At 47.0% G+C, this 202,146-nt stretch carries 168 protein-coding genes, 4 tRNA genes, 1 pseudogene and 2 riboswitches; of the genes and pseudogenes, 82 read left to right on the forward strand and 91 right to left on the reverse strand.

Annotated elements, in window-relative coordinates:
• Positions 1–307: 307 nt before the first annotated feature.
• The 5 genes from A1359_RS08305 to A1359_RS08325 all read left to right on the forward strand — a co-directional run bounded on the left by A1359_RS08305 (position 308) and on the right by A1359_RS08325 (position 15,960).
• Positions 308–1,534 (forward strand): glycosyltransferase, encoded by a 1,227-nt coding sequence (locus A1359_RS08305; RefSeq protein WP_066980867.1) that lies wholly within the window; start codon positions 308–310, stop codon positions 1,532–1,534.
• A 637-nt stretch (positions 1,535–2,171) separates the two neighbouring features.
• Entirely contained in the window at positions 2,172–2,798 is a 627-nt protein-coding gene (locus A1359_RS08310) for an alpha/beta hydrolase family protein (protein ID WP_066980870.1), read from the forward strand.
• A 2-nt stretch (positions 2,799–2,800) separates the two neighbouring features.
• Entirely contained in the window at positions 2,801–12,064 is a 9,264-nt protein-coding gene (locus A1359_RS23140) for a calcium-binding protein (protein ID WP_066980873.1), read from the forward strand.
• A 164-nt stretch (positions 12,065–12,228) separates the two neighbouring features.
• Positions 12,229–14,403, forward strand: a complete 2,175-nt coding sequence (locus A1359_RS08320) for a type I secretion system permease/ATPase (RefSeq protein ID WP_066980875.1) — start codon at positions 12,229–12,231, stop codon at positions 14,401–14,403.
• Positions 14,404–14,526: 123 nt separating this feature from the next.
• The gene (locus A1359_RS08325) at positions 14,527–15,960 is read left to right on the forward strand and encodes an HlyD family type I secretion periplasmic adaptor subunit (protein ID WP_066980878.1); all 1,434 of its coding nucleotides are present in this window, start codon (positions 14,527–14,529) and stop codon (positions 15,958–15,960) included.
• 489 nt (positions 15,961–16,449) lie between these two features.
• Here A1359_RS08325 and A1359_RS08330 read toward each other — a convergent pair whose 3' ends face one another.
• Together A1359_RS08330 and A1359_RS08335 are read right to left on the reverse strand one after the other, a co-directional pair.
• Positions 16,450–16,797, reverse strand: coding sequence for an HVO_A0114 family putative DNA-binding protein (locus A1359_RS08330; RefSeq protein WP_066980881.1), 348 nt, complete (start codon positions 16,795–16,797; stop codon positions 16,450–16,452).
• Entirely contained in the window at positions 16,794–17,159 is a 366-nt protein-coding gene (locus tag A1359_RS08335) for a toxin-antitoxin system TumE family protein (protein ID WP_066980884.1), read from the reverse strand. The genes A1359_RS08330 and A1359_RS08335 overlap by 4 nt, the downstream gene beginning before the upstream one ends.
• A 748-nt stretch (positions 17,160–17,907) precedes the next feature.
• On the opposite strand from A1359_RS08335, the gene A1359_RS08340 reads away from it, so the two are divergent.
• A complete protein-coding gene (locus tag A1359_RS08340) occupies positions 17,908–18,099 on the forward strand; it encodes a hypothetical protein (RefSeq protein WP_066980887.1) in 192 nt (63 codons plus the stop codon).
• Between the two features lie 184 nt (positions 18,100–18,283).
• On the opposite strand, the gene A1359_RS08345 is transcribed toward A1359_RS08340, so the two are convergent.
• The gene (locus A1359_RS08345) at positions 18,284–18,802 is read right to left on the reverse strand and encodes an MOSC domain-containing protein (RefSeq protein WP_066980890.1); all 519 of its coding nucleotides are present in this window, start codon (positions 18,800–18,802) and stop codon (positions 18,284–18,286) included.
• A 102-nt stretch (positions 18,803–18,904) separates the two neighbouring features.
• On the opposite strand from A1359_RS08345, the gene A1359_RS08350 reads away from it, so the two are divergent.
• Complete coding sequence (locus tag A1359_RS08350; protein ID WP_066981315.1) at positions 18,905–19,762, forward strand: SHOCT domain-containing protein; 858 nt, start codon at positions 18,905–18,907, stop codon at positions 19,760–19,762.
• Positions 19,763–19,861: 99 nt separating this feature from the next.
• Here the strand turns inward: A1359_RS08350 and A1359_RS08355 are convergent, their stop codons facing one another.
• The 3 genes from A1359_RS08355 to A1359_RS08365 all read right to left on the reverse strand — a co-directional run bounded on the left by A1359_RS08355 (position 19,862) and on the right by A1359_RS08365 (position 24,330).
• Entirely contained in the window at positions 19,862–20,092 is a 231-nt protein-coding gene (locus A1359_RS08355; protein ID WP_198159298.1) for a type II toxin-antitoxin system TacA family antitoxin, read from the reverse strand.
• Positions 20,093–20,260: 168 nt separating this feature from the next.
• On the reverse strand, positions 20,261–23,089 hold the full coding sequence (locus tag A1359_RS08360) for a UvrD-helicase domain-containing protein (protein ID WP_066980892.1): 2,829 nt from the start codon (positions 23,087–23,089) through the stop codon (positions 20,261–20,263).
• Between the two features lie 56 nt (positions 23,090–23,145).
• Positions 23,146–24,330: an ATP-binding protein gene (locus tag A1359_RS08365; protein WP_066980895.1), complete on the reverse strand. Its 1,185-nt coding sequence runs from the start codon at positions 24,328–24,330 to the stop codon at positions 23,146–23,148.
• A gap of 474 nt (positions 24,331–24,804) precedes the next feature.
• Here A1359_RS08365 and A1359_RS08370 point away from each other — a divergent pair, with 474 nt between their 5' ends.
• Positions 24,805–25,338, forward strand: a complete 534-nt coding sequence (locus tag A1359_RS08370; RefSeq protein WP_066980898.1) for a hypothetical protein — start codon at positions 24,805–24,807, stop codon at positions 25,336–25,338.
• 230 nt (positions 25,339–25,568) lie between these two features.
• Here A1359_RS08370 and A1359_RS08375 read toward each other — a convergent pair whose 3' ends face one another.
• Positions 25,569–26,495, reverse strand: coding sequence for a tyrosine-type recombinase/integrase (locus A1359_RS08375; RefSeq protein WP_066980900.1), 927 nt, complete (start codon positions 26,493–26,495; stop codon positions 25,569–25,571).
• 812 nt (positions 26,496–27,307) lie between these two features.
• Here A1359_RS08375 and A1359_RS08385 point away from each other — a divergent pair.
• The gene (locus A1359_RS08385; RefSeq protein ID WP_198159299.1) at positions 27,308–29,047 is read left to right on the forward strand and encodes a type IV secretory system conjugative DNA transfer family protein; all 1,740 of its coding nucleotides are present in this window, start codon (positions 27,308–27,310) and stop codon (positions 29,045–29,047) included.
• A 99-nt stretch (positions 29,048–29,146) separates the two neighbouring features.
• On the opposite strand, the gene mobQ is transcribed toward A1359_RS08385, so the two are convergent.
• Positions 29,147–30,559: a MobQ family relaxase gene (gene mobQ, locus A1359_RS08390; protein ID WP_066980908.1), complete on the reverse strand. Its 1,413-nt coding sequence runs from the start codon at positions 30,557–30,559 to the stop codon at positions 29,147–29,149.
• A 1,161-nt stretch (positions 30,560–31,720) separates the two neighbouring features.
• On the opposite strand from mobQ, the gene A1359_RS08395 reads away from it, so the two are divergent.
• Positions 31,721–32,740, forward strand: coding sequence for a YagK/YfjJ domain-containing protein (locus A1359_RS08395; RefSeq protein WP_066980911.1), 1,020 nt, complete (start codon positions 31,721–31,723; stop codon positions 32,738–32,740).
• Positions 32,741–34,227: 1,487 nt separating this feature from the next.
• Here the strand turns inward: A1359_RS08395 and A1359_RS08400 are convergent.
• Positions 34,228–34,881: a hypothetical protein gene (locus tag A1359_RS08400; RefSeq protein WP_066980914.1), complete on the reverse strand. Its 654-nt coding sequence runs from the start codon at positions 34,879–34,881 to the stop codon at positions 34,228–34,230.
• 492 nt (positions 34,882–35,373) lie between these two features.
• Here A1359_RS08400 and A1359_RS08405 point away from each other — a divergent pair, with 492 nt between their 5' ends.
• From A1359_RS08405 to A1359_RS08420, 4 genes are all read left to right on the forward strand, one after another.
• Positions 35,374–36,000, forward strand: a complete 627-nt coding sequence (locus A1359_RS08405; RefSeq protein WP_066980916.1) for a hypothetical protein — start codon at positions 35,374–35,376, stop codon at positions 35,998–36,000.
• Between the two features lie 79 nt (positions 36,001–36,079).
• Positions 36,080–37,096: a hypothetical protein gene (locus A1359_RS08410; RefSeq protein ID WP_198159300.1), complete on the forward strand. Its 1,017-nt coding sequence runs from the start codon at positions 36,080–36,082 to the stop codon at positions 37,094–37,096.
• A gap of 103 nt (positions 37,097–37,199) precedes the next feature.
• Positions 37,200–37,628 (forward strand): hypothetical protein, encoded by a 429-nt coding sequence (locus tag A1359_RS08415; protein WP_066980921.1) that lies wholly within the window; start codon positions 37,200–37,202, stop codon positions 37,626–37,628.
• 87 nt (positions 37,629–37,715) lie between these two features.
• Complete coding sequence (locus A1359_RS08420) at positions 37,716–38,339, forward strand: DUF6988 family protein (RefSeq protein ID WP_066980924.1); 624 nt, start codon at positions 37,716–37,718, stop codon at positions 38,337–38,339.
• A gap of 290 nt (positions 38,340–38,629) precedes the next feature.
• Here the strand turns inward: A1359_RS08420 and A1359_RS08425 are convergent, their stop codons facing one another.
• Positions 38,630–39,022, reverse strand: coding sequence for a hypothetical protein (locus A1359_RS08425; RefSeq protein WP_066980927.1), 393 nt, complete (start codon positions 39,020–39,022; stop codon positions 38,630–38,632).
• An 801-nt stretch (positions 39,023–39,823) separates the two neighbouring features.
• Between A1359_RS08425 and A1359_RS08430 the strand changes: the two genes are divergently transcribed.
• The 7 genes from A1359_RS08430 to A1359_RS08455 all read left to right on the forward strand — a co-directional run bounded on the left by A1359_RS08430 (position 39,824) and on the right by A1359_RS08455 (position 48,551).
• Positions 39,824–42,196, forward strand: a complete 2,373-nt coding sequence (locus tag A1359_RS08430) for a type I restriction-modification system subunit M (protein WP_066980930.1) — start codon at positions 39,824–39,826, stop codon at positions 42,194–42,196.
• A gap of 67 nt (positions 42,197–42,263) precedes the next feature.
• A complete protein-coding gene (locus tag A1359_RS08435) occupies positions 42,264–42,491 on the forward strand; it encodes a hypothetical protein (RefSeq protein ID WP_066980933.1) in 228 nt (75 codons plus the stop codon).
• The gene (locus A1359_RS08440; RefSeq protein WP_066980936.1) at positions 42,479–42,904 is read left to right on the forward strand and encodes a type II toxin-antitoxin system VapC family toxin; all 426 of its coding nucleotides are present in this window, start codon (positions 42,479–42,481) and stop codon (positions 42,902–42,904) included. The genes A1359_RS08435 and A1359_RS08440 overlap by 13 nt, the downstream gene beginning before the upstream one ends.
• A complete protein-coding gene (locus A1359_RS08445; RefSeq protein WP_066980939.1) occupies positions 42,901–44,289 on the forward strand; it encodes a restriction endonuclease subunit S in 1,389 nt (462 codons plus the stop codon). The genes A1359_RS08440 and A1359_RS08445 overlap by 4 nt, the downstream gene beginning before the upstream one ends.
• Complete coding sequence (locus A1359_RS08450; RefSeq protein WP_066980941.1) at positions 44,286–47,546, forward strand: type I restriction endonuclease subunit R; 3,261 nt, start codon at positions 44,286–44,288, stop codon at positions 47,544–47,546. Before A1359_RS08445 ends, A1359_RS08450 begins: the two co-directional genes overlap by 4 nt.
• 265 nt (positions 47,547–47,811) lie before the next feature.
• Entirely contained in the window at positions 47,812–47,988 is a 177-nt protein-coding gene (locus tag A1359_RS22735) for a hypothetical protein (protein WP_198159301.1), read from the forward strand.
• A 233-nt stretch (positions 47,989–48,221) separates the two neighbouring features.
• Complete coding sequence (locus A1359_RS08455) at positions 48,222–48,551, forward strand: DMT family transporter (protein WP_066980943.1); 330 nt, start codon at positions 48,222–48,224, stop codon at positions 48,549–48,551.
• A gap of 617 nt (positions 48,552–49,168) precedes the next feature.
• On the opposite strand, the gene A1359_RS08460 is transcribed toward A1359_RS08455, so the two are convergent.
• The 6 genes from A1359_RS08460 to A1359_RS08485 form a co-directional block, all read right to left on the reverse strand.
• On the reverse strand, positions 49,169–50,095 hold the full coding sequence (locus A1359_RS08460; RefSeq protein ID WP_066980946.1) for a recombination directionality factor: 927 nt from the start codon (positions 50,093–50,095) through the stop codon (positions 49,169–49,171).
• 118 nt (positions 50,096–50,213) lie between these two features.
• A complete protein-coding gene (locus A1359_RS08465) occupies positions 50,214–51,230 on the reverse strand; it encodes a YqaJ viral recombinase family nuclease (RefSeq protein ID WP_066980949.1) in 1,017 nt (338 codons plus the stop codon).
• Between the two features lie 150 nt (positions 51,231–51,380).
• Complete coding sequence (gene radC, locus A1359_RS08470; protein WP_232322161.1) at positions 51,381–51,887, reverse strand: RadC family protein; 507 nt, start codon at positions 51,885–51,887, stop codon at positions 51,381–51,383.
• A 201-nt stretch (positions 51,888–52,088) separates the two neighbouring features.
• On the reverse strand, positions 52,089–53,057 hold the full coding sequence (locus tag A1359_RS08475) for a DUF932 domain-containing protein (RefSeq protein WP_066980952.1): 969 nt from the start codon (positions 53,055–53,057) through the stop codon (positions 52,089–52,091).
• Between the two features lie 114 nt (positions 53,058–53,171).
• Positions 53,172–53,528 carry a hypothetical protein gene (locus A1359_RS08480; protein WP_066980956.1) on the reverse strand — a complete coding sequence of 119 codons (357 nt, stop codon included), beginning with the start codon at positions 53,526–53,528 and terminating at the stop codon, positions 53,172–53,174.
• Between the two features lie 209 nt (positions 53,529–53,737).
• Positions 53,738–55,786 carry a hypothetical protein gene (locus tag A1359_RS08485; protein ID WP_157200508.1) on the reverse strand — a complete coding sequence of 683 codons (2,049 nt, stop codon included), beginning with the start codon at positions 55,784–55,786 and terminating at the stop codon, positions 53,738–53,740.
• A 382-nt stretch (positions 55,787–56,168) separates the two neighbouring features.
• On the opposite strand from A1359_RS08485, the gene A1359_RS08490 reads away from it, so the two are divergent.
• Complete coding sequence (locus A1359_RS08490; RefSeq protein WP_066980961.1) at positions 56,169–57,224, forward strand: tyrosine-type recombinase/integrase; 1,056 nt, start codon at positions 56,169–56,171, stop codon at positions 57,222–57,224.
• Positions 57,225–57,317: 93 nt separating this feature from the next.
• On the opposite strand, the gene A1359_RS08495 is transcribed toward A1359_RS08490, so the two are convergent.
• From A1359_RS08495 to A1359_RS08510, 4 genes are all read right to left on the reverse strand, one after another.
• A tRNA-Lys gene (locus tag A1359_RS08495) sits at positions 57,318–57,393 on the reverse strand.
• Positions 57,394–57,520: 127 nt separating this feature from the next.
• On the reverse strand, positions 57,521–57,787 hold the full coding sequence (locus A1359_RS08500; protein ID WP_066980964.1) for an oxidative damage protection protein: 267 nt from the start codon (positions 57,785–57,787) through the stop codon (positions 57,521–57,523).
• Position 57,788: 1 nt separating this feature from the next.
• Positions 57,789–58,838, reverse strand: coding sequence for an A/G-specific adenine glycosylase (gene mutY / locus A1359_RS08505; RefSeq protein ID WP_066980966.1), 1,050 nt, complete (start codon positions 58,836–58,838; stop codon positions 57,789–57,791).
• Between the two features lie 171 nt (positions 58,839–59,009).
• Complete coding sequence (locus A1359_RS08510; RefSeq protein ID WP_066980969.1) at positions 59,010–59,873, reverse strand: YicC/YloC family endoribonuclease; 864 nt, start codon at positions 59,871–59,873, stop codon at positions 59,010–59,012.
• A 43-nt stretch (positions 59,874–59,916) separates the two neighbouring features.
• On the opposite strand from A1359_RS08510, the gene A1359_RS08515 reads away from it, so the two are divergent.
• From A1359_RS08515 to A1359_RS08535, 5 genes are all read left to right on the forward strand, one after another.
• Positions 59,917–60,816: a serine/threonine protein kinase gene (locus A1359_RS08515; protein ID WP_066980972.1), complete on the forward strand. Its 900-nt coding sequence runs from the start codon at positions 59,917–59,919 to the stop codon at positions 60,814–60,816.
• A 95-nt stretch (positions 60,817–60,911) separates the two neighbouring features.
• Positions 60,912–61,655 carry a ribonuclease PH gene (gene rph / locus A1359_RS08520; protein WP_066981322.1) on the forward strand — a complete coding sequence of 248 codons (744 nt, stop codon included), beginning with the start codon at positions 60,912–60,914 and terminating at the stop codon, positions 61,653–61,655.
• A 17-nt stretch (positions 61,656–61,672) separates the two neighbouring features.
• The gene (gene rdgB / locus A1359_RS08525; RefSeq protein ID WP_066980975.1) at positions 61,673–62,260 is read left to right on the forward strand and encodes an RdgB/HAM1 family non-canonical purine NTP pyrophosphatase; all 588 of its coding nucleotides are present in this window, start codon (positions 61,673–61,675) and stop codon (positions 62,258–62,260) included.
• Complete coding sequence (locus A1359_RS08530; protein ID WP_066980978.1) at positions 62,257–63,321, forward strand: phosphotransferase enzyme family protein; 1,065 nt, start codon at positions 62,257–62,259, stop codon at positions 63,319–63,321. The genes rdgB and A1359_RS08530 overlap by 4 nt, the downstream gene beginning before the upstream one ends.
• A gap of 278 nt (positions 63,322–63,599) precedes the next feature.
• Positions 63,600–64,130: a globin family protein gene (locus tag A1359_RS08535; RefSeq protein WP_083960559.1), complete on the forward strand. Its 531-nt coding sequence runs from the start codon at positions 63,600–63,602 to the stop codon at positions 64,128–64,130.
• A gap of 91 nt (positions 64,131–64,221) precedes the next feature.
• On the opposite strand, the gene A1359_RS08540 is transcribed toward A1359_RS08535, so the two are convergent.
• Positions 64,222–64,824 carry a peroxiredoxin gene (locus A1359_RS08540; RefSeq protein WP_066980981.1) on the reverse strand — a complete coding sequence of 201 codons (603 nt, stop codon included), beginning with the start codon at positions 64,822–64,824 and terminating at the stop codon, positions 64,222–64,224.
• A 244-nt stretch (positions 64,825–65,068) separates the two neighbouring features.
• On the opposite strand from A1359_RS08540, the gene A1359_RS08545 reads away from it, so the two are divergent.
• Positions 65,069–65,581, forward strand: a complete 513-nt coding sequence (locus A1359_RS08545; RefSeq protein WP_066980984.1) for a hypothetical protein — start codon at positions 65,069–65,071, stop codon at positions 65,579–65,581.
• A gap of 66 nt (positions 65,582–65,647) precedes the next feature.
• Here A1359_RS08545 and nadC read toward each other — a convergent pair whose 3' ends face one another.
• From nadC to A1359_RS08560, 3 genes are all read right to left on the reverse strand, one after another.
• Positions 65,648–66,487 (reverse strand): carboxylating nicotinate-nucleotide diphosphorylase, encoded by an 840-nt coding sequence (gene nadC, locus A1359_RS08550; protein ID WP_066980987.1) that lies wholly within the window; start codon positions 66,485–66,487, stop codon positions 65,648–65,650.
• Positions 66,488–66,559: 72 nt separating this feature from the next.
• Complete coding sequence (locus A1359_RS08555; protein ID WP_066980990.1) at positions 66,560–68,038, reverse strand: polysaccharide biosynthesis C-terminal domain-containing protein; 1,479 nt, start codon at positions 68,036–68,038, stop codon at positions 66,560–66,562.
• A 197-nt stretch (positions 68,039–68,235) separates the two neighbouring features.
• Complete coding sequence (locus tag A1359_RS08560) at positions 68,236–69,189, reverse strand: helix-turn-helix transcriptional regulator (RefSeq protein ID WP_066980992.1); 954 nt, start codon at positions 69,187–69,189, stop codon at positions 68,236–68,238.
• Positions 69,190–69,893: 704 nt separating this feature from the next.
• On the opposite strand from A1359_RS08560, the gene A1359_RS08565 reads away from it, so the two are divergent.
• The 4 genes from A1359_RS08565 to A1359_RS08580 all read left to right on the forward strand — a co-directional run bounded on the left by A1359_RS08565 (position 69,894) and on the right by A1359_RS08580 (position 74,637).
• On the forward strand, positions 69,894–71,354 hold the full coding sequence (locus A1359_RS08565; RefSeq protein WP_066980995.1) for a P-loop ATPase, Sll1717 family: 1,461 nt from the start codon (positions 69,894–69,896) through the stop codon (positions 71,352–71,354).
• A 379-nt stretch (positions 71,355–71,733) separates the two neighbouring features.
• Positions 71,734–72,807: a DUF262 domain-containing protein gene (locus A1359_RS08570; protein ID WP_066980997.1), complete on the forward strand. Its 1,074-nt coding sequence runs from the start codon at positions 71,734–71,736 to the stop codon at positions 72,805–72,807.
• The gene (locus A1359_RS08575) at positions 72,807–73,577 is read left to right on the forward strand and encodes an MAE_28990/MAE_18760 family HEPN-like nuclease (RefSeq protein WP_066981001.1); all 771 of its coding nucleotides are present in this window, start codon (positions 72,807–72,809) and stop codon (positions 73,575–73,577) included. Before A1359_RS08570 ends, A1359_RS08575 begins: the two co-directional genes overlap by 1 nt.
• The gene (locus A1359_RS08580; protein ID WP_232322162.1) at positions 73,549–74,637 is read left to right on the forward strand and encodes a DNA cytosine methyltransferase; all 1,089 of its coding nucleotides are present in this window, start codon (positions 73,549–73,551) and stop codon (positions 74,635–74,637) included. The genes A1359_RS08575 and A1359_RS08580 overlap by 29 nt, the downstream gene beginning before the upstream one ends.
• Positions 74,638–74,790: 153 nt before the next feature.
• On the opposite strand, the gene A1359_RS08585 is transcribed toward A1359_RS08580, so the two are convergent.
• The 4 genes from A1359_RS08585 to clpB all read right to left on the reverse strand — a co-directional run bounded on the left by A1359_RS08585 (position 74,791) and on the right by clpB (position 80,627).
• Positions 74,791–75,708, reverse strand: a complete 918-nt coding sequence (locus tag A1359_RS08585) for a DUF7669 domain-containing protein (RefSeq protein WP_066981004.1) — start codon at positions 75,706–75,708, stop codon at positions 74,791–74,793.
• A gap of 306 nt (positions 75,709–76,014) precedes the next feature.
• The gene (locus tag A1359_RS08590) at positions 76,015–76,692 is read right to left on the reverse strand and encodes a VPLPA-CTERM sorting domain-containing protein (protein ID WP_157200509.1); all 678 of its coding nucleotides are present in this window, start codon (positions 76,690–76,692) and stop codon (positions 76,015–76,017) included.
• A gap of 560 nt (positions 76,693–77,252) precedes the next feature.
• On the reverse strand, positions 77,253–77,942 hold the full coding sequence (trmB, locus tag A1359_RS08600; protein ID WP_066981013.1) for a tRNA (guanosine(46)-N7)-methyltransferase TrmB: 690 nt from the start codon (positions 77,940–77,942) through the stop codon (positions 77,253–77,255).
• Between the two features lie 111 nt (positions 77,943–78,053).
• Positions 78,054–80,627 carry an ATP-dependent chaperone ClpB gene (gene clpB, locus A1359_RS08605; RefSeq protein ID WP_066981016.1) on the reverse strand — a complete coding sequence of 858 codons (2,574 nt, stop codon included), beginning with the start codon at positions 80,625–80,627 and terminating at the stop codon, positions 78,054–78,056.
• A gap of 292 nt (positions 80,628–80,919) precedes the next feature.
• Here clpB and A1359_RS08610 point away from each other — a divergent pair, with 292 nt between their 5' ends.
• The 4 genes from A1359_RS08610 to A1359_RS08625 all read left to right on the forward strand — a co-directional run bounded on the left by A1359_RS08610 (position 80,920) and on the right by A1359_RS08625 (position 83,430).
• On the forward strand, positions 80,920–81,609 hold the full coding sequence (locus A1359_RS08610; protein ID WP_198159302.1) for a DUF2272 domain-containing protein: 690 nt from the start codon (positions 80,920–80,922) through the stop codon (positions 81,607–81,609).
• 204 nt (positions 81,610–81,813) lie between these two features.
• Positions 81,814–82,017 (forward strand): cold-shock protein, encoded by a 204-nt coding sequence (locus tag A1359_RS08615; protein WP_066981022.1) that lies wholly within the window; start codon positions 81,814–81,816, stop codon positions 82,015–82,017.
• A gap of 120 nt (positions 82,018–82,137) precedes the next feature.
• Positions 82,138–83,070, forward strand: a complete 933-nt coding sequence (locus A1359_RS08620) for a hypothetical protein (protein WP_066981026.1) — start codon at positions 82,138–82,140, stop codon at positions 83,068–83,070.
• A gap of 105 nt (positions 83,071–83,175) precedes the next feature.
• Entirely contained in the window at positions 83,176–83,430 is a 255-nt protein-coding gene (locus tag A1359_RS08625) for a hypothetical protein (protein ID WP_066981029.1), read from the forward strand.
• Here the strand turns inward: A1359_RS08625 and A1359_RS08630 are convergent.
• From A1359_RS08630 to thiC, 19 genes are all read right to left on the reverse strand, one after another.
• Positions 83,427–84,281 carry a radical SAM protein gene (locus A1359_RS08630; protein WP_066981033.1) on the reverse strand — a complete coding sequence of 285 codons (855 nt, stop codon included), beginning with the start codon at positions 84,279–84,281 and terminating at the stop codon, positions 83,427–83,429. The genes A1359_RS08625 and A1359_RS08630 overlap by 4 nt on opposite strands.
• A 37-nt stretch (positions 84,282–84,318) precedes the next feature.
• Positions 84,319–85,131, reverse strand: a complete 813-nt coding sequence (locus tag A1359_RS08635; RefSeq protein ID WP_066981036.1) for a formylmethanofuran dehydrogenase subunit C — start codon at positions 85,129–85,131, stop codon at positions 84,319–84,321.
• Positions 85,128–86,024, reverse strand: a complete 897-nt coding sequence (fhcD, locus tag A1359_RS08640; RefSeq protein ID WP_066981039.1) for a formylmethanofuran--tetrahydromethanopterin N-formyltransferase — start codon at positions 86,022–86,024, stop codon at positions 85,128–85,130. Before fhcD ends, A1359_RS08635 begins: the two co-directional genes overlap by 4 nt.
• Positions 86,025–86,069: 45 nt before the next feature.
• Positions 86,070–86,324: a DUF2442 domain-containing protein gene (locus tag A1359_RS08645; RefSeq protein WP_066981043.1), complete on the reverse strand. Its 255-nt coding sequence runs from the start codon at positions 86,322–86,324 to the stop codon at positions 86,070–86,072.
• Between the two features lie 4 nt (positions 86,325–86,328).
• Positions 86,329–86,589 (reverse strand): DUF4160 domain-containing protein, encoded by a 261-nt coding sequence (locus A1359_RS08650; RefSeq protein ID WP_066981046.1) that lies wholly within the window; start codon positions 86,587–86,589, stop codon positions 86,329–86,331.
• 126 nt (positions 86,590–86,715) lie between these two features.
• Positions 86,716–88,380, reverse strand: coding sequence for a formylmethanofuran dehydrogenase subunit A (locus tag A1359_RS08655; RefSeq protein WP_066981049.1), 1,665 nt, complete (start codon positions 88,378–88,380; stop codon positions 86,716–86,718).
• A 9-nt stretch (positions 88,381–88,389) separates the two neighbouring features.
• On the reverse strand, positions 88,390–89,649 hold the full coding sequence (locus A1359_RS08660; protein WP_066981331.1) for a formylmethanofuran dehydrogenase subunit B: 1,260 nt from the start codon (positions 89,647–89,649) through the stop codon (positions 88,390–88,392).
• A 10-nt stretch (positions 89,650–89,659) separates the two neighbouring features.
• Entirely contained in the window at positions 89,660–90,037 is a 378-nt protein-coding gene (locus tag A1359_RS08665; protein WP_066981052.1) for a 4a-hydroxytetrahydrobiopterin dehydratase, read from the reverse strand.
• A 124-nt stretch (positions 90,038–90,161) separates the two neighbouring features.
• Positions 90,162–90,548, reverse strand: a complete 387-nt coding sequence (locus tag A1359_RS08670; protein ID WP_066981054.1) for a ClpXP protease specificity-enhancing factor — start codon at positions 90,546–90,548, stop codon at positions 90,162–90,164.
• On the reverse strand, positions 90,545–91,150 hold the full coding sequence (locus tag A1359_RS08675) for a glutathione S-transferase N-terminal domain-containing protein (protein WP_269747897.1): 606 nt from the start codon (positions 91,148–91,150) through the stop codon (positions 90,545–90,547). Before A1359_RS08675 ends, A1359_RS08670 begins: the two co-directional genes overlap by 4 nt.
• Before the next feature lie 174 nt (positions 91,151–91,324).
• The gene (locus A1359_RS08680) at positions 91,325–92,044 is read right to left on the reverse strand and encodes a cytochrome c1 (RefSeq protein ID WP_066981060.1); all 720 of its coding nucleotides are present in this window, start codon (positions 92,042–92,044) and stop codon (positions 91,325–91,327) included.
• A gap of 3 nt (positions 92,045–92,047) precedes the next feature.
• Positions 92,048–93,445 (reverse strand): cytochrome b, encoded by a 1,398-nt coding sequence (locus A1359_RS08685; RefSeq protein WP_066981062.1) that lies wholly within the window; start codon positions 93,443–93,445, stop codon positions 92,048–92,050.
• Positions 93,442–94,041 (reverse strand): ubiquinol-cytochrome c reductase iron-sulfur subunit, encoded by a 600-nt coding sequence (gene petA / locus A1359_RS08690; RefSeq protein WP_066981065.1) that lies wholly within the window; start codon positions 94,039–94,041, stop codon positions 93,442–93,444. The genes A1359_RS08685 and petA overlap by 4 nt, the downstream gene beginning before the upstream one ends.
• Positions 94,042–94,174: 133 nt before the next feature.
• On the reverse strand, positions 94,175–95,254 hold the full coding sequence (gene hisC / locus A1359_RS08695; RefSeq protein ID WP_066981068.1) for a histidinol-phosphate transaminase: 1,080 nt from the start codon (positions 95,252–95,254) through the stop codon (positions 94,175–94,177).
• A gap of 363 nt (positions 95,255–95,617) precedes the next feature.
• Positions 95,618–95,694: transfer RNA gene (locus A1359_RS08700), tRNA-Arg, on the reverse strand.
• Positions 95,695–95,731: 37 nt separating this feature from the next.
• Complete coding sequence (locus tag A1359_RS08705; RefSeq protein WP_066981071.1) at positions 95,732–96,286, reverse strand: RnfABCDGE type electron transport complex subunit B; 555 nt, start codon at positions 96,284–96,286, stop codon at positions 95,732–95,734.
• A gap of 11 nt (positions 96,287–96,297) precedes the next feature.
• On the reverse strand, positions 96,298–98,313 hold the full coding sequence (metG, locus tag A1359_RS08710) for a methionine--tRNA ligase (protein WP_066981334.1): 2,016 nt from the start codon (positions 98,311–98,313) through the stop codon (positions 96,298–96,300).
• A 157-nt stretch (positions 98,314–98,470) separates the two neighbouring features.
• Complete coding sequence (locus tag A1359_RS22740) at positions 98,471–99,013, reverse strand: VPLPA-CTERM sorting domain-containing protein (RefSeq protein ID WP_066981073.1); 543 nt, start codon at positions 99,011–99,013, stop codon at positions 98,471–98,473.
• 446 nt (positions 99,014–99,459) lie between these two features.
• Positions 99,460–101,328, reverse strand: coding sequence for a phosphomethylpyrimidine synthase ThiC (thiC, locus tag A1359_RS08720; RefSeq protein ID WP_066981075.1), 1,869 nt, complete (start codon positions 101,326–101,328; stop codon positions 99,460–99,462).
• Between the two features lie 48 nt (positions 101,329–101,376).
• A riboswitch (TPP riboswitch) is annotated at positions 101,377–101,487 on the reverse strand.
• Between the two features lie 213 nt (positions 101,488–101,700).
• Here thiC and A1359_RS08725 point away from each other — a divergent pair.
• Complete coding sequence (locus A1359_RS08725; protein ID WP_066981078.1) at positions 101,701–102,108, forward strand: hypothetical protein; 408 nt, start codon at positions 101,701–101,703, stop codon at positions 102,106–102,108.
• On the opposite strand, the gene ispB is transcribed toward A1359_RS08725, so the two are convergent.
• The 4 genes from ispB to A1359_RS08750 all read right to left on the reverse strand — a co-directional run bounded on the left by ispB (position 102,105) and on the right by A1359_RS08750 (position 104,926).
• Positions 102,105–103,109 carry an octaprenyl diphosphate synthase gene (gene ispB, locus A1359_RS08730; RefSeq protein ID WP_066981081.1) on the reverse strand — a complete coding sequence of 335 codons (1,005 nt, stop codon included), beginning with the start codon at positions 103,107–103,109 and terminating at the stop codon, positions 102,105–102,107. The two genes, A1359_RS08725 and ispB, sit on opposite strands and share 4 nt — an antisense overlap.
• Positions 103,110–103,287: 178 nt before the next feature.
• On the reverse strand, positions 103,288–103,767 hold the full coding sequence (locus A1359_RS08740) for a protein disulfide oxidoreductase (RefSeq protein WP_066981086.1): 480 nt from the start codon (positions 103,765–103,767) through the stop codon (positions 103,288–103,290).
• A complete protein-coding gene (locus tag A1359_RS08745) occupies positions 103,767–104,495 on the reverse strand; it encodes a M48 family metallopeptidase (RefSeq protein WP_066981089.1) in 729 nt (242 codons plus the stop codon). The genes A1359_RS08740 and A1359_RS08745 overlap by 1 nt, the downstream gene beginning before the upstream one ends.
• Positions 104,496–104,515: 20 nt before the next feature.
• A complete protein-coding gene (locus A1359_RS08750; protein ID WP_066981092.1) occupies positions 104,516–104,926 on the reverse strand; it encodes a group II truncated hemoglobin in 411 nt (136 codons plus the stop codon).
• Between the two features lie 114 nt (positions 104,927–105,040).
• Here A1359_RS08750 and A1359_RS08755 point away from each other — a divergent pair, with 114 nt between their 5' ends.
• Positions 105,041–105,706, forward strand: a complete 666-nt coding sequence (locus tag A1359_RS08755) for a Bax inhibitor-1/YccA family protein (protein WP_066981095.1) — start codon at positions 105,041–105,043, stop codon at positions 105,704–105,706.
• Positions 105,707–105,772: 66 nt separating this feature from the next.
• On the opposite strand, the gene A1359_RS08760 is transcribed toward A1359_RS08755, so the two are convergent.
• The 7 genes from A1359_RS08760 to pap form a co-directional block, all read right to left on the reverse strand.
• On the reverse strand, positions 105,773–106,123 hold the full coding sequence (locus tag A1359_RS08760) for a septal ring lytic transglycosylase RlpA family protein (RefSeq protein WP_232322164.1): 351 nt from the start codon (positions 106,121–106,123) through the stop codon (positions 105,773–105,775).
• Positions 106,124–106,367: 244 nt separating this feature from the next.
• Positions 106,368–106,730, reverse strand: a complete 363-nt coding sequence (locus A1359_RS08765) for a SirB2 family protein (RefSeq protein ID WP_066981101.1) — start codon at positions 106,728–106,730, stop codon at positions 106,368–106,370.
• Between the two features lie 15 nt (positions 106,731–106,745).
• On the reverse strand, positions 106,746–108,029 hold the full coding sequence (locus A1359_RS08770; RefSeq protein WP_066981104.1) for a TRAP transporter large permease: 1,284 nt from the start codon (positions 108,027–108,029) through the stop codon (positions 106,746–106,748).
• A 4-nt stretch (positions 108,030–108,033) separates the two neighbouring features.
• Positions 108,034–108,513, reverse strand: coding sequence for a TRAP transporter small permease (locus A1359_RS08775; protein ID WP_066981107.1), 480 nt, complete (start codon positions 108,511–108,513; stop codon positions 108,034–108,036).
• A 4-nt stretch (positions 108,514–108,517) separates the two neighbouring features.
• Positions 108,518–109,525: a TRAP transporter substrate-binding protein gene (locus A1359_RS08780; RefSeq protein WP_066981111.1), complete on the reverse strand. Its 1,008-nt coding sequence runs from the start codon at positions 109,523–109,525 to the stop codon at positions 108,518–108,520.
• A gap of 16 nt (positions 109,526–109,541) precedes the next feature.
• Positions 109,542–110,423, reverse strand: a complete 882-nt coding sequence (locus A1359_RS08785; RefSeq protein ID WP_066981114.1) for a TRAP transporter TatT component family protein — start codon at positions 110,421–110,423, stop codon at positions 109,542–109,544.
• Positions 110,410–111,906, reverse strand: coding sequence for a polyphosphate:AMP phosphotransferase (gene pap / locus A1359_RS08790; protein WP_066981117.1), 1,497 nt, complete (start codon positions 111,904–111,906; stop codon positions 110,410–110,412). The genes A1359_RS08785 and pap overlap by 14 nt, the downstream gene beginning before the upstream one ends.
• Before the next feature lie 207 nt (positions 111,907–112,113).
• On the opposite strand from pap, the gene A1359_RS08795 reads away from it, so the two are divergent.
• The 3 genes from A1359_RS08795 to A1359_RS08805 all read left to right on the forward strand — a co-directional run bounded on the left by A1359_RS08795 (position 112,114) and on the right by A1359_RS08805 (position 115,409).
• Positions 112,114–112,314 carry a hypothetical protein gene (locus A1359_RS08795; RefSeq protein ID WP_066981121.1) on the forward strand — a complete coding sequence of 67 codons (201 nt, stop codon included), beginning with the start codon at positions 112,114–112,116 and terminating at the stop codon, positions 112,312–112,314.
• A 272-nt stretch (positions 112,315–112,586) separates the two neighbouring features.
• On the forward strand, positions 112,587–114,869 hold the full coding sequence (locus A1359_RS08800) for a Tex family protein (RefSeq protein ID WP_066981124.1): 2,283 nt from the start codon (positions 112,587–112,589) through the stop codon (positions 114,867–114,869).
• A gap of 162 nt (positions 114,870–115,031) precedes the next feature.
• Positions 115,032–115,409 (forward strand): exosortase system-associated protein, TIGR04073 family, encoded by a 378-nt coding sequence (locus A1359_RS08805; RefSeq protein WP_066981127.1) that lies wholly within the window; start codon positions 115,032–115,034, stop codon positions 115,407–115,409.
• Between the two features lie 52 nt (positions 115,410–115,461).
• Here A1359_RS08805 and A1359_RS08810 read toward each other — a convergent pair whose 3' ends face one another.
• From A1359_RS08810 to A1359_RS08845, 8 genes are all read right to left on the reverse strand, one after another.
• Positions 115,462–118,905 (reverse strand): AAA family ATPase, encoded by a 3,444-nt coding sequence (locus A1359_RS08810; protein WP_066981130.1) that lies wholly within the window; start codon positions 118,903–118,905, stop codon positions 115,462–115,464.
• A gap of 301 nt (positions 118,906–119,206) precedes the next feature.
• Entirely contained in the window at positions 119,207–121,930 is a 2,724-nt protein-coding gene (locus A1359_RS08815) for a FimV family protein (RefSeq protein ID WP_198159303.1), read from the reverse strand.
• A 71-nt stretch (positions 121,931–122,001) separates the two neighbouring features.
• The gene (locus tag A1359_RS08820; RefSeq protein WP_066981136.1) at positions 122,002–123,024 is read right to left on the reverse strand and encodes an aspartate-semialdehyde dehydrogenase; all 1,023 of its coding nucleotides are present in this window, start codon (positions 123,022–123,024) and stop codon (positions 122,002–122,004) included.
• A 197-nt stretch (positions 123,025–123,221) separates the two neighbouring features.
• Entirely contained in the window at positions 123,222–123,860 is a 639-nt protein-coding gene (gene adk / locus A1359_RS08825) for an adenylate kinase (protein ID WP_066981139.1), read from the reverse strand.
• Positions 123,861–124,388: 528 nt separating this feature from the next.
• On the reverse strand, positions 124,389–125,873 hold the full coding sequence (locus tag A1359_RS08830; RefSeq protein ID WP_066981143.1) for a P-loop ATPase, Sll1717 family: 1,485 nt from the start codon (positions 125,871–125,873) through the stop codon (positions 124,389–124,391).
• Positions 125,874–126,332: 459 nt separating this feature from the next.
• Positions 126,333–127,124 (reverse strand): 16S rRNA (adenine(1518)-N(6)/adenine(1519)-N(6))-dimethyltransferase RsmA, encoded by a 792-nt coding sequence (rsmA, locus tag A1359_RS08835; RefSeq protein ID WP_066981147.1) that lies wholly within the window; start codon positions 127,122–127,124, stop codon positions 126,333–126,335.
• Positions 127,125–127,128: 4 nt separating this feature from the next.
• The gene (gene pdxA / locus A1359_RS08840; RefSeq protein ID WP_066981149.1) at positions 127,129–128,112 is read right to left on the reverse strand and encodes a 4-hydroxythreonine-4-phosphate dehydrogenase PdxA; all 984 of its coding nucleotides are present in this window, start codon (positions 128,110–128,112) and stop codon (positions 127,129–127,131) included.
• 54 nt (positions 128,113–128,166) lie between these two features.
• Positions 128,167–128,730, reverse strand: coding sequence for a MarR family winged helix-turn-helix transcriptional regulator (locus A1359_RS08845; RefSeq protein ID WP_066981151.1), 564 nt, complete (start codon positions 128,728–128,730; stop codon positions 128,167–128,169).
• Positions 128,731–128,921: 191 nt separating this feature from the next.
• Here A1359_RS08845 and A1359_RS08850 point away from each other — a divergent pair, with 191 nt between their 5' ends.
• The 12 genes from A1359_RS08850 to nirJ all read left to right on the forward strand — a co-directional run bounded on the left by A1359_RS08850 (position 128,922) and on the right by nirJ (position 136,373).
• Complete coding sequence (locus tag A1359_RS08850; RefSeq protein ID WP_066981154.1) at positions 128,922–130,502, forward strand: nitrite reductase; 1,581 nt, start codon at positions 128,922–128,924, stop codon at positions 130,500–130,502.
• Positions 130,499–130,804: a c-type cytochrome gene (locus tag A1359_RS08855; RefSeq protein ID WP_066981157.1), complete on the forward strand. Its 306-nt coding sequence runs from the start codon at positions 130,499–130,501 to the stop codon at positions 130,802–130,804. Before A1359_RS08850 ends, A1359_RS08855 begins: the two co-directional genes overlap by 4 nt.
• Positions 130,805–130,807: 3 nt before the next feature.
• Positions 130,808–131,110, forward strand: a complete 303-nt coding sequence (locus A1359_RS08860; RefSeq protein WP_066981160.1) for a c-type cytochrome — start codon at positions 130,808–130,810, stop codon at positions 131,108–131,110.
• Positions 131,111–131,142: 32 nt separating this feature from the next.
• Positions 131,143–131,583 carry a DUF3465 domain-containing protein gene (locus A1359_RS08865; RefSeq protein WP_066981163.1) on the forward strand — a complete coding sequence of 147 codons (441 nt, stop codon included), beginning with the start codon at positions 131,143–131,145 and terminating at the stop codon, positions 131,581–131,583.
• A 38-nt stretch (positions 131,584–131,621) separates the two neighbouring features.
• Positions 131,622–132,788 (forward strand): cytochrome D1 domain-containing protein, encoded by a 1,167-nt coding sequence (locus A1359_RS08870; RefSeq protein ID WP_066981166.1) that lies wholly within the window; start codon positions 131,622–131,624, stop codon positions 132,786–132,788.
• 3 nt (positions 132,789–132,791) lie between these two features.
• Complete coding sequence (locus A1359_RS22745; RefSeq protein WP_066981169.1) at positions 132,792–133,247, forward strand: Lrp/AsnC family transcriptional regulator; 456 nt, start codon at positions 132,792–132,794, stop codon at positions 133,245–133,247.
• Positions 133,240–133,749 (forward strand): siroheme decarboxylase subunit beta, encoded by a 510-nt coding sequence (ahbB, locus tag A1359_RS22750; RefSeq protein WP_066981171.1) that lies wholly within the window; start codon positions 133,240–133,242, stop codon positions 133,747–133,749. The genes A1359_RS22745 and ahbB (A1359_RS22750) overlap by 8 nt, the downstream gene beginning before the upstream one ends.
• Positions 133,742–134,185 carry an Lrp/AsnC family transcriptional regulator gene (locus tag A1359_RS08885; protein ID WP_066981173.1) on the forward strand — a complete coding sequence of 148 codons (444 nt, stop codon included), beginning with the start codon at positions 133,742–133,744 and terminating at the stop codon, positions 134,183–134,185. The genes ahbB (A1359_RS22750) and A1359_RS08885 overlap by 8 nt, the downstream gene beginning before the upstream one ends.
• Before the next feature lie 74 nt (positions 134,186–134,259).
• Positions 134,260–134,469, forward strand: coding sequence for a ribbon-helix-helix protein, CopG family (locus tag A1359_RS08890; RefSeq protein ID WP_066981176.1), 210 nt, complete (start codon positions 134,260–134,262; stop codon positions 134,467–134,469).
• Positions 134,466–134,732: a hypothetical protein gene (locus tag A1359_RS08895; protein ID WP_066981179.1), complete on the forward strand. Its 267-nt coding sequence runs from the start codon at positions 134,466–134,468 to the stop codon at positions 134,730–134,732. Before A1359_RS08890 ends, A1359_RS08895 begins: the two co-directional genes overlap by 4 nt.
• A gap of 18 nt (positions 134,733–134,750) precedes the next feature.
• The gene (gene ahbB / locus A1359_RS08900; protein WP_066981182.1) at positions 134,751–135,230 is read left to right on the forward strand and encodes a siroheme decarboxylase subunit beta; all 480 of its coding nucleotides are present in this window, start codon (positions 134,751–134,753) and stop codon (positions 135,228–135,230) included.
• Positions 135,231–135,233: 3 nt separating this feature from the next.
• A complete protein-coding gene (nirJ, locus tag A1359_RS08905; RefSeq protein ID WP_066981185.1) occupies positions 135,234–136,373 on the forward strand; it encodes a heme d1 biosynthesis radical SAM protein NirJ in 1,140 nt (379 codons plus the stop codon).
• Here nirJ and A1359_RS22420 read toward each other — a convergent pair.
• Positions 136,343–136,693 (reverse strand): hypothetical protein, encoded by a 351-nt coding sequence (locus tag A1359_RS22420; RefSeq protein ID WP_157200510.1) that lies wholly within the window; start codon positions 136,691–136,693, stop codon positions 136,343–136,345. The genes nirJ and A1359_RS22420 overlap by 31 nt on opposite strands.
• 89 nt (positions 136,694–136,782) lie before the next feature.
• Between A1359_RS22420 and A1359_RS08910 the strand changes: the two genes are divergently transcribed.
• The 5 genes from A1359_RS08910 (at position 136,783) to lnt (ending at position 140,384) form a co-directional block, all read left to right on the forward strand.
• Complete coding sequence (locus A1359_RS08910; RefSeq protein WP_198159304.1) at positions 136,783–137,010, forward strand: BrnT family toxin; 228 nt, start codon at positions 136,783–136,785, stop codon at positions 137,008–137,010.
• Complete coding sequence (locus A1359_RS22755) at positions 136,991–137,155, forward strand: hypothetical protein (RefSeq protein ID WP_198159305.1); 165 nt, start codon at positions 136,991–136,993, stop codon at positions 137,153–137,155. Before A1359_RS08910 ends, A1359_RS22755 begins: the two co-directional genes overlap by 20 nt.
• Positions 137,156–137,190: 35 nt before the next feature.
• Positions 137,191–137,793 carry a GNAT family N-acetyltransferase gene (locus tag A1359_RS08915; protein WP_066981188.1) on the forward strand — a complete coding sequence of 201 codons (603 nt, stop codon included), beginning with the start codon at positions 137,191–137,193 and terminating at the stop codon, positions 137,791–137,793.
• Positions 137,786–138,646: a carbon-nitrogen hydrolase family protein gene (locus A1359_RS08920; RefSeq protein ID WP_066981191.1), complete on the forward strand. Its 861-nt coding sequence runs from the start codon at positions 137,786–137,788 to the stop codon at positions 138,644–138,646. Before A1359_RS08915 ends, A1359_RS08920 begins: the two co-directional genes overlap by 8 nt.
• 238 nt (positions 138,647–138,884) lie before the next feature.
• The gene (gene lnt / locus A1359_RS08925; protein WP_083960561.1) at positions 138,885–140,384 is read left to right on the forward strand and encodes an apolipoprotein N-acyltransferase; all 1,500 of its coding nucleotides are present in this window, start codon (positions 138,885–138,887) and stop codon (positions 140,382–140,384) included.
• Positions 140,385–141,262: 878 nt separating this feature from the next.
• On the opposite strand, the gene A1359_RS08930 is transcribed toward lnt, so the two are convergent.
• The 5 genes from A1359_RS08930 to A1359_RS08955 all read right to left on the reverse strand — a co-directional run bounded on the left by A1359_RS08930 (position 141,263) and on the right by A1359_RS08955 (position 149,000).
• The gene (locus A1359_RS08930) at positions 141,263–141,733 is read right to left on the reverse strand and encodes a MarR family winged helix-turn-helix transcriptional regulator (protein WP_066981197.1); all 471 of its coding nucleotides are present in this window, start codon (positions 141,731–141,733) and stop codon (positions 141,263–141,265) included.
• Between the two features lie 549 nt (positions 141,734–142,282).
• Positions 142,283–142,669, reverse strand: a complete 387-nt coding sequence (locus A1359_RS08935) for a hypothetical protein (protein ID WP_066981200.1) — start codon at positions 142,667–142,669, stop codon at positions 142,283–142,285.
• A 443-nt stretch (positions 142,670–143,112) separates the two neighbouring features.
• Positions 143,113–144,588 (reverse strand): efflux transporter outer membrane subunit, encoded by a 1,476-nt coding sequence (locus A1359_RS08945; RefSeq protein WP_083960562.1) that lies wholly within the window; start codon positions 144,586–144,588, stop codon positions 143,113–143,115.
• A gap of 5 nt (positions 144,589–144,593) precedes the next feature.
• Positions 144,594–147,782, reverse strand: coding sequence for an efflux RND transporter permease subunit (locus A1359_RS08950; protein ID WP_066981206.1), 3,189 nt, complete (start codon positions 147,780–147,782; stop codon positions 144,594–144,596).
• Between the two features lie 3 nt (positions 147,783–147,785).
• Positions 147,786–149,000: an efflux RND transporter periplasmic adaptor subunit gene (locus A1359_RS08955; RefSeq protein WP_066981209.1), complete on the reverse strand. Its 1,215-nt coding sequence runs from the start codon at positions 148,998–149,000 to the stop codon at positions 147,786–147,788.
• A 106-nt stretch (positions 149,001–149,106) separates the two neighbouring features.
• On the opposite strand from A1359_RS08955, the gene A1359_RS08960 reads away from it, so the two are divergent.
• The 11 genes and pseudogenes from A1359_RS08960 (at position 149,107) to A1359_RS09010 (ending at position 163,366) form a co-directional block, all read left to right on the forward strand.
• Positions 149,107–149,721 carry a TetR/AcrR family transcriptional regulator gene (locus A1359_RS08960; RefSeq protein ID WP_066981211.1) on the forward strand — a complete coding sequence of 205 codons (615 nt, stop codon included), beginning with the start codon at positions 149,107–149,109 and terminating at the stop codon, positions 149,719–149,721.
• 170 nt (positions 149,722–149,891) lie between these two features.
• Positions 149,892–151,883, forward strand: a complete 1,992-nt coding sequence (locus A1359_RS08965) for a type I restriction-modification system subunit M (RefSeq protein ID WP_066981214.1) — start codon at positions 149,892–149,894, stop codon at positions 151,881–151,883.
• A 46-nt stretch (positions 151,884–151,929) separates the two neighbouring features.
• The gene (locus A1359_RS08970; protein ID WP_066981217.1) at positions 151,930–153,207 is read left to right on the forward strand and encodes a restriction endonuclease subunit S; all 1,278 of its coding nucleotides are present in this window, start codon (positions 151,930–151,932) and stop codon (positions 153,205–153,207) included.
• Between the two features lie 58 nt (positions 153,208–153,265).
• Positions 153,266–154,723 carry an ATP-binding protein gene (locus A1359_RS08975; protein WP_066981220.1) on the forward strand — a complete coding sequence of 486 codons (1,458 nt, stop codon included), beginning with the start codon at positions 153,266–153,268 and terminating at the stop codon, positions 154,721–154,723.
• Between the two features lie 289 nt (positions 154,724–155,012).
• Entirely contained in the window at positions 155,013–155,915 is a 903-nt protein-coding gene (locus A1359_RS22760) for a type I restriction endonuclease (RefSeq protein ID WP_198159306.1), read from the forward strand.
• A 12-nt stretch (positions 155,916–155,927) separates the two neighbouring features.
• Positions 155,928–158,225 (forward strand): annotated as a pseudogene (locus A1359_RS08980) (type I restriction endonuclease subunit R); the annotation flags it as partial.
• Positions 158,226–158,954: 729 nt separating this feature from the next.
• Positions 158,955–160,265, forward strand: a complete 1,311-nt coding sequence (locus tag A1359_RS08990) for a tyrosine-type recombinase/integrase (protein ID WP_066981226.1) — start codon at positions 158,955–158,957, stop codon at positions 160,263–160,265.
• A gap of 518 nt (positions 160,266–160,783) precedes the next feature.
• The gene (locus tag A1359_RS08995; protein ID WP_066981229.1) at positions 160,784–160,981 is read left to right on the forward strand and encodes a helix-turn-helix transcriptional regulator; all 198 of its coding nucleotides are present in this window, start codon (positions 160,784–160,786) and stop codon (positions 160,979–160,981) included.
• 103 nt (positions 160,982–161,084) lie between these two features.
• On the forward strand, positions 161,085–161,501 hold the full coding sequence (locus A1359_RS09000) for a CHC2 zinc finger domain-containing protein (protein ID WP_066981231.1): 417 nt from the start codon (positions 161,085–161,087) through the stop codon (positions 161,499–161,501).
• Entirely contained in the window at positions 161,498–163,036 is a 1,539-nt protein-coding gene (locus A1359_RS09005; protein ID WP_066981238.1) for a YfjI family protein, read from the forward strand. Before A1359_RS09000 ends, A1359_RS09005 begins: the two co-directional genes overlap by 4 nt.
• Positions 163,037–163,114: 78 nt before the next feature.
• Positions 163,115–163,366: a hypothetical protein gene (locus tag A1359_RS09010; protein WP_066981240.1), complete on the forward strand. Its 252-nt coding sequence runs from the start codon at positions 163,115–163,117 to the stop codon at positions 163,364–163,366.
• Between the two features lie 256 nt (positions 163,367–163,622).
• Here A1359_RS09010 and A1359_RS09015 read toward each other — a convergent pair.
• From A1359_RS09015 to A1359_RS09065, 11 genes are all read right to left on the reverse strand, one after another.
• Positions 163,623–163,699, reverse strand: a tRNA-Pro gene (locus A1359_RS09015).
• Positions 163,700–163,770: 71 nt separating this feature from the next.
• Positions 163,771–164,124: a MerR family transcriptional regulator gene (locus tag A1359_RS09020; RefSeq protein WP_066981243.1), complete on the reverse strand. Its 354-nt coding sequence runs from the start codon at positions 164,122–164,124 to the stop codon at positions 163,771–163,773.
• Positions 164,108–164,404, reverse strand: coding sequence for an integration host factor subunit alpha (gene ihfA / locus A1359_RS09025; RefSeq protein ID WP_066981339.1), 297 nt, complete (start codon positions 164,402–164,404; stop codon positions 164,108–164,110). Before ihfA ends, A1359_RS09020 begins: the two co-directional genes overlap by 17 nt.
• A 2-nt stretch (positions 164,405–164,406) precedes the next feature.
• A complete protein-coding gene (gene pheT / locus A1359_RS09030; protein WP_066981245.1) occupies positions 164,407–166,782 on the reverse strand; it encodes a phenylalanine--tRNA ligase subunit beta in 2,376 nt (791 codons plus the stop codon).
• Positions 166,783–166,796: 14 nt separating this feature from the next.
• Positions 166,797–167,816 (reverse strand): phenylalanine--tRNA ligase subunit alpha, encoded by a 1,020-nt coding sequence (gene pheS, locus A1359_RS09035; RefSeq protein ID WP_066981248.1) that lies wholly within the window; start codon positions 167,814–167,816, stop codon positions 166,797–166,799.
• A 140-nt stretch (positions 167,817–167,956) separates the two neighbouring features.
• Complete coding sequence (rplT, locus tag A1359_RS09040; RefSeq protein WP_066981251.1) at positions 167,957–168,319, reverse strand: 50S ribosomal protein L20; 363 nt, start codon at positions 168,317–168,319, stop codon at positions 167,957–167,959.
• Positions 168,320–168,349: 30 nt separating this feature from the next.
• Positions 168,350–168,547, reverse strand: a complete 198-nt coding sequence (gene rpmI / locus A1359_RS09045; RefSeq protein ID WP_066981253.1) for a 50S ribosomal protein L35 — start codon at positions 168,545–168,547, stop codon at positions 168,350–168,352.
• A gap of 145 nt (positions 168,548–168,692) precedes the next feature.
• Positions 168,693–169,217 (reverse strand): translation initiation factor IF-3, encoded by a 525-nt coding sequence (gene infC, locus A1359_RS09050; protein ID WP_083960565.1) that lies wholly within the window; start codon positions 169,215–169,217, stop codon positions 168,693–168,695.
• A gap of 22 nt (positions 169,218–169,239) precedes the next feature.
• Positions 169,240–171,147 (reverse strand): threonine--tRNA ligase, encoded by a 1,908-nt coding sequence (thrS, locus tag A1359_RS09055; RefSeq protein ID WP_066981259.1) that lies wholly within the window; start codon positions 171,145–171,147, stop codon positions 169,240–169,242.
• 49 nt (positions 171,148–171,196) lie between these two features.
• Positions 171,197–171,273 (reverse strand) — tRNA-Val (locus A1359_RS09060).
• A gap of 80 nt (positions 171,274–171,353) precedes the next feature.
• Positions 171,354–175,271 (reverse strand): DUF3683 domain-containing protein, encoded by a 3,918-nt coding sequence (locus tag A1359_RS09065; protein WP_066981261.1) that lies wholly within the window; start codon positions 175,269–175,271, stop codon positions 171,354–171,356.
• 457 nt (positions 175,272–175,728) lie between these two features.
• Between A1359_RS09065 and A1359_RS09070 the strand changes: the two genes are divergently transcribed.
• The 4 genes from A1359_RS09070 to A1359_RS09085 all read left to right on the forward strand — a co-directional run bounded on the left by A1359_RS09070 (position 175,729) and on the right by A1359_RS09085 (position 181,170).
• Complete coding sequence (locus A1359_RS09070) at positions 175,729–176,217, forward strand: sigma-70 family RNA polymerase sigma factor (RefSeq protein ID WP_232322165.1); 489 nt, start codon at positions 175,729–175,731, stop codon at positions 176,215–176,217.
• A gap of 90 nt (positions 176,218–176,307) precedes the next feature.
• On the forward strand, positions 176,308–177,378 hold the full coding sequence (locus tag A1359_RS09075) for a FecR family protein (protein ID WP_066981267.1): 1,071 nt from the start codon (positions 176,308–176,310) through the stop codon (positions 177,376–177,378).
• 202 nt (positions 177,379–177,580) lie between these two features.
• A complete protein-coding gene (locus A1359_RS09080) occupies positions 177,581–180,037 on the forward strand; it encodes a TonB-dependent siderophore receptor (protein WP_157200511.1) in 2,457 nt (818 codons plus the stop codon).
• Between the two features lie 144 nt (positions 180,038–180,181).
• Positions 180,182–180,261: riboswitch (cyclic di-GMP riboswitch) on the forward strand.
• Between the two features lie 81 nt (positions 180,262–180,342).
• Positions 180,343–181,170 carry a hypothetical protein gene (locus tag A1359_RS09085; RefSeq protein WP_066981269.1) on the forward strand — a complete coding sequence of 276 codons (828 nt, stop codon included), beginning with the start codon at positions 180,343–180,345 and terminating at the stop codon, positions 181,168–181,170.
• Positions 181,171–181,844: 674 nt separating this feature from the next.
• On the opposite strand, the gene uvrB is transcribed toward A1359_RS09085, so the two are convergent.
• Positions 181,845–183,851 carry an excinuclease ABC subunit UvrB gene (gene uvrB, locus A1359_RS09090; protein WP_066981345.1) on the reverse strand — a complete coding sequence of 669 codons (2,007 nt, stop codon included), beginning with the start codon at positions 183,849–183,851 and terminating at the stop codon, positions 181,845–181,847.
• A gap of 185 nt (positions 183,852–184,036) precedes the next feature.
• Between uvrB and A1359_RS09095 the strand changes: the two genes are divergently transcribed.
• Entirely contained in the window at positions 184,037–184,546 is a 510-nt protein-coding gene (locus A1359_RS09095; protein ID WP_066981272.1) for a putative metalloprotease CJM1_0395 family protein, read from the forward strand.
• Positions 184,547–184,552: 6 nt separating this feature from the next.
• Here the strand turns inward: A1359_RS09095 and A1359_RS09100 are convergent, their stop codons facing one another.
• A complete protein-coding gene (locus A1359_RS09100; RefSeq protein WP_232322166.1) occupies positions 184,553–184,819 on the reverse strand; it encodes a PilZ domain-containing protein in 267 nt (88 codons plus the stop codon).
• 313 nt (positions 184,820–185,132) lie between these two features.
• On the opposite strand from A1359_RS09100, the gene mrcB reads away from it, so the two are divergent.
• The 7 genes from mrcB to A1359_RS09135 all read left to right on the forward strand — a co-directional run bounded on the left by mrcB (position 185,133) and on the right by A1359_RS09135 (position 193,172).
• Positions 185,133–187,466 (forward strand): penicillin-binding protein 1B, encoded by a 2,334-nt coding sequence (gene mrcB / locus A1359_RS09105; protein WP_066981278.1) that lies wholly within the window; start codon positions 185,133–185,135, stop codon positions 187,464–187,466.
• Positions 187,467–187,468: 2 nt separating this feature from the next.
• Positions 187,469–188,092: an outer membrane lipoprotein chaperone LolA gene (gene lolA / locus A1359_RS09110; RefSeq protein ID WP_066981280.1), complete on the forward strand. Its 624-nt coding sequence runs from the start codon at positions 187,469–187,471 to the stop codon at positions 188,090–188,092.
• Positions 188,093–188,390: 298 nt separating this feature from the next.
• The gene (locus A1359_RS09115) at positions 188,391–190,418 is read left to right on the forward strand and encodes a diguanylate cyclase domain-containing protein (protein WP_232322167.1); all 2,028 of its coding nucleotides are present in this window, start codon (positions 188,391–188,393) and stop codon (positions 190,416–190,418) included.
• Between the two features lie 299 nt (positions 190,419–190,717).
• Entirely contained in the window at positions 190,718–191,470 is a 753-nt protein-coding gene (locus tag A1359_RS09120) for a MotA/TolQ/ExbB proton channel family protein (RefSeq protein ID WP_066981283.1), read from the forward strand.
• Positions 191,471–191,472: 2 nt separating this feature from the next.
• Positions 191,473–192,351: a flagellar motor protein MotB gene (locus tag A1359_RS09125; RefSeq protein ID WP_066981286.1), complete on the forward strand. Its 879-nt coding sequence runs from the start codon at positions 191,473–191,475 to the stop codon at positions 192,349–192,351.
• A 17-nt stretch (positions 192,352–192,368) separates the two neighbouring features.
• Positions 192,369–192,956, forward strand: coding sequence for a PilZ domain-containing protein (locus A1359_RS09130; protein ID WP_066981289.1), 588 nt, complete (start codon positions 192,369–192,371; stop codon positions 192,954–192,956).
• Positions 192,957–192,977: 21 nt separating this feature from the next.
• Positions 192,978–193,172 (forward strand): hypothetical protein, encoded by a 195-nt coding sequence (locus tag A1359_RS09135; protein WP_083960568.1) that lies wholly within the window; start codon positions 192,978–192,980, stop codon positions 193,170–193,172.
• Between the two features lie 126 nt (positions 193,173–193,298).
• On the opposite strand, the gene A1359_RS09140 is transcribed toward A1359_RS09135, so the two are convergent.
• The 4 genes from A1359_RS09140 to A1359_RS09155 form a co-directional block, all read right to left on the reverse strand.
• The gene (locus A1359_RS09140; RefSeq protein ID WP_066981294.1) at positions 193,299–194,144 is read right to left on the reverse strand and encodes a PA4780 family RIO1-like protein kinase; all 846 of its coding nucleotides are present in this window, start codon (positions 194,142–194,144) and stop codon (positions 193,299–193,301) included.
• Between the two features lie 242 nt (positions 194,145–194,386).
• A complete protein-coding gene (locus A1359_RS09145; RefSeq protein ID WP_066981298.1) occupies positions 194,387–194,599 on the reverse strand; it encodes a hypothetical protein in 213 nt (70 codons plus the stop codon).
• Positions 194,600–194,705: 106 nt separating this feature from the next.
• Positions 194,706–195,545, reverse strand: a complete 840-nt coding sequence (locus A1359_RS09150) for a sulfurtransferase (RefSeq protein WP_066981301.1) — start codon at positions 195,543–195,545, stop codon at positions 194,706–194,708.
• Complete coding sequence (locus tag A1359_RS09155) at positions 195,546–196,526, reverse strand: NAD(P)H-quinone oxidoreductase (protein ID WP_066981304.1); 981 nt, start codon at positions 196,524–196,526, stop codon at positions 195,546–195,548. It abuts the gene before it with no gap.
• Between the two features lie 118 nt (positions 196,527–196,644).
• Between A1359_RS09155 and argC the strand changes: the two genes are divergently transcribed.
• On the forward strand, positions 196,645–197,673 hold the full coding sequence (gene argC, locus A1359_RS09160; protein WP_066981307.1) for an N-acetyl-gamma-glutamyl-phosphate reductase: 1,029 nt from the start codon (positions 196,645–196,647) through the stop codon (positions 197,671–197,673).
• A gap of 160 nt (positions 197,674–197,833) precedes the next feature.
• Here argC and A1359_RS09165 read toward each other — a convergent pair whose 3' ends face one another.
• Complete coding sequence (locus A1359_RS09165) at positions 197,834–199,081, reverse strand: DUF1501 domain-containing protein (protein ID WP_198159308.1); 1,248 nt, start codon at positions 199,079–199,081, stop codon at positions 197,834–197,836.
• 13 nt (positions 199,082–199,094) lie between these two features.
• Positions 199,095–202,146 (reverse strand): DUF1800 domain-containing protein (locus tag A1359_RS09170; RefSeq protein ID WP_066981312.1); only part of this gene is annotated, 3,052 nt, incomplete at its 5' end.

The raw sequence follows: 202,146 nt of genomic DNA on the forward strand, positions 1-202,146 counted from the left end.
GCGAAGCGGTTTAGTCCAATTATCTTCTATGCATAGCGGCCATCAAGAGACATTGAAGAATTGAAATACACTCTCCGTTGAATGTCAGCTCTTAGCAGAAAAACTGACATGACAAAGCTTCTAATATTGTTAGCTTTTTTTGCTTTAATAGCCCCATAATTATCCAACAGGAAAAGCATAAAGCTTATGCAGGGTTATAACCTCATCAGCCGAAGCAGTGTCAATTTATGCGATGTCTTGTTTTTAAATGCTTGACCCTTTCGTTAGCTTATAAATCAAAGTTTAGGACGACTAAAGTGCTATTGACATGAGTCGAATCTTATTTGCATGGGAGCTAGGTGCCAATTACGGCCATTTGACCCGCCAATTACCTATTGCCGAAAGACTGCGCAAGCAAGGACATGCGGTTTTTTTCGCCGTGCGCGATACCTCGATTGCTGCTCGGCTATTAGAACCTCGGGGATTTGCTTATACCCAGGCCCCTTTCGATACCGCAAACCGGCGTCCGTCACAACTGCCAGCCAATTATGCCGAAATCCTGTTGGCCTCGGGATATACCGACCCGACAACCTTATGTGGCATGGTCCGTAGCTGGTTAAGTCTGATGCGTTTGCTGCGTGCCGACTGCGTCGTCATCGATCATGCCCCGACCGCGCTGTTCGCCGCTTATTTGGCCGGATTACCGACGGCAATGATAGGCAGCGGCTTCGAAATACCACCGGATCGCTCACCGCTGCCGTCGATCCGACCATGGGACAACATCGGGCTCGACCGTTTGCAGCAAGCCGAAGACCGTGTATTGGATCGCCTGAATGCCTTAACCGCATCATTCGGCAGACCCAAACTGCATCGTATAGGCGAATTATTCCGCTACGCCGACACCTTGCTGACCAACTTTGCCGAACTGGACCACTACGGCCCGCGCGACGGTGAAAACTACGCCGGCCCTCTATGTTCCGGCCTCACAGAACAACAGGAAAACTGGCGAGAGCCGGACAGACCGCATATATTCGCTTATCTAAGGCCCAGTGTGCCAGGTTTTGATCCCTTATTGCAGGCCTTATCCAAACTTACGGCGGAAGTCATCGTTGCCGCGCCGGCCATCCGTCACAGCCAAGTCGAAGCACTGGCCTCCAATCGTTTTCGTCTCCATGCCCACCCCCTTGCATTGAACGACAACCTATTGCAATCAGCCGATTTGGCTGTGTCCTATGCCGGAGCAGGCACGGTAAACGCTTGCCTGCTGGCCGGGGTGCCGATGCTATTGGTGCCGCAAAACGTCGAACAATATTTGATGAGCCGTTGCGTAGAAATAATCGGCGCCGGAATAACCGCCAAGCAAGCCCGAAGCGAAACGCAATTTAGCGAGCTGCTGGAACAAACTCTACAAACCCCCGCGTACCGGCAACAAGCTAAAGAATTTGCCCACCGCCATGTCGGCTTTAATCCCGAGCAAACGTTGAATCAGGCGGTGCGGATGATAGAAGCGCAATTGCCGGAAAGCAAAGCAAGCGAGCAAACCAAAGCACCGTAATGAGCAGTCATATTGTTACTGGCATAGTTAACCCACGACCAGAATCATCCGCGTCACGACGGAATAAAATTCCAGAAAAAACAGCAAGAACTTCACAAAATTGTGGACAGCGGAAAAATTGCAAGGCAGAATCACATCTCTGGTCACCTCACTTATAAAGCTAGAGATCATTTATTGGGTTTCTTAATTCAAATTCGCACCTAATCGACAGGGATGACCGGATGCAGCAAGCAAGCACCCGGCTGGCAAACAAAACTGAATAAGGACATTGCATGAAAAGTAGAACAGTCAAAATCGAGAACGCAGGCATACCGACGATGGTGAAGCCGGGCAAACGTGGTTTGCGCTCAACACCCCCATACGATGCCACGATTAAAAACGGATGGCCGGCGAAATTGAAATTCGGTCGAAATTGTTTCACCGATAGACCATTAATGACGAGTTGCAAGTTTAATTTTACTCTGACCCCAGTTATTTATGCGCCTCCTTGCGTAAGCAGTATTCTATTGGCGAATCTTATGGGCTTGGAATAGACGGAGATTTATATGAATTTAACTAGTTTGAACATACGGCGCAATGCCCGTTGGTTATTGCGTCTTGTCCTTCGCGACATTAGCCAGAATATAGATATTTAGCAATGGAATTAATCGCGATCATATTTTTTCTCGGCATCTATTTATTAATTTCCGTAGGTGTCGTGAAGGCCGCTATGGCTTGGGCGAGACGGCATCAACGAAGAGTATGGTTATGGGGTGGGCTTGCCGGTTTTATCATGTACAACCTGGTGTTTTGGGATTGGATTCCGACGATGGTTGCTTATAAATATTATTGCGATACTCAGGCGGGATTTACTGTGTTTAAGACGCCAGAACAATGGAAACACGAAAATCCAAATTTATCCAATGAAAGCTTAAGGCCTTTGATAGAAAAACAAAAAATAAGCATGCCTTTTAAATCCTTGCCAAGTGATCCGACCAGAAAAGTGCAAATGTTAAATCCTAGAATCTATCATGGTTTAGAATCCGAGGCGCCTGTACTATCCATACTTCCACTGCATAAAGATATTTATTATTTTTCTGATATTTTGAACGATCAGCGACTGGCACAGCTTGTTAGTTTTAGCATTTATTATCATCCGAATGACTTTGGAAACATTAAGTTTTGGATGAAAGGAAATTTCTGTGGCCATCAATCTATGGCTGATGAAATGCAGGAAACAGGTTATACAAAATATTTTAACGAAATTCTTGTAATGGAGTACTAATAATGACAGCTACAACAAAATTATTCGAATTAGGTCAACTAGCGGAAGCAAGCTACGCTGATTTCACAGTCGCGTCAGTTAATGGCACCATAAATCCAGATACTATGAGTAAGGCACTTGATAACAGTTCACTATTTTCTTTAAGCCAAGCCAATGAATTCGCAGCACACTGGCAAGTCGCCTCTCATCAACCCGACACTTCTAACGGCTTCTCCGCCACGCTCTTTCAACGGATTGACGACGATCCTATCAGTGGCTATATATCCGGCCAATATGTTTACGCCATTCGCGGCACCATGGGGTCAGACGACTTATTCGTTGCCGATGGTGGCGATATTGTGATGGACGGCTTGGCCATCGACCAAATTATCGATCTCTATAATGATTGGCAACGCATCAATACCGGTAAAGACAAAACTTATCAAGCGGCTAAGTTGGTGACATTAACTGACGAAACCGCGTTGCGATTGACCATGATAGGTTCTCCCGTATTATTAGTTGCTTACGATATTCTGATGGCTTCAAAAGGTTACATCATAGACTCGCCGAGTGGCCGCGTACGACAAGTCGAGTTCGACCACTCCGATCTTGTCTTCGGTGCCGACGATCCACGTGCGAAAGGGGATGTGGATATTAATAGCGCGTTGGTTGATGTGACCGGCCATAGCTTGGGCGGCCATTTAGCGGCGGCGTTTACCCGCTTGTTTGGTGGCAACGCGGAAGCGCTAACCATCAATGGCGCTGGTTACGCAACGGGCTTTTTTCCGGGCTTGAGCCTGAATGCCGGAGGCAATATTGCCAACTTATTTGAGAAGCTAAGTGGTTCGGCTCAGTTCGATCCCAACGCCATCAATAATCTCTATGCCGAAGCGAATCCCGAATTCATTACCATGGATAGCGAATTGGGCCTGGTTCAACAAGGTCATACCGACGGCGTATTTGTGGAGCAAAGTCAGCCTTGGCAACAAACATTCGGCCATGGTTCCGGCCAAATGACTGACAGCTTGGCTGTTTACGATTTATTCATTCGTTTGGATAGCGGTTTGCTAGTTGCGACACCGGGGCCAGTGTTGGAGAAGTTAAAACCGCTGTTCGAAGCTGCCAGCAACCAAGCGTCTTCTAGTTTGGAGAATTTGGTCAACGCCTTGGTGGACTTGTACGATACCGGCATAAAAATCGCCGACCTTGCCACTGATAACCGGGAAGCACTGTACCAAGCCATGAACGTCATCAAAGACAGCGATAGTTATCAATCCGCTAACGGTTTAACCGATGTGGTGTTGATTAACGATGTGGGCGCGTCTCAATGCGTGGAAAAAGCCAAGCAAACGGATGCGGAAGGCATTGCCTTTCGCTACGCGTTGTTGCATTTAAACCCGTTTGTCCTCGTCGATGCCGATTACAGCCGACACAACGGCAATGGCGAACTCGATCTTTACGACGCGAAAACCGGTCACGGCCAAATCACCGAACAATGGCTCAACGACCGAGCGCAAATGTTAAGTCACTTGTTGCAACGTAATCTCGACGATGCCTCTTTCGCTAGCGCTATCTTCGCCGACCAAATCTTCGAAGACTATACATTACCAGGTGTTATTGACGGTACTCATTTGATTCTCACCGGCCCTGAAACGCTGGGAGAAAACAGCCACCATATTATCTTCGGCGATGATCAAGCCAACCAACTTCAAGGCGGCAATCTAGGCGACCATCTTTATGGCGCCTCCGGCGACGACCTACTGACCGGTGGCAAGGGTAACGACTATATGGAAGGTGGCTCCGGTAGCGACCTTTACGCCTTTATCGCCGGCGACGGCATGGATACCATCCTCGATACTGACGGCCTGGGAAAAATCACCCTAAATGGCGTTCAAATCAAAGGCCAAACCGATGTCGCAGCCAATCAATGGATACAAGCAGGCCAAACCTGGCAAGACCGCCAGCACCATATCGGCTACAACCTGGTGACTCAAGCCGACGGCACGCAGGACTTGCTGATTGCGACCGCCGATAACACCTTGATCGTGAAAAACTGGCATGCCGATGTACTGGGCATCACGCTCGAAAGCGTCACTCCACCTGAGCCTGAAATTATTCTTACCGTAACCGGCGACTTCAAACCCCTGGACCAAGACCCCAACACCGACGGTATCCAGCTCGGTTACGACGCGCTGGGCAATGTCATCACCGACCCCGAGCAGCCCGATCCCGACCATGAGGATTCGCTTTACGACAGCACCGACAACGACAAGCTACAGGGCTTTGGCGGCGACGACATCCTGGATGCCATTCGCGGTGGCGACGATTTATTAGAGGGTGGTGCCGGCAGCGACGTCTTGAATGGTGGCAGCGGCAACGATTTTTTGTACGCCGATGTGGAAATCAGCGTGGCGGACGCATTGGCGCAAGCCGATACCCAAGCCGCCACCGACCAGCGCGGCGACTGGCTGTACGGCGGAGACGATGACGACACCTTGCTGGGCGACGGCGGCAACGATATGCTGTTGGGCGGTAGTGGTGCGGATCTGCTGATAGGCGGCGGTGGCGACGACAACTTGTTCGGTGATAAGACCGGCAACGCCAATTTGGACTGGGATGTTTTCCGCTCAACCATCAACAGCAATAATGACTCAACCTATACCCTGACTTATTTCCGGAGCACTGCCTACGACAATCCCGTCGGCGGCGATGACATACTCTACGGTGGCGAGGGTAATGACTGGTTAATCGGCAACCGTGGTAACGACATACTCGATGGCGGCGTCGGTAACGATGTCCTGTTCGGTGGTGAAGACAAGGACTTCCTGTTGGGAGGTGACGGTAACGACGAACTATATGGCAATGCCGGTGTGTCTAGTCCGTTGGAAGACGGTGACGATTATCTGGATGGCGGCACGGGAAATGACAAACTTGTGGGCGGCGGCGGCAACGACAATCTGTTCGGCGGACTCGGTGACGATGTCTTATATGGCGATCACAACGGCACCCTTGAAGCAGACGAAGGTGAAGATTATCTGGTCGGCGGCGACGGCAGCGATACCCTGATTGGCGGCGGCAAAAACGACATTTTGCTCGGTGGTGCCGGTATTGATTATCTGTTTGGCGAAGCGGGCGACGACATCATGCAAGGCGGTGCGGATGCTGACGAACTTAGCGGCGGTGCCGGCATGGATTATCTGGACGGCGGTGATGGTAACGACATTATCGATGGCGGCGAAGGCAACGATACACTGTTGGGCGGTGCCGGGGCGGACATTTTACAGGGCGGTGCAGACGACGATGTTTATCTGGATGTAACCGCTGAGGACACCATCAATGACATCTTGGGCCATAGCATCATCCACCTGAGTCAAGCCTCCGGCTTGGCGGCTGACAATGCGTTGTCCAAGGTCGATCAAAACGGTGTCGACTTAGCTATAACTCTGGATAACGGTGAAACCATTACCTTGTCAAATGCGCTATATATGGACGCCACCCTGGTATTTGCCGGCGGCAGCGAAATGGATTTGGAAACTCTGGTGGGCAATCAACTGACGGGGGCCGTGTCGTTGCAGCTTGGTAATAATGGCGGCAAGCTATACGGCGGCGCAGGCGCCGACAGCCTATACGGCGGTAGCGGTAACGATACGCTCAATGGCGCCTTGGGTGCGGATAAACTCTACGGCTATGCCGGTAACGATGTTCTAAATGGAGGTGACGGCGACGATATCCTGGATGGTGGCGATGGCGACGATACCTTGATCGGCGGTGCCGGACGGGATTTGCTGCTGGGCGGTAGCGGCGACGATAGTTATCAACTGACCTCGGTCGCAGGTGGTGATAAGATCGCCGACACGCAAGGGCAAAACCTGATCAAATTCGGTAGCGATATCGACCCCAACCAACTGACCGCTAGCGTTTCGACCCTTGCCGGCCAAACCGCACTGACCTTAACCCTGGCAGGTGTCGAACTGGCCACCATCACCCAAGGCTACAGCAGTTTCGGCTTCGAATTTGCCGACGGTACGCGGTTGACTACAGACGACTTTTTGCTCAGCTATCGAACCGGAAGTGGGACCGGCAATATAGTCGGCACCAACAATGACGATACCCTGTTTGGCGGCCAAACCGCTGATAAGCTGTATGGCTATGCCGGTAACGATACCTTGTGGGGTGGTCGAGGCGATGATGAATTAGAGGGCGGCCTGGGTTCGGACGATTACCGCTACAGGCTGGGCGACGGTCACGACACGATAGTGGAAACCGATGATGCTAATCTGAGCGGACAAGACCGGGTCAGCTTCGGCGTGGGCATTACTTCGAGCGATGTACTATTCAATCGCCGCCCCAACGGCGACCTGTCGGTCACGGTAGCCGGCTTGGCCGACGCGATCACTATTACCGGTTGGTATAACGATGCAGCCACACGGGTAGACAGTTTTGCGTTTGCCGACGGTGAGACCATCACGGCTGATACCTTGTTGGGATTGGCTATTGCGCCGCAAACCGGTAGTGCCGGTAACGACACGCTGACCGGCAGCGGATACCGCGATATTATCATGGCGGGTGCCGGCGACGATTTATTGACCGGTAACGGCGGCGATGACGACCTGTATGGCGAGGTAGGCACGGATACCTACCGCTTTACCCTAGGGAGCGGTGCCGACCGAATATTTGAAATGGCTGATGAAAGTTCGATTATCCAAGTAAGCGGCTTCGACCTCTCCCGACTGACCGGCAACCGGATCGGCGACGATCTGTTGCTGGGGGTAACCGGTGCAGCCGACAGCCTGACCCTGAAAAATTTCTACAGCATGCCGCACGACTGGCAAGTATCCGTCAATGGCGGGGGCTCTCGGGATTTAGTGGGCGTTTTGGCCGATAACGAGGCTTATCGGGCCAGTCGGAGCGAGTTGGAGCGTTTGCAAGACGCTTTTCAATCGCAGGTCACCGATGAGGTCTACCGGGGCTATCAGGCTGCCGGCATGCTGCAACAAGCCGACGGCAGTTGGATGAGTGATCTGCAGATTAATCTCAGTAAGAAAACCAGCGATTATACCCGTGCGGACGTCTATACCGGCTATGTGCCTACCAACACCAGCTATTACAGTTTGAGTGGTGGTTATGGATTGAAGCAGGGAGGCGTGAGCGTTTCGTCTTATACCAGCGACGACGCCAATATCAACTATACGTATAGTGGGTCCGGCTATTTACCAAAAAATGTGCAGGTAACTTGGCATGAGCTGCAAGCCGTATCCACGCAGTTATATACCTCAACCGCAGTGAATTATTCACAAAAACTTTATACCATTGAAGAGTTACTGGCACTGATAGCGGCTTCGGGGGGCAGTAGTATCGCTATTGAAAACCCGTACGTGATTACCGAAACGCCAACCTATAACCTGACGACGACCACCACTACTACATTTACAGCTACTCCGGTCTCGATTATTGAAGCCGACGGCACAGGGTATGACATCGCCGGCAGCAATGCACAGAGTATGTACAATCTGCCCAACTTACCGGACACCTTAGCAATCAATGCGTATGACTATCGGGTTGAGATCAGCATTGTCAATGGCGGCAACAGCGATAACGACATAAGGTTTAATGGCAACATCGGCATCGTGCATGGCGGCGGCGGTAACGACACAATTAGGGCCTATTCGACTGGAATTTATATTGATTACCAAGGCGATGTGGCGGGTCAAACTTGGTTGGACGGCGGTCAGGGCGACGATTTGATCATAGGCGGTTTTTCTCATAACGATGACATAGTCGGTGGTCGGGGTAACGACATGCTGCGGGGTGAAGGTGGCACTGACCGTTATTATTTTCTGGCGGGCGATAGCGGTACCGACTTGGTCTATGATGTGGGTTATGGCGGATCGCTTTACGATGACACTATTGCGTTCGGCGAGGGTATTGCATTATCCGATCTGAGTTTTTCCTGGGGTGATGAAATTTTGCCAAGTTATAACTACGGAAATTACGACGAATCATGGGTAAGAAGGTTTCAGACCCTGGATATCCGCTGGCAACCGGATGCGGTGGCTAGAGTGGTGATGTCCACTCCATTTATAAATAGTTATGGCCAAATTGTTGAGAGTAACGGTTGGGATCAAACCGGTGTTGAAGTTTTAGAATTCGCTGACGGCAGCCGAATGTCCATTGAGCAATTATTGGCATTGCCCGGCATGCCAGTTCGACCCACGGTGAACCGATTCAGCAACATCCAATTGGGAACCACTGATGCGGATGTATTGACGGGCCAGGCGAATCCCGATGATCTATACGGCGGATTAGGCGACGATACTCTGACCGGTGATGATGGTGACGACTGGCTGTTCGGTGGTGCCGGCAATGACTTACTGGCGGGCGGTTCCGGCAATGATCGATATTATTTCGAAACCGAGGATAGCGGTACGGATTTACTGTACGACATTGGTTATGGAGGTGGCGATGTCTCCGGCGACAGCGTGGTATTCGGAGACGACATAAATCTGTCTGATTTTAACTTTTCCTGGGGTAGCGAGAATTTTTCGCCCTTCAACGATGGCAATGTCACTTTGTTTCAAACCCTGAATATCGGTTGGCAAACCAATTCGGTTATTAAAATCGTCATGCCGCGACCGGATGCCTACAGCTGGTTCAACACCGGCGTGGAGTTTTTCGAATTCGCCTATGGTAGTCAAATGACGATGGATCAAATACTGGCTTTGGCCGGTCCATCGCCTCAAAATGCCCCGATACTGAATAGTCCCTTGGTCGATCAACAAGTATTTGCAGACGTAGCCTTTTCGTACACATTGCCAGAGGATGCCTTTATTGATCTCGATGCCGGCGATGTTCTCACCTATGAGTCTTCTTCCACTTGGAGGGACTGGTTAAGCTTCGATCCGGAAACACGCACGTTTACCGGTCTGCCCGGCGCTGATATGTTGGGTTCATACAATATTTTCGTCACCGCGACTGATCGCTTTGGCGCATCGGTCGGCGATAGCTTTTGTTTGACGGTTAATCCTGCCCTGGTCGGTACTGCCGGCGATGATGTCTTGCAAGGCACGGAGGGCGATGATGGCATGGTCGGCGGTGCGGGTAACGACCTATTAGAAGGTGGTGCCGGCCAGGACACGTATATCATAAACTTGAATGATGGCCGCGATAGCATCGTTGATGCCGTGGGAGACAACAACGCCATCAGATTCGGCCCTGGGATAACGCCAAATGATATTACTCTGCGATTGGGTTCGCTGATGTTGGATTTGGGCAACGGCAACGAAGTGCATATTGAAGGTTTCAATCCGGACGATGTCTTCAACAGTTCCTCTATTGATACCTTTACGTTTAGCGACGGCAGAGTTCTAAGCCTTGAGCAACTATTGGCCCGTGGTTTTGACTTGGATGGTACGGCTGCGAATGACGTCATCACCGGCACCAATACCAGCGACCGCATCAATGGATTGGATGGCAACGATACCTTGATAGGCGGTGCCGGCGACGATACGTATGTATTGAGTGACGGCGGCGAAGGTATGCTTAAGATTGACTATGTGGCCGGCACCAATAGTTCGGTATCGCGTTACCTGGGCACCTTTCAGGCGGGCGAAACCGTTACTTTCAGCGCGCGTTACCAGAGCGAGCCCGGCGTCACAGCTCGGCTATTCTTAGGCGATGCCGGTGGCGCAGATAAATACGATAACTATAAATATACCTCAGTAATAGACGGTACCGGGGAATGGGAAACCCTCAGCGTAAGCGTCACCCTCACACATGATGACCAGCTTTGGGCGTATATGTACGGCGACCGGGACGGTCCGAATCGTCAGGCGGGCAATTTCGTGTTATACGATGACGTTGAAATCGTCAGTCAACAGCGAGGCGTTATTCTGCAGGATAGCTTTGCGACAGGTATTAATAGCAATTGGAGAACCTCCGGTAGCAGTCAATGGATTGAGCAAAGCACGGATCAGGTGGTCGATACTAGTGGTACTGATACTGTGCAATCCAACTACAGTTACACGTTGGGCGCAGATATCGAAAATCTTCTGCTCAAAGGAATCGCAAACATCGACGGTACCGGCAATGCACTTGACAACGTGCTTACCGGTAATAGTGGCAACAACATTTTGATGGGTGGTGAAGGTAACGACACCTTGCTGGGTGGTGCCGGAAATGACCGCCTCAACGGCGGCAATGGCGACGATATTTTAGATGGCGGCGACGGCAATGATACTTACGTGTTGAACGATGGCGGTGAAGGGGCGCTTAAGATTGACTATATGGCTGGCACCAACAGTTCGGTAGCGAGTAACCTGGGTACCTTTCAGCAGGGTGATACCGTTACCTTCAGCGCGCGCTACCAGAGCGAGCCCGGCGTAACAGCCAGACTTTTCATCGGAGATGCCGGTGGCGCAGATAAATACGACAACTACAAATACACCACAGTAACGGACGGTACGGGGGAGTGGGAAACGCTCAGCGTTAGCGTCACCCTCAAACATGATGACCAGCTTTGGGCATATATGTATGGCGACCGTGACGGTCCGAATCATCAAGCGGGCAATTATGTGTTGTACGATGATGTCCAAATCGTCAGTCAACAACGCGGCATCATCCTGCAAGACAGTTTTTCGGCAGGCATTGATAGCACTTGGAAAACCTCCGGCAGCAGCCATTGGATTGAGCAAAGTACGATAACAGATCAGGTGATAGACACCGGCGGTATCGACACTGTGCAATCCATCTACAGTTATATACTGGGTGATGGCATCGAAAATCTGGAGCTCAAAGGAACGTCTGATATTAATGGTACCGGCAATACGCTGGAAAACTCGCTTGCTGGTAATAAGGGCAACAACATTCTGATGGGCGGTGAGGGCAACGACACTCTCAATGGCGGAGGCGGTAACGATATTTACTTATTCGGTAAGGGTGACGGCGCCGATATACTGAGCGACTTCGATACAACGGACGGTAATACGGACATATTAGCCTTCGGTGCCGGCATTATCGAAGAGCAAATCTGGTTCCGCCATGTCGGTTCGACTCTGGAGCTCAGCTTGATCGGCACCGACGACAAGGTGACGATCAACAACTGGTATTCCTGCTCGACCTATCATGTCGAGCAGTTCACGACTTCGGATGGTCTGACTCTCCTCGACAGCCAGGTGGAAAACCTGGTCATCGCCATGGCCGCCTTTGCGCCGCCTTCAGCCGGTCAAATCAGTTTGCCGCAGGATTACCAAACCACTCTGGCGCCAGTGCTGGCGGCCAATTGGCAGTAGTCATTAACATTCAGGATTCAAGGCACAAAACACCACCGGGTTTATCACCATCTAGCGGCGTTTTGTACTTTGGACCTGAAGCCTATACCAAATATGTTTTTTCTGATTAGTGCGGGAAGCCGTGCCGCAGCCGCTTATGCTGCGGCAATACCATCGAGGAACCGATGACTTTTGAAAATCCGACAGAATCCCCTTTCGAGCAACCACCAGCCCAGCCACAGAATCAACAAGCCCCCAACTCCGACACCGGCTTGATCGGCCTGGTGATGATGGCCCGCTTGCATGGCATCGCCGCCGACCCGGACCAGTTGGCGCATGAATACTGCCACAGCGGTCAGTCTTTTGGTCATACTGAAATCCTGTTGGCCGGCAAAAAACTGGGGCTAAATGTTAAAGCGGTTACGGTACCGATGGGCCGTTTGTCGACCACGCCTTTGCCGGCCCTGGCCCGCGCGGTGGGCGGCAGTTACTTTATTCTGGCTAAAGTGGAAGCAGGACAAGTGTTGATTCAATCGCCCACCAGCGGCCGACCGGAACGATTAAGTCTGGCTGAGCTCGGTGAGCGTTGGCAGGGTGAGTTGATCTTGTTCACCTCGCGTGCCTCGTTGGCGGCAGAGCTGAGCAAGTTCGACTTTACCTGGTTCATCCCGGCGATGGTCAAATACCGCAAGCTGTTGCTGGAAGTGTTGCTGGTCAGTTTTGTGTTGCAATTGTTTGCGCTGGTAACGCCGCTGTTCTTTCAGGTGGTGATGGATAAGGTGTTGGTGCATCGGGGTTTTACCACCTTGGATGTGATCGCAGTCGGCCTGTTGGTGGTGACCTTGTTCGACGTGGTGCTGACCGGCTTGCGCAGTTACGTATTCGCTCACACCACCAGTCGCATCGACGTGGAACTGGGTGCGCGGCTGTTCCGGCATTTGTTGAATCTGCCGATACCCTATTTCGAAGCCCGCCGGGTGGGCGATTCGGTCGCCAGAGTGCGCGAACTGGAGAATATCCTGGCTTTTTTAACCGGCAATGCAGTGACCGTGGTATTGGATTTGTTATTCTCGGTGGTGTTCCTAGCGGTGATGAGTTACTACAGTTGGGATTTGACCTTGATCGTCTTGGTGTCCCTACCGTGTTATGTGATTTTATCCTTGCTGTATACGCCGCTGCTTCGCGGCCGCCTGCACGAGAAATTCAATCGCGGTGCCGAGAACCAAGCCTTTTTGGTAGAGGCCATTGCCGGCATCGGCACGGTCAAGGCCATGGCCGTGGAACCGCAATTGACCCGGCATTGGGATCAACAACTGGCCGCCTATATTGCCGCCGGATTCCGTACCGCCACCATCGGCATCTTCGCCAACGGCGGCGTCACCCTGATCGGCAAACTGGTCACGGTGGCGACCATGTGGTTGGGTGCACATTTGGTGATCGCCGGCGAAATGACGGTCGGTCAGTTGATTGCCTTCAATATGCTGGCCGGCCATGTGGCCCAGCCAGTGATGCGTCTGTCGCAACTGTGGACCGATTTTCAGCAAACCGGCATTTCGATGCAGCGGCTGGGCGATATACTCAACACCCGCAATGAAACCATCGGCAACAAAAGCAGTTTGCCGCCGATTCAGGGTCGCATCAGCTTCGACCAAGTGGTATTTCGTTACCAACCGGATGGATCTGAAGTCTTGCGTGGGATTAATCTGGATATCCGGTCCGGTGAAGTGATCGGTATCGTTGGTCGCTCCGGTTCCGGTAAAAGCACTTTGGCCAAACTGGTGCAACGCTTGTATGTGCCGGAACGCGGCCGGGTATTGATCGACGGCCTGGATTTGGCCTTGGCCGACGTGTCGTCCTTACGTCGGCAGATCGGTGTGGTGTTGCAGGAAAACGTGTTGTTCAACCGCAGCATCTGCGACAACATTGCGTTGACCGATCCCGGCACGCCGCTGCCGCAGGTGATTGCCGCTGCTCAATTGGCCGGTGCTCATGAGTTTATCCTGGAATTGCCGGAAGCCTACGATACGATGGTGGGCGAGCACGGATCCACCCTGTCCGGCGGCCAACGCCAGCGTATCGCCATCGCCCGGGCTCTGTTAGCCAATCCGCGCATTCTGATCTTCGACGAAGCCACCAGTGCCCTGGATTACGAATCGGAACGCATCATCCAACAAAACATGAAGGCCATCTGCCAAAGTCGCACGGTGATCATCATCGCCCATCGGCTGAGTGCGGTACGCGACGTCAACCGCATCATTGTGTTGGGCAAAGGCCAGATTGTCGAGCAAGGCAGTCATGCCGAATTGCTGCAGAAACAGGACGGCCATTATGCTTATTTGCACCGTTTGCAGGTAGGCTGAAAGACGAAAGACGAAAGACGAAAGACGAAAGACGAAAAAGCTTAGCCGGATTCCCGGTTATTTTAATCTTTGGTTTTGTATCTTTCTTTTCAACACTCTATGCCAACGTAAACACGGATTCCGATGTTAAAACTGCAAGCCAGCCTTGATTTACTCCATCGCTATACGACTGTGTTCCGCCAGATTTGGGCTAGACGGGCCGAACTGGACAGCCTGCCGCGTCAACGCTACGAAACCCAGTTTTTAACGGCCGCACTGGCGTTACAGGAAACCCCTGTGTCGCCGGCACCGCGTATTGCCATGTGGTTGCTAATAGTCTTTGCCGGATTGGCGGTGCTATGGGCGGCTTTGGGACATATCGACATTGTTGCCAACGCCCAGGGTAAGATCATACCCAATGACCGGGTCAAGATTATCCAACCGATGGAAACCGCTACCGTGCGGGCGATATATGTTAGCGACGGCCAAGCCGTCAAAGCCGGCGATGTGCTGATCGAACTCGATGCCACAGCCGCCGACGCGGATACCGATAGCATTGCCGGCGATCTACGAATCACTGAACTACTGGCTGCGCGCGACACCGCCTTTCTGGCCAGCCTTAACCAATTGCAACAAGGCAAATCTCAATCGCCTCAATTGCAAGTGCCGACCGATGTGAGCGCTGCACAAGCCGACAACGAGCAGCGGCATTTGGATGGCGAGTGGCAGGAGTTGCTGAGTAAACTGGCACGGCTGAAAGCCGACAAAACCAGCCGCCAAGCCGAACTGCGGGCGATTGAAGCCACTGTGGAAAAACTGCAACATACGGCACCGATCGCCCGCCAGTTGGCAGAAGATTATCAAAAGTTGCAGGGTAAAAAATTCGTCTCCAGTCACGATTATCTGCAACGCGAACAAGCCCGTATCGAACAGGAAGGCGAATTGGCGACTCAACGGCAAAAGTTGCAAGCGCTCAAAGCCTCCATCCAGGAAGCGGACAAACAAAAAACAGAACTGTTGGCCTCCACTAAGCGCGCCGCGTTGGACCGCTTGCACGACAGCGAACAAAAAATCGCCGGCTACCAACAGGCGATTATCAAGGCCCGCCAGCGCAGCCAGCTCTTGAAACTTACCGCCCCGGTAGACGGCAACATTCAGCAATTGGCCGTGCATACTGTCGGTGGCGTGGTCACCCCGGCCCAACCGTTGATGATCATAGTGCCAGCCGACCAGGCCATGGAAATCGAAGCCTTCGTCGAAAACAAAGACATCGGCTTCGTCAACCCCGGTCAAGAAGCCGAAATCAAGATCGAAACCTTTCCTTACACCAAATACGGCACCTTGCATGGCGAAGTGCAACAGGTCTCCACTGACGCCATCAACGATGAAAAACGTGGGCTGATCTACGCCTCCAAAGTCAAACTGCCGCGCACCACCATGCAGGTGGAAAACAAGACTGTCAATCTATCACCCGGAATGGCCGTGACCGTGGAAATCAAAACCGGCAAACGGCGGGTGATAGAATACTTCCTCAGCCCCTTGATCGAGCATGTCGGGGAGAGTTTAAGGGAGCGGTGAAGATTGAACGTCTGCTATATGGGAGAGAGCAGACCGCTTAACCAAAAGTTGTCGGGTGACCGGCCCACTGTCATTTCGAATGACTGATTTGTCAACTGGATCCGACATTCGCAGGACGAGGAAATCGTGGGTTTCCTCATTGAGTCCAAGATTGGAAATTACTCGGAGATTTCTATCTCGACAGATCTCATATATTCTAGAAATTCCTTTCCTCGATACTTCAGGGCCTGCTGGATGCTTAGCAGCGTGGCATAGTTGCGAGTCCCTTTTGGAGAGCTTGAGTTAAGTACATTCCGACTAGCACGAACAGCATGCTCGGCATTGTTGTTATTCCACAGTACGCCGTCCGTAAGACAGGAAGGTGAAAACTTTGTCACTGTTTTTTTCGATGCGCTTTTGGAATGCCCATCCGACCTCAGTGGCACAACTCAGCTCCGCAATATGCTCGATGAATCTATCAGCTGCTCGTCGATACATGTCGGCATTAATTCAAGCAAAAATCTGAAACTCAGTAGCCACTGCAATTGGCCGGACTTGATTTTTTTCACGTCGCATTTCCACTAAGCCATAATTCGACATGGTTTTCAGGGTTCGAGACAGGTTACTCGGTTTTCTACCGGTAATAACGGCCAGAGATGAAATTGATTCCGGATGAGTTTCCTGAATGGTTTTCAGTAGCGCTCGGTTGTCGTCGCTCAATACTTCTGCTAGGGAGCGCATTGAAGTGAACCATATTTTGGGCTCTGACGGTTCCGGCTTGTATTCACCTTTGGCAATAGCCAGTACCCGTTCCCGCATTTTTTCCTGTGGCAGGATGCCAATCATAACTGTACTCATAGCTTTCTAATCTCCTCCAATACCCGGTCAACCTCTGCGAAGAAGTCCATTAAAAGTTGATAGGCATTTTGAAATTCATAAGGCACACCTTGGTCGCAAATATTACGGTGCTTGTGGTCGTAGGCTAAACGCTGTCCGGCAAATTTAAATTTTTTCGGCAGCTTGACGGCATGGGCATTGTCATAACCCAGGATCCGTTTGCCATATGGTTCATGTAAAGTCAGAGAGTAACGTATACCATGCGGAATCTCTTTGGTTGGTGTCACACGCCTTGCCTCAATTTTGATCCAATAGCCATTCCCCTGATCAAGAATCTGTTGATCAAGTTCCAAAAGCGTATCTATTCCCGACTCTTGATGCATAGCCAATCATATCATCCGATGATAAATTGTGTCGAAGCATATGCTAGATCTGCATTCTTATCAAACATTCAAAGTCGATGTTTTCAAGTAAAAACGAGGCCCTGCACGACGCTCAGCAAAGATATGCTACAAATTATCGTTTCTGATTTTTGCTCCTTTTTTAGCCGCGCATGGATCGTCCGCTATGCGTTTAATTTCTGTCATAAAATTTAAAGCGCCAAGGTCCGCTTGCTGGCCGGGTAGAGCCAGAGAGGACGCAAGGTTGCTTGCCGAAAAGCTGCCATTCGCTGAACTTAAGGATGGAAAATTTCGCCGGCATACTCAGCGACCGGTTTTGGCCGATAGGTTGAGGTCTCCAACGGCAGCTTTGTAGTCCTCCGGCTCCAGAATCTGGCTTCGGCCGACTGGCGGCTTTGGAGAAGCACGAGTGGCAAAAATGGGTCGTAACCGTACGTTAATATTTCCTAAATTAAACGACAACCGAACGTCTGCTTCCTTTTAGCAGTTGATCTTTATCTAGCCCGCTGCAATTGATTGAGGGCAATATGCCACAAGGACGATTAGTCTGAACAGTCATATGGAAGCTTGAGTGCAAGCCCCCGTTTTCTCGCGTATAAATCCTCTACAAAGCTTATTGTTTTTTCAGCTAAAACAATAAATTACAGTTATTGCGTATTGTTAATTTCTAGTGTGGCGATATAGTGAAGGTGTATTTTCGTATTGACCGATCAACGGTCCGGGAGGCCGAATGAAAATTGCCAAATTTAGACGTATCGGTTTTGTTGTGGGTGCATTTGCCATAGCTGGTTTTGCGGGTGTATTACCTATAGATATTGTGATACCCCTGTTGTTGTTTGGCAGTTTGGTGCGAGGGAGTTTTTTCTTAATTGAAAAAGCCATTGCCGGCACGGCGCAAGCCAAAGAGATCGATCGGAACTGATGCCTTCAAATAGGGGGTATTTACCTCATAGCTGTCAAAAGTGCCATTTTGGTTAAACTAAATCAAAAGCTTCCTTTTGGCAGTTGATCTTTATCTAGTCCGCTGTAGTTGATTCGGGGGATATCACGCAAGGGTGGTTAGTCTGCCGCGCGCTTCGTTGCTGGTTTTTATTCTGGCACCCCCCTTACCCCTCGCCGGCTGCACCAAAATCCGTCATGTTATGAAGCGTGACGAGATCGCCTACGCGAAGCACGCCAGGAATTAACACCCGGGCATAAAGTCGGCTAGTACCGGGATTTTGCTTTTGGCTAATACGGCCATAGCGGCGCAGTTTAAAGTAGCGGGCAATAGTACGACATGGAGGCGCATAGTCGGTGACTAAAAGCAGAACACCGTCGCCTAAACCCATCTGGCACCCAGGGCTGATCCTATTCCAGGGCAATCCGCTCAGCGTAATATTTTCTCCAGCATCTCCAGGTTGAATGGGATGCCCTTCTTTTTGCAAGGCCTGGATGATTTCAAGTGACCACAGACATAGGGCTCGATCCGGGCCGCCGTGATACTTTAAATTACGCTGGCGATCGCCTTGTAATCCACTTGGCTCGACAATACCTTCGGTTATCGATGACTTTGGAACACCGCCAGCGGAAATATTGAGTTGGACAATACTGCCTTTTGTTGCGTGAGAATGGGATGAAAACATACTAGATCCTTGCGCGATAACCGATTCATGAGCGATTATCAGTATGAAAACAATGTTGATGATAGACTCATTATGCTGATCTCAAATATAGGGGCTTTTCTAATGCAGCAGCTTACACCAGAAGGCGAAAAGATCATCAATGATCTTGCACAGCGCTATAGTTTTACGCCTGATGCCGTATTCAGCATGTTGCAGTCGGTCATCAATGGCAACGGGTCAATGGCACAGTTTAATCATCCTGAATTTGGTGGTTCGGGCCAATGGATGAAAGGCGGTATGATTATGTTGAGCGACATGTTCAATCATAATTTAAAACACAGTATCGGCGGGTTATGCCAAGAACTCGCCAATCTGGTTGCCAATCAGCCCGGTCTCATTCAACGCGGGAGTTTTCAGTCACAGCATCAAGGCACTCAGCAGCAAAACAACGACAATGTTTGCCATCAGGCCCAAAATAGCTCAGGGCCAACGGGAGCATTCAGTTTATTTGTGCCACCACCTGCCGGTAGTTCTGGAAACTGGTGGCCAGAAGGCCTGCCATACCCAAGCAGCACAGGCTCGCAAAATCACGTACGTTATGCGTACTTTGCCTCCCTTCGGCGGCTAGCTATCGAGCTAAATGGTCATGTAACCCTTTACGATACGCTGGATCATCAAATCGGTGGTTTTTCCCAGCAGCAATCGGTTGGGGGTTCCATCACGTTTAACAGCCAATATGGATTGGTCGATGTCAATAGCCTACCCATCATTTCTATCGACAACCAGGCCGTTGAGCCAGCAACTGACGATCCACCTGCATCCTCATCGTTAAATCCACCCTCCCCAGTTACGTCCTCTGCAGAAACTAGAGAAGCGGATATTTTTAGCACCATCGAGAAACTAGCTAGCTTGAAAGATAAAGGCATACTGACGGATGATGAGTTCAGTGCCAAAAAAACTGAACTTTTAGCCCGGTTATAAGGCAGGTCTGCAGCCCGTGAATCCTGATTGAACTCTATATGAGATGAAAACTCACTGCGATCATATTCTGCCTTCAGCGATAAAATCTTGAATCGACCTTCATGTGTTTTGAATAAGATCAGCATGAGCTTTTGCGGCACGTTGCATGGCTGAATTCAGCTCAGGTGGGTCAATTAACAAATCGACAACGCATTGCTGGTCTTCTAACGATAGACGGATGAAATTTGTCTCTTCTATCGTACGTTGAGCCATTTCTTGTGCTGCAGTAACGACGAAGTCACTTACACTTCGGCCTTGGAGTTCGGCTGCTCGCTTGATGATAGCCAGCATCGGGTGAAACTCTAGCTTCTAAACGGCTATTCCGGGTGACATGCTCTCTAGTCATTGGATATTTCGCTAATTCTATATGCAATTTATTGTACGGTTGTTTAACGTACATCAACCACAGGTATTTTTATCAGGCTAAAACTCACCTGGATAAAATCGGCGTAATTCGCCTTATTCAGTCGCCCGTTTTTCTGCAATTAATCGTTTCAGATCCACTTTACAGGCAGCCATGCTTTTTTCGCGGTAGGCGTTGAAATCGGCCCGCCACCAGTCCTGCCTAGCTTCATATTGCGGCACCAGTTTGTCTATGCTGAGCAGATCGTAAATATTGACCCATTCGCCTTCCACCTTAATCGCTAGCTTGGGATTGAAAATATAAGCACCGCGCATCACGCGATAAAACAGCTTACGGTTGTGCTTATCATCCTTGCCGGTTTCGTTTTTAGCGAGGATGCTCGAAAGGTAGGCTCTTTGTTTTCGGCGTTCCGGCAGGATGCTGGCTGGCAAATGCTGAATCGCGTCGATGAAATCCTGAGTGGTGAAGCCCTCGATCCGGTAATGCAGCTTATGCGGCATTACTCGGTAGAACAAGGCGATCATCAGATTCAACATGAAAAACTCCATGTGGTGTTTGTCCAGTTTGACCAAGCGGCCATCCACTTGAATGCTCATGCTGGTCGGCTCCAGTTGCGGATAAATATCGGCCAGCTTCTTTTTGGCATAAGCTTCGCTACGATCGCTTTGCGCCAATGCAATTTGAAATGCCGTCAAGCCGTTGCTGTCGACTTTTTCGGTATCCGCGCCCAGGTCGAACAAGGCCTTGATGACTTCGGTACTGCCCATCCAAGCGGCCACCATCAACGGCGTTTGATTGAAGACGTTACGAAAATCGGTGCCATATTGATCGGTTTGTTTCAACACCGCATCTGGCTTTTTGAAGCTGTAAATGCTGTAGTGCTTTTGTTGCAGTAGTTGCAGGCCTTTGTCGGGTTGTTTGGCGGCCTTGAAATCGGCTTTCAGCAGACTGTTGATGATATCGAGGTCTTCGTAAACCAAAGCGTACTCAAACAACATGATCCTGGCATTCTTGTCGTTGCCGTCCAGCGCTTTCTGTTTTAACGCCGGCAAGAATGCGGCATCGATGACCTGCCAAGGTGGCGTTTTTTGCTTCAGAATTTCGCTACGTATCCGTTCGGCCTGCTCCTGTTTGCCCTGCAACTCCAGTTTATGCGCTTCAAGTCGCCAGGCATCAAGGCTAGAGTTCTGACTGGCCAGTTGCAGGCTGGCTTGGGCTTCGCCTAATCCCAGCAGGTCCAGCAACGGTTGTTTCGGTTGGCTCTCAAGCCAATATAAATTCTTGATTGCCCGCGTCAGCGCCACATAAAGCGCATTGATATAAAACTTGTAGATCTCCAGCGATTTGTCGGTCTTGTCCTTGCCGCGGGCGTATTTGAGATCGTGCTGCAAGTCGGCAGCCGCCACACCTTTGCTGATTTCCCGGTAGCGGGCCTCTTCCTGACTCAGGAAATTGTAGAGAATGATGTTTTCGTATTCCAGGCCCTTGGCCTCCTGGATGGTAAAGATCAGCGGCGTACCGAAATGCTGCTGGGCTGCCGGTTTTTGTTCGGCGCTCATCACGATCACCGCAAATTGGGTCGAGGCCTTGGTCTTGTTGTCCAGTTCCCGGCGAATCTCTGTCGTGTCCTGCAAGAACAGCACTTCGCCCTGATTGTGGCCATTGCTTTCAACCAGATAGTGGCTTTCCTTGTCTATGGAACCGAAACGCAGATTTTTGATCTTCAAAATCCGATTGGCGATTTCGGTAACCTGTGGCGAATTGCGGTAATTGGTGTTGAGGATGCGGATCAACTCATCACCGGTTTGTAAGTCATCCTGCCGGTAAAACAGACTTTTAACCTTGGCCCAGGAAAAGAAATTGGGGTGAACGATCTGATTGGAGTCGCCGCACAACAGAAAGTCGCGGCTGTGGTGCAGGGATTTGAGAATCAAGTACAGTTGAATGTTGGTCAGATCCTGTACTTCGTCGACCACGACGAAATCGTAACGGGGTTGAATCTGCTGCAAATACTGGTGACTGAGAATGTTGGGATCGTAAAGCTGGTTATCCTGTAAAAATTCCCGATATTTCTCGAATACATCGTAAACGGCATCGCGCTCCTCGGCCAGGAAGATCGATTCTTTTACGCCAAGGGCAAGATAATCATCGCGGTCAAGCCAGCTTTTGTCGGTGGCGGGACCGGTAATGACGCCGCGGAATTCCTCGAACAGTTTGTGTGCATCTTTCAACACAGGGCCTTGGCGATGGCGATTGAACCAGTGTTGAAACAGCGGAAAACTGACCGGCTTGCCCGCCGGTACCTGGATGCTTTCCAGAAACTCCTGAAACGACAAGAAATCGATCTGTTGCTCGGGGTTATCGTACTGATGGGCGTAATACAGATCGCGAGCGTTGTTGACCAGATAGGCTGACTGGGTAACATATAACACGTCGCCAACGGCATGCTTCATTTTTTCCAGCGTCAGCGCAGTCTTGCCGCTGCCAGCCGAGCCGATCACGATCAGCGGTGGTTGCAGGTCGTAAATCGCTTGTTGGCGGTCGTCGAAGGAGATAATTTTATCCAGCAGGTTGAAGCGGTGCTGTTGGGGATTGAGATAGACCAACGCCGCCGCATCGTTCATTTGCGCTGAAGGGATGACGGGGATTTTAGCCTCATCGATAGTGCTGACCTGACGCAAGAAGCGCGATTCGTGATACGCGTGGTTTTTGATGAATTCCAGAATCAAGGCATAGCTTTGTTCTTGATAGCGATAGTGTGCAAATAACAAGCGGTCACGCTGATTAAGTCGAGCCCGGTACAGATTGTCGCCAACTTTTTTAACCTCCGCCGATTTGAAATCGTCGTTTTCCAGAAAGGTTTGCAGTTTGGCAAAGCCGGGAATGGTTTTAGGATCAAGCTCGTTATAGATCAGGACTTTCATTTTTAATCAATTAAGGCAGGTAATGTTACAGCGATGCTGTACGGCGGGCATCCGCTTCAGACATCGAAATCAGGTATGGCGCGGCGCATGAATTCGTCGAACAACGGCACGGTAAACGCCATGTCGCCATGCGACGGGCTAAAAACCATGCCTTTCTTGATCAGACTGGCGCGTACCGGCCCCAAGATATTGATCTTAACTTTCAGTTTATCAGCTACATCGCCGGTGCGGTAGGGGCCTTTTCCCAGTTCTGCCATGGCGCGCAAGTAGTTTTTCTCGCGCGGTGTCAGTCGGTCAAAGCGCACACGAAAGAAGTTTTCATCCAGACGATTCGAGACCAAGGCACTGCTTTCTCTGACATCCTGCAAGCTAATGGGGGATTCTAAAGCATGGTTCCAGGCCTGATAGCCCCATTCCTGTAGAAAATACGGATACCCTTGTGTCATGTGGTAAATTTCCTGCAAAGCATCTTGTTCGATTGACTCGCCCGCCGCGCGAATCGGCTCCTGTATGGCTGTAAAGGCATCATGTTCCGGCAACGGACCAACATCCGGAAAACTGAATAGCCGTTCCGCATACGATTTGGATTCGCCGGCCAGGCCTGGCAGAATCGGCAAGCCAGCACCAATCAACACCAAAGGCAGTTGCCGCTGTTGCATTTTATGCATTGCCATAATCAAAGCGCTCAATTCGGTGGTGCTGAAATACTGAATTTCGTCGATCAGCACGGCCACCGCCGACTGGCGCTCTTCCGCCGCTTCGGCGACGGCCATGAACAAACTGGGAAGATCGACCTCCAGGTCGCCGCTGTCGGCCGATCCCGATTCGGGGTCAATATCCAGGCCGATATCAAAGTCGCCCACTTTGATATTAATGGCGCTGATAAAACTTTTTAGAACGGCAATGCCGCGTCTGGCTTTATTGCCGGCGCCTGCTAGCCTGTCGAGATCGAACAACAGGCGGCGCAAATGCGGCGCGAGTAAAACGGCCAAGGGTTTGCCTTCATGCGCTTCGACCAAGAGCGTTCGATAACCCGAGTCGATAGCCATGCGCTCAATATCGTTTAATAAAACGGTTTTGCCGACCCCGCGCAAACCAGTCAGTAACAGGCTTTTTTCCGGGCGCTTGGCGCGTACGCGCCCCAGCAATACCCGAGCATGTTCAAGAATGGCATCTCGTCCTGCCATTTCCGGTGGCGGCGACCCAGCGCCCGGCGAAAAAGGGTTTTTGATTTTATCCATGAGAATTCAGAATGTATAAACTTATTCATAACTATACTATAAAAACAGTATAAATATGAATAAATCAATACATATCAAATCGAATTCCTATGACTGAGGCGAAAAAACATGAAGACCATACGGTGAATGTTCAAAAAATCACGCGTGACTTTTGCGTGATTCGGTTATAGCGCGTTATGCATTGTACTGCGATATAGTCCAGCGAGCATCTTGAATTAATAAATTAAATCAATTAGTTACAATGCATATTGAGCACTTTTAATGCGATGGTCGTGCGTTCGAATCGCACACGACCCACCATCATAACTCCTTGATCGGCAAGGACAAATCAACCAGATGCCCGTCGGGTTGAAGCAACATAAACGCAGCAAGGCGCAAATTTAGGCGCATGCTGCATTATTTTGCTTACCGAGGTGGCGCAATAAGGAAAGGAGGGTGTGTGATTCATCGTGGAGAGAGTTCAAGCGAGGAATAATGAAGTGGGATGCCAGTTATTATCGCCCCTTCCATTATCGTCATAATTGGGTTGACGATTTCATATTTGATTCCAAACGTCATGAAATAACGATAGATGAAAAACAGCGCCAGAATTGCGCTGTACTTGCTATTCACTATGATGAGCCCATTATTGATCTAGAGGACAAGCTTTTCTCATTTGCTCGTCATCTGAGCAGCTTGGCTAGGGAAAACATTGAGGCGCGTAGTCGGCTGTCTAATGTAGCGGGTTTTGAAAATGGTGCTAATGCTTACCAAGGGTGGGACAATTACAAAAGATGCGCTATTACTAATACTGGCAGTATTCTTAAAAGCATATGTTCGCTGATGATTTTAAAGCTCAGTCGTTCGAAAGGATATCAAGAACGTTATAAAAAGCGTCTATGTGCTGATGTTTGTAAAATATTGGTGGATAGCGGGTTCAAATATAGCGAAGAGACGGTCAATTCTGTTCGTAAGTGCGCAAAAAAGAATGCGAATGAAGTTGCAGACAAGGTATTAGGCAGTCGATAAAGCTTACCGAGTCTATTACTTAGAAAAAACGGGAGTGTCAGCATTTTTCGGTAAAACTGAATGGACATTCCTATTCGATTTCAGTGCGAAATGTTGCTGCAACTATTGCTTTCGTTTGTCCCGATCCTCAGCTTCTACTCATTCCGACCCACAAGGAGTCGGAATTCGCTTCTTAACTTGGTGGGGGTGTTTCGACGTCTTGCGGATTTGCTGTTATTTGTTGTCAGCACCTATAGTCCGAAGTTATGGGTCAATTCATCCACTATTTGGCGACTCTGTTCGCGACCCTGATGGATGTAGCGCATGGTTGTTTGAATGCTCTTATGGCCCGCCAGTTTGGCGATTTGATTGATCTCTTTGCCAGCGTCTGACAATGCTGAACAAAAGCCGTGACGTAAGCAGTGGAAGGTAAACTTTTCCAGTCGAACTGTACCGTCTGGATTTAACAGGTCTTTATCGGAAATACCCGCAACCTTTAACGCTTTACTCCAGGCTTTACGAACGTCCAATGGCTGTTCTGGCTTTTCAGGTGAGGGAAATATCAAGCCGCTTCCCACTTCCTGAAAGCGTTTTAACTCAGTCATGACGATGGCTGGAAAATGTAATTCGCGACTAGAACCGTTTTTTGTGTCACCCAATAGGCCGGTGCTGTCTTTGAAATTGATATCGCACCACCGTAGATTCATGAGTTCGCCTTTTCGTGCGCCAGTGACCATTGCCATGAGGACAAGCAAATACAACTTATCCCAATAAGAATCTTTGCAGGCTTTAATTAAGCGACTGCGCTCACTCTCTGTTAATACACGATCCCGGTGTTTTGTGTCGTTGTCAATGACGATGTTGCGAATAATATTTTCGTCGATATAGCCACGGCTAAGTGCAAATTTATAGATGCTGGATAACACGGCTTTTTTGCGATTAATCGTTGAGGTACGTTCACCTGCGTCGATCATGCTGTCAATGTGTTCCCGAATATCAAAGATATCAATATCCGTCATGATTCGATCGCCGAAAATATTGCACCAATAATCTACGCGCTGCATTTGGCCTTGATAGTCCTTTTTGCCCCAGCGAGACAAATACTCAGTACAAACGTCATGAAAGGTTTTATATCGAATGCGTTTACCCGCCTGGATAAACAGCTCAACCCCGCCCATGCATTCGATTTCTTGGGGGGGGCAGTTGCAATAATTCTTTTTTGGATAGGGCGTTTATTGCGTCTAATTTGACCGCATGCCGCACTGCAAACAAATCAATACCTAAGAGCTTGAATAGTTCAGTGCCGCCCATAGACTGAATTTCATCGTCGGAAAGGGAGGCTAATTGAGTCTGATTAAGTAAGGGGATAGATCTGATCTGATGTTCCATGTGCTCAGACCAAGAATGAGCTAATGACTCGGAAGGGAAGGTTTTGTTCTTAACAACGCCTTTTAGACGAATGTCTGCACGGAACCTGCCATTTGAAAGTGGTCGGACGTATGCCATTACGCAACCCCAACACGCAAATAAAATCGCGCAGAACAACTAATGAGCGCTTCGCGCCCAATAACATGGATTTCGGATTGATTTAGAGTTATGAATAGAACAGGGTATAACTGCTTCATTGCGCCACCTCGGTAAGCAAAATAATGCAGCATGCGCCTAAATTTGCGCCTTGCTGCGTTTATGTTGCTTCAACCCGACGGGCATCTGGCTGATTTGTCCTTGCCGATCAAGGAGTTATGATGGTGGGTCGTGTGCGATTCGAACGCACGACCATCGCATTAAAAGTGCCTTTGTCATTATTTATTTCCATATATATCAACAACTTAATATCTGGCTTTTCGTTCGCAAACCTAATAAAGCCTAACAGAGCCGATATTAAAATCGTCAAAAAGTCGCCAGCACTGGTTTAGCGGAATCGAACTTTGATTTTGTGGTTCTGCTTCCAATGGTGCGATTGACTGACGATTTCATACTGAGGAAATTTATGAGCTATCCATTTAATTCAACTAACCAAATCCAAAATGTCGACAACCCGCCAAGGGATCGGGATAGATGGTACGATCTTGCTCGTGACAAAAAACTGGAGCATGAAAGAAATAATAACAAATCCAAGACCTGTGGCTCTGCGGGTTTTATTAGTGAGCACGAAGCTCAAAATTCAAACCTGTTTCAGCCAGGTACTGGTGCAAATATTTGTCCATACCTTGGGTCATTTCGATCAAAATTTGATAATTCTGATAAAGCTATATACGCGCAAAGTCCATCGATTATTCGCAATCAAGGCGGTATATCTTTTCAAGGAAGCGGCCATAACTTAACAGTAGCGCCAACCCGAATGGGTAAAGGGAGTGGGCAAATTGTGCCAAATTTATTGACCAAGCCTGGATCGTTCTTGGTATTGGATATAAAGGGTGAAAATTACAAACTGACAGCCGGGTATCGGCAGAGGAATATGGGTCAAAAGCTTGTTAGTTTCGCGCCCTTTGAAAGTTCGACTAGTGTTTGGAATCCTTTTGCAATCAAATTCACTGAGCCCTATGAAATCGAGGAATATGCAGTGGCTCTCGCTAATCTTTTAATTATCCCTGATATCGGCCAAGATAGAGGTTTTTGGGATGACGCAGCTAAAGAATTTCTGGTTGCGTTGATCGTGTATGTGCTCACAGTCGAACTAGCGCACAAAGAGAGTCTTCATTCAGATGATCAGCCTGTTGTTAATGAACGCAGCATGCGAGAATTGTCTCGCCTTTCAACACTTAATGCAGAGGGATTCAATCAGTTACTTAAAGATATGATGATCGCGGATTCGTATATAGTACGTCGCTACGCGTCGAGCATGGAGCAGAAGTTTATGAATGAAGGACGGACTGGGGCAAGCGTTTTGGCAACAATAAACAGGAATCTAGCAGTTTGGCATCATGAACGTTTGTACAGGGCGACCTATCAACCTTCCGCAGATCCTGAGGATAAGGAGCCGGCCCCAAACGACTTTGAGTTTTCAGAGCTTCTTGATGGCAATACTTGCATATATTTGATGACTCCGCCCGAGTCACTCTCTGAATATCGTCCGGTTCTTCGCGTCATGATTGGCTTGGCTATTCGAGAATTAATCCGTGCGACTCAAAAGCAGTTAAATAATGGCGAGGATAACAATAATCCACCGGTACTTTTTTTGCTCGATGAGTTTCCCCAACTTCATTACATGTCCCCCATTGAAGACGGGTTATCATACCTTGCGGGCTATGGCATTAATTTGTGGTTTTTTGTGCAAGATATCAATCAGTTAAAGATCCATTACCCACGCTCATGGATGTCTTTTTTTAGTAACTGCGCCGCAAAATGTTTTTTTGGGGTCAATGATTTAGAAACCGCAACCTTGGTTTCTGAGTGGATTGGAAATGAAACGGTTCAGCAAATAAGTAAAACTGAGTCGGATTCGATCGACAAAACCTCCTATAATCCAATACCTGTAAAAAATATATCGGTTACACAGTCTCCCGTCACGCGCGCTGTTATGACACCGGATGAAGTGATGAGAATGCCTCGCTATGAAATGATAATTTTTATCAATGGATTAAGGCCTATCTACGCTGAATTGCCAAAGTATTTTGAATCTGAGATCCTTGTTCAAAGAACTCGAATATCTCCTATCAATGAAAGTCAGGCTGTATTGCTGTGGTATTTCTTTTTATATTGGCACTTATTTCAGTATAGCCTCGATTAAGATCCATCTATTGATCGAAGTACATATACCCCGCTCATATGCGGGGTATGCCCTCATATAATTCCGAAATCCATCTATGCGAGACAATATGATTGAGAATTATCGATCCCTATGCCGGTCACGCTCAAAATCTTTCTTTAACTCAAAACTCAATGCGAGATTTTTATTCAGTTGTTCCTGCAGTCGTTGTGTTTCTTTTTCTAACTCTGCTGCCGTCCACTGAAGTTCTTTGGCTTTACACTGCAGTTCAAACCATTTCTTATTTTCTACTGCCCTTAGTCGTTCGATTTTATCCAATGCTGTTGGGTTGAAAACAAAATAGCGGCCATCTCTTACGGCGCGAGAATGCCATTCGTTGCTATATTGTTTATAAGTATGCTCTTCAATCTGGCTCTGTCTAAACAGTGTTCTTATCTCTTTTGAAGCCTTTTCTGCAAACTCTTCTTCCAGTAAAGTGGCCAAGATTTTATTTGAATAGGCCCTGAAAGATGTGCTTTCAAGTTGTTCTTGCAAAATAAAGCGCTCTTTGGCTGAAGTTTCGCCGAGAAGCCCGATAACATAATTGATTTTGGATAGCCGACTGTTAAAGATTTCGGTAAAGTCATCAAGTTCAGCTTTACGTTCACTCAGTGACAAGTGCGAATTGCGCGCTAAACCAAGTAAAAAATTGAGTCCTGCTTGATTTTGTAGCATTCGGTCTAAACTTTCGCCTGCCCTCAGAATTTCAGCATACTCCGCATCATTACTCAGCAGTTCCGCTGGTAATTGATCCCTGTCTGCGACAGTCGCTTCTTCGCTTCTATTGAATGAGACAGATTCATTCGGGTTGGCGGCTTCAAGGGTGTCATCGCCCAAGTCGGCATTTAAATGAGGTTCCGGCACTGATTTTGAATCTGATAGCGCTTTTTCTGCCTCTCGTTCTTTTTCTGCTCGACTGCGGTGATCGATACGACAGTCAAAGCCTTCGCGCTCTAATATATGATTGGCTTGTTCAGCCCATTCCCGTCGCCAGCGACGTAGGTGGTAAATCTTATTCCACTCCCGCACCTTTAGACCAAATCCATTGTGATCAATACTTCTGAGTGTCAAAAGAATGTGAACATGATAGTTGCAGCCACCTTTTTTTTCGCTTGGGCCGTGAATGGCAAAGTCCGCAATCATGCCCTGACTGACAAAGCATTTATCCACAAAGTTATTAACGAGTTCCAGTCGATGAAGATCTGATAATTCTTTGGGTAGGCAGATCAAGAGGTCTCTCGCCAGACGAGCATCCTTTCGGGTTTCCAAGAGGTCCGTTGTATTCCAAAGTTGATAACGATCGAATACCCATTCAGGTGCCGAGTGTGGAGCCTTAATATCCCTATGCAGAATGCCCGAACGATTTCGATAGTCATAATAGAGTCCGGTTTTGTTATCACGTAAGCACACACCCGCGCGGTATGCGGCGGCGGCCACAATGCCAAGTGTCATGGCTCGATTGAGATGATTCATTTGAAAATGAAAATTTGCCATCTAACATGCTCAAGAATTAACAGAGAAACGAGGTAAAACCTTATCCACATAACTGAGTATGAAGTCTAGCACATAATTGCGGGTTTACCAATACAACGTAGAGTGGGTCCATTTAAAATAAATAGGTTGTTTTCCCTGCTTTAAAAATAACGTCTATAACGATTCCTTTTTGGATAAAAAAATTATGGATTTTTAGCCAGGCTATTGCTCTCGCTCCCTAGTCGGACGACCTTATGGATTAGAGGAGGAGGGGTGAGGTCATGCCATGCCATGCTGCAATGACATGAAGTCGGAAGCGTCTTGAAGGTGTTCTCATAGACCTTGATGGAACTCGGTAAAAATGAACTCAATACACGATTGGGAAGCCGCTTTGAATCCGTTCTGCATTTGGTCTTAGGATTTGCCTTGAATACCAAACCACGCATTAATCCAGTGTTTACGAAATCCAGGATGCACGCTCCAGGCTTTCCATTTGGTTGTTTTCAGCTCGGTATTTATAAGACTTCCAGGATTCGCTGACTTAAGGGTTCGTCGATTAGCAAAAGTCTGATTACTTTGCTAATCGACATACGGAAGTAAATAGATGCAACTTCATGGTGGCGACTTGTGTATAAGGGAAGGGTCAAGATTGTCTGATTTGAAACGTTGGTTTTGGTCTATTCAATAAAACTACTGATAGTATGGACTTGCACTAACTATGTATTCGATTACCTTTTTGATTTTCCTTGAAATCAAGTCACTCAAGATATTTTTGAGCAATGACTGCTAGGATGTTTAAGGGGGCTGTAATTAAGGATTTGATGTTATTAATAATATTTAATTATTATTACCTAAGACCTATAAGTCTATAAGGCAATAAAGCCCATTAAGGCTATAAGCCGTAACACAAGCATCTCTATCCCTACGCATTCTCCTAACCATCCCTGTCTGTCTCGTTAGCATTCAGTTATCTGTCTACATAAAAGACAGATAACTTGATCATTCTCATTAACCAACAGTTGATTCCATTCACCTGTAACGGGTCTCCATATCATTAGCAATCTTTGCTATCTGTAAATAAACCTACAGATGGATTGCTCAAAACAATCCATCGATCGTAGTTGATCGTCCTGCTAGTGCAAGTTCATAAACAAATTCATCCATTAACCATGAGATTTTTTTATGAAAAAGTTATCTGAAAAACTGTTTGAGATTGAACAACTAGTACATGCCATCATCGAGCAAGGTAATGATCCGTTATACACCGTCATTGATCAAGGAAAGGGTGTGGTACGAGTAACACCCACACCCTTAACAAAACGATTATCCAGTACTGTTAAGAACTACCTGTATCCACTTCTGAATCAGTTTCCGATTCATGAATTCAATCCATACATCAACGCGTTCTTTCGAAGCGTTATAAACACTAATGTTATGGAAAGCATCGAACAACAGGCATCACTTAATAAACGACATAATCGGTATCAAACGGATGGTGATTACCCAGTCATGCAGGAGTTAATGACTCGCATGCATGCCTGTGTTGATCAAATCAGAGCTGAAACAAAAAGTGCTGCATTTAGAACAATCATTTATAACGCTAATCGCCTGTCAAAGAAGAATCAGGACGGCATGATGCATTATATTGATTCCTTGTTTGATCATTATTCGAAACTAATCGTGGTGAGGATCGACTTGGGTTATCAGAAAGGTAATCACATCATCAATCAAGCGGACATCCCTAAAAAGTACTGGCAAGCGAGGTCTCATTTTAAGCACTTCTTAAACAATACCAGGAGGAATAGCCTGTTTGAACATCTGGTGGGTAATATCTGGTCGTTTGAATACGGTCCTGAGAAGGGATTTCACTACCACCTGATCCTGTTCTTCGATGGCTCTAAAGTCAGGCAAGATGTTATACTAGCTCGAATGGTTGGTGATTATTGGGTGAAGTGTATCGTGGGTAGTCAAGGTCGTATTTGGAATTGTAATGCCAACAAAGACACGTATCCTGACTGTGGCATCGGGTTGATCCACTTCAGCGATACAGAGAAACGCGAGCATTTAAATCAAGCAGCAGCCTACCTGATCAAGATTGATCATTACGTCCGCATGCTGACGCCCGGTGACGGTCGAACCTTTGGTCGTGGTGAAATACTACCACCTAAAACCGGTAATATCGGTAGACCTAGATCCAAGTAACGAACTGAGTTGATCATCGGTGCCGTTGACATTTGCTTATAGGAGCGTGTCAACGGTACTTCTTCTTAATCATAGAAAATTAAAACAGCATTGAAAACAGTGATTGTTTGTGATGATTGCAGAGATAGGGTTACTGTTGGGCAATTGATGTGAAGCGATATAAAAATAGTTAATAAAAAACAGTTACTTAATGATCGGATATCGACCAACATAACGCCCTCTAAGCGCCGCTATCGATCAAGGCAATGGTTTGGTATTAGTAACCTTGAGTCGTTAACACACGCGCTCTACAGCGCTCTGAGAGGCTATTTGCATCCATTGCTGAAACAGTTTCCGTTACATGAATTCAATACCAGGATCAACGTGCTATTTCTCAGTGTTTTACTTACTGATGTTATGGAAAGCATTGATCAACAGGCAGCACTTAAAAACAACTTGATCTTTATCAAGTTGATAGTGATCACGAATCGATGACTCGCATGCATGCCAGTGTTAATCAAATGCTTGAAGTAATACACAGCGATGCCGTTTAGAGCGCTAAAGTATCATGATTGATTCAACGGCTTTTCACTGCTTAAACAAGCTGTCGGTTGACTGAGTACCTTGCTGTTTCTGATGGTAATCATGAACCCCATCAAAGCGTGGGTTGTTTAACAACTCGCGTCTTTAAACGCGAGTTTCATAAAAAGATAAATCGTCGTGGACTGGTGACTTCTATGGATTCGTTGATTGATCAACATGATCAACATGATCAACTTCTCGTCATCCGCATAAACTTTGCTAATAGTATGGGAAACACGATCACCCTCAACCAACGATGCTAAAATCTTAACCAACCTGGATTTAAAGCATTTGTTCCGATAGCTCGTAGTCGATGTCTGAAAGCTTGAACACGATACAGAAAAAGGCTTCCGTTACTATGTCATGTGGTTCTATAACGGCGCTAAAGTGAGTAAAGATAAGAAATTGGTGAGTATTGGGTTACAGTGATTACCCAGATTAGAGGGCTTTATTACAATTGCAATGCCAATAAACCAATACCGGTATGTGTGTATCGGCGTGAACAAATATAACGACATCCAGTTGAGAAACAGTCTATACAAGACCCCCGCTTACCTGATCAAAACCGATCACTACGTTCGCATGCTGACACCCGATAACATTAGAGCAGCCTTTGTGCGTGGTAAAATACTACATCCCTGAACCGGTAATATTGGAAGACCAAGAGTAGCATAAGCCGTCAACCTAGATTTGATTGCCGTTGGGATCTGTATATCTTATGGATATTAAAGCTACTGGTTGCTGACGCAGTTCTGAAGTAGCGTTGACAGGCTGGGATGAACTGTTAAGTCAGTTAAATTCAAAACAATCCGTTGGATTTGAGAGATTATGATCGCTACTCTCCGCTGAATCAGGTGAGCCAATCAATAATTAATGGGGGTTTTCTTATTGGTTATTGCAATAGACGCCACATTGATGGACTCGAATTACTCCCTGTCTTCCCATAACTCATTGGCTTTTTCGACTAACTGTTCACGAAGCTCTGATTCATAGTCTGAAATCAACTTGTCTTTTTCAACTTTAGAAAAACACTCTTCCGAATCGATACAAATTGTAAAGTACTCTACATGCCCTGGTATTATTTCAAAAATACAATTGCAAATATCATCGACAGAAGTTACTTCTTTCGTTAGATTGTATGTTAGTTCATTAACTCGATACAGACCATTCTCTAGAGGTTCAATATTCAAACTAAAACTTTCATAATCAAGATGCTTATCAACAAGACCAGCCATATTAATTGAGTATGAGCCTGGTTGCTCGCCTAAATCGATTACCTTACGTGTTAGTTCATTGACAGAATAACACATCCAATACGTTTTATAGGCATTCATACCCAGGCCTTCCCTATATTGATCGCCCAAAACAGCCCTGTGCCTTTCAATTTTGACAGTTTTTATATTGGGATAGGATTCGTTAGGGTAAATGGAGCTTCTGTCAAGTAATTTTGATTTATTTACATAAACAGGCCAGTCATTTTCATTAAAGTACTCGATTAAAATATCTAATATGTACTGTTTATTTTCTAGCAACATTAACTTTTCACAAGGTGGCTTTAAAATGGAGTAATACTTAAACATTGCCAATCGCAAGTTTTTCTAGAAAATTATATATGTCAGGCTACCCATAAGCAACTCACATACCGACAATCACAATATCCATATACCGCTTTATCAGCATCTAGGCATCGGCATGATCAAGTATAGCGACATCGATCTCAGGAATAATCTGTATCAAGCCACTGAATAGCTAGTGAAATCGGATCACTATGCGCGTATGCCAAGGCTGCATCTGTCATGATACGATGTGCCTGTAGCCACAGGAATATTCTGAGCAGCAAGTTAAAATAAAAGCACTCGGGAGTGCCTTAGGATTTAGTGAATGCCTGGTTTCTGGGTGCTGCGAACCGACACAATCGACCCGTTGCGGCCCATCGTTTATTCTGATTCAATGGCAGCAATCAGACCGTCAGCAGTCATAACCACCTATCTTAGATGATATGCAGATCAATAAATTAGCAAGACAAAGTTTATTCTCAGGTAGATATGCGGTTAACAGCTTAATAACTTGTTATGCCTCAAGACACGCATCCTGATCTTCCGTACAACAGAGAACGCGAGTTGCAGTCCCGGCTCAACCGTTTCTTTGTTAAAGAGTTCGACCTGCCAGAAGAGGACTACGCAGGTTCTCTTAGTTTGTCGTCGTTACTGAACCTGAAATCGGTTCTTTCTGACATAAACAACACCATCACGCTAAAGCTCGCTCTTGGGCTAGCCGACTGGGTTTCTGAACAGTTCAAGCTAGACGATGCGGCTACAAAGGAGTTGCGGAGAATTGTTCTGGACGCCAAACCAAACTCCAACGGATTCGATGTTTGGCTTGGCTACCCGATTGCTTTTGTCGCTGAAGTGAAATGCAATATTCCAGTAAATGGAGGAAACAAATATGGTGCTCGGCAACGACACGGAATAGTTGCCGACATCAACGCACTGCTCAATGGGAAACGGAAAGCGTCGATGATGACGAAAGGGATTCCAAAGATTTTGGCGTTCCTTGATCTTCCAGAAATTCGGGCGGCCAATGAACATCTGTTGAAGACCGATTTATCCCTGTTAACGAAGCTTGTCTTTTTGCCGCCGGGTCAAGCTCCAACCAACCTAGAATATGTCCATGGTGTGTATATCAGCATTGAGGCATAACCCTGCGTTCGAGGCGACCTGCGCGAAAAGCCGCGCAGGCGCCTCAACTCCACGTTAAGTTTCTTCTACATGGATGAGTATGATTCAAGTAAAAATCCCTCAAAATTTATCTCTTATCAACGCATTAAACTTCTGTAATCGACTATGGGATTTAGAACATTCAGATGAGTATGCTTTTGATTTCGTTAACCTTTGTCGAGTTGAACCTTTTACAATGGCTTATGTTGCCAATGAATTAAAAAGATTCAGAGAGACTAAGCCTAAAAGTAAATTTACAGCTTTAAATCATAAAAACAAATCATATGCTGCACATATGGGGTTCTTTAGAGCCTTTGGGCTTAAATTCGGGAATGAACCAGGTGAAGCCGCTGGTAGTAGTACATATTTGCCTCTTACAATTTTGAATGTTGCTGAGCTAAAAAAAGAAGCTACGGATTCATATGACCATGTTGGTAATGTAATTGAAGCTAAATCAGAGCGAATAGCTAAAATATTAACTCGTCTGGAAGATGGCGATTTGGTTGATACTCTTACATTTTCTATAAGAGAGATACTCCGAAATGTTGTTGAGCATTCTGATTCTGAAGTAATTGAATATTGTGCTCAATATTGGCCGACAAAAAACTTAGTTGAGTTCGCTGTTCTTGATACCGGTAATGGAATCAAGCATGGCTTATCTACTAACCCATATTTAAAAATTAAAGACGAACGAGATGCTTTGCATCTCGCAATGTTGCCGGGAGTGTCTGGTAAAATGTTTAAGGGTGTAAAAAAACGAAGAGATGATGAATGGCAAAATTCTGGGTTTGGTCTTTATATGACCAGCAGAATTTGCAGAAATGGAGGCGATTTCTTTATTGCAAGTAATGATAAAAGCATTTTATTAGATCGCACATCAAAGCAAGATCTAGAGTGTAAATATAAAGGAACGGCGCTAAGGCTTCGCATTGATACAAGTAGAATATCTACGTATAGTGAAATGCTTGCTCAATATCGAACTGAAGGTTATGAGGCTGCTAAGAAGTTTTCAGGTAAGGATGCCATTGAACCTTCTATAGCATCCACTATGTTAGCTAGGGATTTCCAAGAAACTTAACAAGTCGTTTAAAAGGACAAAAAACAGTTGGCTTTTGCTCCTTCGTCGCTAATTTTAGCCAACAATTTTTTGCCTCTTAACGAGGCGTTAGGCGTAATAAGGAATGTCGGAACCTACTGGAATCAACTACATCGCTTGGTGGGGTGCAGCCCTCTCAACCATGTTGGCTCTTGTCAAACTATGGGAATTGTGGAACGCCAGATTTCGCATTGAAGTGGGTTACAACTTCACCTCAGAACCGGATATCGGCAACGAAGTTTTCGTACGAAACCTGAGTTCGAAGCCGATCATCCTCAGTTACTGGGAGCTGCTTTATGGCTCAGGCTTTTGGCCTTTTCGAAAACTTGAAGAATTCGAGTCGCCTGGCCCCGATGCCAGCGATATCCGAATTGAGGCGCATTCAAGCGAAATTTTCACGTTTGCGGAGGCAAGTCACTTCGCTTGGGGCTATAAAGCGCTCCAAGGGCGGAAGATCTATATGCGGCTGCATGTAGCGGGCAGGCGCCCGGTACTGAAAAAGCTTTATGGTTGAGTATTCGCCTAACAAATCGGTCAAGCCGTTCGTCGCTGCGCTCCACACCAGTCGCCGCTTACCTCAGCATTAAGTGTTACTCAGAAAATGAAGCCATTCGAAATTTTTGATGAATCCGATAATCTTGCTGAGAAGTTGCAAGAAATAATTGACTTACCACTCTTAGACAATTCGTCAAGAATTAGAACAAGTGATGTTGCCTGCTCCCTTTCACTGGAGCATTGGCACTCGGCAAGAACACTGCTTCGAGCAGGACTTTTGCCATCAGCACTAGTAGTTCACCGCGCACAGTTTGAGGCGCTTACCCGCTCTATTTGGCTAACTTACGCTGCTTCTAATGAGCAAATTTCGAAATTAACCGCCGACTTATCGCTTGAATCAGAACAGACGGCAAAGAATATGCCGCAAATTGCCCAGATGATACAGGCCCTCGAAAAAAGCGGTCCTCAACAGGCCTATGATGCTCTTGCCCGTTTCAAAGATAACAACTGGAAAGCACTCAATTCATACGCACACGCAGGTATTCATCCAATCCGAAGACATCATGACGGCTATCCACTCAAACTACTTCAAGATGTATTGCGTAACACAAATGGGCTAGCAGTTATGGCCTGCATGCAAGCCGTAGTGCTTTCAGGTCAGCAACCGCTACAGCGAATCATACTAGAACTCGCCGGGAAATTTTCGGCATGTATGCCTCCACCGCTTTAACACCTAGCGCGGTATCAAGGAAATGCCTAGCTTTGAGATGAATGGCGGCTAACTGTGGTGCAGCGGCCATACTTCTTAAATCCGGAATGTCGCAAAGTGGTCGATAGTGTGAATTCGCCGATTTCAGCGAGTCAAGCTCAATAGCTGACATCCAGTTTTCCATGACTTCGAAAAGACCAAAGGCTTGTGTCTATCCTCAGCTGAATTGACAAATATTATCCAAATGTCAAAGGATGGACAAATCGAGGGCAAAAATAACGTACTGGTCTAAACCAGTACGTTAAATGTGTTTAAAACTTCATAGTGTCTAATTCAGGATAGGTAGGATTGGCTTTCTCAATCTCCAGTTGATACCGGTTAAAGCGTTCACCAGGTTGCATGCCGAAAAACCTAATCAGGATTGAGTCACCCACTTCGGCTTGTTTCCGTCTTAAGCCTTCCTGTAACCAATCATTTAAAAAAATCGACACTAATTCATTGGAATCAGCGAGTCTCACGGTCATTGTGTGTTGCTCATTGAACCTAGGATGTTTAAAGCTACTGGTACCCTGGATAGTACCTAAAATATCGCCATCTCGTTCAAAACTCCAGAATCTAACATCTTGCGTTGAGCTTTCTGATGCTTCATCTGACGCAATCGCTCTTAATCTTGCGAATTTATCATTTTCATTATTTTCTGACATTTTATACTCCAAGAATTAATTAATAAATGAAACGCATAAACTAGCTCATGTTCTAAAGGTAACTTATGCGTGGAGATATATACTCTCCATATAATATACAAAGTTAGTGGGAATATATTTTAGCTACTGGCAGCATGGCTTAATAAAAACATCAAAATACTATAGTCTTTGCAAAATTCTGATTGATTAAAATACTCAATATTCAGTAATTTGCTTTATGATCACAAGGGTGGCGTTATCCAGTGTTCTATCGTTTCCTATCTTCACGATGGACGATAATAAGCCCAGGGATTTCACAAAAGCTTTGGCCGCAGGATAAACCGAAGAATGTATGTACTGATCTGAAACTGCACGCAATAACGAAAATCTAGCCCACCAGCATGCAACGGATGAGCGATTGATTGAAGGGGTGATATTACGGAAAGGCTTAGGTGATTTGCTGGAAATAGAGATTATTGATTGGATTTCTCAGTCGATCTTTTTCAATCAAGACCAAGACGCTCAAGTCATGAAACACTTGATCGCTAGATTGAGCGCTAAGCAAATGCTGAATGTTTAAGACGTGTGTTAAAGCAGATGAATCCAAAGTCCCATAGGGATTTGAGCAATGATAAACTGTTAACGGTTACTGCTCAGCGGGTATCAATTTTACTAAGCAAGCCATTGGTTAATTTTTCTGAGACCCAACATGCCCACGCGCGCGCTTTATTGGCGTTGAGCCTTCTCTTCAGATGGTATTATGCAGCGATTAATTGATCACCCGCCATACGCTCTGCAAACGCAAGCGATAGAAAGGACACTATGACACAAACCCCCAACAACTTAGCGGCCTACATTTGGTCATTAGCAGACTTGTTACGCGGTGACTTTAAACAAAGTCAGTACGGTCGCATCATTCTGCCATTTACTTTGTTACGTCGCCTTGAATGCGTACTGGAAGACAGCAAAGCAGCGGTGTTAGCGCAGGTTGATAAAGTACAAGCAATGAACGTGTCAGAAGAGGCGCAAGAAAAGCTGCTGCTCAGAGCAACCAATGGCTTATCGTTTTACAACACCTCCAAAATGGACTTGTCCAAACTAGGTGAAGCAGGCATTGCCGCTAATCTTGAAGCGTACATTCAAGGCTTTTCAAAAGATGCGCGTGAGATTTTTGAACACTTTAAATTTACTGATTTTATTAGTCAGCTCAACGACGCTAATCTGCTCTATAGGATTGTGCAAAAAGTCAGAACAACCGATTTAAGCCCCAAGGCCATTTCAAATCATGACATGGGTTTGGTATTTGAAGAGCTGATTCGTCGCTTTGCTGAAAGCTCGAATGAAACCGCCGGAGAACACTTTACCCCGCGCGACATTATTAGCCTGACAACCTCACTGGTGTTCATGGAAGATGATGAAGTGCTGACAAAACCCGGTATTATTCGCACGCTCTATGATGCAACCGGCGGCACAGGTGGCTTTCTTTCCGCAGGTATGGAATATGTACACGAGCTAAACCCACAAGCGGTGATACTTGCTTACGGTCAAGAACTCAATCCGGAAAGTTATGCCATCTGCAAAGCAGATATGCTGATCAAAGGCCAAGACGTCAAAAACATTAAGCTCGGCAATACCTTGTCCAATGACCAACTCTATGCGGACAAATTTGATTACATGCTGTGTAATCCACCCTTTGGTGTGGACTGGAAAAAGATTGAAACGGATATTAAAGACGAGTACACGCTAAAAGGTTTTGCTGGTCGTTTTGGACCCGGTTTACCGCGTGTGTCTGATGGTTCGTTACTGTTCTTATTGCACCTGATCAGCAAGTTACGCGATGCTGCGGACGGCGGGTCTCGGATTGGCATTATTCTCAACGGCTCACCGCTGTTTACAGGTGGTGCCGGTTCTGGCGAATCGGAAATCCGTCGCTATATCCTGGAAGCAGATTTATTAGAAGCCATTGTCGCCTTGCCAACTGATATGTTTTACAACACCGGTATTTCTACCTATATCTGGATACTGTCCAATAAAAAAGCCGCAGAACGCAAAGGCAAAGTGCAGTTGATCAACGGCGTCAACTTATACGGCAAAATGCGCAAGTCATTAGGCAGTAAACGTAACATCATGGATGATGACGACATTGCTACCATCACGCGGTGCTTTGGTGCGTTTGAAGCAGTGGATGCGCGTGAACTGGACAAACCCTCCGAGCAAAAAAGCAATCGCGGAAGACAATCGGCCAATCCAAAATCCGAAGTCGCCAAAACCTTTTCTAGCAAAATCTTTCATACCTATCAATTTGGGTATAGGCGCATCACCATAGAACGTCCCTTACGTGAGTCCTATCAATTTAGTGATGAACGCATAGACACTTTGCGATTTGTCAGTGGTGCGTTAAACGCTGCCATGCAATGGATTTACGCAGAATATGCCATTGAAGACAGTTGGTCAGATTCACCGGATTGTGATCATTACGCTGACTTAACCGCGCACCATGAAGCGATACGCAAACACTGCAAAATTCACTTTAGCGAACTGAAAGAAAAACAACTCAAAGACCTATTGGATCGTACTCTTTGGTTAGAGCAAAAAAAGCTGCTACTCAAAGCGCGACAATTGCAGACAGTCATTGGTTTAGAACAGCATGACGATATGAATCTGTTTGAAGACGCCCTGAATGCTGCCAGTAAAAAAGCGGCTGTTGATCTGGACGCAAAAGATAAAAAGCAAATTAAAGCAGCTGTCAGCTGGAAAAATCCTGCTGCGGAAAAAGTCATCAAAAAAATCCATAGCCGCTCCTCGGCATCCCTGCCGCCGCGGCATACCGTTCATCCTGAACATAAACCCAATCCACTCTATGGCCTATTTGCTGTTGATGGACAGATCGTAGAATACCAGGCAGATAGCGATCTGCGTGACAATGAGAATGTACCACTTGATCCCAGTCAGACAGTCAATGCCATTAACGAAGCGTACTTTCTAAAAGAAGTACAACCGCATGTGCCTGATGCCTGGATAGATGCCAGTAAGAAGGACGATAAGGATCAGCAGATTGGTATCGTCGGTTATGAGATTCCGTTTAATCGGCATTTTTATCAATATCAACCGCCAAGAGATTTGATTGAAATTGACGCTGATTTAGATGCCGTGAGTGCTGAGATTATGCAGTTGCTGCAAGAGGTACATTCGTGAAAACCCAACAGCAAAAGCCTAAATCATATAAAAATGCGTCAACTCTACAGACACGAGGACACTGACCATGCAAGCCATAGAATTTGAAGCGACCACTTTTCAACATACCATTCGGGTTCCTGATGATATTCCGGATGGCGTGACGCTGCGGGTTTTGTTACTGGTTGATGATTCCAAAACAAAAAACGATAACAGTCATTGGAAACACCTACTTGGCTCAATGCCCGATGTGGGGAGCGATGAAGATTTTGCGCGTTCTTTGGACTATGGGCGGACAGTATCATGGGATTCTTAATCGATACCAATGTGCTATCGGAATTACGCAAAGGCTTAAAAGCTAACGTGGGCGTACAAAACTGGTTTACCAATGCTGATAGCAATCAACTGTATATTTCGGTTTTAACCTTAGGGGAAATTCGTCAGGGTATCGAACAGCTTAAACGCCGCGATATACAGGCATCAACCGCTTTAGAAGAATGGCTTAAGCAAATTGAGCAAGCCTCGGCGCGTCTTATTTTGCCGATTACGCAAACGATTGCTGACCGTTGGGGAAATATCAATGTGCCGGACAAAATGCCGGTTATTGATGGGTTTTTAGCGGCGACTGCTTTGGTTCATGATTTAACCCTGGTGACTCGGAATATTCGTGATGTTGAACGTAGTGGCGTTAAATTGTTAAATCCATTTAGTGAAGAATCGCGCTCATGAAATATCAGGCTTACCCAGAGTATAAGGATTCTGGGGTTGAATGGCTGAATCAAGCTCCCGCTCACTGGACGAGCGTCCCAATTAAATATATGGCACTAGATGAAAACTCACTATTTTTAGATGGTGATTGGATTGAAAGCAAAGATATATCGGGAGATGATATACGTTATATAACAACAGGAAATGTTGGCATAGGCGATTATAAAGAACAAGGCGGCGGATACATCACAGAAGAAAAATTTAAAGAACTTAATTGCACAGAAGTTTTTGAAAACGATATTTTAGTATCTAGGCTAAATCTGCCGATCGGCCGTGCCTGTATTGTTCCTAACCTTAATTCAAGGATTGTAACTTCTGTAGATAATGTAATCTTTAGGCCAGACAGCAAGTTTTTCAGAAAGTATGTAGTACATTTATTTTCTTGCAAAGAATATTTTAAGCATACAGAAGATTTGGCTCGTGGAGCTACAATGCAAAGGATTAGTCGTGGATTATTAGGAAATATACGCGTTATAACTCCACCTTATGATGAACAATTAAAAATTTCCAGCTTTCTGGATTATGAAACCGCCAAAATAGACACCCTGATTGAAAAACAACAACAACTCATCCAACTGTTAAAAGAAAAACGTCAGGCAGTGATTAGTCATGCTGTGACTAAAGGTTTAAATCCTGATGTGCCTATGCGGGATTCTGGGGTTGAGTGGTTGGGTGAAGTGCCTGAGCATTGGGAAATTATACGATTGAAATATTTGCTAGTTGACCAAGTAAAGAATGGCTTATTTAAGAAAAAAGATGAATTTGGTTCTGGTAGTCTTTTAGTAAATGTTAGCGATTTATATGTGGAATATAATTTTATTAAATTGGAAAGCCTAGATAGAGTTATTACTTCGGCTGAAGAAAGAAAGCTATATAAGGTAGAAAGTGGGGACATATTTTTTGTCCGGTCATCGTTAAAACTAGAGGGTATAGGGCGATCAGCATGTTTTTTAGAAGACCATGAAAATGTTGTTTTTGAATGCCATATTGTTAATGCAAAGCCTAATAAACAAATGATGTCACCAAAATTTTTGATTAGATACCTTAATTCTTTATCTGTTTCACAAGAATTTGTAAGTAGATCAAGAACCACAACAATGACAACAATTGATCAAAGCAATCTAGCAACAATAAACGTGGTAGTTCCTTCAGTTGCAGAGCAGGTTGAAATTGACGATTTCCTTGATCGACAGTTAAGAGTTTTTGAAAACTCGGAGCAATTAGCCCAGGACTCAATTAGTTTGCTTCAAGAACGTCGCACCGCCCTAATCTCCGCAGCAGTCACAGGCAAAATAGATGTCAGAAACTGGCAACCACCGAAAACCAATACCTCAGAAGCTGCATGAGTAACGTATACGGACATAACAAGGCAAATGAATTGCCGTTTCAAAACGACATTATTCAGCATCTGCTAGCTAATGGTTGGTTGTTAGGCAAATCTGAAAACTACCATCGTGAATGTGCGTTGTATCCTGAAGACTTGCTGGGTTTTGTACAGGAAACTCAAGATGTCCAATGGCAAAAATTCTGTTCGCTTTACCCCAATCATCCAGAACAAAAGTTTTTAGAGCGGGTTGCGAGTCAGCTAAATAAATCCGATCCCAATGCCGCCAATAAAGAAATGCGCACCTTTGGTACCTTAGGTGTATTGCGTCATGAACTGCGCGATCGTGGTACGCGCTTCAGTTTGTGTCAGTTTAAACCTGAGCATGATTTAAACCCAGAGACCTTGGCGCGTTATGAAAAAAATCGTTGTCGTGTTGTCCCAGAGCTGGTGTATAGCCCTTGGGCCACTGCACAGCAGTGTTCTGATACAGGGTCAAAAGCTAAAGCCTGGCGGATTGACTTGGTATTGTTTGTTAATGGTCTGCCTGTTGTGACTTTAGAGTTAAAGTCCGAATTCAAACAGGCGGTACACAATGCCATCAAGCAATACAAAACTACCCGTCATGCGGTTGATCCCATCACCAAAAAGCCTGAGCCGTTATTAACCTTTAAGCGCGGTGCGTTGGTTCATTTTGCGGTGAGTCAATATGAAGTCTACATGGCTACTCGCTTGGAAGGTGCCAACACGATTTTTCTGCCGTTTAACAAGGGTACAAAGGATGGCGGAGCGGGTAACGATATTCCAGACGATGTCAATCAATACGCGACGGATTACTTGTGGAACGAGGTGTTAGTGCCTGCCAATTTGTTAAACATTTTGGCGCGTTTTGTTCATCTGCAGATTGAGGAAAAAGAGGACTGGGAAGGCCGTAAGTACAAGAAAGAGGCGTTGATATTTCCGCGTTATCACCAGTGGGATGTGGTCAACAAACTGCTTACGGCTGCTCGCAGTGAAGGTACTGGGCACAAATACCTGATTCAACATAGCGCGGGTTCCGGTAAATCCAATTCTATTGCTTGGACTGCGCATCAACTGTCGTCGCTGTATGATGCCAACGGCCATAAGCAATTTGATTCTGTGATCATTGTGACCGATAGAACGGTGCTGGATGATCAGTTGCAAGACACCATCTATCAGTTTGAACATGTGGATGGTGTGGTCGGACGCATCAACAATAAAGAAGGTGACGGATCAAAGTCTGAAAAACTAGCGGCTGCGCTGGAAAAATCGCAACCGATTATCATCGTGACGATTCAAACCTTTCCGTATGTACTGCGAGCAATAGAAAACAGCGTCAGCTTAAAAGAGCGTTGCTATGCCATCATCGCGGATGAAGCGCATTCGTCGCAAAGCGGTTCTACTGCGCGGCAGCTGAAAGAAGTGTTGATGATTGAAGCGACGGAAGATAACGAGGAAGACATCACGACAGAAGATATTTTGGATGCGGCCCTTGCTTCGCGTCGTGCATCCAAGAATGTGAGTTATTTTGCCTTTACCGCGACACCCAAAACCAAAACCTTAGAGTTGTTTGGTCGCTGTCCTGATCCAAACGAAGCACCTTCAACAAAAAATCTGCCTGCAGCTTATCATGTCTACAGTATGCGTCAGGCGATTGAAGAAGGCTTTATTCTGGATGTATTAAAAAACTATACCAATTACAAAGTCGCTTATAACTTGGCACTCAAAATCCAAGGCACTGATCAGGAAGTTGAGAGCAAAAAAGCCAAGGTCAAACTCAATCAATGGGTGCGTCTGCACGACTACAACATTTCGCAAAAAGTGCAGATTATTGTGGAGCACTTTAAAGACAATGTGATGGGGCTATTAGGTGGACAAGCCAAAGCGATGGTGGTCACCAGTTCTCGTAAAGAAGCCGTGCGTTATAAGCTGAGCTTTGACAAGTACATTAAGGCTAAAGGCTACCAAAACATTCATGCGCTAGTCGCCTTCTCCGGTGAGGTGGAATTTAATAGCAAAGATCCCAACACGGATGGATTGATTGGTGAAAAGTTTAGCGAAAGCACCATGAACCCAAATCTCAAAGGTCGCGATATGCGTAAAGCCTTTGATACCGATGATTATCAAGTCATGCTGGTTGCGAATAAATTCCAAACGGGATTTGATCAACCCAAACTGTGCGCCATGTACGTGGATAAAAAACTGGGTGGTGTGGAATGTGTGCAGACCTTGTCACGACTCAATCGCAACTATCCCGGCAAAGCGGAAACCGGCACTTTCATATTAGATTTTTTTAACGAGCCAGACGATATTCTAAAAGCGTTTCAGCCTTATTTTCAAACAGCTGAACTGGCTGATGTCTCTGATCCGGATTTAATCTTTGATCTATACGACAAGCTGCGAGCAGCCAATATTTTTACCTGGCAGGAAGTGGAGCAGTTTTGTGAAGCGTTTTTTGTCAAAAGCAAAAGCAATGCAGCACTGGCCAATATTTGCAAACCGGCGGTTGATCGCTGGCAGAAACGTTACAAATCGGCGGTTGATGCGTACAAGCAAGCAAAAGAAATGTTTGATCGCACCAAGAAAACAGCTGATCCCGTGTTGATTGCCAATGCTGAAAATTGCTTCAAACAATGCAAGCAAGAAAAAGATGCCCTGGAAATCTTTAAAAAGGATTTAGGCTCCTTCGTGCGCTTTTATGAGTTTATGTCGCAAATTGTGGATTATGACGACAAGGCCTTAGAAAAGCTCAGTCTGTATGCGCGGAATCTGCGTCCGCTGCTGCGCGAAACCTTTATGGAAGAAGATAGCATCGATTTAGATAATGTCACGCTCAGTCATTACCGGCTGGCGATTATCAAAAAGCAGGATTTGAAGCTAAAAGAAGATGCGGCGGACTATAAGCTGGTGCCTGGGGATGATTTGGGTACAGCGAAACCAAGAGACAGAAAAGAAGAACTCCTGTCGCAGATTATTAGCCGCTTGAACGAGCTGTTTATTACTGATAACCTGTCAAAAAATGATCTCGTCAATTACGCGTACACCATCCGAGACAAAGTCAGTGAAAACAGTTTAGTCATGAGTCAAATTGCCAATAACAGTGCTGAGCAAGCAATGCTAGGCAATTTTGGCAAAGCAGTAGATGACGCAATCATGGATAGTAGCGAAGCGCATCAAAATCAGATGATGCAGCTATTGTCTGATCCAGCTAAAGCGACTGCATTTGCTAAGGTGGTGTTTGAGTTGTTGAAGTCTTAGCTTTGAGAACATACGGTGGCATTGACTGGTCATGTCAACGCTGCTTCCGGAAGAGGATATAACGGATCATTGTCGCCAGTCACTGCATTTAAACGCCCGTAGGGCTTGCATATGTCGCACCAAGCTAACGCGTAGGTTTGGGGTGCTGAACAAGGCAAGATGACGCGCCTGTCGCCGCTACGGCGCTTACCAGGTAGTCCCTGTTCGCAATCAGCAACACCACATTTTTAAATAGAAGCGTTGAAGCGCGTGACTGCGTGACATGATGAACGTGATTGATGATGTTGATCACGTTCAAATTAGAATATTTTATTGCTTTGGTTTATTGTTGCGTATGGCAGGTATCGGAGGTGGTGAATTATCGCTATCGACCCTAAGCGGCCTGATCGGACGGTTTTTTGACTGGCAGCTCAGCTTCTCATTGCAGACCGACACAAGATAGACTGATCGAAGCCGAATAGAATTCCAGAGTTTATTGCTTAGATGCAAGTTGTTTGGAATGATATAGTTTCCTGTATGTTTTTTAGTGTCGTATTTTTCAACACCAACAGGGGTGTTGAATTATAACTTATCTATAAATCGATTATTTAAGCATAAACAACTGGAGTTATACGACAAATGCACTGGATTATTGGACATCTGATGTCGTATACATCACGTTAGACATATGAAATTATGAACTGGCTATATTTAGCTATCGCAATTATGTCGGAAGTCTTTGCCACTTCCGCTCTCAAGGCAGCCGAAGGGTTTACTCGGTTTTGGCCCTCGTTGCTAGTCGTTATTGGCTATGCCTCGGCATTTTATTTTCTTTCACTTACCCTACGCACCATTCCACTCGGTATTGCCTATGCCATTTGGTCTGGTGTCGGTGTTGTGCTCGTTTCAATAGTTGGTTGGTTCATCTATCATCAATCACTGAGCACCGGGGCGCTGGTTGGCATCGCGCTAATAGTTTCGGGCGTGGTAGTTCTAAATCTTTCTTCAACGACAGTGGGGCATTGAGCGTAATGTCTTACATGGCGCTCAACCGGAGCGCGGTTATAATGCGGTTTTGTTTATTCAGCTTGCTGGGCCGCGCCCGGTTAGCTCTACGTTAAGCGACTGCTTTCGGATTTCCTGCTGTCATACGCTAAAATCTTTGAATGTCGCAAATTGGCCGATAGGAGCCGACTAAGAATTGGTTTCAACAAGCAATATGGCAGTGAAAACCACAGGTTTACCAAACAAAAAAAATCACCCTGTTTGATCAGGATGACGGCGCAAAGCCCATGTGTTTAATCACATGGGCTTTGTTTGCTTCGTGTGTTCCTGGCGCTGCCACTCGAAAATAAGGGGATACCCGCCGTAATCATGCATGATGGCAACCGTGCCACAGCGTACTTCTTCAGATCAATTAGCTTAGCCAGTCACTCATCATTTCCCTAACAACAAACTAACTAAAGAAAAAAAATTACCCTGTTTTGGCACCCATCACGGGCCAAAACAGGGTGTTTTTACAGAAATATTTTTCTTTAGTTAGTTACGAATAGGTAGACCACTTAAGGCCTTGGCCTGGTACGTATTTTAAGCGGCCCACTAGCGTTCCGGCATCCCGCTCGATTAAATCTTCTGGGACAACGCTAGGTGGCCTCTACCAAATTCCGCGCTTTAGCCGCCAGTTTCGCGGTCAAGGAATCGGACTCCGGTGCTGTTGCTGTTTCTGTCGTTTGCGAGTGTGGATTGGCTTTAATCGTTCTATCGGCTTCTTCACTTGGGAAAAACTCCTCCACCACCGCAGAGCCATCCTCCTCATTGTCCTCAAACGCGCCATTACTAAAACCCAGTCGTGCCGCTTGATCCAGCGCAGTTTGATCAAACCCGCTGGCCTGCCGTTCCTCATCAAGGCGTTTGGCTTCAGCCAAGGCCTCGTCCATGCTTTGATGACCGCGTAAGGTGATATCGACATAGAAGATCGCCGAACCATGACTTTGCCGGGTAGACTTACCGCGCAGTTTCAGTTCCAACGGCAGGCAGGACAAGCGATTGCCTGACAGCGCTTTAAAGTATTCCAGACGCGCCGCCAGGGTACGGATGCTGTTGAAGCCCGTGGTGCGGAAGATGAAACTGCCTAACGGATCATCATCGCCAATCAGTACGTTTAAACGCCCGTAGGGCTTGCAGGCGCCGCCCTGGGCTAACGGGCAGGCTTCGGGTGCTGGGCAGGGTAAACTGACCAATCCGTCGCTGCTACGGCGCTTACAGCGCTCGCCATCGCCGACGCACAGCGGTCGACCGGTTTTGCGGTCGAACAAACTGTATTCGGCCCGAAAGTTCAAATCTGGTTCGTTAAACAGCAAGCGGATCGGAATACTGCGAATCTTACCCCCTTGCGCTTTGCGCAGGGCGTCATCGAAAGGATGCAGTATCCAGCCATCCCGATTTTGTAACTGGCTGGTCAGGGTAAACTGGTCTTCTTTCATCGGTAAGCGTTTACCGTCTTTTTCGACGACCTTACCGATGGCAATCCGCCCTAATATCGGCGGGGTAATGGCTAAGCCTTTTAACATGGTGCTATCTCCTATTCGACTGATGAAACGGAATGACGATCAAGCGTGTTCATCACGCTTGATCGATGGTTGAAGTTGAATAAAACGTGAACGACTGATCAAGCAGAAACCAGCGTCACTACTGAATCAGAAAACGCCGACTACCGGTTTTGGTGGTGGCATACTGCTGCAGTAGGTCCGGCTGATCCTGCAACAAGCGCTTGCTATCCAGTAGCAGACTGTCCTTGGCCTTCTTCCACGTCACGCTACCGGTCTCGAATAGCGCCTTGCTGGCGTCACCCATGGCCTGCTGCAGAGATTGTTTGAACAAGGCTTCCTGCTGTTCCAGTTCCGCCAAGCTTTGACGGACGTTGACCAGGTCGGAAAAGGTGGCCGACAGCGGTACATCCTGACTGAAATCCAGCGTTTCGCCGCTATCCTGTGGATACAAACACCGCAACGCCAAATCAGCGGATTCCGAACCGTCCGCAGGCGGTGGCGTGTCCGTTTCCACATAGCGCCAGAAAGCGAGTTCCAGTTGGATCAAACGCCCGATTAACCCTTCGTCGCGTTCAATGCGATAAATCTCCAGTTCCTGGCCACCCAATAAAACTGCTACATCCGCTGACTGCTTACCCGTGACCGCCAATTGATGCTGTACCTGCAGTTGTACATACTCTGGTACCCCGTCTCGCCAAAGCTTCGCCCCATTGATGCCAGCGGTCTTGCATTCCAGAATCTGCACCTCGTCGCAACCGATGACTTCCCGGTCGATATTGGCCAACATCCAGAACAGACCGGGATGCGGATGTTGCAGCACGGCATTAATACGCCGGACTTTATTACCGGTACGCCGCGTGTAATGCGCCGCCACAATCGGCTCTAACAGGTTGCCCCAGTAGGTGGGACTCTCTTCATCGTGCGGATCGATCTTCGGCAGATTGTCATCCCGCCCGGTTTTCTCTAGCCACAGTTCCAGCTGGGATTTATACGGATTTAAACCCACAGCTGCTGCGGCATCCGAACTACCAATGCCGCGTTTTCTGACTTCTAGCCAGTCTTCGCGGGGTAAATCTTTCGTGCCGACCAAGCGCAAGGCTGGACGGGGTTTGCTTGCAGCAGAGGATGCTGCGGGGTCTAACGCAGGTTGAGTCATCATAATCTCCAAAAATCGTGAACAATTGAAAGGCGTGAATTCAAGCCATAAGCGTTTAAGCCAAGCGAGGAATCCAGGGATCGAAAGGGAAAAAAGAGAGTAATTGGCCGGTGTTTCGGTGCGGTCAGAAGCAGAAGAGAATCTGCCTGCTCACACAGCGCCCAATTCCGCCAACGAAGTGACCTCATCACCGCCGACCACAAAGTGGTCCAGCACCCGGATATCGACCAAGGTCAAGGCCTCTTTCAACTTCTGGGTAATCGCCCGGTCACATTGACTGGGCTCTGCCGTACCGGACGGATGGTTATGCGCAAAGATCAGGGCAGCCGCATTCAACTGCAAGGCTCGCTTCACCACTTCACGCGGATACACTGAAGCCGAAGCCAAGGTGCCGCTAAACAATTGCTCAAACGCCAGGATGCGATGCTGATTGTCCAGAAACAGCCCCCAAAAAGTTTCGTGTTCAAACCCCGCCAGTTGTGCCGGTAAATAGCTGGCCACCGCTAACGGGTCAGTCATCGCGCGGCCACGGGCAAACTTACGCCGGATCAAGCGATTGGCCATGGCGACAATCTCCTCGGCATTCACGGGCCTATGAGTTTGATAGTGTCCGGCGGTTTCGGTGGCCATAAAGCCTAAAGGTGAAACAGGTTGCATAAAAAGTCTCCTGACTGACTCAGGTCAGTCATGCAGTACAAAAGGAAAATGAAAAGTGAACCGCGACAAAGCGTATTGACGCCGAACAAGCGACAGCCATAGGCACAGACACAAAAACGCCCGGTCAGCCACAAGCTGACCAGGCGTTATGTGGTGTGGCTAAATGTGTGCGGGTTTTAAGGTTATAAAAAGAGAAACGCTTTACGCCGCGAGTTGCAGTGCGGCATCCAAAGCCCGCTGTTTGATTGTCGCCCCTTGGCCGAACCACGCCGAATCCATGCGACTTTCGCTGCTGCGTGCCCGTTTTTCGTGGTCGACGTATTCGGTCACCGCATTCAACAAACCCCAGGCCGTGCCTTTGGCTGCTTCCAGTTCGGCACCGTGGCCTTGACCGTCATACAAGCCTTGTACTTTCTTCAAGGCTCGCTCATTGCTGAGTGCTGCGGGTTCAGTCTGCCCGGCAGGTACATCGCACAATACCCGTAAAAAGTAATTCATCGCTTCATGCGATTTCACTTTACGTTCTGACAAGGTACGCATCCGGTACATAAAGGCATCCCATTGCGATACCGCCACACCCAATTGCTGCTTGACGGCTTGGGCATCGAATCGGGTACTATGCGGCACCTTGATCGCTTGAGTGGCGCCATTCACTGCGACGGTCAAGGTGTTATTGCACACCACCCGGATCGTGGTCGGTGTGGCCGTTGTCGCTAAGGTGCCGTCGCAAGACGTGGCCAATAATAAATAGCCGTGTACCACATCGTTGCCCTTCAAAGCAGTCGACTGCCCTGTTTTAGCTAAAGCCCAGAACTTCTTACCGCCTTTTAATACCCCAGCGGTTTCCAGCTCATAGCCCGCCATCTCGGTCAGATCGCGATAAAACTCCAACACCTCGCGCGGTTGCACGACTTGATAACGTTGCGAAACCACGGATAAGGCTTGCTTGTTATCCGAACGGTACAAGACCTTTTGTTCCGGAAACGAATGGATGCTACCCAAATGACCGACTTGATCAGCCATGAAGCGCACCTCGGATTCTTGAATTTTCCAGTCCATACCGGCTTGTTGTGCCCAGACTTCCAAAGGTTGCTTGGGCGCTAAGACATGACCTAAACCATGCCAGGGGATTTCCCCGACATAAGCCATTTGTTCGACTAAATGTGCCATTGTTAAACTCCTTAAGATCAAAACAGCAAAAAGCCCGTGCGCGATTCACGCGACACGGGCTTGAAAGGAAAACCTGTAAACTGACTATCAATAACCCATTGAAACGCTAAGCCATCAGATAGCGGGATCACTACTACCCCTGCTAAAGCTAATCCCACAGGACTGGCAGTTGTAGTTATCCAGTACTCGTTGATCGACGACTTCACCCAACTTGGCACCGGTAATGCCACCCGTAGCCGCACCGATCAAGCCGCCGAAAATAGCCCCAGCAAGACCGCCTAAGGCGCTGCCAGCCGGACCCGCTACCAAGCCAACGGTGACACCAAACTCGGCGCCTGAGGCGGCGCCTGTCATAGCTCCAGCGATGCCGCTGGCAGCACCACCGACCGTACCGACCACAGCACCGATTTTTTTACCTTGATCTAACGTAATGACCTGATCGGATTTACAAAGCGGACATTGAATACTCATAAAGAAACCTCCAGAAGAAAAACCACACGCAGCCGACCACCTCATCCAGTGGATGCTAGATATGGGAGCTGCAGTGGCCGAACGATAAGAAAGCTGATTGCTTAAATAATCAGCGTTTTGATTTGAAACGTTTGAGCGCTAATGAAGCGCGGGTAACAGAAAAGTACCCGAAAGTAGTTCTCATAGAGAATATATGTGACTGAGGTTTTTTAAGAACGGGATGAAGCCGGAGGATTGATTGCTTCGGATAACAAACCGAACAGTTTAGAGTCATCTCTAAGTTTAATGATGTTTGGTGAGTTAAAGTTTCCTATGGTACAGAACTCTGCAATTTCGCGGAAAGTGATGCCGCTGAAAATATCCTTCGCTGTGTATTGGTGTAACGTAATGATATTTTTGTTAATCGGGTATCTAGCACCTCTAACACTCATGAGCTGAAGAATGATATGCCTTATCCTTGACTCTGGGGATTCTGATGAGTTGTCTTGATTTTCATATAATGCGTAAATATCAGCAACCAGAGACTCTAGTTTTTTGAATGGGTTATATATGTAAGGCTCGACCCCTTCAAATCTACAATAACTAGCAACATTGAATCGCCTGATTTCAGTAGAAATCATTGCTAAATAAATTCTTTTTGATAGGTACTTTGGGTATTTTGTTTCTTTTTCATATTTGTTTGTTTTTTTCTGACTGCTCTGGTTTTGGTTGTTTTCTATTTTTTTTGCATCCTCGCAATCGATAAGACAAACATCACGCTCCCGATCAGCATTGATGATCATGTTTATTTCGCTATTTAGGTGTGGATAACTGATTCTATCGTTAGTCAATAATTTGAGTATTATTAAAAGCTTGGCAGCGTTAACTTGAGTTTCACCCGCTGTAATTTTTGAGCACTTTTGAAGTGTTAATTTTAGTAGGTTTATTGCCTCAGTTAAGTCATTTCCCCCAAGCTTACTCAGGCCAAGGTAGTAAAAATACTCATGCTCATACGCTGAATAAAATTTATGATGCCTAATGTTAAAAAATATTTCATTAATTTCGTCTTCATTTAACCTGTCTTCGGGCGTTGAGAAAATATCATCAAGTTCTGACAATAGACTGATAATGTCTTCATGATCATGGTCAGTTGCCTCCATTTCGATAGGTAATCTACAGCGAAACATGCCTATGTCACATTTTTCTGTTTCAATCTTCTCTAAGAGATTGAAATTTATATGGGTAGTGGTTCTCAAAAAAGCGTCGAATACGGAATAAATGTAAGTTCTGTGTTCATCTCTACATTTTTTAATGTCTTTATACTCTGAATAGGTTGAGTTAGGTGTGTTTGACTCAATCCCGAATGGGTTTGCTTGTTTGGATTTAGTCAATAAAAATTCGTACTGATAAAGTTCAAGATGGCTAGCCAGAAAATCATCAAACATTAAGATGGGATCAAAGTCCACTGTGGCGAGCATATCGAACGTCGATAGGCATTTTTTGAAGTATTCGACCAATTCTAGTGCAGTAGACTCATCCCCAAAGTAAGAAATTAGTTTTTCATATACGTTTCCTGAGATTATGGTTGCGTGAAAGAGATAATTGATTTCATCTAGGTTAATTTCACACTGTTTGATGCTTCGAAGTTCATTTAGGATTGTTTGTTTTGTTTTGTAGCTCGGAATAACGGTTTTATCGAATCCATGAAAATATTGAAATAAAGCCGAAAGTTTGTTCGTTTCTAATAGGCTGTTTTTTTTAACCATTTTTTCAATTTCTTTTAGAGCTTTTCTAAGTCTCTCAGTAGGACGTAAAATTTTATTGGACTCAGGATAGGGTAACATGAAATTGGTATTTTTCAGGCAGCTAGGGATATTAAACTCTCTACTGAAAATACTGATGAGACAGGCGATATGAGGTATGTAATAGTAAACGAGAAGCGCCCACATTCCCCGTTTATTACTCGCTATTGTATAGTAGTTGTGGCAGATTAAAAACCTAACTTGGCTTTCGGATATTTTGATCCAATATTCTATAAACTCCTCTTTTTCCTTGTCATTTTCTGCAAACAACTTAAGTACTTCTTTGAAATAAAAATTAGTGAAATATCCCCCCTGTTCAATAAAATCTCTAAGTTCTTTGATTCTTATTTTAGTAGTTTTTTCCATTTCCTCCGAATATGGCAATCCTAAATAGCAAGCTACTTCCAAGAAGCAATCTAGATAACTGGGTATTCGGATCATTGCTGCTGATGAGTTCGATTTTTGTTGCTTACTCATTTTAAATGATGTCAACCAATAAAAAACTTTAATTTTAAGTTTTTTGACCGTTTCCAACCCGTACGGAAGAGAGTCTGTATATCAAAAAAATCATTGAGTATAAAGTCAGTTCCGATCGAAGCGCATAGAGACAGATCAGTGCGACGGCAAATTAATAATTTATTCGGAGAAATGACATGATTCTACCCCGTTTTATAAGGCAACGTGATGCACCTGCTTATCTGGGTCTGAGCACACCAGTTTTCAATACATTAGTTCGACCATTCGTGCCTGAGTTTAAAGCAGGTAGATCGGTCTTGTTTGATAGGCTTGACTTGGATGAATGGGCTGATATATTCAAAGCCGCGAACGGGCAGCCGGAAAAGCCACAGGAGAAATCAACATGGCAAAATCAACCCCCGGCCTTAGAAAGAAAGGTAACATCTGGCACATCGACAAAACCGTCGCAGGCGTCAAGCTTCGCGAAAGCAGTGGCGAAACGGAGCTCGAAGCCGCAGAACGATACTTAGCAAAGCGGATACAAGAGATCCGGAGTGAAGTGGTTTATGGTGAACGTCGAGAAAGAACATTTGATGAGGCTGCTGGTCGCTTCATTGAGGAAAATGGGCATAAACGATCTTTGGATCGCGATATAGATACGCTGAAGGCAGTGATGCCGTATATCGGTCAAATCGCGTTGCAGAAAATTCATTCGGCTTCTCTGGATCAGTATATTCGAGATAGAAAGGCCGCTAAAATTTCTGCGGGAACACTGAACCGGGACATGGCCATCATTCGTAGAGTTTTAAAGCTCTGTGTGGTTATGTGGCGTGATGAACAAGGCAGGCCTTGGTTGGATAGTGCGCCGCTTCTGCCAACCGTGCAAGGGGAAAAGCGAAAGGCTCACCCCCTAACGGTTGTTGAGCAGGAAAGACTGATCGTTGGAATGCCAGGCTATTTGGCGGACATGGCTCTATTTGCACTACATACCGGCCTGAGAGATCAGGAAATATGTGGTTTGAAATGGGAGCACGAAGCCAAGATTTCAGGTACTCAAGAGTCAGTGTTTATTGTCACGGAAGAGCGTGCAAAGAATGGCCATGAACGCATCGTGCCGCTGAATGCTGTTGCACGATCGATTGTGGATCGTTATCGGGATCAATCAGCGTTTGTATTTCATCTGAAAGGTAACCGATTAGAGAGGATGAACAACAGGGCTTGGCGAAAAGCGCGCAAAGCAGCCAATCTGGCTGATGTTCGTGTGCATGATTTAAGGCACACGTTCGGTATGCGTTTACGCGCAGGGGGTGTGAGCTTTGAAGATCGCCAGGACTTGTTGGGGCACCATGCGGGGCATATCACCACGCAATACAGCAAAGCGGAAATCGCTCGACTGATTGAGTGTGTTGAATTGCTTTGTGGCGATAGGCACGGAACAGAGCTTACACTGATCCGGTAAGTCAAATCGTCAAAAAATCGGAAATGAAAAATGACAGGCATAAAAAAACCAGCTGCCCGCTAAAGCTAACTGGTTGATTTATAAAGCGTTTGATGGTGGGTCGTGTGCGATTCGAACGCACGACCATCGCATTAAAAGTGCGGTGCTCTACCGGCTGAGCTAACGACCCCTCAGTTGAATTAGCATTATATATGATTTTTTCAAAAAGGCAACAATATATTATGGTGCCGTTAGAAAATAAGGACTTATTTTGGTTTTAAAGTTATAAATTATCGGTGTTTGAGGGTTCAATTAGCCTATTTTGGCTTATAACCTTCGGGCATTTCGAAGCCACCTGCAAATAGGAATTTTTCGCGCTCAGTTTCTAAGATTTTTTTTGCAGCGGGATCAAAGCTGGCTAGGCGTTGTTCGTTGATAATCATGGTTTGCATGGCCAACCAGTCTTTCCACGCTTGTTTGGATACATGATCAAAAATTCGTTGTCCATTTACACCTGGAAACGGTGGTGTTTCCAGGCCTTCAGCTTCCACTCCTAGTTTTACGCATTTAACCATTCTAGTCATATTAATCCTCTGTGTGATGTTGTTGCAGCAGATGTTTGATGGGTGCCGGCAACCCTAATAATTTTATTTCGCTAGTTTTATACCAGACTGCACGATCCGCTTCCATCACATAGTTTATAGGGTTTTGCGTGGTGGCTATTAGTGGTGTGTAATCCAGATGAAAATGTGAAAAGCTGTGACGCTGGGAAGGAAATGTATTTATCTGGTTCAGCAAGTAGCCATGTTGCAGGCACCAATCTTTTAGCTGCTGCTGGTCGGTAAATTCTGGCAGACTCCATAATCCGCCCCAGATACCTGATGGAGGGCGTCTTTCTAGCAGAATTCGTTGTTGATCATCCTGCAGCAGTAGTAAATATAGTTGTTTAACCGGCAAGGCTTTGCGCTCTTTTGGCGTCGGTAATTGGTTTATCAAGCCAAGTTCTCTGGCTTGACAGTTGCTGGCTATGGGACAGCTTTCGCACTTTGGTTTGCTGCGGGTACACAAGGTGGCACCCAAATCCATTATGGCTTGGGTATAGTCGCCGTTGCGCTTTTGCGGTGTGTATTGTGTGCTGATTGTCCAAAGCTGGGAGGCTGTTTTGCTCTCACCCGGCCAGCCGTGAATAGCATGGAAGCGTGCGAATACCCGCTTTACATTGCCGTCCAGTATTGGTTGGCTTTGGCCGCATGCAATGCTGAGAATGGCGCCTGCTGTAGAGCGGCCTATGCCTGGCAGGTCGGTGAGTTCGGTTAGCGTTTGTGGGAATTCGCCGCCATGATCAGTAATGATATGTGCCGTCTTATACAGGTTTCGGGCGCGGGCGTAATAACCCAGGCCAGCCCAATGCTGTAAAACCTCATCAAGATCTGCTGCAGCCAGTGCTTGTACGGTAGGAAAACGAGTGATGAAACGATTGAAGTAAGCGATAACGCTGGTCACTTGTGTTTGTTGTAACATCACTTCAGACAGCCAGACTCTATAAGGAGTGATATCCTGCTGCCAGGGTAAATCTTTGCGGCCGTGTTCGTCGAACCAGGTTAAAAGTTGTTGTTGGAGTTGTTCTGGGGACAAGGGAATCAGGCGATTGATGAAATGTTTTTAAGGGAAGGGCGTACTTGGAACTTTTCTCTATCAACGGCACATCCTCTGCCAATGAGGATGTAGGGGAGAAAAACCTCGGATTACGCGGTCTATTATGACTGTCCGTTTATTTGAATGTATTGTCTGACGCAGCCTGAAACATCACTCAATATTCTGGATCTGCTCACGCATTTGTTCGATGAGTACTTTCAGGTCTATCGATATTTGGGTCATTTCACGGTCCGCTGATTTTGAACCAAGGGTATTGGCTTCGCGGTTCATTTCCTGCATTAAAAAATCCAGGCGGCGACCAATAGGTTCAGGTTGATTAAGGGCGCGCAATACTTCTGCAATGTGAGTCTGCAAGCGATCAAGTTCCTCTGTCACATCGAGTTTCTGCGCGATCAAAACCAGCTCTTGTTCCAGGCGATCAAAATTAGGTTCGGCAACTAATTCGTTGACTCGGGAAATCAGTTTGGTTCGCAGATTGTTTAATACTTCCGGCATACGACTATTCGCCAATTGCACCAGTTGTGCGATTTTTTCACAGCGATCCATTAGGAGTGATGCCAATTGTGCGCCTTCGCGTGCACGGGTATCCAGCATCTTATTCAGGGTGTCGTTTAATAAGTGAGTGATTTTTTTTTGTAATTGCTCTTTATCGGTTTCCGCTTCTTGTTGTACGCCGGGAAACATCAGTACATCCAAGGCAGAAAATCCTTGCGGGTTGTTCATGCGTTTTTCTATTTCTGCGGTTGCTGTCAGCAGTTTTTCTAGCGTTTCAGTATGGATAGTCAGGCTTTGACTGCCGGGCTGTTTCTTGTAACTCAAAGTGCACTCAATTTTGCCTCGTTTGAGTTTGCCGGCAATTAAGTGTCGCACATCCGATTCAACAAAGCGTAGGCGTTCGGGTAGTTTGACGCTGACATCACTGTAACGATGATTGACCGACCGCAGTTCGCAGAGAATAGTCAGGTTGTCGAGGTTAATTTCGCCATCGGCAAACGCAGTCATGCTTCTTATCATTTTTCACCTATAATCGGACGACAGCCCGCGAATCGCAAATAAAATGGCCGAATATTACGACCCGGAAACTTACCCGCAGCAATGGAACTACTTGCAGTCGGGTACTATTATAGATCACTACATGATCGAACGGGAGCTTGCGCACGGCGGTTTTAGTTCGGTCTATCTGGCCAGGCAATTGGAAGATCAGGTTCAGGTCGCGATTAAAGAATACCTGCCGAGAAAGTTAGCACATCGCACCTGGAATAATATTGTCGTTTCCAATGGTGAGGAAAGCCGCGCCATGTTCATGCGAGGACGAGCCTTGTTTTTTGAGGAAGCCAAAGTTCTAGCGACTTTAAAGCACCCCAATATTGTCGAGGTGATCAGTTTTTTTCAGGCGAATGAGACAGTGTACATGGTGATGACTTATGATTACGGCATCACTTTGGATAGGATGCTGCACAAAAAAATATTGCCTATCACTGAGTCTTTTTTGCTGAGCGTATTTAGTTTGTTGTTAAACGGGATCGCGGTAATCCATCAACATCAATGGGTGCATTTGGATATAAAGCCCGCTAATATTTTGATTCGTGCAGATAATGACCCTTTGCTGTTAGATTTTGGCGCCATCCGCAAATTTCCCGATCGATCTAGTCGTCAAGGTACCAAAGTACTGACCAACGGTTTTTCTCCGATCGAACAATACGATACCCATGGCCAACTTGGGCCCTGGTCCGATATTTACGCCGTGGGAGCCAGCATGCGTGCCTGTCTGGACTTAAAAGTGCCGCCTAACTCAACCGATCGTGTCAAGCAAAACAACCTGCCGCTAGCGGTGAAAGCTTACAAGCGTAAATTCCCCGAATATCTGCTAAAAGCTATCGACTGGGCGATGGAAATCTTTCCGGAAGATCGACCTCAGAGCGTAGCCGAGCTGGCACAAGCGCTAAAAAATCCTTAACAAGCCACTGCTTAATAGCATTACATCAGTCTGAGTTAGTTCAAAATTCGCTGGGTAAAGCCAGTATAATGCGTCAATTTTTCTACGAGATCATCATGAGACCAAGCGGACGCAATCCGAATCAGCTGCGCGATATTCGTTTTACCTGTCATTACACCAAACATGCTGAAGGTTCTGTGTTGGTGGAGTTCGGCGACACCCGTGTACTTTGCACTGCCAGTGTCGAGAACAAAGTGCCACGTTTTTTGAAAGGCAAGGGTGAGGGCTGGGTTACGGCTGAATACGGTATGCTGCCGCGTTCTACTCATAGTCGGATGGACAGAGAAGCTGGGCGTGGTAAGCAAGGTGGGCGCACCCTGGAGATTCAGCGTTTGATTGGACGCTCGCTGCGTGCTGCGCTGGATATGAAAGCGTTGGGTGAGCATACCATTACACTTGATTGCGATGTGATTCAGGCGGATGGTGGCACTCGTACGGCATCAATTACAGGTGGTTTTGTGGCATTGTCGATTGCGATCGAGCATTTGCTAAAAACCAAACGTATCAAAAAAAATCCGCTACATGGCCAAATTGCATCCGTTTCTGTAGGTATTTTTGGTGGCGTTCCTGTGCTAGATCTGGATTACGCAGAAGATAGTCAAGCTGAAACCGATATGAATGTGGTAATGAATGAAGCTGGACATTTTGTCGAAGTGCAAGGTACTGCCGAAGGGCATGCTTTTAGAAAAGACGAGCTAAACGCTATGCTGGAATTGGCAGAATATGGCATTAAGCAGTTATTGGAAAAGCAGCAACAAGCCCTGCAAGAGGCAAATAGTTTTGATCAAAGCAAAAGCTGAATTTGTAGGTTAATTTTATGACAAACATTGTTTTAGCCAGTGGCAATATCGGCAAAATCCGAGAGATTCAAGCCATATTACAAAACGATAAGATCCTGCCGCAATCGCAATTCAACGTGGTAGAGCCGGAAGAAACCGGCTCTACCTTTGTCGAGAATGCCATTATCAAAGCCAGAAATGCGGCAAAATATTGCAATTTACCGGCAATTGCTGACGACTCTGGATTGGTGGTCGATGCTTTGGGAGGCGCACCGGGGGTGTTTTCTGCCCGCTATGCTGGTACTGGCGCCTCCGATCAGGCCAATTTGGATAAATTGCTGATTGATATGCAAGGCATACCTATGGAGCAGCGTAGTGCGCGCTTTATTTGCCTGATGGTTTACCTGCGCCACGCCAATGATCCGACGCCTATCATCGCTCAAGGTGTCTGGGAAGGTCGTATCCTGATGCAAGCAATGGGGAGCAACGGTTTTGGGTACGACCCGGTATTCTGGCTATCTGATTATCAATGCTCTTCCGCACAATTGGCGCCCGAGGTTAAAAACAGCTTAAGTCATCGTGGTCAAGCCTTGCGCATACTCAGTCAACAACTCGCTGGTCGTTGAACGCTACATTAGCTCATGTTGCCGGACAATTCGTCGCCGGCCAAGCCCTGCAGGCCATTACGCCGCTTGGTAATGGGCTGATTAACGATACCTTTCTGGTTAAAGCTGCTGCGGACAGTTTTGTGTTGCAGCGCATCAATCCCCATGTATTTCCAGATCCACAACAAGTGATGCACAACCTGGATCAGTTGGGACAGCACATCCAGCAAAAGTCAGCTGGTGTTGTGCAATTAAAGATACCAGCGATTATCCCTACCTTGGGAGGTCAGCCGTTTTTTCGGGATGAAAATCGGCAGGCTTGGCGTGCATTACAATTGATTAGCCCGGCTGAAAGTCGTGAGCGCATCCAAAATGTCGATGAAGCGGCGCAAATTGGGTTTGCTTTGGCCCATTTTCATCGCCTCTGCAGCGATTTGTCGCCTAATTTATTGTACGACACGCTGCCGGGTTTTCACATCACGCCCGATTATTATCATCAATATCAGCTATTACTGGAAAAGCCGTTACTGGTGAGCATCGACAGCGCATTTCGCCAATGCCAGGCTTATATTGAGGCTCATTTTGCAAAGATCGATGTGCTTGAACAGGCCAGGCAAAATGGCCAATTGCGTGAGCGGGTGATACATGGCGACCCTAAACTCAATAATTTTTTATTTAGGCCAGACACTGATCGGGTAATCAGCTTGATTGATCTGGATACCGTCAAGCCGGGCTTGGTGCATTACGACATAGGCGATTGTTTGCGCTCGTGTTGCCATGATAAAAAAAACAACCATTTTGATCTGGAACGCTGCCAACTTATTTTGAAAAGCTATCTGCAAGAGGCGGGGAGTTTTTTCAATGCCAATGATTACGACTATCTGTATCATGCAATCTGGCTGATCCCTTTTGAATTGGGTTTGCGATTTTTTAACGATTATCTGGCCGGAAATGTTTATTTCAAAGTTTGTGAACCGCAGCAAAACCTTAAGCGTACTTTGGCACAATTCGCTTTATGCGGCAGCATCCATCAACAACAACAGGCATTGCTTGCCAGCATTAAGCGTTTACAGCAGCTATAACTATGTTTGCGCCTGAAACCCAGTAAAACACTGTTAGATTTGACAAAACGACATCTGCAGGAACATTATCAAACATCCTAGTAAGCTGATTTCAACGTAGAGTTTACGAAAAACACGAAGAGCAGTCGCTGTTTACAGATTAATCTCTGTGGTTTTTGCTGCCGAATTTAGAATGACCAAAAGCACTCAATAAGGCGATTTTCTGCAAAATAAGATTGAAAGTCTAGATTAAATGTAATCGCTCCCGAACAATAATTAGAAATTATGGAGATAGCATCATGATGGCCATACATTCCACATCTTCACTGTCCGTTTCAATTCCAAGTATAGACTCGGTGTTACTGAATAAAATCATCGATGGCTGCTTCGAAAAGGCGCGGGATGATTATCGAGTCAACCGATTTTTTAACAACAATTCTTTATCAGAGCAAACCAAGCCACTGAAAGACTTTGTAAAGCTGGTGCTTAACGGTGCTAAAGGTGAAGCGCTGACAGAGGCGTTGGAGGCATACTTTACCGCTGCATTTGCCAGAAGCAACGCTAAGCCTAGCCTGGTTACCGGTAACGATTTTGTGTTCTTGCTAGATGTGGTGGGTGGTCGCGATCTGCAGGTCATAACGCCGCTTTGCCCATGTCACCACTTTTTACTGAAACTGGAGCCGAACGACGATAACTATGATGTGATGATGGAGCATTTGCAGGCAACACTGAATGAATTAAGCCTTGATAAGCCGTTGGCAGATCAAATTTTAGCCTTTGCAGAAAGTGGCCGAGAAAGTGCGCTGGGCAGGCAAGAGCCTGTAAGCTAGCGAGTCAATCATTATGTGGTTTGGACAATAGTCTCAATAAAAAAGGCGCACTGTAAACACAGTGCGCCTTTTTAGTCAGATCAGCAAAAGATTACAATTTATCGGCATTTTTGCTCAGATACTCTGCAACGCCTGCTGGGCTGGCATTCATACCGGAGTCTCCTTTATTCCAGCCGGCAGGGCAGACTTCGCCATGCTCTTCGTGGAATTGCAGGGCGTCTATCATGCGCAGCATTTCGTCGATGTTGCGACCCAGAGGCAGGTCGTTAACCACTTGGTGGCGAACCATACCGTTTTTGTCGATCAAAAAGCTGCCACGGAAGGCAACACCAATTGAAGACTCGACATCATAGTCCTGGCAAATGCTATGTGTGATGTCGGCAGCCAAAGTGTAGCGGACTGCGCCGATACCGCCTTGATTAACAGGGGTGTTACGCCAGGCGTTGTGGGTGAAATGTGAGTCAATCGAGACACCAATCACTTCTACGCCACGGCTTTTGAATTCGTCGATACGGTGATCGAAGGCAATCAATTCGCTTGGGCAGACGAAGGTGAAATCCAGTGGATAAAAGAAAATCACAGCATATTTGCCGCGAGTTGCTCCGGAAAAACTGAATGAATCCACAATCTGACCATCGCCCAAAACTGCTGGTACTGTAAAATCGGGTGCTTGCTTGCCTACTAAAACGCTCATTGCTTTTACTCCAAAGTTATTTATAAAACAGAAGGTTATGAGTGTATCTGCGCCTATTTAATAAGGGCTGATTATTATTCTACACTAAATTTGTCGTGAATCCTCTAGCATTCCTGGTAAATTTTACTTGCGCAACTGATAAATTCACGTTAATTTGTAGTCCAACGCTTACATGACTAACGGACGGTGTTGGACTTGACCAGGATTATCTTGTGGGCTTTTGTTAAATATAGGTTGATGACAGATGGCAAAAGTTAAACATGTTACAGAACCCGATTCATTTGGTTTTCAGGTTCGCATTGTTAGGCGAGGCAAAGAGAGCAGTCGCTATTTTTCACATAAATTATGGGGCAGCAAAGTTAAGTCTTTGAAAGCCGCTATTACTTGGCGCGATCAAATGTTGGTGGCGTTAAAAGGCAGCAGAACGCGTTTTTTAAAGCCGCCTAAAAACAAAACCACCACCGGTGTAACTGGTGTGTCCAGGACTATCAAGTTTGATCATCGTAAAGATAAAAGTTATCTGTGTTATACGGTGTTTTGGGTTAAGGATGGTAAGTCGCGTAATAAAACCTTCCAGGTTGGCAATGTGCAGACAGTTACCGCAGACGATGAATTGCATGCGTTTCGTACAGCAAGGCTTTTTCGTAGTTGTTATGAGGAGGCTATTGACCACGACGCTAACTTTGACGATAGCAAATTTGCTAACTGGAAAAAATTACGACTTTACGAGAACGAAAATCTTAACGTCGTTACCTGATTTTAGCTCGGTTAAGAGTTAATCGCTGAACAAGGGGCAAGGCGCTCTACCTTGCCCCCTGTTAAATCAATCGGCGGCATTTTTCAGGTCTATGCGCATGGATAAGTCAATTGCCTGTATGTTTTTAGTCAAGGCGCCTATCGAGATGTAATCGATGCCGGTTTCGGCAATTGCGCGTAGGGTTTCCAGGCTAATATTACCTGAAGCTTCCAGCTCGACTTCGCCTTGGTTCATATTTACCGCCTGCTTAAGATCGGTCATAGAGAAATTGTCCAGCATGATGCGATCTGGTCTAGCGGCTAAGGCTTGTTCAAATTCGCTTAAAGACTCAACTTCGATTTCTACTAAAAGATCAGTCAATTCTCTCGCTCTACTGATGGCTAAACCGATGGAGCCGGCGGCCATGATGTGATTTTCCTTAATCAAAACCGCATCGAACAAGCCTATACGATGATTGACACAGCCTCCGCATTTGACAGCATATTTTTGTGCCAATCTTAATCCTGGCAGCGTTTTGCGGGTATCCAGAATTTTACAATCCGTGCCGATCAGGGCATTAGCGTATTGGCGGGCGGTTGTGGCTGTAGCCGATAGTGTTTGTAACAGGTTTAATGCAGTTCGTTCCCCGCTTAGTATGGCTCTGGCGGACCCGTAAAGTTGGCAGAGCAAAGTGTCGGCTGGGACATCGTCGCCTTCTTGGCAAAACCACTCTATGATGATGTCTTGGTTCAATTGTTGAAAAACCGCATCAAACCAGGCACGGCCACATAGCACCATAGGTTCACGTGTTAGTACGCGAGCTGATGCTTGAGTGGTTTCTGGAATGATAGATGCCGTAATGTCGCCGCTGCCCATGTCTTCGGCAAGATAAGCGGCAATGTCTTCAGGGTTGGGTTGGGAGGTCATTAGTATGAAAGAAAAACATTAAACACAAAAATATTATAAACCAAGCCGGATGCGGCCATTGGCCACAAACCTTTATCTACTAGTCCGTCGTAAAAGTGGACGCAAATCGAACACAGCCACTGCCAGCATATATAGCAATAACCCCAAGGTTCCGCTGAGCCAAACATTCCATTGATAGTTTTGTAATAGATACTGATTTCCAAAATACAGCGCTAATCCCAGGCCGATGTAGGCGAATATTTTACCCAATGGGTAGCTGACAGGGTAATAACGCTGCCCCAGTAACCAGGATAAAACGACCATAAATCCATAACAGGCCAAAGTTGCCCAGGCCGAACCGACATAGCCCCATAACGGTATCCAGTATATGTTCAAGACTACCGTAATAGCAGCACCCGCTAGAGATACCCAGGCGCCGAGCCCTGTGCGATCGCTTAGTTTGTACCAAACGGATAAATTGACATAGATGCCCAAGCAAAGGTTGGCGAGTAATAAAATCGGAACCACGCTTAACCCGGCACGAAACTCTTCGCCGATGAAATACTTAAACAAATCAATGTACAACATTACCAGCAAGAAAATGAACACGCCAGCGATCACAAAATACTGCATGACCAGTGCATAGGCGCGTTTGGCATCGGCGCGACCGGCATAGGAAAAGAAAAACGGCTCACCGGCATAACGAAATGCCTGTACGAATAAGCTCATCAATATGGATAATTTGTAGCAGGCACCGTAAATGCCCAGCATTTTCATGTTAGTGGGCAAATCGTAAGGCAGCATGACTTTTAAAATAGCTCTATCCAGCATTTCGTTGGTCATGCCGGCAAAACCAATAATCACCATTGGCAGCGAATACCGCCACATCGGTCCCAGGATAGTCAGATTAAGCTCTAGCGACACGGCTCGAAACTGTGGCAGCAATAATAGTAACTTGCAGACGCTAGCGGCAAGATTAGATAAAAAGATGTAACCGACGCCCAAGTTAGGATCATAAATATCCGCGATAATCGAATCGGGATATAACGCCATTAGTTTTGGGCAAAGCAGCAGGAAAAACAGATTTAAAGCAATGGTGATAAAAATCTCTGTCAAGCGGATACCGGCAAAACGCCAAGCTTGATTTTCTGCACGTAAGCGAGCGAAAGGCAGGGCAGTCATTGCGTCAAGGGCCAGAATACAGGCAAACCACAACAGGTATTCAGGGTGATCGGGGTAATGCAATGCTGCGGCTAAAGGCTGTTGCCAATAAAAAATTGCTGCTACAAACAGCAGATTAATTAGCATTAAAAAGCTTAGCCCACTGCTGTAAACAGCCTCGGTGGCATACTCAGGCTTTTGCCGAAAGCGGAAATAGCCTGTTTCCAAGCCAAATATTAAAAGTACCGCAAAAAAGCCGGCATAAGCATAAAATTCAGATACCACGCCATATTCGCCGGCACTAAAAGTGTAAGTGTAAAGTGGTACTAGCAAATAATTCAAAAAGCGGCCGACAATGCTACTCAGACCATAAATTGCAGTTTGGGATATAAGTTGACGTAACGAATTCAAGCGTGTGGCTTCCTGAGAAAGGGCGACGGGACAAATCGGGTCCCACGTACAAAAGCCTGCTATTTTAGTCTGAATTGACCGATTTCTTTCGCTTCCACGAAAAGTTATCCGTTAAAGATGATAATTCTAGAAGAATCATTTCACCACCGGGTTCACTAAGAACCCGTGAGAAGTCTTGCCACTGACTAATGTCCGTCTTAGCTTTCCCGGGAAATATGCTTGGGCGAAACGCCGTAATACTTTATGAAGGCCGCGCTGAAATTGCTTGCGTGTTGGTAGCCGACGGCCTCGGCCACAATATTGACCGGGCAACGACTGGATGCCAGTAGCTGGTAGGCCTTTTCCATTCTGATGTCTAGTAACATGCCGTATGGGGTAGTGTTAAAACAGCGGTGGAATAGTTTTTTTAACTTGAACTGATTGGTGCCAACTCGCTTGCTAAGCATTTCTACGCTGGGTGGGTTTTTAAATTCTGCAGATAGAATCGCCCGCGCCCATTCGGTAATCCGTTTATCGGTTTGTGTGAGTTGCCCGGATGGCTGTCTGTCTTCTCCCAGTAAGTGCTCTAACTCGCAGGCTAATATTGTCATTACTTGGCCGCGTCTAAACAATGCTTGAGCTTTCACCGCCACAGTATGGTTTAACAAGCTATGTGCGGCAATCACACTTACTGTTGAACTTGGCTGATAACTAATGACCTGCAGGTTAGTGTGTTTAAAAAACGCTGAGAAAGCACCTTCTCCGAAATGTCGCTCCAACCAGGTTTGGGTCATCGAAAATCGCAATTGGCTCACGGCCTGATTGCTTTGATACTGCCTAATGCCATCGCTGGCATTGATGGTGGTGATTGTGCTGTGACCGAACTTGAAGTTGATCTGGTTGCCCTGGCTAGCATTGAAGATGGAATGCCCCGTCAAGCTCAGCGTTAAAACCATACGCGGCGCTGGTTCGGTCATTCGGCTAATTACCGCTAGATTCCGGTTAGGACTGAAATGGGTTTCTATTAAACTTAAATCGGGCTCAATTTTGAAAAGTTTTGAATGGCAGCGGCCTACCGTATTAGGCAAGGTTTGGATTTGACTATTGTCTTCTGGCAAAACATGCCACGGTAATTCATCGTTGTTGATACGCCATACGGCTGAATTCTGCATTTCGCGACCCCCGTTTACGAAATAAACGTTGTGTCATGCAAAAAACGCTCCGAAAATAAAATGTCGTAGAGTTTTGAGGTGACGTAGCGGATTACTGGCGATGCATAAATAAAACTAGGTTATTTGACATTGATTTTTGAATTGCAGACTGTGATATGCCGCAGTGAGTTTGTGCCATGCGTTTTCAACCCCAAATCCGCCACTTGTTCCGATACGATTACGCCAGTAGTGAATGGCTGGTTTTGGAAGTGGCGAATTGTCGCAATCGACCCTAACCCGCCATACATCTATCTCCAAAGCGGCCGCATGCCCAAGTATCGATTTTAGGATTTCGCTTCTACGAAGCAGCCTTTCGTGGTCTCACACAATCGGCCACAAGCCGCCAGACGAAACAAAAGTGCCAATGGCAAATGTCCTCACCAAAGCAGGCGTAGGGTGTAGTGAGTTTACGAACCGCACCAATCGCGAACGATGCGGTGCACGTTGTTTACCACATCCTACGGCCCTTACTGCATGCGAATTCCGATTTAAAAACTTCCACCGATTCCGTTACAAACCCGGCCAGATTTTGAACACCTGGGTATCGGCCATTTGCAGACATAAATATTGCCTATGATTTACAATAATAAGAAATGTATAAGTGAGTCTCTTCACTTCTGATCACTTTATATCAATATACCAACTTAATTTAAGCAAGATAATTTATGGTTTTTATAGATTTAAAAGATAAAAAACTCTTTGGCAACGAAGCTGGGGAGGATGAAGACATTGATGTACTAAATTCATATTATATAGATCATGAGGATTTTAATGATTTTTTTAATAAAAATGAGCGATTAAGCATTGTTAGCGCACGAAAGGGAATGGGAAAATCTGCACTCTTATCTAGATTGGAATATAAGCTAAAAAAAGAAGCAGATTATATGTCGCCTATTATAGTTCGAGCAAAAGGAAATGATTTGCTTGGACTAGGAGATTTTGCTGACAAGGATCAGGCTTATTTAGAAAATTATTGGAAGCAAATAATTTGTAAAAAGATAATCCTTGAAATTGGCTCTAAGATTGGATTTGCGTTCACTAGCGATGAAATTTCTATTATTGAAATAGCAGAGCTTGAAGGGATGAAAAGCAAAAATATTATTGGTGGATTAATTTCAAGGATTAAAGGAAAAATTCCTTTGATTGAGGCTGAGCCCAAAAGCTCAATCCCAAACAATCTGGAGTCGCTTTTGAACAACTACTTAAGCAATAACTCAGACTCAAAAGTTTGGTTACTAATTGATGATATTGATGCAAAATTTCAAAACAATGAAAAATATCAAGCTAGAGTTGGGTCATTTTTTAGTGCAATTAGAGCTTTAGCATTTGATTTTGGCAATTTAAATATTAGAGCGACAGTCAGAAGCGATGTTTGGTCTTGTCTAAGGCACATGGAGGATCTTGATAAGCTGGAACAATATATTATTCACATTTTTTGGTCAAAACGGCACATGAGAGACATTTTGGCAAAAAAAATTCTTGCCTATGTTAACAGGACATATCCTGACTCGTATCAAGCCAAATTCACAATAAAAAGCGACTACAACAAATTACTTGACTTGGTATTTTCATCCCCAATTAACTGGAGGGGAAATCCTGATGTTAAGCTTTTTGAGGCAATCAGCGCGTTCTCAAATAGACGGCCAAGATGGATGTCCCAGTTATGCAGAATGGCGGCATCAAAAGCAAAGCAGAAACCCACTACCCAAAAGATTGCTTTGGAGCATATAACTTACATTCTTGAAGAATTTGGTAAAAACCGAAGAGATGATCTTATCAAAGAGCATAACCATCAGTTTGATGAGTTAGAGTTGTTAATTGATGCTTTTAGGGCGGCAGATAAAGAATTTAAGTATTCAGATATAGAGAATATTCTTGAAGAAAGCTTTATTAGAGGCCGCTCAAAAGAAGAAATTCCTCCTGTAGATGGCTCTAAATACTGCAAGCCAGAAGATTTAGGAAACTTTATGTATAAGCTCGGATTAATATCTCGTGTCCATGATGACGGAAAAACATTTACACATTTTTCTGATGATCCTGACTTATATCGCTCTAACGAGAATAGGATTGATAATATCATTTGGTCAATCCACCCTTCATACAGGACATTTTTAAACATTAAGTAGAATAAAATCAAACGCAACTTGGAGAGACTTAAATGTAATCTTGATGTTCTATGATTAGAATATATTCTCCCTTATTTCTCTACAGTCAATGCGGGTTTTGGTAGGCGTCTGCTTAGGGTCGGGTGTTGACCGTCCGCTCATCAGATTCATCGCCGGAAAGCTGACATTGAATTCCGATTCCCGAAAGCTGCCGTTCGTCACTGTACCCAACCGACCCTTTACAGCCACTTGGTTTAAAATTCCAGTGTCTGCTTTGGTCTATATTCGAGCCAGAGATTATTGCAAAGGGTTAAACTGTAGGGAAGGAACACACTTATGTGTGTCCTCCCTAGATGGCTAACCGAATCGATACAATATTTTTTAAAATCGAATTGAACCAATGAAGAATAAAACGACGAGACACATACCCAGCCTTGCAGAAGCCGAAGTGGCGGAAAATCAAATCTCCGAACAGTCGAAAAGAATCGAGTTTTATTTGACGGAGTATTCGGTGGAGATGCTGGCCAATAAGACGCGGAACGAGGAATTCATCGTTCCAGCTTACCAGCGTGAATTTACATGGGAACCGGAACGGAAATCCCGATTCATCGAATCCCTACTGATGGGACTGCCGATTCCATTTTTGTTCTTTTGGGAACAACCTGACGGAAAGCTGGAGATCGTGGACGGGTCGCAACGCCTTAGAACGATCGAAGAATTCGTTCTGGGTGATTTTCAACTGACCGAGTTGGAAAGTCTCACCGCAGTTTCCGGATTCAAGTTTGCCGATTTGCCGGACTCTAGGCAGCGAAAAGTCAAAAACCGGTCGATACGCGGCATTATTCTGAATGAACACGCCGACGAACAAGCACGATTCGATTTGTTCGAGCGTATCAATACCGGTAGTAAAACGGCCAATAAAGCGGAAATTCGCCGAGGGGCGCTCAACGGGCCGTTTATGGACTTTATCATCGTATTGGCGAAATATCCCGATTTCGTCGAGATGGCACCGATGCCAAAAGAAAAAATCGATCTGCGCGAACGTGAGGAGTTGGTGACGCGATTTTTCGCTTACAGCGATGGACTGGAGAATTACCGGGACAGACCCTCCGAGTTTTTATTCAATTACGTTAAGCACATGAACGAGCGATTTACCGCCGAACCAGGGCTTGCGGAAGATTACCGTGAACGCTTCGATCGAACGATGTCTTTCGTTAAGCGAACCTTTCCGTTGGGTTTTCGCAGAACCAAAGCGAAAACCGCGAAAGCTACTCCACGATCGCGGTTCGAAGCTATCGCCCTCGGCTCTTGGTTGGCGATACAGGAAAGACCGGAACTAACCGACATTGATGTCGAAGACTGGCATTTGGGCAAGGAGTTCGGAAGTATAACCGGTGCTGACGGAGCGAATGCCAGAGCGCGATTACTGGGCCGAATGCAATTCGTTAAGGACAAGCTACTCGGGGCAGAATAATGGTTGCCGAACTTTCCAGAGCGTTCGAAGAGCGCCAGGCAGAAGTATCGACGTATATAGAGTTTTTGCAATCGCTGGAACAGGCTTCGAGAAGCGGGATCCCGAAACTGGAAAATGTTGACCATTCGATCAGCACCGATCAGCAAAAAATACTTTATTCCAGCGTGTATTTGCAGCTTTATAACTTGGTCGAATCTACTATCACGCGATGCCTCGAAGCTGTCACTAATGCCGCAACCAATTCCGGCACTCTGTATGCCAAAGACTTGTCCGAGTCCTTGCGTTCCGAATGGGTCAAAGGTATGGCCAGAACCAATAAGGAGCTGAGTTCCGATAACCGGTTCCTAGCGGCTATGGAACTCTGCGAGCATCTTATAAGCAACAGACCTATCACGGTACTGTCAATTACCAAAGGCGGCGGAGGTAACTGGGATGATACGAATATCGAAAATACCACGCTGCGTGTCGGGTTTAATCTAAACATTAGCGACGACGTTAAACAAGGTATCAGAAGGCATTACAGAGACGGAATGGGCGCATTAAGTGCAGTGAAGACATACCGAAACAAATTGGCTCATGGCAAAATTTCGTTTGTCGAATGCGCAAACGAAGTAACTGTGTCTGACTTGCAAAAATTGAAGGATAATACGACCGCATACCTTCGAGAAGTTATTGATAATTTCATTGCTTATATCGAAGGTTTCGAATACTTGGCACCCGATAGACGTCCTGGAAATACCATTGGAGAACAAGAACTCAATCCAACCTAAAATCAAAGCGGTCGATTTATTTTGCGGGGTCGGCGGGCTTACTTACGGCTTGACTAAAGGTGGAGTCGAGGTAGTCACCGGCGTCGATATTGATCCGGCGTGCCGTTTTCCATTCGAGGCCAACAATTACGCCGAATTCGTCGAACAAGATGTCGCTACCTTAAAATCCGAAACCGTGGAACATTGGTTCGGAAAGGCCGAATTTCGTTTATTGACAGGCTGTGCGCCTTGTCAGCCATTTTCGACCTACAGCCGGAGCGGTCGAAACAAACAATACCAAGAGCAATGGCCCTTGGTGCTGAACTTCGGGCGATTGGTTAGGGATATTCAGCCGGAGTTGATTGCAATGGAAAACGTGCCTCAGTTGGTCGATCATCCCGTGTTCCAAGATTTTTTGGATAGTCTGCATGGTTATGCAAAGTGGTGGTCCATAGTCGATTGTTCGTCTTTCGGTGTGCCGCAAACCAGGAAACGATTGGTTTTGTTGGCTTCCAAGATCGGTTCGGATAATTTGGAGTTGTTACCGAACGAAGGCGACAGCGCTACGGTACGAACAACAATCAAGGATTTACCGCCTATTTCCGCTGGTGAATGTCATCCAGCCGATTCGCTGCATGCCGCTTCATCGCTGAGTATGTTGAATTTACAGAGAATCAAAGCTTCCAAACCGGGCGGCACGTGGCGAGATTGGCCATCCTATTTGTTGGCGGCATGCCATAAAAAATCGACCGGAGCGACCTATCCAAGCGTTTACGGGAGGATGGAATGGGATAAGGCCGCGCCGACTATTACCACGCAGTGTTTCGGATACGGAAACGGACGTTTCGGACATCCCGAACAAGATAGAGCGATTTCGTTGCGCGAGGCCGCTATGCTGCAAACCTTTCCGAGAGATTACGCTTTCGCGCCAGAAGGCGGACAAATCAAATTCAACAAGATCGGTAAGCTGATCGGTAATGCAGTGCCGGTTAGGCTGGGCGAGGTGATCGCTGTTCAGTTAGTTTCGCATGTTCAATCTTTACGGCCTAATCGAGAGTTGATCTTTAACCCAATCAGTTAACGCAAGCTTGCGATAACTGGAAAAGTCACATATGCGGTAAACAACATGCACAGCAGGGTTCGGTTCGTAGCCTCACCCTACGACTGTTATTGGCCGTTATGCAAAGCTTTGCATAACGGCCACAAGGAGACATAGCAGACTGCTATTAATACACTAAATGACTTTTTTATCTTTCTCCGGATTATACAATCTGTACTTACCTTTTTCTAACCACCAATATAGGTCTTCACCGCCAGGATAATGATGTCTTGATGTATGATTTACGGAATCAGAGGTAATTTGACAACCCACAGTAGTTTTATTGAAACTAGGATATTTTTTTATAATCAGTTGGTTGATATCCTTTGGTGTAAAAACTTTATTTTTATCCCCACCAAGAAATTCATCAACATTTTCTCTAACTATTTGTTTTGCTGATTTTTCACCTCCCCATCTTTGGGTAACTACCTTTTTTGGGTTAACTATGTCCTCAAGCCCAACGATGGCCTCAGAGTTAACTAATACATCGCCTGCTTCTGTCTGAAAAACATTAAATTGTAAGCACGTCACATCAACCCCATGCACCTGCCTTAAAAATCGACATACTTTTGAAACAGTTGGAGTTATCTCTTCAGCTGCAATAAATAGTCTTAACCTTTGATTCAGCGAAGGAAAATCATCGGTTTCAAATGTTTCAATGAATAATTTTTCAAGTGATTTTTCATTTTCAGCACCATTGTAATGAGTGAAAATATCATTAATTTTTTCATCAGAAAGATCATTTGCCCATGCAGCATATTCCAATAGTTGAGCAACAACATCCCTTGGCGTTCGACCTTTTTTTAATTCGATAACTACTATGTTTCCATCTTTATCCAAGCCCAAGAGGTCAGGGAATATAGTGCTAGCTTCTTCTTGATAAGCGGAAGTTTGTCGACCTATAATTAGAAGCGGCTCTTGAGCAATCGCCCAAGGACTATTTTCAAGCCAGCATTCAAGATGAGCTTCCATTTCCAAAGTAGTTTTTGCTGCGGGAACGAGTATCGCACTCTCAATATTATCAATTTCGTTTTTTAACTTGAAAATTGGCATTAAATATCTCTATAAATAAATTTCGTATTAAACTAACTGACACTGGAAATATTGATAATATATAATATTTGAAGATACACAACAAAATAAATGGCTCACTGACTGCTTTGGGTCGCTATGTGTAGATTAACATAGCGACCCTTAGTTGACATTCGGAGCTTGGCGCTCAATGTCTGCAGGGATCCAATGAGTTGCCATTCAACGCAAAGCTAAGCGGGCTTTTTGCGCAGCTCCGCTTGAGCGTTGAGTTAGACGAATTTAAGTTTACGCTGACCCCAGTTATTAGACTTTTGCTACTTTAGGGCCTTACGTCGGCAGGAACCGGCGCAAGAGAGCTAGCCCTGCGAGCGCCGATCCATAAAGTACCGCAGCTGCAGGAATGGGAACCGGTGAGGCCTCCAGATGATAGGCGTAATAGGAACCGCCGAAACTGTCGAGCGGAATGGTGCCGTCCAAGGTCAACAACCCGTTGACTAAGCCCCCGGAGATTTGAGACAACGCTCCGTTGTTAAAGCCAGTGCAATAGGTATCTGGCCCTCTGGGAGAGAAGCAAGCCCCCGAATCCCCGTACAAGTTGGAATAGTCATTCCCAATGCTCTGCATCTGCGAGCCGAACAAGGCAAAGCCAGCCCAGTCGGAGACTCCCGCCACGACTGGGTTTGCCAGCCTTAGCCAGTACTGATCGGTTATGGCCGTCGAACCCGCCGAGTCCCCCAAGGTGTATTGCCACCAATAGTGGGAAAACTCCACTTCGAAGCCACCGGAGATATTCCGCGTCTCCTCTTGCGGATTCCCCTGGCCCGACGGGTCTCCGATGATAATAAGTGAACTTGGATGATAGGTCGCGGTGCTTCCCGCCCCAAAAACGTAGGTCACGACCGTAGTATCGACCCCCGAATCGACCACCAGGGCCGAGGCCGGGTTTACCGTGAGCAAGCTAGCGACCGCCAATACCGTCAAGTTGATGCAATGATTAAATTTCACATAGACCTCGCTAGATGTTGATAAAGGATTTTCTCTTTCCCAAGCCCTAAAAATTTGCTTGGATTACTGAAGCCTAACAAGTTCATAAGCTGTTAACAGTATATCTACCACGAAACCTGGGTTGCAACTATAAATTCATGAACACTAAGGGGTTTTCCTTTCCGTATATCATCCCAACAGGTGAAATTAGGTGTTGTCATTTTGACGGTTACGCATCCCAGAATCAGGCGTTCGAGTCGCATCTTAGCTTAGGCAATATTCCTAATCAGCAACGCCGATATTTAAAAGGGACTGCCTTATTATTAATTGGATTTTTGCGTTAGCGGCCGTAATAAGCCAGTTAGAAGTCAGTGATCGGCGTATGCCCGGCGGCAGTAATTGGCAGGGTCGAGCCAAACACGACTCAAGGTTGCTTGCCGAAAAGCTGCCATTCGCTGAGCTTAGAGACGGAAAATTTCGCCAGCGTCCTCAGTGGCCGGTTTTGGCCGAACCCAGGCGTTCAAAATCTGGCTGGGTTTGTATCGGAATTCGCGTGCAGTAGGGAATCACCATAGGGTGCTTTATAGCTTGGTAAATATTAAATCCCACACGCCGTGGCCTAAGTTCAAGCCGCGGTTCTCGAACTTGGTCATTGGCCGATAGTCGGGGCGTGGACAATAGTCACCTGCAGGACTGCTGTTTTTTAAGGAAACATCGGTGGATAAAGTTGCCAGCATATTTTTGGCATAATCCTTCCAGTCGGTGGCTGCATGAAAATAACCGCCGGTGACTAATTTTTTTTGAAGTAACTCAAGAAAGCTGGGGCGCACGATACGTCGTTTGTGATGGCGACGTTTGTGCCAGGGGTCTGGGAAAAACAAATGTACACCGGCGACGCTGTTGTCGACGATTTTTTGTTCTAAAATTTCTATCGCATCGTGGTGGTAAATACGTACATTGCTGATGCCGCGTTGCTCAAGCAGCAACATCAAATGACCAACACCGGGGCGGTGTACTTCTATCCCTAAATAATTGAAATCCGGGTTGGCTGCGGCCATGTGGGCCAGGCTGTCACCATTACCAAAGCCTATTTCGACTATCAGTGGCGCCTGTCGACCAAAGCTTTGCTCCGCGTCAAAATCTTGTTCCGGGGATAAACAATACTTATCCCAGTAGCTTTCCATCGCAAGTTTTTGGCCGGCGGTAGCGCGGCCTTGGCGGCGAATGTAGCTGCGAATTTTGGCAGGATCGATTTTTTGGGATTCGGTCATGAGAAAAAGATGGTCGGCCGGATAAAATTAAGGGCCGATGATTTTCAGTCATCGGCCCAGAGGGTTTAGATTAAGCTAGTTTAACATTCATCCGCGTAGGCTTTAATCGGATTATTTGCTAAACGTTAGTCCATCCGTAGCATTATCAACTTTGATAATGTCTCCTGGCAGGAAGTGTCCGGAGAGAATTTCATTGGCCAATGGATTTTCCAGTTGTCGCTGTATGGCCCGTTTCAAGGGTCGCGCACCATACACCGGGTCGAAACCGGCTTCGCCGAGTAAATCCAGCGCTGTTTCGCTGAGTTCCAGTTCCATGTCTTTTTCCTGTAAACGACGACGCAATTGGTCGATCTGGATGCTACAGATAGCCCGAATCTGACCTTGGCCCAATGGATGGAATACTACAGCTTCGTCGACCCGGTTAATGAATTCCGGCCGGAAATGCTGGCCGACGATTTCCATCACCGCATCTTTCATGGTGGTGTAATTTTCCTCCCCTGATAGTTCCTGAATCACGCTAGAGCCTAAGTTAGAGGTCATGACTATGACGGTGTTTCTAAAGTCCACCGTGCGACCTTGGCCGTCAGTTAATCGACCATCGTCCAATACCTGCAACAGTACATTGAACACATCGGCATGGGCTTTTTCAATTTCGTCCAGCAATATCACCGAATAAGGTTTGCGGCGCACGGCTTCGGTCAAATAACCACCTTCCTCATAACCGACATAGCCTGGAGGAGCTCCGATCAAGCGCGCCACGGAATGTTTTTCCATAAATTCGGACATGTCGATACGCACCATGGCTTCTTCAGTGTCGAACATGAATTCTGCCAGGGCTTTGCAAAGTTCTGTCTTACCCACCCCGGTTGGACCTAAAAACAGGAATGAACCGTTGGGACGGTTAGGGTCGGATAAGCCTGCACGTGAACGGCGGATGGCGTTACTGACGGCTTTCAAAGCTTCGGTTTGGCCAATCACGCGTTTGCTGAGGTTTTCCTCCATTTGTAGCAGTTTTTCCCGTTCGCCTTGCATCATCTTGGAAACAGGAATGCCGGTCCATTTGGAGACCACTTCAGCAATTTCTTCCTCGGTGACTTTGCTGCGTAGCAGAGTGGTTTCCTGCATTTCAGCCTGCGAGGCTAGATCCAACTCTTTTTCCAATTTGGGAATGTCGCCGTATTGCAGCTCCGACATGCGGGTGTAATCCTGATTGCGGCGTGCGGCCTCCAGTTCTAATCGGGCGTGTTCCAGGCTTTCCTTGATACTGGCGGTGCCTTGCAGCGCGGCCTTTTCGGCTTTCCAGATTTCATCCAGGTCGGAGTATTCTTTATCTGCTTCGTCAATTTGCTCTTGAACTTGCTCCAAACGTTTCCTAGATGCATCGTCTTTTTCTTTTCTCAACGACTCCTTTTCCATTCGTAATTGAATTAATCTTCGTAGTAAACGATCCATTTCTTCAGGCTTGGAGTCGATTTCCATGCGTATGCGGCTGGCAGCTTCATCGATCAAGTCAATGGCTTTATCCGGTAATTGGCGGTCGGCAATATATCGGTGCGACAGCACGGCGGCAGCGACTATGGCCGGGTCGGTGATGTCGACACGATGATGGATTTCGTAACGCTCTTTCAAACCGCGCAAAATCGCGATGGTGTCTTCCACGTTGGGTTCATCCACCAGCACTTTTTGAAAACGGCGTTCCAGGGCCGCGTCTTTTTCGATGTATTTGCGATATTCATCCAGTGTGGTGGCACCAACGCAATGCAGTTCGCCACGAGCCAAAGCCGGTTTTAGCATGTTGCCGGCATCCATTGCGCCTTCAGCTTTGCCGGCACCAACCATGGTGTGTAGTTCGTCGATAAACAAAATCACCTGACCTTCCATTTTGGCTAGGTCGTTCAACACTGCTTTCAGGCGTTCTTCAAATTCGCCACGAAACTTGGCGCCGGCGATCAAAGCCGCCATGTCCAGCGACAACAATTGTTTGCCTTTGATGCCTTCAGGCACTTCGCCGTTAATGATGCGTTGCGCCAAACCTTCGACGATAGCGGTCTTACCGACACCGGGTTCGCCGATCAATACCGGATTATTTTTGGTGCGGCGTTGCAATACCTGGATGGTGCGGCGAATTTCGTCGTCGCGGCCAATTACGGGATCAAGCTTGCCTTGTTCAGCGCGTTCGGTCAGATTGATGGTGTATTTTTTTAAAGCCTGACGTTGGTCTTCGGCGTTAGCATCATTGACATTCTGACCACCGCGCATATTATCAATGGCTTTTTCAACTGCCGATGCTGTAACGCCGGCGCGTTTTAAAATATTTTGTAATGTACCGCTGGTTTCTAGTGCTGCCAGTAAAAACAGTTCGCTGGAAATGAAAGCATCTTTGCGTTTTTGCGCCAGTTTGTCTGTCAGATTTAGAATGCGCGATAATTCATTGGAGAGCTGCACGTCACCGCCGGAACCCGATACACTGGCCAAGCTGTCAATGTCTTTATTCAAATCCTTGTGCAAGGCGTTGACCTGAACCCCGACCTGTTGCAATAAAGGTTTGACGCTACCACCTTCCTGGTCCAGTAAAGCCAACATGACGTGCAGTGGTTCGATAAATTGATGGTCTTTACCCAAGGCAAGACTTTGAGCTTCGCCAAGCGCTTGCTGGAATTTGCTGGTGAGTTTGTCCATACGCATAGTGATATACCTCGTAATAATTTAGTGTTGCTGCTGAGATGCGGCGTTATCGGTTGTTTTTCAAGAGGGATGTTGAGCCGATAGCGAAAACATTTTTTATAAGATCAATTTTTCCAGTAAGGCTGCAGGCGACTGATTGAGGTGCTGCCTGCTCAGGTTCGACTTATTCTTATGCGTGTAGTAACCTGCCGCAAAATCAAGGATTAATTGCAAACATAGTGTTAGTGTTAAAGATCAATTAAAGATGCCATCTATCCTGTTTGGCTTAATTTTGCTACTGAGTGGCTGTGCTGTGGATAAGCAAGAGCAGATTTCGACTATGTTATCTGTGGATAATGCCACGCCATTGTTTGTTGTGCCAAGCGTTAGGGAGCGAATGTTACACCTTGCTCGCCAGGAATGGGATTTGTTCGGACGACCCGAAGTCAATTATGAAAGCGATCCGCCAGCATTAACTTATCCAAGTCAAGCAGTTCATGGGCATGAAACCCTGGCGCCATTTTTTAGTCGAGTATTCATGTATTGGTATGCTGCAACAGACTTACCAATAATCGGCTATACAGGAGAAATAAGACCCTGGTCTGCGGCTTTTATTGTTTGGTTGGCGCGAAGTGCGGGGGTGGCTGAAACTGATTTGCCTTCTACTGTTTTGCATTGGGATTATATGCAGCATGTAATGGCTGCGGGTTCTGCAGGCCGATTTGTAAGTCATGCTATTAATGCTTATGCCCCTAAGCCGGGGGATATTATTTGCGCAGCAAGAGGTGAAGCTTTTAGCCAGTCAATCCATGGCTATAAAGATTTAAAACATGGTGCTTACCACTGTGATTTAGTGGTTGCACAGCGACCTGGCGTTATTGATGTGATAGGTGGCAATGTCTTAGATGCAGTCAGTCTGGCGCATATAAAATTAGATGGCACGGGAATTGTTTTACCTACAAAAGCCAGGCCATGGTCATTAGTGATAGAGCAGCGAAATTAAAATATTTCGGTGTCATATGCAGATATTGCTTCGTTCAGGCTGATGTGTCATTGGACAAGGTTTGGCTGTAGCCTTAGTAAATAAATCACAGTACAATTGCCGGCTCAGTTAAAGATGTTGAATTGCGCCTTGGTCATTATGGAAAAAGGTTGTCAATATTGTTTTTCTGCGTAACTATCAGTTTTAATTAGTAGGAGTTTTAAAATGGCAACAGGCACAGTCAAGTGGTTCAATAACACCAAGGGCTTCGGTTTTATCGAGCCTTCAGAGGGTAAGGAAGATGTTTTTGTTCATCACTCGGTTATTAAGGGCGATGGATTCAAAACCTTGTCACCCGGGCAAGACGTTGAATTTGAAATAGAATCCGGCCCAAAAGGCTTAACTGCTGCCAATGTTCAACCTAAATAATTTTTAAAGATCCCACAATAAAAGGCTCTTGTTATCAAGGGCCTTTTTTTTGCGCTTTAGAGAATACCAATTCAACTTGCACGGTATAATCAGATTCCCGAAACTAAACGGATAACGGCAATGGCACGCGATTTTTCTTCTTTAAAAAATCTGGATATTCCAGTTAAAGTTTTATTCACAGGTTATCTGACAACAGTTGCGGTAGGTTATCTGTTTGCCTTGATCCAGATTCTGTTCACGCACGGTATGGCTGACGGCAAGTTTGGCTTGTCGATAGATGACATCGTGTACAGCTATTACGGTAATCGATCCGGGGCATTATTGGAAACCAAGTTGAATGGTTCCATGAAAGACAATGCCTCTGAGCAGGAGCGTTTTACTATTATCCAGTGGGTACGTGATGGTGCGGATAAGGATGAATATACCGATTCCGGTGTGGAAGCAATTGTCGCAGAACGTTGTGTGATGTGTCATAACAAGGAAGCATCCATTCCAGATTTGAGTGATTTCAAGGTAGTAAAAGAATTAACTAAAGAAGATGAAGGGGCCACCTTTAGCTCTTTGACAAGGGTTTCGCATATTCATTTATTTGGCATCAGCTTTATCTTTATGTTTGTCGGTTTGATTTTTAGCTTTGCTGAAACCAGTACCATCAAATATAAATCGATCGCTATTGGCATGCCTTATGTTTTCTTATTAGTGGATATCTTGTCTTGGTGGTTGACCAAGTTACACCCGATGTTTGCTATTTTGATTATTCTGGCGGGTGCTGGTATGGCGGTGTCGTTTTTGTTTATGTGGGTAGTCTCTTTGTTGGAGATGTGGTTATTCACAAGAGTGTTTCTGGATGTTAACGGTCAGCCACGACCAAGGTGGAGTGCAATAGTAGAAGCCAAATTGCAGCAGATTGGTTGTGATCAGGCGCTGACATTGACAGGTCGCTTGGGCTGTTCAGCCAAATCCTCAGCTAAAAAGCTTTGGCAATATTGGCTTGAGCGGGGCATGCCTATGGTCAAAGAGTGGTTGCAAAAACAAACTGGCGACAAAAAGTAGTTGGCAATGTGATACGGCTGGCAAATTAATCAACTCAATTCATGATTTAATGATGTCGGCCGTTAACTTAACCGGCAAGATTCAAGTAGTCTTCGGAGGTCTGATATGAACATGAATCCATTATCCAGCGCCACCAACTTAATTAGTTCGGCTCAGCAAAAAGCCGATACTGCCGCACAGACCATAGCCAGGCTGCCGGTGCAAAATCAAGAAGTTGGCGGTTTAGAACCCATTAAATCAACTGATTTATTTAAACCGGTTTTGAGTTTAAAAGAAGCCGAGCTTGAAACCTCGGCAGCGACAAAAGTGATTAAAGCTCAGGACGAAATGATAGGTAGTTTGCTCGATATTAACGCTTAAGCATTTACGCTGACATCATAGCCCAAGGCTTTGATGTCAGTCGCCAAAGCATGCATTTCTTCACTATTGACCTGTTCCAATTCCGCAGCTTCAGGCTGAAATGATGGTCTGGCCAGGCTGTACAGCATAATTTTCTGTAAAACGATTTGTTGTAGCTGTAAGTCTTTTAATAGCTGCAAATAAGCCTGTTTTTCGCTATCCGTCCAGGTTTTGTCATCAAAATGCAGCATGCAGGTTTGCAGCTTGGTCGGGCATAACTGGGTGGCAATTTTCAGGTTTTCCAGCAATTTTTGCTGACTCTGTACCGAGTTGTTGATTACTTTTCGGCCTTGTTCAGTTGCACTGTCCAGTTTAAACCAGATTACGCCGTGGTAAGTAGCCAGCTGTTTTAATCCGGCTTGAACATTTGCTTGGTGAATTAAGCTGCCGTTAGTAATCAAGACAAAATGGCTGCTGGGGAAAACCCCGGTTTCGCAGGCGATCTGGCCGATTAATGTTACCGCCTGCTCGAAATTATCAAGACTCGTAGGTTCGCCGTTGCCGGAAATGGCGATGTCTTTGATGATGCGCTGTTCGGGAGCAACATTGAATTGCTCGAAGAAGTCAGCGTGTTGAACTTGATGCAGAAAGAATCTTAACTCATCTTCCAATAAGGCAAGATCCATTGTTGGCGCTGCGCCGCGTTTTAAGTCAGGCACCTGGCAATAGATGCAGCGCCAGTTGCAGGCATTGTTAGGATTAAAATTAACTCCAATCGACAAGCCGCCGGCGCGACGCGACATGACCGGATAGATGTATTTCAAGCCGGCGATGTCGCGATCGTGATTGGTGGTGGTGAGTTTTTGAATCATCCGTTGAATTGAAATAACCAGGGTTCAATTCGGAAAGTTAAATCCTGACCAATACTTCGCCTCGTCCTGTTTCAGCCATATCTCCGCCATATCGTTGTACCCGATTAAACACCACTTCGTTATCAGCAAAGCGGGAGTTCAAGGTTTTGAATGAGGCAAACAATATCGGTAAAAATGCCAGGGTATGCGAACCGCAGTCGTTAAAGCTGGCGGACAATTGATGTTGATTCCAAAGCAGCAGGGTACCGCGACGCATCGCGTAGCCCAAATAACGACCGGTATTGCCCATCACGGCAATGGTGCCTGCTAGCATGCGCGAACCACAATAATCACCGGCGTTACCTTCAATCAGGATTTGGCCGCGGCGCATGTGGTCGCCGGCGCGTTGGCCGACGTTACCCTTAACTAATACGGTGCCGCCTTTCATGCCTTGTTTATTGCCGGGCAGGGCGCCACCGAGAAAGTCGCCGGCATTGCCTTCGATCTGCAGCAGGCCGTTTTTCATTTCGCAAGCCGCGTATAACCCCGTATCGCCGCTGACATTGATAGTACCCGATTTCATCTGCATACCCAGGTAAGCACCGGCATCGCCTAGTACGCTAATGCTACCGCCATCCAGCTCCTTGCCGATAAAATCCAGTTTGTCGCTAGCGTTGGCAATGATGATTTCCTGGGTATCCATGCCGGTGATATAAAACAGCTCATCGACGCGGGGACGGTTTTTACCATTTTGCAGTTCGATGGCGGAAATCGCATCGATATCCATACCTTGCAACTTTTGGCACACCAGTGGCGACATGTCGACGCGCTGCGCTGTGGGTTGTTTCAGGGTAAAGGTTAACGCGCTCATGCCATGATCTCCTGCAAATGAAAGTGAAACGGCCCCAGTTTGCCGCCGTAATTACCGGCGCTGATGCGTTTGATGCCATTCGCTGCGCCTAAATCGCACACGGCTTGAATGCCGACCCGCATGGCTTTGTCTATGTCTTCCTTAGATAAGCCGTCAATGACGATTTCCATCACCGACTCAATTTCCGGCGATAAATCGGTTTTTGTCACGCCTTTCAAGGTCGGGCAGAAGGCGTCATTGGTCGATGCGCCCAGGGCTGGATATTTAGAGCCGACCTTGGAGCCGGAACGTACCACACCGCCGGGGAAGGGCATAATCACATTGGGGATTTTTTTCATTTCCTCGATCGCCGCCTCGCAGGCCGCCAGGGCTTGCGGTTGCGATTCTGCCAATACCAGAAAGTTGCCGCCGCCGATGGCTTCCACCATGCCGGTAGTGGCCTCGGTCAAAAACTCGCCATCCATAACCGGCACCCGCCAGTAGCGTTTGCCAGCTATTTTTTTGGCGATTTGAAAGCCGTCACCGAAATAGCGTAGATTTTTTCCCAAGGGGATCGGTTTGCCGCCTTCTATGCCGGCGAATAACGCAGAGGTCGGTGATGTCAGTACGCATTGCCCCGCGCGGGTTTCCAATTGCTTGGCTAAGCCCTTGCCGCCCATGGCGTAAATCATAATAGATACGCCGGGACGTCCGTCCGGGGTTTCGTCAGGACTTAATATTCGTTCGATACCCGCCTCGCAACCGCAGGCAATCACCGAAGTGGCAAAGCCCGTCATGGCTTGGGCGGAAATCATCGCCCACTTTTCGTTCTGGGCTGTGATGATAGCTCGCGTCGCCTTCATCGGGAAGGCTTCGGCAAAGGTTTTATCGATAGTTACGCCGTTAATAATCATGGTTGGTACTCATGGTTTAATACTTTATTCATTGGGGTGACTCACCTATGCTGCTTTGGATTGAGTGAATTTTAGTCGTAAGCCGTCGGCACAAAAATCAATATCTTGTTCCGGCCAAATAATCGAACGGCCTTTACTGCCAATTTGTACTTGATTAAATACAGCGGGATCTTTTAACTGGGTCATGACTCCTTTTTCCAGTAGGTGCCCGAAGTTGGCAATGACAGTGACATTATCGTCGTAGGTTATGCTGATGCTGTAATTGGCTGAATCTGGTTCTATGGTTTTGATATAAAACATGGTTTTACTCCAGCGGCTCGATCGCGACAGGCGGTTGCAAGTTTTTACAAAGCTCCCAATCCAGTAATAATTCTTCCTGATGTAAAGCAGTCCATTCTAAAACCATTGATTTCACACGTTTTGGCGCATCGCCCTTGATAATCTTGATAGGGTTAATCGCAATGACTAACTCAAACTCGCCATATTCAGCATGAAAATGTGGCGGCGCGTGGTCATCAAAAAACATCTTGATTAGGATGCCGTAAAACATGGAAATTGTGGGCATGGCGTTATCCTAATTCGGGGTTTTAGAACTCGTAGCTCCGATTAGCCATAGCGTAATCGGAGGGATGGTTAACACGGTTGCGTACGATTACGCTTCGCTAATCGTACCTACATTTTGCCCAAATTTCTAAGCCACACCCCGCAATGGATGAGTCGTCAAACTGCCGCGTCCGTCTTCAGTAATCTCATCATCGCTGATTTTAAAGTTGCCGAGTTTCATGGTCAGATACTTGTCAAAATATGGCTTCAAGTCTTTTTCAATCGACAGGTCGTAGTCAGGTTTGACGATGTGGGTCGTACCCCAGGTGACTTTCACTACTTGACCGTCTTGCACCACCAGTTCGCCGTCTTTGAATACATAGTCGGGTTTGGTAAACATCGCTTGTCTATCCGTGTTTTCGGTGTAGACGGTGATGTCGGCCCAATTGCCTGCGCTCAGGGCGCCGCGATCTTTCAAACCGATGATGCGGGCCGCGCCGGCACGGGTCATGATGGCGATTTCGTTCAGGCTGTATTCGCGCTCGATGGATGCCAAGGTGGTCATCTTCTGTGCTTCCGGATGGATGGTCGCCAGCATGTCGTTGCGGAAGCTACGGTCCATCAGCAGGCGTATCAAATGCGGATAGCTGGTAAACGGTGCGCCGTTGGGGTGATCAGTTGTCAGGAAAATGCGCCAGGGGTCGTTGACCAGCAGGAAAATTTCCAGACCGATAGCCCATTGCAGGGCGTTGACGAAGTTTTGATCGCGATATTTAAAGGGCACCAAGCCGCAGCCGGCATCGCACTCGATATCCATGCACACCCATTTATTGGGGCTGGCATACTTGTGGTTAGCATGCTGGCGCATACTGTCGCCGGAGGCTGTGACGGTTTGACCAAACATGATTTGGCCGACGTCCGTAGTGATGTTTGGATTGTTATTGATCGCTTCGGCAATCTGCGCCGCGCCGGATGAGAATTTGAAATCGCCTTCGGTGCCGTAGCTGTGAAACTGGATGTGAGTCAAATGCATAGGCAAACCATCGACGCCTTGTATGGTGTTCAAGGTTGTTTCGATGTTGCCGGGTACGCCCAGGTTGCAGCCATGTACATGTAGCGGATGGGTGATGCCCAATTCCTTAACCGCAGTGGCCAGGGTTTTCAGGATTTGCCGAGGTGTCACATCGTAATGCGTATTTTGCTCGTCCAGATCCAGTTTGCGCTGATTAAATTTGAAAGCGTTGATGCCGCCCGCATTCACGACTTTGATACCGATGCCTTTGGCGGCATTTAGGGTCCAGGCCACATAATCATTGATGGCTTTTTGATCTTTGTTGGCTGTCATCATGCGCAGCAAAAAGTCGTCGCTGCCCAGCATCACATAGCCGCCTTTATCGACGATAGGCGTGTCGCCCATTTCCATATGCGCCTGACGGGCATTGATCGGCAGCACTGCGGGTTCGAAGCAGGCGGTGTAGCCCATTTCCGCATAGCGATAACCGGCGACGTAGGTGCTGGGCATGGCGTGACCGTTGCCGGAACGCGTGATTGGCGTGCGAGCCACCGGGTCCATGCGATGGTCTTCCGGCAGCAGGGTGCGGGCGATGTTGCCTTTGCCGCCGCCGATATGCGTGTGCATGTCGATGGCGCCGGACATGACTACTTTGCCGCGTAAGTCGTATTCTTTATCAACCGGTTTGCCGTCGGTAGGGGCGTCGACTATGCGACCATTTTGAATAAAAATATCCCGTTGCAGGCCGTCTATGCCGCTAGCCGGATCGTAAACGGTGCCACCTGTGAGTTTTATCAGCATGTCTAAATCCTAAAGTGCTTGTTCGATGGCATGCAGCACTTCTGAAGTGCTGGGCAGGCCGGAGTCTCTAAGTTTTTTCAGGCGTATCGCCACCACATTATCCAGGCGGTAGGCGTGGCCGGGGTGATCGATGCCAGGGGTGCCGATGGGAATGAATACGTCGGGTTCATTATCAAACGTCATGCCGGAGCGGCCGATAGCGATAGTCGGCAAATCGGTTTTTGGCGGCTTGCTATTGATATTGAAGGCCTGCACCCAAATCAAGGCATCGGCCTCGCCGTTGTTTAGCATGGCTTGGCTGTCGTACAGAAAAGGATCATATTCAGGATAGCCACGGGCGAAGTTGACCCGAGCCGGGTAGCCGGTGGTCCAGCCGCACACCTGGTTGGCGGTTTGGTCGCCTTCCTTGCCACCGAGCGGAAAGCCGGAGCAACGTTTGCCCTGATCATTGATGTCTTTGACAATATTGCAAATGACCTGCACCGTCAGTTCGGCATGGTCGAAAGCCAAGGCTGCTGCGCCCCAGCAAATCACGCCGTAGCTAGCTGCCGATAGTTTGTCGGCGATAGTTTGCAAGTCGGTCACTTGAATGCCGGCTACCGATTGCACGTGTATGGGGTGTTTCCTTATCAACGCAGCAAGCACGGCTAATACATCTGGTAAGTCAGCATCGGCGCAAGGAAAAATAGTAGCTTGATGACCGTTAGGTGATGTCGAGGCATTGCCGGAAGGTGCTTTGCCCAGATAAATCACTTCGCGACTGCCGGTGTCGCTGACAAACATGGCCTCTTGATTCCACAGATAACGCTCGAAAAAGCGTGGTGCGAAACCTTCCAGGTCGGTGCCAACAATCAGCAAGACATCGCAGCGATTTTTGATTTCCGCCAGCGTGGTGTTCATCCAGCCGGAATCCTGCATGGCTAAAATGTTGCGGCGGGCAGTATTGAAGTTGATGTTATCGACTACGGCGCCGGTTTTATCGGCAAGCGCGAGCAAAGCCCGCATGCCATTAACGTCGGTGGCACAGCCGCTGATAACCGGTTGCTGAGTGTTGCGCAATAATGTAGCCGCTTGGTTAACGGCTACATCCAGACTGACGATTTGACCGGCTACTCTAGGGCTGGTGTCGGTAATAGATTCTTCAAAAGCCGGCGTGTTTATGTCGCACCCGTTGGCGTTCACTTTAATTTTCACGCCATCGATCTGAATGCTCAGGTCGTCGGTGCCGATACCGCAGAACGGGCTGGGTACCTCGGTGATTTCAGTCATGTTGCTGTCCTCAGTCATGTTTGATGTATTTGAAACGGGGATCGTCCGGCGTGCCTTCAAACACGCCATTAGAGGTGGCTGCTGCATCCCACAGCACCACGTCTTCGATTTTTTTGGCCAGGGCAAAGTCTTTTTCGGTGATGCCTTTTGCCGAATGAGTCACTAGCTTGACGATTACAAAGGCATATGAAACGGTTAAATCAGGGTGATGCCAGGCTTTTTCGGCTAAGTGGCCGACGGTATTGACGACCATTAAAGTGGCTTTCCAGCCGCTGGTTTTAATTTTGCGGCGAATCCAGCCGTTTTCATAATACCAGTGCGGTAAGTCTGCCTGCAGACGGGCATTAATTTCGGCTTCTGTCATGGCTGGTTGAATTTCGTGAGTCATAGCCTTTACCCCGCAAATAAATGATGTGCCATTCTATCGTAATTGTTTTGTTGGTGTCTTTAGCACCTTGATCAATGCACTGCCTTTACGAGCGTTGCTCCCGCATCAGGTTGTAACGCGCAGGCTATTTGACGACTCTAAGTTGCGGCCTTTGTGGCGGCTTGTTTTCGGGTTCATTAGGTGGCGGACTGTCCTCGTCGGATTCTTCCGGGTCAAAGACCATGCCTCTGCCGTTTTCTTTGGCGTAAATAGCCAGGATAGCTTGAATGGGGGCGTTGATGCGCATAGGTTTGCCGGAAAAACGGGCATTAAATTCAATTTCGTCATTACCCAATGCCAAGCTTTGTACGGCTTCTGCTCGAATATTCAGCACAATGCGGCCATCTTCTACAAAATCCATCGGTAGATTGACACCAGGATATTCGGCGTTGACTAATAAATGTGGGGTGAGACTGTTGTCTGTAATCCATTCGTAAATAGAGCGGATTAGGTAGGGTTTGAGTGGTGTCATTTACTTACTGGCATTAATTCAAATTCTTCACGGCTTAGACTTTCCTGGAAAGCCTTACGAGAAAACAGCCGGTTGGCGTAGGCGGTAATGCCTTTGCCTAAGCTAGTGATATCGATGCCGATGCTGGGAAGTCGCCAAAGAAAAGGCGCCATGACGCAATCGATCATGGAATATTCTTCGCTCATAAAAAATGGGCTGGCATCGAATACCGGAGCGGCAGACATCAGGCTTTCTTTGAGCATTTTTTTGGCTTTGACTGCTTTTTTCTCGCCATTTAACTGGATCTCGTCTAGCAAGGGGTACCAATCTTGATCGATACGTTTAATCAGCATACGGGCATTGGCACGCGATACGGGGTCCATTTGATGTAATGCCGGATGAGGGAAGCGCTCGTCTAGATATTCCATGATGATGCGGGCATCGTATAACACCAGATCTCTCTCCACAAAAGTGGGTGAGTTTCCATTGGGATTCAATTCGAGAAGGTCTTCAGGTGGCTCGTTTGGATCGAAAAACTCTATATCGGCTGGGACGCCTTTCTCATGCACAACAAGGCGTGCACAGTGACTCATAATACAGTTCGACGATGTGAACAGAATCATTGCGGATTTTCGGCTGGTTATATTTGCCACGAAGGATATCCTCTTTAATAAGCAGAGTTTAAAACGGGGCGAATTGTACCATGCTTGCTGATGGATTTGGGGGAGGCTCTAAAGCAGGAATAAGAGGGGGGGTAACAGGCGGGATGCCGAGAAGCATCCCGCTTTTGGCAAGGCTTAGTGGATATCTTTCCAGTATTCTTTTTTCAACAGGTAGGCGAGTACGATGAACATCAGGATAAAAAACAGCACATATTTACCCATTTGTTGTCTTTCCAATTGCACGGGTTCACCCACATAAACCAGAAAGCTGACCAAGTCATTGATGGTTTTATCAAATTCCTTAGGTGATAATTGGCCAGGCTCTACCAATTTTAGTTCGGTAATGACTTCCTGACCGTCAATGGTTTTGGTTGTTGCCTCTTGAGTGCCTTGCAGTTGCCAGAACACATTAGGCATCGCCACATCTTTAAAAACTACGTTATTGACGCCTGTCGGTTTGCCTTTTTCGCTATAAAAACCTTTCAGGTAGCTATATAACCAGTCAGCGCCACGAGAACGGGCAATCAGGGATAAATCGGGTGGCATGGTGCCATACCATTTTTCCGCATCATGTTGGTTCATTGCTGAATGCATTGGGTCATAAATACCCGCGCCGAATGGTGCAACATTTTTCAGGATTTCATCTTCATCCAGTTGCAGGTCCATAGCAATCCGCTTATACCGCATATGCTTAGCCGAATGGCAGCCTAGGCAATAGGTGACGTAGTGATGAGCGCCGCGTTCAAGTGAAGCGTTATCGGTTAAATCGATGTCGGCTGATTCCAGTTTGACACCGCTGCTAGCCAATACACTAAAAGGCAGCAAAAATAAAAGAGTGTAGAGAACTTTTTTCATGACTTAATCCAGGCTCTTTTTCAGGTTCTTTGCAGTGCGAATCAACACAGTTATGATGCCTGCATAATTCGGTCTTCTTTTGGTGGCAGTGACATTTTCTTTGCTAGTGGTTTGCTCAATAGTGACCACTTCATCGATGACTGCCATCAAATCAGGGATGCGATCTTCCAGAGTACGTTGTTCGGTTAACCGTTTCGGCACTGGTTTGGTTTTTTCCCAGCGGGTATACAGCGGCATCAACAAGAAGAAGCCAAAGTAAACGGCGGTTAATACACGGGCGAACATGGTTGCGCCGGGAGTCGCAGGTTGTGTACCTAAATAGCCTAGGCCGATAAATGCAATAACAAACAGTAATACGGCTTTTTTAAAGATGCCACCACGATAACGGATGGATTTCACCTTACTACGATCCAGCCAAGGCAGCATAAATAGCACAACAATCGCACCGCCCATGGCGATCACGCCAGCGAACTTATCAGGTACTGCGCGCAAGATGGCGTAAAACGGCGTGAAATACCAGACTGGGGCAATGTGCTCCGGTGTTTTCAACGGGTCGGCAGGAATGAAGTTGGCATGTTCAAGAAAATAGCCGCCTAGTTCCGGCATGTAAAAAATTACTGCAGCGAAGAAGAACATGAATACGCCCACGCCGACGAGATCTTTTACCGTGTAGTAAGGGTGGAATGGAATGCCATCCACGGGATGTCCCCAAGGATCTTTTGATTCTTTTATTTCTACGCCGTCAGGGTTGTTGGAACCCACTTCGTGCAGCGCGACAATGTGCAGGAATACCAGGATCAGTAATACCAACGGCACCGCGATAACGTGGAAGGCAAAGAAGCGATTCAAGGTGGCGTCGGAAATGACGTAATCACCGCGTATCCATAATGACAAGTCGTCACCCACAACAGGAATGGCGCTGAACAGCGATATGATGACCTGAGCACCCCAATAAGACATTTGTCCCCAAGGTAACAGATAGCCCATGAAGGCTTCTGCCATCAGGCAGACGAAGATCAGCATGCCGAATATCCAGATCAACTCGCGCGGTTGTTTGAATGAACCATAAATCAGGCCGCGGAACATGTGTAGATAGACCACGATGAAAAACGCCGAAGCGCCGGTGGAATGCATATAACGCACCAGCCAGCCCCAGTTGACATCGCGCATGATGTATTCCACAGAATCAAAAGCCAGTTTGGCATCAGGCTTGTAGTTCATGGTCAGCAAAATGCCGGTGATAAACTGATTAACCAGTACGAGCAGGGCTAAGGAGCCAAAAAAGTACCAAACATTAAAGTTTTTGGGCGCGTAGTAATGCGCCATGTGTTCATTCCACAAATCGGAGATAGGGAAACGTTCCAGCAGCCAGTTGCTGCATTGATTTAATCTTACTTTCATGCTGCAGCCCCTTCAGTGTCTTCGCCTATGATGATCAATGTGTCAGTGATATAGCGGTAAGGAGGGACCTCAAGATTGGTGGGGGCTGGAACACCTCGGTAAACGCGTCCGGCTAGGTCGAACCATGAGCCGTGGCAAGGGCAGAAGAAACCGCCTTTCCAATCACTACCCAAATCGCTAGGTCCAATTTCCGGACGGAAAGTGGGCGAGCAACCCAGATGGGTGCAAAGGCCAACAGCAACAAAAATTTCCGGCTTAATAGAGCGCAGCGAGTTTTTACTGTATTCAGGCTGGACCGATTCATTGGAAAGTGGGTCTGCCAGTTGGCTGTCAAGAGTCGATAAAGTGGAAATGACTTCCGGTGTTCGGTTCAATACCCAAACCGGTTTGCCACGCCAGGCGGCTCGAATCAGCTGGCCAGACTCCATCTTGCTGAGATCAACTTCAACAGGAGCGCCGGCAGCCATGGCTTTGGCGCTGGGTTGCATTTGGGAAAGAAATGGGACGGCCAGGTAACCGGCCCCGACGGCTCCAACCACAGACAATGCCGAGGTTAGAAACTGGCGTTTTGAGGTATCGACGCCTTCTGGATTCATAGGTAACACTCCTGTTGAGAGATGATGTATTGGTGATACATCAATTATTATAATTTTTAGCAAATATACCCTACTGGCCCTAAATATTGAAAGCGTTATTGCTGGCAGGGTGTGGCAAACAAGATTTAGCTGTTTAAAGTTGATCAGTTAGTGCGATAGTCAGAGCCTTTAAGAAGGCTTGATTCTCTTCCGGTTTACCTATGGTAACTCGCAAGCTATTACTTAACATGCCGCCTTGGTGGGAGAGGTTTTTGATCAAGATGCCTTGTTTTTTCAGGGAAGCGAACACGTCATCCGCGGATTTTATAAGGAGTTTAAACAAAATGAAATTAGCGGCGCTGCTATAAGCTGTGATGCCGGGCAAGGCTTGTAGTGCGGTTAATACCAGGCTGCGCTGTTGGCAAATGGTTTCGGTTTGAGCCAATAAAAAATGTTGATTTTGCAAAGCAAAGCTGGCGGTTATTTGTGTCAGGCAGTTGATGTTGTAGGGTAGGCGAACTTTGTTTAACTGCTCTAGAATGGATGGGTTGCCAGTCAGGTAGCCTAAGCGTAAGCCGGCCAAACCCAGTTTAGAGACTGTACGCATCACCAATAAATTTTGATAATTGGGTAACTCGTCGATGAAACTAGCATCGGCAAAGGGAGAATAAGCTTCATCGACCACGACTAAACCGGGCGAGGTTGCCAGAATGTCTTTTATGGCTTGGGTATCGAATAGATTGCCAGTAGGGTTGTTGGGGTATGCCAGGAAGATCAAGCTAGGCTGTAGAGTGCGGATGGCTTCCAGCATGGCTGGCATATCCAAATCAAAGCTGTTGGCCAGTAATGGTACACCTTGATAACGTAAGCCCAGGCTTTGCGCTACTTGTTTATACATCACAAAACCGGGTTCTGGTGCTAATACTGTGGCGGAGTTTGGCAATGCCATCATCAAAATCTGAATGATTTCATCTGAGCCGTTGCCTAACATTAAGCTAGATTGTTCCGGTAAAGCATTGCTTTGTCGTAAAGCTTTGCATAAATCTTTTGCCTCAGGGTCCGGATAACGGTTCATAGGGCAATTTTTTAAATGTTCCAGCCAGTCTTGTTGGATATCTTCCGGCCAGCCATAAGGATTTTCCATGGCATCGAGTTTGATGAAGTTACTGGCGTCGGCGACATGGTAAGCCGACATGGCAAGGATTTCGGGTCGGAATAGACTGAGGGTGTTCATTGGGTATGTTTGGGAGAAAATGTTAAGCCGTTTAGTCTTTCATTCTAAAGATCAAGTAGAAAATTTATTTTTTAGTATCTGCTGTCGCATGGTGAATGGGGAAAACAAATTGCGCAGACCATGTCCGATTAATGTTACTGAAACTGAGATTTTAACAAAGCGATTAGCTGAAGCCTAGCGCTAAAAATAGCTCGCAATGCAGGTTTTTGGTATCGGGCATCAGTTTTTTAGCCGTTAAAGGTAAGCTGAAAAGTGGGTTTAATGTTGGGTGTTAAAGCGTATTTGGAAGAGTGAATCCATGTGGGACATAGTTAGTTTTATGCTGGGCGTAGGGCTAAATAGATGGCTTGAAGGAGAGTGTATTGGCGCGCCCGAGAGGATTCGAACCTCTGGCCTCGGCCTCCGGAGGGCCGCGCTCTATCCAGCTGAGCTACGGGCGCAATTGATAAGAAGCGGCATTATAAAGCTAATTGCGACTTAAGTCTTTGTCTTGTTGATTTTGGCCAGTAATTGTTTTTGTCGCATCAGGCGTTCGGCTTTTTCGGTTTCCTGTTTGGCTAGCCGTAGGTTTTTGGCTTGATAACGTATTCGACTATGATCGGCATCTTTAAGTGTCCAGTCTGGGTGGGGCGCAGGTTGCATGCTGATGCAGTTGACGGGGCAGGGTGCTACGCATAATTCGCAGCCGGTACACTCCGCCTCGATGACGGTGTGCATGTGCTTCGAGCTGCCCAAAATCGCGTCGGTCGGGCAGGGTGGCAAACATTTGGTGCAGCCTATGCACTCGGCTTCATTGATTACAGCCACCAGTCTGGGGCGCTCGACGCCGAATGCCGGGGCTAGCGGTTTGGCGGCAACGCCTAGCAGGGTCGATAGCTTTAGAATGCCGGCTTCGCCGCCGGGCGGGCATTGGTTGATGTCGGCCTGTCCGCTGGCTATGGCTTCTGCATAAGGCTTGCAGCCCTCGAAGCCGCATTTGCGACATTGAGTTTGTGGTAGCAAGGCATCGATTTGTTCAGCCGTGACAGTCATCGTTAGTCGCTTTATTTAACCCGCATGCCGGCTTGGGCGCCATCGTCAGGCGATAATACCCAAAGGTCTTTGCCGCCTGGTCCTGCCGCCAGCACCATGCCTTCCGATAAACCGAAACGCATTTTGCGCGGTTTCAGATTGGCAACCACCACGGTCAGTTTGCCGATCAAATCTTCCGGTGCATAAGCGGATTTGATGCCGGCGAAAATGCTGCGGGTTTCGTCGCCGATGTCGACGGTCAGATGCAGTAGTTTTTCTGCGCCTTCCACATGCTCGGCATTGATGATTTTGGCGATGCGCAAGTCTATTTTGGCGAAGTCGTCGATTTCAATCGGTTCGGCAATCGGGTCAAAACGCTTGGCTACCGGTTGTGGGGTTTTCTGCAGGTTTTCTTTGGAGGCTTCCACAATGGCGGCGATTTTTTCCGGATCGACGCGAGTCATCAGGGGAATAAAGGCATTAATCTTATGTATCAGTAAGGGCTGGGCATCGCTGGGCCAGGCTTGTGCAGACAGATTCAGGAATTGCTCCGCATTGGCTGCTAGAACAGGAATTACCGGTTTCAAATAGGCTACTAAAATCCGGAACAGGTTTAAGCCAACGCTACACACTTGTTGCAGCTCCAGGTCTTTGTCCTCTTCTTTGGCGATCAGCCAGGGTTTTTTATCGTCGATGTACTGGTTGGCTTTGTCGGCCAGGGCCATGATTTCGCGCATGGCTTTACCGAATTCGCGGTTTTCATACAGGTCGGCGATATCGGATTCGGCATCGATAAATTGCTGAAATAAATCCGGCTCGCTGCATTCGCTGGACAGCATGCCGTCGAAACGTTTCGTGATAAAACCGCTGCAACGGCTGCCGATATTGACCACTTTACCTACCAGGTCGGCGTTGACGCGTTGAGTGAAATCATCAAAGCTCAAGTCGATGTCGTCGATGCCGGCGCTAAGCTTGGCAGCAAAGTAATAGCGCAGATATTCCGGATTCAGATGGTCGAGATAGGTGCGGGCTTTGATAAAAGTGCCGCGGGATTTCGACATCTTTTCGCCGTTTACGGTTAAAAAACCGTGAGCAAAAATCGCGCTGGGGGTGCGGAAATTGGCACCGTGCAACATGGCAGGCCAGAATAAAGCGTGGAAATAGATGATGTCTTTGCCGATGAAGTGGTAAAGCTCGGTGTTGCTGTCCTTGCCCCAGAAGCTGTCGAAATCCAGTCCCTGTTTGTCGCATAAGGCTTTACTGCTGGCCATATAGCCAATCGGTGCATCCAGCCAGACATAAAAATACTTGCCCGGTGCATCGGGGATTTCAAAACCAAAGTAAGGGGCATCGCGGGAAATGTCCCATTCCTGCAGGCCGTTTTCTAACCATTCAGACATTTTGTTACTGACTTCGGCTTGCAAATGGCCGGCGCGGGTCCAGTCGTTTAGCATGTCGCTGAAATCGGCTAAATTAAAAAAGTAATGCAGCGAATCTTTTTCGATGGGTTTTTCGCCGGAAATGGCCGATACCGCGTTTTTCAGTTCCATCGGCGAGTAGGTGGCGCCGCAGGCTTCGCAGTTGTCGCCGTATTGATCGGCTGCGCCGCATTTCGGACAGTCGCCTTTGATGAAGCGATCGGGTAAAAACATGTTTTTCACCGGATCGAAAGCCTGGGTGATGCTGCGGCTGTTGATATGGCCGCCATCGCGTAAACGCTTGTATATCAGGCTGGACAGGGTTTTGTTTTCTTCTGAATGCGTGCTGTGGTAATGGTCGAATGCCACGCCAAAGGCATCAAAATCGTCTCTATGTTCCTGTTCAACCTGAGCAATTAATTGTTCCGGGGTAATGCCTTCGCGGTCTGCGCGCAACATGATCGGTGTGCCGTGGGTGTCGTCCGCACAGACATAATGACATTCATGTCCACGCATTTTTTGAAAGCGTACCCAGATATCGGTTTGTATGTATTCGACAAGGTGGCCTAAGTGAATCGGGCCGTTGGCATAAGGTAAGGCGCTGGTAGCAAGGATTTTACGATTAGACATGGACAAAAACAGCATTAAAAATGAGGTGCTGATTATGTCATAAAACGACCTACCTTTCATGGCTAGGTGTTTTTGAATCGAAGCTGGTGAGGTGTTACAAAATCTCAATGAACTGGAAATAACGGGTAACTGAGTTACCCGTTAAGGAGCTTAAAACTTAAGCAGTTTTTTTACGTCTACCTACACCTATTAAGCCCAGCAAAGCACTGCCCATTAACCAAGCTGCAGGTGGAAGCGGTACAGGAAAGTCAGCTTGTGCTGTAGATGGTTGGATATCGATAGCGTATAGTTTTTTCAAGTTACCTTGGCCTGTGAAAGCTAGCTCCCATGCGCCATTGCCTAGAAATGCAATCGGAGCAGTTGCGGCTTCAAATTCCCAAGTGCCGTTACGGTTATAACCAATTTGAAAGTTATAAGAGCCCAGTAATGTAGATGAACTCAAGCCATTGCTAATATCCCAATTTACACCGTTTTGGGCAAAAGATATGGTTGCGCCGCCGGTGAAAACTAGTTTTGGAGTGGCGCCAATGCTGGCGGTATCTTCGAAAATGCCGAACTCATTGGTGCTTGTTCCGAAAATCAATGTGTCGAGATCGAAGAAATTGCTATCACCGTCGGTAGGAGCCCATACGCCGGCTTGGCTGGCGCCAGATACAAGCAATAAAGATAAGGCCAGGCCTTTTGTTGATTTACTAATCATGTATATCTCAAGAAAATGATTCAAGGAAAGAAGGGTATAAATTTTGAAGCTATATGAAGGCCGCCTAGCTGTTTTGCAAGCTAGTTAGCGGTATGATAACGCCTCAAAAAGTTTAAGCATTATTTGTGCCGCTTTATAAAGTTCATTGAAATCATTAGGATGGCGAGATCGGCTGTTGGTTGTTGTAATGTTTGTCGACAGGTAAATGCTTGTTTTTATATTTTATACAAGCTTGTAGTGCCTGCATCCAGCTACATCGCCCTGGGAATGGCTGAATTCCATCGTTTTGTTACTTAATGACGTGTGTAAGATTGTTCGACAGCTAAATCCCAAATGATCTTAACTTTTACCCAACCGATGCCCAATAAAATCGGCATTATCGCCTAACCACCTGCCATCCATGGCATTAGGTTTATTAGTTAAAGTTGTAATATTTTTCGACAGCTTTAAACTTCGTGATAAATCGCCGCGCCTTCTTCTAAAAATTGCTTGGATTTTTCTTCCATGCCTTTTTGTAGCGCCTCTTCATCTTTTAAGCCTTTTTCCGTCGCGTATTCGCGTACGTCCTGACTGATTTTCATCGAGCAAAAGTGCGGACCGCACATCGAGCAAAAATGCGCGACTTTAGCTGAATCCTTAGGCAGGGTTTCATCATGGAAAGAGCGGGCTTTTTCCGGGTCCAGGGCGATGTTGAATTGATCTTCCCAGCGGAATTCAAAACGGGCTTTCGACATGGCGTTATCACGGATTTGTGCGCCAGGATGGCCTTTAGCCAAGTCGGCGGCGTGGGCGGCAACTTTGTAAGTCACAATGCCTTCACGCACGTCCTGTTTGTTGGGTAAGCCCAAGTGTTCTTTTTGCGTGACATAGCAAAGCATCGCGCAACCGTACCAGCCGATGTTGGCGGCGCCGATGGCTGAGGTGATGTGGTCGTAACCGGGTGCTATGTCAGTAGTGAGTGGGCCTAAGGTGTAGAACGGCGCTTCAAAACAATCTTCCAATTGTTTTTCCATGTTGATCTTGATCATTTGCAACGGCACATGACCAGGACCTTCGATCATGGTTTGTACATCGTGTTTCCAGGCGATTTGGGTTAATTCACCCAGGGTTTCCAGTTCGCCGAATTGGGCTTCGTCGTTGGCGTCGTAAATAGAGCCTGGACGCAGGCCGTCGCCTAGTGAGAACGATACGTCGTAGGCTTTCATGATGTCGCAGATATCTTCGAAATGCGTATACAAAAAGCTTTCGGTATGGTGCGCTAAACACCATTTGGCCATGATGGATCCGCCGCGGGAAACAATGCCGGTCATACGTTTGGCAGTCATGGGGACGTGGTGCAAGCGCACGCCGGCGTGGATGGTGAAATAATCCACCCCTTGTTCGGCTTGCTCGATCAGGGTGTCACGGAAAATTTCCCAAGTCAGATCTTCGGCTTTACCGTCGACTTTTTCCAGGGCTTGATAAATCGGTACGGTGCCAATCGGGACTGGCGAGTTGCGCAAAATCCATTCGCGGGTTTCGTGAATGTTTTTACCGGTGGATAAATCCATGATGGTGTCTGCACCCCAGCGTATGCCCCACAGCATTTTTTCCACTTCTTCTTCAATTGAGGAGGTGACAGCAGAATTGCCCAGATTGCCATTGATTTTGACCAGGAAATTACGGCCTATAATCATAGGCTCCAGTTCCGGGTGATTGATATTGGCCGGGATAATGGCGCGGCCGCGAGCGACTTCGGAACGGACAAATTCCGGCGTGATCGAGGATTGTATCGATGCGCCGTAGGAAAAGCCGGGATGTTGACCTTTATAGCTGTCACGCATGGCTTCCAGGTTTTGGTTTTCGCGGATGGCGATGTATTCCATTTCCGGCGTTATGATGCCTTTACGGGCATAATGCATTTGCGAAACGTTGTGGCCGGATTTTGCGCGGCGCGGGTCGCGAGTCAGTTCGAAACGCAAGTGAGATGTTTTGGGGTCATGCAGGCGCTCATGTCCAAATTTGGAGCTGGGGCCGCTTAGCAGTTCGGTATCGCCGCGCTCTGCTATCCAGGCACTGCGTATCGATCCCAGTCCTTGATGTAGGTTGACATCAATATTCGGATCAGTGTAAACCCCTGAGGTGTCGTAAACATATATCGGTGGATTCTTTTCGGCGCCGAAATGCGCCGGGGTATCCGACAGGGAAATTTTACGCATCGGCACTTGGATGTCGGGTCGGCTGCCCGGGATATAGATTTTTTCTGATGCGGGGTAGGAATCAATTCTTACGCTACTACCGGTATCAGTAGTAATTTCATTACGGACGGCGCTCATGCAGTACTCCAAAATACCCAAAGGGCATGAATAACAAAAATCGCGAGCGCAGGTAAGATCGGGCTTTCCTACGCCGGCATTAACCGGGTCAGGTTCAAAGGGTTTTTCTCAGCTTTCACGGCAATGTAGTTCATGATGAAAGCACCCCTAGCCTTTAAGGTGGTAGATAAGGTAAATGATTAATGGTTTAAATGCAAGCTTAGGCTGGTGGGTGAGTCAAATAAAAAGCTTATAAAACAATGGGTTTTGGTTTTTGCGATTACTATTCGCTGTGGGCTTGTTAGGATTATTTACAAGTATCGGATTTTGTTAAGTTAATAAGGCAAAATCCATGATTTAGATGGTTGTTTCTATATTTGAGAGCTGACAAAAGTGAAAACAAGCAAAAAACGCTGCAAATTAGTATTAAGCGATATTGAGCGAGTGGCTGAGGAGCTATTGATATTGTCTGCGCAACTAACGCTGCTAGATGAGCTTAAAGAGCTGGTAACAAGGGTTTTACGGCTCTGCAAAGTTTTAAGGTCGCGGATGTCGATGTTGAAGAAAAGCAATTTTGTCGAGAAGATGCGGGTCGATGATGTTTTAATCGAATTGGATGCGATGGTCGATTTGGATATGATCAGTCAATTGGAAGAGCGTTTTTCAATGGCTTTTGCGGACTCTTCTGAAAGCCAAGCGTCTGAGATGCTGCAACAATTATTAGAAAAGTTGGAAAGACGCTATGTCATTATGCTTGAAAGTATTCAGCAACTGGCTGGGATGCTGCAAGAGGCGAACTAATGATCGCGTTGCACAGAGAAACGAGCCAGTTGCTCTAGGGCTGTTTTGTATTCTGAATCTGGCAGACATTGCAAGGCGTCGATGGCTTTGGCCGCAGCCTGTTCGGCGCATTGTTCGGTGTATTCAATCGCATTAGTTGCTTTGACAACTTCGTAGACTGCGTTGAATGCATCTCTGGAACCGTGACGGATGGCATCAATAATAATTTGTGCTTGTTCCGGACTGCCGTGTTCGATGGCGTAAATCAATGGCAAAGTGGGCTTGCCTTCGGCTAAATCATCGCCAAGGTTTTTGCCTAATTCTTCGGTGCTGGCTTTGTAATCCAGGGCGTCATCAATCAATTGAAACGCAACTCCTAGTTGTTGGCCATAGATGGTCAGCGCTTGTTCAGTTTTATCGTCGCTAGCGGAAATAACAGCAGCTAAACGGGTGGCAGTACTAAATAATATAGCCGTTTTACGTGCAATGACATCCAGGTATTTTTCTTCGCTGGTGTCAGGGTTATTGCAATTGAGTAGCTGCAATACTTCGCCCTCGGCAATGGCAGTAGTGGTTTTGGATAAAATTTCCATCACGCGCATATTGTTGGTGCGCACCATCATTTCAAAAGCACTGGAATATAAATAATCCCCGACCAATACGCTGGCAGCATTACCCCAGACAGCGTTGGCAGATTCTTTGCCTCGGCGTAGTACCGATTCGTCGACCACATCATCATGCAACAAAGTGGCGGTGTGAATGAATTCGATGACTGCTGCCAAAATCAGATGATGATCATTGGCTTTGCCCAGTGCTTTGGCAGCCAGTAATAACAGCATGGGACGTAAACGCTTGCCTCCATTACCAATAATGTAATGACCGATTTGGTTGATCAGAACCACATCCGAGCTGAGTTCTTTAAGTATCAGTTGGTCGACGGCGCGAGTTTCTGTGGCTGTTAAGTTTTTGATCGAGTCAAAATCAATGGTTGCCGACGCTGTGGTTGAATGTGTTGCTGTCATGAGTAGTAATTATTATACGTTCGGTAGCACATGGATTTGGCTAAAATGGCGGTCATGCTATTTATATTAGTGAGCACTGTCAATAGTACCACTTGTGGAATGGCATTTTGTTGAATATGGAAAATCAAATTTAGCTTAGTAAAAATGTCTATTTTGACTTTGAGTTGCAGATACAAGCTTAAAACAGACCTGCCAGCCACAAGCGGATGCGCAGACCCCATTCGCTGGTATAGCCGATGCTGGTGAATACGATGTCACCTTTTTTGTTGATAAAAAATAGTGCGGGCACACCACGAATACCATAACGTTGGCCAATAGCGCCATCGCCATCATTGATCGTCGGCCAGTTCAGTTGGTTTTCGGCTAAATAAGCAGATAGTTTTTGCCGTTCATCCGAACGCACAGCTACAGTCATGCCAGGATAGTCTTGTAATACGGCATTCACATTGTCTTGCATAGTGCGACAGACGCCACACCATTCAGCCCAGAAATATAATAAGGCTGGGCCTTTTGCAAGGCTTTGCATAGGTTCTTGCCCGTTGAGAGTAGTTTGTTCTATACGTGGTGGCAGACCCGTTACCAGGTTGCTACTGAGCAAAAATTGTCCGGCAAAAATAAAGACAGTCACCAATAGATAAAAAGCCGATTTTTTTAGCATCACAAGCCTCGCATCAGGCTGGCGCCATGCTGTTTTAGCCAATGTCGGTGCTGTAGATAATCCGGCATGTGTGCGGCCACCAGTTGCCAGAAGTCTTGCGAGTGATTTTTGTGTTTGATATGACATAACTCATGTATCACCACATATTCCATAATCACAGGCGGTGCCAAAAGCAATAGCCAATTCAGGTTGATATCATTGTATGGGCCACAACTTCCCCAGCGAGATTTCTGGGTTTTGATTCTAAGGTTGCGCGGAAATAGTTGGTGTTTAGGGCTGTGTTTATCTATTAGCTGCAAAGCCAGTTGCCGCGTATGCTGTTTCATCCAGGATTCCAGGGCTGTTTTAATCTGTGCTGAGCTGTTTTCTGTTTGGCTGGCAGGCAAATAAACCTCAAAACGCTGATCGGTAAATTGCACGCGTAGGCGTTTAGCTGTGGTGGGTTTGATGGTTAGCGGTATATGCTGGCCCTGAAAAGGCACGTCTGCCCCTTCGACATATAGAGCGGGTGCCAGTGAGGGGGTTGTTTGAGCGCGATGTCGGACCCGTTTCAATGCATCCAGGATCCAATTTTGCTGTGCTGAAACAAATGCTTGGATACGTCGATCTGAAATCTTAGGCGGGGCCACGACTTCAATTTTATCAGTCGTAACGATGATGCGGGTTTTTTTGGCTCGTTCACTGCGACGGATTTGGTACTTTAATGGGAGTTCGCTGAGTGGGTTCAAGGGCGTTTTTCCGGGGTGGGTTATTCAGCAGTTTCTAAGCTGTTGCTGGGTTCTTGATTAATCATGTGAGTAGCCAGGTTTTGTAACGCGCTTTGAATGTTAGTGTGCAAGCGTGGATCCATCGATATTTCATCCAGTGCCTTGTTCATGCATAGCATCCATTGGTCGCGTTCGGATGGGCCTATTTTGAACGGAAAATGCCGCATGCGCAGCATAGGGTGGCCGAATTCTTCAATAAATAAATTAGGCCCGCCCAACCAACCCGATAAAAATTTAAATAACTTGTCTTTAGCCGAGGCCAGATTAGTTTGGTGCATGGATCGTATGTCCTGCGCTTCCGGCAGTATGTCCATGTAAAAATAGAATCTGTCGACCAGGCTGCGGATGGCGGGTTCGCCGCCAATAAAGTCATAGGGTGTTTGTGCTGACATAGGTTTTACGCTGTTTGTTGTTTATACTAAGGCCATGGACGGCAATTTTCGGAAACTCTACCGCCATTGTAATGTCCTATCAATCAGTTATTATTCATTAAAGAGGAAAAAACTATGCGATTAAATACCGCTATTCGATCTGAAGCCGGTATTCTTGAGACTAACAAAGTTCTCAGAAATACTTACTTGTTGTTGTCAATGACGTTGCTGTTTAGTGCGGCGATGGCTGCGGTAGCAATGACCTTGAATTTGCCGTATCCAGGCATGATAGTGACCTTAGTTGGATATTTTGGTTTGCTGTTTTTAACCACCAAATTCAGTAACAGCGCTTGGGGTATTTTGTGTGTGTTTGCCTTGACCGGATTCATGGGGATGACGCTGGGGCCTATGTTGAATATGTATGTACAAGCCTTTAGCAATGGTCATGAGTTAATCCTGACTGCCTTAGGCGGTACCGGGGTGATCTTTTTAGGCTTGTCGGCTTATGCGTTGACAACCAGAAAGGATTTCAGTTTTATGGGCGGTTTCCTGATGGTCGGTATACTGGTGGCATTTCTTGCTGGTTTAGCCGCAATGCTGTTTTCAATACCTGCATTGAACTTGGCCGTTTCAGCGATGTTTATTTTACTGATGTCTGGTCTGATTTTGTACCAAACCAGTGAGATCATCCACGGCGGTGAAACTAATTATATTATGGCGACTGTCTCGTTATATGTCTCGTTATATAACTTGTTCACTAGTTTGCTGCAATTGTTAGGTGTGTTCGGCGGCGAAGACTAAGTTTTTAACCCAAAAAAAAGCCCGGCTTACGCCGGGCTTTTTTTTGGGTTGGTAAAAATTCAAACATTAACCCATGCTTAAAATTTCAATTTTTACGTTGGTAAGCCCGGCATGGAGAAATCCAAGCTCTTTAGCGGCTTTTTTAGATACATCAATTAAACGCTTATTAGATTTAGCTAAGCGGTCATTGACAGTTACAACCACAGAGTGATTGTTTTTCAGGTTGGTAACGCGTAACTCTGTGCCCAGTGGTAACTTGTTATGAGCGGCAGTGAGAGCGTTTTTGTCATAGATTTCACCACTTGTTGTGGTTCGGCCATGATACTTGTCGTTGTAATATGATGCTTTACCGGCTTTACGGTATTGTGTGTCGCCTTGTTTTTCAACTTTGGCAACACTGATAGAATAAAAGGACATCAACGAAACCGAGAGTATGGCTTTTAGGAGCCACCTATTCTTCTTTCGCATCCTCTACCTCCTTACATTATGTAATTGATAAAAGGAAGCTCAGGTTAACTTAGGAAAATGGCTTTGGCAATCTTTTTCGTGGCTTTGGGGCATCATCTGTTGCCATGTGGCCACAATTACGGAGAGCGAAAAAGCGTGTATCCCGCGTAATAACTGGCGTTAGATTGGGTGTGACCGTAAGGTGATGAATGGATTAAAAAAACAGAAATATTTTTTTACTGACAGCAATTTTGCCGATTAACAACAAACAGGCAATAGCTGCTGTCGAAATTAGCCAGCGCGAAGGGTTTTGTTGGCGCATTGCCAGCATGCCTAGGCCGATATAGACAATTACCAGGGCAATCTTAGTCAATAGCCAGTCATAATCACCTGCCAGCCAATTGCCTTGAACAATTAAAGCAATGCCGCTGAATAATAATAGGCTGTCGATAATGTGCGGCCAGATTTTTAGCCATTTTTGTTGCAGGGTTTTTGGTTTAAATTCAGCAAGAAATATCCGGCTTAGGAAGCTAATACTTACCAAGATAACCAGAAACAGATGCAGGTGTTTGAGCATGTTGTTATGAAAGGCTTATTGGCTTAAAAACCAGGTGCTCAGCCATGGCACATAGGTAATAATAAAAACTGCGACTAATAAAATCAGCATAAACGGTAACGTGGCCTGGTAGAGTTCGCTAATGGATTTATTGAAGCGATAGCTGGCAATGAATAAATTCATCCCTACAGGTGGGGTTAGATAGCCAATCTGCATATTAGCCAAGAATATTATGCCTAAATGTATGGGGTGTATGCCATAACTGACGGCAATCGGCACGATCAGGGGCACTACTATCACTAGAGCTGAAAAAATATCCAGAATAGCCCCTAGCACTAGTAAAAACAGGTTTAGCAACAATAAAAAACTAAGTTTGTTATCAACATGGCTTTTGATCCATTCAAATAACTGCATCGGCACTTCGGCGTCTATCAAAAAGTTGGTGAACGCCATCGATACACCCAGAATCAACAGAATACCACCCAGCATTTGCATGGATTCGCTCATGACTTTGCTTAAGCCGGCCAAGCGGATTTCTTTATAAACAAAAACTTCAACGATCAATACATACAAAGCCGTGGCAGCTGCGACTTCTGATATCGCCAGAAACCCGCCAAAAATGCCGCCGATGATGAATAAGGGTAATGGTAGTTCCCAGGCAATAGCTTTTATGGCTGAAAACGCTTCCGGCCAGTTGAATTCGGTTTTATCTAGAGTCACATGCCGGTTAGCCCAGAGCGCCCATAGCGTCAATAATGCAATCATTAATAGGCTGGGCAATATGCCTGCCATAAATAATTGTGTCAGGGTGAATCGCTCGCCGATGTTGATTTGCTGAACTATGATGCCATACAAAATCAACGGCACAGAGGGCGGTAACAGCAAGCCCAGACTACCGGATGTTGTGACCAATCCTAGACTGAATTTGGCGTCATAACCTTCTTTGATTAAAACGGGTAGCAGCAATGCGCCCAGGGCGATAATTGTCACACCGGAGGCGCCGGTAAAGGCGGTAAAGGCGGCGCAGGTTAACAGCGAAATAACGGCTAATCCAAACGGCATCCAGCCAAACCAGGCTCGGGTAAGCCGCAGTAGACGTTCTGATGTGTTGCTTTCCGATAACAAGTAACCCGACAAGGTGAATAAGGGTAGGGCAACTAACAACGGTGTGTTGGCGATGCGATACAGCTCGGCAGTTATGACTGTCAGATCAATTCCACTACTGTAAAAACCTAAAATGGTGGCCGCCAGGATCACAGCAAACAGCGGCGCACCCAATAGCAGCATCAATAATAAAAGGATTGTAAGAATCAGCGTCATGTGATTAAGCGGAATGTTTGTCGCCAATTAAGGCAGCAATGCTGTATCGCAAGGCAATGACAATAAAGGCAAACGGAATGATAGCTTCGCACAGCCAGTTGGGAATATCGGCAAATGCTTTATCGGCATAGGCGAACTCTTGCAGCAAAAAGTCGCTGCTAAACCAGGCCGCTACAAAACACACCAGTCCGGTTAAGCCATTACTGATACGCTGGGCAAGACCGCGCCAACGTGTAGGTAAGCGCTGCACAACGATGTCGATGGCTATATGGTTGCGCTGCCGACTGGCGAGCATGGCGCCCAGCATGGCAATCCAAAGCACGCTGATGCGGGTGTAGGCATCAGCCCACAGCAAGCCGCCACCCATTACATTACGCATAAGGATTTGGGCGACGGCGATCATAATCAGCGAGAGGACTATAGTGACCAGTAACAGATTCTCGGCTTTTAGCAGACATTGATGTAATTTAACCAGTATGCTCATAAGATCAGGGTTGGGCTTGAGCCCTGATTTCGGCTAAATACTGATGCAGTTTTGCAGTTTTATCAGGGCTTAGATCTGCAGTTTTTTCAAACTCGCTGTTGGTGGCGGCAATTTTTTGTTTAAATTCTGCCTCCGCTTCCGGCGTGGGTTTGATAAATTGAATGCCTTGATTTTGCAGAGCAGCAATAGCCTGTTGATTGTCCTCGCGGCTGTGCTGGTCAATTTCTTTGATCACGCGCGCCATAGTCTCGCGCACGATTTGTTGATCAGCCGCAGCGATTTCATCAAAGGCAGGCTTGTCGATAGTTAGGACGCCAAACAGGTATAGCATGGGTAAATCAGTGACATATTTGATTTTGCTGTGCCATTGCAAAGCCAAGGCGCCAACTGGAGAGCCGGTGACGACATTGATCATGCCAGTTTGTAAGCCCATCAATACATCGCGCAGAGGAAGAGGCGTAGGGGAAATATCGAAAGCCTGGAAAGCATTGATGGCGATTTTATTGTCATCCGGTGCCCAGGCTTTTTGACTGCGCATGTCGTCCAGTGTGCGGATCGGGGTGGTTGACATTAAGTAAGCAAAACCCACGTTGGCAAATCCTAAGGCTACCATGCCCTGTTGCTCCATACCTTGCATCAGTTCGGCATCCATTTTTTGGCGTACGTAATCGACTTCCTGTTCGTTTTGGAACAGCAATACCAGGTTGTAAAGCTGGATGTCGGGATAAACCCCATTTAATACACCACTGGTAACTGCTGCGCCTTGCAGTTGGTGTAAACGAATTTTGCGTAATACGGTAGCGTCATCACCCATTACGCCGCCAGGATAAAACTTCAGATTAACCCGGCCATCAGTCTGCTTTTCGATTTCTTCAGCGCCTGCGCGCATTTTTTGCATCCAGTAGGAGCCGTCAGGCGACAGTGTGGCGATTTTCAGCGTCACTGCGGATGCGATTTGTGAGCATAGAAAGAGTAAGGAAAAAGCCAGGAATTTAAATAAATTAGATTTCATGATGATATGCTTCGTTTTAAAAATAATCGTTGGCGTTATCGAGCAATTGTTGTGCTTGTTGCTGTGCCAGGGTATTGATCAACGTCAGGCCGGGTGCAGCGACATTTGCTTTTAACACCTTTTTTAATAAATTGTCGTGCAAATCACGATCAAAAGCCATGCGAGCGTAATATTTAGCATACAATACATTGATCATTAGATTATCCGGCGCCAATTGCAAGGCGCGTTGAAAGTGTTGTTGGGCTAATTCGGGTTTCCCGCCCAAAGTCTCTGGTATCAGGCTTTCCATTACTGCCATATAGACATGGGCAGTGCCTTGTTTGTAGGTTTCGTCTAATTCTAGCACTCGTTTTAAGATCAACTTGACTTGAGCCAGTTGTGCAATGGCGTTCCAGTCGCTTTTGTTGGCTTGTATCCAAGCAGTCCAGGCGGCGGAAATACTGTAAAGGCTGTCGATGTCGTCAATATCGGTTTGTGCGATCAGTGAACGCAGATCATCAAATGATTTTTGCTGCAAACCACACCAGTTTTGATCGTGCAAACAACCGCCTTGTAAGGCAAAATCCAGGCTTTTGCGACTCAAGCGTTGTTTACGTATCTCGTCATCTGGCAACAGGCTTATATAAGCGCCATACATATTCGCGGTTGCAAACAAAAGGCTTTCATTTTCTGCGTCGCCGGTTGCTGATGCTTCCAGCATGATGAGGTAGGCGGGCAAGGCGTCGGCAACTGTATCAGGGTCGTTATGGTTGAGAACGGTTTGTTTTAGGTTGTCAGTAAAATCTTCGGTCGCAGAGCCAATAATATAACTGCATCCATTAAGCCCCATTACTATGAGCAACAGGGTGGTTTTTACTAGCTGTCGATATGCAGGCGTATGTAAGTCAGTTGATTTCATCGAGCATTTTCTCCAGGCGCTCACAATAGGCTTTAATGATTTTGATGCGGGCATAATATTTGTCATTGGATTCTACCAGTAACCAAGGCGATTTACTGGTGCTGGTGCGAGCGATCATTTCGTTGACGGCTTTTTGGTAATCGTCCCATTTTTCACGGTTACGGTAGTCTTCATCGGTGATTTTGAATTGTTTATAGCTGATTTGTTCGCGTCGCTTAAAGCGGTCAATTTGTTCGTCTTTATCGATATGCAGCCAAAATTTCATAATGACTATACCGTGCGCAAGCAAGGCTTCTTCAAAATTGACGATTTCCGAATAAGCGCGTTGCCAATGGCTGTTTTTGGCTAGGCCTTCGACTCGCTCTACTAGCACCCGGCCATACCAGCTACGGTCGTAAATAGTCACCTGGCCTGCGCGTGGAATGTGTCGCCAGAAACGCCAGAGATAATGATGTGAGCGCTCTTCGTCAGTGGGGGCGGCGATGGGGATAACTTGATAATGCCGTGCATCCATGGATTCTGTCAGGCGTCTAATGGCGCCGCCTTTGCCGGCAGCGTCCCAGCCTTCGAACACCAGGATGCTGGAACGATTAGCAGCCAATGCATGTCGGCTTAGTTCGTTAAGCTTACCCTGATATTTTTCCAGTTGTTTTTTATAGTAGGATTTGCCCAGTTTCAAGCTTAAATCCAGTGAATCAAGCAGATTGTATTGCTCTATCAGGCTGTTGTTGGATGAGTTTTGCAGATCCGTAGCTGTGGATAGGGTGGCGTCATATTGCTGTATATGTTGCTCGATACGCTCAAACACATGTTGGCCGACAGTTAGGCTGCTGTATCGGATGTCCGAGCCTTCTACGATTAACCAGGGCGCGTAAGATTTGCTGGTTTCGGTCAGCACTTGTTCAGCAACGCCGATAAATTCGTCATACAAGCCTAAATGCTGTCTATCCTTGTCTGTCACCCGCCATTTTGTGGCGGGATTTTTGGCAAGCGATTTTAGTCGTTTGGCCTGATCTGCTTTTTTAAGATGCAGCCAGCATTTGATAATTAATGTGTTGTCGTCCGCTAATAACTTTTCCAGTTGATTGATTTGTGTCAACTCGGTTTGCAAAGCGTTGTCATCAACTTTTTGATAAACCCTTTGCGCAATGGGGTCGCTATACCATGAACCGACATAAACCCCTATCGTGCCCTTGGCAGGAAGCGTGCGCCAATAACGCCAGAATGTAGGGCGCTCACGTTCTTCGTCGCTAGCTTCGCCGAGGGCGATAGTGCGCATATGGCGAGGGTCCAGCCATTCGTTAAGTTTATGAATCACTTCACCTTTGCCACCGCCGTCAACACCTGAAATGATAATGATGACTGAAAATGGGCAGCTTTTTAGTTGGTGTTGTATCGTTAGCAGTTGGGTGCGCAGCTGTGCTGATTTTTCTTTATACAGCGATTTTTCAACAGTGTGGCCTAATTCAGCAACTTCAAACACGGTTTAGACTCCTTAATTTTTAGTCTATTACTTTACCGGACAATGGGGTTTAAGGCATCTTTTACAATTTTGTTTTGACACAAAACAAAATTAAGTGTAAAAAATGCACCGTCGACCAAAAAAAATACTAATTTTCGACATGTAACTCGAGTTGCCCCTTAATTAAGGGCTTAATTACTATTACAACAATTTAATGAGGATTTAAAAATGGCTGAACAAGAAAAAGATAACACAATGGCTGTCGTCATCGGCGTTACTCTGGTTGCTATCATCGGCGTATTTCTGTTGAAAGCTGATGAAACTAAACATTTGGAAAATTATTCAGGCGAAACTACAGCTGCGGCTGAAGCTCAAGTGTTGAAAGGTCACAAAGACTTCAACAACGACGTTTTGAAAGACGCAGAATAAGCAAAACTTACAATAATAATAAATATTAAGTTAGTTCAGCCATCTCTTGCTGCGGCAAGAGATGGCTTTTTTATGTTTAGAGTCTTGGTTTTTTCATTTCCAGTTTGCCGTAAATCGCCGTGTTTCATGCTAACGGTCATGAAGGCGTTGCATCGCTCCGACAGATGAATGTACGTTTTCACCTAGTCTGTGAATACTTTCTCGATGCTTTTCATAACAATGCCTAGTTGAGCCGTTGAAATCCCTTCTTCCCTAAAAATTACCCGAAAAAAATGGACGTTATCCAGCGTATTGCCGAAGAACTCTCGGTAACATCTCAACAAGTAGCTGCAGCAGTGGCTTTATTGGACGAAGGTGCTACGGTGCCGTTTATTGCCCGTTATCGTAAAGAAGCGACCAATGGTTTAGATGATACCCAGTTACGGAGACTAGAAGAGCGTTTGAGTTATTTGCGCGAACTTAATGATAGACGCAAGACCATTCTGGAAAGCATAGCTACTCAAGACAAGCTGACGCCTGAATTGGAACGAGCCATTAAGCTAGCCGATAGCAAAACCTTACTGGAAGATTTATATCTACCCTATAAACCCAAACGTCGTACCAAAGCACAAATAGCGCGTGAAGCGGGCCTGGAGCCGTTGGCTGATGCCTTGATGGCTGACCGTGCTTTGATACCCGAACAAATAGCCCAGGCATATGTTAATGCCGATAAAGCCGTGATGGATGTGGCAGCTGCTTTGGATGGCGCACGGCAAATTTTGATGGAACGCATCTCTGAAAATGCCGAATTATTGTCTGAATTACGCGAACGCATCTGGCGTAAAGGTATTTTGCATTCTACTGTCGTCAGTGGCAAAGAAACTGAGGCGGCTAAGTTTAAGGATTATTTCGATTACAGCGAAGCGATCAATACCATTCCTTCACATCGTGCACTGGCTATCTTTCGTGGCCGTAATGAAGATGTACTTTCGCTGACGCTAAAACCGGCAGAATTGGATCAGGAAGAACATCAACTCTGTACCCAGTTTGTTTGTCAGCAGCTTGCGATTAAGGATATCAGCAAGCCAGCAGATGCCTGGTTGGCGGAAACAGCTCGATTTGCCTGGAAAATCAAACTGTTTACCCGAATCGATCTGGACTTGAAACTTAGATTGCGCGAAGCGGCTGAATTAGAAGCGATTCGAGTGTTTGCCAATAATTTGCGCGATTTACTATTAATGGCACCCGCAGGGCATAAAACCACTATGGGTCTCGATCCGGGTATTCGTACAGGGGTCAAAGTGGCTGTGGTTGATACTACTGGCAAAGTCTTGGCGACCGATACCATTTATCCGCATGCCCCGAAAAATCAGTGGGATCAATCGATAGCGATATTAGCCCGACTGATAAAGCAGCATCAGGTAACACTGGTCAGTATCGGCAACGGTACAGCCTCCCGCGAGACCGATCAACTGGTTGCCGATCTGATGAAGCAGCACAAAGATTTGCCTATTCAAAAAATCATGGTCTCAGAAGCTGGTGCATCAGTTTATTCCGCGTCGGAATTGGCCGCCAAAGAATTTCCCGAGCTGGATGTGTCGCTACGTGGTGCGGTCTCTATTGCGCGCCGCTTACAAGACCCACTGGCAGAATTAGTTAAAATCGATCCCAAAGCCATTGGCGTCGGCCAGTATCAGCATGATGTCAATCAAGTGCAGTTGGCGCGCATGCTGGATACAGTAGTGGAAGATTGTGTGAACGCAGTGGGTGTGGATGTGAATACTGCATCCGTGCCTTTGTTGAAGCAAGTTTCCGGTTTGACAGCCAGTATCAGTGAAAACATAGTGAGCTTTCGAAATAGCAACGGTCCGTTCCTGAACCGAAGCCAACTGAAAAAAGTGCCGCGTCTGGGGGATAAGGCTTTTGAACAGGCCGCTGGTTTTTTGCGCATAATGAGTGGCGATAATCCACTGGATGCCTCGTCCGTGCATCCTGAAGCTTATCCGCTGGTGAATGCCATTCTGGACGACACTGGTAAATCAATCCGGGACTTGATCGGTCAGAGTCAGTTTTTACGTAGTTTAAACCCGGCTAATTACATTAGCAGCGCATTTGGATTACCCACAGTTAGCGATATTCTGCAAGAGCTGGAAAAACCTGGACGTGACCCGCGGCCTGAATTCAAAAGTGTGCAATTCAAAGAAGGCGTAGAGAAGGTCACCGATTTACAGCCCGGCATGACGCTGGAAGGGGTTGTGACCAATGTGGCCAATTTTGGTGCCTTTGTCGATATTGGTGTGCATCAGGATGGTTTAGTACATATTTCGCATTTGGCAGATGATTTTGTCAAAGACCCACGTAGCGTGGTGAAAGCCGGCGACATGGTGAAAGTGCGCGTTTTAGAGGTCGATGTGGCGCGGCAGCGAATATCTTTGAGCATGAAGAAAAGTGTTGATAGCAACGATATCGTGCCAAGTGAAAAGCCGCAAAAAACCAATCATAAAGTTAAGCCCAAATCGCAACCAATACTGCAAAATAGTATGAGCAATGCCTTTGCCAAAGCGCTGAAAAAATAAAATTTTCAGGCTCTGCTATACTTTTTTCCGAATATAGTAGGCGTAAGGTCTTAAGTGTTTATATGCGTATGCATGACCACTATGCATGCGCAAGCTGTTTACCAAGCTTGTTTTTGTTAAGCTAAAATTGCCTGCTATCGCGCTCAATTCACAGGAAAAGATATGAAACTGAATACCCATTCCCTTGCCTTACTCTTGCTGATTGGCTTTTTGGCAGCTATTAATCCAGCGCAAGCCGAGCAGTCTGAAAGCTACGGTCAAACAGTTGGACGAAAGCTGCTCAGTGGTTTTGGGAATATGACTACAGCAGTAGCTGAGATTCCAAAAAATATCATTATTGTTAGTAACGATAGCAATATTATCTGGGGTGTGGCGGGCGGCTCTTTCAAGGGTTTGCTGCAAACGATTGGACGCATGGGTGTGGGTGCGTTAGATTTGCTGACGGCGCCGATTCCAACCTATCCGATAGTAGATCCGGCATTTGTTTGGGACGACTTTTATGCAGAAACCACTTATGGTCCTGCAATGGTGGGTCAATAATCTTATTAAACGCCAAGCAGCAACTGCCTTTTGGCTAGTTACTGCTTGCCTATCAGGCAACCATTTTTAGTTCGCTGAGACCATTAGGTTTTTTTACCAGCTCGATTTGGGTTTTAATGCGTTTTTTCACTGCATCCACATGCGAAATAATACCGACAGTTTTGCCGTGAGTCTTTAAGCTTTCTAGGGTGCTCATAGCCAGATATAACGAATCGGCATCCAGATTTCCAAAACCTTCATCCAAAAAGAGCGAGTCTATGGCTTTGCCGTTGTTGGCGATTTCAGACAAGCCTAGGGCTAGCGCCAAACTAACCACAAAACTTTCGCCGCCTGATAAAGTTTGCGGCAAACGTCGGACATTTTTTTGTTTGGTATCTTCAATTTCCAAAGCAAGGCCTAAGTCGCTGGCGCCGCTGCGAACGTAATAGCGTCCGCTGAGCTTTTCCAGAATTTGATTGGTTTGCGATAATAGCTTATCAATCATGACCTGCTGCATCTGACGTTTAAAGCTGGCTGGATCGTCGTTGATTAGCTGTATTTCGGCATCTGCTTCAGTAAACAAGCGCTGCTGTTCAACCGCTTGCGCTTGCAGGGTTTTAAATTTATCTTGATATTGCTGTTGTTTAGCCAGTTTGTTTTCCAGGCTAAGGACTTCTTGCTCGGCAATATCGATTTTTTCCGCAATTTGATTTAGCACGGGTTGAATATCAGCTAGCGACAAATTGCTGGTGGCTGCTCGCTGTTCAGCAAGTGTTGCCATGATAGGTTGCAATTGTTGATCGGTTCGTTCCAGGCCGGCGGTGTCGATATCCATTTGTTGCTTGATATTGCTTTCTTGTGCAATCAGATGAATTAGGTTTATTAACTCGTCCACCGACTCAAATGGTAAGCCCGTTATGCTCTCGGTCAGGGTTTGCAAGATGGTTCTATATTCGATTTGTGTAATGCGAATTTGTTGTTCCTGATCGATGATGAGTTTTTGCTTTTCGATAATGGCAATATGCAGGCTCAGGCGCTCTTGTTGTGTTAAGGCTTCTGCGCTGCTGGCCAGCTGTTGTTGGTAGCTACTGATATTGTTTTCGCAGTTTCGCAGTTTTTCAGTTAACGCTGCGATGTCTTTCTGTAAACCTTGTTGGCGCAGAATATAAACCTGGTAATCTTGTCTGCGGCCATTCAGGCGGTCGAATAAAGTATTTTCCTTGCCTTTGGCAGGTAGTTTTTCGCCTAGTGCGGTTAATTGATTTTCCAGTTTTGCAATTAGGGCTGTTTCATCATTAATACAGGTGGTATACCGTTGCTCAATGTCGTCGAAATCAGCAGGACGGTTACTCCAGGCGCTTTCCAGTTCTTGTACGGATTTGTTGAATCTTTCTAGTGCAGCCAGTTTGGTTTCGATGTCTGTCTTCATTTTGGCGATATCACGCTGCAACTGCGCATGTTGCTTGACCAGATTGTTAATTTTATCCAGTTCTGTAGCTTCTTCAGACTGTTTTTGGTTTTGTAAAGACAGGTTGTCGATATCCATGCCATCGCGCATGATATTAAGGCGGTTGGCTAATACCGTCCATTCTGATTGTATTTGTTGCAGGCGCTGTTGTCTGGCAGACATTTTCGATCCGTGCGATTGCGCCGCTTTTAATTGTGTGTTGACGCTATCGATGTGCGATTTTAGCGCCTGAATTTTGCCGCGCTGATCCACAAGTGCTTTTTTGGCGTCGGTAAAAACCGGGGGTTTTAGCACATAAGGATGGGTGATTGATCCGCATAAATAACAAGGCTGGCCATCCAACAATTTAGCGCGATCCGCGCCCATTTTTTTTATTAAAGCTTCATTGCGTAGCGCTTGCTCAAGCACTTTGATGATGTTTTCTTCCCTATTCATTTCCTGTTGCAGTTCATCCAAATCTGTCTGCAGTTTGATAGCATTGGGTGGTAGGTTGGATTGTTTGCTGATGCCTAGCCAGCTAAATAAGCCTTTATTGGTCAGTTTAGACGTCACAGTAGCCAGCGATATTAATTCTTGAAAATCGGCGACCCTGGTTTGTTGCTCTTTCTGCAACTCCTTCAACTCATCAAAGTTTTTACCTTGAGCTATAGAGCGTAAAGTCTTTTCATCAGCGTCGATTTTCTGCTTTAAATCGGTCAGATCATCTTGGGTAGATTCTATCGACGAGCGGTTTTTCTTTAGCGCTGACTGTGTGTTTTTAGCCCAGCTCGCTTGCGATTTTTGCTTACGGCTAAGTTCGATACGCTCATTTCTAAGTATGCGCAAACGCACCACATCAGGAAAATTCTCCACAAGACTGGCATCGTTCGCATGCGCTTGTAGCCAGTTATCGACTTCACTCAATGAGAACTGATTTTGGGTGATTTGTTGTTGAATCGACTGGGCCAGTTCACGTTGACGTGGTAATTCCAACTTTATTTCGCTGACAGACAGTTTTATGGCATCTATCACCTGTTTTTGTTCAGTCAGGGACTTTTCACCCAACGGTAAAACAGCTAGATTAGCCTCGCTACCCAATTGTTGCTGTAGTAAGGCAAGCTCTTTGCGGTAACTTTCCAGCGTAGCTTTATCTTGTTCCAGCTGAGCTTGTTTTGCGTCTAGCAAGTTTACTTCCGGGCGGAATTGCAAGGCCGCTTGATTATTGGCAATCTTTTGCAAATCTTGTTGATAGTGTTTGATTTTAGCTGACAAATCTTGTTGCAAACGTTGCAGATGTTGCTGCTTGTGTTCGAGGTTGTCGATATTTTGCAGTGTAGCCAGCTGTTGATTTACTTGCCGTTGTTGTTGCTTAAATTCGCTAACTTGTTCTTTGAAGTCCTGCAGGTCATGGGCTGCAGTTTCCAATGCCTGCTCATTTAGTAGTGGAAGAGTGGCGATATCTTGTTGCAATTGGCTCAAGCGGGTTTGCGCTTGGGATAATTGCTGTTCTGTTTTTTGGCGATAATCATTATATAGATCAGCACCGCTGATTTTTTCCAGTATATCCATGCGCTCACTATCTAGCGCAAGTAAAAAGGCGGCAAAGTCCCCTTGGGGTAACATAATGGATTTACTAAACTTGTGAAAATCCATGCCGGTTAATTCAGCAATCCGATTGCGCACCTGATTTGGCGTTTCGGCTAATGTTTCTTCCTGACCGTTAATCCGCGTCAATGTCATTTTCGCTAAAAGCGGTGTGACTTCCGGCAGGCTATCGTTGTATTTTACTTCCCAGCTAGAGCGAAATTTGTCATCTCCCAAAGCAAACTCTACCTTGGCAAAGCATTCTCGGGTTTGTTTGGTCATTACATGCGCGGCGGGTTTGTCAAACCGAAAAGTTTCGCCGTATAGCCCTAGGGTAATGACATCGAGAATGCTGGATTTTCCCGAGCCATTCGGGCCGGTAATAGCAAAAACTCCACTATCAGCGATGGGGCCTTGATCGAAATAAATCCGCCCCTCGCCTTCAAGTGAATTGATGTTTTTAAAAAATATATTCAGAATGCGCATAAATTGTTGTTTTTATTGTGTATTGATGAAGAGCGCATATTTGTTTGTTCACGCCTTGGTACACGAATTTCAATAGCTTACATGTTACACGATGCAGCTGGTTGAGAAAACAACCCAACAGGCCACTGTAGTCAGTTCGATACTAGGAGAGATGGCTATTTTACAAGGATAGGTCGGGAGTTGGGCTAAGAAATGATGGGTTGTCGAATTTACCCAGCTTGCCTTAATTTGCAAAAACAGGCTGGGTGACTTGAGCTTAAGGTTTTGATTGGAACACTTTAGCCTAATGTCTTTAATCCCATTATTTCAGTTCATCCAATAATGCTTGTGCAGCTTGTTTTTGTTCTGAAGTGCCTTTTTCCAGAACTTCTTCAGCAATGCTCATAGCGGCGGCTGCATCGCCCATATCAATGTAAGCTTTGGCTAGATCGATTTTGGTTTCAAACTCATCCATGTCGGTGAGATCGGAAACGCCAAGCTCAATTTCTTCATCATCGCCACTCTTGATAGGGGTATCAAAATCAAAGTTAAAATCAAAATCGTCTGTTGGTTCATCAAGTTTGATTTCAGGAGTTGGTTTAGCGGGTTCGACTTCATTTTCGTCGGCATCAAATGAAGGAAATTCAAAACTTTCCAATGTAGCCATGTCCAAAGGCTCATTATTACTGTCATTAATTTCCTCTGCTGTATCTTCAGAAGAGCCTAAGTCAAAGTTAAAGTCAAAGCCTTCCAGTGAGTCAGCATCAGCTTTTTCTGGGCTTTCACTTAAGTCGGTTGCATCTGCATTCAAGTCGCTAAGATCGAAATCTATAGACTCAATGTCTGACTCCGCTTCGCCGATTTCCGTTGATTGCTGAGTGTCTTTATCGTCAGAAAATGAACTAAGATCAAAGTCCAGACTATTATCGTCTGCTTGAGCCAATTCAGGTTCATTTAACTGTAATTCTGCAATTTCGGAATCAACATCATCCATCAATGCCATATCAGGAAGTGAAGAGGCTCCCAAATCAATCAAGTCATCATTGGAAAAATCTTTATCTAAGGCAAAATCATCCTCAAGATCAAAATTCGCCGGTTCGCTGGTTTCTGTATCTTCAGAAGAAAGCTTGGATTCGGCTTGCTTGGATGGATTTGGTTTGTTGGTTGCCGGAGTATCTGTGCTGCCGAACAAAGCTGACTCAGGAATGATGTCCCTGGCCATGTCTGTTACTTTGCTCCAGAAAGGAATATTCGTTGCTTTGCCTGCATCCGATAGCTCTTGCGCGTAAGCTGAAAAATCTTCTTTGTTTTCGTTAGCGTAAAAAATTTCCAATAACTTTAGTTTGTAGTCATCCTTTGCGGGTTGTTCTTTGATGGCATTACGAATCAAATCTTCAGCTTGTTGATATCGGCCATAAGCCAAATAAACGTCAGCTTCCGATAAAGGATCAATCTCATTTTGGTCTGTATCAAAGGCTTCGAAGTCGCTAGGTGTAAAATCGCTGATGAAGGAACTTTCTCCTACTGTACCCACATCGTAGGCGCCACTGGCGCTACTCATATCCATCACAGGAACGGAAAGACTGCTATTGTCCGCATCCGGCATTCTGATCTGACTTGCCGTGGCAAACATGCTTTCTGAATTGGTTTGGCTTTCAATTTTACGTTTACGCCACAATAACCAGCCTAATAAGCCAAGTATGCTTACGGTAAAGCCGCCCACAGTCAAAAGATAGGACGGTGCGGATAAGAAGCTCTCATCTTCTGCAATAGGTGTGGGAGGTGGGGCTTTTACTACTGGTTTTGGTTTGGCCGGTAGCGGGGCTGGTTTAGCTTCTACCGGCGGTTGATTTGTGTCCGCGGCAGGTGGCTGTGTAGGTGTTGGCGTTACTTGTGATTCGGTTGCTGGAGGTGTAACAGATTCAGAAGAGGGCAAATTTTGAGCGCTGGTCGCTGCCTGTTGAGCCGCTTCTTGATTATTGCTTTGCAGGGCTGATAGCTGCTGGTCCTTTAATGCCAACAGTTGTTGCATCATATTTAACTGTTGTTCAAGTCGCTCAATACGACTTTGTAATTCGAGGTCTTTGCCGTCCGCAGAACCGCTTGCAGTTGCTGGTTGACGTGTATCAGAATTGTCTTGCCCTGGTTTTACTTGGCCGCTGATGTCGGCTGTATCAGTTACTCTAGCATCGGTCGGCGCTACCAATTCCAGCGATTTAGTGCTGGGCGGTGATGTTTTAGTGGGCGCGGCGGCTGCTTTTTGAGCTGCTGTTGGCTTAGTGACTTGGTCACTAGACTGAATAATGGCCTCGGTTTCAGGTATTTTCAGTACCACACCGGTTTTTAATGAATCGACATTGCCACGATTAAATGCGTCCGGGTTGGCTCGGAACAGAGCAGCCATCATATTTCGAGTAGGTACGTTACGTTCACTACCCAGTTGTTCGGCGATATGCCATAAGGTATCAGCAGTTTGGGTGGGACCGTATTCCCCACTGCTAGGTGTGGCTGGTGAGATATTAGAGGCGAGTTTAACCTGGGTGACGCGGTTTTTGCTGGGTCGAGACCTTTTGGCAGGCGATGAATAGTAGTCGTCTAGTGGTTCTATCTGATAGCTGCTACTTGCAGTGCTTGGTATGGCAGGGGCTTTGTAAGCGGCTGGCGGGTCAACCAACACTGTAAACTCGCGAAATTGACTACCTTGTGGCCAATTGACTTCGAGCAAAAAATCCAGAAAAGGCTCTGTTAAAGGTTCTCTGGAGGTGATTTTTATGATGACTGAACCGTCTGCTTGTATGTCGGGCTGGAATTTTATTTTGGATAAAAAATAATTCCAGGGTACGCCGGCTTTGTCGAATTTTTCTGGAGCCGCTAGTTTTACCGAAATATCGGCGGGATTCTCGCCGGGCGCTAAACTCAATCGGATTTCTGCGTTAAGCGTTTGATTCAGTGCAGAATGTAATTTAATGTCACCGATTCCCAGCGGTTGTGCGCTCATAGGTATCAATAACGATACAATCGCAAAAGTTTTAGTTATATGCTTCACACTCTTTTCCTTCACTGGGATTACCTCGGCACAATCAAACACACGCATTAAAGACGCTTGCTAATCTTAGACTAGATGTAATTTTTTACCAGCACCTCGGCGATTTGAACGCTATTCAAAGCGGCCCCTTTTCTGACATTGTCGCCTACTACCCACAAGTTTATCCCGTTAGGGTGAGAGATGTCTTCACGAATTCTGCCGACATAAACATCGTCATGGCCGGAAGACTCGGTAACAGCGGTTGGGTAACCACCATCAATGCGCTCATCCAAAACGGTTACGCCGGGTGCATTAGACAATAGCTCGCGTACTCTTGCAGCGGAAATTTTCTGTTTGGTTTCGATATGCACGGCTTCGGAGTGACCAAAAAACACCGGCACACGCACAGCGGTTGGATTAACCAATATATCAGGATCTCCCATGATTTTTTGAGTCTCCCAAACCATTTTCATTTCTTCCTTGGTATAGCCGTTGTCCATAAACACATCGATTTGTGGCAAAACGTTGAAAGCGATTTGTTTGGGGTAGACTTTGGCTATGACTGGTTTGGTATTTAATAAGTTCGCAGTCTGTGTTGCCAGTTCCGCAATGGCTTCCTTGCCGGTGCCGGATACTGCCTGGTAGGTAGCCACGTTGATACGGCTGATGCCAACTTCATCATAAATTGGTTTTAATGCCACCAACATTTGAATGGTAGAGCAATTGGGATTGGCGATGATGCCACGATTCGTATACTCGGCGACTTTTTCCGGGTTAACTTCCGGTACCACAAGAGGGATGTCGTCGTCATAACGAAATTGCGAAGTGTTATCGATCACTACACAGCCGGCAGCTGCTGCTTTAGGTGCGTATTCAGCCGATATAGACGCGCCGGGCGAGAATAATCCAATCTGTACTTTAGAAAAATCGAAGTTTGCCAGGTCTTCTACGACAAGCGAGCCGCCTTTAAAAGGAATGCGCTTGCCGGCAGAGCGTTCGCTCGCCAAAGCATAGACTTTACCGACCGGGAAGTTGCGTTCTTCCAGGATGGAAATCATGGTTTCGCCAACTGCGCCTGTTGCGCCGACTACTGCAACATCATATGTTTTTGACATGTTTATTTTACCTTTGTATTGCATTTAGTGCAGCATCACTCATTTTGGATGTGCTGACTTTGATCATGTTCGCAGAATAAATATCCGCGGGTCTGGTTTTAGTATCCACAGAGATTTTTCGCTGCGGTCGGCAGCACTGGCAGCATTAAAAATAAAACGCAGCTTAAGGCTTTCGAATTAAGGTGTTAACGAATCGTTCAGGCCAAAACGGCAAGCATCTTAGCGGTTATGTCGCTGACTGATCCGACGCCTTCGATGGATGCGAATTGAGCTTTCTGCTCAGGCGCGGAATAAAAGCTTACCAGCGGTTTGGTTTGCTCGTGATAAACATTCAAGCGTTTGCGGACGGTTTCTTCAGTATCGTCATCCCGCTGTATCAGCGTTTCGCCAGTGGCATCATCCAGACCTTCGACTTTGGGTGGATTAAACACGACGTGATAGCTGCGTCCGGATGCTAAATGCACACGTCTGCCGCTCATACGTTGGATGATTTCAGCGTCGTCTACCGCAATCTCAATCACATAATCCAATTTGACTCCCATTTTTTCCAAGCCTTCGGCTTGAGCAATAGTGCGAGGAAAGCCGTCCAGCAAATAGCCATTTTTGCAATCTTCTTGGGTAATGCGTTCTTTGATCAGGCCTAAAATGATGTCGTCCGACACCAAGCCGCCGGCGTCCATGACTTTTTTGGCTTCTATACCGAGTGGAGTGCCTTCACGTACGGCAGCACGCAGCATATCGCCGGTGGAAATTTGCGGAATGGCGAATTTTTCGGTGATGAATTGTGCTTGGGTGCCTTTACCTGAGCCAGGACTACCTAACAGGATGATACGCATAGTTATTAACTCCGGTGCATCAATGCGGCTTTTCGCCGTCTAATTAATAGTTTGGTATCCGCGAGGGTATGTCTGCGGAAGCCGTTAAAAAACCCAGCATTTTAGCTCAAACCTTATAGGAGTGCCGTTAAATGTTGGTTTTTGGCTGTGGGTTGGGGCGTGGGCTTTTGTTTTAAAGGTGTTGCTGAGGTGTCGCTATCGCGACGGGTTGTTTAAAGTCGGTTCTCGGACCGACAGCCGAGATACTTTCTTTTGCTTCGCCAAAAGAAAGTATCCAAAGAAAAGGCGACCCGGATTCCGCCAATTTCCTGCGCTTCTCGCTTTTGCCGCGGGTTTTCGAAGGGCCTTCCCTGGCCCTGCGAAAACGAGCGGCATCGTGCCGCTCCCCTGCGGGCCCATTTCGCCAAAAGCTGCGATGCTCGGGGCGGAATAACGGGAGAAAACCATCCCTAAACTAAAAGAGGAACTAGAAAAATATGGAGTTCTTCATGCGTTGCCAATTGCGTGCAATTTTGTTAAGCCTAGAATCTATCTTGGGGTGAATCCAATTTTTGCTCTTTGTGATTTGTTAATCTTTTTTATATCTAGCGCCTGCCGATAGCATGGATGGATTTCCCACTTCATATTAAAGTCATTGTCAGTTCTGGAGTTTAATAAATCTGGCATTGCACGAAAATTATAATGAAAATACTCTCCAGATTCATCATCAGATCGAGCAACCAAAAAGCCAATTCTAAAAAGGAATCTGCCAACTTCTATTTGAGTTGTTACTTTTATAGAATCAATAAAAGGCGTAATATGATTTAGTATCTTATTTTTGATAAATATTAAAAGATTATCCCTAGTCATTAACCGATCTGCACCACGAAAGGCAGTGATTAATTCCTCAATTTGCTTGCATTGATGTTTGTGTTCAGCAACTAAATCAGCTATGCGTTTGGCCCCATAATCACCCCATACATCGTCAATATCTTCTTTAGATATCAGTGTCCTTCGTTTTAATAAAGCATTTTTCTGAGTAAGCTTGCATAGTTGAATAGCCCATCTTGGGCGCTGATATGAAAGTGTATGGATCACTTTATAAGAATGGACATATTTTTGTCCCCATTCTACTTTTTCTACAAACAACAACATTAAAGTTCGTTCTTCATGTTCTTTTATCGACTCACTAGCTTCTTTGGGTGGTATGCTAAATCCGTTAGATATGCTCTGAGATTCGATTCTCTTGAACAGAAGAGTTCTGAATTCTTCTGCAGACCATTCTATTTCATAAACGTATTGTTCGAGCTTATCTAATGACTCATCATATCTGCGGATTGTAGGCCAAACGTCACTACGCATAGTGAGTCTAAAGTTAATTCCTATAATGTCTTGCGTTAAGTATCTGCATGCCGAAAAGAAAGTGCTAATACTCAAGCATTCAGATTCTGTGTTTTGAAATGTTGCATCAAGGTCGTCAATTAAAATAAACACAGATGGAGACTTAATTCTTTTTAGTATTGATATATGATCTTTTATTTCTTGCTTTTTTGCGGTTACGTTAAGTTTTTCAAGGAACTTTTCAAATCTTGCGGTTAAACAGCTGACAATATTTTTTTGTTTGTAGCCGTCTAGTTCAGCAGATTCTATTAAGGTTATTTCGTCGTCTGTTAATGCGAATCCAATAGTATTGGCAATTTCACGATTCACTATTGCACAAATTCTAACCATCCAGTCCCTTATGTAATCGTTTGGGGTTATAAGGGGCGTAGTTAGTTTAAATGCATCCCTTGCTAGATCGGAGCCCCGGCATCTAATTACCAATGCATCAGGAAATTTAGCTTTAATAGTGTGAGAGAGATGTTTAATTAAAATTGATTTTCCAACTCCTTTTCTTGCTGTTGCGATGAAGATTCTCCTATTTAAGTCAAGGTGTTTTTTAAATTCATCTTGTTCCACAAAATAGGATGCTAATTCTTCAGGGCTAGCATCATCACCGGCTTCATTGCCGAAATCGAAGCCTTTTAGTGTCATATTTGAATTCCTGTAATGAATATATTAGGTGTATGGGTTATCCGCCTGAGTTGTATATATGCTTTAGCATAGCAGCAGCATCCTACAACACATTCTCAAGCATGAGTTATAAAATAATTTAATGGCTTATTATTTTAGGATGGGTGTGTTTCCCGTTATTCCGCCCCGAGCATCGCAGCTTTTGGCGAATTGGGCCCGATAGGGGAGCGGCAGGGATGCCGCTCGTTTTCGCAGGGCCAGGGAAGGTCCTTCGAAAACCCTCGCCAAAAGATAGAAGCGCAGGATAAAGGCGGAATCCGGGTGTCGTTTCTTTTGGGTGCTTTTCTTTGGACAAGCAAAGAAAAGTACCTCGGCTGTCGGTCCGAGAACCGATTTCTAACAAACTCGTCGCGATAGCGACACCCTAATCGAAACCTTTTAAATTCGGTTGTGGCAATTACCCGAAAAGATGGTCAGGCCTTAAGCCTGACTATTTTGCAAACTCTGCCGACTAATCAAGGCGAATTCCGCCAACGTAATTGATTCGGCGCGAAGATTGGCGTCAATTCCCAGCGCGATGATAGACGCTTCATCAAGATAGTTTTTTAACGAATTGCGTAAGGTTTTACGTCGCTGCGAAAATGCCTGGGTGACCAGCTTGCTGAAATGCTCGAAATCCTCAATCACGACGGGAGGTTGGGCGAGGGGGGTTAGCTTGACGATGGCCGACATCACCTGCGGTGCCGGATCGAAGCTTTCCGGCGGCACATCAAACAACCACTCGGTTTCGCAAAAATATTGCATCATCACGCTAAGTCGGCCATATTTTTTACTACCGGGTTCCGCGCAAATGCGGTTCACCACCTCTTTTTGCAGCATGAAATGCATGTCTTCAATGCAGCCGGCGTTTTCCAGCAAATGGAACATCAGCGGGGTGGAAATGTTGTAAGGCAAGTTACCGATGATGCGCAGTTTTTCGGCGGGTTTGGCCAGCGCATTAAAATCAAATTTCAGCGCGTCGGCACTGTGTATGGTTAGATTGGGATTGCCGGCAAACTGTTTTTGCAGGTGGGTCACCAAATCCCGATCCAATTCCACTAGGTCTAAGGTGACGCCCGAGCTTAATAAAGGCAGCGTCAGTGCGCCGAGGCCGGGTCCGATTTCCACCCAATGCTCACCGGCTTGCGGGTAGGCGTGGGACAAAATATTGTTGATGATGCTATGGTCTTGCAGAAAATTCTGGCCAAAACGCTTGCGGGCTTTATGGGTCATGTTTTTATTTAGTTGATGAAATCATGTCGAGTGCAGTTTTAAGCGCAAACCTTAGGCTGCCGAGGCTGGCGTTACCACTGCCAGCCAAATCCAGCGCAGTGCCGTGGTCGACCGAGGTGCGAATGATGGGCAGGCCCAAGGTAACGTTGACGGCTTGGCCGAAGCCTTTGTATTTTAACACCGGCAAGCCTTGGTCATGGTACATGGCTAGCACAGCATCGGCGCTTTCCAGGTATTTAGGGGTGAATAAGGTGTCGGCAGGCAAAGGCCCCTGTAGGTTGATGCCTTCATTGCGCAGTTGATTTAAGGTTGGTTCGATAATCTCGATTTCTTCTCTGCCTAAATGACCGTTTTCGCCGGCATGCGGATTGAGACCGCAGACCAGGATTTTGGGGTTGGCAATGCCAAAGCGTTGGCGTAAATCCCTGTCCAGTAAACGGGTGATGTCGGTTAGGGCTTGTGGCGTGATCGCGGCGCTGACTTGCGAAAGTGGCAAATGCGTGGTTACCAGGGCTACCCGTAAACCCGGCGTAGCCAGCATCATCACCGGGGTGCCACCGGTAATGTCGGCAATAAATTCGGTATGACCACTGAACGGAATGCCGGCATCGTTGATAATGCCTTTATGCACCGGTGCGGTGACCATGGCGGCAAATGTCTGGTCGATACAGCCCTGAGTGGCCAAACGGATGGTTTCTAAAACATATTTACTGTTGGCGATATTCAGTTGTCCACAGACAGCGTCTGCGGCTAAAGGCACGGGCATGACGGTTAAGCTGCCGGCGGCTGATACAGCAGCCGCTTGGGTGCTATCAAAAATCCGAATAGTCAGCGGCAAGCCGAGTTGCAGTGCGCGTTGCCGGAGTAGATCCGGATCGGCAATCGCTACCCATTCACAAGCCTGCGGTTCCTGTGCCAATTGCACGCATAAATCGGGGCCGATACCGGCCGGTTCGCCAGGAGTCAAGGCAATGCGTGGTGTCATCATGGTTTAAAGCCATAAGGGGTGAAACGGTTGCCGGACGCTGGCGCAGCGATGAATTTAAACAGGTAAGTGTTCCTGGCAAATTTGTTCGCTGTCGCTGTGGGTAAGCTTTTCTTGCGTCAATTGGCAGAAAAAATCGCCGTCTTTTTTGCTGAAATTGCGGCAGGTTTTGCAAACGCCGAACGATTGGGAATGATTGGCTTTTTGCAGTGCGGTTAGCGCTTGTTCGAATACATTGGCATCCGTAAGGGCTTGGCCGGTGCTGTGCAAGATGTCCGTCGCGCTATGAAATAAGTCGGAAGGCCGGGCTTGTTGCAGTACGTTTAAGCCTTCCGTCAGTAAACTCAAATGAATTACCCGTTTGTCGTTAACGTCCGGCGTTTTTGCGATATAGCCTTTTTTCTCCAGGATTATCAAGGATTGCGAGACGGTGCCGCGCGTCATGCCCAGGTAATTGGCGACTGCCGCCGGGGTGTTGCTGTATTTGTTGGCGCGCGACAGGTAGTTTAAAACCTGAAAGTGAACGGGCTGCAAGCCCAGCTCCGTGCATTTTTTACGCTCTTCGGAGCGTATCAGCGCGGTCATGCATTCAATAAGTTCGTAAATATCGGTTTGTGACATAGGATCATTCTACCATTGCTTTAGGGGTTGACAACAGGGGGTTCTGGCTGTTTAATAGCGATTCGAAATTTTATAACATTCGGCCTTGAGTCAACCAGAAATTTTTTCCATAACCATCTGATAAATCCGGTTTATGGTTTAATAGTTTTGCGTTGGCTCTTTTTTTAACTCGCGGATGACAGGTATTCATAATGAAAAAAAACAGAACAAAAAGACTGAATCAATCCCTACTGGCGATTTCGATCGCTACACTGTTGTCATCCGGGATGGCAATGGCAAAATCAGACAATATGCATCAATTGTATGAAGACAATTGTGCCAGTTGTCACGGCTCCGATCACGGTGGTTATTTGGCACCGGCTTTGAATGCGGAGACTTTAAAAGGTCGCAGTCCCACCGCTTTGCGTACCATAGTAATGGCCGGCAGTTTCGACACTCTAATGCCTCCTTTTTACGGCAAACTCAGCGATGACGAGATTCGTGGTGTCATCAAGCATCTGCAGGCCACACCGAAACAACCTAATCCGGCCTGGACTATGGACGACATGAAAAAGTCGCTGAAAGTTTATGTCAAAGACGAAGCCAGTTTGCCGGACAAACCCACTTATAAAATCGATAACATTGATAATTTGATCGGCGTGGCGGCGCGCGGTAAATACGGCCGTGGCGAAGGCTCGCGGGCTATTTTTATCAATAGCGTTACGCATCAAAAAGTCGGTGAAGTCCCTACTGAAGTGGCCGCGCATATCATCGATTTCAATCCAGCCAATCCGCGCTGGGCTTATGTGAAAACGGACACAGCTGAAATCTTTAAAGTGGATTTGTATTCGATGCAAGCCACCCGCAGCATTAAAACCGGTTTCAACGGCCCAGGTATGGGTGTGTCGCGCGACGGCAAATATATCATGGCGGGCTCTTTTGTGCCGCACAATGCAGTGATTCTGGATGCCGACACCCTGGAACCATTGAAAACCTTTGAACTGGAAGGCATTGATCCTGATGGCAAAATGGTTTCATCCGATTCCGGCATGATCATCGGTACCCCGTATGCGGATATTTTTGCAATTGCCTTGGAAAATGCCGGTCAAGTCTGGATTGTAGATTACAAAAAAGAAGGCTTCCCGGTTACCAAAATCGAAAATGTCGGTCGTCATTTACATGATGCTTTCCTGACGCATGGCGGCAAAAAACTAATGATTGCGTCCTATGACGATAGCATCGTCGCCGCGATCGATTTGGAAAAACGCGAAATCATCAAAAAACTGCCGGCTGGTTGCGTTCCGCACGTGGGTGGCGGTTCTGCGGTAGTGGTCGATGGCCGTACCCTGGGCTTTGGTACCAACTTCGGCGATTGCGACAAAATGGTCGTCAGTGTTTGGGACTTGGACACAATGGAAGTGGTCAAGCAAATTCCAGTCTCCGGCGGTACTGAATCGCCTGCTGCACATGCCAACGCGCCTTATGTGGCTGTAGACATTATCAGCAAAGACAGACGTGCTCGTACCGTACAGCTGATCGACAAGAAAACCCTGGAAGTAGCTAAAACTCTGGATGTTGGCGGCCATGCCTATTTCCCCGAGTATAGCGCCGACGGCAAATTCCTCTACATCAGCGCCGGCTATAACGGCGACGAAGTGGTGGTTTACGACTCCAATACCTTGCAAAAAGTCGCTTCCGTGCCTATGGAAAGCCCAGCCGGTATTTTCTCGCGTGGCCGGGTTAAATATATGACACGCGGTTTGTCACCTGATGAAATGGAGCAATCAAAATGAAATTGAATTACTCCATGCTAGTCGTCGGTCTGTTAGCTGGCGGTTCCGTGCAGGCAGCCAATCTTTATGCCGGGCAGGCCAAAGCAGCAGCGGTGTGCTCGCAATGCCACGGCGTTCGCATGCCCAGCGCCGATGCGCCGTTTCCGCCGTTGGGTGGCCGCGATCCCGAGTATTTGAAAACAGCCATCAAGCAGTATCGGGATAAAACCCGAGTATCGGACATCATGAACGCCGTCGCCGGCTCTTTGACCGATAAAGAGATCAACGATATCGCTCATTATTACGGTAGCGTTAAGCCGTAATTTATGCGCAATTTTTGGCTGCTTAGCCTGTTGTCAGCCTCTGTTTTTGCGGATGAACCCAGTCCGCAAAGACAGCAGGAGCTGATTAATCTGCTGAAACATGATTGCGGTTCATGTCATGGTTTGCCACCGAAAGGCGGTTTGGGGCCATCCTTGATGCCAGACGCGTTGGCGCCTAAAACCGATGCGATGTTGATAGAGGTTATTCAAAAAGGCCGGGCAGGGACGGCAATGCCACCCTGGCAGGATTTCTTGTCGATTACTGAAACCGCTTGGCTGGTCGAGAAATTGCGGCAAGCTGAGTGATTAAGCATATTTTTGTATTTCTTCTTTAGAGCATGAGTAAATTACTGATCGGCATTTTTTTGGCTCTGATTTGGCTGGGCTTAGCGTCGGTTGACAGCTATACCCTGCCGCTGGCGAATGCTGATGGAGAGATAGTCAATGCCGATCAGCAACTGGCCGATGCTTATCAAAACCATCGTAGCGACATTCAGATTCAGGTTGCAGCAATAGTAAGCAAGCTGCTAGCTGACGATAATCGCGGCAGTCGGCATCAGCGTTTTATCGTACGGCTCAATTCGGGGCAGACTTTGCTGGTCGCGCATAATATCGATCTGGCACCTCGTATTAACGATCTCAGCGAGGGAGATAGCCTTGAGTTATACGGCGAATACGAATGGAGCAATAAAGGCGGCGTGATGCACTGGACGCATCGTGATCCGAGTGGTCGGCATGTGGGCGGCTGGATCAAGCATGCCGGACAGGTTTATCAATAGAACGTTCGAATTTAAGATTTAGCAATGGCAAGGGGCTTATGTTTTTACACGTTTTCGGGTTATTTATAGCGTTAATATTGGTTTCTGGCTGTGCAGATTTGCGCGCCACCGGCGACTTGGGCGTTGTAATAGAGCGCGAGCAGGGCAGCGTACAGATCATCAACACCAGTCATCCTGCCATGTTAAGCCGCATTGAAGGGCTGGGTGACTTGTCGCACGCCTCGGTGGTGTTTTCCCGTGATCAGCGCTATGCCTATGTGTTTGGTCGTGATGGCGGTTTGAGCAAAATCGATTTATTGCAGGACAAACTGGATATACGCATCATTCAGGCTGGCAATAGTATAGGCGGCGCAATTTCCCAAGACGGCAAGCTGATTGCAGTATCGAATTACACGCCGGGCGGAGTGAAGATTTTTTCAGCGGATACTTTGGAGTTATTGTCAGAAATTCCGGCTGTGTATGGCGACCATAAAACCTCTAAAGTCGTGGGTTTGGTCGATGCGCCAGGGCAACGTTTTGTCTGTAGTTTGTTCGATGCTAACGAAATCTGGCTGATTGACGCCAAAAATCCGCGTCAGCCGCAGGTGCAAAAATTCAAAGATATCGGCAAACAACCCTACGACGCCTTGCTGACGCCGGACGGACACTTTTATGCCGCCGGTTTGTTCGGCGAAAAAGGTTTGGCTTTACTGGATTTATGGCAGCCTGAGTTGGGTGTGAATCATATTCTGCAAGATTACGGCAAGGACGACGAGCAAACCCCTGTATATAAAATGCCGCATCTGGAAGGCTGGACGGTGGCTGGCGATTGGTTGCTGGTGCCGGCCGTGGGTCGGCATGAAGTATTGGTGATCGATAAGCGCGACTGGTCATTGGTCAAACGTATCCCGGTAGCCGGGCAGCCGGTGTTTGTGATGTCTCGCCCGGATGGTCGGCAGGTGTGGGTGAATTTTGCTTTCCCGGACAATCAGACGGTGCAGGTAATCGACGTCAAAGGTTTCAATGTGGTTAAAACCCTGCAACCTGGAAAAGCGGTGATGCATATGGAATTTACCCCGCGCGGCGAAGCCGTATGGCTGGCGGTGCGCGATGAAGACCGGGTGATGATTTACGACACCGAAACCCTGCAGGAAACGGCACAGTTACCGGCGCAAAAACCCAGCGGTATTTTCTTTTCTAATCGTGCCAATCAACTGGGTTTGTAAGTCATGCTAACGACTTTGCACAAGCAGCTGTTAAATAACTATCAGCAGGATTTTCCGCTCAGTCCGACGCCGTATCTCGACATCGCGGAACAGCTGGGTGTCAGTGAAGCGGAGGTGTTGACAGCTTTTCAGGCCTTGTCGGAACAACAAATGATCAGCCGCATCGGCCCTGTGATTGCGCCCAACAGCATCGGTTGCAGCGCATTGGTGGCCATGGCGGTACCGGATTATGACCTGGAGTGGGTGGCAGAAGTGATTAGCGCCTATCCGGAAGTTAATCATAACTACGAGCGGGAAAACCGTTTCAATTTATGGTTTGTGCTGGTGGCCGATCACGAACAGCAGCTGCAAGCGGTGATTGCCGATATCGAGGCCAAGACAGGCTATCAGGCTATGTTGTTGCCGATGCTGGCCGATTATTTCATCAACCTGGGTTTTGAGCTGAATTTACATGATTGAAGCCATCGATTTTCAACTGATTGCCGCGGTACAGGCAGGTTTGCCGATTGCCGCCCGACCCTATGCCGTGATTGCCGACAAACTGGCGCTTAGCGAACAGGAAGTCATTGAGCGGTTGAGGCTTCTGAAAGCTCAAGGCCTGATCAAGCGTTGGGGGGTGGTGGTCAAGCATAGGCAGTTGGGTTATCAAGCCAATGCCATGATAGTGATGAATATTGCCGACGACAGCGTGGCGGCGGTCGGCAGGAAAATCAGCGCTCACAGCTGCGTCAACCTGTGTTACCAAAGACCAAGGCAAGGCGAAACCTGGCCTTACAATTTATATTGCATGATACATGGCAAGAGTCGCGAAATGGTGATGCAGCAATGGGATTCGCTACGGCAAAGCTGCGACTTGGCCGATGTGGCTTTTGAAGTGCTATTCAGTCGACGTTGTTTCAAGCAGCGCGGCGCGCTCTACCGGCAAGCTCGGCAGTCGCAGCGGGAAGCTATGCATGGATGACACCGACAAACGTATTATCAATCAGCTGCAACAGGGCTTTCCGATTTGCGAATCGCCATACAGCCGAGTCGCACAGCAGTTGGACATCAGCGAGGCGGATTTAATAAGCAGGCTGCAAACCTTGTTGGCAGAGGGTGTGCTATCGCGATTTGGCCCTATGTATCACGCAGAACAAATGGGTGGGGCATTAAGCTTGGCGGCTTTGAAAGTGCCTGAAGAGGATTTTGCTGCGGTTACCGACATCGTGAATGCCTTTCCGGAAGTGGCGCATAACTATGCGCGGAATCATAGCTTGAATATGTGGTTCGTGCTGGCCACCGAACGCCCGGAACAGGTGCAAAGCGTCATCGAAGCCATCGAGCAACAAACGGGTTTGGTGGTGCATAACATGCCGAAAATTAACGAATATTATGTTGGGTTACAGTTGCAAGTGTAATGGGTGAAATTGTTCTATACATAAAATAAGTGTATAAAATACGCATGATAGTAACTGTATTTTAGAGGTGTGCGATGTCTGTTCGTTTTAATGTAGTGTTATCTGATGATCTTAATCGCGAACTGGATCGTGTCGCGCAGGAGAATGAAACCAACAAAAGTGAAATTCTACGCAAGGCGATGACACTCTATCTGGCGGCGCAAGATGGGCGGCGCAGAGGCTTAAAATTAGGCCTGGTTGAGCCGACTACACAAAAGCTTGAAACCGAGATTATTGGGTTATGAATCATATTGACCTGAATCAGCCACCGCCCAATCATACTTTCAAAGTATCGGTAGATAGAGAAGAAACAGACGGCGAGAGACGGGTCAGATTATTCAAAGATGTGGCATTGTTTGTGGTGGCGCTAGGGTTTGTCGTGATGATTGCCGGTTTGTGTTATTCGACACTATTGTCCAATGTGACCAGTGCTGAAGAGAAAAAATGGGCTATGTCGATTTTGTCAGCGACCACTGGTGGCCTCATCGGTTATTTGATTCGTAAATAACCGATGAGAGACGCTGTTATGCCTATCGATGCTATCGACCGCCAAATCATTCAGGCCACTCAGGCCGGTTTACCCTTGGTTGCCGAACCCTATCAAGTTATTGCCGAACAATTGGGTCTGTCCGCGCAACTGGTCATGCAACGCATGCAAGCCATGCAGGACAACGGTGTCATTCGGCGGATCGCCGCCGTGCCCAACCATTACAAAATTGGCTATCGCTACAACGGTATGACGGTGTGGGATGTCGACGATCTGCATATCGACAGTCTGGGGCAACGAGTGGCCGAACTGTCATTCGTCAGTCATTGCTACCAGCGTCCGCGCCATTTGCCGGACTGGCCCTACAATCTGTTTGCGATGGTGCATGCTAAAACAGAGCTGGATGCGGAACGTCAGATCGCGCTGATAGCCGATTTACTAGGTACGGATTCACGGCGACACGCTGTGCTATACAGCAGCAAAATTCTCAAAAAAACCGGTTTAAGGATAGCAGGCTAATTTATGTTCAGACTCAGTCAATATATGCGCGAACTGCTGCATCCCTCGCCGCTAACCGCACCGCGCAAACCGTCCGGGCCGGTAGTGATCTGGAATCTGATCCGCCGCTGTAATTTAACCTGCAAACATTGCTATACCACCTCCGCCGACATTAACTTTCCCGGCGAGCTGAGTACGCCGGAAGTCTTTACGGTAATGGACGACCTGAAAGCTTTTAAAGTGCCGGTACTGATCCTGTCCGGCGGTGAGCCATTACTACATCCGGATATTTTTCCTATCTCACAACGCGCCCGCGACATGGGTTTTTATGTGGCCTTGTCCAGTAACGGCACCCTGATAAACCAAAGCAACATCGAACAAATCGCTGCGATTAACTATCAATACATTGGCGTCAGTCTGGATGGCATGCAGGAAGCGCACGACAAATTCAGGCAAAAACAGGGTTCATTTGAGGCCTCTTTGGCAGGTATTCGTCTCTGCCGCGATCATGGCATCAAGGCGGGTGTGCGCTATACCTTAACCCATGATAATGCGCATGATTTTGACGCCCTGCTGCAATTGATGGACGATGAGGATATCGACAAATTTTATCTGTCACACTTGAATTACGGTGGTCGCGGCAACAAAAATCGTAAAGACGATGCCGAATTTGCATTGACCCGGCAAGTGATGGATGCGCTGTTTGAAAAAGCTTTGAGCTGGGAACAGCAAGGCCTGCACCGCGAAGTGGTTACAGGCAATAACGATGCCGACGCAGTGTATTTTCTGCATTGGGTTGCGCGCCGCTTTCCGGAACGAGCGGAACATATGCAAGCCAAACTGCAGCAATGGGGCGGCAATTCTTCCGGCGTCAATGTCGCCAACATCGACAACCTCGGCAATGTGCATCCGGATACTTTCTGGTGGCATTACGGTTTGGGCAATGTTCGGCAAAGGCCTTTCTCGGAAATCTGGCAAGATGTCTCCGACCCCTTGATGGCGGGCCTAAAAGCTTCGCCCAGACCCTTAAAAGGCCGCTGCGCCACTTGTGATTACCAGTCCATTTGCAACGGCAACACCCGTGTCCGCGCTCAGCAAATGACGGGCGATTTTTGGGCTGAGGATCCGGGCTGTTATTTGCAGGATGAAGAGATCGTCAGATAGGGCAGATACAAGTATTGGGTGCTCTGTAAAGCCAGGATAATGATAACTTGCCGAATTATCACGCTATATTCCTGGTGATGATTATGATGTGCGTTTTTTTCAAGACGGAACCAGGCTGATCCCGCGAGGCCAATACCCAAAAGTAGAAGCGTGCCAGATTCTGCTGCTGACATAGGATTGCCAGACGCGGTGATAGCAAAGTTGTCGATACCGGCCGCTGTTTCTGTCGTATTGCTTCCCGTCTCGCTTCTCTTCTCTTGTGGGTGATATTGGCTATGGCGAAGATAGTTGATGGCGGACAGTTTTTCATTGAACCGCATTCGTCACTTGTTTTTGAGTATCAAAAAGGTATATTTTATATACCATGATTAGATTTGAATTCGACGATTCGTAAAGTCAGGCTAATTTCTTGAAACATGGCATCGGCTTCGTTGGCGCTCAAGTGTTGTGGAATGATGCTAGGTTATTAGAAATTCCAGCTAAAACCGAAGCTGAGCCAAGATATCTGATGATAGGTCTGATTAACCAAAAACACTGGTTAGCGGTTATTATTTACAGAAACGTGAATGTTCGACTCCTTTCTGTTCGTGGCTCACGTACCGAGGAGGTGGCGTTATATGAAAGTTATAAACGTTGAACAACAATTTGACGAAGATGTTGATATTACAACTTTACTGGATGTTTCAAAGGCAAAGCGCGTGTTACAAGCACAAATACGCGTGAATGTTGATTTTCCCACCTGGATGATTGAATCCCTAGCTGAACTGGCCGAGCATTCTTAACAATCCGATTTCATCCTCTGCAATTGATTAATCCTATGAGCAAAGACATCCGCATCCAGCGCCTCAGCGGCAAAGCCTTGATTCAATATATTCCCGAACTGGCCCGTTTACGCATCGAAGTATTCAAAGATTTTCCGTATCTGTATGACGGCGATTACCAGTATGAAGAAAAATACTTACAAACCTACATCAACTGCCCGGAAAGTGTCATCGTACTGGCGTTTGATGGTGATGCCATCATTGGCGCTTCCACCGCTATACCGCTGAAATACGAAACTGATGAAGTGAAAAAGCCCTTTATCGAAAACGGCTATAATCCGGATGAAGTGTTTTACTGCGGCGAATCGGTATTGAACAAAGCCTATCGTGGCCTTGGCGTCGGCGTGCGTTTCTTCGAGCAGCGCGAGGCCCATGCGGAAGATTTGGGTGGATTCAAACACATTACTTTCTGCTGCGTCGAGCGCCCGGCAGATCATCCTCGACGCCCGGTCGATTACGTCCCATTAGATACGTTCTGGAACAAGCGCGGTTATGTCAAACACCCGGAACTGACAACCACCTATACCTGGAAAGACCTTGATGAGGCATTCGAATCCGCAAAACCTATGACTTTTTGGTTAAAAGAAGAACATGCCTAAGATTGCCAGTGCTCAATACGATATTAGTTTCCTGGAAACCTGGGCCAATTTCGAAAGCAAAACCCGCCGCTGGGTAAAGCAAGCCGCCGATAACAAAGCCGACATTCTGCTGTTTCCGGAATATGCCTGCATGGAACTGGCCTCTTTGTTTCCCAAGGACGTTTATTCCTCGCTGTCCGGCCAGCTCGATGCCTTGCAATCTCTGCTGTCGGATTATCTGAAGTTGTTCACAACCCTGGCCTCAGAATATGGGGTTTACATACAAGCCGGTACTTTTCCGGTCAAGCACGACAACGGTGAATTCCGTAACCACGCCTATTTTTTCACCCCGCAAGGCAAGGTGGATTATCAGGAAAAACTCACCATGACTCGTTTTGAAAATGAACAGTGGCAAATAAGTCGTGGTCTGGAGATTAAAGTATTCGAGACCATTTTCGGTAAAGTTGCCATCAATATCTGCTACGACAGTGAATTTCCGCACTATGCCCGTCAACAAACTGAACGTGGCGCAACTTTGATATTAGTGCCCAGTTGTACTGACACCGAAGCTGGTTATTATCGCGTGCGTATCGGCTGTCAGGCTCGGGCGCTGGAAAATCAATGCTACGTCGTGCAAGCCTCGCTGGTGGGCGATGCGGAGTGGTCGGAAGCCGTCGACATTAACCGTGGAGCATCGGCGATTTATACGCCAGTCGATAGAGGTTTTCCGCATAATGGCGTCCTGGCGATAGGCGAATACAATCAGGCTCAATGGGTCTACGCTGACTTGGACATGGCTGCCATCGATACTGTGCGCCAGAATGGGCAGGTGTTTAATTATCGGGATTGGCCCAAGCAGTTCGATTGCAATTAACCCGTTAGTCATCGCTAATTGAGACCGAGAATTTCATCATTCCTTACACGAGCCAGTTGAAGTGGCTTTCAAAGAAGATAACTATCACAGACTTTAAGACTACTTTGCTGCCAGTTTCTCCATAAGCTAGTGGATGATTAATGAGTATGGGGGGTGAGTTTAAGTGCAATTGCCCAAAATAATCAGCGCTTAATCACAGCACAATATTGCTCGGTTTTTTACCTCTCACACAAATAAAATGAATCAATTACTTCAATGGAAATGGGAAATGTTGGCGCCGCTGCTGGGTGTGCTGCTAACACTGGCATTTGCGCCTTATGGTTTTGCCTATGTGGCCTGTTTTTCACTGGCGTGTTTTTTTCAATTTTGCATTGTTCAATCCCCTTTACGGGCGGCGTTTCGTGGCTATTTGTTTGGCTTGGGCTTGTTTGGTTCAGGCATCTGGTGGGTTTATGTCAGTATTCATGATTTTGGCGGAGCCTCTCCAGTAAGCGCTGGACTTTTAGCCCTGTGCTTAGTCGCTTTGTGGGCTGTATTTCCGGCGTTGACGGCGTTTTTATCAGCGAAAATATTGACCTGGTTCGGGGTTTGGTTGCGGATTTTTGCTGTGGCCTTAATCTGGGTGGCGGTAGAGTATTTACGTGGTAATTGGCTATTAAATGGTTTTCCTTGGTTACAAATTGCTTATAGTCAACTTGACACGCCACTAGCTGGTTTTGTGCCGCTGGTCGGTATCTATGGGGTGGGTTTTTTGCTGGCAGCCTCCTCAGTAGCCTTGGCTGAAGTTTTGCGTCGAAAATTAATGCCTTTGCATGGCTTATTGCTTGTATGTTTGATTTGGGGTGGCGGTTGGCTGTTAACAGGTGTGCCATGGTCGCATGCTATCGGGGCGCCAATTAAAGTCGCTTTGCTGCAGGGTAATATTGCTCAGGATCAAAAATGGCTGCCGGAGCAAATGATGAATACCTTAAATCTCTACCAACGGCTGACTGAACAACATTGGGATGCAGATGTGATTATCTGGCCTGAAACGGCAATTCCAGCTTTTTACTCAGACGTTAAAGATTTTTTTTTAGACCCATTAGCGGCGGTGGCTAGAGAAAAAAATGTCGATTTGGTTGTTAGTGTACCCACTTATGGCGCAGGTAAAGATTATTACAATAGCGTGATGACTTTGGGTAGCTCTGAGGCTTTTTATCACAAAAATCACTTGCTACCATTTGGAGAATATCTGCCCTTACAACCTTTGTCGGGTTGGGTGTTGGATCAATTACAGATTCCGCTGGGAGACTTTGCTGCAGGCGACGATACGCAAACGCTACTTCAGGCAGGAGGCTATCCATTTGTAACCACTATTTGTTATGAAGATGCTTTTGGTGAATTGGTTATACGGCAAGTAGAAAAAGCAGCTTATCTGGTGAATGTTACCAACGATGGCTGGTTTGGCGATACCTCGCAACCCTATCAGCATATGCAGATAGCACAGATGCGCGCATTAGAAACCGGGCGCTATTTGCTTAGAGCTACGAATACAGGGTTGACTGCAATCGTAACGCCGGATGGCAAGATCAGTCAGCAGGCGCCTCTGTTTACTACCACGGCATTAACGGGCAGTATCTTACCCATGTCAGGGTTAACGCCTTATGCCAAACTGGGGGATGGATGGGTTTTTGCTGGGTTGTTGGGCTGGGTTATGCTGGTATTTGGTTTGACTAGCGCCGGAAAATTTTGGTTGTGATAAATCGAAGCGCTGAAGTTAGTAGTGGTAGCGTTAAGATTTTGTGCCCGTGATCGCTTGCCGACAGCCTGCGCACTGAAATGGTTTTTTAATGATTTTGGCCAAGGGGTTGGCGTTTCAGATGCAGCCAATATGAGTTGGCGCGCATTCGTTACAGCTAATGGTGCTATTATAGCTAGTGCACCTTAATTGGTTGCCAGCCTAATAATTTAGACAATTCATTAGGCTTACGCGGTCAATATTACTGGTCAGTGCTGGCTTTGGAGGTGTAATGGTAATTATAACGCCTTTATATTACTTCCATTTCCTCGGTGCTAGTAGACGACGCTTTTGACAGTTACTTCGATGTGCTGTTATCGAAGTCTGATGAAGTTAATAAGAATAATTGAACCAAAAAGGCGGCTATTTATGCGGTTTTATAAATTATCTTGAATGATGGAGAATTTTGAGTGGATGATAGTAACTTTAAGTGGTTTTCCATCGGAGTGGTCGTTGGTATCTTGCTATTTTTAGTGTTGATGCTGGTACTTATGGCGCTTGGTATTTGAATAGGTAATTGGCAGATTGTAATTTTTGGCAAAGCTATCAATTAACCCAAACAGGTGATCAACTAGTTTGTGGTGTTTACAATGTTAGAAATCGATATATCCCGTGTTGGACTAAACCGCTATCGCGGTAGTGATCGCTGCGATCCTAAGCTAAGGATCACTCATATCGGCTAGAATCCAGGTGATATTAACAATCTAAACATAGCGGTCGCAAGCAGACAAGAAAACACTGGGAACCAGCAAAAAACTGTTTTGCGTAAACAAGTTATCGATAGCATACGCATTACCTGAAAGTGAAAAATGAACGTCCGGCCATGCTGGGTGCTATCGCTAGAATTCATCGGCGTTTTCCTCAACGCCATCGCCTCGGGCAATCATTATCGCTTGATGTAAGCGCACCAAATCGGCCTCCAGTTTTGAGACTTCCTCCGGGGCATAATCATTGAATAGTTGATTGATATGCCTCAAATGCTCTGGGAATGTTTGTTCGTATACCGCCCGTCCCGCTTCGGTTAAACGTACGATCTGGCTGCGACCGTCTTTCTTCGAGGCCAACCTTTCTACCAGTCCTTTGTCTTCCAGACGGCTGACGACGCCGGTTAGCGTGCCTTTGGTGATCAAGGTTTCCTCGCCAAGCTTCTTGGTTTGCATGCCGTTACTATTGCCCAAAGTGATGATCACGTCGTATTGCGGTAAAGTTAAATCAAGCGCATGAACATGTCGGGCGGCATAAGATAAAAACGTTTGGTGTGTGCGAAGTAACTCGCGCAATACCGTTGGAAATGTTAAGACAGAAGTCATGATTCAAGAATAATTGTTCTAATTAGAACATGATAATAACTGTAAGCCACTTTACTCTCAAGAAAAACTTATGCATATATCAGCGGGATTAGGCCCAATGCACCAGGAGACCATGACACCGCCGGTTTTGACAATGTTCTTGCTTTCTGAATTTATATTGGTAGAGCCATCAATAGTTTATAACCCTGCACGCCATCTAATTGTCGATCAAGAATGCTGCACCTAAATGCTTGATTATCTCTGTTCAAAACTCTCTGTCTCTGCCGGAAGCAAAAACCAGGGCTGCTGCAGATCGAAGCAAGGTGACACGGCTATCGATTTCGGTGTAACGAGCCCGCGCCAAATCTTTTTGCGTGGAAAGCGGTTCTATCAGGGGGGCTGTGGAAGAAGCCCCAAAAGTGTTCGTTCAAGTATTGGTATATAGCGTTACTAACGGCTTGTTCTATACGTTGAATAATAGCCGCTTCAGATGCGGCTATCAGATAACCCTAATATGGGTCTTAAATGTGCCGACTGATATATACATCAGCCGGCCTAAAAGTTTACTGCTTAATGACTGGAAACATAAATTTTTTGCATTTCTTCATAGCGGGTCAAAGCATCTTTCAAGGATTGGCCGGCTAGTTGCAAATCACCGCCACGCGCGGCTTTCCAAGCAATATTCAAGCGTTTTCCTGCATGCTGGCGTTTGACTTCGAGATTGTTGTTCTCGATGTCCTTTTGCTGTTGTTTGGCGTCGCTGACCAGATCGGCCACCGTTTCTTTGTCCGCACCGTTTTCCACTGCAGAAATGGAGGCTTTGACTTTTGTAATGGTGTTATCCAAAGCGGCTCTTACCTCTTCGTGACTAAAAGTGGCGGCAGAAGCGGAAAAAGACAACGCGCTAATAAAAACGATCGCTGTAGCGAAAAATAAGGATTTTTTGGATGAATTCATGGGGTAACCTCGTTAAACAAGAAAAAGTAAATCAATAGAGAGTTAGGTCTCTGCACGTCATGATCAAATCGAACCTATGTGTCATGTGATTCAAGTCAATCTGTCAGTGAGAGTAGAGTCTACCACTATTTAGTCCGTATTAGTACCAAATAGTTCTTATAAGAACTTTTATGCGAAATGAATTATAATTTTCTCGTTAACTTTATTCTGGGATTCATGCAAAACCGGGGGGCATCATTTGCTGTGTAATTTAATCTGTCGCAAAATACTTGTCCCATTACCTTATTAGGCTCGATGCGATTAGCGGCTTGGATTGCCTCCTCCGGTTTTGCATGCTTTCCTGCTAGGAGGCTAGTCCGAGAATAGCCGTCTTTTGCTGCGTCCGTGATCATTGAATCTACAAGTTTGATCTATTGCTAGCGTGGAACCCTGTGCTCAACAACTTATTTCTCGACTTCCAGCACTTGCCAGCCACCACCTAAAGCCTTGTAAACCGCTGTTAGCGCGGTGGCTGTGGCTGTCTCGCTTTGAGCCAGCAGACTTTGATCCTGCAGTACGCGGGATTCGCTATCCAGCACGCTGAGAAAATCCTCTATGCCTTCCCGGTAACGCAGTTGCGCCAGTTCGCGGGCTTTTTCACTGGCTTTAGCCGCGTTGGCCAACAAGGCGCGCCGGTTGCGTTCCTGATTGTAAGTAACTAGGGCGTTCTCGGTTTCTTCCAGCGCATTCAGCACGGTCTGTTCATAGTTGGCCAGACTGGATTCGGCGCGGGCGTCGGCGGCCTTGATGCGCGCATAAACCCGGCCCAGATCGAAAGCGGCCCAACTGATTTTCGGACCGACAGAATAAGTGTCGGAACCGGGTGCAACTATTGCCGACATGGAACTGGCTTCCAGTGAAATACTGCCGACGAAGGTCACGCGTGGAAATAAATCGGCGGTAGCGACGCCGATGCGTGCGGTAGCCGCAGCCAGAGTGCTCTCAGCGACACGGATGTCGGGGCGGCGTTTCAACAACTGTTCCGGGTTGCCAATCTGCAGCGTATCGGGCGCTCTGGGTAACGGCCGAGGTTGTGTCAAGTTGTCCGTCAATGCCGCTGGTAATTGGCCGGTAAGTACGCTAAGCCGGTGCACAGTGCGCATGATAGCGCTGGTTATACTGGGAATAAGTGCACGAGTGGTTTCCAGTTGTGCCAAGCCTCTGGCTGTATCCAGTTCAGTGCCACGGCCATTTTCAACTTTAACTTGTGTCAGTTCCAGTGTTTGTGATTGGTTGTCGGCATTCTGCCGGGCGACCGCCAACTGATTTTGCAAACCGCGCAGCTCGAAATAATTCAAGGCCACCTCGGCAATCAGACTGACGCAAACATCGCGCAGGCTGGCATCCATGGCCTGGACTTCGTCATTACTGGCTTCCACATTGCGCCGCACCCGTCCGAAAAAGTCTATTTCCCATGCAGCATCGAAGCCGGTGTTGTACAGCTTCAGTTCGCGCGGCACGAAGTTGCGATTGTTCATTGAGCCGGTACTGCGTTTTTGTTCGTTATAGTTGGCATGCGAGGTAACCGTCGGCAGCAAATTCAAGCCTGTTTCCAGATATAGAGCGCGGGCCTCGGCCAGATTCGCCCTTGCGGCTTTTAATTCGAAATTATGCTGTAAGGTTTGATCGACTAGTGCTATTAGTTGCGCATCGTTGAAAGACTTCCACCAGCTAATTTCCACCGCTTGGTCCGAAAACACCGGTTGGGGCGCATTGGCAAAGCTGGCCGGTAGTTCCTGGGATGGCGTTTGGTAATCCGGGCCCACGGCGCAGGCGCTCAACAATCCGCTAGACAGCATGATTAGGCTGAATCGCGCCAGGTTGCAGTGCGGGCTGTCGAGATGGGGCCGAGTGCGGTTATTGGATGTATTCTGTTTCATAAAGGCTAATCCGAGGAAGGTTGATCGGACGCTGAGGCGCCGGCTTGTTTGCGGCTGTTAAGACGCTGAGCCAAGGTTTGTATCGCCACATAAAACACTGGTGTCAACAACAGGCCGAATACCGTCACGCCTATCATGCCGCTAAACACTGCGGTGCCCAGTACTCGGCGGGATTCCGCCCCGGCTCCTGTGGCGATCACCAAGGGAAATACCCCCATGATGAAAGCAAAAGAGGTCATCAGAATTGGCCGTAAGCGGATGCGGGATGCTTCCACGGCGGCTTCAAATGGGCTGATACCGGTTTCCTGGCGGCGTTTGGCGAACTCGACGATCAGAATGGCGTTTTTGCTGGCCAAACCCACCAGCACGATGAAACCGACCTGCGTGAAGATATTGTTGTCCATACCCGCCAGCCAGATGCCGGTCATCGACGACAAAATACACATCGGCACGATCAAAATCACCGCGAAGGGTAATGACCAACTTTCATATTGAGCGGCCAATGCTAGAAATACGAAAATCACGCTCAACGGAAATACCAGCATCGCTACGTTGCCGGCCAGTACTTGCTGTAAGCTGAGTTCTGTCCATTCGAAAGAAAAACCGGGCGGTAACTCAGCATCCAATAGCTTGCTCATGACGCCGATGGCTTGGCCGGAACTGACGCCGGGCAGGGTGCTGCCGTTAATTTCCGCCGCCGGATACATGTTGTAACGGGTAATTTTATCCGGTCCGGTTATTTCCTCGATTTTGGCGATAGCGCCCAGCGGCACCATGCCGCCCTGGTTGTTTTTAGTCTTCAGTTCGGTAATATCGGCCGGTTTCATGCGAAATTCAGCATCAGCCTGCGCCACCACCTGGTAAGTACGGCCGAAGGCGTTCAGGTCGTTCACATACAAAGAGCCTAAATAAATCTGCAAGGTGTCGAATACATCCTGCAGCGGGATGTTCATGGCTTTGGCGCGGGTGCGGTCGATATCGACAAACAGTTGCGGCACGCTGGCCCGGAAGGTGGTAAACAAGCCGGCCAGACCCGGTTGTTGGTTGCCGGCGGCTATCATCTCACCCGCTACCCGTTGCAGTTCTTCAGTGCCGGCGTTGCCTCTATCCTGAATTTGCAATTTGAAACCGCCGACCGAGCTCATGCCGCGAATAGGTGGCGGTGCGAAAACCGCGATCCGGGCATCTTTGATCGACGTCAGGCGTTGGTTAAGTTGCTTGATGACCGCGTCGGCATGTAATTCGGGATGGCCGGCCCGGTTGTCGAAGCTATCCAGGCGGGCGAACATGGTGGCGACATTGGACTGATTGGCGCCCGTCAGTACCGACCAGCCGGCATAGGCCACGACATTGGCCACCCCATCGGTACCTTTAATGATGCGGGTGGCTTGCTGTACTACCTGTTGAGCGCGCGACAACGAGGCGGCATCCGGCAGTTGCGCGTACAGAATCAAATAGCCTTGATCCTGCTGCGGAATGAAGCCTGTGGGTACTTTTTCAAAGGCCAGCAGATTCAGGCCGTTCAGGCCGGCATACAAGACCAGTACGACTGCTGTCATACGGATCAAACGGCCGACCAAGCGACCATAACCCGCACTGAACCAGCTGAAAAAGCGGTTGAAACGCACGAAAAACCAGCCGAACAACCGATCGAACAGCCGGGTAACAGCATCCTTGTCATGATGGGCTCTATCCAACATCAAGGCGCACAAGGCCGGGCTCAGGGTTAATGAGTTGAACGTCGAAATCACCGTCGATACCGCGATGGTCAGGGCAAATTGCTTGTAAAACGCGCCGGACACGCCGGTAATAAAGGCGGTCGGCACGAATACCGCGACCAGCACCAGCGAGGTGGCGATGATGGGGCCCACCACCTCGCTCATGGCCGTGCGGGTAGCTTCGCGGGCGTTCATGCCTTCGGCGATATGCCGCTCGACGTTTTCCACCACCACGATGGCGTCGTCGACCACGATGCCGATGGCCAATACCAAGCCGAATAGCGACAGGGTATTCAAGGACAGTCCCAGCGCCGACATCACCGCAAAGGTGCCGATTAACGACACCGGCACCGCCAGTAATGGTATCAGCGTGGCGCGCCAGTTTTGTAAAAAAATGATCACCACGATCACCACCAGCAAAATGGCTTCGAACAGGGTTGTGGTTACCGCATCGATGGACTGCCGCACAAATACCACGGTGTCGTAGATCAATTTATACTCAAGACCTTCCGGAAAACGGGTTTTCAGCTTGTTCATCGCCTCGAGTACGGCTGTTTTGGTATCCAGCGCATTGGAGCCGGGCAACTGGAATATTGCCAAACCGACCGCTTGGTCACCATTCAAATATAGCCCCGAGTTGTAATCCTTGGCGCCCAGTTCGATACGCGCCACATCTTTCAACTGAGTAATTTGACCGTCCGGACCTTGCTTGATAACGATGTCGCCGAATTGTTCCGGTTCCTGCAATCGACCCAATGTGCTGACCGTATATTGGAATTCGGCGTTCTCCGGCGAAGGTTGCTGACCGACCACCCCGGCCGCCACTTGCACATTTTGCTCCCGAATCGAGCTCACCACTTCGCTGGCGGTCAGGTCGCGGGCGGCGATTTTTTCCGGGTTTAACCACAGGCGCATGCTGTAGTCGCGGGCACCGAACACCACGATTTCACCAACGCCGGGCAGGCGGGCCAGGGTGTCCTTGATTTGCAGCAAGGCATAGTTGCTGAGATAAATACTATCGTAGCGTTTGTCCGGCGAGATCAGGCCAACAACAAGACTCAGGTCCGGGCTGCGTTTATTCACGCTAATGCCCTGGCGGCCTACCTCTTCGGGCAGCTTCGGTTCGGCCAGCGCCACCCGATTTTGTACCAATACCTGGGCTTTATCCAGATTAGTGCCGGGTTTAAAGGTTATGGTCAGCGACATAGTGCCGCTGTTGGTGGATTGCGAGGACATGTACAGCATGTCTTCGACGCCGTTGACTTCCTGTTCGATCGGCGTGGCCACTGTTTCCGCCACGACCTTGGCATTAGCGCCCGGATAGCTGGCCGTCACCACCACGGTCGGCGGCGCGATTTCCGGATATTGGGCAATCGGTAATCCGATCAAGGCCAAGCCGCCGACCAATAATATGACGATGGACAACACCGAGGCGAAGATCGGCCGGTCGATGAAAAAATGCGTGAACTTATCCATGGCTTATTGCGCTCCTTGCGTATCGGCAAGCGAAATGCGTTCGGGAGTCACCGTTATGCCCGGTTTCAGCTTTAGCACACCTTCGATGACTACCCAGTCATCCGGTTGCAGGCCTTCACGGATCACGCGTAGCGAGCCGATGAGAGCCCCCGGCGTCACCTGGCGGTACACAACCTGGTTATCCTGATTCACTACCCAAACAAAGCGATTGGCCTGGTCGGTGCCAATGGCCCGATCCGGCAGCAGGGTGGCTAAATAAGGGGTGCTGCCCTGTACTCGCATGCGGGCGAAAAAGCCCGGACTCAATAGTTCGTCGGGATTGGCGAAAACGCCGCGCAGGCTGATAGTACCGGTCGCGGCATCTTCGCTCGGCGCTTGGTAGTCCAGCTGACCCTGGTGCGGAAAGTCGGCTTCGTCGGCAATTGCCAGTTGCACCGGCGTGCCTTTCAAATCGGTGGAACCGTTTTTCAGCTGTTGATTTTGCCGACGGTATTTCAATACCGATTGTTCGTCGGCATCGACATACACATACACGGGATCGGTGGAGACTATGCTTGTCAACGGCGTGGAGTCTGCGCCGGCATTGATCAGATTGCCGACGGTAATCATTTCGCGGCCGATACGCCCGCTGATCGGCGCCCTGATTTCGGTATAGTCCAGATTCAGTTTCGCTGTATACACATTGGCTTCCGCCGACTTAACGGCAGCGGCGGCTTCCCGCAAACCCTTGTTTCGACCGTCGTATTCTTCGGTGGAGATGGCTTTGGCGCGCAGCAGGTTTTCGGCGCGCAGCAGATCGTTGTTAGCCAATTCTTGTTTGGTTTTGGCGCGTTCCAATTCGGCTTGGGCATAGTTGAGTTGGGCTTTGAACGGTTTGGGATCGATCAGAAACAACAAATCGCCTTTATTAACTTTCGAGCCGGCGACGAAGTTGATTTTTTCCAGATAGCCGTCGACGCGAGCGCGAATATCCACCGCATTTATTGCCTCGATTCGCCCGGTATATTCGTCCCATTCCGTGGTTTGTCGATGCAAGGGTTGGGCGATTTTTACTTGAGGCGGCGGAGCCGAAACCGTTGCCGATTCCGAAGATGGGCCGCATCCAGGCAGCATTAACGCTAAAGCCAGCACAATTGTCACCTGACGCAAATTCGGCCGGTATCCATATTGCTTGCGTGCTGGCTGCACCAAGTGCGGTAAGCGGGTATTTTCGTCCATAGTCGAGGCCTCAAAAAACACAAAATATAAAACGGTAATATCAATTACCGTTTAGTCTAGGGTATCATCTTCGATTGAGTCAATTTATTTTTATGCGTGATAGAACATGATCAAATGTGGACGTCCCAGTAAGGGCGAAGAGCTGTTAAGCCGGGATCGGGTGCTGGATTCGGCTTTGCAGTTATTTCTCGAACATGGCTACGGTAATCTGAGTATGGAAACCATAGCCCGCGATGCACATGTGTCGCTGCGGACTATTTATCGACATTTTGATGGTAAGGCCGGTCTGTTCGGTGCGTTAATCAGACGCTGCAGCGATCAGTTTATTGACAGCCTGTCAGAAGAAGGCACGCTGGAAGAAAGCTTGGTTGCTTTCGGGCGCGAGTTTTTATTTCGCGTCACTCGCCCGAATGTGTTGAGGATACGGGCAATATTGATTGGGGAATCGCAACAATTTCCGGATCTGGCAACGCAGTTTTACGAACAGGGCCCCTCTCGAACCCTGGCACAACTCGCCGAGTTTTTTGCTCGCCACCAGCAGGCAGGGCGGATTCGCAATATCGATCCTAATTTTTTGGCCGACCAATTTATCAGCGTGTTACGCGGCGAACGTTTGCAAAGATTGCAGTTAGGCCTGGAAGCGCCGCCGGAAGAGAGCGACATCGAGGTTTGGGTTGCCAAAACCACCCGCTTGTTTTTAGAGGGCTGTTTAGCTAGCTAATCTTGAAATTAGCAACCGGAGCGGAAAAAGCTTAAACAATGGCATGAATTCAAGTCGGAATGGATAATAGGGATACTTGTTTATCAGCCATCAAATCGGCATCAACTGGTAAAATTCGACCCGGAGCGCACTCAACGCGAAGCAAAACTTTAGGACGATCTACCAACGCCATGAACCAGCAACAAATCAAACAACTCGAAACCGAACTCTGGGCCAGTGCCGATAACCTGCGAGCCAATTCCAAACTGACGGCGGCGGAATATAAAGACCCCGTATTAGGTTTGATCCTGCTGCGTTACGCACAAAACCGTTACGAGCAAGCCAAGATTGCGATTGAGGCGTCCTTGCCGGAAACCCCACGCGGTAAAGCAAAACTGACTAAAGAGCACTTTTTGGCGGCGGGCGCCATGATGGTGCCGGAACAATCGCAATACGACTATCTGGCCAATCTACCGGAAGGCGTCGGCATTTGCGAAGCCTTGAATACCGCCATGCGGCTGATTGAAGAGGAATACACCGATCTGGCCGGCATATTGCCGAAGAATTATCAGGAATTGGACCCGGATTTACTGCGCGAACTGATCCGGGTCTTCAACAAGGATGCGGTTAAAAACCTCACCGGCGATGTATTTGGCCGTATCTACGAATACTTTTTGATGAAGTTTTCCATGAGCGGTGCGGGCGCGCAGGAAGGCGGCGAGTTTTTCACCCCGCCGTCATTGGTGCAACTGATCGTAAATATGATTCAGCCCGACCACGGCATCGTGCATGACAATGCGTGCGGTTCCGGCGGCATGTTTGTGCAAACCGGTCACTTTATCGAGGAACGCGTCGGCAAAAACGTTAATGAAACCATCAAATGTTACGGCACCGAGTTAAAAGCCAACAACGCCAAACTGGCGAAGATGAATCTGGCCATACACGGTATCGAAGGCAAAGTCATTGAAAGCAATAGCTTTTATAGCGACCCGCACGACTTGATTGGCAAATGCGACTTTGTGATGGCCAATCCGCCGTTTAATGTCAACAAGGTCGATAAAGACAAGGATTACGTCAAAAACGACCCGCGCCTGTTTAAAGAAGTCGGCATCCCCAAAGCCGACAACGGCAACTATTTGTGGATACAGTATTTTTACCACTACCTAAACGCCACAGGCCGGGCCGGGTTTGTCATGGCCAGCTCGGCCACCGATGCCGGTAACAGCGAAAAAGCCATTCGCCAGAAATTAATCGAAACCGGCGCGGTGGATTGCATTGTTGCCGTGGGTAACAACTTCTTCTACACCCGCTCGCTGCCTTGCCATGTCTGGTTTCTGGACCGCGGTAAACGTGAAAAAAACCGCGACAAAATTTTGATGATCGATGCGCGTAACACCTTTCGCAAAGTCACCACCACCATCAACGACTACTCACCCGGCCAGTTGATCACCTTCAGCGCCATCATGCAAGCCTATCGCGGCGATTTGCTGGCGATTGATAAAGCCACTGCGCAACTGCAAGCACTAGCCATTGAGCAAGCCGCTATTCTGCTAGAGGCGGTCAATGAGTTGCGGCAACAGTGTGCTGGCAGCCTGTTTAACAACACAGTCTTGAATTTTAAGGCCGCACAGCTCGAATTAGCGCAATGCGTTATTCTGGCTAAGGATGCTGATTACGCCAGTTGCCACGCCCTATTGCAAACCTTTGAAAACCCAGTGCCGAGATTGTCGGCTTTGCTGGAAAATTACAAAAGCCAACTGGATGCCGCCAAAAAAGCCCTGGACAAAAAAGACAGCGCCGGTAAAAAGCAACTGGAAGAATTCGGCAAACTGCTACGGGAATTAACGGCTGCCATCAACGCCTATCAAACCCAATACCGCAAAAGCCAGGTCGGCGAACCGATACAAGATTACAAACAGGCGTTAACAGACTGGCATCATCTGCTGCAATACTTTCCCGACGGCCACTATGCCGATGTCGAAGGCTTATGCAAAATCGTCGATTTAGCCGAAGTGGCAGAAAACGACTACAGCCTGACGCCGGGGCGCTATGTGGGTTACAGCATCCAGGTGGATGAGGATTTTGATTATCAGGGTAGGATGACAGAAATCCATCAGCAACTGGACGGATTGAATACCAAGGCAAATGATTTAATGAGCTTAATTCAAAACGTCGTTTTATAAATATCAATTCGTCATACCAAGATAACTGAATGCTTTAAGGAACGCTGTGAAAATAAACTGGGCAAAAAAAGGCTTTGAAGAAATTGGAAACATTGGTCGCGGTAAATCGAGACATAGACCAAGAAATGATTCCGTCCTTTACGGTGGCAAATATCCATTTATTCAAACAGGAGACATCCAGTCTGCTGACTTTAAAATTACTCAATTCACTCAAACCTACAGCGACTTTGGTTTGGCTCAAAGTAAACTTTGGCCAACTGGTACATTATGTATTTCCATTGTTGGTGCAAACACTGCTGAGTCAGCAATACTCGGATTCGATTCTTGTTTTCCAGATAGTGTTATTGGTTTTAATGCTTATGAAGGAGAATTAGATAATTATTTTTTAAAATATTATTTGGAGCTTCTTAAAGTTCAGCTAAAAAATATTTCTGAAGGAGCTGCCCGCGAGAACTTAAGCTTAGAGAAACTTCTAACTTTTAAAATTCCCTGGCCACCTGCCTCTGAGCGTAGAAAAATTACCCGCATCCTATCCGCCTACGACGACCTGATTGAAAACAATTTGAAACGCATCAAGCTGTTGGAAGAAATGGCGCAAATCACCTACGAAGAATGGTTTGTGCGCCTGAAATTCCCCGGTCACGAAACCACACCGCTGGATTCGGCAACGGGGTTGCCGGTGGGGTGGAATGAAGCTGAAATAACAGTAATCAGCTTTATTAATGCCAATTCAATAAAAGCAAAAGATGCACCTGAAACAATTAAATACATTGATATCGCTTCTGTTGACACAGGCTTTTACCAAATACCACAAATAATGAGTTATGCGGAGGCTCCAAGTCGAGCTCGTAGAAAGGTAAATTTTGGCGATACTATTTTTTCGACAGTAAGACCTAACCGCAAAACCTATAGTCTTATTTTGGAAGATGATCCGATGTTAGTGGCATCAACGGGTTTTGCTGTGCTAACACCCAAAATTGAGGAAACTTTTCCATTTGTTTATCTAACTGTTGCGAATCAATCCTTCGTAGATAAAGCCGTTGCAGTTGCCGGTGGCGCAGCTTATCCAGCAATAAACCAAAATGACTTTGAAAAAATAAAAATAATTAAGCCTGCTGATACTTTAATTAAACTGTTTTCAGACAAGGTACTTAACAACTTTATAGCCAAGAATACACTTGCAAAACAAAACCAACTCCTCAAAGAAGCCCGCGACATCCTGTTACCCCGCCTGATGACCGGCATGATCGATGTCGAGCAGTTGGTTTTGCCGGAGCCATTCAGCAACCCGTCAGCTTCGACGCAAGAGCCGCAAGCCGTATGATCTGCCTGACTTTCCAGTCATCCCTGCCGCTGCCTGTTTTGGGTTTGAGGCTATACGCATGAAACCCTGGACCAGCAAAGCCATTACTTACCTGCAAAGCAGCCTGTCGCCGGTGCCGCAGGAGTTGAATGAACTGGACTGGAAATCCAATCTGTCACCAAAAAAAGATAAGTTGTGCCAGCACTTGTGTGCCTTTGCCAATTTGCCTGGCGGCGGCTTTCTGGTGTTTGGGCTGGAAGATGCAACCGGCAAGGCGGTTGGTATCGACAAAGCGAGTGCTAACAAGATTGTTGAACAACTGGCGAATCTTTGTCGAGCCGGGGTAGAGCCGTTGGTGAGCATGGATCACGCCATCGAGCTGTTTAATGATTGCCCGCTGTTGTTTGTGCATATCAAGGAGAGCGCGGTAAAGCCGGTGCACTTGGCGCATAAGAGTATCGAGGACAGCTTTATCCGTAGCGGCGGCAGTACCCGCAAGGCATCGCGGCAGGATGTCGGGGCGTTGATGTTGAACAGCAAAACCCCGGTGTTTGAAGAGTTACATGCTTCGACCTTGAAAAATGCCACCGAGGTGATGACCTTGCTGGATGTGGCCGGGATTCATGCCTTGTTGAAAAAACCGACGCCCAATAATGTCGAGGAAATCATCTATTGGCTGCAACAGGAAAAGATGATTGAAGACGTGGATGGCAAAGGCTATTACATTACCAATTTCGGCGCATTGGCCGCCGCGCAAAACCTGTCGCAGTTTGATGGTTTGGCACGTAAAGCGGTGCGGGTGATTCAGTATGAAGGCAAAACCAAAACCCAAGGCAGCAAGGAGTTTCCGGGTAATAAGGGTTATGCCATTGGCTTTGAAGGACTGATTCAGTTTTTGAAAGGCATTTTGCCGGGCAGCGAGGTGATCAAACATGCTTTGCGTACCGATGCTTCGATGTATTCTGAGATTGCTCTGCGCGAGTTGATAGCGAATGCTTTGATTCACCAAGATTTTACGATACGCGGTAGCGGGCCAATGATTGAGATTTTTGCTGATCGGATTGAAATATCCAGCCCCGGTAAGTTGTTGCCCGGCAAGAAGATTGATCGTTTGATTCGGGCCACGCCGGAGTCGCGGAATGAAGTGCTGGCCGCCGCATTCAGACGCTTTAATATTTGCGAGGAGCGTGGTTCCGGTTTTGAGAAGGCGATTACCGGGATTGAGCTATTTGGTTTGCCGCCGCTGAAGATGGAAGAAACCGATAGTTCGTTTAAAGTGATTATGTACAGCCCCAAGACATTTGCCGAGATGACGCGGGAAGAACGCATCGAGGCTTGTTACCAACACAGCATCATCCAATATTATGGCGCCGGTGGCATGAACAACGCCTCGTTGAGGAAGCGGTTTGGGATGCATGAGAAACAGAGTTCGCAGATCTCACGCTTAATCAAGGAAGCAATGAACGAAGGCAAAATTAAGCCGAAAGACCCGGAAAGCTCGCAGAAGTTTGCCGTGTATTGGCCTTACTGGGTATGATTCTTTATTTGACTGTAATTCGGAAATTCTTGCATAGCGCTTTTAAATCAATAGCTTGCTATATGCTTTCAATGCCCATTTGCTGCGTAATGATGTTTTGTTTAGTGAATCCAGGTTAGCCCATACTAATGGCAAATTGTATACCGCTTCAAAAGAGAGTGTCGTTTGGACTTTTATGTGACTGCAATTCGGAAAATAGACAATAGTAGCTATAAATCAATCACTTGTTATTTAACTGTCATTCGGAAAATCTGACTAACCTATCTACTAACGGAACACGATTATTGCCATGAGTTACGAATATTCGGAAGACGGCCTGGTTGAGACCGCCACACAGGAAGTGCTGGAAAATTTAGGCTGGACGGTGCTGACCGCCTGGCATCAGGAGTCGTTAGCCACTCAAACCGACCGTAGCGATGGCTTGCTGGGGCGTTTCAATAAATCCGAAGTAATTCTGGCGCGTTATCTATTGCAGGCTTTGCGGCTGCTGAATCCGGATTTGCCGCACACTGCCTATCAGCAAACGGTGGATTTGTTGACCGAAGCGGCAGCGGATAAGTATTTGGCCGCCATTAACAAAGACAAACATGAGCTGTTGGTTAAAGGCGTACCGGTCAGTTATCAGGATGACAAAGGCGTGTTGCAGATAAAGCGCCTGCAGGTGTTTGATTTCGACCAGCCGGCAAATAATCATTTTCTAGCCGTTAGGCAATTTGAGGTGGTGGGCAAGTTGTATAACTGCCGCCCGGATGTGATTGGCTTTGTGAACGGAATCCCATTGGTGTTTTTTGAGCTGAAGGCGCATCACACCGATTTGCGGCATGCCTTTGATAACAATCTGAGTAGTTACAAAACGTCCAATCCTGAAATTTTGTATTTCAATGCCTTTATCATTCTCAGCAATGGCATCGATAGTCGGGTAGGTACGCTGACCAGTCCTTATAAGTTTTTTATGGAATGGAAGCGCATCGAGGAAGACGACGAGGGCGTGGTGAGCCTGGATACCTTATTGCGAGGCACTTGCGCACCACGCCGCTTGCTGGACTTGTTCGAGAACTTTTTGCTGTTTGATGGTGAAGGATCGGAAATCACCAAGATCATGACCAAGAACCATCAATATATTGGTGTGAACAAGGTGGTCGATCAATCTGCCAATATTGAAACCCTTAAAGGTAAACTTGGGGTGTTCTGACATACTCAAGGCTCCGGAAAATCTTATTCCATGGTGTTTATTTGTCAGAAAATTCTGCGTAAATTCGGCGGCTCTTATACCTTTTTGTTGGTGGTGGATAGAACCGAATTGGAGAGTCAGCTTTACGATACCTTTAGTGGGGTTGGCGTGGTGACCGAGGATAATGTCAGGGCAAAAAACCGAGCACATTTGCGCCAGTTGTTGGCGGAGAATCATCGCTATGTTTTCACGTTGATTCACAAGTTTTCCTACGATCCTAAAAAAGAAACTGAATATCCTCTCATTACCGACCGCAGCAATATTATTGTAATTTCCGATGAAGCTCACCGCACTCAGGGCGGCGATTTCTTTGCCGGCAATATGCGTTTTAAAGCCATTCCCAACGCGTCTTATCTGGGCTTTACCGGCACTCCGATTATTAAAGACGAACTGGAACTGACGCGAAATATCTTTGGCGACTATATATCAGTTTACGACTTTAAGCGGGCTATTGAGGATGGCGCGACGTTGCCTTTGCGATATCTGAATCGGGGCGAAAAACTGGGTATAGAGAATCCCGATCTCGACGAACGAATGGCAGAAATTATCAATGATGTCGAACTGGATGACGACCAACGACGAAAACTGGAAAGGGAATTTAAGCGCGATTATCCCATTTTGACCGCCGAAAGCAGGCTGGATGCGATAGCCAAGGATTTGGTATGGCATTTCAATGATCGTGGTTATCAAGGTAAGGCTATGTTTGTGGCATTGGATAAACCAACAGCGGTGCGCATGCATGGTTTGGTCATGAAGTATTGGCCGGTGTATGTCGCCGAACTGAAGCAGCGTATTGCTGATGCGCAGGATCAACAAGAAGAGTTACAACTTAAGCATCATTTGAAACGGGTTGAAGAAACCGAAGTATGCGTTGTGGTCAGCAGCGAACAAAATGAGGTGAATAAATTTGCAAAGCTGGGCTTGGATATAGAGCCACATCGCAAAAAAATGGTGGACCGCGATTTGGAAACCGAATTTAAGGATGAAAACAATCCTTTTCGGTTGGTAATAGTCTGTGCGATGTGGATTACCGGTTTTGATGTGCCGTGTTTGTCGACTGTGTATTTGGATAAGCCCATCAAAGGTCATACCTTGATGCAAACCATAGCTCGTGCTAACCGAGTCTATGACGATGAGAAGGAAAACGGCTTGATTGTCGACTATGGCAATGTTTATAAGCAATTGGAAAAAGCCTATGCTGTTTATGGTGAAGGCGGTTACAAAGGAAAATCCAAAACGGGGGGTAAGGGTGGTGAGACAGGCAGGCCGGTAGAAAAGTTAGTGGAAATGGTAGGTGAATTAGACTCAGCAATTTTGGCGGTCCGCGAATTTTTGAAGGAAATACAGTTTGATTTAGATAAGCTGGTAAATGCCAATAGTGCGCTGGAAAGATTAAGCCATCTAAAGCAAGGGGCTAATGCAGTTTGTTTAAACGAAACCTCCCGAATTCAATTTGAAGTTGCAGCGCGAAATGTGTTTCGAAAATACAAGGCCTTGTTCCCGGAGCCTGAGGTTGAGCCTTTTCTGAAACAATTTAATGCGATTAAAGCAATTTACGATCAGCTCAATCAAAAAATCATGCAGGCCGATATTAGCGATGTTATTCGTAGGCTTCAGCAGGAAGTTAGCATCAGTGTCAGCACTCATAAAAATGAAGTGCGTGATGTCGATTATGTGGATTTAAGTTCATTGGATTTCGATAAACTTAGAGCTGCATTTGCTAAATCCAGTCAAAAAAATGTAGTTGTATTTGATCTGCAAGCCGCTATTCAGAAAAAGCTGGATCAAATGATTCAGCAAAATCCGATCCGCCTAGAGTTTTACGAGAAGTACAAAAAGATCATCGAAGAATATAACCAAGGTAAGGATATTCAGGCCGTACAGAAAGCTTTTGATAAGCTAAATGATTTTATGCAGAACGATCTGTCGTCGGAAATGAAACGGGCTATGCGCGAAGGGTTGGATGAAGAAACTTTGGCGATTTTTGATTTACTGAAAAAGCCGGAGTTGACGAAACAGGAAAGGGATAAAGTCAAAGACGTAGCGAAACAGACTCTGGCAACCTTGAAAGCCGAAAAACTGAAAATCGAACGTTGGCGGGAAAGTACCCAGGTGACCGCACAAGTGAAAACCATGATTGATCACGGCTTACAATGGTTGCCGCAAGAGCCTTATCTGGATGATGAGCTTGATATTAGAAGTTTACTGGTTTACCAGCATATCTATGCAAATTATCAGGGGGCGGGAGTTAGTCGGTATGGAAGTTTTTAGTGAAATAGCTGCCTGTAAGGTAATCTGACGTGCGTCATAATCAGCCCCAAGTACGTTGATATCAAACCTATGCTAACCATTGTGGCGCTCATCCCTACTATATTTTGATTGCTAGGTATAAATGATCAACGTTTAATTATTGTTGCACAACACAATAACGAAATCACACTACCTGACAAAACGTCACCTTCAAAATGCGCAATCAATGATTACAGAAAACGAAATCGCGTCGCTGTACGCCCGGATAGAGGATGTTTTGATGCCGATATGGCTAGCTATAAGGCTTTAGAATTGCTGGCAGATACCGGGCAGTTGTTACATTCTGCTTGAGTGAATCTGGATGTAATCGAACTAGGCTATGAACAGGGCTTTAGATAAAAATGCAGGGCCGGGTAATGCCGGCATTTTTTGGTTTGATTTTTACAGTGTTTGAAATTGTTGTACCGGATGTTATACCGAAAACCAATTTTGATGGCTTTCTGTTTTTCTTGAATTTGTAACTTATTGATTCTTTTGGTCGGAACGACAGGATTCGAACCTGTTACCCCTTGTCCCCAAGAAAAGTAAATGGTTGTTTTATACTGTCCAGCTAAGTACAGAATAGCCATTAAACCAAGCATAATCAATAATATAATGATATTGGTTGTCTGATAGTGTCCAACGTGATTTAATCAAATCTAATAAAAAATGTATCCCGGAATGTATCCCGGAAAAATGGACAAGTGAATCATGGCAACCAATAAAATTACAGATTTGGCTTATCGAAATTTGAAGCCAGCTGACAAAGAGCAGAATATTGCAGATGGTGGCGGTTTGTATATTCGCATCCGGTCGATTGCTGAGGGTGGGGCGGTATCGTTTCGTTTTAGGTATTTGGCGCATGGTAAGCAGATATGGATGACCATCAAGGCAAAGTCGCTGCCAGAGGCCCGAAACAAGCGTAACACGTTCAAAGATTGGCTTAAGCAGGGTAAAAATCCGGCTGATGAAGCTAAATTGACGATTGAGCGTAACCGAGCTGACCAGTTAGCCGAACAAGCCGAACTGGCCCGACTGGAGGCGCTGATTAGCGTTAATCATTTGTTCGAGCGTTGGGTGAGTACTAAGCTGATTGAGCGCAAAGACTTGCCAGAGATCAAACGCATGTTTGCAAAAGATGTATTGCCTGTTATTGGCGATTTGGTTGTGACTGAGATAAAGAAAGGCCACATCACCGAAGTGGTGGACGAGCTGATAAAGCGTGGTTCAAAGCATACGGCACGCAATGTTTTAAAACTGATGCGGCAAATGTTCCGTTTTGCAGTGAGCCGGGATGTTATCGAGTTTGACCCTACAGCAAACTTGGCGCTTGCGGATACGACGGTCAAACCGACCGAACGAGATCGGGTTTTATCGCAAGATGAAATCAAGCTGCTTAAAACCAAGATGCCGGATGCTGGTTTTATCCCGAGTACAGAGTGTGCAATCTGGCTGATGCTATCGACGCTATGCCGGGTGGGTGAAATCAGCAAAGCGCAATGGCAGCATGTTGATATTCAGAACAAGTTATGGAACATACCCGCTGAAAATTCCAAAAATGGCAAAGCGCACGCAATCCACCTTTCAGACTTTGCGTTGGCTCAATTTCAGCGACTGGCAGAGTTTAAACAGCATGATATTTGGCTATTCTCGAACCGGGGTGGCACTGGTCATGTTTGCGATAAAAGTCTGTCCAAGCAGATCGACTCCCGGCAAAATCCAGTCATACACCAATGCAGAACCAAAGCTAATCAGTCGCTAGTGTTACCCGGTGGCAAGTGGACACCACACGACTTAAGGCGAAGTGGCGCAACCCTGATGGGCGATTTAGGCGTGAGTGGTGACGTTATCGAAAAATGCTTAAACCATTCCGAAGAAAATAAACTTAAGCGGGTTTATCAGCACCAAAAGCTGATTGATGAAAAAATGGCTGCGTGGGACTTGATAGGCGAACGGCTGGCTGTTTTGACTGGCGACAATGCTAATGTGTTGCCATTTAAGCGCATTAAAAACCTGTATTAAACATTATTGGTCGAGATTGTATTTGACATTGCCGCAATAATGCTGTGTAATTTCCCATAATTGCACCAAAGCCCGCTCAGCTTCCTGAACGGGCTTTTTTTATGCCCTTAAAAAACAGTATTAAACGCTATTGATTTTGGTTGTATTTGACACTGGCGCAATAATGCTGTGTAATTTCCCATAATTGCACCAAAGCCTGTTCAGGAGACTGAACGGGCTTTTTTTATGCCCTTAAAAACCAGTATTAAACATTATTGGTCGAAGCTGTATTTGACATTTGGCTAATAATGCTATGTAATTTCCCGTAATTGAAAATGAACCAATAGCTTTCGAAAAGTCTTGCGACTGATCGACAGCTCACCACAATCCCCCAGCGTATTCAATAACGCCAAATTTCTTATGACTAAGCCTGCTCAGGAGACTGAACGGGCTTTTTTTATGCCCAAAATTTACCCTAAACCCGGATTCGCTTCACGTGAACCGGGTTTTTTTTTGCCCAAAATCCTGGAGATAAAACCATGATACAAATCCCTGAAACCGGCTTTTTACGCGTTTCGCAAATCGTCCCCTCGATCATTCCTGTGTCAAAGTCGAGTTGGTGGGCGGGTGTCAAAGCTGGCAAATACCCGCAACCATTAAAGCTAGGCCCTAGAACGACAGTATGGCGTGCCGAGGATATTCGTTCCCTAATAACCACTGTAGGCGCTGAAGCATAAAAAACCCCGCACTCAAACAAATTGAGCCGGGGTTCTGGTACATGAAAAATCAACACGTTTTCATTGTATCGAATTGAAACAATACCGGCAAGGAAAGCTAAAAATGATTAATAAAGTTTTAGAACGTCTGTCTGGCGTTAAAAAATCCGGCGCTGACAAGTGGCTGGCAAAATGTCCGGCGCATGATGACAGGTCGCCAAGCTTAGGCATTAAGTTGGTCGATGACAAAATTCTGGTTCACTGCTTTGCTGGCTGTAGCGTTGATGACATTGTGCAAAGTATCGGCCTGGAGATTAGCGACTTATTCCCCGAGAAAACAATCGAATATGGCGCTAAAGCCAAGCGACCACCGAAGTTTAACGCGTCTGAATTGATACAGCTTTGCTCACGAGAGGCTTGTGTTTTGAGCCTTGGCTTGATGGATTGCTTTAATGGAAAAGTGATAAGCGATGTTGACCGCACAAGACTACTCCAGGCCATGAAAACTATTTCAAGCATTAAACGCGAGGTAAGCCGATGAGTGCTTTTGATGATCGAATCGACGAACCGGGGTGGCAAAGGCCACAATCTTTAACCGCAAAAATCGAAGCATTGCCTTATCCACTTGATGCACTGCCCACAACCATTCGAGAGGCCGTAACCGAAGTTCACGACTTTGTAAAATGCCCGGTTTCGCTGGTGGCGTGTTCCGCACTGGCGGCACTGTCGCTATCCATCCAGGCGCATGTTGATGTTAGACGCGCCAATAAGCTGCATGGCCCCGCGGGTTTATTCATGCTGTCGATAGCTGAGTCCGGCGAGAGAAAATCAACCTGTGATTCTTTTTTTACCAGCGAGATTCGCAAATATGAAACCGAGCAAGCCGAAGCCTCAGCGCCGAAAATAATGGAATATTTTTCAGAGTTTGCCGCCTGGAATGCCGAAAAAGAAGGTTTGCTGGCAGCGATTCGAGATAGTGGCAAAAAAGGCAATTCAACACAGGCGCTGCGTGAAGATTTACTGGAGTTGGAAACTCAGGAGCCAAAAGCGCCACGCGTGCCCAGGTTGATATTGGGTGATGAAACGCCCGAGGCGCTGTCATGGAGTTTGGCTAAAAAATGGCCTAGTTCCGGCGTGGTATCGTCCGAGGCTGGTACTGTCTTGGGAAGTCATGGCATAGGCACGGATAGTGCAATGCGAAATCTGGCGCTATTGAATACGCTTTGGGATGGTGGCGAGTTGTCGATAGGTCGCAAGACTTCCGAGAGTTTTACTGTTCGAGGTGCGAGACTGACAGTTGCGCTACAGATTCAAGAATCGACATTAAAGTCGTTTTTCGATAAGTCGTCCGGGTTGGCGCGGGGTACGGGTTTTCTTGCAAGGTTTCTTGTTGCATGGCCCGATAGTACCCAGGGGAGCCGGTCATTTACTGAGGCGCCGGATAGCTGGCCCAAGCTGGAAATATTTAATCAGCGCATTGCAGAAATTTTAAAAATGGATGTGCCGATTACCGCCGGTGGCTGGCTGGTTCCGGCGATGATGGAATTTACCCCGGATGCAAAAAGACTTTGGATTATGTTTCATGACTCATTAGAAGCCCAACTTAGCGCGGGTGGCAAGCTGTACGATGTTCGAGATGTCGCCAGCAAAGCCGCCGATAATGCCGCAAGATTGGCAGCATTGTTTCAGGTATTCCAGCATGGCAAAGATAGTGCAATCGAGGCTGATAGTTTTCTAGCTGCCAGTAAGATTGTGGCGTGGCACTTGCACGAGTCGAGAAGATTTTTTGGTGAATTGGCTTTACCGGTCGAGTTGGCAAATGCTGCCAGGTTAGACAGTTGGTTGGTTGAATATTGTAGGCGCGAACGTACGCACTTGGTCGGTAAAAGCGATTGTATGCAATACGGCCCATTGCGCACGAAAAAGCTACTTGATGAGGCCATTACAGAATTGTGTGAGCTTGATCGACTGATAGTTCACAAGAATGGTAAACGCATTACCTTAAAGGTGAATCCCGCTTTACTGACAGTTGCTAATGCTAATCCTGCTAATTTTGCTAAAGATGAAGTGGTTTAGGGTGAATATTAGCAACTTTAGCAACTTTAGCATTAGCAAACGTCCCGCAGCAAAAAATAAAACTATCGAGGTGTCGTTATGACAGTGAAACGATGCCCGGAATGTTTAAAGTATTTTGAGCAGGTTGGAGATTGGCAGCGCATTTGCAAGCGCTGTTATGCTCGAGCTAAACGCAATCGCGATAGTGACACCGAAGACTCTAGCAATGGTTATGTTATACCAAAGCCATTGATGAAAAAGGTTAGGCAACTTGTGCATCCAGATAGGCACGGCGGTTCTCAGTTAGCCAATTCTGTAATGGCTGAGTTGAACAAGTTGATGGGGCGGTAGGGCGGCTTAAAACTCCACAAATCACTCCACCCTTTGCGTCGCCCTAGGTAAATTTTCGATAAGCAATTCTTGAAAATTGAAAAAGCCCACTAACTAAACGCTCAATATGATTGTCCAACTGAAACTATTACCGAGCAAAGCCGTTTTTTTCTGGTTGGATTTTTACAGTGTTTGAAAAATGTATCCCGGAATGTATCCCGAAACTGCACTTTGCCAACTTTTCAATTTTCTTGATTTTCTAAATGCTTGTTTTTATTGGTCGGAACGACAGGATTCGAACCTGTGACCCCTTGTCCCCCAGACAAGTGCGCTACCAGACTGCGCTACGCCCCGAATTTAACTGATTTTAAGCTTTTACCGGAACCGGCAAACAGGCGGTATATTACCACATGTTTGCCAAATGGTTACTTTAACAGCTCTAAAATATCCTCTAATTCACCTATCATTTGATGGATAAGTTGCTTGGTGCGCAGGGAGTCTTCCTTGGCAGTGTCGCTGGTCAAGTGCGCTCGAGCGCCGCCTATGGTGTAACCTTGCTCGTAGAGTAGGGCACGAATCTGGCGAATCAATAACACATCATGACGCTGGTAATAGCGGCGGTTTCCGCGTCGCTTAACAGGGCTTAATTCAGTAAACTCCTGTTCCCAGTATCGCAATACATGAGGCTTTACACCGCACAATTCGCTGACTTCGCCGATGGTAAAGTAGCGTTTGGCCGGTATGACTGGTAATTCGTTGTTATTACTGGGTTCCAGCATAGGCTTCTACTCGGGCTTTTAGTTTTTGTCCAGTTCTGAATGTTACTACACGACGTGGTGTAATGGGTATTTCTTCACCGGTTTTTGGGTTTCTTCCTGGGCGAGCGCTTTTATCACGCAGTTCAAATTTCCCGAAACCGGAAATTTTGACTTGTTCGCCACTTTCAAGTGAGCTTTTTATTTCTTCGAAAAATAGTTCAACGATTTCTTTGGCTTCCCGTTTGTTCAGGCCTAAATCTTCAAATAGTTTTTCTGCAATATCGGCTTTAGTTAATGCCACAATCACGCCCTCAATTTTGCATTTAGTTGTGCCGTCATATTTTCCAGCAGTCTTCGAAATATAGCATCAATTTCAGAGTCGGTAAGGGTTTGGGTGAAATCTTGTAAAATTAGACTCAATGCGACACTTTTAAACCCCTCTTCGATGCCTTTGCCTTGGTAAATATCGAAAATTGCCACTTCACGAACGGCGGCTTCTTTACTATTGTTGATACAGTCAATGATCTCTTGGGCGGTAACCTGCTGACGCACCAGGAGTGCCATGTCGCGGCGAACGGATGGAAATTTCGATAACTGGGTAAACTTAGGTATCGAGCGTTGCAAGATGGCGTCTTGTTCCAATTCAAAAAGGAAAACAGGGCTATCAAAACCCAATTGTTTTTCCAGGTTTGGATGCAGCATGCCCAGCAAGCCAACCACATTAGCAAAGGCATCGATAATCTCAGCGGTTTGGCCTGGATGTAACGCCGGATGTTGCGCCGGTCTGAATGTCAGGTCATGGGCCGATAAGCTTAACAAAGCTTCGATATCCGCTTTGATGTCGAAAAAATCAACGTTTCGGGTTTTTTCGCCCCATTGTTCGGCATAGGCGCTACCTAGTGCCAAACCTGCCAGCATTTTTTGTTGTAAGGTTTCATCTTCGTGACGCACAAAACGCAAACCGGTTTCAAACAAACGTACCCGAGTTTGTTGACGATTGACATTGTATTGAGCCGCATTTAATAAACCGCACCACAATGTCGTACGCATCACAGCCAGATCTGATGAAATCGGGTTTTGTATGTGGATAAATTCAGCATTAGGCGCAACTGCGTTTTGTATGGCTTCATCGACGAAGCTGTAGGTAATCGCTTCCTGATAATCTCTATCCACCAGGCAATCTTGCAATCTGGCCAGGGATAAGGTTGCCTCAGGCGCTTTGCCCAGAGCTGCGCGCATCAGCAAGCTGCTGCTTGGCAGGTTGTTATAGCCAACGATACGGCCAATTTCTTCCAACAAATCAGCTTCTATGGCAATGTCGAAACGAAAGCCCGGTGGAGTGATTTCCCAGCCATCGGCGTTTTCAACAACCTGCATACCCAGGCCTTGGAACAGACTGGTAATTTCGTCGTTAGCTAATGTAATACCCAGGACTTTTTCAATGCGTTGTCGACGTAAATTAACCGGCTGACGGGCAGGGAGTTGTTCCTGGTTGATAACAGCATTGATAGGGCCGACGCTGCCGCCAGCAATCTCGACGATCAGTTGTGTGGCACGTTCCATCGCACGCTGTTGCAAGGTAAAATCAACCCCACGTTCGAAACGATGTGATGAATCAGTGTGCAAGCCAAATTTGCGCGCTTTGCCGGCGATGCTAAGGGGGTTGAAAAATGCACATTCCAAGAAGATATCTTGGGTTGTATCTGAAACAGCGCTAGCGCTGCCGCCCATCACACCAGCAAAGGCCAAGGCTTGCTTTTGATCGGCAATGACTAAGGTTTCGCCGTCCAGCTCAACGGTTTGATCGTTCAGCAAGCTCAAACTTTCACCGGCGTGACTGTTTCTAACCACTATGGGAGCGGACAACTTGGCGGCATCAAAAGCGTGCAAAGGTTGTCCCAATTCCAGCAATACATAATTAGTGACATCCACTACCGGGCTCAAGCTTCTGATGCCACTGCGACGCAGACGTTCCTGCATCCATAATGGTGTGACCGCATGGGCGTTGATGTTTTTGATCAAGCGTCCCAAATAAGCCGGACAGTCGTTAGGTTGTTCAATTTGAATGCTCAGAGTTTCCTGATGGTGTATCGGGCTGGCTTCGCATGGCAGTTGCTGAAACGTTAGTTTATTCAGCACAGCCACTTCGCGGGCGATCCCTTCTACACTAAGGCAATCAGCACGATTGGGGGTTAGGCCTAGCTCAATCATGTGGTCGTTCAGGGCCAGATAGTCGCGAATGTCACAACCAACCGGGGCATCGTCGACTAATTCCATCAAGCCCTCGGAGCTGGTCGCCATGCCCAATTCTTTTTCGGAGCACAGCATGCCAAAAGACAGTTCGCCGCGTAATTTGGATTCTTTTATTTTAAAGTCACCAGGTAATACAGCGCCGATGAGTGCGGCGGGAATTTTTAAACCTGGACGGACATTGCTGGCGCCGCAGACGATTTGTAATGGCTGGCTTTGACCAACATTGACTTGGCAGACTTTGAGTTTGTCGGCATTAGGATGCTGTTCTGTGCTGATGACTTCGCCTACCACCACGCCACTGAATGACGCTGCAACCGGTTGCAGGGCGTCCACTTCCAGGCCGGCCATGGTCAATTGTTCGGCTAGTTCTGCTGTATTTACAGGTGGGTTGATGAATTCTCTCAACCACGCTTCACTTACTTGCATGACTCAAGTTGCCCTTAATTAAACTGTTGTAAAAACTTAAGATCGTTTTCGAAAAACATTCTTAAATCGTTAATGCCGTATCTCAGCATCGCCAAGCGTTCGACACCCATGCCAAAGGCAAAGCCGGAATAGCGTTCGTTATCGATATTGACCGATTTGAATACTTCCGGATGTATCATGCCGCAACCCATGACTTCCAGCCAGCCGGTGTGGCTGCAGACACGACAGCCCTTGCCATCGCAGATGACGCATTCGATATCGACTTCGGCTGAAGGTTCGGTAAATGGAAAATAGGATGGGCGAAAGCGTACTTGTATGTCTTTTTCGAAAAATGCCCGCAGAAATTCGAAAACCACGCCTTTTAAGTCGGCGAAGCTGACGTCGGTATCAACCAAAAAGCCTTCCACCTGATGAAACATGGGGGTGTGGGTCAAATCCGAGTCGCAGCGATAGACGCGACCAGGCGCAATAACTTTTAATGGTGGTTGCTCTGATTCCATGACTCGAATTTGTACTGGCGAGGTATGGGTTCGTAAAACTGTGTGTGCATCAAAATAGAAGGTATCGTGCATCGCTCGGGCTGGATGATGTTCCGGGATGTTTAGAGCGCCGAAGTTATGATAATCATCCTCGATTTCCGGCCCTTCAACCACATCAAAGCCGACGCTGGCAAAGATTTTGGATATGCGACGCAAGGTAATGGTTACCGGATGTAAGCCGGCCACGCTTTGACCTCGGCCGGGCAGGGTGACGTCGACGTATTCATTGGCTAGGCGAGCTTGAAGTTGTTCGGCTTCCAATGACTGTTTGCGGCTGTCAAGCGCTTCCTGAAATGCCGTTTTGGCGGTATTGATGACTTGACCAACGCTTTTACGCTGTTCAGGGTCAAGATTGCCCAGCTCTTTCATGTGCTGAGTAAACAGGCCTTTTTTGCCGAGATAATTGACTCTTACCTGGTCCAGTTCGGTAAGGTCATTTGCATGTGCAAGCGCTTGTAAGGCCTGCGTAAGAATTTCTTCGATACTAGCCGACACAGCTCAGCTCACTTTTTTAAATTTAGGAAGGATTACAATCTGATAGGTTTCTGTTGGCTCATAAGCCACTCAGAAAACTCCCCACATGCGTGGGGAGTTAAGCTTTCTATTTGCCAGGTTTGCCAGCAAATTAAACTGACTTAAGGTTTGCTTTGGTGAGCGATGGCTATTTTAGCGATTTCTGCAAAAGCATCCATATCACGTACTGCCAAGTCAGCCAATACTTTACGGTCAACTGCAACATTGGCTTTGGTCAAACCATTGATCAAGCGACTGTAGGAAGTGCCACACATGCGGGATGCCGCATTGATACGCACAATCCACAAGGCGCGGAATTGACGTTTTTTCTGTTTACGGTCGCGATAAGCATATTGACCGGCTTTGATAACCGCTTGTTTAGCGACGCGATAAACTCGGCTACGGGCACCATAGTAACCTTTAGCCAGTTTTAAAATCTTTTTGTGTCTTGCTCTAGCGGTGACGCCGCGTTTTACTCTTGCCATGTTCTTCTCTCTTTAAATGATGATGTTAAATCAACTGTAAGGCAGCATGCGCGTAATTAATGGCGCATCTGATGGATGAACAATGGCTGTTTTACGCAGCTGTCTTTTACGCTTGGTGGATTTTTTGGTCAAAATATGACGTCTGTGCGATTGTTTGCACTTAAAACCGCCTGTGCCGGTTTTCTTAAAGCGCTTGCCTGCGCCGCTATGGCTTTTCATTTTTGGCATTTGTTTTCTCCAATGATTAAAAATAAAGTCCCTGAGATAAAACCCAGTGAGGCAAAATGCTTGGCCCCATTGAATTTTTGGCAGACAAAGTCTGCCACTACCCGGCTCTTCCCGAGCCGGCAAGCTGTTTTAGAAACAGCTAAAACTATTTTTTCTTTTTAGGACCCATGATCATGATCATCTGTCTGCCTTCCAGTTTAGGAAATTGTTCGACAACAGCGACTTCTTCGAGGTCGGTTTCTATGCGTTTCAGTAAATCCATGCCCAGTTCCCGATGCGACATTTCCCGGCCTTTAAAGCGCACGGTAATTTTAGTTTTGTCGCCTTCGTTGAGGAATTTGATCAAATTGCGTAGCTTAACCTGATAGTCACCTTCTTCGGTGCCTGGTCTGAATTTGATTTCCTTAATCTGGATTTGTTTTTGCTTTTTCTTGGCAGCTTGCAGCTTTTTGTTAAGCTCAAACGAATATTTGCCGTAATCCATGACTTTGCAAACCGGAGGATCAGCGTTGGGCGAAATTTCGACCAGATCCATATTTGCATCATAGGCAAGTTGTAATGCTTCTGTTATTGAAACAACACCGACTTGTTCTCCTTCAGCGCCAATTAGCCTTACCCGTCTAGCGGTAATTTCGGTGTTTAAGCGCGTTGCATCTTTTTTAGAGCTGATACCCTAATCCTCCAAGTTGTTATTATTTTCTGTCCGCAATCTCAGTTTTTAAGCGTTCAATTAACACGTCGACTGCCAGACTTCCCAGGTCATCACCCTTTTGGGTACGCACTGCTACTGTTTGATTATCCATTTCTTTGTCACCGATAATCAGAAGATATGGCACACGCTGCATGGAATGCTCGCGGATTTTAAAGCCTATCTTCTCATTTCTCAAGTCAATTTTAATTCTAAAGCCTTGTTTTTCCAGTTCAAGCCGGATTTGCTCAGCATATTCGGCATGGCGATCGGTGATGTTCATGATCGCGACCTGTACTGGCGCCAGCCACAGCGGGAAATTACCCGCATGCTGCTCGATCAAAATGCCGATGAAGCGTTCCAGGGAGCCTAGTATCGCACGATGTAGCATTACAGGTACATGTCTTGCACTATCTTCACCGATAAATGCGGCGCCAAGCCTGTCAGGCATGGAGAAATCGACTTGAATTGTGCCGCATTGCCAAACACGACCAATGCAGTCTTTTAGGGAGAATTCGATTTTCGGGCCGTAAAACGCCCCTTCACCCGGTTGCAGTTGCCAATCCAGGCCTTTGGTGTTCAATGCCAATTCCAGCGCGTTTTCAGCTTTATCCCACACGCTATCATCGCCGACCCGGTTTTCCGGGCGGGTAGACAGTTTAATAATAACTTCTTCAAAGCCGAAATCTTTATACACTTCGAACAGTAAGTCGATAAATGTCGCGACTTCGTCCTGAATCTGATCTTCAGTGCAAAAAATATGCGCGTCGTCCTGCACAAAATTTCTTACCCGCATCAAGCCATGCAGAGTGCCGGAAGGTTCGTTGCGATGGCAGGAGCCAAATTCAGCTAAACGGACCGGTAGGTCTCGGTAACTTTTTATGCCTTGGTTGTAAATCTGGATGTGGCAGGGGCAGTTCATCGGTTTGACTGCGTAATCGCGGTTTTCCGAGTGTGTGGTAAAAATCATGTCACCAAACTTATCCCAATGACCTGATTTCTCCCAAAGACTGCGATCGACAATCTGTGGGGTTTTTACTTCGCTATAACCATGGCTGCGCAGTTTGTGGCGGATGTATTGCTCAACTTGCTGATAAATCGCCCAGCCTTTTTCGTGCCAGAACACCATGCCTGGCGCTTCTTCCTGCGAATGAAACAAATCGAGCGCTTTGCCTATTTTGCGATGGTCGCGTTTTTCAGCTTCTTCCAGTCTGTGTAGGTAAGCTGCCAGCTCTTTACTGTCATTCCAGGCTGTGCCGTAAATGCGTTGCAGCATTTCATTGTTGGAATCGCCGCGCCAGTAAGCGCCGGCAATTTTCATTAATTTAAAAGCTTTTAGTTTGCCGGTGCTGGGTACGTGAGGGCCGCGGCATAGGTCGGTGAAGTCGCCTTGCTGATACAAAGACAAGTCTTCATTGGCTGGAATAGAGGCGATGATTTCGGCTTTATAGGTTTCGCCCAAGCCTTGAAAAAATTCTACTGCTTGGTCGCGGGATAGGACGGAGCGATTGATGACGATATCTTGCGCTGCCAATTCCTGCATTTTAACTTCGATGGCGGCCAAATCTTCCGGAGTAAAAGATCGCTCGTAAGCAAAGTCATAAAAAAAGCCATTTTCGATAACCGGGCCAATGGTGACTTGTGCGCTAGGAAATAATTGTTTGACTGCTTGTGCCAGAAGATGCGCACTGGAGTGTCGTATGACTTCAATGCCTTCTGCGTCTTTGTTGGTGACGATTTGCAAACGCACGTCGCTGTCGATCAGCGTGCTGGCATCAACCAGTTTGTCGTCGATTTTGCCGGCCAGGGTTGCTTTGGCCAAGCCGGAGCCGATGGCTTTGGCAACATCCATCACTGTAACAGCATGGTCGAATTGACGCTGAGAACCGTCGGGAAGAGTAATTACAGGCATATTCGATTCCGCAATAAAAAAAGCACCGGCTAGCGGTGCTTTAAATGTATGGTAGGCGCGAGTGGACTCGAACCACCGACCCCCACCATGTCAAGGTGGTGCTCTAACCAACTGAGCTACGCGCCTAAAGTCTGTCATTCGAGCCGCGCATTATATCGGCTTTATTCAGCTATGCAAGCTTTTTCTTTTCTTGGGATGGGTATCTGTCACACCAAAACTCGTTCGATTCCGCCTTTTGAAGCTTGTTTGATATAGTTTTTCATCCAGTCTTTGCCTAACACATGCTTGGCAATTTCTACCACGATGTAATCCACTTCCAGCTGGTCGACATCATCCTCGAAGCGTTGTAAGCCCTGCATACAGGATGGGCAGGAGGTCAGCATTTTCACTGGCCCGTCATAGCCATCGCTGCGTAGTTTGGCCGCATCGTTTTGTAACTCCTCTGCTTTACGAAACCGCACTTGCGTGGAAATGTCCGGTCTGGCGACGGCCAGCGTGCCGGATTCACCACAACAGCGCTCTGATTTACTCACCGTAGCCCCAACTAAGCCGGAAACGGTTTTTAACGGATCTTGCAGTTTCATTGGGCTGTGGCAAGGGTCATGGTAGACATAACGATCGCCACCTACGCCATTCAGCTTAACGCCTTTTTCCAATAGATATTCATGGATGTCTATCAGTCGGCAGCCAGGAAAGATTTTGTCGAACTCGTAATCCATTAATTGATCCAGACAAGTGCCGCAACTGACGACGACGGTTTTGATGTCGAGATAATTTAGGGTATTAGCCATTCGATGAAATAGCACCCGATTGTCGGTGGTGATTTCCTGCGCTTTTTCGCTCATACCGGCGGCACGTTGCGGATATCCGCAGCATAAATAGCCCGGTGGTAATACGGTTTGTACGCCGATTTCATAAAGCATGGCTTGAGTCGCCAGGCCAACCTGTGAAAACAGTCGTTCCGAGCCGCAGCCAGGAAAATAAAACACAGCCTCTGAGTCGGTTTGGGTCTTATTACGGTCACGAATGACGGGTACGATTTGATCGCTTTCTATTCCCAGCAAGGCTCTGGCTGTTTTGGTCGGTAATTTGCCGGGCATTTTACGATTAGTAAAATGAATCACATATTCACGAAGTTCCGGTTTGCCGGTGGAGGAGGGTGGATGCGCCAATTGTGCTTTTCCCCAGGGTCTCAGAAAAAAGCTGCCCAGTCTTTGGCCTTTATAAGACCATTCAATCAGCAATTTGCGCATCAGCTTCACGCTGCTGGGTCGATTGGTGCTTAAAAAGGCGATGGCTGCTGCTTTCACGGGATTGAAGCTTTGCTTGCCCATCTTGCGCAATAAATTACGCATATTCATCGAAACGTCGCCGAAATCGATGTCCACCGGGCAAGGGTTGTAACATTTGTGGCATACCGTGCAGTGATCGGCTACATCTTCAAATTCTTTCCAATGCGTGATGGCAATACCGCGTCGGGTCTGTTCTTCATATAAAAATGCTTCGATCAACAATGAAGTGGCGAGGATTTTATTCCGTGGAGAATACAATAAATTGGCTTGCGGTACATGGGTTGCACAGACCGGTTTACATTTACCGCAGCGGAGACAGTCTTTTACAGAGTCCGAAATCGCGCCTATCTCGCTTTGCTGCATGATCAGCGATTCATAGCCCATCAAGCTAAAAGAGGTGGTGTAAGCCCGGCTCAAATCTGCACCCGGCATCAGTTTGCCGCGATTAAAGCGGCCTTCCGGGTCGACTTGCTGTTTATAACGATGAAAATTGGCCAGCTCTGCTGCAGTTAAAAACTCGTATTTGGTAATGCCGATACCATGTTCGCCGGAAATTACACCTCCCAACGAACGTGCCAGCGTCATGATGCGGGCTACAGCCTGATTGGCTTCCTGCAGCATGTCGTAATGATCGGAATTGACCGGTAAATTGGTATGCACATTGCCATCGCCAGCATGCATGTGTAAGGCTACAAACACTCGGCCGCGCAATACTTCTTTATGTAGAGCTTCGATGCGTTCGAAGATCAGGCGGAAATTGTCACCCACGAAAATCTCTTTCAGACGCGGCAGTAACTCTTGTTTCCAGGATACCCGAACTGAGTGATCTTGCAGTCGATGAAACAGCGTCGGCTGCTCAGCGCGATTGCTAAGCTCTCCAACTGAGATGTCGTAGCCTTGAAAAAGCGCTTCCGCTTGCTGTAATGGCATATCCAGGTTGTCGTATAGCCATTGCCAGCGTGTCTTGACCATGGCTACTGCGCTTAAGGCTTGCTGGCGACGATCCCAGATCAAGGTATCCTTATCAACGCTGTCTTCATAAAAGCGTAGCGGCAAATCACCTTCCAGATAACGTGTTAGCGCCTCGCACAAGCGGAGTTTATTGCGCAAAGATAATTCGATATTGATGCGCTCAATGCCGTCGCAATAATCGCCCATCCGTGGCAGCGGAATCACCACATCTTCATTGATTTTGAAGGCGTTGGTGTGCTTGGCAATCGCTGCTGTACGGGCTCGGTCCAGCCAGAATTTTTTACGTGTCTCCGCGCTGACGGCGATAAAACCTTCTGCGCCACGGGCATTACTGATACGTACCACTTCCGATGCGGCCCAGGCTACCCGATTGTCATCATCGCCGACAATGTCGCCAAGCAAAACCATTTTCGGACGGCCATGTTGTTTGGCTTTGCTGGCATAGCCGACGGCTTTAACATAACGTTCGTCAAGATGTTCGAGTCCGGCCAACATGACGCGGGCCTCACCGGATTTCGGCAGCGAAGCCAGATAATCGCGAATTTCCACGATGGCTGGCACAGCTTCACGCACCTGGCCGTAAAACTCCAGGCAGAAGGTGCGTGTATGTGGCGGCATTTTGTGCAAAATCCAGCGCGCCGAGGTAATAATGCCGTCGCAACCTTCTTTTTGTATGCCCGGCAGACCACCCAAAAACTTGTCGGTGACATCTTTGCCTAGTTCGCCTTTACGAAAATCAGAACCGAGCATGTCAAGCTGTCGTTCTGAAATCAGTTTTTTGTGCTTGCTATCAAAATATTTCAGCTGAAAGCTCACCTTATCCTGATCGTGAATTTTGCCTAGATTGTGATTAAGGCGCTCCACTTCCAGCCAGTTACCATCTGGCGTTACCATGCGCCAGGACAGTAAGTTATCCAGTGCCGTGCCCCAAAGTACGGCTTTTTTGCCGCCGGCATTCATGGCCACATTGCCGCCAATACAAGACGCATCAGCAGATGTTGGGTCGCAGGCAAACACCAGATCGGCATTTTCAGCAACATCCATCACCCGCCGAGTGACTACGCCGGCACCGGTGAAAATGGTGGCGTAGGGTAGGTCAACGCCTGGTAACCGGCTGTCATGTTCGACCTCGCCGATTTGCACCAGCTTTTCGGTGTTGATGACCGCCGAGTAGGCTGATAGTGGCACCGCGCCACCGGTATAACCGGTACCGCCGCCGCGCGGAATAATCGTCAGGCCAAGCTTGATGCAATCGCGTACCAGATGAGCCGCTTCATCTTCGCTGCAGGGATAAAGCACCACAAACGGATATTCCACCCGCCAGTCGGTGGCATCCGTTACATGGGAGACGCGCGCAAAACCATCGAAACCGATGTTGTCCTTATGGGTATGTTTGGACAACAAAGCCCGGGCTTTGCGACGCATCTCCAGCGTGCGGTCAAAATGCGCTGAAAAAGCATCTACAGCTTGATGCGCAGCTTCAATCAATAAAGCTACTCGGCGGGCGCGGTCCGGATATTCCACTTCGTGATCATGGTGGCGCTTTTCCATCTGTTTCAAACGATGGCGCAAGGCCTCCAGTAAAGCCCGGCGCCTTTTACGGTTATCCAATAAATCATCTTCCAGATACGGGTTACGTTGCACCGCCCAAATATCGCCCAGTACTTCAAACAGCATACGCGCTGAGCGACCGGTGATGCGTTCGTTACGCAACGATTCCAGAATCCGCCAATTATCTTCGCCCAACAAGCGAATCACAATTTCACGGTCGGAAAATGAGGTGTAGTTATAAGGAATTTCACGGAGCCTTGCAGGCGCCGCATCGGAAAACAACGGGGAGAATTCGGAATCCACTGACATCCTGGCTAATGGCGTGGTTAAAAGAGTGTGAATTGTATCATTCGCTAGTGATGAGAAATACCATAAACCACTGAATGAAATGTTTCGTTACAGTATAGGAAAGGATTTAAGCTGAAAAAGTTCGTTGTGGTTTTTAGTAACTTCATACGCCAAGGTTTTATTAATCAATAGATGGGATTCTGGCAAACCTAACAGCCGGCCTTGTAGTCGGCTGCTGGTGCTTCGGGGTTGTTCTACGGTTTCTGTCAATATGGGCCTGTAATTCGATAATCGTAAACTTTGCCGGCGTAGTATAGAATTAGGCCGTTTGGTGGAGATCAAAAACTTTTTTTACCATTCGACAACATGAGTTAAATGCCTGTACTTATAAAAGCAGTTAGCTCGGTTTTTTGATTCAGGTTAATGAAAAAAATTAGCGTAAATTATGTTAGATGGACGAGACTCGCTAACTGCGGGCATGATATGGAACGATTCACTGGCAGATGATTTGCGGTTTTTTTTGACCAAGCGTCTAAAGTGTCAGGAGGCGGCAGCAGATTTAACACACGAAACTTATCTGCGCCTGCAGCAACGAGATGAAAATGGACAGGTCGATAATGCCCGTGCACTGGCTTTCCATATCGCCGTTAATCTGGCTGTCGATTATCAGCGCAAGATCGCTGTCAGAAAACGTTACATGGTCGATAATCCCATCGACGACATCAGTGACCTAGCCGAAATAACATCCACCAGTCCTGAGCAAACCTTGATTGCTCGCCAGCGCTTGGAGATTTTAAAAAGTGCATTGGATGAATTGCCTTTGGATTGCCGAACCGTTTTTTTGCTGCATGGCATTGAGGGGTTGAAATATGCGGAAATTGCGGACCGTTTGGGTATTTCGTTATCCATGGTGGGCAAACATTTGGCCAGAGCCATGGTGCATTGTGCTCAACGTATCGATGCGTGAGCCCGGCATCCAATCTATTTTATTGACTATCAGTAGCTGTTTTAGCGGTTCAAACGTTTTAACCAATATAACTCCAAATTGAATTCCAAAATGCTTTCTGATTTAAATGACGCAAAGTTACCCGACCTCAAGCAACAGGCTATCGATTGGTTGGTTCGCTTGCGTGATGAAAATATCAGCGACGCCGAAATAAATGCCTTTGCCGATTGGCTGGCCGAGGACTATCACCATTCGGAAGCGTTTGCCTCTGCAGAAGACTTATTTAATGACATGGTGCTTGCGGCTTCAAGCGTTTCTGCGTCTACTCAGCATGCTATCAATACGCCCGAAACTATGACCAACGTCGTTAGTTTAAGCCGGGTATCGTCAAAGCCGGCTAAAAGCCAGTCCAGCAAACTCGCCGTTCGCGCCGGACATTGGCTGCCGGCAATGCTTGCTGTGGCAGCTGTCTGGCTGTTTTCTGTGATCTTGGTTATGCCGGAAAATTCGTATCCGCTAGAAAGGTTATTAAGTGATTACTATACCGTCACTGGAGAATTGCGCAGCATACAATTGGCCGACGGTAGCCGCCTGCTGCTGAATACCAATAGCGCGGTTTCCATCAATTACGACGACGTAAAACGGCAAGTTATTTTACATCATGGACAGGTCAGATTTACCGTAGCCAAGGACAGTCTGCGCCCATTTGAAGTTAAGGTGGATGACATGAATATAACGGCTCTTGGGACAGTATTTGATGTCTTGCGAACCGACCCCAAAGCAACCAGTGTGACCGTTCAGCAGCACGCGGTCAGCGTCAATCTTCTGAGTGGTGAGCATGTTCAGAAAACTCTTGCCGGTGTATATGTACAAGAAGGGCAACAGTTACGCTATCGGCACGATGGTATTTTATCCGCAGCTCAACCGATTGAGCTTGAGCAGGCCACCGCTTGGCAGCAGCACCGTCTTTTAATTAACGATCGTCCGCTCGGTGAGTTAATTAGCGAGCTCAATCGATATCGAGTAGGGCGCATATTCCTGTCGGATGCGCAATTGAGCAAGCTTCGGGTAACTGGCGTTTTCTCGCTTGATAAACCGGACGATATTCTGCGTTCGGTTTGTAATGTACTGAATTTGCAAGAAACTCATCTAAGTGATTGGTGGATTTTATTGCATCGTTGAGAAGGCTGCTCCAAAACTTAGCCGATCTTGTCTGCATGTGTTTCGGTTAAGCCACTGCAGTTTTTAGTCATTTGTATTTCACAGGGATGATTTTGTATAAAAAAGCCAACACATTGCGTAGCGCTTAGGATTTGCTGGGATGGGATGTTCGGCTTGTATTTATTTAGCTGGCTTTTTAACTAAAGCCACAATTGTCAGGAAGATGACAGGCGGCCTATGGGTGGTTGCGCAAAAAATAGGGTTGATCGTGGCTTTTGTGCTTGGTGTTGGTGTCTCGCCAGCCGTTTTCGCCGCGCAGCAAGCCATTGAATACAATATTCCCGCACAAAGTCTGAATAATGCCTTGATCAAGTTTGCCGCCGAGGCAAATCTGGCGTTGATTTTCTCGGCGGATATGGTTCGCGGCATCCAGGTTGAGGCATTAAACGGCCTGATGACGGCAGAGCAAGCGTTGAACAGCTTGCTAAAAAATACGGGATTCAGCTATCGCTTTGTTGATGCCAACACCGTAACTTTGACGCAGAGCGAAGCTGCCGCCCTGCCATCGTTTGAGCCTGTCCCGCCGACAATCATGGACTCAGTGACGGTACTTGGCGACACCGCCAGCGGTTACGACGCAGTAATCGGCAGCTTAATTCAGGACCAAGACCCCAAAAGCTATCGGGCCAGCGATGCCATCACCGCGACTCGTACCGATACACCGGTCAAACAAATTCCCCAATCCATACAAACCATCAAACGTTCGTTGATTGATGATCAGCAAAATATTACCGTCAGCGAAGCTTTATACAATGTCAGTGGTGTAGTGCCGCGCCAGATATTGTATGCCCCTGTGATTGAAGGCACTTTGGTACGCGGCTTCAGAGCGGAGCAGTTGCTGGATGGTTTTAACCAATATTACAATCCCGGCGATCGGGAAAGCATGGTTAACCTGGAGCGGATAGAAGTACTGAAAGGCTCGAATGCGGTGTTGTATGGCGGTGGTTCGGGTTCGCCGGTGGGCGGCGTGGTTAATCTGATATCTAAATTGCCCAAAGCCGAGGCAGCGACCGAAATGGGCTTCAAAATGGGTAGCTATGAATTCTATCAACCTTATTTCGACTGGAACCAGCCGCTGACGGATGACTTGTTATTTCGTATGACGGGCGAATATACCGACTCAGCCAGTTATGTGAATGTTATTCAAACTCAGCGATTTAACATCAACCCAACGCTGGTCTTTACCAATCACCATACCACTACGCTCATCCTGCAAGGTAAAGTCTCACGTTGGGAGCAGCCCGATTATCAAGGCCTGCCGGCAACCGGCACTCTGGCAGGTGACTTTCGCATTCATCCAGCGACCTTTGTCGGCCCCACCGACATTCCTGACAGTTATTCAAACTCTGATAGCGTTTGGGGGGCGCTGGACCACAAAATCAATGCCGTCTGGTCGTTGAGTTTTAAAGCCCGTTACGCGTATTCCGAATTCGACGAGAAAGTGCAAAGCCTGTTTGGTCGTGATGGCTTTGTGGCGGACTCGCCGTTAATGCCGCCTTCCACATGGGCGCTGGCTAATGTGGAATTGTTTCAGCGCCAGAAACAGTTCAGCGTGCTGGGGAACACGCTGGCAACGTTCGAAATCGGCCCCAGCGAGAATACTCTGTTGTTTGGCGCCGATTACAGCGAGCTGGACGATCAAGGGTTTATCAATGCCGGTTTTGGCCGGTATGGACTAGGCGTAGGCACGGTGGATTTGCAGGCACCGGAATTTCCGGTGGCATTCAACACTCCTGGCACATCAATCAACAGCCCGTCTGTTAAGAACACCACTTACGGTGGTTATGTGCAGTTGCAAAGCTCTTTTTACAAGCGCTTTCATCAATTGTTTAGTCTCAGGCTGGGCAGTCTTGAAATCGATTTCCAGGATAAAACCAGCGGCGGGGCAGCCAAAACCCAAACGCTCAAACCGTTACCGCGTGTCGGTGGTGTATTTGATGTCACCGATGCTGTTTCTGTCTTCGCCAGTTATAGCGAAGGCATGCGCGGCCAGTCGTTCGTGAATTTTTCCGGGCCACCGCAGCCGGAATTGTCTCGGCAAATCGAGGCAGGTCTCAAGTTCGATTTCTCCGGCGAATTGAGTGGACAGATGGCGGTTTATCAAATTGATCGCAGTAACGTAGCGGTGACAGATATCCAGGACCCTGGTTTACGCTCAATCGCCGCTGGACAGCAACGTTCGCGCGGTTTTGAAACAGATTTGATTTGGCAGCCCTATGAAGAAATCGGTGTGCTTGCCAATTACGCCCACACGCAGGCAGAGTTTACTGATGATCTGGCCGGCGTGTCGGCCGGCAACCAGCTGGCCATGGTGCCCGAAAATTCGGGCCGGCTGTGGGCTAATTACCGCTTTCAACAGTCCGCATTGAAAGGCTTGAATGTGGGGTTTGGGGTTTATCTCCGCACCGGCGCCTACCTGTCCAACGATAATGCGTTCAAAACCGGCGGCTACCATAGTTTCGATGCCGCCATTGCCTACGAAACCCAACAATTCAAACTGGCGACCACAGTTAAAAACCTCACCGGTGAAGACTACTTTCAACCTTACGGTTACTTTACTGGTCGTGTTGTGCCCGCCAGCGGTGCATCGGTGTTTGTATCGGTGGCAGTGAAATTTTAGAACGGGGTTGTTTTTACCGAGATATGACGCTTTTTGAAAAGTTTTTTCTTACTTTTGGTAGTCGTTTTTTGTGTTCGTACGGTTTAGTACTAGAAGAGTAATGGTTTCTGCAAACGGTTATGCCTTTCCCTATTAACCGGGAACCCTCTTCTTCGCCACATTCGTCGTAAGGCGGAGCCGGAAAGCCACGGGTCTTGGAATGATGAGACAGCCGAGCTGCCATTCAACGATAAGCCGAATCATGACCGGTAAATCGACAGATTGAATGCCTAAATTTGATGCCCACTTTTAATTTAAGGAAAAAAATGAACAATCACCAAGTGAAAACTCTGTTTGCGGCTTTAGCCGTTACAGTTGCATTGATACCAACCAGTGCGAGCGCTATTTCCCTGAGCGCAGCAACAGGCGGAACGTTTACATTTAACCTGGACAGTGCCGCGCTAGGAAACTATGTGGGTGGCAGTGCTTCGGGGACTAATAACTACTACCTATCCTCATTTGCCAATACCGCAGCTTCCGATCCCACGGTAGTCACAACTGCTGCTTTCTCTTCCACTATAGATGCGACGCAAATTTCAGCGACTAATTTGGTGCATGACCTTACCTCGGTTGGTACTGATCCAACCGGTCAGGCCAGCGGTCGGCATGTTAAAGCAACCACGGCAGGCTTTAGCATAGATTCAAGCACACTGGCTGGCGTTGCCGGTGAAAAGCTGGGTATGACCGGTATGCAAGGTTTTTATATTCCGGACTTCGGTGGCAACCCCAGCAAAATGTATACTGCCGATTTTTCGCTTCAGTTTGACTTTAACCGCGCCAGCAATGTCACATCAGCATCAGGGTGGTACCTGAATAATAATGCTGGATTCACTTTGGACACCTACGATTTAGCCAATTTAAATGTAACCGTTGACGATGCGAATAACTGGCTATTGACAGGCGACCTGTTGATGGCACCAGGTTTAGCCGGTATGCTTATGGGGCCCTCTTATACTGACGTAGGGGGGTTTCAGTTAGGAGTTGGTTCGTATGCGACATCCCCAGTACCTGTCCCAGCCGCAGCTTGGCTGTTTGGTGGCGGTCTGTTGAGCTTACTTGGGGCTGTGCGTAAAAAGTCCGTGGTTTCGGCATAATTTAAGTCAGACAGAAGGATGGCCTGGAGTTTATGCTTGTGCTGGCTCCAGGCACCTAAATCAGCAGCTGCTGATTTAGGTGCACTTTCCTCGTGCTTGGTCTTTTTTACTAATGGTTTCTTATTTTGTAAGGACTTCGTCGCCGATACGCCGGGTGTTGTTCTTCGCAGAGGACTATGTCCAGATGTTGGCTATTACATGCCACCATAGAGACTCCGCATCAAATGAGGTTGCAGGTTTTAATCTGACCCTAATCAAAGCTTAAGTGGTTTTTAAGTAACTCTGTATAGACTTTGCCAAAATTTAATAACTTGCGGAGTAATTATGCACAACTCGAATATTTTAACGGAACAAAATATCAGACATACAGGAATTGTCAGCAATGCATATGTCACAATTGATGGCATCGTCAAATATTGCATAACAGCTCCGCTGCTTGAGCTGCCTGTCGATTTTAAGGAATGGTATAAATCAACCTGTAGTAACTCTTCTCAACCTTGTCAAATCTAACTGCAAATGCTTGGTGTCGGTATGCTTTAGCCGAATGGCCGATGGCGGATAGTGCCATTCGGAGATGACTTTTTAAGAGCGTAAGCCAAAGTATCATGCAGAAACTTAACCAGTCCCTGCTAGTTTGAAAGATCCATATCTGCCTGGTTTTTTAAACTTGTCTATCAAATTACCATCTCTGCTTGCAATAATTTAATCTGATCTCTGACATGGGCCGCATCTTCAAACTCCAGATTTTTGGCATGCTGGTACATTTTTTCTTCCAGTTGTTTCAAAAGCTTGGCGGCTTGTTTGGGTGTCATGGCTTTGTATTCGCTGCCAGGCTCGGCGACTTTGGCGCGGGCGCTGGAGATAGAGCCGCCGGAGCCGGGGATTGCCAGTTCCAAAATGTCGGTGACCGATTTGAAGATGGTTTTCGGTTGGATGTTGTGTTCCAGGTTAAAAATAATCTGTTTGGCGCGGCGGCGTTCTGTTTCATCAATGGCTTGCTGCATGGAGCGGGTGATTTTGTCGCCGTAGAGGATGGCTTTGCCGTTGACGTTGCGGGCAGCGCGACCTATGGTTTGCACCAAGGACACCACGGAACGTAAAAAACCTTCTTTGTCGGCATCCAAAATTGCCACCAAGGATACCTCAGGGATATCCAAACCCTCACGCAGCAGGTTGATGCCCACCAGCACATCGAACACGCCCAGGCGCAAGTCGCGGATGATTTCCACCCGTTCCACGGTTTCTATATCCGAATGCAGATAACGGACCCTGATGTCGTGTTCCGTTAAATAGTCGGTTAAATCTTCCGACATGCGTTTAGTCAGGGTAGTGACCAGCACCCGTTCTTTCAACGCGGTGCGTTTGGTAATTTCGGAGAGTAAGTCATCTACCTGAGTGGTGGCTGGGCGTACCTCAATGAGTGGATCAACCAGACCGGTTGGTCTGACAACCTGTTCGACGATGGCGCCGGAATGTTCTTTTTCGTAGAGGCTGGGAGTGGCGGATACGTAAATGCGCTGGCCGCAGATTGCTTCGAATTCGTCAAATTTCAGTGGTCGGTTATCTAGAGCAGAGGGCAAACGAAAACCATATTCCACCAGAGTTTCCTTGCGCGAGCGGTCACCTTTATACATGGCGCCGATTTGTGGCACGGTGACATGGCTTTCATCGATGATGACCAGAGCATCCTTGGGCAGATAATCGAACATGGTCGGCGGCGATTCACCGTCGGCGCGACTGGATAGGTGCCGGGAATAGTTTTCGATGCCGGAGCAGTAACCCACTTCCATAATCATTTCAATATCAAATAGGGTGCGCTGCTCCAGGCGTTGGGCTTCCACCAGTTTGTGATTGTCGCGCAACTGCTGCAGGCGTTCGACCAGTTCAATCTTGATTTTTTCCACCGCGATTAATAACTGCTCACGGGGAGTGACGTAATGGCTTTTGGGGTACAGGGTAAAGCGGGCCATACGATGTAGTACTTCGCCGGTTAACGGGTCAAACATCGATAACCGTTCGATTTCATCATCGAACAGTTCGATGCGCAAAGCCTGTTCTTCCGATTCAGCCGGAAACACGTCGATCACTTCGCCGCGAACTCGGTAGGTGGCCCGTCGCAGTTCGGTGTCGTTGCGGGTGTATTGCATCTCGGCCAGACGGCGCAGGATATCACGCTGTTTGATCATGTCGCCGCGCACCAAGTGCAGCACCATTTTGAAATAGGATTCCGGCTCGCCCAGGCCATAAATCGCCGATACAGTGGCCACTACAATGGTGTCGCGCCGTTCCAGCAAGGCCTTGGTGGCGGATAATCGCATTTGCTCGATATGCTGATTTAATGAGGCGTCTTTGTCGATAAAGGTATCGGAAGCCGGGATATAGGCTTCCGGCTGGTAATAGTCGTAATACGATACAAAATACTCGACGCTGTTTTCCGGAAAAAACTCCTTCATCTCGCCATAGAGCTGCGCAGCCAGGGTTTTATTTGGAGCCATGATCATGGCCGGGCGCTGGGTTTGCTGGATCACATTGGCAATGGTAAATGTCTTGCCGGAACCGGTCACGCCCAGCAAAGTTTGATGCACTTCACCGTCATTGATGCCAGTCACCAATTTTTGAATGGCGGTTGGCTGGTCGCCGGCTGGTTGATAATGGCTTTGGATTTTGAAAGGTTTTTGCATGGTTTGGCCGGAATTCGAAGCAGATAGCGGTTCGGCTATTATGCCAGTTATAGCTGATTGGCTGATTTCCATGCGGCGTTTATCAGACATAAACCCTCTGAGTTAAGTCATTAAAGTTTTTTACAAATAGTCGCATTAGGGCTATATTCAAAAAATGTTTTTTGCGGAATTAGCCCGGCTTTGCCATGCAGATAACCAGCGTTGCCTATAACAACAGCCAATTAATCAATCGCTATCAAACGCAGACTAAATCTCAGTCTGCTGAAGGCGAGGGCAAAGTTGCGGCTGACAAAAGCCAAATTCAAGAATTCGATCCCAGGCAGCAAAGCGAAATCCAAGCCTTAAAAGATCGTGATCGCGAAGTACGCAATCACGAGCAAGCCCATGTGAGTGCAGCTGGCGGTATTGCCGTTAGTGGCGCCAGTTTTCAATTCGTCACCGGTCCCGATGGGCAGCGGTACGCTACTGGTGGAGAAGTAGGTATCGATACCTCGGCTGTTGCCAACGACCCGGCAGCCACACTGCGCAAAGCAGAAACCATCCGACGTGCTGCGCTGGCGCCCGCCCAGCCGTCGTCTCAGGATTATAGTGTGGCCAGCAAAGCTGCAGCAATGGCAAACAAAGCCAGTGTGGAGCTGCTGCGTGTACAACAAGGTTCAGCAGATAGTGGTTCTCAATTGGATGTCACTGTCTGATCCAGCTTAGGAAAACTCAACCCCAAAGCCTACACCGGCTTCTATTCGGACGACTTGTGTGCTGCGTATAGGTGCATCTTCAATTTCTGTGGTTTGCACTTCCACACTGGCTCCAAGCTCGGGTATTAAATCTGCTGGGCACATCAGAAATACGCCTGTTTCCGAAAAGTCCCGCATATCGGCAAAAAATTCTTCAGAGTGAGTTGGGGAGAATACTCTGATTTTTGCGCGGTGTTTGAGTCGCGGACATCGACGTTTATCATGTTCGTTCACGTCTTTCCTTATTAGTCATGATGAGTGAAGTGGCGTTCGCTAGACCGGAAGCCCTGAATTTGAGATTGCTTGAATTTAATATTATCTCTTGATGAGGGACTTGCCAACAATCAGAAGTCCTAATAGTAAGAAAAAAATCAGCGATGTCAAAATATTGCTTAATCAGATTGGCTGATTTGTCACCCCTTAATCATGCCTTAATCGCGGTAAAGCAGTATTTGGTGGATAATGGACATTAAATCTGAAATTTTCGATGGCTTTGGTAATGAGTTCTATATCATTTTCAGGCCTTTAAACCTGCTAACTTAAATACATGGCAAGAAGACCCACAACCCGAACCCGTAAAGCTCCCAGTCGACGCAGAAAAAATAAACCAAAATCGTCCTGGTTGTTAAAGTTGCTGATTCCGCTGCTGTTAGTGGGCGGCTTTTTGTTATCAAGTTACATCGGTTATTTGGACTACACCGTTCGAGAACAATTCGAGGGTAAGCGTTGGTCAATACCAGCCCGGGTTTACGCCTGGCCAGTCGAGCTGTATGCCGGCCTGGACTATTCCAGTCAAAGCTTTGAAGATTTGTTATTACAATTGCATTACCGCAAGGATGATCAGTTGGCTGGAGAAGGCGCCTATAGCCTGAAAGGTGGTCGGGTTAATGTTAAGACGCGAGCCTTTAATTTTGGCGATAAACCACAGGAAAGCCGTAGTATCAGCGTTAATTTCTCCGGCGGTGTGATTGCTGGGATTACGGATGCCAGTAACGGTACCGATGTGGCGATTGTGCGCATGGATCCGGTGCAGATTGGCAGCTTTTATCCGACCCGTAAAGAAGACAGGATTTTAATCAGACTGGACGAAGCGCCGACCAGCTTATTACAAGGATTATTTTCTACCGAAGATCGTGATTTTTATCATCACTTCGGTGTGTCACCCAAAGGTATTCTGCGGGCACTCTGGGCTAATGTAAAAGCCGGTGGCATGGTACAAGGCGGCAGTACCATTACCCAGCAATTGGTGAAAAACTTTTTCCTCACCTCCGAGCGCAGTCTGACCCGAAAAGTGAATGAGGCGCTGATGTCGTTAATTCTGGAATATCACTACAGCAAGGATGAAATTCTGGAAGCCTATCTGAATGAGATTTTTCTGGGTCAAGATGGTGGCAGCGCGGTGCATGGTTTTGGTTTGGCCAGTGAGTTTTATTTTGGCCAGTCCCTGAAAACATTAAATTTGTCGCAGGTATCAACCCTGGTCGCTTTGGTGCGCGGACCGTCTTATTACGATCCAAGGCGTAATCAGGAACGGGCGACAGAGCGACGAAACTTGGTGCTGGACTCAATGCAGGCAGAAGGTTATATCGATGCTCAACAAGTCAGCGAGGCAAAAAAACAAGCCTTGGGTGTGGCATCAGTTACTCATCGTTCGGCAAATCGATATCCCGGGTTCATTGACTTGGTCAGGCGGCAATTAAAACAGGAATACAAAGAAGAGGATTTAACCTCGGAAGGCTTGCGCATCCTCACCACGCTGGATACCCGTGTGCAGGATACACTGGAGCAATCGATAGCTAAAAAACTGACACAGCTGGAAAAAAGCCCGAAAAGCAATGACCTGGAAACGGCAGCCATTGTTACCCGCCGAGATAGTGGCGAAATTGTGGCTTTAGCTAGCGGTCGTGATAACAACGAATCCGGCTTTAATCGGGCGCTGGATGCCGTCAGACAGATAGGCTCATTGATTAAACCGGTGATTTATTTGACGGCACTGGAATATCCCGAGCGCTATACCATTTCCACTTCTATCAGTGACACTCGCTTGGCCATTCCAGCTGAAAGAGGTAAAACCTGGTCGCCGGATAACTATGATCACCGAGAGCATGGTGAGGTTGCTTTGCATACAGCGTTGACCAATTCATACAATATGGCGGCTGTCAGAATAGGCATGGATGTCGGTTTGAGCCGGATTGCAAATAACTTGAAAAATATGGGGGTCAGCAGGCCAATTGATCTTTATCCATCAATGCTGCTGGGTGCCTTTCCTTTGACGCCGCTGGAAGTTACCCAGATTTATCAAACTTTGGCAGGGGATGGTTATGCCACGCCGTTGCGCTCGATTAGAGCAGTCAATGCGGCAGACGGTAAAGCATTGCAAAGTTATCCCTACACTGTGCGTCAGGCGGTCGATCCGGCTGCAACCTTTATTACCAATACTATTTTACAAGATGTGATGCGGATTGGAACTGGGCGTTCAGCCTACAAATATATGCCAGCCGACATGAATCTGGTCGGTAAAACCGGCACCACCAATGAAATGCGCGACAGCTGGTTTGCCGGTTTTAGCGGCGATTATTTGTCGGTAGTCTGGGTAGGACGCGATGACAATAAACCCACCGGGTTGACAGGCGGTAGCGGTGCCCTACAAATTTGGGCAGAGCTGATGCGTCAAATAAGCAAGCAGCCCGTGCAGTTGATAGCACCAGACAATGTGCAGATGAAATGGATCGATTCAATAAGCAATGGATTGACCGCTGAAAACTGTCCCGATGCCCAATTGCTGCCTTTTGTCGATGGCTCCGAACCCAGTGCATACGCAGATTGCGGCTCCGCACCGGGTGCTGCTGAATCCTGGCTTAATAACTTAAATCCATTTTAATTATGATCAAAAAAATACTGAACACTCTCGTTATATTGGCAGCCCTCAGCGTTACTGCTTATGCGGATGAATCACCCATTAATCAACTAAAGGCTTTTTTAAAAGCCAGTGCCTCGCTATCAGCTGATTTTAAACAGGTGAGTTACAACCAGGCCGGGCAGGCAGGACAAAGCAGTTTTGGCCAGTTTTATCTAAGTAGGCCGGGTAAGTTCCGCTGGGATTATAAAATGCCTTTTGCACAGGAAATTGTGTCTAATTCCGACAAAGTCTGGTTTTACGATGCCGACCTGGAACAGGTTACCGTAAAACAACTGGATGATTCCTTGGGATCTACCCCGGCATTATTATTGACTGGTCAAGTCGATATCGATGAAAAATTTGTGCTGGAAGAGCAGGGGAATGACGATGACATGAATTGGATCAAATTATCGCCCAAAAACGAAGAAAGTGGCTTTAAATACATTTTGATTGGTTTGAATCATGGCCAATTGGGCGGTATGGAACTCAGTGATAATTTCGGTCAACTGACACGGATTTATTTTTCCAATATCAAACTTAACCCTAGTTTGGACGCAAGTCTTTTCAATTTCAAACCACCCAAAAATGTGGATGTGTTTGAAAATTAATCGCGGTTGTAGGGTATGAATATTGCTTAGTGCCGGGGGTATTTCCAAAACGAGTACCTATTACTCCAGTGCTCCGTGTGGGAATGTAGCCAGCCAAGTTAGTTCGGGGGTGGAAGCTTGAAACGACAAACGGCTCAGCAGGTTTATGCCGACACGCTAGCATTGGTTAAATAGTCTGCTTAACCACTGATTGGGATTTTAGTTTCATTTTGGGGATTACTGTTCTAAGGTTTAGGGCGATTCTATCGAGTCCGCCCCTGCAAAAAATAACGTAGCATAACCACAGAAAAGTGCCCAAATGAAACAATCTTTTCTATTACTTGCCTCCATCGCTATGAGCTTATCCGGTTTGGCGAGTGTCATTATGCTTAAACGTTTAACGCAAATCCTTTCGATAGTGCTGCTAGGTCTTAATCCGGCTTGGTCTGCTGAACAGGAAATGGAAGCGGTTACCCTGCAATTAAAGTGGAAACACCAATTTCAATTCGCCGGATACTACGCCGCCAAGGAAAAAGGCTATTATCGAGAAGTCGGGCTCGATGTTACGATTGTTGAGGCGACACCCGGTGTAGACCCGGTTCGGGAGGTGGTAGATGGGCACGCACAATTCGGCGTAGGTACCAGTGAGTTGATCCTGAATCACTATCACGGTGATGCCGTTGTGGTGCTTGGGGTTATTTTTCAGCACTCACCTTTGATTCTGATTACTTTGGCCGAATCCGGGCTGGATAATATCCACAAACTGGTCGATCGCAAGGTGATGATGGAGCCGAGCTCGGCAGAATTATTCGCCTATTTCTTTCAGGAAGGTTTTACCTCCAAAGCTTTTAGCTTGCAGCATCACAGCCTGGATTTAAACGATTTGTTATCCGGCAAAACCGATGCTATGTCGGTGTATGTGACCGACGAACTGTATCAAATCAAACAGCAAGGTTTAGCGATTAACCAATTCAGTCCGCGCATGAGCGGCATTGATTTTTACGGTGACAATTTTTTTACCTTGGCCGAGCAACTGGCACAACATCCGCAACGTGTTAAAGCATTTAGGCAGGCGACCTTACGCGGTTGGCTCTATGCGATGCAAAATCCTGATGAAATCGTGCAACTGATTTACGACCGCTATTCGCAACGCCACAGTATCGAGCATTTGCAGTTTGAGGCGAAAGCTATGCATGATTTGATGCAGCCGGAACTGATAGACCCCGGCTATATGAATGTTGGGCGCTGGCAGCATATCGTCGATACTTACCGGCAGCTTGGGCTGTTGCCAGCGGATTTCAATATTGAACACATGTTGTTTTTTCCAAACAGCGAACTTGACCTGGAAAAACTAAAAGCCACACTTTATTACGCCGCAGCCGGGTTGTCGCTGTTAGCTTTTCTGTCGGCAATTCTGTTCCGTTTTTATCGTAAAGCGCACATCAATGAAGCCCGTCTTAAAACCATGTTTGACCATGCGCCGCTGAGTTTGATTGTGCTTGATGCTCAAAACCGGATCCAAGGCTGGAATGCGCAAGCGGAAAAGACTTTTCTCTGGCGCACTGAGGACGTTTTGGGGAAAAATGCATCTATCATAATGTCACCGGCAAAACGTCATGAGGTCGAAAGAATTCTCGCCGAAGTACATGAACAGCGTGTCATCTCCCATACTAAGAGCACCAACATCAAACAGGATGGTAGTGAAATTTTATGTGAATGGTTGAACGCGCCGTTCAAAGACAAGCACGATCACTCGAACTTTATCATCTGCATGGCGCGCGATATCACCGAAGAAGCACGCATGGAAGAAGAACTGGAGTATGCAGCGCATTACGACACCCTGACCTCACTGCCAAACCGATCACTTATTCTTGAACAGTTGAAACAAGCGCTGGCGACTGCTGCGCGGCAAAAAACCAAGCTGGCCGTCCTATTTCTTGATCTGAATGGATTTAAGCCGATTAACGATACCTTAGGGCATGAAGCCGGTGATATCTTGTTATTGACGGTTGCGCAACGACTGCCCCAAGCCATCCGTGAATGCGACTATGCCGGTCGACTCGGAGGTGACGAGTTTCTGGTGATTTTGCAAGACATCGGTGCACGTGACAACGCCCAAAAAGTAGCCGGAAAATTGCAGGCATTGATTAGCCAACCTTGTCTGCTGAAGGGGCAAACTCTTTGTGTGAGCGCCAGCATCGGCATCAGCCTTTATCCGGATGATGCGATGGACATCAATACTCTGATTCATCAAGCCGATCAAAGTATGTATCAAGCCAAACAGGATTTTTCTAATAAAAAATTCGTCGAAAATGCAAATATCAATGACTTAGAGAGTCTGGGGTGACGAAGTTAGGTTAAACCATGCGGGTTCAAAAACGCAGTATTTCCCAGAAACAATTCCTGCTGGAACGACGATGTTTTGCACCAGGGATTTCAATTCGGGAGGTTACTCCAAAACAAATCCTAAATAGATCGAAATGAGGTCACATGGATGACTTTTTAGTCGTAGGATATTAGCATCCTCCGCGACATCCCAGGGCAATCTTGTTGCCTAAATCATCTGCAAATTGCTGCGTGAATTGACTAATTCGGCTATTCTTAGCGGATTTTGAAAAACAGTATTCCAATCAGAGAGGATAGCGCGTGGATATTGCAACAATATTTGGTTTTATTTTTGGTAATGCTATTATCGTCTGGGCGATTTTGTCTGGCGGCAGCATTATGTTGTTCATCGATGTGCCGTCTATTTTGATTGTGTTTGGTGGCACGTTTGGGGTTTCATTGATGCGTTTACCCTTAGCAGACTTCTTGCGCTCTTTTGGGGTTGCCGGAAGAGCCTTCGTGAACAAAAAAATCGATCCGAATATTTTGATAGAAGAAGCCGTAACGCTGGCCGATATGGCTCGCAAAAATGGCTTGCTGGCGTTGGAGTCTGCGGAAGTGACGGATGCCTTCATGAAAAAAGGCATCCGGCTTTGCGTCGATGGCTACAATCCTGAGTTTGTGCAAAATCTGTTGCAGCAAGATATCGACTTAATGGTGAGTCGTAATGAAGTGGGTCAGAATTTATGGAAAGGCGTCGCTGATCTGGCGCCCGCTATGGGCATGATTGGCACCCTGGTTGGTCTGGTTCAAATGCTGGCGAATATGTCTGACCCCTCTGCAATTGGGCCGGCGATGGCGGTTGCTTTGTTGACAACTTTATATGGCGCGATGGTTGCCAATGTATTCGCTTTGCCTATGATAGACAAATTGGCCAGCGTACTTACGTATGAAAAAGCGAATAAAGAACTGGTGAAAAACTTTATCGCTAATCTGCAGGAAGGTACCAATCCTAAGGTGCTGCGTACCTTGTTGAATACTTATGTTTCCGAGAAAAAACGGCAAGAGGATTGATGATGGCTGATTGTCCAAAATGTCCTCCAGTTGGGGCACCGATGTGGTTGGCAACCTTCGCTGACATGATGTCGTTATTAATGTGTTTTTTCATATTACTGCTATCCATGGCTAGTATGGATGTGCAGAAATTTAAACATGTTGCCGATTCTTTGAAAGAGGCTTTTGGCGTGCAGCGTGAAATTCAGGTTGATCAAATCCCTATGGGTACAAGTGTTATTGAACAACATTTTAGTCCGGGACAGACTCAGCCCACGCCATTAGATGAAATCCGTCAATCCACCCAACAGGAAAACGAAACGCTGGATCAGTCTCCTGAAGCGATGGAACGTGCCAAGCAGCAGTTAATCCAGGAAAAACTTGAGGAAATCGAGGCTGAAGCTGACAGCATCAGGAAAACTCTAAAGGCCGAAATTGAACAGGGTCTGGTGACAGTTGAAACCAAAGGCTTTAGGATCGTGATCCGTATTAATGAAAAAGGCTCTTTTGCGTCTGCCAGCGCTCAATTGCAGGCTGGCTTTGAACCTGTGATGAATAAAATCACCCAGTCGGTTGCTGAATCAGAAGGTAAAGTTATCGTTGCGGGTCATACGGACGATATTCCGATTAAAACTATTATGTATCGCTCGAACTGGGAATTATCATCATCTAGAGCGGTGACAGTGGCGCAATTTATGCTGGAAAAACATCAGATTGACCCTAATCGGTTTTTGATTGAAGGTCATGCTGATACGCATCCTTTGGTGCCGAACGATTCGCCACAAAACAGAGCTATTAATCGTCGGGTGGAGGTTGTGATTGCCCAAGATGAATCGCTTTTGAATCAAAACGGGCCGACGCCTGTCGTGCCAACCGATACTTTTTCAGATAAAAAACTTTAAGTTAGGAATTTTTAATCATGCTTAATGCTACAGCAGACAGACGGCGTTTTTTTAGAGTTGATGACACCATTAGCCTCAGTTATCAGTTGATTGACGAAAACACTGCTGCACAGGGACTTAAATCATCGGGTTATATGAATAGCGAATATTCATTGGCTGCTACGCTGGATGTGTTGTCGCAGGAGGCTATGCGCATCATGCAGCATCTGGAAAAACAAAACTCCGAGTTCTTGGAATTGTATAAAGTGCTGGATGCTAAAATCAATGTGATGGCCCAAGCTGTCATGTTTGTAGGTAGTAACGTTAACGCACAAGATTGCCAGGATGTGAATTTGAGCGCAGCAGGCCTAGCATTTCAACAACATACAGCTTTGGAACTAGGACAAAATTTGGCGATTGAAATGTATTTGCCTTCTACGCTAGCTTTGATTTTAGTGTACGGTAAAGTCATCAATTGTCAGGCTATTGATGCTGGGCAATATGTGATCAGTGTGATGTACACACAAATTCGTGAAGAAGATCAGGAGTTACTGATCAAGCATGTGGTGCGTAAGCAATGGCAACAGTTGCGCGAAAGCAAATCCAATGTTCAGGCTGAAGCATGATCAAAAAATCGTTGAATACCTATGAAACATTACCCTGAAGATTGTTCAGTTTGTAAAATGATGCGTAGCATGGCATTCACCGCCTTGGGTATGGGGCTGGGTGTGGGTGTCGCCTATTTGCTGGGTGCTGATAAGCAAAACATGGTGTATTCCGGTATCGTAGTTTCTACGATACTGGTTTTTGGATTACTCGGCAAAAACAAGAATAAATCCTAAGGGGATCGCAATTGCTGTCATCCCCTGTGCCTATATTCTATGTTTTGGGCGCATCAGACGAGAGGAGCATGTCAACAACGACAAGCTAAAAATAATGCATTGCTTCATTAATAAGTAGCCAGCTTTTTATAGCGCCTGTAAATACTGCTTTCTGGCCTCGTTTTCTTCACGAGCAGCATCAATCTCACGTATGACGCTCAATAGATCCGCCGCTTGAGTGTTTTCCTCAAATAAACCCGTCAGTTCAGTTTCAGGAAAGAGTTCGCCGCTTTGGTAACGTTTCCACATTTCCCGACCATAATCGGTAGTTAATAACTCAGGGGCAAATTGGCCGAAATAGGCTCTCATGTTGGCGACATCTCGCTCAAGCATCGCGCGGGCATTATTATTGCCAGCGGCATCCACTGCTTGAGGTAGATCAATAATGACAGGCCCCTGACTACCTACTAGCACGTTGTACTCGGACAAATCACCGTGAACCAAGCCATTGCACAGCATGCGAACAATTTGGCTGATTAGAAAGTTGTGGTAGGTTTTGGCCTGATCGGCTGTCAATGTCAGGTCGTTGAGTCTGGGCGCTGGATTGTCATCTGCGTCGATAACCAGCTCCATCAGCAAAACGCCGTCGATAAAGTTATAAGGTAGTGGAACTCTTACACCGGCATCAGTAAGTCGATACAAAGCAGTGACTTCAGCATTCTGCCAAGCCGATTCTTGTTCATGGCGACCATAACGACTGCCTTTCTCCATTGCGCGTGCTCGACGACTGTTACGTACCTTACGGCCTTCTTGATAGAGTACACTCTGACGAAAGCTGCGTTGGTCGGCCTCTTTGTATACTTTGGCGCAACAAATTTTATTGCCGCAACGTACCACGTAAACGGCTGCTTCTTTACCGCTTTTCAGGGAGCGGATAACTTCGTCAACGAGGCCGCTGTCGATTAAGGGTTCAAGTCTTTTGGGTGTTTTCATAGGCGATATTATGCCTTTTTCGGGATAAGATTGGTCGAAGATATAAAGACTAGTTTTTTTGGGGAGTTACACGTTGACCCATGTCGGGACTTACTGGGTCGAAATGATAGAGATGTAGGCGGGCTTTGTTGTTCAGGCGACTAAAGGGTTTGTTAAATCTGAATCTCTGCTGAAGATAATTCAAGAATCAGGCTTATCTCATGCTAGAGCAGAAAGTCTAATCAGGATAGGGGTTCTCAATATCAGCCGAGTGCTAGTTCATGTTCATCCAGAATCAGTTTTTCTTTTTCACCAGCATTTTTGCTATTGATTCTGCGGCCTGATTTATTTTGCCCTGTTAGTAGCTCTTGTATTTCAGCTGGCAGAACGCATTCAAATCCTAATTGGAAGTCTTCGTGATCGATTTCATATAATGAAAAGTCGTATATGGCTATTTTTTTAATCCAGTTGAACAAAACATTGCCTCAGAAAAAATTAGTGTAGTGGCAAGTTTAGATCAGGCACATGACAGAAGCATGACAAGACCAAGGCGTAAAAAGTGAGGCGCTGCCAACAAAATGTTTAAGCCACTGAGTGATTCTGGTTGGTGATCCATTCGCTCCAGGAGCCGGCGTAAAGTTTTGATCCGCCCAACCCCGCCACTTCCATCGCCAGCAAGTTATGGCATGCCGTGACGCCTGAACCGCACATATGCACGATTTGTGTGGGGTTGCGGGCGTCGGTTAAATCTTGAAATTGGCTTTTGAGTTGTAAGGGTGGTAAAAATAAGCCGGCTTTATCCAAATTTAATTGAAAAGGTCGGTTCAGTGCTTTAGGAATATGGCCTGCCACTGGGTCGATGGGTTCTTGCAGTCCCATAAAGCGCTCTGGTGTGCGGGCGTCTATAAGTGTGAAACTGTTGCTTGCCAGGCCGTTTTCTAGCTGAATTGCATTCAACCATTGTTTTTGATCCAGATAGCTGCGGAATGCGCAGGGTGTGATTTTCGGCAATACGGTGGTGATGGGGAGCTGTTGTTTCTGCCAGTGGCGAATGCCGCCATCCAGCACGGCGACTTGTTCATGGCCCATCGTACGCAGCAACCACCACATGCGTCCGGCAAAAGCCCCGCCGGCATCGTCATAGACTATGACTTGGCTACGATTATTTACGCCCCAAAGCCCCAGTTGTTTGCTGAAGCCGTTAAAGTCTGGCAGTGGATGACGACCGGTATAACTTTTTACTGAGGAAGACAGGTTTTGGTTCAAATCGGCATAACGCGCGTCGGGAATGTGACCTTGACGATAGGCTTTGCGGCCGGCAGTGCTGTCGGCTAGCGAGAAGCGGCAGTCGAAAATCACCCAGTCTGGGCGGTGGTAACTATCTGCAAGTTCAGCTGCGGAAATGAGTGTGGTATATGCCATTTAAACCTCCAAAATAATTTTGCCGAAATGTTGGTTGCCAGCCATGCGGGCGTGGGCCTGTTCGACATCGGCAAGCGGAAACACGGAATCGATGATGGGTTTTATCATGCCGTTCGCCAATAGTGGCCAAACTTTTTCCTGTAATTGATGGGCAATGTGTTTTTTGAAATTGTCGTCACGAGCGCGTAAAGTCGAGCCGGTGATGGTTTGTCGTTTGAGCATCATTTGCCACAGATTGATTTCGCTTTTAGCGCCGTTTTGAATGGCGATTTGCAGCAGTCGTCCTTCAGTGGCCAGACATTTTAAATTACGCGGAAAATAGTCGCCACCTATCATATCCAGAATAACGTCGACGCCTTTGCCATCAGTCTGCATATTAATCTGTTCGACAAAGTCCTGTTGTCGGTAATTGATGGCCGCATCTGCACCTAAATCAAGGCAGCGCTGGCATTTTTCATCTGAACCTGCGGTAACATAAACCTTATTGCCGAAGGCTTTGGCCAGTTGAATGGCGGTGCAGCCGATGCCACTGCCGCCACCATGAACTAATAAAGTTTCATTGGGCATCAGGCGTCCGCGTTGGAAGACGTTGCTCCAGACCGTGAACAAAGTTTCCGGCAATGCTGCCGCTTGTACAAAATTGAAGCCGTCTGGAATTGGCAAACAGCAAGCAGCGGAAGCCAGACAATATTCGGCATAGCCACCACCCGTTACCAATGCGCACACGGCGTCACCCACTTTAAAATGGTTACCGTTGCCGCCGACTTCCACAATGGTGCCGGCTATCTCCAAACCTAAAATAGGCGAAGCACCGGGTGGCGGTGGGTAAACACCCTGGCGCTGCATTAAGTCCGGTCGATTAATGCCGGCAGCTTTAACTTTAATTAATACCTGATGTGTTGCGGGTATCGGCGTTGGATATTCTTTGCAAAGCTGCAAGATATTGCCGGTTGGATTTGGAATTATTTCAATAGCTCGCATGGATATAGGGTTTTTAGTCGAGGCGATAGTCTTTATTATATGCAGCTTTATACTTCGTCAGGCGGGTGGATGTAATCACCAGTAGCGAAGCTTGTTAATATTTTCACGAGATTTACAAATGATACGTGCAGGCATTGTGGGCGGCACCGGCTATACCGGGGTTGAATTATTGCGGATATTGGTATTGCATCCGGCTGTGGAGCTGGCGGCGGTGACTTCACGCGCCGATGCCGGTATGCGAGTGGATAAACTTTATCCCAGTCTGAGAGGCTTGTGCGATGCGGTATTCACGCAGCCGGACATCGATAATTTACTGGGTTGCGATGTGGTTTTTTTCGCTACTCCCAACGGCACCGCCATGCAAATGGCTTCGGATTTGCTGGCGCACGGCATCAAAGTTATCGATTTATCAGCTGATTTTCGCATCAAGGATGTGGCTGAATGGGAAAAATGGTACGGCATGACGCATGCCAGTCCTGATTTGATTGGCGAGGCGGTTTATGGTTTGCCGGAAGTCAATCGCGTCGCCATTCAACAAGCTAGTCTGATTGCGTGTCCCGGTTGTTATCCCACTGCAGTGCAGCTAGGTTTTTTACCATTGTTGGAAGCAGGCGTCATTGATGCAGGTCAGTTGATCGCCGATGTTAAATCCGGTGTCAGCGGGGCAGGGCGTAAGGCGGAAATTTCGTCATTGATGAGCGAGACCGGCGAGAGTTTCAAAGCTTATGCTGTGGCGGGTCATCGGCATTTACCGGAGATTAAACAGGGGCTGCAACAGGCAGCATCTCACAAGGTTGGTTTGACGTTTGTGCCGCATTTGACACCGATGATACGCGGCATTCATGCTACCTTGTATGCAAGGTTAAATACTGACGTAGATTTGCAATCGTTGTTTGAACAACGTTATCAATTTGAAGCTTTCGTGGATGTTCTGCCAACGGGCGCACATGTCGATACTCGCAATGTGCGGGGCAGTAATCGCTGCCAAATTGCTGTGCATCAACCTCAAGGCGGTGACACAGTGGTGATTTTGTCGGTGATCGATAATTTGGTGAAAGGCGCATCCGGGCAGGCGGTGCAAAATATGAATTTGATGTTTGGCTTTCCTGAACAACAAGGACTGGAGACAGTAGCGCTATATCCCTGATTGACGGTTTTTTTGTACATCTACCTACGGTAACTCATAAAAGGTCGCATTACGACGCGACCGGTTGAGAGTCAGTCGAGACAAAAATCCTACGTCATTCGGGTAAGTTTATGTTTAGCAATCGCCTTGATTGTGTCGGTTACTGAATAGCGATGCCTTGTTAAGCCAAAAAACCAAGGGGTTGATATTGACTGCCGGGTAAAACAGTTGTCAGGCTAGCTGTATTATTTAAGTGCTTGGTCAAAACCTCTGCAAAAATATTCGTAAAATCGATCGAATGAGCCAGGTAACGCCCTAGATATAATTGCTCTGCAGAGAGTCCTGGCCACTCACCATAAATACCACCATTGACCTGTTGACCCAAGACAAACCAGCTCGATGCATTTCCGTGATCGGTCCCCAGACTGGCGTTTTGCTGAGCCGTTCTACCAAATTCGGTCATCGTGAGTATCACTACATCGTTCATATAAGTCGGACCCAAATCCCGGTAAAGTGCAGCAATCCCGTCAGAAAATTCCTTCAGTCGAGCAGATTGAGTACCCTGAGCGCCACCTTGATTAGCATGATTATCCCAACCCGTAATGTCGACTGCAGCTACTTCAAGCCCCGCGCGTGTTTTGATAAGTCGTGCAATGTCTGTTAACTGTTTGCCGTAAGCCGTGTCAGGATAGACGGCTGCGTTTTCAGGGGTGTAGGTTTGGTCCTTGTATTGGTCCAATAAAAATAAATTTTCAAGCGCTAATTCACCATGTTGTTTTAGCAATGAACGTGCTTTAAGAGCTGAGCTAACGGGCTGTCGATAAATGTCCGCCAGTTGATTCAATATTTCGTTATCTATTCCTGTAACCGGAGCTCCTATGGATTCTATGGAGGTGACGGATTTACTGCCTTTTAAGGCATGAGCCAAACCACCAAAACTGACTGCCCGCAAATCCTCGGTTGTCTGACTACTAAGCGACAAATAGCGATTTAGCCAGCCATCATCGGTTTTCATGCCGCCGATTCCACTTTCGATGAAATCCTGGCTGGAAAAGTGGGAACGGTTGCCGTTGGTATAATGAACTGTTGGCATAACGGCGAGATGGCCTTGTTGATAGATGTCGTGTAAAGATGACATGGCAGGATGTAGACCGAAAAAACCATCCAAATCCAACGTGGCATTCACCCCGGAGCCGGGTCTGGCTATAGCGATATCAGGCCTTAAGCGATAATATTCATCTTCGCCATGCGGTACAACCACATTTAGCCCGTCACATCCGCCCCGCTGAAAAATAACTACTAGTGTTTTGCCGGAGACGTTTTCTGCATAGGCTGTGCTCAAACCTGATAACAGGGTTCCGCCCGACAGCAGAGTACGACTCGCTAATGGTAAAGCTGCCAATCCAGTTAAAAATTTTCTTCTATTCATGGTCATGATCCTTTTACTGCAATTGGTAGGCAGGGGAGCTCAAAATGAGCGCGATTACCTTCCGTAATTTGGCATCAGCATCGATGGCGTGGATATCAAAGTTTTCACTATTATTGGCGGTTAATAATGCTTGCGCGGCGGCATATTCCATGGCGGTATAGTCGTGACTCAAAGTAAGTTCAAATAAGAAAGCCAACACGCCTTCGCTAGTTTCTATGCCTTTGTCGATAAAAAATTGCGCAGGTAACTCCCAATAGTTACGGTAGATAGAAGGTCTATTCGTCACCGCTTGTCCGGCAAATTGCCAGCGTTGGGTTAATTGTCCAGAGCTTACCCAGCGATCGGCTTGTTCGGGCCAACCGGTAGGTTCTGAAAAATAAAACAGATGCATATCCAATCCCTTTAACAAATTACGCGTATTGCCATAGTTAACAGTCACAGGTAATTGCCTGAACAATCCGCTGACAAATTCCAATGGAATTTTGACTTTGTTATGGAAATTGGAGGTATCCGAGAATGCCTGAGATCTTAAAATGCCTTCCAGCACCTGGGCAATTTGATTGTCCTCATCTGCATGGGCGATAAAATCATTCGCACAGCTAGCCACAGAAGCTTCAACGGGTTGATCTGTCACCAGCAACATTAGCAATTTGCTGCAAATATGTCTTGCGGTACCAGGATGAGAAGCTAGTAAATCCAATACCTGCTCTCCACCTTCCAAACCAGAACCGGCTGGAATCGTCTGGCCCAGGACAATTTTTTCACCGTCGTCATGCCGCCAAGGGGCAAAATCAAACAGCCGATTAGCAACACGCCAGCCGGTAAAGACTCGAGCGACTTCTGCAATGTCTTTCGTTGTATAGCCGTTGTCGACACCCAAGGTGTGCAATTCCATTAGCTCTCGGGCATAGTTTTCATTGGGGGCTAATTTTTGGCTTTGATGGTTATCCAAAAATAGCAGCATGGCCGGACTTTTGGCACTGGCGTCCAGTAAGTCTCTAAACCTGCCTAGAGCATGTGCTCTGAAAGCATTATTTTCAGCTAATTCAAAATCGTTGCCTGTTTTGCTACGATCAGTATTGAAATGGTTTTCCCAGAACCAGGTCATTACTTCCAGTAATTGCCTTTTGCTATAGCTGGCACGGGCAATTTGAGTATGCTGCAGCTTAATCATATCGTTGGTCTCGGGCTCAAGAACCCTGGCTAGATAGGCTTCGAAATCGCTATCGTTAATCAAGTTTGGCTGCAATTGCTGTTGTATGAACGCTTCTGCGCCCAAGCTACGCAATTCTTTAATCAATTCCGGCGTTGCGCCAAAAGTAATTCTGTTTAGCAATTGAGCCGCGCTTACAGGTTCGGTCATCACCGGTAGGACTAACTGTTTCTCGCTATGGTTACCGGCCCAGTCTTCTGCCGATAAGTCTACGGATACAGATTGTCCGCGGCTTAATTGGCTGACCGCCAAGCCCCAATGCCCGCTGGCGCCGATTTCCAATTCCCGATTTTTTTCGATAACGCCTCTGATAGGATCGGTAACTGTTACCAGCAGTGTTTTTACTGAGGTGTCGTCGGAAACACTACCAAATAGTGCAAAGCCGTGCTCATCGATTTGATCGCCTGTCTGATGAGATGACGCGTTGATTTCCGGCGGCTTGATGTCCTTAATAATCTTGAATTTTCTGGACAGCGAAGCGTGATTACCAACTTTATCGTAAGCCACGGCGGTCACCGTGACTAACTTTCCGGCCGTGACCATTTCCTTTGCTACATTGAAGCGCCAATCGCCTTTCACTAGATTAGCTGCAGCATTAAAAGTCCCCGCAACCGGATCGTTTAAAGTTAATTCGACTTTAGCGACCTGCTGGTTGTCGGTGACTTTCATTTGCAATTGAAAACCCTGACTGGCTACATTTGCATTGTTGGCAGGTATAAAGCTCACAAAAACCGGTGGTTTGTCATCCAGCTTATCCAGATCTTCCGGATCGACAGCAAAATCGATCCAGCCTTTACTGGAAAACCAAGGGCTGTAGTGATTTTTACTGTTACCGAATAAATTATTTGCTCTAACTACAAACAAACGTCCATCACCCAAACCAATCGGATCGAACCGGACTACCCCGGCGGTGTCGGTTAACAACGATTTACGCCAAATCAAGTTGCCCGTTGGGCCTTTTTCATAAAGTATTAAGCTTTGACCGGGTATTACCTCTCCGGTTTTGGCTTTGTGCAATTTAACCGCTACGCTACCCGCCAATAGTTGGAATGGGCCAGTTTTATCGATGTCTTTGGATTCTATCGTTGTACCGTAAGGGTTAGTTCGCAATACATAGCTGGAGCCACTGCCTAAGCCAGTTAAGTCAAAGTTGATTTGTCCTTGAGTATTGGTAGTTTTACGTTGGAACCAGCGTAAGGTTTGGTCCGGCAGGCGTTCGTAAGCTGTTACTTCAATATTCGCTAACGCATTGGCGTCCAGTGTATTCTGCATTTGTACATTCAGCAGCTTATTGCCCACAGTAAATTCAAATGTACCACTATTAACAATTAAAGAGCTGTTAACCCAGCGGCTGTCCAGTTTGGTTTGGGCTTTCATTACATACTTACGACCTTGTCCTAGTTTTGGTAAGTGCAAAGGTATATTGCCGTTTTGATCTGTTGGCACCCTGGTAAACCACAATAAGCTGCCATCTATCATCTCTTCCATCACTGTAATGTCTTGGCCTGCTATGGCTTGATCATTGGCACCATCAATCACTTTTACCAATAAATTTCCAACTTTGAATGCCATGTCACCTGTTTGAGTTATGTCGTCGGAAAATACCGTGCCGGAGCCAAAAAGCTGTTGGGTACGCAATACATACACACTATCGACCCCGAGCCCTGGCAAATCCAGACTTAACTGCCCATTCGCATCGGTGTTTAAGGTGCGGATGCCCTTCAGGCTACCGTCGGCTTCACGGCGTAAGATACCTATCGCCTGATTGGCTAGCGGCGTATTGCTGATACCGTCAGTGACGGTGACATTCAGGAGTTGATTGCCAATGACGAAGTTGATTAGACCGGCCTGA

The organism is Methylomonas lenta, assembly GCF_001644015.1.
Lineage (GTDB): Bacteria > Pseudomonadota > Gammaproteobacteria > Methylococcales > Methylomonadaceae > Methylomonas > Methylomonas lenta.

Coding starts and splice junctions, on each gene's coding strand:
- A1359_RS08305 (WP_066980867.1), top strand. CDS start 308: ATGAGTCGAATCTTATTTGCATGGGAGCTAGGTGCCAATTACGGCCAT.
- A1359_RS08310 (WP_066980870.1), top strand. CDS start 2,172: ATGGAATTAATCGCGATCATATTTTTTCTCGGCATCTATTTATTAATT.
- A1359_RS23140 (WP_066980873.1), top strand. CDS start 2,801: ATGACAGCTACAACAAAATTATTCGAATTAGGTCAACTAGCGGAAGCA.
- A1359_RS08320 (WP_066980875.1), top strand. CDS start 12,229: ATGACTTTTGAAAATCCGACAGAATCCCCTTTCGAGCAACCACCAGCC.
- A1359_RS08325 (WP_066980878.1), top strand. CDS start 14,527: ATGTTAAAACTGCAAGCCAGCCTTGATTTACTCCATCGCTATACGACT.
- A1359_RS08330 (WP_066980881.1), bottom strand. CDS start 16,797: ATGAGTACAGTTATGATTGGCATCCTGCCACAGGAAAAAATGCGGGAA.
- A1359_RS08335 (WP_066980884.1), bottom strand. CDS start 17,159: ATGCATCAAGAGTCGGGAATAGATACGCTTTTGGAACTTGATCAACAG.
- A1359_RS08340 (WP_066980887.1), top strand. CDS start 17,908: ATGAAAATTGCCAAATTTAGACGTATCGGTTTTGTTGTGGGTGCATTT.
- A1359_RS08345 (WP_066980890.1), bottom strand. CDS start 18,802: ATGTTTTCATCCCATTCTCACGCAACAAAAGGCAGTATTGTCCAACTC.
- A1359_RS08350 (WP_066981315.1), top strand. CDS start 18,905: ATGCAGCAGCTTACACCAGAAGGCGAAAAGATCATCAATGATCTTGCA.
- A1359_RS08355 (WP_198159298.1), bottom strand. CDS start 20,092: ATGCTGGCTATCATCAAGCGAGCAGCCGAACTCCAAGGCCGAAGTGTA.
- A1359_RS08360 (WP_066980892.1), bottom strand. CDS start 23,089: ATGAAAGTCCTGATCTATAACGAGCTTGATCCTAAAACCATTCCCGGC.
- A1359_RS08365 (WP_066980895.1), bottom strand. CDS start 24,330: ATGGATAAAATCAAAAACCCTTTTTCGCCGGGCGCTGGGTCGCCGCCA.
- A1359_RS08370 (WP_066980898.1), top strand. CDS start 24,805: ATGAAGTGGGATGCCAGTTATTATCGCCCCTTCCATTATCGTCATAAT.
- A1359_RS08375 (WP_066980900.1), bottom strand. CDS start 26,495: ATGGGCGGGGTTGAGCTGTTTATCCAGGCGGGTAAACGCATTCGATAT.
- A1359_RS08385 (WP_198159299.1), top strand. CDS start 27,308: ATGAGCTATCCATTTAATTCAACTAACCAAATCCAAAATGTCGACAAC.
- mobQ (WP_066980908.1), bottom strand. CDS start 30,559: ATGGCAAATTTTCATTTTCAAATGAATCATCTCAATCGAGCCATGACA.
- A1359_RS08395 (WP_066980911.1), top strand. CDS start 31,721: ATGAAAAAGTTATCTGAAAAACTGTTTGAGATTGAACAACTAGTACAT.
- A1359_RS08400 (WP_066980914.1), bottom strand. CDS start 34,881: ATGTTTAAGTATTACTCCATTTTAAAGCCACCTTGTGAAAAGTTAATG.
- A1359_RS08405 (WP_066980916.1), top strand. CDS start 35,374: ATGCCTCAAGACACGCATCCTGATCTTCCGTACAACAGAGAACGCGAG.
- A1359_RS08410 (WP_198159300.1), top strand. CDS start 36,080: ATGATTCAAGTAAAAATCCCTCAAAATTTATCTCTTATCAACGCATTA.
- A1359_RS08415 (WP_066980921.1), top strand. CDS start 37,200: ATGTCGGAACCTACTGGAATCAACTACATCGCTTGGTGGGGTGCAGCC.
- A1359_RS08420 (WP_066980924.1), top strand. CDS start 37,716: ATGAAGCCATTCGAAATTTTTGATGAATCCGATAATCTTGCTGAGAAG.
- A1359_RS08425 (WP_066980927.1), bottom strand. CDS start 39,022: ATGTCAGAAAATAATGAAAATGATAAATTCGCAAGATTAAGAGCGATT.
- A1359_RS08430 (WP_066980930.1), top strand. CDS start 39,824: ATGACACAAACCCCCAACAACTTAGCGGCCTACATTTGGTCATTAGCA.
- A1359_RS08435 (WP_066980933.1), top strand. CDS start 42,264: ATGCAAGCCATAGAATTTGAAGCGACCACTTTTCAACATACCATTCGG.
- A1359_RS08440 (WP_066980936.1), top strand. CDS start 42,479: ATGGGATTCTTAATCGATACCAATGTGCTATCGGAATTACGCAAAGGC.
- A1359_RS08445 (WP_066980939.1), top strand. CDS start 42,901: ATGAAATATCAGGCTTACCCAGAGTATAAGGATTCTGGGGTTGAATGG.
- A1359_RS08450 (WP_066980941.1), top strand. CDS start 44,286: ATGAGTAACGTATACGGACATAACAAGGCAAATGAATTGCCGTTTCAA.
- A1359_RS22735 (WP_198159301.1), top strand. CDS start 47,812: ATGAACGTGATTGATGATGTTGATCACGTTCAAATTAGAATATTTTAT.
- A1359_RS08455 (WP_066980943.1), top strand. CDS start 48,222: ATGAACTGGCTATATTTAGCTATCGCAATTATGTCGGAAGTCTTTGCC.
- A1359_RS08460 (WP_066980946.1), bottom strand. CDS start 50,095: ATGTTAAAAGGCTTAGCCATTACCCCGCCGATATTAGGGCGGATTGCC.
- A1359_RS08465 (WP_066980949.1), bottom strand. CDS start 51,230: ATGACTCAACCTGCGTTAGACCCCGCAGCATCCTCTGCTGCAAGCAAA.
- radC (WP_232322161.1), bottom strand. CDS start 51,887: ATGCAACCTGTTTCACCTTTAGGCTTTATGGCCACCGAAACCGCCGGA.
- A1359_RS08475 (WP_066980952.1), bottom strand. CDS start 53,057: ATGGCACATTTAGTCGAACAAATGGCTTATGTCGGGGAAATCCCCTGG.
- A1359_RS08480 (WP_066980956.1), bottom strand. CDS start 53,528: ATGAGTATTCAATGTCCGCTTTGTAAATCCGATCAGGTCATTACGTTA.
- A1359_RS08485 (WP_157200508.1), bottom strand. CDS start 55,786: ATGAGTAAGCAACAAAAATCGAACTCATCAGCAGCAATGATCCGAATA.
- A1359_RS08490 (WP_066980961.1), top strand. CDS start 56,169: ATGGCAAAATCAACCCCCGGCCTTAGAAAGAAAGGTAACATCTGGCAC.
- A1359_RS08500 (WP_066980964.1), bottom strand. CDS start 57,787: ATGACTAGAATGGTTAAATGCGTAAAACTAGGAGTGGAAGCTGAAGGC.
- A1359_RS08510 (WP_066980969.1), bottom strand. CDS start 59,873: ATGATAAGAAGCATGACTGCGTTTGCCGATGGCGAAATTAACCTCGAC.
- A1359_RS08515 (WP_066980972.1), top strand. CDS start 59,917: ATGGCCGAATATTACGACCCGGAAACTTACCCGCAGCAATGGAACTAC.
- rph (WP_066981322.1), top strand. CDS start 60,912: ATGAGACCAAGCGGACGCAATCCGAATCAGCTGCGCGATATTCGTTTT.
- rdgB (WP_066980975.1), top strand. CDS start 61,673: ATGACAAACATTGTTTTAGCCAGTGGCAATATCGGCAAAATCCGAGAG.
- A1359_RS08535 (WP_083960559.1), top strand. CDS start 63,600: ATGATGGCCATACATTCCACATCTTCACTGTCCGTTTCAATTCCAAGT.
- A1359_RS08540 (WP_066980981.1), bottom strand. CDS start 64,824: ATGAGCGTTTTAGTAGGCAAGCAAGCACCCGATTTTACAGTACCAGCA.
- A1359_RS08545 (WP_066980984.1), top strand. CDS start 65,069: ATGGCAAAAGTTAAACATGTTACAGAACCCGATTCATTTGGTTTTCAG.
- nadC (WP_066980987.1), bottom strand. CDS start 66,487: ATGACCTCCCAACCCAACCCTGAAGACATTGCCGCTTATCTTGCCGAA.
- A1359_RS08560 (WP_066980992.1), bottom strand. CDS start 69,189: ATGCAGAATTCAGCCGTATGGCGTATCAACAACGATGAATTACCGTGG.
- A1359_RS08565 (WP_066980995.1), top strand. CDS start 69,894: ATGGTTTTTATAGATTTAAAAGATAAAAAACTCTTTGGCAACGAAGCT.
- A1359_RS08570 (WP_066980997.1), top strand. CDS start 71,734: ATGAAGAATAAAACGACGAGACACATACCCAGCCTTGCAGAAGCCGAA.
- A1359_RS08575 (WP_066981001.1), top strand. CDS start 72,807: ATGGTTGCCGAACTTTCCAGAGCGTTCGAAGAGCGCCAGGCAGAAGTA.
- A1359_RS08585 (WP_066981004.1), bottom strand. CDS start 75,708: ATGCCAATTTTCAAGTTAAAAAACGAAATTGATAATATTGAGAGTGCG.
- trmB (WP_066981013.1), bottom strand. CDS start 77,942: ATGACCGAATCCCAAAAAATCGATCCTGCCAAAATTCGCAGCTACATT.
- clpB (WP_066981016.1), bottom strand. CDS start 80,627: ATGCGTATGGACAAACTCACCAGCAAATTCCAGCAAGCGCTTGGCGAA.
- A1359_RS08615 (WP_066981022.1), top strand. CDS start 81,814: ATGGCAACAGGCACAGTCAAGTGGTTCAATAACACCAAGGGCTTCGGT.
- A1359_RS08620 (WP_066981026.1), top strand. CDS start 82,138: ATGGCACGCGATTTTTCTTCTTTAAAAAATCTGGATATTCCAGTTAAA.
- A1359_RS08625 (WP_066981029.1), top strand. CDS start 83,176: ATGAACATGAATCCATTATCCAGCGCCACCAACTTAATTAGTTCGGCT.
- A1359_RS08630 (WP_066981033.1), bottom strand. CDS start 84,281: ATGATTCAAAAACTCACCACCACCAATCACGATCGCGACATCGCCGGC.
- A1359_RS08635 (WP_066981036.1), bottom strand. CDS start 85,131: ATGAGCGCGTTAACCTTTACCCTGAAACAACCCACAGCGCAGCGCGTC.
- fhcD (WP_066981039.1), bottom strand. CDS start 86,024: ATGATTATTAACGGCGTAACTATCGATAAAACCTTTGCCGAAGCCTTC.
- A1359_RS08645 (WP_066981043.1), bottom strand. CDS start 86,324: ATGTTTTATATCAAAACCATAGAACCAGATTCAGCCAATTACAGCATC.
- A1359_RS08650 (WP_066981046.1), bottom strand. CDS start 86,589: ATGCCCACAATTTCCATGTTTTACGGCATCCTAATCAAGATGTTTTTT.
- A1359_RS08655 (WP_066981049.1), bottom strand. CDS start 88,380: ATGCTGATAAAACTCACAGGTGGCACCGTTTACGATCCGGCTAGCGGC.
- A1359_RS08660 (WP_066981331.1), bottom strand. CDS start 89,649: ATGACTGAAATCACCGAGGTACCCAGCCCGTTCTGCGGTATCGGCACC.
- A1359_RS08665 (WP_066981052.1), bottom strand. CDS start 90,037: ATGACTCACGAAATTCAACCAGCCATGACAGAAGCCGAAATTAATGCC.
- A1359_RS08670 (WP_066981054.1), bottom strand. CDS start 90,548: ATGACACCACTCAAACCCTACCTAATCCGCTCTATTTACGAATGGATT.
- A1359_RS08675 (WP_269747897.1), bottom strand. CDS start 91,150: ATGATTCTGTTCACATCGTCGAACTGTATTATGAGTCACTGTGCACGC.
- A1359_RS08680 (WP_066981060.1), bottom strand. CDS start 92,044: ATGAAAAAAGTTCTCTACACTCTTTTATTTTTGCTGCCTTTTAGTGTA.
- A1359_RS08685 (WP_066981062.1), bottom strand. CDS start 93,445: ATGAAAGTAAGATTAAATCAATGCAGCAACTGGCTGCTGGAACGTTTC.
- petA (WP_066981065.1), bottom strand. CDS start 94,041: ATGAATCCAGAAGGCGTCGATACCTCAAAACGCCAGTTTCTAACCTCG.
- hisC (WP_066981068.1), bottom strand. CDS start 95,254: ATGAACACCCTCAGTCTATTCCGACCCGAAATCCTTGCCATGTCGGCT.
- A1359_RS08705 (WP_066981071.1), bottom strand. CDS start 96,286: ATGACTGTCACGGCTGAACAAATCGATGCCTTGCTACCACAAACTCAA.
- metG (WP_066981334.1), bottom strand. CDS start 98,313: ATGTCTAATCGTAAAATCCTTGCTACCAGCGCCTTACCTTATGCCAAC.
- A1359_RS22740 (WP_066981073.1), bottom strand. CDS start 99,013: ATGATTAGTAAATCAACAAAAGGCCTGGCCTTATCTTTATTGCTTGTA.
- thiC (WP_066981075.1), bottom strand. CDS start 101,328: ATGAGCGCCGTCCGTAATGAAATTACTACTGATACCGGTAGTAGCGTA.
- ispB (WP_066981081.1), bottom strand. CDS start 103,109: ATGACAGCAACACATTCAACCACAGCGTCGGCAACCATTGATTTTGAC.
- A1359_RS08740 (WP_066981086.1), bottom strand. CDS start 103,767: ATGCTAAAAAAATCGGCTTTTTATCTATTGGTGACTGTCTTTATTTTT.
- A1359_RS08750 (WP_066981092.1), bottom strand. CDS start 104,926: ATGTCAGCACAAACACCCTATGACTTTATTGGCGGCGAACCCGCCATC.
- A1359_RS08755 (WP_066981095.1), top strand. CDS start 105,041: ATGCGATTAAATACCGCTATTCGATCTGAAGCCGGTATTCTTGAGACT.
- A1359_RS08760 (WP_232322164.1), bottom strand. CDS start 106,123: ATGTCCTTTTATTCTATCAGTGTTGCCAAAGTTGAAAAACAAGGCGAC.
- A1359_RS08765 (WP_066981101.1), bottom strand. CDS start 106,730: ATGCTCAAACACCTGCATCTGTTTCTGGTTATCTTGGTAAGTATTAGC.
- A1359_RS08770 (WP_066981104.1), bottom strand. CDS start 108,029: ATGACGCTGATTCTTACAATCCTTTTATTATTGATGCTGCTATTGGGT.
- A1359_RS08775 (WP_066981107.1), bottom strand. CDS start 108,513: ATGAGCATACTGGTTAAATTACATCAATGTCTGCTAAAAGCCGAGAAT.
- A1359_RS08780 (WP_066981111.1), bottom strand. CDS start 109,525: ATGAAATCTAATTTATTTAAATTCCTGGCTTTTTCCTTACTCTTTCTA.
- A1359_RS08785 (WP_066981114.1), bottom strand. CDS start 110,423: ATGAAATCAACTGACTTACATACGCCTGCATATCGACAGCTAGTAAAA.
- A1359_RS08795 (WP_066981121.1), top strand. CDS start 112,114: ATGGCTGAACAAGAAAAAGATAACACAATGGCTGTCGTCATCGGCGTT.
- A1359_RS08800 (WP_066981124.1), top strand. CDS start 112,587: ATGGACGTTATCCAGCGTATTGCCGAAGAACTCTCGGTAACATCTCAA.
- A1359_RS08805 (WP_066981127.1), top strand. CDS start 115,032: ATGAAACTGAATACCCATTCCCTTGCCTTACTCTTGCTGATTGGCTTT.
- A1359_RS08810 (WP_066981130.1), bottom strand. CDS start 118,905: ATGCGCATTCTGAATATATTTTTTAAAAACATCAATTCACTTGAAGGC.
- A1359_RS08820 (WP_066981136.1), bottom strand. CDS start 123,024: ATGTCAAAAACATATGATGTTGCAGTAGTCGGCGCAACAGGCGCAGTT.
- adk (WP_066981139.1), bottom strand. CDS start 123,860: ATGCGTATCATCCTGTTAGGTAGTCCTGGCTCAGGTAAAGGCACCCAA.
- A1359_RS08830 (WP_066981143.1), bottom strand. CDS start 125,873: ATGACACTAAAAGGCTTCGATTTCGGCAATGAAGCCGGTGATGATGCT.
- rsmA (WP_066981147.1), bottom strand. CDS start 127,124: ATGACCCATAAAGCCCGCAAGCGTTTTGGCCAGAATTTTCTGCAAGAC.
- pdxA (WP_066981149.1), bottom strand. CDS start 128,112: ATGATGACACCACGCATTGCCTTGACTCCTGGCGAACCGGCCGGTATC.
- A1359_RS08845 (WP_066981151.1), bottom strand. CDS start 128,730: ATGTCACAAACCGATATTTACGAACTTATTGAATGCATGACCGCGCTG.
- A1359_RS08850 (WP_066981154.1), top strand. CDS start 128,922: ATGAAAAAAAACAGAACAAAAAGACTGAATCAATCCCTACTGGCGATT.
- A1359_RS08855 (WP_066981157.1), top strand. CDS start 130,499: ATGAAATTGAATTACTCCATGCTAGTCGTCGGTCTGTTAGCTGGCGGT.
- A1359_RS08860 (WP_066981160.1), top strand. CDS start 130,808: ATGCGCAATTTTTGGCTGCTTAGCCTGTTGTCAGCCTCTGTTTTTGCG.
- A1359_RS08865 (WP_066981163.1), top strand. CDS start 131,143: ATGAGTAAATTACTGATCGGCATTTTTTTGGCTCTGATTTGGCTGGGC.
- A1359_RS08870 (WP_066981166.1), top strand. CDS start 131,622: ATGTTTTTACACGTTTTCGGGTTATTTATAGCGTTAATATTGGTTTCT.
- A1359_RS22745 (WP_066981169.1), top strand. CDS start 132,792: ATGCTAACGACTTTGCACAAGCAGCTGTTAAATAACTATCAGCAGGAT.
- ahbB (WP_066981171.1), top strand. CDS start 133,240: ATGATTGAAGCCATCGATTTTCAACTGATTGCCGCGGTACAGGCAGGT.
- A1359_RS08885 (WP_066981173.1), top strand. CDS start 133,742: ATGGATGACACCGACAAACGTATTATCAATCAGCTGCAACAGGGCTTT.
- A1359_RS08890 (WP_066981176.1), top strand. CDS start 134,260: ATGTCTGTTCGTTTTAATGTAGTGTTATCTGATGATCTTAATCGCGAA.
- A1359_RS08895 (WP_066981179.1), top strand. CDS start 134,466: ATGAATCATATTGACCTGAATCAGCCACCGCCCAATCATACTTTCAAA.
- ahbB (WP_066981182.1), top strand. CDS start 134,751: ATGCCTATCGATGCTATCGACCGCCAAATCATTCAGGCCACTCAGGCC.
- nirJ (WP_066981185.1), top strand. CDS start 135,234: ATGTTCAGACTCAGTCAATATATGCGCGAACTGCTGCATCCCTCGCCG.
- A1359_RS22420 (WP_157200510.1), bottom strand. CDS start 136,693: ATGCGGTTCAATGAAAAACTGTCCGCCATCAACTATCTTCGCCATAGC.
- A1359_RS22755 (WP_198159305.1), top strand. CDS start 136,991: ATGAAAGTTATAAACGTTGAACAACAATTTGACGAAGATGTTGATATT.
- A1359_RS08915 (WP_066981188.1), top strand. CDS start 137,191: ATGAGCAAAGACATCCGCATCCAGCGCCTCAGCGGCAAAGCCTTGATT.
- A1359_RS08920 (WP_066981191.1), top strand. CDS start 137,786: ATGCCTAAGATTGCCAGTGCTCAATACGATATTAGTTTCCTGGAAACC.
- lnt (WP_083960561.1), top strand. CDS start 138,885: ATGAATCAATTACTTCAATGGAAATGGGAAATGTTGGCGCCGCTGCTG.
- A1359_RS08930 (WP_066981197.1), bottom strand. CDS start 141,733: ATGACTTCTGTCTTAACATTTCCAACGGTATTGCGCGAGTTACTTCGC.
- A1359_RS08935 (WP_066981200.1), bottom strand. CDS start 142,669: ATGAATTCATCCAAAAAATCCTTATTTTTCGCTACAGCGATCGTTTTT.
- A1359_RS08945 (WP_083960562.1), bottom strand. CDS start 144,588: ATGAAACAGAATACATCCAATAACCGCACTCGGCCCCATCTCGACAGC.
- A1359_RS08950 (WP_066981206.1), bottom strand. CDS start 147,782: ATGGATAAGTTCACGCATTTTTTCATCGACCGGCCGATCTTCGCCTCG.
- A1359_RS08955 (WP_066981209.1), bottom strand. CDS start 149,000: ATGGACGAAAATACCCGCTTACCGCACTTGGTGCAGCCAGCACGCAAG.
- A1359_RS08960 (WP_066981211.1), top strand. CDS start 149,107: ATGATCAAATGTGGACGTCCCAGTAAGGGCGAAGAGCTGTTAAGCCGG.
- A1359_RS08965 (WP_066981214.1), top strand. CDS start 149,892: ATGAACCAGCAACAAATCAAACAACTCGAAACCGAACTCTGGGCCAGT.
- A1359_RS08975 (WP_066981220.1), top strand. CDS start 153,266: ATGAAACCCTGGACCAGCAAAGCCATTACTTACCTGCAAAGCAGCCTG.
- A1359_RS22760 (WP_198159306.1), top strand. CDS start 155,013: ATGAGTTACGAATATTCGGAAGACGGCCTGGTTGAGACCGCCACACAG.
- A1359_RS08990 (WP_066981226.1), top strand. CDS start 158,955: ATGGCAACCAATAAAATTACAGATTTGGCTTATCGAAATTTGAAGCCA.
- A1359_RS08995 (WP_066981229.1), top strand. CDS start 160,784: ATGATACAAATCCCTGAAACCGGCTTTTTACGCGTTTCGCAAATCGTC.
- A1359_RS09000 (WP_066981231.1), top strand. CDS start 161,085: ATGATTAATAAAGTTTTAGAACGTCTGTCTGGCGTTAAAAAATCCGGC.
- A1359_RS09005 (WP_066981238.1), top strand. CDS start 161,498: ATGAGTGCTTTTGATGATCGAATCGACGAACCGGGGTGGCAAAGGCCA.
- A1359_RS09010 (WP_066981240.1), top strand. CDS start 163,115: ATGACAGTGAAACGATGCCCGGAATGTTTAAAGTATTTTGAGCAGGTT.
- A1359_RS09020 (WP_066981243.1), bottom strand. CDS start 164,124: ATGCTGGAACCCAGTAATAACAACGAATTACCAGTCATACCGGCCAAA.
- pheT (WP_066981245.1), bottom strand. CDS start 166,782: ATGCAAGTAAGTGAAGCGTGGTTGAGAGAATTCATCAACCCACCTGTA.
- rplT (WP_066981251.1), bottom strand. CDS start 168,319: ATGGCAAGAGTAAAACGCGGCGTCACCGCTAGAGCAAGACACAAAAAG.
- rpmI (WP_066981253.1), bottom strand. CDS start 168,547: ATGCCAAAAATGAAAAGCCATAGCGGCGCAGGCAAGCGCTTTAAGAAA.
- thrS (WP_066981259.1), bottom strand. CDS start 171,147: ATGCCTGTAATTACTCTTCCCGACGGTTCTCAGCGTCAATTCGACCAT.
- A1359_RS09065 (WP_066981261.1), bottom strand. CDS start 175,271: ATGTCAGTGGATTCCGAATTCTCCCCGTTGTTTTCCGATGCGGCGCCT.
- A1359_RS09070 (WP_232322165.1), top strand. CDS start 175,729: ATGATATGGAACGATTCACTGGCAGATGATTTGCGGTTTTTTTTGACC.
- A1359_RS09075 (WP_066981267.1), top strand. CDS start 176,308: ATGCTTTCTGATTTAAATGACGCAAAGTTACCCGACCTCAAGCAACAG.
- A1359_RS09080 (WP_157200511.1), top strand. CDS start 177,581: ATGACAGGCGGCCTATGGGTGGTTGCGCAAAAAATAGGGTTGATCGTG.
- A1359_RS09085 (WP_066981269.1), top strand. CDS start 180,343: ATGAACAATCACCAAGTGAAAACTCTGTTTGCGGCTTTAGCCGTTACA.
- uvrB (WP_066981345.1), bottom strand. CDS start 183,851: ATGCAAAAACCTTTCAAAATCCAAAGCCATTATCAACCAGCCGGCGAC.
- A1359_RS09095 (WP_066981272.1), top strand. CDS start 184,037: ATGCAGATAACCAGCGTTGCCTATAACAACAGCCAATTAATCAATCGC.
- mrcB (WP_066981278.1), top strand. CDS start 185,133: ATGGCAAGAAGACCCACAACCCGAACCCGTAAAGCTCCCAGTCGACGC.
- lolA (WP_066981280.1), top strand. CDS start 187,469: ATGATCAAAAAAATACTGAACACTCTCGTTATATTGGCAGCCCTCAGC.
- A1359_RS09115 (WP_232322167.1), top strand. CDS start 188,391: ATGAAACAATCTTTTCTATTACTTGCCTCCATCGCTATGAGCTTATCC.
- A1359_RS09125 (WP_066981286.1), top strand. CDS start 191,473: ATGGCTGATTGTCCAAAATGTCCTCCAGTTGGGGCACCGATGTGGTTG.
- A1359_RS09130 (WP_066981289.1), top strand. CDS start 192,369: ATGCTTAATGCTACAGCAGACAGACGGCGTTTTTTTAGAGTTGATGAC.
- A1359_RS09135 (WP_083960568.1), top strand. CDS start 192,978: ATGAAACATTACCCTGAAGATTGTTCAGTTTGTAAAATGATGCGTAGC.
- A1359_RS09140 (WP_066981294.1), bottom strand. CDS start 194,144: ATGAAAACACCCAAAAGACTTGAACCCTTAATCGACAGCGGCCTCGTT.
- A1359_RS09150 (WP_066981301.1), bottom strand. CDS start 195,545: ATGGCATATACCACACTCATTTCCGCAGCTGAACTTGCAGATAGTTAC.
- A1359_RS09155 (WP_066981304.1), bottom strand. CDS start 196,526: ATGCGAGCTATTGAAATAATTCCAAATCCAACCGGCAATATCTTGCAG.
- argC (WP_066981307.1), top strand. CDS start 196,645: ATGATACGTGCAGGCATTGTGGGCGGCACCGGCTATACCGGGGTTGAA.
- A1359_RS09165 (WP_198159308.1), bottom strand. CDS start 199,081: ATGAATAGAAGAAAATTTTTAACTGGATTGGCAGCTTTACCATTAGCG.